Source organism: Mycobacterium sp. GA-1199 (assembly GCF_001500045.1).
Classification (GTDB): Bacteria; Actinomycetota; Actinomycetes; order Mycobacteriales; family Mycobacteriaceae; genus Mycobacterium.
Window position 1 is genome coordinate 169,415 of the sequence record NZ_LQIX01000023.1, and the last position, 201,059, is coordinate 370,473.

General features: G+C 66.4%; 172 protein-coding genes and 5 pseudogenes (1 of these 177 cut by a window edge). 84 read left to right on the plus strand and 93 right to left on the minus strand.

Annotation, left to right across the window (positions count from 1 at the left end):
- Both AU198_RS16105 and AU198_RS16110 read right to left on the minus strand, forming a co-directional pair.
- A protein-coding gene (locus AU198_RS16105; protein WP_064349180.1) for a transcriptional regulator crosses the window boundary here: on the minus strand, positions 1-428 show its 5' portion. It extends 94 nt beyond the left edge of the window; only the first 428 of its 522 coding nucleotides appear in the window; it begins with the start codon at positions 426-428; the stop codon falls past the left edge of the window.
- Positions 425-3,328: an MMPL family transporter gene (locus AU198_RS16110; protein WP_064349181.1), complete on the minus strand. Its 2,904-nt coding sequence runs from the start codon at positions 3,326-3,328 to the stop codon at positions 425-427. The genes AU198_RS16105 and AU198_RS16110 overlap by 4 nt, the downstream gene beginning before the upstream one ends.
- A 348-nt stretch (positions 3,329-3,676) precedes the next feature.
- On the opposite strand from AU198_RS16110, the gene AU198_RS16115 reads away from it, so the two are divergent.
- The 4 genes and pseudogenes from AU198_RS16115 to AU198_RS16125 all read left to right on the plus strand — a co-directional run.
- Positions 3,677-4,252 carry a hemophore gene (locus tag AU198_RS16115; protein ID WP_064349183.1) on the plus strand — a complete coding sequence of 192 codons (576 nt, stop codon included), beginning with the start codon at positions 3,677-3,679 and terminating at the stop codon, positions 4,250-4,252.
- A gap of 191 nt (positions 4,253-4,443) precedes the next feature.
- Positions 4,444-4,818 (plus strand): heme-binding protein, encoded by a 375-nt coding sequence (locus tag AU198_RS16120; protein WP_064349185.1) that lies wholly within the window; start codon positions 4,444-4,446, stop codon positions 4,816-4,818.
- 63 nt (positions 4,819-4,881) lie between these two features.
- Positions 4,882-4,998: pseudogene (locus AU198_RS26675) on the plus strand (DNA-binding response regulator); the annotation flags it as partial.
- Positions 4,991-5,601 (plus strand): annotated as a pseudogene (locus AU198_RS16125) (sensor histidine kinase); the annotation flags it as partial. The pseudogenes AU198_RS26675 and AU198_RS16125, both read left to right, overlap by 8 nt.
- Here AU198_RS16125 and AU198_RS16130 read toward each other — a convergent pair.
- The 3 genes from AU198_RS16130 to AU198_RS16140 are packed head-to-tail and all read right to left on the minus strand — an operon-like array spanning position 5,585 to position 8,245.
- Entirely contained in the window at positions 5,585-5,962 is a 378-nt protein-coding gene (locus AU198_RS16130; protein WP_064349187.1) for a DUF3054 domain-containing protein, read from the minus strand. The pseudogene AU198_RS16125 and the gene AU198_RS16130 overlap by 17 nt on opposite strands.
- Positions 5,949-7,199 carry a M23 family metallopeptidase gene (locus AU198_RS16135; RefSeq protein ID WP_082691055.1) on the minus strand — a complete coding sequence of 417 codons (1,251 nt, stop codon included), beginning with the start codon at positions 7,197-7,199 and terminating at the stop codon, positions 5,949-5,951. Before AU198_RS16135 ends, AU198_RS16130 begins: the two co-directional genes overlap by 14 nt.
- Positions 7,184-8,245, minus strand: a complete 1,062-nt coding sequence (locus AU198_RS16140) for a lysylphosphatidylglycerol synthase transmembrane domain-containing protein (protein ID WP_064349190.1) — start codon at positions 8,243-8,245, stop codon at positions 7,184-7,186. The genes AU198_RS16135 and AU198_RS16140 overlap by 16 nt, the downstream gene beginning before the upstream one ends.
- 75 nt (positions 8,246-8,320) lie before the next feature.
- On the opposite strand from AU198_RS16140, the gene AU198_RS16145 reads away from it, so the two are divergent.
- Positions 8,321-9,454 (plus strand): AI-2E family transporter, encoded by a 1,134-nt coding sequence (locus tag AU198_RS16145; RefSeq protein ID WP_064349193.1) that lies wholly within the window; start codon positions 8,321-8,323, stop codon positions 9,452-9,454.
- Positions 9,455-9,472: 18 nt separating this feature from the next.
- Here the strand turns inward: AU198_RS16145 and AU198_RS16150 are convergent, their stop codons facing one another.
- The 3 genes from AU198_RS16150 to trmB are packed head-to-tail and all read right to left on the minus strand — an operon-like array spanning position 9,473 to position 14,402.
- The gene (locus AU198_RS16150) at positions 9,473-12,862 is read right to left on the minus strand and encodes an MMPL family transporter (protein ID WP_064349194.1); all 3,390 of its coding nucleotides are present in this window, start codon (positions 12,860-12,862) and stop codon (positions 9,473-9,475) included.
- Between the two features lie 50 nt (positions 12,863-12,912).
- A complete protein-coding gene (locus tag AU198_RS16155) occupies positions 12,913-13,596 on the minus strand; it encodes an NYN domain-containing protein (RefSeq protein WP_231744698.1) in 684 nt (227 codons plus the stop codon).
- 23 nt (positions 13,597-13,619) lie between these two features.
- The gene (gene trmB, locus AU198_RS16160) at positions 13,620-14,402 is read right to left on the minus strand and encodes a tRNA (guanosine(46)-N7)-methyltransferase TrmB (RefSeq protein WP_064349470.1); all 783 of its coding nucleotides are present in this window, start codon (positions 14,400-14,402) and stop codon (positions 13,620-13,622) included.
- 200 nt (positions 14,403-14,602) lie between these two features.
- Between trmB and AU198_RS16165 the strand changes: the two genes are divergently transcribed.
- The 3 genes from AU198_RS16165 (at position 14,603) to AU198_RS16175 (ending at position 19,089) form a co-directional block, all read left to right on the plus strand.
- A complete protein-coding gene (locus tag AU198_RS16165; RefSeq protein WP_502689299.1) occupies positions 14,603-15,553 on the plus strand; it encodes a hypothetical protein in 951 nt (316 codons plus the stop codon).
- On the plus strand, positions 15,550-17,055 hold the full coding sequence (locus tag AU198_RS16170; RefSeq protein ID WP_231744688.1) for a hypothetical protein: 1,506 nt from the start codon (positions 15,550-15,552) through the stop codon (positions 17,053-17,055). The genes AU198_RS16165 and AU198_RS16170 overlap by 4 nt, the downstream gene beginning before the upstream one ends.
- 210 nt (positions 17,056-17,265) lie before the next feature.
- Positions 17,266-19,089 (plus strand): phosphoenolpyruvate carboxykinase (GTP), encoded by a 1,824-nt coding sequence (locus AU198_RS16175; RefSeq protein ID WP_064349199.1) that lies wholly within the window; start codon positions 17,266-17,268, stop codon positions 19,087-19,089.
- 80 nt (positions 19,090-19,169) lie between these two features.
- On the opposite strand, the gene AU198_RS16180 is transcribed toward AU198_RS16175, so the two are convergent.
- A complete protein-coding gene (locus AU198_RS16180; protein ID WP_064349201.1) occupies positions 19,170-21,800 on the minus strand; it encodes an ATP-binding protein in 2,631 nt (876 codons plus the stop codon).
- Complete coding sequence (locus AU198_RS16185) at positions 21,800-24,445, minus strand: ATP-binding protein (protein WP_353612091.1); 2,646 nt, start codon at positions 24,443-24,445, stop codon at positions 21,800-21,802. Before AU198_RS16185 ends, AU198_RS16180 begins: the two co-directional genes overlap by 1 nt.
- Positions 24,446-24,593: 148 nt before the next feature.
- Here AU198_RS16185 and fadD4 point away from each other — a divergent pair, with 148 nt between their 5' ends.
- Both fadD4 and AU198_RS16195 read left to right on the plus strand, forming a co-directional pair.
- Positions 24,594-26,120: a fatty-acid--CoA ligase FadD4 gene (fadD4, locus tag AU198_RS16190; RefSeq protein WP_064349205.1), complete on the plus strand. Its 1,527-nt coding sequence runs from the start codon at positions 24,594-24,596 to the stop codon at positions 26,118-26,120.
- Positions 26,117-27,001 (plus strand): enoyl-CoA hydratase/isomerase family protein, encoded by an 885-nt coding sequence (locus AU198_RS16195; RefSeq protein WP_064349206.1) that lies wholly within the window; start codon positions 26,117-26,119, stop codon positions 26,999-27,001. The genes fadD4 and AU198_RS16195 overlap by 4 nt, the downstream gene beginning before the upstream one ends.
- Before the next feature lie 50 nt (positions 27,002-27,051).
- On the opposite strand, the gene AU198_RS16200 is transcribed toward AU198_RS16195, so the two are convergent.
- Positions 27,052-27,789, minus strand: a complete 738-nt coding sequence (locus tag AU198_RS16200; protein ID WP_064349208.1) for a GntR family transcriptional regulator — start codon at positions 27,787-27,789, stop codon at positions 27,052-27,054.
- Positions 27,790-27,792: 3 nt separating this feature from the next.
- Positions 27,793-28,941: an acyl-CoA dehydrogenase family protein gene (locus AU198_RS16205; RefSeq protein WP_064349210.1), complete on the minus strand. Its 1,149-nt coding sequence runs from the start codon at positions 28,939-28,941 to the stop codon at positions 27,793-27,795.
- 31 nt (positions 28,942-28,972) lie between these two features.
- Between AU198_RS16205 and AU198_RS16210 the strand changes: the two genes are divergently transcribed.
- The 3 genes from AU198_RS16210 to AU198_RS16220 all read left to right on the plus strand — a co-directional run bounded on the left by AU198_RS16210 (position 28,973) and on the right by AU198_RS16220 (position 32,436).
- Positions 28,973-29,965 (plus strand): MaoC family dehydratase, encoded by a 993-nt coding sequence (locus AU198_RS16210; RefSeq protein ID WP_197416128.1) that lies wholly within the window; start codon positions 28,973-28,975, stop codon positions 29,963-29,965.
- Between the two features lie 66 nt (positions 29,966-30,031).
- Positions 30,032-31,138 (plus strand): CoA transferase, encoded by a 1,107-nt coding sequence (locus AU198_RS16215; RefSeq protein ID WP_082691074.1) that lies wholly within the window; start codon positions 30,032-30,034, stop codon positions 31,136-31,138.
- Positions 31,132-32,436: an amidohydrolase family protein gene (locus AU198_RS16220; protein WP_064349213.1), complete on the plus strand. Its 1,305-nt coding sequence runs from the start codon at positions 31,132-31,134 to the stop codon at positions 32,434-32,436. The genes AU198_RS16215 and AU198_RS16220 overlap by 7 nt, the downstream gene beginning before the upstream one ends.
- A gap of 1 nt (position 32,437) precedes the next feature.
- Here the strand turns inward: AU198_RS16220 and AU198_RS16225 are convergent, their stop codons facing one another.
- On the minus strand, positions 32,438-33,379 hold the full coding sequence (locus AU198_RS16225) for an alpha/beta hydrolase (RefSeq protein WP_064349214.1): 942 nt from the start codon (positions 33,377-33,379) through the stop codon (positions 32,438-32,440).
- Positions 33,380-33,463: 84 nt separating this feature from the next.
- On the opposite strand from AU198_RS16225, the gene AU198_RS16230 reads away from it, so the two are divergent.
- Genes AU198_RS16230 through AU198_RS16240 form a run of 3 tightly spaced genes read left to right on the plus strand, consistent with a single transcriptional unit; the run spans position 33,464 to position 34,736 of the window.
- Entirely contained in the window at positions 33,464-33,655 is a 192-nt protein-coding gene (locus tag AU198_RS16230; RefSeq protein ID WP_064349215.1) for a ferredoxin, read from the plus strand.
- A gap of 2 nt (positions 33,656-33,657) precedes the next feature.
- On the plus strand, positions 33,658-34,305 hold the full coding sequence (locus AU198_RS16235) for a helix-turn-helix transcriptional regulator (RefSeq protein ID WP_064349217.1): 648 nt from the start codon (positions 33,658-33,660) through the stop codon (positions 34,303-34,305).
- The gene (locus AU198_RS16240; RefSeq protein ID WP_064349219.1) at positions 34,302-34,736 is read left to right on the plus strand and encodes a hypothetical protein; all 435 of its coding nucleotides are present in this window, start codon (positions 34,302-34,304) and stop codon (positions 34,734-34,736) included. The genes AU198_RS16235 and AU198_RS16240 overlap by 4 nt, the downstream gene beginning before the upstream one ends.
- Here AU198_RS16240 and AU198_RS16245 read toward each other — a convergent pair whose 3' ends face one another.
- A complete protein-coding gene (locus AU198_RS16245; protein WP_064349474.1) occupies positions 34,737-36,905 on the minus strand; it encodes an acyl-CoA dehydrogenase family protein in 2,169 nt (722 codons plus the stop codon). It abuts the gene before it with no gap.
- 150 nt (positions 36,906-37,055) lie between these two features.
- Between AU198_RS16245 and AU198_RS16250 the strand changes: the two genes are divergently transcribed.
- Both AU198_RS16250 and AU198_RS16255 read left to right on the plus strand, forming a co-directional pair.
- Positions 37,056-38,279: an alpha/beta hydrolase gene (locus AU198_RS16250; RefSeq protein WP_064349221.1), complete on the plus strand. Its 1,224-nt coding sequence runs from the start codon at positions 37,056-37,058 to the stop codon at positions 38,277-38,279.
- A gap of 24 nt (positions 38,280-38,303) precedes the next feature.
- The gene (locus AU198_RS16255; RefSeq protein ID WP_064349224.1) at positions 38,304-39,722 is read left to right on the plus strand and encodes a WS/DGAT/MGAT family O-acyltransferase; all 1,419 of its coding nucleotides are present in this window, start codon (positions 38,304-38,306) and stop codon (positions 39,720-39,722) included.
- A 26-nt stretch (positions 39,723-39,748) separates the two neighbouring features.
- On the opposite strand, the gene AU198_RS16260 is transcribed toward AU198_RS16255, so the two are convergent.
- A complete protein-coding gene (locus AU198_RS16260) occupies positions 39,749-41,023 on the minus strand; it encodes an alpha/beta hydrolase (protein WP_064349227.1) in 1,275 nt (424 codons plus the stop codon).
- Positions 41,024-41,065: 42 nt separating this feature from the next.
- On the minus strand, positions 41,066-41,875 hold the full coding sequence (locus AU198_RS16265) for a lysophospholipid acyltransferase family protein (protein WP_064349229.1): 810 nt from the start codon (positions 41,873-41,875) through the stop codon (positions 41,066-41,068).
- A 109-nt stretch (positions 41,876-41,984) separates the two neighbouring features.
- Here AU198_RS16265 and AU198_RS16270 point away from each other — a divergent pair, with 109 nt between their 5' ends.
- The 8 genes and pseudogenes from AU198_RS16270 to AU198_RS16305 all read left to right on the plus strand — a co-directional run bounded on the left by AU198_RS16270 (position 41,985) and on the right by AU198_RS16305 (position 48,419).
- On the plus strand, positions 41,985-43,196 hold the full coding sequence (locus AU198_RS16270) for a serine/threonine-protein kinase (protein WP_064349231.1): 1,212 nt from the start codon (positions 41,985-41,987) through the stop codon (positions 43,194-43,196).
- 112 nt (positions 43,197-43,308) lie between these two features.
- Positions 43,309-44,793, plus strand: a complete 1,485-nt coding sequence (locus tag AU198_RS16275; protein WP_064349233.1) for a protein kinase family protein — start codon at positions 43,309-43,311, stop codon at positions 44,791-44,793.
- 21 nt (positions 44,794-44,814) lie between these two features.
- Positions 44,815-45,597, plus strand: a complete 783-nt coding sequence (locus AU198_RS16280) for a crotonase/enoyl-CoA hydratase family protein (protein WP_064349234.1) — start codon at positions 44,815-44,817, stop codon at positions 45,595-45,597.
- Positions 45,598-45,634: 37 nt separating this feature from the next.
- Complete coding sequence (locus AU198_RS16285) at positions 45,635-45,841, plus strand: hypothetical protein (protein ID WP_064349235.1); 207 nt, start codon at positions 45,635-45,637, stop codon at positions 45,839-45,841.
- Between the two features lie 11 nt (positions 45,842-45,852).
- Complete coding sequence (locus AU198_RS16290; RefSeq protein WP_064349236.1) at positions 45,853-46,188, plus strand: DUF8129 domain-containing protein; 336 nt, start codon at positions 45,853-45,855, stop codon at positions 46,186-46,188.
- Between the two features lie 120 nt (positions 46,189-46,308).
- Positions 46,309-46,902 (plus strand): annotated as a pseudogene (locus tag AU198_RS16295) (arylamine N-acetyltransferase family protein); the annotation flags it as partial.
- A 49-nt stretch (positions 46,903-46,951) separates the two neighbouring features.
- On the plus strand, positions 46,952-47,875 hold the full coding sequence (locus tag AU198_RS16300; RefSeq protein WP_082691058.1) for a helix-turn-helix domain-containing protein: 924 nt from the start codon (positions 46,952-46,954) through the stop codon (positions 47,873-47,875).
- Between the two features lies 1 nt (position 47,876).
- On the plus strand, positions 47,877-48,419 hold the full coding sequence (locus AU198_RS16305) for a dihydrofolate reductase family protein (protein ID WP_064349237.1): 543 nt from the start codon (positions 47,877-47,879) through the stop codon (positions 48,417-48,419).
- Here AU198_RS16305 and AU198_RS16310 read toward each other — a convergent pair.
- On the minus strand, positions 48,395-48,967 hold the full coding sequence (locus tag AU198_RS16310; RefSeq protein WP_064349477.1) for a TetR/AcrR family transcriptional regulator: 573 nt from the start codon (positions 48,965-48,967) through the stop codon (positions 48,395-48,397). The genes AU198_RS16305 and AU198_RS16310 overlap by 25 nt on opposite strands.
- Positions 48,968-49,427: 460 nt before the next feature.
- Between AU198_RS16310 and AU198_RS16315 the strand changes: the two genes are divergently transcribed.
- The 4 genes from AU198_RS16315 to AU198_RS16330 all read left to right on the plus strand — a co-directional run bounded on the left by AU198_RS16315 (position 49,428) and on the right by AU198_RS16330 (position 53,827).
- On the plus strand, positions 49,428-51,263 hold the full coding sequence (locus tag AU198_RS16315) for an acyl-CoA dehydrogenase (RefSeq protein ID WP_064349240.1): 1,836 nt from the start codon (positions 49,428-49,430) through the stop codon (positions 51,261-51,263).
- An 83-nt stretch (positions 51,264-51,346) separates the two neighbouring features.
- Positions 51,347-51,727: a hypothetical protein gene (locus AU198_RS16320; protein ID WP_156431631.1), complete on the plus strand. Its 381-nt coding sequence runs from the start codon at positions 51,347-51,349 to the stop codon at positions 51,725-51,727.
- Complete coding sequence (locus tag AU198_RS16325; RefSeq protein ID WP_082691059.1) at positions 51,699-53,177, plus strand: sensor histidine kinase; 1,479 nt, start codon at positions 51,699-51,701, stop codon at positions 53,175-53,177. Before AU198_RS16320 ends, AU198_RS16325 begins: the two co-directional genes overlap by 29 nt.
- The gene (locus tag AU198_RS16330; protein WP_064349244.1) at positions 53,162-53,827 is read left to right on the plus strand and encodes a response regulator transcription factor; all 666 of its coding nucleotides are present in this window, start codon (positions 53,162-53,164) and stop codon (positions 53,825-53,827) included. The genes AU198_RS16325 and AU198_RS16330 overlap by 16 nt, the downstream gene beginning before the upstream one ends.
- Before the next feature lie 86 nt (positions 53,828-53,913).
- On the opposite strand, the gene AU198_RS16335 is transcribed toward AU198_RS16330, so the two are convergent.
- The 4 genes from AU198_RS16335 to AU198_RS16350 all read right to left on the minus strand — a co-directional run bounded on the left by AU198_RS16335 (position 53,914) and on the right by AU198_RS16350 (position 57,800).
- Entirely contained in the window at positions 53,914-54,138 is a 225-nt protein-coding gene (locus AU198_RS16335; protein ID WP_064349247.1) for a hypothetical protein, read from the minus strand.
- 106 nt (positions 54,139-54,244) lie between these two features.
- Positions 54,245-55,456 (minus strand): phosphotransferase family protein, encoded by a 1,212-nt coding sequence (locus AU198_RS16340; protein WP_064349249.1) that lies wholly within the window; start codon positions 55,454-55,456, stop codon positions 54,245-54,247.
- Positions 55,457-55,518: 62 nt separating this feature from the next.
- Positions 55,519-56,994, minus strand: a complete 1,476-nt coding sequence (locus AU198_RS16345; RefSeq protein ID WP_064349251.1) for an aldehyde dehydrogenase — start codon at positions 56,992-56,994, stop codon at positions 55,519-55,521.
- Positions 56,995-57,008: 14 nt separating this feature from the next.
- Positions 57,009-57,800 carry a class I SAM-dependent methyltransferase gene (locus AU198_RS16350; RefSeq protein ID WP_064349253.1) on the minus strand — a complete coding sequence of 264 codons (792 nt, stop codon included), beginning with the start codon at positions 57,798-57,800 and terminating at the stop codon, positions 57,009-57,011.
- 45 nt (positions 57,801-57,845) lie between these two features.
- Between AU198_RS16350 and AU198_RS16355 the strand changes: the two genes are divergently transcribed.
- Positions 57,846-59,006: a glycosyltransferase family 4 protein gene (locus AU198_RS16355; protein WP_064349255.1), complete on the plus strand. Its 1,161-nt coding sequence runs from the start codon at positions 57,846-57,848 to the stop codon at positions 59,004-59,006.
- On the opposite strand, the gene AU198_RS16360 is transcribed toward AU198_RS16355, so the two are convergent.
- Positions 58,990-60,630 carry an MmpA family trehalose lipid delivery protein gene (locus tag AU198_RS16360; RefSeq protein ID WP_231744689.1) on the minus strand — a complete coding sequence of 547 codons (1,641 nt, stop codon included), beginning with the start codon at positions 60,628-60,630 and terminating at the stop codon, positions 58,990-58,992. The two genes, AU198_RS16355 and AU198_RS16360, sit on opposite strands and share 17 nt — an antisense overlap.
- Positions 60,631-60,665: 35 nt before the next feature.
- Positions 60,666-61,862, minus strand: coding sequence for a cell envelope lipid trafficking protein PgfA (gene pgfA / locus AU198_RS16365; RefSeq protein WP_064349257.1), 1,197 nt, complete (start codon positions 61,860-61,862; stop codon positions 60,666-60,668).
- Between the two features lie 211 nt (positions 61,863-62,073).
- On the opposite strand from pgfA, the gene AU198_RS16370 reads away from it, so the two are divergent.
- On the plus strand, positions 62,074-63,186 hold the full coding sequence (locus tag AU198_RS16370) for an acyltransferase family protein (RefSeq protein WP_064349481.1): 1,113 nt from the start codon (positions 62,074-62,076) through the stop codon (positions 63,184-63,186).
- Here the strand turns inward: AU198_RS16370 and AU198_RS16375 are convergent.
- Entirely contained in the window at positions 63,155-64,621 is a 1,467-nt protein-coding gene (locus AU198_RS16375) for an AMP-binding protein (protein ID WP_064349259.1), read from the minus strand. The genes AU198_RS16370 and AU198_RS16375 overlap by 32 nt on opposite strands.
- Before the next feature lies 1 nt (position 64,622).
- Positions 64,623-65,594 carry a phosphotriesterase family protein gene (locus AU198_RS16380; RefSeq protein WP_064349262.1) on the minus strand — a complete coding sequence of 324 codons (972 nt, stop codon included), beginning with the start codon at positions 65,592-65,594 and terminating at the stop codon, positions 64,623-64,625.
- 75 nt (positions 65,595-65,669) lie between these two features.
- On the opposite strand from AU198_RS16380, the gene AU198_RS16385 reads away from it, so the two are divergent.
- The gene (locus AU198_RS16385; protein ID WP_064349264.1) at positions 65,670-67,265 is read left to right on the plus strand and encodes an MFS transporter; all 1,596 of its coding nucleotides are present in this window, start codon (positions 65,670-65,672) and stop codon (positions 67,263-67,265) included.
- On the opposite strand, the gene AU198_RS16390 is transcribed toward AU198_RS16385, so the two are convergent.
- Both AU198_RS16390 and AU198_RS25845 read right to left on the minus strand, forming a co-directional pair.
- A complete protein-coding gene (locus AU198_RS16390; RefSeq protein WP_064349265.1) occupies positions 67,258-71,403 on the minus strand; it encodes an alpha-(1->3)-arabinofuranosyltransferase in 4,146 nt (1,381 codons plus the stop codon). The genes AU198_RS16385 and AU198_RS16390 overlap by 8 nt on opposite strands.
- 49 nt (positions 71,404-71,452) lie before the next feature.
- A complete protein-coding gene (locus AU198_RS25845) occupies positions 71,453-71,626 on the minus strand; it encodes a DUF2613 domain-containing protein (RefSeq protein ID WP_066810839.1) in 174 nt (57 codons plus the stop codon).
- Positions 71,627-71,734: 108 nt separating this feature from the next.
- Between AU198_RS25845 and AU198_RS16395 the strand changes: the two genes are divergently transcribed.
- From AU198_RS16395 to AU198_RS16405, 3 genes are read left to right on the plus strand one after another with little or no spacing between them, the layout of a single operon-like run.
- The gene (locus AU198_RS16395; protein WP_197416129.1) at positions 71,735-72,907 is read left to right on the plus strand and encodes a glycoside hydrolase family 3 N-terminal domain-containing protein; all 1,173 of its coding nucleotides are present in this window, start codon (positions 71,735-71,737) and stop codon (positions 72,905-72,907) included.
- A 57-nt stretch (positions 72,908-72,964) separates the two neighbouring features.
- Positions 72,965-73,594, plus strand: coding sequence for a TetR/AcrR family transcriptional regulator (locus AU198_RS16400; RefSeq protein WP_064349270.1), 630 nt, complete (start codon positions 72,965-72,967; stop codon positions 73,592-73,594).
- A gap of 17 nt (positions 73,595-73,611) precedes the next feature.
- Positions 73,612-74,373 (plus strand): hypothetical protein, encoded by a 762-nt coding sequence (locus AU198_RS16405; RefSeq protein WP_064349272.1) that lies wholly within the window; start codon positions 73,612-73,614, stop codon positions 74,371-74,373.
- Position 74,374: 1 nt separating this feature from the next.
- Here AU198_RS16405 and AU198_RS26230 read toward each other — a convergent pair whose 3' ends face one another.
- Both AU198_RS26230 and AU198_RS16410 read right to left on the minus strand, forming a co-directional pair.
- Complete coding sequence (locus AU198_RS26230) at positions 74,375-74,545, minus strand: hypothetical protein (RefSeq protein ID WP_156431632.1); 171 nt, start codon at positions 74,543-74,545, stop codon at positions 74,375-74,377.
- Between the two features lie 145 nt (positions 74,546-74,690).
- Positions 74,691-75,047 carry a Gp19/Gp15/Gp42 family protein gene (locus tag AU198_RS16410; protein WP_156431633.1) on the minus strand — a complete coding sequence of 119 codons (357 nt, stop codon included), beginning with the start codon at positions 75,045-75,047 and terminating at the stop codon, positions 74,691-74,693.
- Between the two features lie 360 nt (positions 75,048-75,407).
- Here AU198_RS16410 and AU198_RS26460 point away from each other — a divergent pair, with 360 nt between their 5' ends.
- Positions 75,408-75,779, plus strand: coding sequence for a hypothetical protein (locus AU198_RS26460; protein ID WP_197416130.1), 372 nt, complete (start codon positions 75,408-75,410; stop codon positions 75,777-75,779).
- Positions 75,780-75,859: 80 nt separating this feature from the next.
- Positions 75,860-76,564 carry a hypothetical protein gene (locus AU198_RS16415; protein ID WP_064349274.1) on the plus strand — a complete coding sequence of 235 codons (705 nt, stop codon included), beginning with the start codon at positions 75,860-75,862 and terminating at the stop codon, positions 76,562-76,564.
- Between the two features lie 66 nt (positions 76,565-76,630).
- Here AU198_RS16415 and AU198_RS16420 read toward each other — a convergent pair whose 3' ends face one another.
- The 3 genes from AU198_RS16420 to AU198_RS16430 form a co-directional block, all read right to left on the minus strand.
- A complete protein-coding gene (locus AU198_RS16420; protein ID WP_064349275.1) occupies positions 76,631-76,939 on the minus strand; it encodes a hypothetical protein in 309 nt (102 codons plus the stop codon).
- Between the two features lie 454 nt (positions 76,940-77,393).
- Positions 77,394-78,236, minus strand: coding sequence for a MaoC/PaaZ C-terminal domain-containing protein (locus AU198_RS16425; RefSeq protein ID WP_197416131.1), 843 nt, complete (start codon positions 78,234-78,236; stop codon positions 77,394-77,396).
- A gap of 1 nt (position 78,237) precedes the next feature.
- A complete protein-coding gene (locus AU198_RS16430) occupies positions 78,238-79,590 on the minus strand; it encodes a 3-oxoacyl-ACP reductase (RefSeq protein ID WP_064349279.1) in 1,353 nt (450 codons plus the stop codon).
- Between the two features lie 46 nt (positions 79,591-79,636).
- Here AU198_RS16430 and AU198_RS16435 point away from each other — a divergent pair, with 46 nt between their 5' ends.
- On the plus strand, positions 79,637-80,935 hold the full coding sequence (locus AU198_RS16435; RefSeq protein WP_064349280.1) for an acetyl-CoA C-acetyltransferase: 1,299 nt from the start codon (positions 79,637-79,639) through the stop codon (positions 80,933-80,935).
- Between the two features lie 157 nt (positions 80,936-81,092).
- The gene (locus AU198_RS16440; protein WP_064349483.1) at positions 81,093-82,025 is read left to right on the plus strand and encodes a TIGR03564 family F420-dependent LLM class oxidoreductase; all 933 of its coding nucleotides are present in this window, start codon (positions 81,093-81,095) and stop codon (positions 82,023-82,025) included.
- 231 nt (positions 82,026-82,256) lie between these two features.
- Here the strand turns inward: AU198_RS16440 and AU198_RS16445 are convergent, their stop codons facing one another.
- Positions 82,257-84,092, minus strand: coding sequence for an acyl-CoA dehydrogenase (locus AU198_RS16445; RefSeq protein ID WP_064349281.1), 1,836 nt, complete (start codon positions 84,090-84,092; stop codon positions 82,257-82,259).
- 238 nt (positions 84,093-84,330) lie between these two features.
- On the opposite strand from AU198_RS16445, the gene AU198_RS16450 reads away from it, so the two are divergent.
- Positions 84,331-85,410 carry an NAD(P)H-dependent amine dehydrogenase family protein gene (locus AU198_RS16450; protein ID WP_064349283.1) on the plus strand — a complete coding sequence of 360 codons (1,080 nt, stop codon included), beginning with the start codon at positions 84,331-84,333 and terminating at the stop codon, positions 85,408-85,410.
- 77 nt (positions 85,411-85,487) lie between these two features.
- Here AU198_RS16450 and AU198_RS16455 read toward each other — a convergent pair whose 3' ends face one another.
- On the minus strand, positions 85,488-96,518 hold the full coding sequence (locus AU198_RS16455; protein ID WP_064349285.1) for a type I polyketide synthase: 11,031 nt from the start codon (positions 96,516-96,518) through the stop codon (positions 85,488-85,490).
- Positions 96,519-96,733: 215 nt separating this feature from the next.
- Between AU198_RS16455 and AU198_RS16460 the strand changes: the two genes are divergently transcribed.
- The 4 genes from AU198_RS16460 to pe all read left to right on the plus strand — a co-directional run bounded on the left by AU198_RS16460 (position 96,734) and on the right by pe (position 104,196).
- The gene (locus AU198_RS16460; RefSeq protein WP_064349485.1) at positions 96,734-98,155 is read left to right on the plus strand and encodes a condensation domain-containing protein; all 1,422 of its coding nucleotides are present in this window, start codon (positions 96,734-96,736) and stop codon (positions 98,153-98,155) included.
- 27 nt (positions 98,156-98,182) lie between these two features.
- Complete coding sequence (locus AU198_RS16465) at positions 98,183-101,191, plus strand: MMPL/RND family transporter (protein ID WP_064349287.1); 3,009 nt, start codon at positions 98,183-98,185, stop codon at positions 101,189-101,191.
- A gap of 60 nt (positions 101,192-101,251) precedes the next feature.
- Positions 101,252-102,991, plus strand: a complete 1,740-nt coding sequence (locus AU198_RS16470; protein ID WP_082691060.1) for an AMP-binding protein — start codon at positions 101,252-101,254, stop codon at positions 102,989-102,991.
- A 68-nt stretch (positions 102,992-103,059) separates the two neighbouring features.
- Positions 103,060-104,196, plus strand: a complete 1,137-nt coding sequence (pe, locus tag AU198_RS16475; RefSeq protein ID WP_064349291.1) for an acyltransferase PE — start codon at positions 103,060-103,062, stop codon at positions 104,194-104,196.
- A gap of 12 nt (positions 104,197-104,208) precedes the next feature.
- Here the strand turns inward: pe and AU198_RS16480 are convergent, their stop codons facing one another.
- The gene (locus AU198_RS16480) at positions 104,209-104,883 is read right to left on the minus strand and encodes a GAP family protein (protein ID WP_064349293.1); all 675 of its coding nucleotides are present in this window, start codon (positions 104,881-104,883) and stop codon (positions 104,209-104,211) included.
- Positions 104,884-105,063: 180 nt separating this feature from the next.
- On the opposite strand from AU198_RS16480, the gene AU198_RS16485 reads away from it, so the two are divergent.
- Positions 105,064-105,549 carry a flavin reductase family protein gene (locus AU198_RS16485; protein ID WP_064349295.1) on the plus strand — a complete coding sequence of 162 codons (486 nt, stop codon included), beginning with the start codon at positions 105,064-105,066 and terminating at the stop codon, positions 105,547-105,549.
- 56 nt (positions 105,550-105,605) lie between these two features.
- Here the strand turns inward: AU198_RS16485 and AU198_RS26465 are convergent, their stop codons facing one another.
- The 5 genes from AU198_RS26465 to AU198_RS16505 all read right to left on the minus strand — a co-directional run bounded on the left by AU198_RS26465 (position 105,606) and on the right by AU198_RS16505 (position 109,924).
- Positions 105,606-105,767: a hypothetical protein gene (locus AU198_RS26465; protein ID WP_197416132.1), complete on the minus strand. Its 162-nt coding sequence runs from the start codon at positions 105,765-105,767 to the stop codon at positions 105,606-105,608.
- A gap of 246 nt (positions 105,768-106,013) precedes the next feature.
- Positions 106,014-106,766 (minus strand): succinate dehydrogenase/fumarate reductase iron-sulfur subunit, encoded by a 753-nt coding sequence (locus AU198_RS16490; RefSeq protein WP_064349299.1) that lies wholly within the window; start codon positions 106,764-106,766, stop codon positions 106,014-106,016.
- Positions 106,763-108,712 (minus strand): fumarate reductase/succinate dehydrogenase flavoprotein subunit, encoded by a 1,950-nt coding sequence (locus tag AU198_RS16495; protein ID WP_064349300.1) that lies wholly within the window; start codon positions 108,710-108,712, stop codon positions 106,763-106,765. Before AU198_RS16495 ends, AU198_RS16490 begins: the two co-directional genes overlap by 4 nt.
- Before the next feature lie 33 nt (positions 108,713-108,745).
- Positions 108,746-109,585, minus strand: a complete 840-nt coding sequence (sdhC, locus tag AU198_RS16500; RefSeq protein WP_064349302.1) for a succinate dehydrogenase subunit SdhC — start codon at positions 109,583-109,585, stop codon at positions 108,746-108,748.
- Between the two features lie 45 nt (positions 109,586-109,630).
- Entirely contained in the window at positions 109,631-109,924 is a 294-nt protein-coding gene (locus AU198_RS16505; RefSeq protein ID WP_064349304.1) for an Rv0250c family protein, read from the minus strand.
- Between the two features lie 111 nt (positions 109,925-110,035).
- On the opposite strand from AU198_RS16505, the gene AU198_RS16510 reads away from it, so the two are divergent.
- The gene (locus AU198_RS16510) at positions 110,036-110,794 is read left to right on the plus strand and encodes an isocitrate lyase/PEP mutase family protein (protein ID WP_064349305.1); all 759 of its coding nucleotides are present in this window, start codon (positions 110,036-110,038) and stop codon (positions 110,792-110,794) included.
- Between the two features lie 28 nt (positions 110,795-110,822).
- Complete coding sequence (locus AU198_RS16515) at positions 110,823-111,116, plus strand: hypothetical protein (protein ID WP_064349307.1); 294 nt, start codon at positions 110,823-110,825, stop codon at positions 111,114-111,116.
- A gap of 54 nt (positions 111,117-111,170) precedes the next feature.
- Here AU198_RS16515 and AU198_RS16520 read toward each other — a convergent pair whose 3' ends face one another.
- Complete coding sequence (locus AU198_RS16520) at positions 111,171-111,605, minus strand: Hsp20/alpha crystallin family protein (protein ID WP_064349308.1); 435 nt, start codon at positions 111,603-111,605, stop codon at positions 111,171-111,173.
- A 210-nt stretch (positions 111,606-111,815) separates the two neighbouring features.
- Between AU198_RS16520 and nirB the strand changes: the two genes are divergently transcribed.
- Both nirB and nirD read left to right on the plus strand, forming a co-directional pair.
- Positions 111,816-114,371 (plus strand): nitrite reductase large subunit NirB, encoded by a 2,556-nt coding sequence (nirB, locus tag AU198_RS16525; protein WP_064349486.1) that lies wholly within the window; start codon positions 111,816-111,818, stop codon positions 114,369-114,371.
- Positions 114,368-114,715 (plus strand): nitrite reductase small subunit NirD, encoded by a 348-nt coding sequence (gene nirD / locus AU198_RS16530; protein WP_064349310.1) that lies wholly within the window; start codon positions 114,368-114,370, stop codon positions 114,713-114,715. Before nirB ends, nirD begins: the two co-directional genes overlap by 4 nt.
- A gap of 84 nt (positions 114,716-114,799) precedes the next feature.
- Here nirD and AU198_RS16535 read toward each other — a convergent pair whose 3' ends face one another.
- The 10 genes from AU198_RS16535 to lysE all read right to left on the minus strand — a co-directional run bounded on the left by AU198_RS16535 (position 114,800) and on the right by lysE (position 123,426).
- Positions 114,800-115,480, minus strand: coding sequence for a sirohydrochlorin chelatase (locus tag AU198_RS16535; protein ID WP_064349311.1), 681 nt, complete (start codon positions 115,478-115,480; stop codon positions 114,800-114,802).
- The gene (locus tag AU198_RS16540; protein WP_064349313.1) at positions 115,477-116,625 is read right to left on the minus strand and encodes a uroporphyrinogen-III synthase; all 1,149 of its coding nucleotides are present in this window, start codon (positions 116,623-116,625) and stop codon (positions 115,477-115,479) included. The genes AU198_RS16535 and AU198_RS16540 overlap by 4 nt, the downstream gene beginning before the upstream one ends.
- 186 nt (positions 116,626-116,811) lie before the next feature.
- The gene (locus AU198_RS16545; protein ID WP_082691061.1) at positions 116,812-117,381 is read right to left on the minus strand and encodes a GNAT family N-acetyltransferase; all 570 of its coding nucleotides are present in this window, start codon (positions 117,379-117,381) and stop codon (positions 116,812-116,814) included.
- A 9-nt stretch (positions 117,382-117,390) separates the two neighbouring features.
- Positions 117,391-118,284: a 5-oxoprolinase/urea amidolyase family protein gene (locus AU198_RS16550; RefSeq protein ID WP_064349315.1), complete on the minus strand. Its 894-nt coding sequence runs from the start codon at positions 118,282-118,284 to the stop codon at positions 117,391-117,393.
- Positions 118,281-118,970: a 5-oxoprolinase subunit B family protein gene (locus tag AU198_RS16555; RefSeq protein WP_064349316.1), complete on the minus strand. Its 690-nt coding sequence runs from the start codon at positions 118,968-118,970 to the stop codon at positions 118,281-118,283. The genes AU198_RS16550 and AU198_RS16555 overlap by 4 nt, the downstream gene beginning before the upstream one ends.
- A gap of 75 nt (positions 118,971-119,045) precedes the next feature.
- Positions 119,046-119,747 (minus strand): queuosine precursor transporter, encoded by a 702-nt coding sequence (locus tag AU198_RS16560; protein WP_064349318.1) that lies wholly within the window; start codon positions 119,745-119,747, stop codon positions 119,046-119,048.
- Between the two features lie 12 nt (positions 119,748-119,759).
- Positions 119,760-120,677, minus strand: a complete 918-nt coding sequence (locus AU198_RS16565; protein ID WP_064349320.1) for an ABC transporter substrate-binding protein — start codon at positions 120,675-120,677, stop codon at positions 119,760-119,762.
- A 13-nt stretch (positions 120,678-120,690) separates the two neighbouring features.
- Positions 120,691-121,803 (minus strand): YeiH family protein, encoded by a 1,113-nt coding sequence (locus AU198_RS16570; RefSeq protein WP_064349322.1) that lies wholly within the window; start codon positions 121,801-121,803, stop codon positions 120,691-120,693.
- A 167-nt stretch (positions 121,804-121,970) separates the two neighbouring features.
- Complete coding sequence (locus AU198_RS16575) at positions 121,971-122,780, minus strand: SDR family oxidoreductase (RefSeq protein ID WP_064349491.1); 810 nt, start codon at positions 122,778-122,780, stop codon at positions 121,971-121,973.
- Between the two features lie 46 nt (positions 122,781-122,826).
- Positions 122,827-123,426: an L-lysine exporter gene (gene lysE, locus AU198_RS16580; RefSeq protein ID WP_064349324.1), complete on the minus strand. Its 600-nt coding sequence runs from the start codon at positions 123,424-123,426 to the stop codon at positions 122,827-122,829.
- Positions 123,427-123,488: 62 nt separating this feature from the next.
- Here lysE and AU198_RS16585 point away from each other — a divergent pair, with 62 nt between their 5' ends.
- Positions 123,489-124,382 carry a LysR family transcriptional regulator ArgP gene (locus tag AU198_RS16585; RefSeq protein WP_502689300.1) on the plus strand — a complete coding sequence of 298 codons (894 nt, stop codon included), beginning with the start codon at positions 123,489-123,491 and terminating at the stop codon, positions 124,380-124,382.
- On the opposite strand, the gene AU198_RS16590 is transcribed toward AU198_RS16585, so the two are convergent.
- The 8 genes from AU198_RS16590 to AU198_RS16625 all read right to left on the minus strand — a co-directional run bounded on the left by AU198_RS16590 (position 124,339) and on the right by AU198_RS16625 (position 132,638).
- Positions 124,339-125,157, minus strand: coding sequence for an MOSC domain-containing protein (locus tag AU198_RS16590; protein ID WP_064349328.1), 819 nt, complete (start codon positions 125,155-125,157; stop codon positions 124,339-124,341). The genes AU198_RS16585 and AU198_RS16590 overlap by 44 nt on opposite strands.
- 5 nt (positions 125,158-125,162) lie before the next feature.
- Positions 125,163-125,519, minus strand: coding sequence for an STAS domain-containing protein (locus AU198_RS16595; protein ID WP_064349329.1), 357 nt, complete (start codon positions 125,517-125,519; stop codon positions 125,163-125,165).
- The gene (locus AU198_RS16600; protein WP_231744690.1) at positions 125,516-126,601 is read right to left on the minus strand and encodes a cobalamin B12-binding domain-containing protein; all 1,086 of its coding nucleotides are present in this window, start codon (positions 126,599-126,601) and stop codon (positions 125,516-125,518) included. Before AU198_RS16600 ends, AU198_RS16595 begins: the two co-directional genes overlap by 4 nt.
- Positions 126,598-128,253: a PP2C family protein-serine/threonine phosphatase gene (locus AU198_RS16605; protein WP_064349330.1), complete on the minus strand. Its 1,656-nt coding sequence runs from the start codon at positions 128,251-128,253 to the stop codon at positions 126,598-126,600. Before AU198_RS16605 ends, AU198_RS16600 begins: the two co-directional genes overlap by 4 nt.
- A 200-nt stretch (positions 128,254-128,453) precedes the next feature.
- Positions 128,454-129,614 (minus strand): NDMA-dependent alcohol dehydrogenase, encoded by a 1,161-nt coding sequence (locus tag AU198_RS16610; protein ID WP_064349332.1) that lies wholly within the window; start codon positions 129,612-129,614, stop codon positions 128,454-128,456.
- A complete protein-coding gene (locus AU198_RS16615; RefSeq protein ID WP_064349495.1) occupies positions 129,615-131,069 on the minus strand; it encodes an aldehyde dehydrogenase family protein in 1,455 nt (484 codons plus the stop codon).
- Between the two features lie 28 nt (positions 131,070-131,097).
- A complete protein-coding gene (locus AU198_RS16620; protein ID WP_064349334.1) occupies positions 131,098-131,886 on the minus strand; it encodes an SDR family oxidoreductase in 789 nt (262 codons plus the stop codon).
- A gap of 119 nt (positions 131,887-132,005) precedes the next feature.
- Positions 132,006-132,638 (minus strand): TetR/AcrR family transcriptional regulator, encoded by a 633-nt coding sequence (locus AU198_RS16625; protein ID WP_064349498.1) that lies wholly within the window; start codon positions 132,636-132,638, stop codon positions 132,006-132,008.
- Between the two features lie 72 nt (positions 132,639-132,710).
- On the opposite strand from AU198_RS16625, the gene AU198_RS16630 reads away from it, so the two are divergent.
- A complete protein-coding gene (locus tag AU198_RS16630; protein WP_064349500.1) occupies positions 132,711-133,856 on the plus strand; it encodes an ABC transporter substrate-binding protein in 1,146 nt (381 codons plus the stop codon).
- A gap of 36 nt (positions 133,857-133,892) precedes the next feature.
- Here the strand turns inward: AU198_RS16630 and AU198_RS16635 are convergent, their stop codons facing one another.
- Complete coding sequence (locus AU198_RS16635; protein WP_064349336.1) at positions 133,893-134,981, minus strand: NAD(P)H-dependent amine dehydrogenase family protein; 1,089 nt, start codon at positions 134,979-134,981, stop codon at positions 133,893-133,895.
- Positions 134,982-135,106: 125 nt separating this feature from the next.
- Here AU198_RS16635 and AU198_RS16640 point away from each other — a divergent pair, with 125 nt between their 5' ends.
- Both AU198_RS16640 and AU198_RS16645 read left to right on the plus strand, forming a co-directional pair.
- On the plus strand, positions 135,107-136,345 hold the full coding sequence (locus tag AU198_RS16640) for a cytochrome P450 (protein ID WP_064349337.1): 1,239 nt from the start codon (positions 135,107-135,109) through the stop codon (positions 136,343-136,345).
- Positions 136,346-136,357: 12 nt separating this feature from the next.
- Positions 136,358-137,410, plus strand: a complete 1,053-nt coding sequence (locus AU198_RS16645) for an NAD(P)H-dependent amine dehydrogenase family protein (protein WP_064349339.1) — start codon at positions 136,358-136,360, stop codon at positions 137,408-137,410.
- A 16-nt stretch (positions 137,411-137,426) separates the two neighbouring features.
- Here the strand turns inward: AU198_RS16645 and AU198_RS16650 are convergent, their stop codons facing one another.
- Positions 137,427-138,512, minus strand: coding sequence for an NAD(P)H-dependent amine dehydrogenase family protein (locus tag AU198_RS16650; RefSeq protein WP_064349341.1), 1,086 nt, complete (start codon positions 138,510-138,512; stop codon positions 137,427-137,429).
- 97 nt (positions 138,513-138,609) lie between these two features.
- Here AU198_RS16650 and AU198_RS16655 point away from each other — a divergent pair, with 97 nt between their 5' ends.
- Positions 138,610-139,452 carry an SDR family oxidoreductase gene (locus AU198_RS16655; protein ID WP_064349342.1) on the plus strand — a complete coding sequence of 281 codons (843 nt, stop codon included), beginning with the start codon at positions 138,610-138,612 and terminating at the stop codon, positions 139,450-139,452.
- Positions 139,453-139,503: 51 nt separating this feature from the next.
- Here the strand turns inward: AU198_RS16655 and AU198_RS16660 are convergent, their stop codons facing one another.
- The 3 genes from AU198_RS16660 to AU198_RS16665 are packed head-to-tail and all read right to left on the minus strand — an operon-like array spanning position 139,504 to position 141,095.
- The gene (locus tag AU198_RS16660) at positions 139,504-140,262 is read right to left on the minus strand and encodes an SDR family oxidoreductase (protein ID WP_064349344.1); all 759 of its coding nucleotides are present in this window, start codon (positions 140,260-140,262) and stop codon (positions 139,504-139,506) included.
- Positions 140,263-140,274: 12 nt separating this feature from the next.
- Positions 140,275-140,454, minus strand: coding sequence for a (2Fe-2S)-binding protein (locus AU198_RS25850; RefSeq protein ID WP_082691064.1), 180 nt, complete (start codon positions 140,452-140,454; stop codon positions 140,275-140,277).
- The gene (locus AU198_RS16665; protein ID WP_064349346.1) at positions 140,454-141,095 is read right to left on the minus strand and encodes a hypothetical protein; all 642 of its coding nucleotides are present in this window, start codon (positions 141,093-141,095) and stop codon (positions 140,454-140,456) included. The genes AU198_RS25850 and AU198_RS16665 overlap by 1 nt, the downstream gene beginning before the upstream one ends.
- A gap of 186 nt (positions 141,096-141,281) precedes the next feature.
- Between AU198_RS16665 and AU198_RS16670 the strand changes: the two genes are divergently transcribed.
- The 3 genes from AU198_RS16670 to AU198_RS16680 all read left to right on the plus strand — a co-directional run bounded on the left by AU198_RS16670 (position 141,282) and on the right by AU198_RS16680 (position 144,711).
- Positions 141,282-142,478: a cytochrome P450 gene (locus AU198_RS16670; RefSeq protein WP_064349348.1), complete on the plus strand. Its 1,197-nt coding sequence runs from the start codon at positions 141,282-141,284 to the stop codon at positions 142,476-142,478.
- 2 nt (positions 142,479-142,480) lie between these two features.
- Entirely contained in the window at positions 142,481-143,545 is a 1,065-nt protein-coding gene (locus AU198_RS16675; RefSeq protein ID WP_064349350.1) for a hypothetical protein, read from the plus strand.
- Between the two features lie 68 nt (positions 143,546-143,613).
- The gene (locus tag AU198_RS16680; RefSeq protein ID WP_156431635.1) at positions 143,614-144,711 is read left to right on the plus strand and encodes an NAD(P)H-dependent amine dehydrogenase family protein; all 1,098 of its coding nucleotides are present in this window, start codon (positions 143,614-143,616) and stop codon (positions 144,709-144,711) included.
- Here AU198_RS16680 and AU198_RS16685 read toward each other — a convergent pair.
- Entirely contained in the window at positions 144,708-145,520 is an 813-nt protein-coding gene (locus tag AU198_RS16685; protein WP_064349352.1) for a mycofactocin-coupled SDR family oxidoreductase, read from the minus strand. The genes AU198_RS16680 and AU198_RS16685 overlap by 4 nt on opposite strands.
- Positions 145,521-145,609: 89 nt before the next feature.
- On the opposite strand from AU198_RS16685, the gene AU198_RS16690 reads away from it, so the two are divergent.
- Complete coding sequence (locus AU198_RS16690; RefSeq protein ID WP_064349354.1) at positions 145,610-146,392, plus strand: SDR family NAD(P)-dependent oxidoreductase; 783 nt, start codon at positions 145,610-145,612, stop codon at positions 146,390-146,392.
- On the opposite strand, the gene AU198_RS16695 is transcribed toward AU198_RS16690, so the two are convergent.
- Both AU198_RS16695 and AU198_RS16700 read right to left on the minus strand, forming a co-directional pair.
- Positions 146,389-147,459 (minus strand): NAD(P)H-dependent amine dehydrogenase family protein, encoded by a 1,071-nt coding sequence (locus AU198_RS16695; protein WP_064349356.1) that lies wholly within the window; start codon positions 147,457-147,459, stop codon positions 146,389-146,391. The two genes, AU198_RS16690 and AU198_RS16695, sit on opposite strands and share 4 nt — an antisense overlap.
- A 143-nt stretch (positions 147,460-147,602) precedes the next feature.
- The gene (locus AU198_RS16700) at positions 147,603-149,213 is read right to left on the minus strand and encodes a class I adenylate-forming enzyme family protein (protein WP_064349357.1); all 1,611 of its coding nucleotides are present in this window, start codon (positions 149,211-149,213) and stop codon (positions 147,603-147,605) included.
- A 136-nt stretch (positions 149,214-149,349) separates the two neighbouring features.
- Between AU198_RS16700 and AU198_RS16705 the strand changes: the two genes are divergently transcribed.
- The 3 genes from AU198_RS16705 to AU198_RS16715 all read left to right on the plus strand — a co-directional run bounded on the left by AU198_RS16705 (position 149,350) and on the right by AU198_RS16715 (position 152,400).
- Positions 149,350-149,880, plus strand: coding sequence for a nuclear transport factor 2 family protein (locus AU198_RS16705; RefSeq protein ID WP_064349505.1), 531 nt, complete (start codon positions 149,350-149,352; stop codon positions 149,878-149,880).
- An 88-nt stretch (positions 149,881-149,968) separates the two neighbouring features.
- Complete coding sequence (locus AU198_RS16710) at positions 149,969-151,174, plus strand: CaiB/BaiF CoA transferase family protein (protein ID WP_231744692.1); 1,206 nt, start codon at positions 149,969-149,971, stop codon at positions 151,172-151,174.
- Positions 151,171-152,400 (plus strand): cytochrome P450, encoded by a 1,230-nt coding sequence (locus tag AU198_RS16715; protein ID WP_064349362.1) that lies wholly within the window; start codon positions 151,171-151,173, stop codon positions 152,398-152,400. The genes AU198_RS16710 and AU198_RS16715 overlap by 4 nt, the downstream gene beginning before the upstream one ends.
- 5 nt (positions 152,401-152,405) lie before the next feature.
- On the opposite strand, the gene AU198_RS16720 is transcribed toward AU198_RS16715, so the two are convergent.
- The 8 genes from AU198_RS16720 to AU198_RS16755 are packed head-to-tail and all read right to left on the minus strand — an operon-like array spanning position 152,406 to position 159,139.
- Complete coding sequence (locus AU198_RS16720) at positions 152,406-153,008, minus strand: TetR/AcrR family transcriptional regulator (RefSeq protein WP_064349363.1); 603 nt, start codon at positions 153,006-153,008, stop codon at positions 152,406-152,408.
- A gap of 29 nt (positions 153,009-153,037) precedes the next feature.
- Positions 153,038-154,210, minus strand: coding sequence for a lipid-transfer protein (locus AU198_RS16725; RefSeq protein ID WP_064349365.1), 1,173 nt, complete (start codon positions 154,208-154,210; stop codon positions 153,038-153,040).
- A gap of 8 nt (positions 154,211-154,218) precedes the next feature.
- On the minus strand, positions 154,219-154,668 hold the full coding sequence (locus AU198_RS16730) for a MaoC family dehydratase (RefSeq protein ID WP_064349368.1): 450 nt from the start codon (positions 154,666-154,668) through the stop codon (positions 154,219-154,221).
- Positions 154,665-155,777 (minus strand): acyl-CoA dehydrogenase family protein, encoded by a 1,113-nt coding sequence (locus tag AU198_RS16735; protein ID WP_064349370.1) that lies wholly within the window; start codon positions 155,775-155,777, stop codon positions 154,665-154,667. Before AU198_RS16735 ends, AU198_RS16730 begins: the two co-directional genes overlap by 4 nt.
- A gap of 17 nt (positions 155,778-155,794) precedes the next feature.
- Entirely contained in the window at positions 155,795-156,208 is a 414-nt protein-coding gene (locus AU198_RS16740) for a Zn-ribbon domain-containing OB-fold protein (protein WP_064349371.1), read from the minus strand.
- Positions 156,209-156,211: 3 nt separating this feature from the next.
- On the minus strand, positions 156,212-156,769 hold the full coding sequence (locus AU198_RS16745; RefSeq protein ID WP_064349372.1) for an FAS1-like dehydratase domain-containing protein: 558 nt from the start codon (positions 156,767-156,769) through the stop codon (positions 156,212-156,214).
- A 16-nt stretch (positions 156,770-156,785) separates the two neighbouring features.
- Positions 156,786-157,967, minus strand: coding sequence for an acyl-CoA dehydrogenase family protein (locus tag AU198_RS16750; RefSeq protein WP_064349373.1), 1,182 nt, complete (start codon positions 157,965-157,967; stop codon positions 156,786-156,788).
- Positions 157,967-159,139: a cytochrome P450 gene (locus AU198_RS16755; RefSeq protein ID WP_082691076.1), complete on the minus strand. Its 1,173-nt coding sequence runs from the start codon at positions 159,137-159,139 to the stop codon at positions 157,967-157,969. Before AU198_RS16755 ends, AU198_RS16750 begins: the two co-directional genes overlap by 1 nt.
- Before the next feature lie 277 nt (positions 159,140-159,416).
- On the opposite strand from AU198_RS16755, the gene AU198_RS16760 reads away from it, so the two are divergent.
- The 3 genes and pseudogenes from AU198_RS16760 to AU198_RS27035 form a co-directional block, all read left to right on the plus strand.
- Positions 159,417-160,874 (plus strand): aldehyde dehydrogenase family protein, encoded by a 1,458-nt coding sequence (locus AU198_RS16760; protein ID WP_064349375.1) that lies wholly within the window; start codon positions 159,417-159,419, stop codon positions 160,872-160,874.
- A gap of 139 nt (positions 160,875-161,013) precedes the next feature.
- Positions 161,014-163,380 carry a CaiB/BaiF CoA transferase family protein gene (locus AU198_RS16765; protein ID WP_064349509.1) on the plus strand — a complete coding sequence of 789 codons (2,367 nt, stop codon included), beginning with the start codon at positions 161,014-161,016 and terminating at the stop codon, positions 163,378-163,380.
- A gap of 87 nt (positions 163,381-163,467) precedes the next feature.
- A pseudogene (locus AU198_RS27035) lies at positions 163,468-163,613 on the plus strand (IS30 family transposase); the annotation flags it as partial.
- A 490-nt stretch (positions 163,614-164,103) separates the two neighbouring features.
- Here the strand turns inward: AU198_RS27035 and AU198_RS16770 are convergent.
- The gene (locus AU198_RS16770) at positions 164,104-164,514 is read right to left on the minus strand and encodes a nuclear transport factor 2 family protein (RefSeq protein WP_064349376.1); all 411 of its coding nucleotides are present in this window, start codon (positions 164,512-164,514) and stop codon (positions 164,104-164,106) included.
- Positions 164,515-164,688: 174 nt separating this feature from the next.
- Here AU198_RS16770 and AU198_RS16775 point away from each other — a divergent pair, with 174 nt between their 5' ends.
- Genes AU198_RS16775 through fadD1 form a run of 7 tightly spaced genes read left to right on the plus strand, consistent with a single transcriptional unit; the run spans position 164,689 to position 171,028 of the window.
- Positions 164,689-165,816 carry an acyl-CoA dehydrogenase family protein gene (locus AU198_RS16775; protein WP_064349378.1) on the plus strand — a complete coding sequence of 376 codons (1,128 nt, stop codon included), beginning with the start codon at positions 164,689-164,691 and terminating at the stop codon, positions 165,814-165,816.
- 4 nt (positions 165,817-165,820) lie between these two features.
- Complete coding sequence (locus AU198_RS16780; protein ID WP_064349380.1) at positions 165,821-166,840, plus strand: acyl-CoA dehydrogenase family protein; 1,020 nt, start codon at positions 165,821-165,823, stop codon at positions 166,838-166,840.
- Positions 166,837-167,349 (plus strand): MaoC family dehydratase, encoded by a 513-nt coding sequence (locus tag AU198_RS16785; RefSeq protein ID WP_064349382.1) that lies wholly within the window; start codon positions 166,837-166,839, stop codon positions 167,347-167,349. The genes AU198_RS16780 and AU198_RS16785 overlap by 4 nt, the downstream gene beginning before the upstream one ends.
- Positions 167,346-167,798, plus strand: coding sequence for a hotdog family protein (locus AU198_RS16790; protein ID WP_064349384.1), 453 nt, complete (start codon positions 167,346-167,348; stop codon positions 167,796-167,798). The genes AU198_RS16785 and AU198_RS16790 overlap by 4 nt, the downstream gene beginning before the upstream one ends.
- Positions 167,795-169,000, plus strand: coding sequence for a thiolase family protein (locus tag AU198_RS16795; protein WP_064349386.1), 1,206 nt, complete (start codon positions 167,795-167,797; stop codon positions 168,998-169,000). Before AU198_RS16790 ends, AU198_RS16795 begins: the two co-directional genes overlap by 4 nt.
- A complete protein-coding gene (locus AU198_RS16800; RefSeq protein WP_502689297.1) occupies positions 168,997-169,437 on the plus strand; it encodes a Zn-ribbon domain-containing OB-fold protein in 441 nt (146 codons plus the stop codon). The genes AU198_RS16795 and AU198_RS16800 overlap by 4 nt, the downstream gene beginning before the upstream one ends.
- Positions 169,430-171,028 carry a fatty-acid--CoA ligase FadD1 gene (gene fadD1, locus AU198_RS16805; protein WP_064349390.1) on the plus strand — a complete coding sequence of 533 codons (1,599 nt, stop codon included), beginning with the start codon at positions 169,430-169,432 and terminating at the stop codon, positions 171,026-171,028. Before AU198_RS16800 ends, fadD1 begins: the two co-directional genes overlap by 8 nt.
- A gap of 58 nt (positions 171,029-171,086) precedes the next feature.
- On the opposite strand, the gene AU198_RS16810 is transcribed toward fadD1, so the two are convergent.
- Both AU198_RS16810 and AU198_RS16815 read right to left on the minus strand, forming a co-directional pair.
- Complete coding sequence (locus AU198_RS16810; protein ID WP_064349391.1) at positions 171,087-172,325, minus strand: cytochrome P450; 1,239 nt, start codon at positions 172,323-172,325, stop codon at positions 171,087-171,089.
- Positions 172,325-174,586 (minus strand): molybdopterin-dependent oxidoreductase, encoded by a 2,262-nt coding sequence (locus tag AU198_RS16815; protein ID WP_286141475.1) that lies wholly within the window; start codon positions 174,584-174,586, stop codon positions 172,325-172,327. Before AU198_RS16815 ends, AU198_RS16810 begins: the two co-directional genes overlap by 1 nt.
- A gap of 51 nt (positions 174,587-174,637) precedes the next feature.
- Between AU198_RS16815 and AU198_RS16820 the strand changes: the two genes are divergently transcribed.
- A complete protein-coding gene (locus AU198_RS16820; protein ID WP_064349392.1) occupies positions 174,638-174,868 on the plus strand; it encodes a hypothetical protein in 231 nt (76 codons plus the stop codon).
- Between the two features lie 172 nt (positions 174,869-175,040).
- Here the strand turns inward: AU198_RS16820 and AU198_RS16825 are convergent, their stop codons facing one another.
- The 5 genes from AU198_RS16825 to AU198_RS16845 all read right to left on the minus strand — a co-directional run bounded on the left by AU198_RS16825 (position 175,041) and on the right by AU198_RS16845 (position 179,514).
- On the minus strand, positions 175,041-175,514 hold the full coding sequence (locus tag AU198_RS16825; protein ID WP_064349393.1) for a MaoC family dehydratase: 474 nt from the start codon (positions 175,512-175,514) through the stop codon (positions 175,041-175,043).
- Positions 175,511-176,707 carry an amidohydrolase family protein gene (locus AU198_RS16830; RefSeq protein ID WP_064349394.1) on the minus strand — a complete coding sequence of 399 codons (1,197 nt, stop codon included), beginning with the start codon at positions 176,705-176,707 and terminating at the stop codon, positions 175,511-175,513. Before AU198_RS16830 ends, AU198_RS16825 begins: the two co-directional genes overlap by 4 nt.
- 89 nt (positions 176,708-176,796) lie before the next feature.
- The gene (locus tag AU198_RS16835) at positions 176,797-177,429 is read right to left on the minus strand and encodes a cysteine hydrolase family protein (RefSeq protein WP_064349395.1); all 633 of its coding nucleotides are present in this window, start codon (positions 177,427-177,429) and stop codon (positions 176,797-176,799) included.
- Positions 177,430-177,484: 55 nt separating this feature from the next.
- Positions 177,485-178,381, minus strand: coding sequence for a TIGR03619 family F420-dependent LLM class oxidoreductase (locus AU198_RS16840; protein ID WP_064349397.1), 897 nt, complete (start codon positions 178,379-178,381; stop codon positions 177,485-177,487).
- Between the two features lie 14 nt (positions 178,382-178,395).
- Positions 178,396-179,514 carry an acyl-CoA dehydrogenase family protein gene (locus AU198_RS16845; protein ID WP_064349399.1) on the minus strand — a complete coding sequence of 373 codons (1,119 nt, stop codon included), beginning with the start codon at positions 179,512-179,514 and terminating at the stop codon, positions 178,396-178,398.
- A gap of 203 nt (positions 179,515-179,717) precedes the next feature.
- Here AU198_RS16845 and AU198_RS16850 point away from each other — a divergent pair, with 203 nt between their 5' ends.
- The 4 genes from AU198_RS16850 to AU198_RS16865 are packed head-to-tail and all read left to right on the plus strand — an operon-like array spanning position 179,718 to position 184,635.
- A complete protein-coding gene (locus AU198_RS16850) occupies positions 179,718-180,911 on the plus strand; it encodes an amidohydrolase family protein (RefSeq protein ID WP_064349401.1) in 1,194 nt (397 codons plus the stop codon).
- A gap of 6 nt (positions 180,912-180,917) precedes the next feature.
- Positions 180,918-181,904 carry an acyl-CoA dehydrogenase family protein gene (locus AU198_RS16855; RefSeq protein WP_064349402.1) on the plus strand — a complete coding sequence of 329 codons (987 nt, stop codon included), beginning with the start codon at positions 180,918-180,920 and terminating at the stop codon, positions 181,902-181,904.
- Complete coding sequence (locus tag AU198_RS16860; protein WP_064349404.1) at positions 181,901-183,100, plus strand: acyl-CoA dehydrogenase family protein; 1,200 nt, start codon at positions 181,901-181,903, stop codon at positions 183,098-183,100. Before AU198_RS16855 ends, AU198_RS16860 begins: the two co-directional genes overlap by 4 nt.
- Entirely contained in the window at positions 183,100-184,635 is a 1,536-nt protein-coding gene (locus AU198_RS16865) for a class I adenylate-forming enzyme family protein (RefSeq protein ID WP_064349405.1), read from the plus strand. The genes AU198_RS16860 and AU198_RS16865 overlap by 1 nt, the downstream gene beginning before the upstream one ends.
- Here AU198_RS16865 and AU198_RS16870 read toward each other — a convergent pair.
- On the minus strand, positions 184,598-185,485 hold the full coding sequence (locus tag AU198_RS16870; protein WP_064349407.1) for an IclR family transcriptional regulator: 888 nt from the start codon (positions 185,483-185,485) through the stop codon (positions 184,598-184,600). The genes AU198_RS16865 and AU198_RS16870 overlap by 38 nt on opposite strands.
- A 96-nt stretch (positions 185,486-185,581) precedes the next feature.
- Between AU198_RS16870 and AU198_RS16875 the strand changes: the two genes are divergently transcribed.
- Genes AU198_RS16875 through AU198_RS16895 form a run of 5 tightly spaced genes read left to right on the plus strand, consistent with a single transcriptional unit; the run spans position 185,582 to position 189,389 of the window.
- Positions 185,582-186,634 (plus strand): zinc-binding dehydrogenase, encoded by a 1,053-nt coding sequence (locus AU198_RS16875; RefSeq protein ID WP_064349409.1) that lies wholly within the window; start codon positions 185,582-185,584, stop codon positions 186,632-186,634.
- Positions 186,631-187,032 (plus strand): nuclear transport factor 2 family protein, encoded by a 402-nt coding sequence (locus tag AU198_RS16880; protein WP_064349410.1) that lies wholly within the window; start codon positions 186,631-186,633, stop codon positions 187,030-187,032. Before AU198_RS16875 ends, AU198_RS16880 begins: the two co-directional genes overlap by 4 nt.
- Positions 187,029-187,862, plus strand: a complete 834-nt coding sequence (locus AU198_RS16885; RefSeq protein WP_231744694.1) for an SDR family NAD(P)-dependent oxidoreductase — start codon at positions 187,029-187,031, stop codon at positions 187,860-187,862. The genes AU198_RS16880 and AU198_RS16885 overlap by 4 nt, the downstream gene beginning before the upstream one ends.
- An 8-nt stretch (positions 187,863-187,870) precedes the next feature.
- Positions 187,871-188,824 (plus strand): LLM class flavin-dependent oxidoreductase, encoded by a 954-nt coding sequence (locus AU198_RS16890; RefSeq protein ID WP_064349412.1) that lies wholly within the window; start codon positions 187,871-187,873, stop codon positions 188,822-188,824.
- Positions 188,825-188,837: 13 nt separating this feature from the next.
- Entirely contained in the window at positions 188,838-189,389 is a 552-nt protein-coding gene (locus tag AU198_RS16895) for a nuclear transport factor 2-like protein (protein WP_064349414.1), read from the plus strand.
- A gap of 42 nt (positions 189,390-189,431) precedes the next feature.
- On the opposite strand, the gene AU198_RS16900 is transcribed toward AU198_RS16895, so the two are convergent.
- From AU198_RS16900 to AU198_RS16930, 7 genes are all read right to left on the minus strand, one after another.
- The gene (locus AU198_RS16900; protein WP_082691077.1) at positions 189,432-190,616 is read right to left on the minus strand and encodes an amidohydrolase family protein; all 1,185 of its coding nucleotides are present in this window, start codon (positions 190,614-190,616) and stop codon (positions 189,432-189,434) included.
- Between the two features lie 271 nt (positions 190,617-190,887).
- Positions 190,888-192,333, minus strand: a complete 1,446-nt coding sequence (locus tag AU198_RS16905) for a class I adenylate-forming enzyme family protein (RefSeq protein ID WP_064349418.1) — start codon at positions 192,331-192,333, stop codon at positions 190,888-190,890.
- Positions 192,330-193,130 (minus strand): enoyl-CoA hydratase/isomerase family protein, encoded by an 801-nt coding sequence (locus AU198_RS16910; protein ID WP_064349419.1) that lies wholly within the window; start codon positions 193,128-193,130, stop codon positions 192,330-192,332. The genes AU198_RS16905 and AU198_RS16910 overlap by 4 nt, the downstream gene beginning before the upstream one ends.
- Positions 193,127-193,939, minus strand: a complete 813-nt coding sequence (locus AU198_RS16915) for an enoyl-CoA hydratase/isomerase family protein (RefSeq protein WP_064349420.1) — start codon at positions 193,937-193,939, stop codon at positions 193,127-193,129. Before AU198_RS16915 ends, AU198_RS16910 begins: the two co-directional genes overlap by 4 nt.
- Positions 193,936-195,183, minus strand: coding sequence for an acyl-CoA dehydrogenase family protein (locus tag AU198_RS16920; RefSeq protein WP_064349422.1), 1,248 nt, complete (start codon positions 195,181-195,183; stop codon positions 193,936-193,938). Before AU198_RS16920 ends, AU198_RS16915 begins: the two co-directional genes overlap by 4 nt.
- Before the next feature lie 7 nt (positions 195,184-195,190).
- Entirely contained in the window at positions 195,191-195,997 is an 807-nt protein-coding gene (locus AU198_RS16925) for an enoyl-CoA hydratase/isomerase family protein (protein WP_064349424.1), read from the minus strand.
- Between the two features lie 7 nt (positions 195,998-196,004).
- Positions 196,005-197,264 carry a hotdog family protein gene (locus tag AU198_RS16930; protein ID WP_231744695.1) on the minus strand — a complete coding sequence of 420 codons (1,260 nt, stop codon included), beginning with the start codon at positions 197,262-197,264 and terminating at the stop codon, positions 196,005-196,007.
- 102 nt (positions 197,265-197,366) lie between these two features.
- Between AU198_RS16930 and AU198_RS16935 the strand changes: the two genes are divergently transcribed.
- Positions 197,367-198,185: an enoyl-CoA hydratase/isomerase family protein gene (locus tag AU198_RS16935; protein ID WP_064349427.1), complete on the plus strand. Its 819-nt coding sequence runs from the start codon at positions 197,367-197,369 to the stop codon at positions 198,183-198,185.
- A 3-nt stretch (positions 198,186-198,188) separates the two neighbouring features.
- Here AU198_RS16935 and AU198_RS16940 read toward each other — a convergent pair whose 3' ends face one another.
- A complete protein-coding gene (locus tag AU198_RS16940) occupies positions 198,189-199,088 on the minus strand; it encodes an SDR family NAD(P)-dependent oxidoreductase (protein WP_064349428.1) in 900 nt (299 codons plus the stop codon).
- 55 nt (positions 199,089-199,143) lie between these two features.
- On the opposite strand from AU198_RS16940, the gene AU198_RS16945 reads away from it, so the two are divergent.
- Positions 199,144-200,712 carry a class I adenylate-forming enzyme family protein gene (locus tag AU198_RS16945; protein ID WP_064349429.1) on the plus strand — a complete coding sequence of 523 codons (1,569 nt, stop codon included), beginning with the start codon at positions 199,144-199,146 and terminating at the stop codon, positions 200,710-200,712.
- A 14-nt stretch (positions 200,713-200,726) separates the two neighbouring features.
- Here AU198_RS16945 and AU198_RS16950 read toward each other — a convergent pair.
- Positions 200,727-201,059: pseudogene (locus AU198_RS16950) on the minus strand (amidohydrolase); the annotation flags it as partial.

Below are 201,059 nucleotides of genomic sequence, written 5' to 3' on the forward strand. Positions count from 1 at the left end.
CCGAGGAACGACGCGAACTCATCGGGGGGCACGCCGATCCGCGATGCGAACTCCTGGCGCCCCAGCCCGGAGTGTTCCAACAGCGCGCGGATGTGTCGGGCCACCTCCTCGCGCTCGTTGGCCTCCAGATGTTCGCGGGTTCGGGTGAGCACCTCGGCCAGCGCTTTGGACACGCCGTACGGTCGTGCCGTCTCGAGGACCTCCTCGACCTGACGCGCGGTACGGCCGAACGGGTCTCGCTTGATGGCCGCGACGATGCGCTGCCAGACCGCGAGGTCGTCGGTCTCCAGGGCCGCGCGGATGGCCGCGGTCGGCCAGAACTCGACCGGGCGCTCGTCAGCGGCCTGTGTAGCGGGCGGTCCCGAGCTCTGCTCTGCGGAGACACCCTCGCGGCGGCGGGCATCCCGAATGTCGGGAGTCACCGTCACCTCGCCTCCTCCAGCATCGCGACCGCCACCGAAAGGCAGCGCTCTCGCACTTTCGCCCACTCCGCCTCCGCCTCCGGACCGGACATCCGGGTATCGTGCTCGTCCGAAGGCGCAGGGTCGGCCAGTCGGCGTACCAGCTGAGTCGCCACCCACTGCTTTCTTGACTGTGAACCAGAGTAGTACCGGTCCATTGTGCTCAGTACTTCTGCCGCCGTGCGCGTGTCCGTGCACTCGACGAGGTCGGCGAACTCGGCGTAGTCGCGTGCGGTGTTGCGGCACATGATGAGGTAGCCCTTCAGCCGCAGCGTCTCCGCGCCCGTCGGGATCTGCAGCCGGTCGCCGGTCGGCAGTTGAACATTGGTGGTTTCCATCGGACTGCGCCGCTCCATCGTGGCGTGCTCGCATTCCGATGCGGTCTCGAGCGCGTCGAGGGCGACCGCCAGCCGGCCCCGCCACATCGTCACCGGATGCACCGGCGGCGGGGCGGTGGCCAGCGCGGTACCGCCGCCGCCGCGGTGCCCGGCGTTGAGCCGTCCGACGCTGCGCATCTTCGTGGTCGGTGCGTCCGGACTGCAGCCGCTGAAGGCCAGCGGGTCGGCGACCGTGACAGCCTGCGGTACAAGGGTTTTCAACTTGGCCGCCGACTTGACGACGGTGCGCAGCTCGGATCCGGTCGGTCCCAGCGACGAGAGATCGTCGGGGATGATGATCAGATTGGGAGTGTCGACCTTGGGCAGTGGCTTCTCGAAATCCACCGACGGCAGGATGCGGGCCAGCCAGTGCGGTAGCCACCAGTTCCACTCGTCGAACATCGCCATCAGGGCCGGCACGAGGACCAGCCGGACGACGGTCGCGTCCACGGCGATCGCCACCGCGCAGGCCACACCCAGCTGAGCGACCAGCGGCATCCCTGCGAACGCGAACCCGATGAACACCGCGATCATGATGAGGGCGGCGCTGGTGATGGTCCTCGCGCTGGTGCTCACGCCGTAGGCCACCGCGTCGCGCGTGTTGCGCGTCAGCAGGAAGCGCTCACGGATGCGGGTCAGCAAGAAGATCTCGTAGTCCATGGACAGACCGAACGTCATCGCCAGAACCAGCGGCGGGATCGTACTGTCCAGCGACGAGATCCGGTCGAAGCCCAGGTCTTCGAGCCAGCCCCACTGGAACACCACCACCAGGCTGCCGTAGGCGGCGGCCACCGACAGCACCGTCATCAGAACGCCCTTGAGCGCCAGGACCACCGAGCGGATCGCGACGAGCAGCATGAAGAACGCGATCATCGCTACGAACAGGAACACCAGTGGCTGAGTGGCAGAGACCCGGTCGTCGAAATCCTTGATCAGAGCGGTCGGACCGCCGACGTCGATCTGCACGTTCTCGGTTCCGGGGGTCGATGGCAACTCCGCGCGCATCCAGTCGACCGTCTCGCGTGCGCCCATGTCCTCGGGGTCGACCGACAGCACCGCCGACAACAGCGCGTGCCGGTAGTCCTCGCCGAAGGACGGCGGGCTGACCGACACCACGTTGGGACCCTGCGCCATCCGCTGGCGAATCGCGTCGAGCAGCGGCTCCTTGGCGGGCGCCGACGCGGCGTTGCCGTCGGGGAAGGCCACCAGCACTCGGACCGGACCCAGTGCGCCGGCGCCGAGCGCCTCGGCCGCGGCGTTGACGCCCCCGCGGATCTCGTGGGTCGGCTCGAACTGACGCTGCATGCTGTTGCCGAGCATCATCGAGAACGCGGGGGCGGCCAGCGTGATCAGCAGCGCGGCGGCGGCCATCGCCGATAGCCACGGCCTGCGCATCACCCAGCCGGTCCAGCGCGTCCAGAACCGGGACTGGGTGGCTTCGGGGCGTCGCGACCAATGCAGGTACGACGAGCGTCGGGCCGCCGACCGCCCGAACGTCGCCAGCACGGCCGGCGTCAATGTCGTCGAGGTGAGCACCGCGACCGCGACGGCGAGGATGGCGCCGGTGGCCATCGACTCCAACACCGGGGTCTGAATGAGGTAGATCCCGGTCACCGAGGCGATCACGGTCAGCCCGGACAACACCACCGCCAGGCCCGACGTGGCCATCGCGGCGTCGGCGGCCTGCTCCGGATCGCGGCCGGCGCGCAGTTCCTCGCGGAATCGCATGAGGATGAACAGCGAGTAGTCGATCGCCACCGCGATGCCGAACATCGACACGGTCGACGTCACGAACACCGACATCGTCGTGAACATCGAAAGCAGGTAGACGATCCCCATCGTCACCACGACGGTGCAGATGCCCAGCAACAGCGGCACGGCCGCCGCGGCCAGCGACCCGAACACGGCGAGCAGGACGATCAGGACGATCGGCAGATTCCACCGCTCTGCCTGCGCGATGTCGTGTTTGGTGGCCTGAGTCGCGGCCGCGCCCAGAGCACCCTGGCCGATGACGTACAGCTTGACCCTGCCGTTCTCGATCTCGCCGGGGTCCTCGCCGTCGATACCGACCTTCTGACGGAGTTGTTTGGCGACGTCCACTGCGCCGGTGTTGTCGAAGTCCAGCTGCAGCGTGACGACGTAGGGCCGGTCCGGCTGCGGCGGGGGCTGCTGCGGGTTCGGAACGATTTTGACGCTGGGCACCTCGGCGGCGAGGCGTTCGAGGTGAGCGACGGCGTCGTTCATGTCCTGATACGAGGCGTCGGCGCGCGGTGCGGCGACCAACGCCAGCGGCGAGGCGCCCTGATCGGGGAAGTGCTCCTGGAGCTCGTGCTGCACGCGCAGCGACTGGGAGCCTTCGACCTCGAAGCCCCCACCCGTGAGGTGACTCGACTGGTTGAGCGCCAGCCAGATCGACGGGACGAGCAGGAGCACCCATACGGCGAATACCGCCCAGCGATATCTGCGCAGTTTGCTACTCAAGCGCAACATGAATTGCTGGATTGGATTCCCCGCTTTCTCCCCGGCGTTTCGTAGCCGAAGCGTACAACAACCTGCGGTAAGGTGCCGGTCCCTTCGATCTCCTCTCAGGGTGCCTGAACGGTGTGCCAGCAACGCCCCACGATGTCCCGATTCGTTCTCGCAACCAAGCCCATCGGCGTTACTGCCGTCGCGCGCGGACCGGCGCTCATGGGGCCGTCACCCCGCTGAATTGGCGGGGGTGACGCGACGGGTGGCAGGATGTGGCTTGGCCGTTTTCGGCGTCGGGGACTGATTGCCGTCCATCGCGAGAGCATTTGCGGGCCGTTGGAGATCGTCCGCAAATCGTTAGGAGTTGTCATGAAAACGACCGCCGGGCTGATACGTCGCAGCGTCGTCGGCGTCGTCGCTGCCTCTGCCGCGGGCGGAGCCGTGGCGGCCGCGCTGGTGCTGCCGTCCCTCTCGTCTGCTCCGTCGGCGACCGCCGCGAATGACCCGTGCGCGGCCAGCGAAGTTGCCAGGACGATCGGCGACGTCGCCACTTCGACGGGTGACTACCTCGACGCGCACCCGCAGACGAACCAGGCGTTGACGACGATCTCCAAACAGCAGGCCGGGCCGCAGTCGCTGGGCGCCCTGAAGGCGTACTTCGACGCCAACCCGGAAGTCGCCGAGGACTTACAGCAGCTGCAGCAGCCGCTGGCCAGCCTGTCGGGCAAGTGCAAACTTCCGCTGACCCTGCCCCAGGTGATGGGTCTGATGCAGGCCGCTCAGCAGCAGGGCGCAGGTCTTCCCGCGGGTTTGCCGGCGCAGGCACCGACCGCGAGGACCCCGGCGCTGACCGCACCGGACGCCACGGTCCAACCGCATGGGGCGTCACCGGTTTCGCAGGGCAACTCGCATTCACCGTCATCGGCCATCGCCGGGCTGCCCTGACCCGAAACGACGCACAGCCACTCGTCGCCGAGGGGTTTCAGCTGCGGATTTCGTGTTGTCGGTGTTTCGTTGACCGCAAGGCAAGAAAGTCTGCCGACAATCTGCTTAGCTTTTCTTCGTTGGTCCCAGTTGGTAGACGTCGCTAACCACCCTGGTTACGGCCACCCCACTTCCGATGAAGGAGCTCACCCATGTTTCTCTCGGCCCGTTCTGCGCGTCGTGCGGTTGCTGGCGCGGTCGGCACCGGCGCGATCGCCGGTGCGATGTTCCTCGGTGCGACGCCCCTCGCGGCCGCGGAGCCACCGAACTGCACCGCGGCCGATCTCGCCGGCGTGGCCTCCGGCGTCTCGGCGTCGACATCGGCATACCTGTTCACGCATCCGGAGGTGAACTGGTTCTTCACCAGCCTCGAGGGCCTGCCGCGCGACGAGGTCCGGGGCAAGGTGCAGGACTACCTGAACGCCAACCCTACGGTCAAGGCCGACCTGACGGGGATCCGTCAGCCGCTGGTCGACATCAAGAACCGCTGCGGTGACACCGACGGCGACGGCCTCGCCGACAGCTAGGCCTGCGTCCGTTTGACACCTGGGCCATCCGCTCGGCAGGAGGGTGCGGGCCCCACCGTGCTGATGGTCGACGATGACCCGGACGTCAGGACCTCGGTCTCGCGCGGATTGCGCCACTCGGGGTTCGACGTGCGGGTCGCCGCGACCGGTAAGGAAGCGTTGCGTCTGCTGTCCAACGACCGCGATGCGCGCGGACCTCGACACGCTGCGCATCCACGAACCTGCCCGCCGACGAGCGGGCCGAGGTGGTGCAGGACCTCTCGCGGGCCCAGCGCAGGGTGGAGGCGATCATCACCGCGCCCGGACAGTTGGCCTCGGGACAACTCGCGGGCGCCGAGGACCGCGAAACCATCGATGTCGCAGAGTTGTTGGACCGCGTGGCCCGCGAGAACGTCCGCGCAGGCGGTGCCGTCGACATCGAGGTCGAAGCCGATGACGACCTGGGCACCATCTGGGGCTGGCCCGGCGGGCTGCGTCTGGCGGTCGACAACCTGGTGCGCAATGCGATAACCCACGGCAGGGCCAGCCGCATCGTGCTTGCCGCGCCGGCTGAACGCCACGAAGACGATCGTCGTCGACGACAACGGGTGTGGCCTTCCCGCCGACGAGCACAAGGCCGTCCTCGGCCGCTTCTCCCGCGGCAGCACCGCTGCGCCCGGCGGCTCGGGTCTGGGGCTTGCCCTCGTGGCGCAGCAGGCGGCGCTGCACGGCGGTCGCATCGAGCTTTCCGACGGACCGCTGGGCGGCCTGCGCGACCCTTACGGTGTCAGCGGCGAGTCATGACGTGGATCCCCACACGCCAGCCGAGTAACAGCACGGCCGTCGAAATAGAGGCCACAACAACAAAACTCGGCGCCACGCCGGCAGACGTGAGCTTGCGTAGCAGCATCCCCAGCACGATGGTGCACACCCACACCGCGATGCCGGTCGGGATCAGCGCATAGGGACGCCGCCAACCGAGCGAGAACACCCAACCGGCAAGGGCGCCGGACACGAACGGCCACGCGGTCTCGGCGATACCACCCAGATCTAGGCCCTCGTCGTGGCTGCGCCGCCCGATGGTGGCGAACACGATCAGGCAGACCACGTCGGTGGCCAGTGCGGTCAGGGCGGGCCGCGCCTGTTCTGAGCTATCGATCGGCATAGGTCATCACATCCAGTTCCAAAGGCATGGCGCTCTTTTCGTCACGAGGGGCGACTGTGGGCTGAAACTGTGCGGGGGCGCCCTCGAAGAGGGCACCGATTGTGTCATCGTCGTCGACGAGCCTCGTGTCGAGCCGGAAGTTGTCGAATACGAACGGTAACCCGTTGGAGCCCAACGGGTCCGGTGAGCTCATGACCTGGAAGTGCAGGTGTGGTGCGGTGGAATTGCCGGTGTTGCCGACGTTGCCGATCACCTGCCCCGCGGTCAGTCGGTCACCGGGTTTGACGGCCACGGTGCCGGTTTTGATATGGGCGTACAGCGCGTAGTTCCCGTCACCGAGGTCCTGGACGACGTGGTTGCCTGCGTACTGGTTCAGCGGTAAGCCGGTCGGGTCGCGGCCGGGCACCTGCTCGGGCAAGCCGTCGAGCACGGAGATCACCCGCCCGTCACCGACGGCGTGGATGTCGGCGCCGAAGTAGGCGAAACTCTCGGGCTTCGACGAGTCCCCGGTGACCAGGCGTCCGTCGGGGTCGAGCTGGACGTAGTCGATCGCGAATCGTTCCGCGGCCCACAGCCGGCCGTTGACCGGGTTGAGCGCCGTGCGGTGGGCGCTGGTGCCGCAGCACCCGCCGCCGTCGACCCAGTTCGGCCCCCGCAACGGGGGCCGGATGGCGACGGGTTCGCGGGGTTGAACTTCGACCGGGGCGATGTCGACGGTCTGCTCGGCGGGAAAGAGTGGATCTTGCGGGTCGGGATTGGTCAGTGCGACGGCGTGTGTGAGCCGACTCGGGGTCTGCACGTCGTCGTCGAGGCTGACGTCGAACAACACGACTGCCGTCTGCGCGGGACCGAGTGTCGTTGTGGGGCTCGGCGTTCCGATGATCCGTGACCAATGCGCCAACTGGTCGCCCCGGAGGTCGAGCAGGGCGACGTCGCGGTCCAGCACGGTGATCGACTTCATGGTCAACGGGTGCGGCAGCGTGTTGGTCAGGCTGATCTCGTACACCAGGTGCTTCTTGCCGTCGGTGGCGCGCACCGGCACGGGCTGGCTGATGGCGTCGCCGACGATCGGGGTGGCCACCGACGGGGCAGGGCCTCTTTTCGGTCCCTGCGCCGCCGATGCCGTCGTGGTCTGGGGCGAGGATGGGGCAGGCGATGTCGCGGCGGGGCGGTCGGTGCCCTGCGAACATGCGGCGATCAGCGCGACGGCGCCGAGAGCGGCTACTGCCGGTCGCATGCGTCGGGGTCGACGTCGGTGTCGGTGCGGAACATGAAGAAGAACACCACCCATCCGATCGCGGCGATGAAGATCCAGCTGATCAACCTGAAGATCAGCATCGCCGAGATCGCCGAGGCCAGCGTCATCCCGCTTGACACCAGGCCGGGCACCAGCACCGCCTCCACCACCAGCAACCCGCCGGGCATGAGGGGGATCGAGCCGACCGCGCGCGCGGCGACGTAGGCGACGACGACCCCGAGCAGTGACGGTCGCCCGCCGGCCGCGTAACAGGCGAACAACAGCGTCCCCACGCCGGTCACCAACGTGAACATCGACCAGGTGGACGCGACCGCGAGCTGGCGCTTGCTCAGCCTCACGGACTCGAGCTGAGCCAGCGTCTCACGCCATTTGGTCACCCCGCTGTGGGCGGGTTTCGCGCGGACGTAGTTCACCCACGACAGCACCCGCACCCCGATGCCGTCGAGCAGATCCGGTCGCGAGGCCACCGCCTGCGCCAGCACGATCAGCATGATGAACCCGGCCAGCGTGAAGATCAGCGAGAACGGGTTGTGCTTGGCGCCGAGGAAGAACGCGCTGCCCAGCCCCAGCAACGCCAGGCTGATCACCTGCAACGCGCCCGACATCACGAGCTGCCAGGAGGCGATGACAGGAGTGGCGCCCCAGAGCCGCTGCTGGCGGTAGATGAACGTCGCCGACAGCACCGGTCCGCCCGGAAGCGTCGTGCTCAGGGAATTGCCCGCGTAGAACGCGGCCTGCGAACGCCATTGCCGCACAGGAACTCCCGCGGACCGCAACAGCTTGCGTTGGATGTCGCCGAAGAAGTGCATCGACGCCAGCGCGGTGCCCACCGCCGCCAGCACCCACCACCACTTCGCGGTGTAGAGGCTGTGCCACGCCTTGGCGAGCTGATCCCACACCAGTCCGAGTTCGACGCTCAGCACGACGACCGCGACGGCGAGGACGGCCCACCGCAGCCACCAGTACTTGCCGCGCAGAGAGCGCCCTTGGCTGTGGGCTGCACTCGCAGGCGCGTCGTGTGCCACGGAGTAAGGGTAAGGCGTGTGCTGCGGTTTCCTTCAGATCCGTCGCGGCGACTGCCAGGCCGTTACGCTATCGGGATGCCTGGGGGCCCATCTGTTGATGACGAGTCCGTCTCACCTCTCGTTCGCAAGGGGGCAGCCTGGTCGTGGCGTCTACTGGTCATCCTCGCCGCCATCGTCGCCCTGCTGTGGGTGTTCAAGCGGCTGGAGATCATCGTCGTACCGGTCGCGCTGGCGACGATCCTGGCGGCCCTGCTGATGCCGGCCGTCGACTTCCTCGATCGGCGGGGAGCGCCCCGGGCCGGGGCGGTGGCGCTGATGTTGCTCAGCGGGTTCGCCGTGGTCGGCGGGATTCTGTCCTTCGTCGTCACCCAGTTCATCGAGGGTGCACCGGAGCTGACTCAACAGGTCAGCCGCAGCATCGACGGGATGCGCAACTGGTTGATCGAGGGTCCGCTACATCTGAGCCGGGATCAGATCGACAACGCGGGTAACGCCGCGATCGAGGCCCTTCAGAACAATCAGGAAAGGGTGACGACGGGCGCGCTGTCGACGGCGGGCACGGTGACCGAGATCGTGACCGGCGCCGTGCTGGTGCTGTTCACGCTGATCTTCCTGCTGCAGGGCGGCCGCAACATCTTCGCGTTCGTCACCCAGATCTTCCCCGTCCACGTCCGTGACCGGGTGCGCGAGGCGGGCCGGGCGGGCTTTCACTCGCTGATCGGATACGTACGGGCCACCTTCTTGGTCGCGCTCGTCGACGCCGTCGGCATCGGCACCGGCCTGGCGATCATGGGGGTGCCGCTGGCGTTGCCGCTGGCCTCGCTGGTGTTCCTCGGTGCGTTCATCCCGCTGGTCGGCGCCGTGGTGGCAGGCGCGCTCGCGGTGGTCGTGGCGTTGATCGCGAAAGGTTTCATCTACGCGTTGATCACGCTCGGGTTGGTCATCGCGGTACAGCAACTGGAAGGCCACGTGCTGCAGCCGTTGGTGATGGGCCGCGCCGTGTCCATCCATCCGCTCGCCATCGTGTTGGTGATCGCGGGCGGCGGGGTGCTCGCGGGAATCGTGGGTGCGCTGCTGGCGGTGCCGGTGTTGGCCTTCCTCAACAGCGCCGTGCGCGTACTGACGGCGCGGGATCCAGACGCCGAGAAGGAAGCCCTCGAAGCCGACGAGGGTCCTCTGGTCAAGGCCGAAAGCGACGACGTCGACTGACCTTGGCGACGGAAGCGGCTACAGCCGGCCTTCGCGGCGCAGCAGGTCCTGCGCGCTGACGCCGCCGCGGCGCTGACGCTCTTCATCCTCGCGGGTGTTGAGCTTCTCGGTCGCAGCCTCGGCGTCGTCGGCCTGCTTGCCCGGAGTGGGGATGGCTTGGGTCTTGTCAGAATCCTGGGTCGCGTCGGGATCCCGCGCCGCGGCGGGGTCTCGCGCGGGCTCGGGCGGCTGCGACCGCGGTGTCGGGATCGCCGTGGTGGGCTCATTGCCGGGTACGGGAGGCGTCACGCGCGGGCGTTGATCCCTGCCTTCCGGCGCCGTCGGCATCGCCCTGGTGGGTTCGGCCGACGGCCGTTGCGGGGCGGGTGCCGGCGACGGCGGTGTGCCGGTGCCGCGCAGTTCGCCCAGCCACGACTCGATCTCGCGCTCCTCCCGCGGCGGGCGGCCCCCGCCCGGACGGACCGGAGCCGACGCGGGCGGGGCGGGCGGCGCCGGTGGCCGCGCGGCCTGTCGCGCCGTCGCCGCGGCATTGCTCACCGCGTTGCGCACCGCATTCTTCGCGCTCGACAACCGGGTGGTCTGCGGTTCGTCGGCCGGCGCCGCGGGTGGTGTGGTCGTGCTGGGGATGCGCGTCGTACCGGTGGCCGAGGGGACCCGCTGCGGCGCGGCGCGGGTGGCGCCGGGACGCGACCCCGAGACGGGATGCGTCGGATCGTGGGGCGGGCGCGGCCGAGGCGGTACCGGTGCGCCCGCACCGACCAGTGCCTCCGGGTCCTCGACGGTTTCGCGCACGGCGGGGCGTTTGCGTTCGTCGGGCAGCTCGGTCTCGCCGAGCCCCATGCGCTCCTGGATGCGTTTCATCCACCGCGGCGCCCACCAGCAGTCGTCGCCGAGAAGCTTCATCACGGCGGGCACGAGGAACATCCGGACGATGGTGGCGTCGAGTAGCAGTGCGATCAGCAACCCGAACGCCAGGTACTTCATCATCACCAGGTCGGAGAACACGAAAGCGCCGGCGACCACCGCGAGCACCAGCGCCGCACCGGTGATCAACCGGCCCGTGGTCGCGGTGCCGACACGGATGGCTTCGGCTGTGGACAGACCGCGCTCCCGGGCCTCCACCATGCGGGACACCAGGAACACCTCGTAGTCGGTCGACAGACCCCAGATGACCGCGATGATCAACCCGATCATCGGCGCCATCAGTGGCTGCGGTGTGTAGTTCATCAACCCGGAGCCGTGCCCGACGACGAACATCCAGGTCAACACGCCCATCGTCGAGCCCAACGTGAGCGCGCTCATCACCGCGGCCTTGATCGGCAACACCACCGATCCGAACGCCAGGAACATCAGGATCGTCGTCGTGACGATGAGGATGGTCACCATCAGTGGCAGCTTGTCGAACAGGCTGTGAATGCTGTCCTGCTCCAACGCCGGGGTTCCACCGACGGAGATCGACAACCCGCGCGGCGGCACGATGCCGCGAAGTTCCTCGACCTTCTTCGCCGCGTCGTTACGGTTTTCGAGGCCGTTCTGGATCACCCGAACCGACGGGTCTTGCGAGCCGCCCTCCTGATACGGGCGCGGCTGCCACATCTTGCTCGGGTCGTCCTCGGGTTGGATGAACCCGGGGATCATCAACGCCTTACTGCGGATCTCCTCGACCTGCTGATCGGTGACCGGTTCGCCGTCGTCGTTCTCGATCACCAGCGTCAGGGGCTCGGTGCGGAACCCCGGGAACGACCGGTCGAACGCCTCCTGCGCCTGGCGAACGGCGTTGTCCGGCGGCAGGTACTTCTCGCTGATGCCACCGAGCGAGAGCTGCCCCAGCGGGATGATCATGAGGATCATCACGATGACGATGGGCGCGGCGAAGGCGATCGGCCGCTTCATCACCCGGTTGACCAGCTTGCCCCAGAAGCCCTTCTCGACCTCGGCGCGGGTCTTGGTCTTCTGGGTCTTCTCGGCCAGCCAGTTCAGCCACCACACCGTCGGCTTGCGGACCAGCGAGCTCATGCTCGCGGCCGAGAGCACCAGGATGGTGCCCGCCACGAAGATCGCGATGGCCAGCAGCAGATAGAAGATGCCCGTTCCGAGAGTGTCCTTCGCGGCGAACAGGCCGACGAAGATCCAGGCGAACGAACCGACATAGCCGAGCACCAGGCCCAGCAGGGCGTAGTTGGCGCCCTTGTCATAGGTCCGGCGGATCTGCGCCCTGGCGATGTGTCCGACGGGGATCGCGGCAAAAGGTACGAGAACACCGAGCGGGATCGACGCGATCGCCAGCGGGTTGGTGCGGTCGGTGGTCTCCGCGGGCGACGGGGCCGGATAGGGCTTGGTGAACCGCAGCAGGGTGCGCACACCGAGCGCGTCCACGCGGGGTCCGAGCAGGGCCAGGGCCGCGGCCAGCACCGTCACCGACAGGATCGCGGCCAGCATGACCGAGGCGATGATCGCGTAGGTGATCGACTTCAGGAAGCCCTGCGGGAACAGCAGCAGCGGCACCGACGACGCCACCAGGATGACCGCGGAGAACATGATCGTGCGGCCCGAGGTCATCACGGTGCGGCGGACCGCCGCCTCGGTGTCGTAACCCTCGGCGATCTCCTCGCGGAACCGGCTCACCATGAACAGGCCGTAATCCACCGCGATACCCAGGCCCATCAGCGTCACCACCGGCTGGGCGAAGAAGTGCACCGGCATGAACTCTGCGAGCAGCCGCATGATGCCCAGCGCGCCGGCGATCGTCAGACCGCCGATGAGGCCGGGGAGTGCCGCGGCGACGACACCACCGAAGACGAAGAACAACACCACGCACACCAGCGGGATGGCCGCGACCTCGGCGCGCCGCTGGTCCTCGCCGATGCTGCCGGTCAGTTCACTGGCCAGCGGGTTCAGGCCGGCCAACTCGATGCGCCCGCCGTTGAGCTGTTGCAGGTCCGGTTCGACGGCCTGGTAGTTCTTCAGGATCTCGTCGTCGGTGTTGCCCTGCAGGGGGATGCTCACGAACGTCTTCGACAGATCGCTGGTCTTCATCTGCTGGACGGTCGCGTTCGCGGCGTCCGGCGCCCGCAGCCAGCCGACCCAGCTCACCACCTGGTCGGGATGATCCTTGACGAAGTTGTCGAGCTCGCCGACGACGTCGCTCTGCCATTGCGGGTTGTCGACCTTCTGCCCGTCGGGCGGGGTGAGTATGGCCACCACATGGCTGGTTCGGTCGCGGCCGAAGGCCTCGTCGGCCACCACCGACGCGTGGACCGACTGGCTGCCTTCGTCGTAGAAGCCGCTCTGGGTGACGTGATTGCCGAGGCTGATCCCGAAGATGCCGCCACCGAGGCAGAGCGCGACCATGACGCCGATGACGATGTATCGATACCGGTACACCGTTCGACCCCACCAGGCGAACACGTAAGCTCCTTACTCGATTCTCTCGAAGTCGATGGCGACCCCTGAGCGGTTCAGTTGTTGACCCGCGAGGTCAATAGCGAGGACAGCGGCCGGAACGGCTGCAACCATGCCCCCTGCTCGGGCAGCGAATCGAGGCCGATTCGCGGTAACGGCTCCCGGAAGACATTGGGGATGTCCTCCAGGTCGACGAACTCCAAGGTATCCGACGCTAGCGCCCAGCTCGCATGTTCGCGAAATCCGAGCACCTGGACGGGGATGCCGTCGCGGGCGATCTCTTCCAACGGTTGTTTGAAGGCCTGCCCGTCGGCCGAAGCCACCACCAGCCCGGCCAGACCCTCGCCGCGGCGCAGCGCGATGTGGTCCAGCATGTCGCTGTCGACGTCGCTGTCCTCGTCGATCTTCGGCTTGGCGAAGACCGCGAACCCCACGTTACGCAGCGCCTCCACCCAAGGCCGAACGACGTCGGCGCTGCCGGGTGCGATGTTGGTGAAGACGGTGGCCTCCGGCTCCAGCGAGACGGGACGGGCAGTTCCCTCGAGTTGGGAAGACAGCTCGGCCGTGCGCGTCAGCAGCCAGCGGCCCAACGCGTCGAAGCGTGGCCGGTGTGCGGCCGTCGGCCTGCCGCCGAGGATCGAGCCGAGCCCCATGTCGAGGTTCGGCGCGTCCCAGACCAGCAGCACCCGGGCCGTCGCATCGGCCGGGGCCGGCGACTCGGGGGGCGCCACATCTTCCATGTGCCTGATGTCCTCGGTGAGGCTCATGGCCTCTCCCACAGCAATTCGGCGACGGCGCTGCCGGCGTGCTGCGCCTTGCCTTCGTATTTGGTGACCGGCCGTTCGACGGAGATCGGAAGCCCGTCCGACGGGTTCACCCGCCGCAGCCGTGGCTCCGCATCGCCGACCTCGGCGATCTGCTCGGCGTAGCCTGCGTGGTCGGTCGCCGCGTGGAAGACGCCGCCGGGACGCAGCCGGTCGGCGATCAGCCCGACGGTGGCCGGCTGCAGCAGACGACGCTTGTGGTGGCGGGCCTTGGGCCACGGGTCGGGGAAGAACACCCGCACACCGGTCAGCGAGCCGGGTCCGAACATGTGCTGCAGCACGTCGACGCCGTCGCCGCGGACCAGCCGGATGTTGGGCACCCCTTCGCGTTCGATACCGGACAACAGCTGGGCCAGCCCCCGGCGGTAAACCTCGACCGCGACGACGTCGAGATCAGGCTCGGCCTTGGCCATCGCGAGCGTCGAGGTGCCGGCCCCGCAGCCGATCTCCACCACCACGGGTGCCGACCGCCCGAACCACGCGTCGGTGTCGACCAGCGGAGCGGGCACGTCACCGTCGCGCGCCTGCATGCCGATCTCGGGCCACAGCCGATTCCATGTCGCCTGCTGTGCGGCCGACAGCGTGGTACGCCGCGTGCGGAAGCTGGTGACGCGGGGATAGCGGTGCTGTGGAACGGCCGGTGGACGGGAAGCCTCGGGTCCCGAAGTCGACCCCTCGGCGACGTCGGGCCCGGGCAGATGCATTCGTCCATGGTCGCTCATCGACAGTGGAGTACCCGCATCGTGGTACAGATTGATACCCAACAGTTGCCTTCGACTGGTATCGGCGGCTTATCCCCAGGTGCAGACACGGCCGCTCCCACGACGCTGGCCGAGGTGTCACGATCGTCGAAGGCGGGCCGGGGGCGCTGTTCTCCGCGCCCACGACAGGGGAAGGTCACCAGATTTTCGTCGACACGCTGCTGCAAATCTGTGAGAAACGCCGCGATCCGCGGCTGACGGCGATCGCCAGGCGGCTCTGCGCGCCGACGCGGGTCGCGGTGCGGGGCCGCGAGGGCGTCGGCCGCGCGACCGTGGCCGCCGCGTTGACGGCCGTGGGCGTGGCGGTGTCATCCGACGGCGTCGCCGATGTCGACGTGCTGGTGATCGCCGAAGCCCTCAAACCCGAGGACCGGGTGCTTCTCGACGAGCCCGGCGGACCGGCCGTCGTCCTCATGAACAAGGCCGACCTCGCAGGCTTCGGTGCGGCGGGGCCGATGGCGCACGCTTATCAACGAGCCGCACGGTGTCGGGCCCTGACCGGGCTGCCGACGGTGCCGATGGTCGCGCTGCTCGCCGACGTGAACCTGACCGGCGAGCTGCTCGATGCGCTGGCGACTCTGCTCACCGAACCCGCCGACCTGTCGTCGACCGACGCGTTCGTGGATGCGCCGCATCGGCTGCCGCGGGAGGTGCGCGAGCGGTTGCTCGCTGCGCTGGACCGGTTCGGCATCGCGCACGCGGTGCTCGCGCTGGGCCGCGGCGCGAGCCTCGAATCGTTGCCGAACCACCTGCGCAAGCTCAGCCAGCTCGACCGGGTCGTGGAGTGCGTCGATGCGGCGGGGGCACCGCTGCGGTACCGGAGGCTGCGCACCGCACTGGCCCAGTTACGCGCGCTCGCAACGCAATCCGACGATTCGCGGCTGGCCAACCTGGTAGTGACCGATGATGCCGTCCTCGCGGTGATGACGGCGGCAGTCGACGTCGTCGAGGCCGCGGGGGCGAGCGTCGACCGGGGCGACGATCCGGCCGCCCATCTGCGCCGGGCCGTGCACTGGCGGCGATACGGCAACGGTCCCGTCAACGCGTTGCACCGCGCCTGCGCCGCGGACATCAGCCGGGGTTCGCTTCGCCTGTTAGGACGGTCCCGGTGACGGCCGATGTGACGGGCGCCGATCAACTCGCGTCGGCCGACGCGGTGGTCGCGGCCGTCGAACCGGGGTTGGCCCCGCCGGCGGTGCGCGCCCGCGACGTCGTGCTGGTGACGGGGCCCTGGCTGGCGGGCACGACGAGCGTGGCGGCGGCGCTGCGGGAGCGGATGCCCGAGCACACCTTCGTCGAGGCGGAGGATCTCGGGCAGGCCGAAGCCCCCGCTGCTGTGGTGTTCGTGGTGTCGGCGGTGTCACCACTGGCCGAATCCGACTGTGAGCTGGTCGATTTGGTCTCACGACATACCGACCTCGTGGTCGGTGTGGTGTCGAAGATCGACACCCACCGCAACTGGCGCGAGGTGCTGGCCGCCGATCGTGCCGCACTGGCCGACCGGTCGCCGCGGTACGCCAGCGTGCCGTGGGTGGGCGCGGCCGCCGCCCCGGATCTGGGGGAGCCGCGGGTCGACGAACTCGTGGGCGTGCTGCGGCAGCGGCTGGCCGACCCTGAGTTGGCACGACGAAACCGCCTGCGAGCGTGGGAAACACGTATCGAATCGATGGCACGCCAGTACCGTGCCGACGGTGATGGCGCCCATCGACGTGCCCGCGTGGCGGCGTTGCACGAGAGCCGTGACGACATCGTGCGGAATCGCCGGGTGACGAAGTCCGAACGCAGCATCGCCCTGCGCACCCAGATTCAGCAGGCCCGCGTTCACTTGGGGTATCTCGCGCGCAACCACTGCACCGCGGTGCGGGCCGAACTCGCCGAGAATGCATCGGCGCTGGGCCGCAGGGCCCTCGGTGACTTCGAGTCACGGGTGCGCCAACGCCTCGGCGAGGTCGTCGCGGACGTCGAGCAGGGTGTCACCGCGCACCTGACCAAGGTGGCGGCGCACGTCGGATTGACCGCTCCAACGGTGTCCGACGCCCCGGCGCTCCCCGAGATCGCCCCGCCGTGGTTGAAGTCGCGGCGGCTGGAGACGCAGCTGACAATGATCCTGGGCGCCGGCTTCGGTCTGGGTGTGGCGCTGGCCGTCACGCGTTTGTTCACCGGGCTGGCCCCAGGTCTGACCGTCGCCGGTCTGGTGGCCGGCGGTCTGGTGGGGTTGGTGTTGACGGTGTGGGTGGTCGGCATTCGTGGAGTGCTGCAGGACCGGGCGATGCTGGACCGCTGGCTCACCGATGTCACCGGCACGGTCAAGGCCGCGCTCGACGAACGTGTCGCGACGCGGGTGCTGGCCGCCGAGAGTGCGTTGGCATCGGAGTTGGCCGCCCGGGACGATCGCGAGGCCGCCACCACCGCGGAACGGATCACCGCGATCGACGCCGAACTGCGCCAGCACGCGCTCGAGACCGCACGAGCCGCCGCCGAACGCGACCGCAGGCTGCCGTCGCTGCAGCGCGCGCTGGACGCCGTACGCGCCGAGTTGTACGGCCGTGCGGATTCGCTGCGGGTCGCTGGGCCCGACCCCCAGCCGACCGAGGGTGGCCGTTTTCCAAGTTGACACGCGTCAGGTGACGGCGTTCGATCGGGAAAAGACCTGTGAAACAGCTATCTGAATCGTTCCTGTGAGTGATCGGACACACTCCCGATTCACCGCGCGCTTCTCACCCGCGATAACCTCGGTATAGGGAGACCGCAGCGCTGCCTGTCCCTGTCTGGGCGGCGCACACGGAGCCTTGGGTCCTGGCAGCAACAGACACAGGAGATTTTCATGACCGCAGCGACCATCCCAGGTTTGGACACCGCACCGACGAAGCACGAGGGTCTGCTCGCTTGGGTTCAAGAGGTCGCCGAGCTGACGCAGCCCGACCGCGTGGTTTTCACCGACGGATCTGACGAAGAGAACGCCCGGCTGTGCGAGCAGCTCGTGGCGGCGGGCACCTTCACCAAGCTCGACGAGAAGAAGAAGCCGAACTCGTACCTCGCTCTGTCCGACCCGTCCGACGTGGCCCGTGTGGAGTCACGCACCTTCATCTGCACCGAGAAGGAGATCGACGCCGGCCCGACCAACAACTGGATGGATCCGTCGGAGATGCGCGGCATCATGACGGACCTCTACCGCGGGTGTATGCGCGGCCGCACCATGTACGTGGTGCCGTTCTGCATGGGCCCGCTGGGCGCCGAGGACCCGAAGCTGGGCGTCGAGATCACCGACTCCGAGTACGTCGTCGTGTCGATGCGGACGATGACCCGCATGGGCAAGGCCGCGCTCGACAAAATGGGCACCGACGGTTTCTTCGTCAAGGCGCTGCATTCGATCGGCGCACCGCTCGAGCCTGGCCAGAAGGACGTGCCTTGGCCGTGCAACGACACGAAATACATCACCCATTTCCCGGAGACCCGCGAGATCTGGAGCTTCGGCTCCGGTTACGGCGGCAACGCGCTGCTGGGCAAGAAGTGCTACTCGCTGCGCATCGCCTCGGCGATGGCACACGACGAGGGCTGGCTCGCCGAGCACATGCTGATCCTGAAGTTGATCTCCCCGGAGAACAAGGCCTACTTCGTCGCCGCCGCGTTCCCGTCGGCGTGCGGTAAGACCAACCTCGCGATGCTGCAGCCCACGATCCCGGGCTGGCGCGCCGAGACCATCGGCGACGACATCGCCTGGATGCGCTTCGGCAAGGACGGCCGCCTGTATGCCGTCAACCCCGAGTTCGGCTTCTTCGGCGTCGCGCCGGGCACCAACTGGTCGTCGAACCCGAACGCGATGAAGACCATCGAGGCCGGCAACACGGTGTTCACCAACGTCGCGCTGACCAGCGACAACGACGTGTGGTGGGAGGGCCTCGAGGGCGAGCCGCAGAACCTCACCGACTGGAAGGGCCGCGAGTGGACGCCGGACTCGGAGGAGAAGGCCGCGCATCCGAACTCGCGGTACTGCACCCCGATGTCGCAGTGCCCCACACTCGCGCCCGAGTGGGACGACCCGCAGGGTGTGCCGATTTCGGCGATCCTGTTCGGCGCCCGCCGCAAGACGACGGTGCCGCTGGTGACGCAGGCCCGCGACTGGCAGCACGGCGTGTTCATCGGTGCCACGATGGGCTCCGAGCAGACCGCGGCCGCCGAGGGCAAGGTCGGCACCGTCCGCCGCGACCCGATGGCCATGCTGCCGTTCCTGGGTTACAACGTCGGTGACTACTTCGCGCACTGGATCGACATCGGCAAGCAGTCCGACGAGTCGAAGATGCCGAAGATCTTCTTCGTCAACTGGTTCCGCCGCGGCGACGACGGCCGCTTCCTGTGGCCGGGCTTCGGTGAGAACAGCCGTGTGATGAAGTGGATCATCGACCGCATCGAGCAGAAGGCCGGCGGCCGCACCACGCCGATCGGCACCGTGCCCACGGCCGATGATCTCGACCTGTCCGGCTTGGATGTCGACGCCGCGGACGTGAACGCCGCGCTCGAGGTCAACGTCGACGAGTGGCGCCAGGAACTGCCGCTCATCGAGGAGTGGTTCGAGTTCGTCGGCGAGAAGCTGCCGACCGGCATCAAGGACGAGTTCGACGCGCTCAAGCACCGCCTCGACGCCGAGTAACCCCGCGAGCGCGCGTGTTTGCACACGACGCGCCGCGCAAATACGACACTTTGAGCACGCTCACCGCAGGGTGAGCGTGCTCAAGTGTCTGTAGTCGTCCTCGCGGACCGTTCGACCCGGTCAATGGTCTCGAGGGCATATGCGGCCAACGCCGCGTTGCCCATGGACCGGCCACGGCGGCTGAGCGCCTCGTACCGCGCGTCACCGAGCGCTTCGCGCAGATGCGCGACGGTGCCACCGATCTCCGGGTACGTCGAGCTGGCATCCGAGTCGACGACGAAGCCGGCCATCGTGGCGGCGGCTTCGTGGTCGCCGAGCCGGCAGAGCAGGGTAGCGAGCACCAGGACGGGCGCGGTCATCATGTAGAAGCTGCCCGAATCGAAGTAGTTGTGGATAGCTTGCGCAAGAAACCCGCACGCCTCCAATGGATTTCCGCGCATCGTGGCGATCCGGCCGAGACTCACCGCATGGATCGACGCGATCTGCCGGTTGCCGGTGTTCTGGGCTATCGACAAACCTTTCAGATGGGCCTCGTATGCGGCGTCGGGGTCGAGGTCCCGGTAGGCGAATCCGTATGCCAGGAGTCCGGCGGAGTGTAGATGAGGGTTGCCGGTGGCCTCTGCGTCGACGAGCAGCCCTTCGGTCGCGGCGATCGCCTCATCGACGCGCCCGGAGATCGCCAATGCGAAAACCAGTGATTGCCTTGAGTACAGGCGGTTTTCGGAATCAGAAGCGATCAGTGTTCGGAGATGCTCAACGCACCACTCAGCGTCCTTCATCATGTAGCCCGCATGAATGGTGGCACCCATCGCGTCCGGCACCGGGTCGTACCGACCGCTTTCCATCGCGGCGAGGGCGGCGCGCGAATAGCGGAGGAAGTCATCGACCCGGCCGGCCACCGAGCACTGAGCCGCGGCGACGTAAAGCATCGCCAGCTGCGGATGAGCAGTCTGCCGTGCGGGTTCGAGGATTTCCTCCGCCCACGAGACCGCCTCGAAGACTTCCGCCCAGTAGCCGATGCAGGTGGTGAGTACGACGATATCGATCGCGACATCGAGGTCGCCGTGGTCGCTGGCCCAGCGGAAGGCACTGCGCAGGTTCGGCAATTCGGTGTTGACCCAGTCATGCGCCTCCCGCTGCCGGGGTCCGTCCCAGATGTCGATGAGAACCTGCCGACGACCGGCGAAGTATCGGGCATGCGTGGCGCGGGCGTCGTCTGCGCCGCCGGAGCTCACCAGCTGCTCCTCGGCGAACTGGCGAATCGTCTCCAGCATCGAGAACCGCGTCCGCCCCGATGTCTGGTCGGCAATCAACAGCGATTTGCGCACCAGTGACTCGAGCAGGTCCAAGGCCACGAATTTGTCGCGCGTGTGTGCCACCGCCGCTGCGCCGTCGAGGTCCAGTCCCCCTGCGAATACCGAGCATCGGGCCAAGAGGTCCTTCTCGTCATCGTCGAGCAGATCGAATGACCATTGCACGGCGGCGCGCAATGTCTGGTGGCGTTCGAGTCCCCGCCGCGAGCCCACGAGCACCCGGAACCGATCGTCGAGATGGTCGCGCAGCTCGGTGACGGTCACCGACATCAGCCGTGACGCGGCCAGTTCGATCGCGAGCGGAATTCCGTCGAGTCGGCGGCAGATGTCGACGACGGCGTCGGCGTCCGGTTCGAGCGTGACCGCCGGCGAATCCGCGGAAGCTCGCTCGACGAACAGCGTGGGGCCGCTTGATCGGACGTCGAGGGGCGGCACCGGATGCAACTGTTCATCGTTGAGCCGCAGGCCTTCCCGGCTCGTCACGAGCACCGTGACGCTGTCCGTCGCGTCGAGGATCTTGCCGATGATGTCGGCCGCCGCGTCGAGGACATGCTCGCAGTTGTCGAACAGCAGGAGCCGTACTCGCCCCTCCAACGCGGATGCCACGCTGTCTGCGACGCTCAGCCCCGGCTGCTGGCTGAGACCGAGGACCGCGGCGACCGCCTCGGGTACGGCGGCGGGATCGGTGACCGGACCCAACTCGACCATCCACACCCCATCCGGAAACTCCGGTTGCAGGCGTGCGGCTACTTCTTGTGCCAAGCGCGTTTTGCCGACGCCGCCGACGCCTGTGAGAGTCACCAGGCGATGCGACTTCAAGGCGGCGGCCACCTCACCCACTTCTGCTTCACGCCCGACGAAGCTCGTTGCCGGCGGGCGCAGGTTGCCCTGGCTCGTGTCGAGCGTTCGAAGCGGCGGGAAATCCGACCGCAGTCCTTGTGCTCGGACCTGGAAGACCTCGACGGGCTTGGCGATGTCACGTAGACGTCGTGCACCAAGGGCGACGAGATCGACCCCGGATACGAGATCCGCCGTCATCCGGTCGATGAGGACCTGCCCGCCATGCCCAGCGGCCATCACGCGCGCGGTGCGGTTGCATACCGCGCCGAAATAGTCTCCGTCCCGACACTCCGCCTCGCCGGTCGCGATGCCAATCCGCACCGGCAGACTTAGAGCCCGCTCGGCGTCGACGGCCGCATCCACCGCTTGTCGTGGCGAGGAGAACGCCGCACAGACGCCGTCACCCGTGTGCTTGAACAGCCAACCGCCGTGCGACTCCACCGTCCGACGCATCGTCTCGTCGTGGTCGGCCAGCGCGCACCGCATCGCCTCGGCGTCGGCTTCCCAACGCCGGGTAGACCCTTCGATGTCGGTGAACAGAAACGAGAGAACACTCATCACGCATCGTCTTCGCGGAGAAGATCTGTGCAGACGCGTTCGATCTGATCGAGCGCGTAGGACGCTGTCGCGGCAACGGTCATCTCGGCGCCGGATCGCGTTACCCTTTCAAAATCTGTGTCCCCCAGCGCGTCTCGCGTATGCGCGAGGGCTTCATCGATCTCAGGATAGGTTGCGCGGGAGATGGCACTAGGCGCAAAGGCGCCGACTGTGGCTGCCTGCTCGTAACATCCGCACCGGTCGAGCACCACGGCGAGGAGGCCGAACGCCCCCGAGATGAACGATAGGCTGCCCGAGTCGAGATATGTACGGATGGCGAGCTCCAGGTATCCCAGTGCTTCCGTCGAGCTGGTGTGGCTCGCTGCCACGCTAGCCAGGGTCGTGGCAAGCACCGATTCCATTTGCTTATTGCCGGTGGCTTGCGCGACCGCGAACCCACGCTTGAGGGCTTCGTAAGCGGCGTCGGGGTTGCGCTTGCGCTGTGTATAGCCGTATGCGAATAACGCGCCGGTGAGCAGAGCCGGATTCACGACGCTGTCAAAGCCTGCGAACAGCTCTTTTGACAGGGTCTGTGCTTCGTCATGATCTCCGGCGAACGTCGATGCGAAAATCAGGTGCGGTAACGCCCAGTAGCGATTGTTCGGCCATCTCGAGATCAACCGCCGGCCCCACTCAATGCATCGCTGGGGGCTGGCGGCGTACAGGAAGCCGCCACCGAGGGCGGACTCGAGTCCGAGGGGGACGACATCGAAACGTCCACTGTCGATAGCTCGTTCGCCTGCCTCGGTGTATCGGACGAAGTCAGCGCTCCGTCCGGCCATGTAGCATAAAGCCGCCGACATATAGAGCTGCGCGAGCCGCGGATGGTCGCAAGCTCGAGCGGGCTCGATGATCTCCTCGGCCCAGGTGCTCGATTCGTATTGCTCGACGTAGTAACCGAGGAGGGTCGCGCACACCACGATAGGGGCGGCAGTATCGAGATCGTCGCTGTCGACGGCGAATCGGAAGGCCGCGCGCAGGTTTGCGAACTCAACGGCCAGCCAATCGTGGGCTTCGCGTTGGCGTGGGCCATCCCAGAGGGTCATGATGTCGGCTTCCCGACTCGCGAAGTAGCGCGCGTGGGCGATGCGTGCGGGGAAAGCCGCGCCTGAGGCCACGAGTTGCTCTGCTGCGAACTGACGAATGGTCTCCAGTATTACGTACCGTGTCCGCCCGGTAGACCCGTCGGCGACCAACAACGACTTGCGTACCAAAGCGTCAAGTACGTCCAGCGTCGCCAATTCGTCGCTAGAGCCGGCCACCGCACAAGCGCCAGGCAAATCGAAACCGCCGTAAAAGACGGAACACCGCGCCAGAAGATCCTTCTCGGTCTCATCGAGTAGGTCGTATGACCACTGCACCGCGTGCCGGAGAGTCTGGTGCCTCTCCAAAGCCCTTCGCGAGCCGACGAGCAACCGGAACCTGTCATCCAGCCGATCCCGAATCTCGATCGCCGTCATCGAGACCATCCGTGATGCAGCCAGTTCTATCGCCAGTGGGATACCGTCGAGTCGCCGGCAGATTTCTACGACCGCGGCAGCCTCGTCCGGTGCGGACATCGACGCGTTCGGCGCTACGGTCCGGGCGCGGTCTTGGAACAGAGTGGCTGCGGCCGATTCGGTTCCGGTGGTGACATCCAATGAAGGCACCGGCCAGAGCTGTTCATCGTTCAGCCGCAGACCTTCCCGGCTTGTGGCTAGGACTTTCACTGTTGTCGAGTGCGCGAAGATCGTCTCGATCACATCCGCCGCCGCGTCGAGCATGTGTTCGCAGTTGTCGAACAACAGCAACCTCGAACGACCTTCTAACACGGCGGCCACGCTTTCGGTCATGCTCTGTCCCGGCTGCTGGGTGCTTCCCAACGCGGCGGCGACCGCTTCCGGCACCGCGCTCGGGTCACCGACCGGGGCCAGCTCGATCACGAAGATCCCGTCCGGAAAATTTGCTGAAACGCGTGACGCCACCTCCAACGCGAGCCGCGTCTTGCCCACACCACCGACACCGGTCAGTGTCACCAGACGATGTGCCTTCAAAGCCGTCTCGACCTCGGTGACTTCGGCCTCCCGACCGACGAAGCTCGTCGGCGGTACACGCAAATTCCCGGGCGTGGGGTCCGCAGTCCGGACTGGTGGGAAGTCCGTGCGTAATCCAGCGGCACGCAGTTGAAACAGTTCGACCGGTCGTGCCATGTCACGTAGGCGCTTCGGGCCTAGGGCGGTCACGTTTTCGTCACCTATCAGGGCCTGCGTCGCGCCGTCTAACAAGACTTGGCCGCCGTGGCCGGCGGCCATCACACGCGCGGTGCGGTTGAGCACCGCGCCGAAATAGTCACCGTCCCGGCACTCGGCCTCACCGGTCGCGATACCCATCCGTACAGGGAGCTCGAGAGCCCGCTGGGCGTCGATCGCCGCATCGACCGCATGGCGGGGCGAGGAGAACGCCGCACAGATGCCGTCACCCGTGTGCTTGAACAGCCGGCCGCCGTTCGACTCCACCGCACGGCGCAAGGTGTCATCGTGGTCGGCCAGCGCGCAACGCATCGCCTCGGCGTCGGCTTCCCAACGCCGGGTCGACCCTTCGATGTCGGTGAACAGGAAGGTGACCACCCCGGAGGGTGCCGCTTCCCGCCCGCCATTCATCCGGCCACCGCCGCACCCCCATATGCTGCGGCTTTCATGCTAAGGCGGCGATGGCGGTAAAGGACAGGATCGACCACTTGACACCTGTCAACTGGGCACATCGTAGAGTCGGCCCATGCAGATCCGCGAACATGCCGAGGCCACGCCCGACAAACCCGCCGTCATCATGCATCCCAGTGGCATCACGGTGACGTTCGCCGAGCTCGAGGCGCGCGCCAACCGGTTGGCCCACCACTTCCGGCGGGCGGGACTGGTCGAGGGGGACACCGTCGCTGTCCTGATGGAGAACAACGAACACCTGCACGGCGTGATGTGGGCGGCCCGGCGCAGCGGCCTGTACTACGCGGTGATCAACACGCATCTGACCGCAGCCGAGGCCGCCTACATCGTCGACAACAGCGGCGCCAAGGCAGTCATCGGATCGCAGGCGATGCGTAAGGTCTGCGAGGAGCTGGAGGAGCATCTGCCCAACGGTCTGCCCGATCTGCTGCTTCTCGCAGACGACGACCTCGATGGCTGGCAGCGCTACCCGGAGTGCGTCGCGGATCATCCGAAAACCCCCATCCCCGACGAGATCGAGGGTGACCTACTGCAGTACTCGTCCGGAACCACCGGACGCCCCAAGGGGATTCGGCGCGAGCTACCCCATACTTCCCCGGAGCAGGCCGGCAACATGCTGTCCGCCCTGCTGATGGCCATCCAAATGGACAGTGATTCGGTGTATCTCAGCCCGGCGCCGTTGTATCACACCGCGCCGTGTATGTGGACGATGTCCGCGCAAGCGATGGGTGCCACCACGGTGATCATGCGGAAGTTCGAGCCCGAGGAGGCGCTGACAGCCATCCAGAAGTACGGGGTCACCAGCGGACAGTTCGTGCCTGCGATGTTCGTCCGAATGCTCAAACTCCCGGCTGATATCCGCGATTCGTACGATCTCTCGTCGATCCGCCGAGTCGTGCACGCCGCCGCACCGTGTCCGATCGACATCAAGAAGCAGATGATCGACTGGTGGGGTCCGGTCATCGACGAGTACTACTCGTCCTCCGAGGGTGCGGGCATCACCTTCATCACCGCCGAGGACTGGCTCAACCACCCGGGCTCGGTGGGCAAACCGCTGCTGGGTGAGGCGCATGTGCTCGGTGAGGACGGCGAGGAACTGCCGCCGGGACAGCCCGGTCAGATCTACTTCGACATGGGCCCAATGAGTTTCGTCTACCACAACGATCCGGTGAAGACGGCCGAGTCGCGTGAGCGGCACGGGTGGGTGACGGTCGGCGACGTGGGCTATCTCGACAAGGACGGCTACATGTTCCTGACGGACCGCAAGCACCACATGATCATCTCCGGTGGGGTGAACATCTATCCGCAGGAAGCCGAGAACCTGTTGATCACCCATCCGAAGGTGTTGGACGCGGCGGTGTTCGGGGTGGACGACGAAGAGATGGGCCAGCGTGTGAAGGGTGTGGTGCAGACCGTCGACCCCGCAGACGCCACCGACGAGTTCGGCGAGGAACTGCTCGAGTGGCTGCGGGAACGACTGGCCCACTACAAGTGTCCGCGGTCGATCTCGTTCGAGGCGCAACTGCCCCGTACGGAGACCGGCAAGATGCTCAAGCAGGAGCTGGTCAAGAAGTACTCGTGACCCACGTCGAATTGCCATCGGGCATCATCGTGGCGATCGAATCGCCAACCGACGATGCCACATTCACCCTATCGGAACGTGATTCCGACGACCGTCGGGTCATCACGGTCGAATCTGTGGCCGACGCCCTCGCCGAAGTGACGCAGCGGTGCGCCCACTGGCCGCATGCCGCGGGCATTTGCGACGACGTACTTCGCGCCGTCGACCCCACCGCCCCCGCCTTCGCCGGTGTCATCACCGAATCGCTGGCGTACTCCACGCTGCAGTCGGGGCCGGAGTTCGCGCGCTGGCTCGAGGAGCGCGGACCCTCGCAGGTTCCCGAGATCCCCGATCCCGTTGTGGCCGAACGTATCAACGGCACGGTCCATGTTCGGTTCAACCGGGTGCGGCGGCACAACGCGTTCTCCACCGACGCTCGCGGCGCACTCCTGGAGGCGCTGGAGGTCGCGCGGGTCGACCCGTCGGTCACCGAGGTGATCCTGTCCGGCAACGGGCCGTCGTTCTGCAGCGGCGGGGATCTCGCCGAGTTCGGTAGTTTCGTCGATCCCGTAAGCGCACACTTTGCCCGCACCCGCTACAGCCCCGCGTTGGTGCTGGCCGAGCTGACCGATCGCCTCGGCGAGCGCTGCCGTGCGCGGGTCCACGGTCAAGTGCTCGGCAGCGGATTGGAGATGGCGGCATTCTGCGGGCACATCGAGTCGAGCCCGAACGCCGTCTTCGGGCTGCCGGAACTGACTCTCGGGCTGATCCCCGGAGCCGGCGGCACGGTGAGCATCACCCGTCGGATAGGACGCTGGCGCACGGCCTATCTGGTCTTGTCGGGCCGCACCATCGATCCGCCGACGGCGCTGCGGTGGGGGCTGATCGACGCCATCGTGTGATTTCGGTGCTCTAACGATCGCTGCGCCACTGTTAGGACACCGAAGTCACGTCAACCCGAGCGGCGCAACGTCACCCGGTAGGTGTACTGCTCGGGCAGGAAATGGCTGACCGACAGTTCGACCGGCCGGCGTTCTGCATCCGAGTACAACCGGTCGACACGCAGCATCGGATGACCGGGTTCGCACCGCACCGCGTCCGCGACCTCAGCATCGGCGGGGGCGACCGTGATCGATTGTGCGGCCTCGACAATCGGTGCGCTCAGATGCGGCTCGAGCAGTCCGATGACGGTTTGGGTGCCGACCGCCCCGTCGGTCAACTCCGGTGAGTCTGCCACCGCCGCTGCCACCGTCGGCGCCAGATGCACCGTGGTCAGCACGAACGGCACCCCGGGGTCGGTGCCGTGCAACCGCCGGAACACCACCGTGTACACGATGTCGTCGTCGAGTCGCAGCCTGCTGGCGGCTTCGACGTCGACCCGGCGCCGCAGTCCGCCCAGCACCTCCATCGTGGTGTCATCGGACAGGCTCATCAGGTCGTCGATCGAGCCGAACTGGCGCAGATAGCGTCGCCCCGAACCGCTGGCGTACGTACCGCGGCCCGGCACCCGGTACACCACACCCTCGGCCACCAGGTCCTGAAACGCCCGACGCACGGTCTGGCGCGACAGACCATGCGCGGCAACGAGTTCCGATTCCGTCGGCAGCCGGGCCCCGTCGCGGTAGCGGCCGGCCGCGATCTGCTCGCGCAACTGATCGCGCAGGGTCTGGTACGCCGGCGCGGACCTCATCGCCTACAGGCCACCTCGTGACACCAACTGCGAGGCGATCACGTTGCGCTGGATCTCGTTGGTGCCCTCGCCGACGATCATCAACGGCGCGTCGCGGAAGTACCTTTCGACGTCGTATTCCGTGGAGTAGCCGTATCCGCCGTGGATGCGGACCGCGTTGAGCGCGATCTCCATCGCGACCTCGGAGGCGAACAGCTTCGCCATCCCGGCCTCCATATCGCAGCGCTCGCCGCTGTCGTAGCGCTCAGCGGCGTAGCGCGTCAACTGGCGGGCGGCGGTGAGTTTGGTGGCCATGTCGGCCAGGTAGTTGCCGATCGACTGGTGCTTCCAGATCGGCTGCCCGAAGCTCTCGCGCTCCTGTGCGTACCGAAGCGCATCCTCCAACGCGGCCGTCGCGACGCCGAGCGCCCGCGACGCGACCTGGATACGGCCCGTCTCAAGCCCTTTCATCATCTGGGCGAAGCCCTTACCAGGTTCGCCGCCGAGGATCGCCGACGCGGGCACGCGGCAGTCCTCGAAGATAAGCTCACACGATTCGACGCCCTTGTACCCGAGCTTGGGCAGATCGCGCGACACCGACAGCCCCGTCATGCCCTGCTCGACGAGCACCACCGAGATTCCCTTGTGGCGCGGAGTGGCGGCCGGATCGGTCTTGCACAACAGCGCGATCAGTCCGGATCGCCGCGCGTTGGAGATCCAGGTCTTCGAGCCGTTGATGGTCAGACCGTCGCCTTCGGACGGCAGCGCCGTCGTCGACATGTTCTGCAGATCCGAACCACCGCCGGGTTCGGTCAACGCCATCGTCGCGCGGATCTCGCCCGTCGCCATCGCAGGCAGATAGCGGCGCTTCTGCTCTTCCGTGCCGAACAGCACCAGGAGCTTGGCGACGACGGTGTGCCCGCCCATCGCCCCGGCAAGGCTCATCCAGCCGCGGGACAGCTCCTGGGTCACCTCGACGTAGCAGGGCATCGACACCGGGGAACCGCCGTATTCCTCGGGGATCGCCAGACCGTAGATGCCGATCTGCTTCATCTGCTCGATCCACGCCTCGGGATATTCGTTGGCGTGTTCGACGTCGCGTACTCGCGGTTTGACCTCGCGGTCGATGAAGGCCCGCACGGTGGCGACCTGCATCGTCTCTTCCTCGTTCATGTACGGCCATATTGACACTTTGTGCGGCCCAATGCCAGAGTTGGCACCCGTGAGCGGCCCGTACTTCGACGACCTGCACGTCGGACAGGTTTTCGACACCGCGCCGCCGATGACGCTGACCTCGGGTGTTGCCGCCGTGCACCAGTCGATCGTGGGGGATCGGCTGCGCCTCGCGCTCGACGGGGAGCTGGCCGCCGCGGTGACCGGCGCGACCGCCCCGCTGGCGCATCCGGCCCTGGTCTGTGACGTCGCGATCGGCCAGACCACGCTGGTCACCCAGCGGGTGAAGGCCAACCTGTTCTACCGCGGCCTGGTGTTTCACCGCTTTCCCGCCATCGGCGACACCCTGTTCACCCGCACCGAAGTGGTGGGGCTCAAGGAGAACTCCACCAAGCCCGGCAGAGCGCGGACGGGATTGGCCGCACTGCGGATGACCACCGTCGACGACCTCGGCCGACTGGTGCTCGATTTTCACCGCTGCGCGATGCTGCCGCTGCGCGACGGCGCCGGCGACACCGGGCACGCCGACGACCTGTCGACGATCGGCGCAGAAACCCCGCCCGTACCCGATCCGACCTCGGACTGGGACGCCGAGGCGTACCGCGCGAAGGTGCCTGGAGCCCACTTCGATCCGGGACTCGCGGGCACGGTGTTGCACAGCACCGCCGACGTGGTGAGCAGCGCACCTGAGCTGGCCCGGTTGACGTTGAACATCGCTGCGACACACCACGACTGGCGGGTCAACAACCGGCGGCTGGTCTACGGCGGCCACACCATCGGACTGGCGCTGGCCCAGGTGAGCCGGCTGCTGCCCAACCTGGTGACCGTCCTCGGCTGGCAGTCCTGCGACCACACCGGGCCGGTGTACGAAGGGGACACGCTCTACAGCGAGGTGCACATCGAGAAGGCCGAACCGCTTGCGGACGGTCGCGGCGGCGTTCTGACGGTGCGCTCGCTGGTGTACGCGGTTGATGAGCAGGACCGCAGCGTGCTTGATTGGCGCTTCACCGTGCTGCAATTCTGAGCCGCTCCCACCCCGGGCGGCACCCGCGTGCGAAGTAGGCCGACAATGGGGGGCGTGACGTCGACGATGTTGACTGTCCCCACCGCCGTGCTCGACCGGGCCGGGCGGGTCGCCGACGCCTTCGAAACCTTCACCGGCGTGCGGATCGACGCCGCCGAGTTGATCGGCGGGCGTGCCGCGCTGCTGGGCCTATCGCCGGTTGGTCAAGTGTCGGCGGGCGGCGCAACGCGCATGATGCGCAGCCGTGATGGCTGGTGTGCCCTCACGTTGGCGCGGCCCGACGACATCGCCGCGGTTCCGGCGCTGGTCTCGGCCGATGAGGTCGACGATCCTTGGCCGGCCGTGCAGCGCTGGGTTGTCGAAAACGACTGTGCCGACCTGACGGAGCGCGCCCGGCTGCTCGGCCTACCGGCCGCGGGCCTCGCCGAGACCCCTCCCGAGGGTCCGCGGGTGTACCCGTTCGGCGCGGCCACCGCAACGCGGGGCCCGGCTGACCTCTTGGTCGCGGACCTGTCGGCGTTGTGGGCAGGACCGCTGTGTGGACGGTTGCTCGCGTCGGCGGGCGCGACGGTTGTCAAGGTCGAGAGCGCCGCGCGGCCCGACGGGGCCCGCCACGGGCCGCAATCGTTCTTCGACTGGATGAATGCCGGAAAGCTCTCCTACAGCGTCGATTTCGACGAGCCCTCCGGTCTGCGGGCGCTGCTGGCCGCCGCGGACGTCGTGATCGAGTCCTCGCGGCCGGAGGCGTTGGTTCGTCGCGGTCTCGCCCCGACCGACGTGACGCCGCGAGACGGCCGGGTGTGGCTGCGGGTCACCGGTCACGGCACGGACGGTGACCGCCGAAACTGGGTGGCGTTCGGCGACGACGCCGCCGTATCGGGCGGCCTGGTTTGTGGTGAACCCGACGCGCCGGAGTTCTGCGGCGATGCGATCGCCGACCCGCTTACCGGTCTCGAGGCGGCGCTGGCCGTCGCGCAGTCGTTGCGCAGCGGGGGAGGCGAACTGATCGAGATGTCGATGGCCGCCGTCGCCGCCACCTACGCGCAGTTACCGCGGGACGGGCGATCATCCTGTGCCACAGCACCGCAACTGTCGGACACTGCGTCACCTCTGGGGGCGGACAACGAGGAGGTGGAGCAGCTGATCGAGCAGCGACGGCTCGCGTCTTGCTGATCCAGCGGGCCACCCTGCTCGACGGCAGCGCCGTCGACATCCGGGTCGCAGAACGCATCACTGCCGTCGAGCCGATGCTGACGCCTCTTCGCGGCGAGCCGGTCTACGACGCCGCCGGTCGGACCGTCATACCGGGACTACACGATCACCATGTCCATCTGCGTTCCGCGGCAGCGGCTTTGCGGTCGGTGCGGGTCGGCCCGGCCGAGGTGCGCAACCGGGCGCAGCTGGCCCGCGCGCTGGCAAACGCGGACCCCGGCCCAGACGGCTGGGTACGGGCCGTGGGTTATCACGAGGCGGTGGCCGGCCACCTCGATAGCACTGTGCTCGACGAGGTGGCGCCCGCACTTCCGGTCCGGGTGCAACACCGCAGCGGCGTGCTGTGGACACTGAACTCGGCGGGACTGGCACTCGTCGGAATGGCAGACCATCCTGACGGGCGCTTGCGCAGCGCCGACAGCTCGTGGTCGGATGCCCTGCAGCGCAACGAAACAGGCCTGAGCGAGGTCAGCGAGCAACTCAGCGGTCTGGGCGTCACCGGCGTCACCGACGCCACCCCAAACCTCGAGATCGACGACATGGTCCAGCTTTTGGATACCCATCGCCGCGGCGAGCTGCGTCAGCGCGTGCTCTTCCTAGCGCCCGGTAAGCGAATCCTGCACGACACCGACCTCGACCTCGACGGTCTCACCTCGTGGATCGCCGGACGGCACGACGAGGGCGCACCGGTCGCCGTGCACTGTGTGACCGCAGCGCAGCTCGTCGTCACTCTCGCCGCGCTGCAGGCGTCCGGAACGCATCCGGGGGACCGCATCGAGCATGCCTCCATCGTTCCCGACGACGGCATCGCGTCCCTCGTCGCGAGCGGTGTCACCGTGGTGACGCAGCCGAACTTCGTCGTCGAGCGCGGCGATCAGTACCTCGACGACGTGCCCCCCGGCCAACACCATGAATTGTGGCGCGTCGCTTCGCTGTTGCGCGCCGGCGTGCCGGTCGCGCTGTCGACCGACATGCCGTTCGGTGAGGGTGACCCGTGGGCGACGATGCGTGCCGCGGTGCGACGGGTGACCGGCAGCGGCGCGGTGCTCGGTGCGGACGAACGTATCACCGCGCCCGAAGCGCTGGCCATGTTCTTCGGTGGCGGGGATGATCCGTTGCGGCGCCGGACCGTCGCGCCCGGGGAGCCGGGCGATCTGGTGGTGCTCGAGCCGTCCCCCGACGATGTGTTCGGGACGCTGGCGTCGGACATGGTCGCCGCCACCGTGATCGCGGGCGACGTGGTGTTCGAGCGCGGGTGACTCAAGCGGCCGCCGGCGCCAACGCTCGCTGCAGCATCGCGCACTGGCTGTCGAAGAACCGCTGTGAGACAGAGGCTTTCGGGACGATGCCGTCGAAGCCGTGGAACGCGCCCTCGACGATCTCGACCTCGCACGGCACACCTGCGGCCTTGAGCCGTTCGGCGTACACGATATCCTCGTCGTGGAAGAGGTCCAGCGTTCCGACCCCGATCCAGGCCGGTGGCAACCCGGCCAGGTCGTTCCGGCGAGCCGGTACGGCCACGGCGGGATCAGCGTCGCCGAGATAGGCCGACCAGCCTAGCTTGTTACTCGACTTGTTCCACAAACGAAGCCCAGGTTTGTCCAGTTCCCGGCGGTCCACGGTGCGGTCGTCGAGCATCGGGTAGACCAGCAGCTGGGCTGATGGCGTGACTTCACCGCGGTCCCGCGCCAGCAGCGCCAATTGGGCGGCCAATCCGCCCCCGGCGCTGGCGCCCCCGATCGCGACACGGCCTGAGTCCACGGACGGCAAGGCGGCCAACCACTTCAGCGTCGAATAGCAGTCGTCCAGCGCGGCCGGGTACGCGTGTTCGGGTGCCAACCGGTAGTCGACGGAGGCCACCGTGACTCCCAGTCGCGCCGCGAATCGGCGGCACAGCTCGCTGTCCTGGCCCGGATGGCCGATGAGATAACCCCCGCCGTGAATCCACAGCAGCGCCGGCCCTTTACCCGTGCCGCCGGGCGGCCGGTACAGCCAGACGTCGACTCCCGACGGCAGGGTCAGCGCCTCGACATCGCGTGGCGGTCGGCGCCACATGCGTCGGGTGACCATACGGACGAGGGGCAGAGTCACGGGTGTGATGATCTGCCTGGGTGTACGTCGGGCGGCCCGTCTCAATTCTGGATGGAAGTCGGTGGACACCCGACAAGTATTACCCAACCGACGCGGAGGTCGACGTCGCATCACATGCTGCAGGCTGCCATTGTTTATACAAGTACTAGTTGTATAAACTCTCGGTACGTCGCTACCGAGAGTCGAGGAGGCGTCATGCATGTCGTGGTAGACCGCGATCGCTGTGAGGGAAACGCGATCTGCGTGAAGTACGCACCGGCGGTGTTCGAACTCGATGACGACGACTACTCCGTGGTGACCGTCGACCCGATCCCCGCCGAGCTGCAGGAACAGAGCGAGAAGGCCATCGCCGAGTGCCCGCGGGCCGCAATCTTCACAAGGGATTAGCGATGGCAGGGCGTCGCGAAGCGGTACTGACGACGCTGCGCACCGCAGGCAGGCCCATGAGCATCAGCGAGGTCGCCGAGCGGTTGTCGGTGCACCCCAACACCGCCCGATTCCATCTGGAGACACTGGCCAGGAGTGGCCGAGTGGAAACGGTCGAAGCCGAACGGGCACGACCGGGCCGGCCACCGCTGATGTTCCAGGTGCCGACGGGCATGGACCCGGTCGGTCCGCGCGACTACCGGACGTTGGCCGGTGTCCTGGCCGATGCGCTCGCACGCCAGCGGGACCCGCACACTCAGGCGGTCGCCGCGGGCCGCGTGTGGGCGCGCAACGAGACCGCCGCGACCGGGGACGACACCGTTTCCGGCCCCGGGCAGGCCGTCGACCGGCTGACGGACCTGCTCGGCGAATTGGGATTCGCTCCCGAACGGCGTTCCGCCGACGCCGATCTCGGTGACATCGGATTGCGCAATTGTCCGTTCCTCGAGCTGGCCGTGAACCGCCGGGAAGTCATCTGTCCCGTGCATCTCGGCCTCATGCAGGGCGCGTTGACCGCTTGGGACGCACCGGTCACCGTGGACGCGTTGACTCCGTTCGCAGAGCCAGGGCTCTGCATCGCACATATCGCGCCGAGGAGGCGAGTTCAATGACAGTCGCACAGGCGGTCTCGATCGCGGTCACCTTCGTCTGGTTGGGCATGGTGGTCGCCATCTCGTTCATCGAGGCCCCGCTGAAGTTTCGGGCCCCGGGGGTCTCCCTGCAGATCGGGCTCGGCATCGGCCGGTTGGTGTTCCGCGCACTCAACAGCATCGAGGCCGCGCTGGCAGTGGTCCTGGTCATCGCCGTGGCGATCGCGCGGCCGTCAGGGGTTGCCGTCATCGCGGTCGGTGTCGTCGTCGTGGCATTGGCGGCCCAACTGGTCGCCGTCCGTCCGGCGCTGAACCGCCGCTCCGACGCGGTCCTGTCGGCACCGTCGGGGCAGTCGCCACCGGGGCGGTCACGCGCCCACTACGGCTACGTAGCGCTCGAGGCGATCAAGGTCGTCGCCCTGGTAACTGGGGGAATCGCGTTGCTGGCCTGACTATTTCAGCAACGGGTCGCGCGGTAGACCCAGGATGCGCTCGGCGATCGTGCTGCGGGTGATCTCGGAGGTGCCGCCGGCGATCGTCATCGCCCGGTTACCGAGGTAGGCCAGCGTCAACGTCGGGGTCTGTCCGACGACGGCCGCGGAACCGGCTAACTCCATCGCCAGTTCGGTCATCCGCTGCCCGGATTCGGCCACCAGGAGTTTGGTGACATTGCCCTCGGGCCCGGGTTCCGAACCCGCGATCGCGCGGGTCACCCGCCGCAGGTTCAACAACCGCAACGTGTGCGTCTCGGCGATCACCTCGCCGGCCCGCCGCAGGTAAGTCGCCCTGGTCTCGGCCGACGCGTTGTCGAGCAACTTGACCAGATCGGCCGCGGTGAACCCGGTCGCTCCGCCCGAACCGCCGCCGATCGAGATGCGCTCGTTGCCCAGCGTCGCGCGGGCCACCAGCCAACCCTTGTTCACATCCCCCACGACGTCGGCGTCCGGGACGAAGACGTCGTCGAAGAACACCTCGTTGAAGTGCGCATGGCCGGTCAGCCCGCGAAGCGGATTCACCGTCACACCAGGGGCTTTCATGTCGATGGCCATCATCGTCACACCCGCGTGCTTGGGTGCCTCTGGGTCGGTGCGCACGGTGGCAAGACCCCACTGACACTGGTGGGCCAGACTTGTCCACACCTTCTGGCCGGTCACGCGCCAGCCGCCGTCGACCTTCTTCGCCGATGTCCGCACGGCCGCGGCATCGGAGCCCGCGCCGGGTTCGGAGAACAGCTGACACCACATCACCTCGCCGCGCAGCACCGGTTCGACCCAGCGCTCCCGCTGGTCGTCGGTGCCCGCCTGGGCGATGGTCAGCGTGACCCAGCCGGTGATGCCCAGGTCGGGCCGCTCGACATCGGCGAATTCCTCTTCGATGACCAGCTGCTCGAGCACCTCCGCGGCGCGTCCCCACGGTTTGGGCCAGTGCGGCACCAGATAACCCGAATCGACGAGATAGTCGCGTTGTTGGTCGGCGGGCAGGGAGCGTAGCTTCGCGACCGCATCGCGCGCCTGCTCGCGGAACTGCTCGGCTTCCGGCGGCAGCGTGAACGTCGCACCACGCGCCTGGCCACTGCGCTGCGCTTCGACGACATCCAGCAGCGGATCGCCGGCCTCGGCCATCAGCGCCGCGAGCGTCCTCGCGCGCCGCAGATACAGGTGGGAATCGTGTTCCCAGGTGAAACCGATCCCGCCGTGCAGCTGAATGTTGGTCTGCGCGTTGAAAATCTGCGTCCGGATGGCGTGCGCCGCTGCGACCGCGGCGGGGAACGACGCGCTGTCCAGGTCGTCGGCGCGGGCGGCATCCCATGTCGCGGCCGTCGTCACCTCGGCGTTGACGAGCATGTTGGCCGCGTGGTGCTTGACGGCCTGGAATGTCCCGATCGTCCGGCCGAACTGCTCACGGACCTTGGCGTATTCGACGGCCATTTCCATGCTGGCCCAGCTCACGCCGACGGCCTCGGCCGACGCGAGGATACGAAAGACCGTGTGCGCCTTACGGGCTGCGCCGCGAAGCAGACGCTCGTCGGTGACCGTCACACCGCTGAGCGCGACCTTGCCCAGGCTGCGCGAGGTGTCCATCGACTCGAGGGGGGTGATCGTGACGCCCTCGGCGGCGGAATCGATGACGACGACGTCGTCGCCCGCGACCACGGCCAGCAGGTTCGCGTCGGGAGCGCCCAGCACCGCGGGGCTCTCACCGGTCACGACCAGATCGGATCCCATTGTCACGCTGCCCGAGACCGCGAGCGCACCCACGGTGCTGCCGTCGGCCAGACCTGGAAGCAGTTGTGCGCGAAGTGAATCAGGTGCACACCGGTCAACCACCACGGCCGCCGCCACGGTGGGCAAAAACGGCCCGGGACACAGTTCCCGTCCCTGGGCTTCGAGCACCACCGCCAGCTCCGCGAGCCCGAAACCGGACCCGCCGTATTCCTCGGCGACGGCCAGACCGGTCCATCCGAGGCCCGCCGCGGCCGACCAGATCTCGGCGGGGTGCGACGAACCGCCCTCCAGCGTCGAGCGGGCTGCCGCCCGGCTGTTGACACGATTGAGCTGGCCGAACGCCGCGTCGGCCAGGTCGACGTGCTCTTCGGTGATGGCAAGCGCTGACTTACTCACGTGGGAGTCCTCTTCGAAGTTGACGGTCGGCAAGTCACGCTAAACCATCTTCGCAGGTCACGGTATAGGCCTCCGACCTCCCGAAATGTGAACGGTAGACACTTCAAGAAGTTGACATATGCGTGAGGACCGCCGAGGTACAGTCGCGCAATGACGGTGCGACCGGATGCCCGGTACCCAGGCCCGACCTTCTGGACACGCGCGCGGTGGTTGCTGAACGCCGGTCCCTCCGACTACATGCTGGCGATGAGCGTGGCGTCGGCTTCGCTGCCCGTCATCGGAAAGCACCTGGAGCCATTGGGCACCCTGGCCGCGGTGACCGCCTGGGGCTCCCGCCATGCGCCGGACTTTCTGGGCTCGACGGTGAAGTCATGGTTTAGCCCGGGCGATGCCGAGCAAAAGGAGGCGGAGCGCAACAGCACCAATGTCGTCACCCAAGCCGCGCTGCGCGGCGTCGTCAACGCCAAGGACCTCGCGATCGAGTGGCCCGCGCCCGAGTCGGTGCCGCCGTTGTGGAAGCTGCGCGAGCACCGGCGCAACGTCTATCGCACGTCGGTGCAGTACGGACCCCGTCCCTCGCAATTGCTCGACGTGTGGCGGCCCAAGGAGTTACCGGCCGAGCCCGCTCCGGTGCTGATCTTCGTACCGGGCGGCGCATGGGTTCACGGCAAGCGCATCCTGCAGGGCTATGCGCTGATGTCCCACCTCGCCGAGAAGGGCTGGGTGTGCCTGTCCATCGACTACCGCGTGGCGCCGCACCACCGGTGGCCGGCGCATATCCACGACGTGAAGACCGCGATCGCGTGGGCGCGCGCGAACGTCGACAAGTTCGGCGGTGACCGCGACTTCGTGGCGATCGCGGGCACCTCGGCAGGCGGGCACCTGGCGGCGCTTGCTGGCCTGACGCCCAACGATCCGGAGTTGCATCCCGATCTGCCCGACGATTCGGACACCTCCGTCGACGCCGTGATCCCGATCTACGGGCGCTACTGCTGGGAGGACCGCTCGACCGTCGAACGGGTGCGGTTCATCGACTTCCTGGAACGCGTCGTCGTCGGACACAAGGTGGGCCGAGATCCGGGTGTCTATCGCAAGGCGTCCCCGATCGCGCAGGCTCATCCCGACGCGCCGCCGTTCCTGATCGTGCACGGCACCGGCGACAGTGTCATTCCGGTGGTGCAGGCCCGCGCTTTCGTGGAACGTCTGCGGACGGTGTCGCGGTCCGCGGTGAGTTACATCGAACTGCCCGGCGCCGGGCATGCGTTCGATATGACCGACGGCGCCCGTACCGCGTCGGTCGCCACGGCAATAGGATTGTTCCTGAACCAGATTCATCGAAATCGGGCCATGGTCGGGGCCAAAGAGGTTATATAGGCACCTCCAGGAGGGGGTGGCGACGTGAAGAGGCTCAGCGGCTGGGACGCGATCCTGCTGTATTCCGAAACCCCGACCGTGCACATGCACACCCTCAAGCTGGCGGTGATCGACCTTTCCGAGTTGGGGGACCGCCCCTTCGGCATCGACGAGTTTCGCCGCGTCATCCATCGGCGGCTCTACAAACTCGACCCGTTCCGCTACGAGCTCGTTGACATCCCGTTCAAGTTCCATCACCCGATGTGGCGGGAGAACTGCGAGATCGACCTCGAGTACCACGTGCGGCCCTGGCGGGTGGAGAGCCCAGGCGGGCGCCGCCAACTCGACGAAGCGATCGGCCAGATCGCCAGCACACCGCTGGACCGCAGCAGGCCGCTGTGGGAGATGTATTTCATCGAGGGCCTGGCCAACGGACGGATCGCGGTGCTCGGCAAGATCCACCACGCCCTCGCCGACGGGGTCGCGTCGGCGAACCTCCTGGCCCGCGGTATGGACCTGCAACAAGGCCCGCAGGCCGAGCGCGACTCGTACGCAACGGATCCGCCGCCGGGAAGGGCGGAATTGGTGCGGACCGCGTTCGCCGACCACATGCGCCAGATCGGTCGGCTACCGGGCGTCATGCGCTATACGGCGCAGGGTCTGCAACGGGTGCGCAAGAGCTCGAAGAAGCTCTCGCCGGAGCTCACCCGGCCGTTCACGCCGCCACCATCGTTCATGAATCACCGCGTCGACGCGCAACGCAAGTTCGCCACGGCCACCCTGGCGCTCGCCGACGTCAAGGCGACCGCCAAGCATCTGGGCGTCACCGTCAACGACATGGTCCTCGCGATCTCGGCGGGCGCGTTGCGCGAGCTGTCCCTGAAGTATGACGGGCAGGCCGACCACCCTCTGTTGGCTTCCGTCCCAGTCAGTTTCGACTTTTCTCCCGATCGGATCTCCGGCAACTACTTCAGCGGTGTCATGATGACGGTCCCTATCCAGCTCGAGGATCCGCTGCAGCGGGTACAGGCGGCACACGACGCCGCCGTGGAGGCCAAGGAGACCCATCACCTGATGGGGCCCGAACTGGTGAGCCGGTGGTCGGCGTACTTCCCGCCGCGGCCGGCCGAGCGGCTGTTCCATTGGCTGGCCGAAAAGGACGGCCAGAACAAGGTGTTGAACCTTCCGATCTCCAACGTGCCAGGCCCCCGGCAACCCGGTCGGGTCGGCGGTGCGCTGGTCACCGAGATCTACTCCGTCGGCCCACTCACCACCGGAAGCGGTTTGAACATCACGGTGTGGAGCTATGTCGACCAGCTCAACATCTCGGTGCTGTCCGACGGTGCCACGCTCGACGACCCGCACGAGCTGACCGACGCGATGATTGATGCTTTCATTGAGATCCGCCGGGCGGCAGGGCTTTCCGACGAACTGACGGTGGTCGAGTCCGCGATGGCGCAGTAGCGGCGGCTTTACTCAGCCGCCTCTCCCTACGCGCCGGCAGACTTCGCCTGCGGCAATTGACCGCTCGATACTTGACGCCGCGCGTGCACCCACGACAGGAACCGCTCGACCGCCTGCGCGGTGTAGTGCGCCCGCGGTGAGCCGTAGAAGTCGAATGCGTGCTGAGCGTGCGGGATTTCGGCGTACGCGACGGTGGACGTCGACACCTTGCGCAGCGCCTCGACGAAGTCGCGACCCTCCTGCACCGGGATGATCGAGTCGTCCTGGCCGTGGAGCACGAAAAACGGTGGGGCGTCCGGACGTACGCGCATGATCGACGAGGCGTCGACGTACGTCTGCTTGTGCTCGGTGATGGGCTTCTTCACGACGAACTTCTGCAGGAAGGCGATGAACTCCCTACGGCCGGAGCCTCGTGCCGACACCCAGTCGTAGCGGCCGTAGATCGGCACCGCGGCCGCCACGGACGTGTCGGCGTCCTCGAATCCCGGCTGCCACTGCGGATCATCCGGCGTCAGCGCGGCCAGCGAGGACAGGTGGCCGCCCGCCGAGCCGCCCGTGATCGCGACGAAGTCGGGGTCCCCGCCGTAGTCGGCGATGTTCTCCTTGATCCAGGCCAGGGCCCGTTTGACGTCGATGATGTGCGCGGGCCAGGTGTGGCGCGGGCTGACCCGGTAGTCGATCGACACGCACACCCAGCCGCGCTCGGCCATGTAGCTGAGCAGGGGATAGGCCTGGGGTCTGCGCATGCCGATGGCCCACGCACCGCCGGGCACCTGCAGCAGCACCGGTGCCTTGCCGTCGCGCGGCAGGTCGGCGCGCCGCCAGATGTCGGCGCGGTTGACCCGGCCGTGGGGCCCGTACTGGACGGTGTTGGCACGCTCGACGTAGCGACGGCGCACCAATTCATTCGGGGGGATGCCGACGAGTCGGCCCCGCCGTGCGGGCTGCGACGACGAGGCCACCTGCTCGTAGTCGTCGCCGAGCGCCTCGCGCAGCGGTTCCTCGAAATACCGCTTCGACGTCACGTTGCGGTACATGATCAGCCCGAGCAACGCCCATGCGATCGCGGTGAGCGCCAACGCGATACGGCCCTTCGCGCCGCGGAAGTCGCCCCGCAGCCCGCGTCGTCCGACGTCGAGCACCGACCCGGCCAGATACAGCGGCGCTGCCTCCGACGTCGGCCAACCGAACGCGAACACCGGCAAGGTGATGTAGCCCTCGCGACCAAGCGGTTGCACACCGTTGGCGGCATTGGCGAGTTCGGCCGCCGCGCGCAGCAGCGGAAAACGGCGTCTAGTCATCGAGGTCCGTCATAGCCCTCCGATGCCTGTCCGAAACAAGTCTCAGCCCAGGATCGGGAGGCGGCGCTCGGTGGCCAGCTCGTCGAGTGCCCGTTGCATCACCCGGCGCACGTGAGCGTCGACCTCGTCGATGTCGGGGTCCTCGCCGAACTCGGCCACGATGTCGATCGGCGGCAGCACCTGCATGACGATCTTGGAGGGCAGCGGAATGTTGGGCGGCACCACCAACGACAGGCCGAACGGGAACCCGAACGAGATCGGCATGATCTTCGCCCGGGCCAGCCGCGCGATCGGGCCGAGGCGCTCTGCCAGCCAGGTGCCACGCGACAGGAAGATCTGGGTCTCCTGGCCGCCGATGCCGACCGTCGGAACGATCGGCACACCGGCGTTGAGCGCGGCCTTCACATAGCCGGTTCGCCCGCCGAAGTCGATGACGTTCTCCGAGAACGTTGGCCGGTACACGTCGTAGTCCCCGCCGGGGAACACCACGACCAGACCGCCGGAGCGCAGCGCGCGGTCGGCATTCTCGTGGTTGGCGCTGATATAGCCGATCTTGCGGAAGAACTCGCCGGTCGGTCCGACCATCAACATGTCGTGGCTGAGCGTGTAGATGGGCCGGTCGTAGCCGTGATGGGCGTAGAAGTCCGCGGCCAGGATCGGCACGTCCATCGGGAGCATGCCCCCGGAGTGGTTGGACACCAGCAGGGCGCCGCCCGCGGGGATGTTCTCGAGTCCCCGCACCTCAGAACGGAAGTAGCGCTTGAGGAACGGGCGGGTGACGGCGAAGAAGCGTTCGGTCAGACCCGGGTCCCATTTGGTGAGCTGCGACGGCTCGGTGTCGGCGGTGGCCACCGGACCCCCTCTGATCGAAAACTGAAACGTGTTCTAGTTTAGCGGAGCGCCCCTGTCCAGCACAAACGGCGGGCGTTTGCCCACACCCGGGTTCGGCTACCTTATCGGCATGGACGGCCGCGACCTACTTGCGGACCGCTACGAATTGCGAGGTGTACTCGGTCGCGGCGGGATGGCCGAGGTCCACGACGGCTGGGACACGCGGTTGCACCGGCCGGTGGCGGTCAAGCTGCTGTATCCCGCGTTCGCCACCGATACCGACATGCGGCGACGGTTCGAGGAGGAGGCCCGCGCGGCCGCGGCGCTGAACCACCCCAACATCGTGTCGGTGCACGACTCCGGCGAGCATGCCGGTAGCCCGTTCATCGTCATGGAGCGACTGCCCGGACAGACACTGCAGGACGAGATCGCGATGGGGCCGATGCCGCCACCGCGTGTACGCAAGGTGCTCGACGACGTGCTCGGCGCACTGGCCTGCGCGCATACGGCGGGCATCGTCCACCGGGACATCAAGCCGGGCAACGTGCTGATCAACCCGAACAGCGGTGCGATGAAGGTTGCCGACTTCGGCATCGCCAAGACCGCGGGTTCCGCGCTCACCGCCACCGGACAGATCGTCGGCACGATGGCCTACATGAGCCCGGAGCGGGTCGCGGGCGCACCGGCCTCGGTGGCCGACGACCTCTACGCGGTCGGCGTGATGGGGTATGAGGCGTTGACGGGACAGCGGCCGTTCCCCCAGGAGAATCCCGCCGCGCTGCTGCACGCCATCCTCGACGCGCCACCGCCTCCGATCGGCGCGGTACGACCTGACGTCGACCCGACGCTGGCCGCGACGATCGACCGGGCCCTGGCCCGAGACGTGAACCAGCGGTTCAGCAGCGCCGAGCAGATGCGCGCCACGCTGATGGGCGCGCCCTCCGCACCGCTGATGGGACCGGCACCCGCAGCGGCGCCACGACCCGCAACCAAAATCCTCGCCGAACCGCTCGCGCCCTCGGCCAACTACTTCGTCGCTCCTGCGCCGCGGCGGCGGCCGATGAGCCGCGAGCGCAAGCTGCTGTTGGCCGCCGCGGGGCTTGTCGCGGTCGTCGTGGCCGGCCTCGCGTTGGCGCTGGACCCGTCGTCGAGCACGCCGCCGCCGCAACAGGTCTCCACCAGCACGCCGGCACAGCCGCCACCTCCGCCGCCGACCACCGCCGCGCCGCTACCGCCGAGCGCGGCCCCGATCGTCGAGCAACCCAAACCGCCCAAGCCGCCCAAGAAGGGCAACGGCAACGGACGCGGCAACGGCAACGGCAACGGTAAGAAGGGTGACTGACGCGTTTAGGCACCGCACCGCGCGGCTACTCACCGTCGACGATTGAGCCGGCTGGCGTCCCCGCCGCACCGTTGCGAACGGGTGGACCCACACGGCGAGTGAGTTCGGAGCGATGGCCACACGCGAGCAACGACTGATTCCCGGCATGGCGATCGGGGGCCGATACCGGCTGATCGCTCCGCACGGCGGCCGCCCGCTGCTGGATTTCTGGCAGGCGCTCGACACCGCGTCGGGACAGCACGTCGCGCTGACCGTCGTCGACGTCGCGCAAGAATTGCCCGACGAGTTCGTCCACGAGATCCTGGCGCGCACCATCCGGCTGCGTGGTCTCGACACATCCGGTATCGCGCCGGTGCTCGATGTGCTGCACACCGGCGCCTATGGGGTCGTGGTATCGGACTGGCTTGCCGGACAGAGCCTCCGCGAGGTCGCGGACGAAAGGCAGGCACCCGACGCCGTGGCCGCCATGACGCGAGCGCTGGCCGCGGCCGCCGAGGCCGCGCACCGCGCGGGTCTCGTGCTGTCGGTCGACGATCCCGCACGGTTGCGGGTCGGCGCCGACGGACACCTCGCGCTGGCGTTTCCGGCCGTCCTGCCCGACACCACCCCGCAGACGGATCTGCGTGGAATCGGCTGCGCGCTGTACACGCTGCTCCTCGGCCAGTGCCCGGACGGGACGGGCCGGCCCGAGGAGCCGGCCGAACTCGACCCGCGAATCCCCTTCCTGATCTCCACCACGACCTCGGCGCTCCTGCGGGACAACGGCGGAATCAGCAGCGCCGCAACGCTGCTCACCTTGCTGGAACAGGCCGCCGCACCCGACGTCGCGCCCACTCACCGAGTCATGCCGCCCCTGCCGACGCCGAAGCCCGGGCGCTATGCCGAATTTCGCAACTTCGGACCCGAGGAACGAAAAGAAGTGGCCCGCCGCACGATCCTCCGCACCGGGCTCGGTGCCGCCGCGGCCATCGTTGCGGTGGCGATCCTGGCGCTGGGCTCGTCGCTCAACGGTCTGCTGGAGACCAACGACGACGACGTCGCGATGGACGCGGACAAACTCGGGCTGGTACCGACGACCGCGGCGGCGCCCCCACCTCCCGAGCAGACCAAGACCGTGCGCGGACTGGCTCCCGGCGACCGCGTCCCGGTGGAGGCGGCGACGGTCTTCGCCCCCGACGGATCGCCGGACAGCCCGGGCGACGCCGGTTTGGCGATCGACGCCAAGCCCGACACGGCATGGTCGACCGACCGCTACTACGACGCCGATCCGTTCCCGAAGTTCAAACCCGGCGTGGGCCTGCTCATCTCCTTGCGTGAACCCAAGCCGATCACCGCGGTCACCGTCGAGCAGAACAGCGCCGGCTCGCTGATTCAGATACGCGGCACCGACACCCCCGGCGAACCGAGGGCGCTGGCCGACACCTTCGAGCTCACACCCGCCACCCCCGTCGAGCCCGGCGTGACTCGAATCCCCGTGACGGACCCGCGGCCGATCTCGCGCGTGGTGGTGTGGATAACCAAGTTGGGCACCGCCGACGGGCAGAACCGTGCGGCCATCGCCGAGATCGGCGTGCACGCGGCCGCTGCGCCCGCATGATCCGGTCCGCGGGCCGTTACGATCAGCCGCGTGAGTGACAACACTGAACCAGTCGTACTTGTCGAACAGCGCGACCGCATCCTGATCATCACCATCAACCGTCCGCAGGCCAAGAACGCGGTGAACGCCGACGTCAGCCGTGGCCTCGCCGACGCCATGGACCGACTCGACGGCGATGCCGGCCTGTCGGCGGGCATCCTGACCGGCGCCGGCGGCTCGTTCAGCGCGGGCATGGACCTCAAGGCGTTCGCGCGCGGCGAGAACGTGGCCATCGAGGGCCGCGGCCTGGGCTTCACCGAACGCCCGCCCGCCAAGCCGCTCATCGCGGCGGTGGAGGGCTACTGCCTTGCGGGTGGGTGCGAGCTGGCGCTGGCCACCGACCTGATCGTGGCGTCGAAGGAATCCGCATTCGGCATTCCGGAGGTCAAGCGCGGGCTGGTCGCCGGCGGCGGCGGGCTGCTGCGGTTGCCGCAGCGTCTTCCCTACGGCCTCGCAATGGAACTCGCGCTGACGGGTGAGAGCCTGTCCGCGCAGCGCGCCCACGACCTCGGGATGGTCAACGTGCTCGCCGAGCCGGGTCAGGCGTTGGAGGCGGCGATCGCCTTCGCCGAGAAGATCACCGCCAACGGTCCGCTCGCGGTGGCGGCGACCAAGCGGATCATCGTCGAGTCGCGCGACTGGAACTCCCAGGAGATGTGGAAGAAGCAGGTCGAGATCTTCGGGCCCGTCTTCATGTCCAACGACGCCAAGGAAGGCGCGATCGCGTTCGCCGAGAAGCGGGCGCCGAAGTGGACGGGGACCTAACGGGTTTCATAACGGCCGCCCGGGGCAACCGTTAGGCGTGGAAACGTTGTCCCGAGCGCGATCCGCGCAGAAGCGCATCTTCAAGGTGCAGCGACGAGTGTGGTTGATGCAGGCCGCGATGTGGCCGATGTTGGCGCTCGTAGGTATCGGAGCGGTCGCCGCGGTGATCGTCCGGTACCGCGGACGCGCCGACGGGCCGGGGACAGCGATCCCCTCGCCGGCCGACGGCCTACCCCACCTTTAAGGAGACAGCGCATGGCGCAGAGCGACGACCTGCCGATCACCGACTACGACCAGCTGCCGCTGACCGAGTTGCGGCACCGCATCCGTGCGCTCGACGAACCCCAGTTGCGGGCGGTGTTCGATCACGAGACCGAGCACGGCAACCGCATCCCGGTGCTCGAGGTGCTGCATGCGCGGCTCAAGGAGCTGACCCATGGTGCCGAGCCGTCGTCCGGTGACCCGAGCAGCGCGCCCGAGGTGAGCGGTGCGGCGGGCGGTTCGCCCGTGCAGGAGTCGACGGCCGCGCAGCCCAACACGCCGCTTCGGCACGGCGTCGCGAACCAGACGCCGGCCCGCGGCAAGCCATAATCCCCCGTGCACACGTTCGGCGCGCCATCCCGCGGCATCCGTTGACCTGAAGTGCGGTTCAGACCGCAAGATGTGGGCATGGCAACCGACGTGACGGCTTCGCTCGACGTGGCCGCCTACTACGTGCTCGAGGCGCTGGGCTACGGCGTGCAGCGGCTGGCGGGCCGGGTGGTGTGGATGAACCAGTCGGGCGCGCTGCCCGCGCAGACGCATCAGGTGCTGTCGGTGCGCGTCCCGGCAGAAGACGGACCGTGGTTGATCGACGTGGGGTTCGGTGGGCAGACGCTGTCGTCGCCGATCCGGCTCGAAGCCGGTCCCGTGCAGGCGACGCGCCACGAGCCCTACCGGCTGCGCGACCACGATGACGGCTTCCTGTTGGAGGCCGAGATCCGCGGGCAGTGGCAGCCGCTGTACACGTTCGAGACCCGCCCGCGGCCACAGATCGATCTGCAGGTCGGAAGTTGGTACGTGTCAACGTTTCCCGAATCGGGATTTGTCACCGGCCTGTCGGTGGCACTGGTCACCGACGACGCCAGGTGGAATCTGCGCGGCCGCAACTTGGCCGTCCACAGCGGGGGAGGCACGGAACGAGTGCGCCTCGACACGGCCGCCGATGTCCTCGCCGAACTGACCGGCCGCTTCGGCATCGACCTGACCGACCTGGGCGATCACCGTGATATCGAGGCTCGGATTCACGAGGTGCTCGACAGCTGAACGCAGCAGGAATCGTCATGTTCTTTCGCTGGCGGCGCGACCATACTCGGTGTTCGTGACCACCGAACCGCGCCGCGACCGCCTACGGGAACTGCTCGACGCGGTCGTCGCCGAACCCAACAGCGGGGTGGACAGCATGGCCCGCAGCACCCACGCCTCCGAATTCCACTTCTCGCGGGAAGTGCGCCGCCTGACCGGCGAGTCGCCCGCGGCCATGCGCCGCCGCATCATGCTCGAACGTGCGGCATGGCGGTTGCAGCAGGGTGAGCGCGTGTCTGCCGTCGCGGCCGACGAGGGGTGGTCGTCGGTCGAGGTGTTCTCGCGCGCCTTCCGGCGCACCTTCGGTGTGCCGCCGTCGAGGGCCGCCGACGTCGAGTTCAGGGTCACCGCACCCAACGGTCTTCACTTCCACCCGCCGCATTCGCTGTGGCTCGACAACGCGGGGGACACGAAGGAGCCCGACATCTCTGTGTTGATGGTGGCGCATGACGTCGCCGACACCGCGTATCTCCTGGACCGCGCGAGCGGCTTGACCGAAGACCAATGGCGAGAAGAGATCTCGCCCGGGCAGGTGGTTCTCGACTGGGACGGTCCCGAGCCCAGCGTCGGAGCTGTGCTCGGTGCGATCGTGTGGACCAAGCAGGTGTGGTTGGCCACGATCGAAGGCCGCGATTTCCCGGACCGCTCGGCCACCCTGCCCGCGACCACCACGGCCGCGCAGTTGGCCCGGCATCACGACGACATCGCAAAGCGCTGGACGACAATGGTTTCCGAGTATGCCGCCGACGGCCGGATGGGGGACACCGTCATTGACGCGCTGTGTGATCCGCCCGAGTCGTTCCAGTTGTACGGCATCGTCGCCCACGTTCTGCAGTACGCGGCTCACCGGCGCGCGCTGGCCCGGACGATGCTGGCCCGCCACGGTATCGACACGCACTGCGGCGATCCGTTGGAATGGATGAGGGGCAACTGATTTGGCGACGGTCTACTACACGGCGTCCAGTTTGGACGGTTTCATCGTCGACGAGCACGACAGCCTGGACTGGCTGACATCACGCGACATCGACCGGAACGGACCGTTCCATTACGACGAGTTCATCGCCACGATCGGTGCCGTGGTGATGGGTTCGGCGACCTACGAATGGATCGTGCGCAATGAGCCGGGTGACTGGATGTACGAGCAGCCGTCGTGGGTGCTGACGCGGCGTCCGCACATCGTCGAGCGCGGACACGACGTGCGGACGTTCGCCGGCGACGTCGCCGATCTCCATCCGGAGTTGCTCGCAGCCGCGGCGGACAAGGACGTGTGGGTGGTCGGTGGAGGCGATGCCGCCCGACAGTTCGTCGAGGCGGGACTCATCGACGAGATGATCGTCAGCTACGCGCCGTGCTCGCTCGGTGCGGGTTCGCCGGTGCTGCCGGTCCGCTCGGAGTGGCAACTCGTCGAGGCGGCGGTGAACCGGGACTTCGTCTGCGCGCGGTGGCGCTCGGTTCAGTTGCGGTCGGGCACACCGTAGCGGCGGATGAAATCGCGTGACCTGATCAGGAATTCGACTTGTGCGGCGACGTCGTGGAGCGGGTCGACCGAGCGCGTCGAGCGGCACAGCACCACCGCGCCCTCGAGTGCCGCGATGCAGGTGATCGCAAGGGAGGCCGCGTCGGATTCGTCGAAACCGTCGGAGACGAACGCGCGGGTGAGCGCGTCGCGCCAGTGGCCGAAGATGCTGCCCGCCACGGTGGTCAGCTGCGGCTCCTCGGCCGCCGAACCGATCGCCGCCGCCACCACCGGGCAGCCGGCCACGAAGTCGCTTTCGACGAGCAGTTCTTCCCAGAACGCCACGAAGTTGCGGACCAGATGCATCCCACCCTTGGCGGCCGCGTCGTCGATCTCCTTGGTGATCGCATCACCGGCGAAGGTCAGCGCCTCGCGCAGGATCTGGTTGCGGCCCCCGGGGAAGTGGTAGTACACCGACCCGCGTGGCGCGCCGCTGCGGGCGAGCACTTCGTCGATCGTGACGCCGGCCGCGCCGCGCTCCCGCAGCACTTCGGCGGCGGCGACCAACATCTTGGTGCGCGTCGAACCGCGCTTGTTGACGGTCTTGGTGGCGACGGAAGACAGGTCAACCTCCAATGGGGCGGTCAAGCTGCGGGCGTGCGACGCAGTTGCGCCGGGCGCCAACCGAGCGTACGGGGGCTGAGTCGAAAGATCCGACGATCGTGCACGCGATGGGTGAACCGGTATCCGGCGACGTTGACTTCAATGACCCACATCGGGTGCCTCCCTGGTATGACATCGAGCATAAAACGCGCAACACACAAGAGCAACAAATGTATTCCGCATCACATAGCTCGGTCTAATAGTCCCAGCTAGATCCCCGTACTGGTGTCGGCCGCCCGGACGGCGCCGCAACCGTTGACTATGTACGAGACCATAATTTGAACCGGCATGGTGACCTGAGCTGAAGTGCAGGTCGCGGCTGGATCGGACGGCTACGCTCGGTCCACGCGAACGAAAGGCGCTCGTCATGAGCCACTACAGAAGCAATGTGCGGGATCTGGAGTTCAACCTCTTCGAGGTGCTGGGTCTCGACAAGGCGCTGGCGACCGGTGAGTTCGGCGAACTGGACGGCGATTCGGTGCGCCAGATGCTCGACGAAGCGGCCCGTCAGGCCGAGGGGCCGCTCGCCGAGTCGTTCGCCGAATCCGACCGGCACCCGCCCACGTTCGATACGGCCACCCATGAGGTGACCCTGCCCGAGCCGTTCAAGAAGTCATTTCGGGCCTGGCAGCAAGGCGAGTGGTTCCGCGTCGGGATGGCCGAGGACATCGGCGGGGTGGCGGCACCGGCCGCCGTGGAGTGGGCGATCAACGAGTTCGTCCTCGGCGGCAATCCGGCGGTCTTCATCTACCAGGCCGGATCGAAGATGGCAGACATCCTCTACGGCATCGGCAACGAACAGCAGCGACACTGGGCCGCGCTGATGGTGGAACGCGACTGGTGCGCGACGATGGTCCTGACCGAACCCGACGCCGGTTCCGACGTGGGAGCCGGCCGCACCAAGGCCGTCCAACAGCCCGACGGCACATGGCATCTCGACGGGGTGAAGAGGTTCATCACCAACGGCGACGCCGGCAACCTGTTCGAGAACATCGTGCATCTCGTGCTGGCCCGCCCCGAGGGCGCAGGCCCGGGCACCAAGGGTCTGTCCCTGTTCTTCGTGCCGAAGTTCCACTTCCACCCCGAGACCGGTGAGCTCGGCGAGCGCAACGGCGTCTTCGTCACCAACGTCGAGCACAAGATGGGGCTGAAGGTGTCGGCGACGTGCGAGCTGACCTTCGGTCAACATGGTGTGCCGGCCGTCGGGTGGCTGGTCAACGACTCCCACAACGGCATCGCCCAGATGTTCAAGGTCATCGAGTACGCCCGGATGATGGTGGGCACCAAGGCGATTGCCACGTTGTCGACGGGTTATCTCAACGCGCTGGATTACGCCAAGACCCGCGTGCAGGGCGCGGACATGACCCAGATGACCGACAAGACCGCGCCGCGGGTGACCATCCTGCACCACCCGGATGTGCGCCGCGCGCTGCTGACGCAGAAGTCCTATGCCGAGGGCCTGCGTGCGCTCTACCTCTACACCGCCGCCCACCAGGACCCCGCCGTCGCGCAGATCGTCTCCGGGGCCGACGCCGAGATGGCCGGGCGCGTCAACGATCTGCTGCTGCCGATCGTCAAGGGCGTGGGGTCGGAACGGGCATACCAGTGCCTGACCGAATCCCTACAGACGTTCGGCGGTTCGGGCTTCCTGCAGGACTATCCGATCGAGCAGTACATTCGCGACGCCAAGATCGACTCCCTCTACGAGGGCACCACCGCGATCCAGGCGCAGGACTTCTTCTTCCGCAAGATCGCCCGTGACCAGGGTGCGGCGCTGGCGCATTTGGCCGGTCAGATCCAGGAGTTCATCCGCAGTGACATCGCGCGTGCAGAACTCGCCGACGGGCGCGCCAGGTTGGCAACCGCGCTGCAGGATGTGCAGGCGATGGTCGCGGCCCTGACCGGATACCTGGTGTCGGCGCAGGAGAACCCGCGCGAGTTGTACCGCATCGGCCTGGGATCGGTGCCGTTCCTGCTCGCCGTCGGCGACCTGGTGATCGGCTGGTTGTTGTTGCACCAGGCCGAGATCGCGCTCGCGGCCCTCGACGGCGACGTCTCCGACAGCGACCGGGCGTTCTACACCGGCAAGGTCGCGGCGGCGAACTTCTTCGCCGAGCACATGTTGCCGCTGTTGACCGCCGCGCGAGGGATCATCGAGACCATCGGTCTGGACGCCATGGACGTGCCGGAAGAAGCGTTCTGAGCAGACCCGGCGAGCGAGCCCGATGAGAAGGTTCTCATCCGGCTCTCATGGCCGAAACATCGCCGGCTCGCAGGGTGGAGTCCATGCGTGTAGTGCTGATGATGATGTTCGCCGTGCTGGGGGTGGCCGGCATCGTGGCGGTGGCCGACGCCACCGTGAACAAGCCGGCCGATCAGCAACCCCTGGCCCCGATCGTCGTGCAGCCCGCCGAACGCGGCGACGAGGCCGAACCGCCCCGCGGGTTGCCTCCGGGAACACCCGCCGGCCCACCGGCCGGAGCGCCCGCGGCGCCGGTACCAATCCAGACCTTGGCGCCCGCAGACCCGTCCGTCCGGTTGCCCGCGCCTCCGCCGGCGGTCACCTCGGCGCGGGTTCCCCCACCCTCCAGCGTTGGCGACTGGGACGATGACGACTACGGGGACGACGACGGAGACCATGACGACGACTGGGACGACGACGACTGAGCGGCGGTCGTCGTGGAGCCGGCTGCACCCCTCGGCAGCCCGGACCCGGATCATGGGCTGGGTCCTGCTGCTGATGCTGCTCGGGCTCGCGGTCGTGACCCTGGTGACCTGGCGGCTTCTGGTGTCGGCCACCGACGCGCGGATGGACGAGGCGTTGCGGTTTGAAGTCAACGAATTCAACGAACTGACCATGCCTGGCATCAACCCGCGCACCGGTGAACCATTTCGCAGCGTGCGCGAGGTGATCGACGAGGCGATCGCCTACAACCTCGCCCGACCCAACGAGAAGTTCCTGGGCTACGTCGACGGCAGCTACCGCACCCAGAGCCGCCAGGAACCCGGCACGCCGGAGGTGCTGGCCGACGACGCCGCGTTCGTAGACCTGGTCGCGACGGTCACCGAACCCGTCGAGGGTCGCTACGAGCATCCCGAGGTGGGTGAGGTGCGCTACCTCGCGATCCCGGTGTCACTGGCCGGGGATCCGTCACACGGGGTGATCGTGGCCGCGTACCTGGCCGACGCCGAGCGCGCCTACGCCGACGACGTGGCCCGGCTGACGCTTCTGGTCGGCGGGGCCACCCTGCTGGGCGCGGTCGGGGCGGCGTGGTTGGTGGCCGGCCGGATCCTGCGTCCATTGCGCGACGTCGCCGAGACCGCCCGCACCATCAGCGACACCGACTTGTCACGGCGAATCCCGTCGCGCGGCTCCGACGAGCTGGGCGCGCTGGTCGGCACGGTCAACGACATGCTCGACCGGGTGGAGGCCGGGGTGTCGGCGCAACGCCGGTTCATCGACGACGCCGGCCATGAGCTGCGCACCCCGATCACGATTGTGCGGGGCCACCTCGAGGTGCTCGACCCCGCCGACCCCGACGATGTCACCTCGACCGTGGCGCTGGTCGACGACGAGTTGGAGCGGATGAATCGGATGGTGTCGGACCTGCTGTTGCTGGCGCGTTCGGAGCAGCCGGCGTTCCTGCGGCTCGAATGGGTGAACGTGGCGGAGCTGACGCGGGAGGCCTTCGAGAAGGTGGCGCTGCTGGCCGACCGCGACTTCACGCTGCAGGGTGCGGCAGAGGTCACCGCACTGGTCGACCCGCAGCGCATCACCCAGGCGTTGGTGGCGCTCGCCGACAACGCCTGCCGCTATACCGGCGACGGCGACTGGATCGGGGTCGGTTCCCGCGTCGACGGCCAGCTGCTGCGGTTCTGGGTCGCCGACTCCGGACCCGGGGTCAGCGACGCCGATCGGGGGCGGATCTTCGAGCGCTTCGCGCGCGGCGGCGCGGGCGGGCAGCGCTCCGACGGGGCCGGGCTGGGTCTGTCGATCGTGCGGGCGATCGCGGCTGCGCATGGTGGAGACGTCCAGTTGGACAGCATCCCCGGGCGCGGCGCCACCTTCACCGTCGTCATTCCGATCGATCCGAGGTACAAATGGCCCGCATCCTGATCGCAGAAGACGAACCGCGCATCGCGTCGTTCGTCCAAAAAGGCTTGACCGCAAACGGTTTCACGGTGACCGTGGTCGAGGACGGCCCGACGGCCTACGAGTACGCCACCACCGGCGGCTTCGATCTGCTGATCCTCGACATCGGGCTGCCCGGCACCGACGGGTTCGAGGTGCTGCGCCAGTTGCGTACCGACCGCAACCAGATTCCGGTGATCGTGTTGACGGCCCGCGACAGCGTGCAGGACACCGTGGCCGGCCTCGAGGGCGGCGCCGACGACTACATGCCCAAGCCGTTCCGGTTCGAGGAGTTGCTGGCCCGGGTGCGCCTACGGCTGCAGACCGAACGCCCCGCCGAGCTCACCGTCCTGCGCTACGGCGGCCTGGAATTGGATCTGCGGACCCGCCGCGCCCGCGTCGGCGACAAGGTGGTGGAGCTGTCGGCTCGCGAATTCGCACTCGCCGAAACGTTTCTGCGCCATCCCGGCCAGGTGCTGTCGCGCGAGCAGTTACTCAGCCGGGTCTGGGGCTATGACTTCGACCCCGGCTCCAACGTCGTCGACGTGTATGTCCGTTACCTGCGCCGCAAGCTCGGGTCCGAACGGTTCGTCACGCTGCGCGGCATGGGATACCGGCTTGCCGAAGTGCCGTGAGGAGGTCGCCGGCGGAGTGCTTTCGAGAATGGGCGACGCCCGCCACCGCAGTGGTGGCGGGCGCCGTGGGGGAGGGGATCGATCGCTTAGAAGCTGTCGTCCCAACTGGTGTCGGGGCTGTCGTCCCAGCTGTCGTCGAGCGCCAGCAGGGTGGTGTCGGCCGTGGGTACCTCGACACCGATCGCCGCCGATTCCGGCGCGGCGTTGGGCGCCGAACCGTCGGCCCCCGCCACGCCCGCACCGGCGATGCCCAGTCCGGTCAAAGCGACCCCGAGGGTGACCACCTTCCACGCGTCCCGGCGTTGCTGCATGTCGTTCTCCTTCTCTGGCTCTGGTTGTCGACACCGTCTCCCGGCGTGACAACCACAGCCTCGCCCCCGAGGATTAAAGCTGCGGGAGCCGAAGATGAGCGATCTCTCATCCACCGCCGGCCAGCCAGTCGACGGCCAACCGGATACGTTCAGCGGTTTGCTCGGCCCAGTTCGGGCGTTGCTGCCGGAAGGGCCCCGTGGCCAGTCCCAGCAACGCCGCTGCGGTACGTCGCCGCAGTTCAGCGGGCTCGACGCGGCGCCGCGCATGTTCGCGCACCGCGTCGGCGTAGCGCCGGACCGCAGGGTGGTTGCTGGCCATCGCGGCTGTCAGCAGATGCGCCAGCAGCGTCGCCCAGTCGTCGGCACGGACGCCCGGCCCCGCGGTGTCGACGTCGAGCACCCCGCTGATCCGCCCGCCGACAGCCAGCAGCTGTCCTTCGTAGAAGTCGCCGTGCACCGGGACGGTCTCTTTCGAATCCGCCACGGTGTCACTCAGCTGTGCGACGACGTCGTCGAGTCGGGCCAGCATCGGGTCATCAGGTTCGACGGTGTGGCGCAGCACCGCGGCGAACGTGTCGACCCGCTCCAGCGCCGAGCGCCGCTTTGGGAAATCCAGCAGCTCGCCCGGCAGGGCGTCCAGCACCGCCTCCAGTGCCGCGGGTCCGGGCACCGGTTCGTCGGCCATCAGTTGGTCGCGCAACGGTGTGCCGTCGGCCCGCGGAAACACCACCAGCCCGTCACGGGTGTCGGTCAGCACCGCGGGCACCGGCAGCACCGCGCTCAGTAGCTCGTGGCGGGCGCGCAGCGCCGCCAACGCGGCCGGTCGCACCACTTTGACGAACCAGGTGCGCGGCGGGGCCGTCCCCGGTTCGACGCCCTCGAGCACCGCGCGATGACCCGGCCGGTAGGCCCGTAACCGCAGTTGCAGCATGGCCGCCGATGTCAGTCCCGCGGTGCGCAACACTTCGGCCAGCCTCGTGCCGTCGCCGGCTACCGCTAGCGCCGGCAGCGCCGGGTCGTGCAGCCAGCGCCAGATGCCGACCTCCACCGCTGCGCCCCGATACTGTCCGGCGACCACCGCGGCCCCGTCCGGGATCTCGTCACCGGTCGTCGCCACGAGAATGTCGGGAACCCGGGTGCCGTCGTCGCGGCGCAACTCGGCGGCATAGCGCACCGCCGCGGCGCCCGACGGCTGCACATGGACTGCCGTCGGCCGCACGCCCTGCAACTGCCCGGCGGCGGCATTGTCGACGGCCGCAGCCAGTACCTCGGCCGCGCGCGAGCCAAGCAGCAGGGGCAACGCGGGCGGCTGCGTCATACGCCCACCATGCGCGACTCGCGGCCGGCTGTCAGACCGAATTCGCCTCGCGCGAGCGCGTTCTAGTCCTCGGGGGTGTAGCCGAACGGCAGCAGCACGCTCTTGTGCTCGACGTAGGCCTCGATGCCCTCCGGGCCGTTCTCGCGGCCGATGCCGGAGTTCTTGTAGCCGCCGAACGGGGCCCCGGGGTCGAACGCGTACATGTTGACCGCATACGTGCCGGTGCGGATCTTCGACGCGACCTCGAGCGCCTTCTTGTTGTCGGTGGTCCACACCGAGCCGGCCAACCCGTACACCGAATCGTTGGCGATGCGGATCGCGTCCTCTTCGGTCTCGTAAGGGATGACCGCGAGCACGGGTCCGAAGATCTCCTCCTGGGCGATCGTCATCGAGTTGTCGACGTCGGCGAACACGGTCGGCTCAACGAACCAGCCGTTGTCCAGACCCTCGGGGCGGCCGCCGCCGGTGACGAGGCGAGCACCCTCTTCGACGCCCTTCTTGATGTAGGACTCGACACGGTCGCGCTGCTTCTCGGAGATCAGCGGGCCGATCGCGGCGTTCGGGTCGTCGGGCAGGCCGACCGGCATGGCGCCGATGAAGTTGGCGACCTTCTCGACGACCTCGTCGTAGCGCGACCGGGGCGCCAGGATGCGCGTCTGCGCGACGCAGGCCTGCCCGCTGTTCATCACACCCGAGAATCCGAGCATCGGCAGGGTGGAATCCAGGTCGGCGTCCTCGAGGATGATCGCGGCGGACTTACCGCCGAGCTCGAGCGTGCACGGCTTGAGCTTCTCGGCGGCGATCTTGGCGATCTCCTTGCCGACCGCGGAGCTGCCGGTGAACGTGTACTTGTCGATCTGGTCGTTGGCGGTCAGCGCGCGACCGGTCTCCGGTCCGCCCGGGACGATCGAGAGCACCCCTTCGGGCAGGCCGGCCTCGGCGAACATCTCGGCCATCGCGAACACCGACAGCGGCGTCTCGGCGGCGGGCTTGAGCACCACGGTGCAGCCGGCCAGCAGCGCCGGACCGAGCTTGTTGGCGGCCAGGAAGAACGGCACGTTCCACGCGGTAACGGCGCCGACGACGCCGATCGGCTCGCGCACGACCATGGTCTGGCCGTAGATACCGTCGCGGATCTCCTTCCACGGGAACTTGTCCGCGGCCCCCGCGAAGTACTGGAACGACGACATCGCGGCGCCGTACTGCATCATGTCGACGATGGTCTGCGGCTGGCCGGTCTCGGCGGCCAGCAGGAACTTCAGCTCGTCGCCGCGCTCCTCCATCAGCTTGACCGCCGCCGACAGCACCGCGGCACGCTCCTGCGGCGACTTGTGCGGCCAGGGACCCTCGTCGAACGCCTTGCGGGCGGCGGCGCAGGCCGCGTCGACATCGGCGGCCGACGCCAGCGGCACCTTGCCCACCAACTCGCCGGTGGCGGGCGAGTGCACCTCGATCACATCCGAGGTGGCCGGCTCGACCCACTTGCCGCCGATGAACAGCTTGTCCCATTCGGTGCGAAACGCGGTGCTCTGTGTCATGGCCGTCACATTACCTATCCCGGCGGAAAACGAGAACCTGTTGCAGTCGGGGGGCTCAGCACCAGCACCAGGTTGCTCACCAGGAACTCCCGCAGCACCGGCACCTTCGTCAGCGGCCAGGCCCATCGCGGGTGGTAGCGGGGAAATGCGGCCACCAGAGCGCCCGTGCTCCGCGCCCATTCGAGCCCGTCGGCGGCGCTGACCGCAAACAGTGACGAGCCGTAGTCGTTCTTCGGCGGATGACCGTGCCTGCGGGTGTACCGTCGCGCGGCGCGGGCGCCGCCGAGGTAGTGCCACAGCCCGGTTTCGTGGCCGCCGAACGGGCCCAGCCAGACGGTGTAGGACAGCACCGCCAACCCGCCGGGCCGGGTCACCCGCAGCATCTCGGCGCCCATCCGCCACGGGTGCCGCACATGTTCGGCGACGTTCGACGACAGGCAGATGTCGACGCTGTCGTCGGCGAACGGCAATGCCATCCCCGAGGCCCGCACAGAGGTGGCCGCGGTCGACGTTCCGGGCGCGGCATGCATCTCGCCCGGATCCGGCTCGACGCCGATATAGCGAAAACCCCTGTCGGAAAAGGCTTCCGCGAAATAGCCCGGGCCACCGCCGACGTCGAGCACAATCCGGCCGGCCGGCGCCGATCCGTCCGCGCCGAACCACAGGTCGGCGACCATATCGGCGGTGTCCCCGCCGAGCCCGCCGTAGAACCGCGCGGGGTCGTTCTGCTCGAAGCGGAACTCCGCGAGCAGGCGCAGCGACCGGGACAGCGTCGCGCGCTCGGCGAACCGGTCGGTGACTGGCATGGACCGCACCCTACGCAGCGACGCGGTCGGACTACTCTGTTGGCGATGTCTGACCGTCCGCTCCGATCGGTGCTGCTGCTGTGCTGGCGCGACACCGGCCACCCGCAGGGGGGCGGCAGCGAGGCCTACCTGCAGCGCATCGGCGCGCAGTTGGCCGCCTCAGGTGTCGAGGTCACGCTGCGCACCGCGCGCTACCCGGGCGCCGCGCGTCGCGAGATCGTCGACGGGGTCCGGATCAGTCGCGGCGGCGGGCGCCACACGGTCTACATCTGGGCGGGGCTGGCCATGGTGTTGGCGCGCATCGGGCTCGGACCGCTGCGGCGTGTGCGGCCCGACGTGGTGATCGACACCCAGAACGGCATCCCGTTCATGGCGCGACTGGCCTACGGTCGGCGCGTCGCCGTTCTCGTGCACCACTGCCACCGCGAGCAATGGCCGGTGGCCGGACCGGTGAAGGGCCGAATCGGCTGGTTCGTCGAATCGAGGCTCTCGCCGTGCGCGCACCGGCGCAACCAGTACGTCACGGTGTCGCTGCCATCGTCGCGCGACCTGGCCGCACTGGGGGTGCGTCCGGGACAGATCGCGGTGGTGCGCAACGGGCTCGACGAGGCGCCGGCCTCGACGTTGTCCGCGCGGCGCGCGCCGGCGCCGCGGGTCGTGGTGCTGTCACGTCTGGTGCCGCACAAGCAGATCGAGGACGCGCTCGAGGCTGTCGCCGCGCTGCGGGCGCGCTTCCCGGGGCTGACGCTCGACGTCGTCGGTGGCGGCTGGTGGGAGCAGCGCCTTGTCGAACATGCCGCGCTCCTCGGCATCTCCGATGCGGTGACGTTTCACGGCCACATCGACGACGAGGCGAAACACCGTGTGCTGCAAGAGGCCTGGGTGCATGTGCTGCCGTCGCGCAAAGAGGGCTGGGCGCTGGCGGTCATCGAGGCCGGTCAGCATTCGGTGCCCACGATCGGCTACCGGTCGTCCGGCGGGCTGACCGATTCCATCGTCGACGGTGTGACCGGAGTGTTGGTCGACGACTTCGACGGCCTGGTCGACGGTTTGGCTGAACTGCTGTCCGATCACGTGCTGCGCGAGCAACTCGGAGCCAAGGCGCACGTCCGCTGCGGTGAGTTCTCCTGGCGCCAGAGCGCCGAGGCGATGCGCACGGTGCTGGAATCGGTGCACCGCGGCCAGTACGTCAGCGGCGTCGTCTAGCGATCGCCGCGAACAGCGACAGGCTCGCGCCGGCGAGAAGCATCGCCAGCCACGCCCCGTGTGCGGCCAGCACCACGGCCCGGCCGTCGGCCGGCGGAGATGATCCGCCGACGCGATACAGCGTGAGGTCGTCATCAGTGTAGGCCACCTGCAGCGGCAAAGGCGTTGTCGGGCCGCCCGTTTCGACGCCGCTGGATTCAACCACGACCCATCCGACGCCCGCATCGGCGAGCAGTCGGCGGTCGGCGCTCTCGACGAGAATCTCCTGCACGTCGCGCGCACGCTGACCTTCCCCGTACACGGTCCGCTCGCCGATCTGCAGATCGCCGGTGGTCAACACGTCGGCGCGCACCCACCGGGGCAGCGGATCGAGCACCGGAGCCTCGCCCGCCCACTCGAATCGGCGCATGCTGCCCATCGGCATCACCGCGACCGTTCGCGGGTCTTCGTTGATCAGAGCGGCCACCTTCGCCCATCCCGGCGGGTACTGCACGGCCGCGACTCGGCCGCCCACCCCCCACGCCAGGTCCGGCAGCGTCGCGATCAGCGCGACGCAGCAGAGCGCCGCGGTCCCCGCCGCCGGCAACCAGCGTCGCGCGAAGACCACCGCCGCCGCCCCGGCCACCGCATAGCCGGGCATCGCCAGCGCCACCCACTTCTGCCCGTCACGGACCACCCCGAGGCCGGGAAAGGCGCGGATGGCCGCCTCGAGCAGACTGAGTCCCGGCCCGGTGGCCATCAGCGCGGGCAGGACGATGGCCGCCCCGGCGAGCACCACGAGGGGCAGGGCCGAGGGCCGACGCAGCACGACCGGTAAGCCGAGGGCGACCACACCGAGCAGTACCGCGGTGCCAACGATCGCGAAAAGCGTTGTGCGCGAAGGCGGTACCGCGTCAGCGTTCCAGATGCCGCCCAACCCGGCCAGGCTGAACAGCGTTGCCAGACCCGGTTCGGCGCGCGCGGCGAACGCGACGACACCGTCGGCCTGCGACGACTCCAACGACCGCGACACCGTCGCCGCGACCAGCCACGGCAGCGCCGCGACGACCGTCATCGCCGTCACCAGGCCGGCACACCGCCACCGCGCCCACCCGTCGCCGGGCGCGAAAACACCCACGAGCGCGACGGTCGCCGCCAGCATCAACCCCGTGGGCGTCAGCCCGGCCAGCGCCATCCAGAACGCCAACGCCCACACCGGAGCCCACCGCGCCGACTCCCGCATCTGCAGCACGGCCGTCGCGACCCACGGCAGGCACCCGTAGCCGACGAGCAGGCTCCAGTGCCCTTGCAGCAGCCGCTCGGCAACATACGGGTTCCACACCGCGACCGTCACGGCCACGCACTGACCGGCGAGCCCCGACTCGGGCACCAGCGCGGCGGCCAACCGCGCCGCGCCCCAGCCGGCCAGCCACAGGCCCGCGACCAGCAGCGCCTTGGCCACCACCCCGCCGTCGACCACCGACGACACCACGGCCATGAAAAAGTCCTGGGGAAGGGCCCGCGGTGCGGCCTCGGACAGGCCGAGCGCCGCGTCGGACAAGTAGGACCGCGGCGTGGATACCGCGTCGCGCAACAGCAGATACCCGGGTGCGAGCAGCGGCGCCGTCACCACCAGCGCGAGCACCAATGCGTAGGCCGGTCCGACGACCGACCGCCCGATCAGACCGGTCTGTCCGGGGGCAGGTCGGTCGGTCGAGATGTCGGGATCTTCTCGGTTTTGGCTTCGGCGCCCGGAACCTTGATGCCCTGGGTGTCGAAGAACCCGTGGTCGGCCTCGTCGAGACCGGGGTCGATCAGCGCGGACTCTGCGCGCAGGCTGAACGAGCCGAGCAGCGCGCCGCCGACCAGCAGAACCAGCCCCATCGCGGTGAAGGTGATCGGCAGGATGCGGCCCCACAGCGCCACCCGGTCCCGCTCGTCGCCCGCGCTGGCGACCTGGGACTCGACGGTCTCCTCGTTGAACGTCACCTTGAAGTCGACGAACGTGACCTCGGGCTTGAGCGGATCGCGGGCGTAGTAGTGGTAGCCGTGCTCGTCTTTCTTGACGATGGTTCCCGACACGGGGTCGACCCAGAAGGTGCGCTGCGCGGCGTAGTACCGCGACATCGTGATCGGCTCGTCGGGTTCACCGGGCACACCCCACATCGCCGCGCGGGCGGTGACCTCGCTGTCGGCGTCGTCCTCGTAGAGCGACGCGTACTTCACCGGCTCGACGAGCTTGCCGTCGGAGTCGTAGCCGACGTTCTGGGTGAACCGGTAGGTGGTCAACCCGTTGACGTCTTCTTCGCCGTCGTAGTTGGCGTCGAACGCCTTCTGCGCGATCGGATCGAAGACGGAGTAGGTCTTCTTCTCGGTGTCGAACGGGAACCGGTAGGCCAGGCCCTCGTGTGGCAGCGCGATGTTGGTCGGCGGCTTGTCGTCCTCCATGGCGCGCGGCTTCTGCACCGCGCCGCCAGGATTGCTCTCGCTGGACACCGCTTCGGCGGTGCTGCGGTTGACGGTCACGGTGTCGACCAGCGCCAACAGCAGGCCCGCGTCCTGCTGTTTGTCGGTGCGGCGCAGCGTGGAGCCCACCTGCATCGTCACCACGTCGGCGTTCGACGGCGACTCCACCGTGAGCTGCTCCTGTTGGACCATCGGCACGTCGCGGTCGACGACGAACCGCTCGGCGTTCAGCGATGCCGGGTCGAAGGCCATTCCGCTGCCGTCGCTGATCAGCGTGGCATCGAGGTCCAGCGGGATCTTGGCGATCTTGCTATGGGTGTAGGTGGACAGCAACAGCGCGGCGATCAACAGGGCAGCACCCAGCCCCAAGATCCCGCACGCCGCAATCCGCAGCGCCACTGCGCGGTTCAAACCGTGCCTCCTTCACCTGCGGTATGCCCGCAGAAACCCGTTCGACCCTAACAGCACAACTTAAGGTCGTCGTCGGTCCAGACGCATCCGCCGACCCGTGGTCACCGTGTTCGGCTTCACCGGGCACACTGATTTCGTGGCAGTGGCGGCCGGCGAGACTCGCGACGAGCAGGTGGGCGGAACCCGCGGGTTCCTGCCTGCGGTGGAGGGCATGCGTGCCTGCGCCGCGGTCGGCGTCGTCGTCACCCACGTCGCGTTCCAGACCGGCCACACCGGCGGGGTCAGCGGACGGTTGTTCGGCCGGTTCGATCTCGCGGTGGCCCTGTTCTTCGCGCTCTCGGGTTTCCTGTTGTGGCGCGGGCACGCCTCGGCGGCGCGCGGGCTGCGGCCGATCCCGCCGACCGGCCACTACCTGCGCTCACGGATCGTGCGCATCATGCCCGGGTACCTCGTCGCGGTCGTGGTGATCCTGTCGCTGCTGCCCGAGGCCAAAGCGGACCTGACCGTGTGGTTGGCCAATCTCACCCTGACGCAGATCTATGTGCCGCTCACGCTCACCGCGGGCCTGACCCAGATGTGGAGCCTGTCGGTCGAGGTCGCGTTCTACATGGCGTTGCCGCTGCTGGCGTTGCTGGTGCGACGCGTCCCGGTGCGGGCCCGCATCCCGGTCATCGCCGCCGCGGGACTGGCCAGCCTCGGGTGGGCGGTGCTGCCGATCGCGACATCGGCCGGCGTCAACCACCTGAACTGGCCGCCCGCCTTCTTCTCCTGGTTCGCCGCGGGCATGTTGCTCGCCGAGTTGACCGTCGCACCCGTCGGATGGCCGCACCGACTGGCCCGTCGGCGGGTCCTGATGGCGGTCATCGCGGTCGCGGCCTTTTTGGTCGCCGCCTCGCCGGTCGCCGGCCCCGAGGGCCTCACGCCGGGCACCGTCAGCCAGTTCGTCGTCAAGATCGCAATGGGCGCCGTGGTCGCGGGTGCGCTGCTTGCGCCGCTCGTGCTCGACCGCCCCGACACCCCGCATCGACTGCTGGGCAGTACGACGATGGTGACGTTGGGACGGTGGTCCTACGGACTGTTCATCTGGCACCTCGCCGCGCTGGCGATGGTGTTTCCGGTCATCGGCGAGTTCGCGTTCAACGGGCACATGCCGGTGGTGCTGGTGCTGACGGTCGTGTTCGGATTTGCGATCGCCGCGGTCAGTTACGCGCTGGTGGAGTCGCCGTGCCGAACGGCGTTGCGGCGCTGGGAGTATCGCCATACCCGGCCGGTGCCGCCGCTGGACTCGTCGGTCAGCAGCGTGCCTGAGCCCGTCGCGAGATGACCGCGTCGCGCACCGCCGAACGGCGTGCTTTGCCCGCGTCGTCGCGCAGCGGCGCATCTGTGAATTCGACCGTGCGGGGCACCTTGTGGCGTTCGAGCCGCTCGGACAGGAACGCGACGACGCCCGCCTCGTCGAGACCGTCGGCGTGCACCAGCGCGTACGGCACCTGGCCGAGGTCGTCGTCGGGGACGCCGACCACCAGACACGACAGCACCGCGGGATGCTCGGACAGCGCCGACTCGATCTCGGCGGGATAGACGTTCTTGCCGCCGACGGTGAACATGTCCACCCGGCGGTCGTTGAGGTAGAGGAATCCGTCGTCGTCGAAGTAGCCGAGATCGCCCAGCGAGTCCCAGCCGTCGCGGGACTTCGCCGTCGCGCCGACGTAGCGGTAGGTGGGGGCGCTGCCCGGCGATGGCCGCATGTAGATCTCGCCGACCACCCCGGGCGGGCACTCGTTGCCGTCGTCGTCGAGCACCTTCATCTCCCCGGTGACGACGACACCCACCGAGCCCGGGTGGGCCAACCACTGGCTACCCGAGATGAACGTCAATGCCTGTAACTCGGTGCCGCCGTAGAGTTCCCACACGTTATCCGGTTGCAGTATCTCGATCCAGGCTCGCTTGACCGCGGGTGGACACGGTGCGCCGACATGCCAGAACCGCCGGATCGACGACAGGTCGTAGGCATCGGGATGGGCCCGGTACACGGGAAGCAGGCGCTGCATGATGGTGGGCACCGTCGTCAGCCACGTCACCCGGTGCTCGGTCACCAGGCGCAGGAACTCGTGCGGTTCGAATCGCGGCATCAGCACCAGGTGATGGCCCTGCACGAGTCCGATCGCGAACGTGGTGAAGCCGGTGTTGTGGCTCATCGGCACCGAGATCAGGTTGACGTCACCCTCCTGCGCCCCAAGCGGATAACCCACCAGCGGGGGGAAGCGGCTGTCGTTGCCGGCCTCGATCAGTTTGGGCCTGCCGGTGCTGCCGCCGGATGCCATCGCCTTGAACACCGGCGATACTCTTTCGGGCAGCGGTGCGTCCGACAATCCCCGATCCGGCACGTAACCCGCTGGCACACTTGCTATTCGGCCGGTAGGGTCGGCGCGACCCACCACCAGGGCGCGGGGCCGCAGTTCGAGCAGCCCGCTCAGCTCGGCGTCGGGCAGCCGCGGTGAGAGCGGCTGCGGGACCGCGCCCAGCTTCCAGATCGCCAGCACCGCCTGCACCCACTCGATGGAGTTCGGTAACACCACCGAGACGTAATCACCTTCTCGCACACCGAGTTCGGCGTAGGCGCGGGCCAGCCGATTGGTCGACACGTCGAGCTCACCACGGGTGAGGGTGAGCCCCTCGCAGGTGACCGCGGGCGCGCCGGGTTCGGCGACGGCCAGCCGCGACACCTGCGTGCCGATCGGCGGGGTCGGCTCGGGCATGTCAGTAACCGCCCCGCGTCTCGAAGATCCGGCGCGGGTTGTCGACGAGCATCGTCGTGAGCTGCTCGTCGGTGACTCCCCGCTTCTTGAGCGCCGGAATCACGTCGTTGTGGATGTGCAGGTAATGCCAGTTGGGCATGGTCTGCTCGGCCAGCCCTTCCGGCAACCAGTCCATGTAGCAGGACGCATCGTGCGACAGCACCATCTTGTCGGCGTGGCCTCGCTCGCACATCCGCGCGACGGTGTCCACCCGCTCCTCGAAGCCGAGGAACACGTCCACGCCGAACCGGTCCATCCCGATGTAGGACCCGTTGTCGATCAGCTCTTCGAGGTAGCCCAGATCGGTGCTGTCGCCGGAATGCCCGATGACGACGCGCGACAGGTCCACCCCCTCCTCGCTGAACACCCGCTGCTGGTCCAGGCCTCGCTTGGTCGCGGCGTGCGTGTGCGTCGAGATCGGAACGCCGGTTTCCCGGTGCGCCTGGGCGACCGCGCGCAAGACCCGCTCGACGCCCGGTGTCAGGCCGGGCTCGTCGGTCGCGCATTTGAGAATCGCCGCCTTGACGTCGGTGCCGGCGATGCCGGTGGTGATGTCGCGGACGAACATGTCGACCATCGGCTCGCCGAGCGGGGTTTCCGGCCCGCTGAAGTGGAAGAACATCGGGACGTCGTTGTAGGTGTAGACGCCGGTCGCCACGATGATGTTGATGCCGGTCTGCGCGGCGATACGCTCGATGCGCGGAACATAGCGCCCCATGCCGATCACCGTGAGATCGACGATGCTGTCGACGCCGCGCGATTTGAGCTCGTTGAGGCGGACGACGGCGTCGTCCTCCCGTTGGGCCTCGTCGCCCCAGACCTCCGGATAGTTGGTGGTGATGTCGAGGGACTGGATGAAGACGTGTTCGTGCATGAGCGTGACACCCAGGTCTGCGGTGTCGATCGGTCCGCGGGCGGTGTTCAGTTCCGGCACGCGGCCGATGCTACGAGATAGCGGCCGTTCAATCGGGTACTTGAAACTCGATTCATAGCGAAAGGCCAGAACCGTATGGCGGCATCGTCCAGCGTCCGCGCCGCGCCGTCAGCGTGGGCGCCGCTGCGGTCGCCGATGTACCGGGCGTTGTGGATCGCGCAGCTCGTGTCGAACCTCGGAACGTGGATGCAGACCGTCGGCGCGCAGTGGATGCTGGTCGCCGATCCCGGCGCCGCGGTGCTGGTGCCGTTGGTGCAGACCGCGACGACGCTGCCGGTGATGCTGTTGGCGCTGCCCTCCGGCGTGGTCGCCGATCTGATCGACCGGCGGCGCCTGCTGATCGCCACACAGTCGGCGATGGCGGCCGGTGTCTCGATCCTCGCGATTTTGACCGGGGTCGGCTTGACGACCCCGGCGGTGCTGCTGATCCTGCTTTTCCTGATCGGCTGCGGACAGGCGTTGACAGCCCCGGCATGGCAGGCCATCCAGCCCGAACTCGTTCCGCGCGAACAGATTCCCGCTGCGGCGGCGCTGACCAGCCTGGCCATGAACAGTGCGAGGGCGATCGGGCCCGCGATCGCAGGTGTGCTGGTGTCCCTCTCGGGGCCGACGATGGTGTTCGCGCTGAACGCGGTCTCGTTCGTCGGCATCGTGGTGGTGCTGTTCACCTGGCGCCGGCCGACGGCGGAACGGCTACTGCCGACCGAACGGCCGTTGTCGGCGTTGACTGCGGGCGGGCGCTACATCCGCAGCTCACCGGTGGTGCGGCGCATCCTGCTGCGGGCGCTGCTGTTCATCGCGCCCGGTAGTGCGCTGTGGGGGTTGCTCGCGGTCATCGCCGATCGACAATTACACCTGTCGTCAGCGGGCTACGGCGTGCTGCTGGGTGCGCTCGGTGTCGGCGCGGTGTGCGGCGCGACCGTGCTGTCCCGGCTGCAGATCCGGTTCGGGCGCAACGCACTGTTGACCGTTGGCGCGGTCGGCTTCGCGCTCGCCACCGCGGTGTTGGCGCTCGTCCCGGTGCTCACGGTGGTCATCGTCGCGATGATCGTCGGCGGACTGTCGTGGTTGCTCACCTTGTCGACACTGAATGCGTCCATGCAGCTGAGCCTTCCGGCCTGGGTGCGGGCGCGCGGCCTGTCGGTCTACCAGCTGGTGTTCATGGGCGGGCAGGCCATCGGCTCTTTGGTCTGGGGTCTGGTGGCCGGCGCGACCAACAGCGTGACGGCGCTGCTCATCGCGGCCGGGCTGCTCGCCGCCTGCGCAGTGTCGCTGCTGTGGTGGCCGCTGCACCCGGGCACCGGCAACCTTGACGTCGAACCGTCGGGGCACTGGCCGGAGCCGGCGTTGGTGTTCGAACCGGCCCCGCCCGACGGCCCGGTCGTCGTGCTCAAGACCTACCGGGTCGCATCGGAGAACGAGGCGGCATTCGTCGCGGCGATGGATCGGGTGAAGCGGTCGCGCCAGCGCACCGGGGCCGTGCAGTGGCGGTTGTTCCGCAGCGGCGAATTCCCCAACACGTTCGTCGAGGCGTTCGTCGTGCGGTCGTGGTACGAGCATCTGCACCAGCACGTCGTCCGGCAGACGAACCAGGACCTGATCGCCGAGCAGGAGGTCGACAAGTACGTCGTCGGCGAACCCAAGCTCGAGCATCTGATCGCCGTCAGCTGAGACGCTTCTCCGGCCGCACGGTCGAGGCAGCGACGGCGGCGACCGAGACCAACGCCAGCAGCTGCACACCCCACGAATGCCCGATGTAACCGTCGACCGAACGCCACGGGTTCTGGCTCAGCACCGCACCGGCCAGGATCAACCCACCGGCGGCGGCGCCGACCGTGACTGCCTCGCACAGCTTTTCGCGATTGCGCAGCAGCCAGCGGACGCCGACCGCCAGCCCGACCACCACGACGCCCGCGACTCCCGAGACCGCCGCACCGACGGCCAGCACCGCGGCACCGACGGCGACGGGACGCGGTCGGAACACCGGCACCGGGTCGACCGGCGCCGCGCGCCTGCGCATCGGCAGTAATGCGAGCAGCGCGAGCACCGGCAGCAAGGCCAACCCGCCGATCAGGCCGACACGGTAGGGCATGTTCGTCGGGAAGGTCAGCGTGACTGGGCCGGTCGTACCCGGCGGCAGCACCCAGCCCTGCTGCCAGCCGTTCACGGTGATCGGCGTCAGCCGTGACCCGGAGCTGTCGTGGGCGACCCAGCCGGGGTTGACGCTTTCGGGTACCACGAGCACCCGGGACGCCGACGACGATGCGACGGTCAGCTCGCGACGGTCTGCGCTCCACTGTCCGATCTGCGCGGGAGTGGTTGGCGCCGGCCGTATTTCACCGGCTCGCGGCCCGGCGAGTTGGGCCCCGTCGACGATGAATGCGGCGCCGGGGCTGATGACCAACTCCTGTTGGCCCTCGGGCAGCAGGATCGGCTCGACCCGGCATGGGCGTGCGGCGACGGGTTCACCGTCGAGCAGGGCGCCGACGGTCGTGGTGAGCGAGGTCTGCACGAATTCGCCGGCGACGCCGATGACCGGTCCCTTGCCGCAAGGCATCTCGATCCTGCGGTTCCGGTTGACCGCGGCGTCGGCGGCCGCGATCGGTTCGCCGCGGGTGTCGAGTGCCGTCACCTCGGCCAGGCCGGGCGGTTTGAGTTGGTCGAAGCCGAGCGCCGTGCGGTCGATGATGTCGTCCCAGTCGAGAATCGAGACCGTCACCGTGTCAGTGACTCTCGGTTTGAGATCCACCGTCTGCGCACCCGCATCGCCGGCCACCGGGCGGATCTGGGGACCGTCACCGAGGTCGACGGCCAGCAGCGTCGGGCGTGCCGGCAGTTCAGATGAACTCGGCGTCACCCGCAGCCCGGCGACCTCGCTCCGCCTCGGCAGTTTCAGTGTCAGGGTCGGCGGCGTTCCCTGCTGCACGACGCGCTGCGGGGCGGTCCACGCGGTGTCTGGGTCACCGTCCGCGGCGGCGTAGGCCGAGCCGAGCACGTCGATCGGATCGGCCTCGCCCACAGCGCGAGTGGTGCCGGGCGCGCTGATCAGGTCGGCCAGCTGGGGGCCCTGGCGGGCGCGCACCCACACGGTCGGCGTCACCGCGATCGGCGCCGGAACCGTCAGTGTCCGGCTCAAGTTCACGGGCTCCTCGGCCGAGAGCGCCATCAACGCCGCACACCGGTAGCCGGTCGGGCTCTGCGCGCAACCGGATCGTCCCAGCAACTCCGAGCCCAGATCCCATTGCGCCACAGTCGAATCCGGGGGAGGACCGGGCACGGCCACGGTGTGGCGCAGGCTGACGGGGTGGGCGTAGCCGTTCGCGTCGTACTGGGTGACCGCGAGGTCGGTGATCCCGAATTGCACACCGGGTGAACCGTCGTCGGTGGCCACCGCGGTGAGCCGCACCCACGGTGACTCGCCGTAGGGCAGTGCCGCGGTGAGCGGCTTGCCTGCCTCGTCGAACCGAAGGGTGCTGGTGCCGTTCACCGTCGAGATCTCGATGCGGCGGATCTGTGCGCCGACGGCGGTGGCGCTGGGTGTGACCGTGATGGTCGCGTTGGTGACGGGGTGGTCGAAGTCCACCTGCATCCACTGGCCGATCGCCGACTGCAGCGAGTTGGACACCCAACTGGTCGACGGGTCGGCATCGACCGCCGCGGCCGGACCGGCAGCCGGCGCCACGTTGGGAAGCGCGGTGGAATCGGCCGACGAACTCGACACCGACACCCGGCCGCCATTCCACCGCCCGTAGACGAGATCGGTTCCGGGAGAGGGATAGTCGATGACCCGGTTGTGGGTGTGCCGTGGATCGGCGGGGGTGCGGATCGCCGACGAGTGGTCGTCGACGCGGCCGTAGTCGGTTTCACGCGCGAGCGGAGTGTCGGTGACGGTGACCAGCGGTGCCGGCACGCCCGCGCGCTCGGCGTCGGCGGTCAGGAGCATGGGCCCCAGCGGCGGGCGTTCGAGCAGTCGGCGCCGTTCGTCGAGCCGCAGCAGCGCCTCGGGTGCGCCGTCGATGCGCGCCATGCGGTCGGTGTCGACGAGGTAGGGCGTCACCAGGGTTTCGGCGTGTACCCGGTAGATCTCGACGGCGGGGTAGCGCGGCCGCAGGCCGCTGTCGGAGACGAACCCGGCCAGGGTGCCCGCGCCGACCGGATCGCCGAACTCGGCGACCTTCTCCAGGCCCGGTGAGCCGTCGATCGCGCGGTGCACCAGCAGCGGCCGCGCCGACCGCGATGACTCCGGGTCCAGGTCATTCCGCACCACGACATACGAGATCCCCTGGCGGGCAAGGGTATCCGCCAGGCCCGCAGATGGGCGGCCCGCGGCGAACAGTCGCTGCACGGAGTCCAGCGCGCGGATGGTCTCCGGCGGGGTCAACGGAATCGAATCGCGCACACCCCACGGGCTGTCGCCGAGGACCTGCAGCGGTTCGTCGTGGCTGTTGCCCCACACCTGGGTGGCGAACGGAGCGCCCGGCGCCACCAGGACGCGGCCGTCGGTGTTGTGCTCGTCGAGCCACTCGGCGGTGTCGTGCCAGTACTGCGGTATCGCCTCGAAAGCGCCTGGCGGAGTGAGCCGTCCGGTCCACGCCAGCGACGTGCCCGCGGCCAGGGCGACCAGCACGACCATCCCCACCGCGACCCGTTTGTCCCGTTCGGGGTGCGCCCACGCGGTCGTCCACTGCGCCCGCGGCGCGCTACCGGGCAGCGGAATGCGGCCGAGCAGATGCGCCAACCCCAACGCCAGCGGCAGCCGCAACAGGGGTTCGAGCTTGTGCAGGTTGCGCAGCGGCGTCCCCGACGCGTCGAGGAACGCCTGAACCTGCAGCGCGATCGGTGAGCCCAGCCCGCCGGAGTAGCCGACGGCGAGCAGCGTGACACCGGTCAGCAGGATCACGATCAGACGACCGCGGGCGGGCATCGACTTCAACGCCAGCCCCGCCAGGCCCGCGGCGGCGACCAGGGTGGTGGCCAGCACCGCGACCGAACCGGTCACCAGGGACGCTCCGGCCGTCGCGTTGGGCGCGACGAACGGGGTCCAGGCGTCGGTGCCGCGCAGCATCTCGGTCAGCGACATCCACCGCGTGGTGACGCCGGAGGATTCGATGAAGTCGAGGAACGGTGGGCTGACCCGACCCAACATCACCAGCGCGACCGCCCACCACAGCACCGCCAGCGTGATGCCGAGCGCCCACCACGCCGTGAACCGCCACCACAGCTTTGTGGGCCGGTGACACGCCAGCCAGATGGCCGCGCACAGGCAGCCGGTGAGAGTGGCCACCGCGTTGACCGCACCCATCAACGCGATCGCTACCGCGGAGCGCATCGCCAGCACCCGTACGCGGGGATCGCCCCGCATGACCAAGACGACCGGTAGCAGCACCCACGGCGCCAGCATCATCGGAAGCGTCTCCGACGAGATCGCGCCGAGTGTGGTCAGCGCCCGTGGCGACAGCGCGTAGGCGACCGCCGCGATCACCCGCGACGTGGGACTGCCGATGCCGAGCGCCTCGGCCACCCGCAGGACACCCCAGAACCCGACCACAAGCAGCAGCGCCCACCACAGCCGCTGGGTGACCCAGCCGGGCAGTCCGACGATGTCGCCGATCAGGAAGAAGGTGCCGTGCGGGAACAGATACCCGTAGGCCTGGTTCTGGGCTTGTCCGAAGGGCAGCTCGCTGTTCCACAGGTTGAACGCGCGCGCGAGGAACCGCAGCGGATTGGCTGTCAGGTCGAGCTTGGTGTCGGGTGAGATCTGTCCGGGTGACTGGGCGAACGTCAGGATCAGCGCCGCCGCAGCGGCCACCCACAACCAGCGCCGGGAGAGCGGGGCCGGGTGCGTGCCGGCCCGGGAGTCAGCTGCGGTCGCCGTACTCGACCCTGTTGAGCACCGAAGACGCCGGATCGCCCGCTTGCAGAGGAGGCTTGTTGTCCTGCTGCACCATCAGCGTCACACCGAACACGGCTGCCGCACCCAACAGCAGACCGACCACGATGCTGGCGGCGGCGGGCACGAGGAACCGATCCATGCGGCAAAAGTAGCATGCGGACCATGTGCGCAGCTGAACGCATATTCTCGTCGCACACGCCGACCACGAGATAGAACTGAGCCACCGCAGCCGTTAGTGTCGAGGCCCATGGCCTTGCCCCGCGCATTGTGTGCCCTCGCCGCCGCTCCCGTATTGCTGATGGCGTGCTCGCCTGCCGCGCAGGAAGCCGCGCCCTCACCGACGTCCGCGCCCATCACCAAGGCGGCGACCGCCGTGCCCGCGGCTCCGGCGCCGGGCGCACCCGCCGCTCCCGCATGTGGAGCCGGAGAATCGCTGCTGTCGGCCATGTCGACCCGCGACAAGCTCGCCCAGCTGCTGATGGTCGGGGTCACCAACGCGGCGGACGCGCGCGCGGTCGTCGACAACCACCACGTCGGCGGCATCTTCGTCGGCAGCTGGACCGACCTGTCGATGCTGTCCGACGGCTCACTGGCAGGCATCGCTGCATCGGCGACCCCGCTACCGCTCGCGGTCAGTGTCGACGAGGAGGGCGGCCAGGTGTCGCGGTTGGCCGGGCTGATCGGCAGCCAACCGTCGCCGGCCTCGCTGGCGGCCAGCAGCACGCCAGACGAGGTGTACAACATCGCGCTGAAGCGGGGTCAAGCCATGCGCGGGCTCGGCATCACGATCGACTTCGCGCCGGTCGTCGACGTCGACGCGGGCGGTGCCATAGGCGACCGGTCGTTCGGCTCCGATCCGGCCGTCGTCACCGATTTCGCCGGCGCGTATGCCCGTGGCCTGCGCGACGGCGGCGTGATGCCGGTGCTCAAACACTTCCCCGGCCACGGGCGCGCCTCGGGCGACTCGCACACGGGCGGTGTCACCACGCCGCCGATCAGCGACCTGCAGACCACCGATCTGGTGCCGTACCGGACGCTGACCAGCCAGGCGCCGGTCGGAGTGATGGTCGGTCACCTACAGGTGCCCGGGCTGACCGGCAGCGATCCGGCCAGCCTGAGCCCGGCGGCCTACGCGCTGCTGCGGTCGGGCAACTACGGCGGCCAGCCGTTCAACGGCCCGGTGTTCACCGACGATTTGTCCGGTATGCGGGCCATCACCGACCGGTTCGGGGTCGCCGAGGCGGCGCTGCGGAGCCTGCAAGCGGGCGCCGACGTCGCGCTGTGGCTGAGTACCGGTGAGGTGCCCGCCGTGCTCGACCGGCTGGAGAAGGCGTTGGATGCCGGTGAGCTGTCGATGTCCAGCGTCGACGCCTCGGTGCTGCGGATCGCTGGGATGAAGGGCCCCAACCCGCGCTGCTGATTCGCGCCCATGCCCGCTGCTGACGCCCTGGTGGCGCGCATTGCTTACCCTGGTGGGATGGCCGGAGGTACCAAGCGGTTGCCGCGCGCGGTGCGCGAGCAGCAGATGCTGGACGCCGCCGTGCAGATCTTCTCGGTCAACGGCTACCACGAGACGTCGATGGACGCGATCGCCGCCGAGGCGCAGATCTCGAAGCCGATGCTGTACCTGTACTACGGCTCCAAGGAAGAGTTGTTCGCGGCGTGCCTGGATCGGGAGCTGGCGCGGTTCGTCGACGAGGTCCGCAGTCAGATCGACTTCAAGCAGAGCCCGAAAGACCTGTTGCGCACCGCGGTTCTGGCCTTCCTGAATTACATCGACGCCAACCGGGCGTCGTGGATGGTGCTCTACAGCCAGGCCACCAGTTCGCAGGCGTTCGCGCACACCGTGCGTGAGGGTCGCGAACGCATCATCGACCTGGTGGGCAGGCTGCTGCGGTCGGGCACCCGAAACCCCGAGCCCGACACCGACTTCGACATGATGGCCGTCGCGCTGGTCGGTGCCGGTGAGGCGGTGGCGTCGCGGGTGAGCACCGGCGACGCCGGTGTGGACGAGGCCGCCGAGCTGATGATCAACCTGTTCTGGCGCGGCCTGAAGGGCACCCCCTCCGACCACCCTATCGAGACTGCGGTGAGATCGCCGAATTAGCCGCGAGGCAGTGCGGTATGTCAACGGTCGAGTACTCGATTGTCAGGCATTACACCGGCATCAGGCTGCAGGCGTTGTCGCTCCGCGTCGTTATGCTCGCCAGCATGGCACGCACTCGGAAGGAACTCCTCGAATACTTCGAGGAACAGCTCGGATTTCTAGAGCGGTCGAACGCGGCATACGATGCGGGGCATGTCGGCGAGGCGAAGCGGCTCGCCCAAGCAGTCCGCGTGCTCTTACACCACACGGCTCCCAGGTATTCGTCGCACGCCGTGGTCAACCAGCTAGGGCTTGAGAACATCCTGACTTGGGTTGATACCGCCGGTGTTCCCGATCCGCGAAATCTCCTATCGACGCCTGGTCTTACCCGATTCAAGATGACCGCAGGAGACGGATCGGACCCTGAGTACGAGCCAAAACTGGGTGACTATCCGCCTTCACCAATTCTGACGGCTGGGGGTCGACGGATTACACGGGGATCACGAATCGCGTTCAGCGAATGGTGGACTAACACGGTGATCAAAGACGCCGCAGGAACCGGATACTCCCGACGCAAGCTGGTTCTTGCCCTATCGAACAAAGAGGGCGGAGCGCACGTCGACCCAATCGCTGACGCCGATTACGAAGCTCTGGCGAAAAGCAATTCGCTGGGCTGGTCAGTGACGGTAGGCGACGATGACCCTAGACCGCTGGCCCAAAACCCGGTGTTCCCGTCGATGCGGCAGATTTCGTACGAGGTGCTGGAGTCGATCAGGCAACAGCGTGACCAGATCAAGTAGTTCATCTTCGAACCATCACGTAGTCGACGTGGTCGGTACGGCGGGACCCGCTGTAGATCAAGGGATCTCCGTCGATCGAGTACCGCTTACCGTTCCACTCCACGGCGCTCTGTGCGCCGAGCAGATCCGGGTATCCGACCAGCCGAAGCCGGTACTTCGAGGTGGTGGCCACGTCGTTCTCCGACGACGACAGCGGCTGGATGACCGCCCGGGTCAGGACTCCGACCTTGCCGGGTGCGGTAATCGTGTTGCCGTCTGAGTCCCTCTGGCGACCTCCGCGAAGACGGTCACCTGATCGGTGCCACGGTGCAGGAGGCTCATCGACGGCCTCCGATGCGGGGAACAATCTGGAACATCCGGCTGGGCTTGATTCCCAGCCGCTCCCACTCCTCAGCGGTGATGCGGAGGCTGTTGTCGGCAGCCTCTCGCGACAGTTGGTAGCCGTAGCTGCCGTCCTGCTCGCTGAAGAGCCCCTCGGGGTTGCGGACGACCCGCAGCACGGCCTCGGCCTCGATGTCGACCACGTCGGCCTCGTCCAGGTCTCCAGCGTCGATCTGCGCGGCCAGGTCGGGGATCCTGCGAAGGATCTTCCGCTCGACCTGCTCGAGCCGGCGGTTGACGAGCGTCGTCTCTTCGGTCGTCAGCGACTTGCTGTAGATCGCTTGTAACGTCAGCGGCTTTCGCGTGTGCCATCAGATGGCCCTCTCTTCTCGGTCTAGTAGTGCAGCGGTGGCCGGGTTCGCCGGCAGCCCTGCGGATTGCTTGGCTCGCATGTCTGCGAGGAACTCCGCGTGCGAGCGCGGATCGGGTCTCGTCAGCCGCTCCCGGAAGAACTCGGCGATGGACATGCTGGGAGACGATTTCGGCGCTGCCTTGGTACGGCGGCGTCTGGGCTTGCGTTGGGACTTGCTCATCAGTCGTCGTCGCCTGTCTCGGCGAAGTTCATCCAAGGGATCCGCCCTGGGTAGTCGGCGGAAGTCCGGGTACGCGACCCGATAGATTTTCGATGACCGGTCGCATAGGAGACGAGTGTCATGAGAAAGACCTCTTCCGCCGCCCTTATTGGGGCTCTCATGGTGGTCAGCTACGCGACAGTCGACTTAGCAGCTGCAGAACCGACGACAACGCCGCCTGCACCGAGGACCGTAGCCGAAGCTCGCGCTGACGGTTCCACGCCCTGGCTCGATCGCCTCCATAAGGCCGGTCTCGACCACCTTGTGCTTGAAGACGTGAATAAGACAGCTTTTGAAATCTGCGACCTCGTATGGGTGGGTGGCGATTACGACAGGATCATCGAACACCTTGCTTGGGATTACTCCCGCAAGGATGCAATCCAGCTCTACGGCGTAGCAGTTGGACATCACTGTCGTACTCCAGTTGGTGCCGTTCCAGGGTTTCCCAAGTAGGTTGCCGCAGCTGTCTCCTTCATCAGTCGGTCTACCTGGCTACGGTTGAGTGTCAGTGAGCAGCGGTTGGGAGGTGGGCAATGGCCGAGGAGAAGGAAGCGGAGCCACCCGTGCCAACGGAGGCGGGAGAGGTGCCGTCGCCATTGGCTGCCCAGTCGAACCAAGACGAGTTGGAGAAACTAGACCGACATTTGAAGATCACGACGGTAGTGGTCGCGATACTTGCACTGATCGCCTCAGCGTCGTCCGCATCAGCCGCATGGGCGTCTTGGCGTACGGCCAATGCATCTGAACAAATCGCTCGCGAGGTTGCCAGGACATCCGGTGCATACCTCGAGTTGGACAACATGGTCGGACTCTTCGGGAAATGTGGCGATACCGCCGATCCACTTGTTGCCGTCGCAACGGTAGAGAATCAGGGACGTATAGCCGGACGGGTGAGGTCGCTCATAATGTACGTCGACATCTACGACCGCTCTGCACTTCCGCGGGAAGTGACGAACCGGTTGGAAGATGTCAACTTTCCGGCGCCGGCCCCTGGCGGCAGCCAATCGATCTTCGTGGCCGAGGTCTCCAATGTGGTTGTAAACCCACAAGACAGCGTCGAATTGAGGATGCCCGTGAACTGCGAGAGCCTTCATGTCCTGAACATTGATCCCGTTGACGCTAAACAACAGTTGCGGTTCTCGATTCTGAGGCACGATTTACCTTGGAAGCTCGCACCCGATTTCACCTTTGGAGACAACGAAACGGTGCAGCCGTGGGGTGTTTACGGCAGTAACTAAGTCGCCGAAGGGCCGTCCCGTAGAACGGCTCTCCGGCGGATCCAGTTGTCGTTCGGCCGATTGGGATCAAGCCGCGTCGTACAGACGCACAACCGACTCCGGGTGCAGGAACACGAAGCCAATGCGTGCGATACCCCGAACGTCGATGGCGTCTGCCGGAACGTCGAACAGACGCATCTCGGTGCCCTGGCGGAGCACGACCCTGGTGCGGGTCGAGTCGAGACCCCATGCCATCGTGGCGGCGTCGACATCGGGGTCGGTCAGGACCTTGATGTCCGCGATGAATGCTCCGTCGGTGGTCCGCTCCAGCACCGCTCGTTCGAGCCGGTGCCCTTCTCGAGCTTCGACAGAACCTTGGGCGGTGTCGGGGTGCATGATCCACCGGTCGAGGTTCGCGATCGACAGCCTCAGCAGCGATCGATCACGTCGATGAATGGATCCTCGTTGGTGATCTCGGTACCGGTATCCACGACCGAGGCAGTCAACGACAACAACCGTTGCTCGCCTTGGCGGTGGTGTTCGCCAGGAACGCGGCATCGATCCTCTTCGCGATGTCGTTCGCAAGACCGGCCGCCGCCTGATCAGCAATCGCCGGGTCAGTGTTACTGCCGAGGCCATCTCCTGGCCAGCGTGGAGCGTGTCGTCATCGCTGGGACCGCGTCCGTCCCAACGGGCGAGTGCGGTGATCAGTTTCTCGAGGATGTCGGCAGGAATCATGGTTGTAGATCTACACAGCCGAGTAGTCAGTCGTTGACATACCACTATCGATAACGACCTTTGAGAAGCAGCGAACTGCGGATCCCAGCATCGTGACCGGTTCGGCGCGCACCTACAGCGAGCGGACCGTCCCGAACAGATGCGGCTCGCGCTTCTTCATGTCGCGCAACGTCAGATCCCAGCCGTCGGACACCCGGTCGACGTACAGGCCTGCGCTCGCGGGCAGCACCACCGGCTTGGCGAACTTCACCGAGTACTTGACCGCGTCCGGTAGTTGACCCTCGATGTTCGCCAAAACCGCCGCCGCGCTGAACATTCCGTGCGCGATGACGGTCGGAAACCCGAACAGCTTGGCGGCGACCGAGTTGGTGTGGATCGGGTTGTGGTCGCCGCCCACCGAGGCGTAATGGCGGATCTGCCCCGGCGTGATGCGCAGCATCGCGTTCGGCGGGCCGAGTTTCGGCGGCTTCTGCGGCGGCGGCTTCGGCTCGTCGGACAGGCTGGTGCGCTGCTGGTGCAGGAACGTCGTGATCTGATGCCACGCCTGCTCATTGCCGACGTTGACATCGGTCACGATGTCGACCAGCAGGCCGCGTCGATGCTCGCGCAGGTTCTCCGCGTGCACCTTCACCGAGACGGAGTCGGTCACCGCGATCGGGCGGTACTGGGTGATGTGGTTCTCGATGTGCACCGAACCCATTGCCGCAAAAGGAAAGTCGAAGCCGGTGACCAACGACATGAGCGTCGGAAACGTCAGCGCGAACGGATACGTCAGCGGCACCGTGTCACCGAACTGCAGTCCGGTGACCGCCGCGTAGGCCGCCACGTTCTCGGGATCGATCTTCAGGTCCTCGACGGTCAGCGTGCGGTCGGGCAGCGTCTCGCCGCGCGGCACGAACGGCAGGGCACCCGCCGCCGCGCGTGCCAGGTTCATCAAGCCGGACGGTTGGGACACGTCACGCCCCCAACCACGCTTGGCCGCACACCCGCACCGTGTTACCCGTGACGGCGTTGGACGCCGGGCTGGCGAAGTACGCGATGGTCTCGGCGACGTCGACCGGTTGGCCGCCCTGGTACAGCGAATTGAGCCGTCGGCCCACCTCGCGGGTGGCCAGCGGAATCGCCTCGGTCATCTTGGTCTCGATGAAGCCGGGAGCCACCGCGTTGACGGTGACGCCCTTGTCGGCGTAGGCCTCCGACAGGCTGTCGGTCAGCCCGATCATGCCCGCCTTGGTTGCGGCGTAGTTGGTCTGCCCGCGGTTGCCCGCGATGCCGGCCATCGACGACAGGCCGACGATCCGGCCACCCTCGCCCAGCACTCCGTTGTTCACCAGACCTTCGGCAAGGGCAAGCGGCGCAACCAGATTCACCGCGACGACCGAATCCCAACGCCCCTCGTCCATGTTGGCGAGCAGCTTGTCGCGGGTGATGCCGGCGTTGTTGACCAGGATGTCGACGCGACCGTCATAGTGGTCTCGCACATGCTCGGTGATGCGGTCGACCGCGTCGTCGGCGGTCACGTCGAGGGCCAGCGCGGTCCCGCCGACCTTCGTGGCGGTCACGCCGAGCGCTTCCTGCGCCCCCTCGACGTCGATGCAGATCACCTTCGCCCCGTCGCGGGAGAACACCTCGGCGATCGTCGCGCCGATACCGCGGGCGGCGCCGGTGACGATCGCGACCTTGCCGTCCAGCGGCCGGTCCCAGTCCGCGGGCGGCGCCGCGTCGTCGGGGCCGATCCGGAACACCTGACCGTCGACGTAGGCCGACTTGCCCGACAGCAGGAACCGCATCGTCGACTCCAGACCCGTCGCGGCGGGCTTCGCGTCGGGGGACACATAGACCAGGTTCACCGTCGCACCGCGACGCATCTCCTTGCCCAGCGAGCGGGTGAAGCCCTCGAGCGCACGCTGCGCGATGCGCTCATGTTCGCTGGCGGCCTGCTCGGGGGTGGTGCCGATGACGACGACGCGACCGGAAGGCCCGAGGTTGCGCAGCAGCGGGGTGAAGAACGCGTAGAGCCCCTTGAGGCCGGTCGGTTCGGTGATACCGGTGGCGTCGTACACCAGTCCGCCGAACGAGTCGGCCCAGCGACCGCCGAGGTTGTCGGAGACGACGTCGTAATCCTCGGCCAGCGCGGTGCGCAGCGGTTCCACGAGTCGGCCCTCGCCGCCGATCAGCAGCGTGCCCGCCAGCGGCGGATCACCCGGCTTGTATCGGCGCAGCGTCTCGGGCTGGGGGATGCCGAGTTGCTTGGCGAGGAACGATCCGGGCGTCGAGTGGACGATTTGCGAGTACAGATCGGATGCCATGAGGACGAACTTACTCCAGAGTAAGAAGGGTGGGTACTATGGGTGCATGCCTAGTGATACCCGCCGACGCGTCGCCATTCTCGGTGGCAACCGAATTCCTTTCGCTCGCTCCGACGGCGCCTACGCCAGCGCGTCCAACCAGGACATGTTCACCGCCGCGCTGGGCGGCCTCATCGAGCGCTTCAACCTCGAGGGGGAGACGCTCGGCGCGGTGATCGGCGGAGCCGTGCTCAAGCACAGCCGCGACTTCAACCTGATCCGCGAATGCGTGCTCGGCAGCGCGCTGTCGTCGTACACGCCGGCCTTCGACATCCAGCAGGCGTGCGGCACCGGCCTGCAGGCGACCATCTCCGCGGCCGACGGCATCGCCGCGGGCCGCTACGAGGTCGCGGCCGCCGGCGGCGTCGACACCGCTTCGGATGCACCGATCGCGCTCGGCGACGATCTTCGCCGCACGCTGCTGGGGCTGCGCCGTGCGAAGTCGAACGTTGACCGGCTCAAGCTTGTGGGCAAACTGCCCGCATCGCTGGGCATCCAGATCCCGGTCAACAGCGAGCCCCGCACCGGCATGTCGATGGGTGAGCACGCCGCCGTCACCGCCAAGGAGATGGGCATCAAGCGCGTCGACCAGGACGAGCTGGCCGCCGCCAGCCACCGCAACATGACCGCCGCTTACGACCGCGGCTTCTTCGACGACCTGGTCACGCCGTTCCTCGGGCTGTACCGCGACAACAATCTGCGCCCCGATTCGTCGGCCGAGAAGCTGGCCAAGCTCAAGCCGGTGTTCGGGGTCCGCAACGGCGACGCGACGATGACTGCGGGCAACTCCACCCCGCTGACCGACGGCGCGTCGGTGGCCTTGCTGGCCAGCGAGAAGTGGGCCGAGCAGCACTCGATTGAGCCCATGGCCTATTTCGTCGACTCGCAGACGGCGGCGGTCGACTACGTCAACGGCCGCGACGGCCTGCTGATGGCGGGCACGTACGCGGTGCCGCCGCTGCTGGCCCGCAACGGTCTGACCCTGCAGGACTTCGACTTCTACGAGATCCACGAGGCGTTCGCGTCGGTGGTCCTGGCCGTGCTGCAGGCCTGGGAGTCCGAGGAGTACTGCAAGGAGCGCCTCGGCCTCGACGCCGCGCTCGGGTCGATCGACCGGTCGAAGCTCAACGTCAACGGCTCCTCGATCGCGGCCGGGCATCCGTTCGCCGCGACCGGTGGGCGCATCGTCGCGCAGCTGGCCAAGCAGTTGGCCGAAAAAAAGAAGGAGACGGGGCAGCCGGTGCGCGGGCTGATCTCGATCTGCGCTGCCGGCGGCCAGGGTGTGACGGCGATCCTCGAGGCTTAGCGCCTGCCAGAACCGCGGGAGAAATTAATTTACGGCGGCTGTAACGCCCCTCCGAAACGCGCCGATACACCGGATAGCTCCGTGCTGCCGTCTGACCCCCCGACCCGACGGCAGTACGGGGCTCTTAACGTTGTGGCGCCCATGCTTCGATGGGGTGATGCAGATCAGCGTCGCTCTCACCGGACTCATCACGGACGCCGACGGCCGCCCACCGCTCGACGGCGTCTTGGCGAAGTTGACGTCGTTGCGCGACGAGGGGTTCGGCAGGGTGTGGATGGCACAGTTGCCTTACGACCCCGACCTGCTGACGATCCTGGCCGTCGCGTTCCGCGAGATCGACACCATCGAGGTGGCGTCGGGCGTCATCCCCATCCAGGTCCAGCACCCGACCCAGCTGGCGCAGCGCGCGCTGACACTGAACGCCATCGCCGGCGGCCGCTTCACCCTCGGCATCGGGCTGAGCCATCGCATGGTGACCGAAGGAGTGTGGGGCATTTCGTATGACAAGCCGGTGCGGCAGATGCGCGAATACCTCGACGCGTTGCTGCCCCTGCTGGCCGGTGAGCCCGCGGAGGCTGCCGGAGATTTCTGGACCACCCGAGGCTCGCTGAAGGTGCCCGGCGCCCCGCGACCCGACGTCTACCTCGCCGCGCTGGGTCCGCAGATGCTGCGCCTGGCCGGCCGTCGCAGCGCCGGGACGATGACCTGGATGACGGGCCCCAAGACACTGGCCGACCACATCGTCCCGACCCTGCGCACGGCCGCGGTAAAGGCGGGCCGCGACGAGGGCTCGGTCCGTGTCGTGGCGTCGTTGCCGATCAGCGTCACCGACGACGTAGACGCCGCCCGGACCAAAGCCGCCGGAGAGTTCGCGATCTACGGACAGTTGCCGTCGTACCGCGCCATGCTCGACCGGGAGGGCTTCGCAGAACCCGCGGACGCCGCGATCATCGGCGACGAGGAAACGGTGGCACAGCGACTCGACGAACTGGCCGCGGCCGGCGTCGACGAGTTCGTCGCCACCGTCTTCGACTCCGACTCCGAAGCGCGAGCGCGCACGCGGACGCTTCTGCGAGCCAAGGGCGACTGAGCAGAAAATTCGCCCTGGTGTGATCGAGAACACAGGCGTACGATCGGTCGCACGACGGGTTCGGGAGGGCAAGTAGGTGCGTCACATCAGTCGCGCGCGGTCGGCTTTCAACCCTTGCCGACTCTTCGGAATAGCCACTCCCGAACCCGCCCTTCATGTCTTGCATCCCATGCAAAACGCCCCCGGGAAGAGTCCGGGGGCGTTTTGTCGAACAGGGCGGCTGAAGGCTCTTTAGAAGGCCGCCTCGTCGAGTTCCATCACCTCGTTGTCGAGGTTCTCGATGATCTGACGCGTGCTGGTGAGCATCGGCAGGAAGTTCTTTGCGAAGAACGACGCCACCGCGACCTTACCCTCGTAGAAGGCGCGGTCGTCACCGCTCACACCCGCGTCGAGCTTGTCGACGGCCACCGCGGCGTGCTGCTGCAGGAGCCAGCCGATGACCAGGTCGCCGACGCTCATCAGGAAGCGCACCGAGCCCAGGCCGACCTTGTACAGCTCGGTCGGGTTCTCCTGCGCCGCCATCAGATAGCCGGTGAGCGAGGCCGCCATCGCCTGGACGTCCTCCAGCGCGGTGGCCAGCAGCGCGCGCTCGGCCTTGAGCCGGCCGTTGCCCGACTCGTTCTTGATGAACTGCTCGATCTGGCCGGCCACGTGAGCCAGCGCCACACCCTTGTCGCGGACGATCTTGCGGAAGAAGAAGTCCTGCGCCTGGATGGCCGTGGTGCCCTCGTAGAGCGAGTCGATCTTGGCGTCACGGATGTACTGCTCGATCGGGTAGTCCTGCAGGAAGCCTGAACCACCGAGGGTCTGCAGGCTCTCGGTCAGCTTGGCGTAGGCCTGTTCGGAGCCCACACCCTTGACGATCGGCAGCATCAGGTCGTTCACCCGCGCGGCCAGCTCGGCGTCCACCTCGTGCACGGCCTTGGCCACCGCCGCGTCCTGGTAGGTCGCCGTGTAGAGGTACAGCGCGCGCAGACCCTCGGCGTAGGCCTTCTGGGTCATCAGCGAACGACGCACGTCGGGGTGGTGCGTGATGGTCACGCGCGGCGCGGTCTTGTCGGTCATCTGCGTCATGTCGGCACCCTGCACACGCTCCTTGGCGTACTCGAGCGCGTTGAGGTAGCCGGTCGACAGCGTGGCGATTGCCTTGGTGCCCACCATCATTCGGGCCTGCTCGATGACGTCGAACATCTGCGCGATGCCGTCGTGCACCTCGCCGACCAGCCAGCCGACAGCCGGGGTGCCGTGCTGACCCAGCGACAGCTCACAGGTGGCCGACACCTTTAGGCCCATCTTGTGCTCGACGTTGGTGACGAAGACGCCGTTGCGCTCGCCGGGCTCACCGGTCTCGGGGTCGAAGTGGAACTTCGGCACGAAGAACAGCGACAGGCCCTTGGTGCCCGGGCCTGCGCCCTCGGGGCGGGCCAGCACCAGGTGCATGATGTTCTCGAACAGGTCGTCGGAGTCGCCCGAGGTGATGAAGCGCTTGACGCCGTCGATGTGCCAGGTGCCGTCGGGCTGCTGCACGGCCTTGGTGCGGCCGGCGCCGACATCGGAGCCCGCATCGGGCTCGGTCAGCACCATCGTGGCGCCCCAGTTGCGCTCGGCGGCCAGCACGGCCCACTTCTTCTGCTCGTCGGTGCCGTTGTTGTAGAAGATCTCGCACATGCCCGCGCCCATGGCGTACATGTAGGCCGCGGGGTTGGCGCCGAGAATGTGCTCGATCAGCGCCCACTGCAGCGCCCGGGGCATCGGCATGCCTCCGAGTTCCTCGGAGAGACCGACCTTGTCCCAGCCACCCTCGAGCAGCGCGCGCATCGACTTCTTGAACGAGTCGGGCAGCGTCACCGAGTGAGTGTTCGGGTCGAAGGTCGGCGGGTTGCGGTCCGCGTCGGCGAACGACTCGGCGATCGGGCCCTCAGCCAAGCGGGCGATCTCGCCGAGCATCTCGCGGGCGGTGTCCACGTCCAGCTCGGCGTAGTCACCCTCGCCAAGCGCCTTGTCGACGCCGAAGACCTCGAACAGGTTGAATACCTGGTCACGAACGTTGCTCTTGTAGTGGCTCACTGTTCCTCCTCGGTGAGACGGCCACTGTTGGTTGGGTACTTGTTGCTTAAGTTACCCACCAGTAACTGTCCGAACTATACCCATCAGTAACTTCAACTCAAACCACCTCGAAACAATTTCCGGGGCCTAACTAACCGCCCGGTTGGTCGGGGAGCCGAAATCCGCAGTTGACAGGTGTCTGGCCAGGCGTTGAGGCCCATTGTGAGAATCGTCACGCCAGCCCGGATAGGGTGTTGCGATGCTTCGCATCGCGATTTGGGGGACCGGAAACATGGGGTCGGCGGCCATCCGCTCGGCGTCGGCTTTTCCGGGGTTGACACTCGCCGGCGTCATCACGTCGTCGCCGGACAAGGCGGGTAAGGACGCCGCAGCGTTCGCCGCGCTCGACGGGTCGACCGGCGTCACCGCCACCACCGACGTCGACGCGGTGCTCGCCGACTGCGATGCCGTCGCCTATATGGCCTCCGGTGACATCCGACCGGACGACGCCGTCGCCGACATCGAGCGCTGCCTGCGGGCGGGCAGGCATGTGGTGACGCCGTCGCTGTACTCGCTCTACGACCCGCGCTCTGCGCCATCCGAATGGGTCGACCGGCTCACCCGCGCCGCCGAAGAGGGCAACTGCACCCTGCTCGTCAGCGGCGTCGACCCGGGCTGGGGCAACGACGCGCTGGCGGTGATGGCCGCCGGTTTGTGCACCAGGATCAACAGCATCCGCTGCCAGGAGATCTTCGACTACTCCACTTACAACCAGCCGTTCGCGGTGAAGGTTTCGTGCGGGTTCGGCGGATCCATGGACGAGACGCCGATGATGTTGCTTCCGTCGATTCCGACCATGGTGTGGGGCGGGAACATCCGCTTGGTCGGCCGCGCCCTCGGGATGGAGATCGACGAGATCGCCGAGGAAGTCGAACGACGCCCACTGGAGGAGCCCGTCGAGACGGTGATGGGCCGGTTCGAGAAGGGCACCCAGGGCGCGTTCTGGTTGAAGGTGATCGGAAAGTCGGGTGGACGCGAACGCATCGTCATCGACCACATCACCCGCATCCACTCGTCGTGCGCGCCGGACTGGCCGTATCCCGACGAGGGCGTCGGCGACCACCGCGTGATCATCGACGGCGATCCGCAGCTGACCATCACCACGCGCGCCGACGTGCCCGGCGGTACGCGCGCCGACGGCGGCAACACCACCGCCGCCAATCGACTGCTCGGTGCCCTTGCCTGGCTCGTCGAGCAGAAACCCGGCATCTACGACGGGCTCGACGCACCGCTGCAGACGACGCTGCCGCCGGAGGTGCAGGCCCAGCGCTGGGCATAGGTTTTCTTTGTACCGAGCGCACGCTTGTGTACGCGTTTCCCCCTGGACGGGTGTTCACAAATGTGCGCTCGGTGCCGTCAGTCGTCTGCCGAAACCGCCTGCCCCTCAGCGGTTTCCGCGTCATCGGCGTCGGGTAATTGAGCGACGAGATACTCGGCGAGCCCGCCGATGGTCGGGTAGTCGAACACCGCCGTCGCGTTGATGGTGAACGCGCCGCCGAACTGGCTGTGCAAGCGGTTGCGCAGCTCGATCGCCATCAGCGAATCTGTCCCGAGATCCAGGAAGCGACTAGTCGCTGCGGGCGGCTGCGCCAGCCGCAAGAAGTTCTGCACCTCGCGCTGAAGGAACTCGGTGACGAAAGCCGCCCTCTGCGGCACCGGGATCTCCTGCAACTGGCGGAGCAGCTCGCTGTCGCCAGTCACCTCCCCCTCGGGGCGAGGCAGGACGAGATCCAGGATCGGCGGCCGGGCAGCACCCAACAGCTTCGCGGCTCGCTGCCAGTTGGCTTTGACGATCGTCGCCTGTCCCGTGCCGTTTGCGACCACCTCGGCCAGTGCGCTCAGCGCCGTGGACGGTTCCAACGGAACCAGACCCTGCGCGTTGAGGTTGGCGCGCACAGCTTCCGACGAGGCCATCCCGCCGTCGGCCCACGGCCCGAAGTTGACAGCTGTGGCCGGCAATCCGGCCGCACGACGCCTCGCGACCAAGCCGTCGAGCAGCGCATTGGCCGTTGCGTAGTTGGCCTGCCCAGGAGATCCGAAGATGCTGGACACCGACGATGACACGATGAAGAAGTCGAGGTCGTCGGCTTGGGTCAACCGGTCCAAGTGGCAGGCGCCGAAAGCCTTGGGCCTCAACGTCGTTCGGAATCGATCGATTCCCTGCTGGGATAGCAGGGCATCGTCGAGCACTCCGGCGAGGTGCGCCACACCGGCGAGCGGCGGCAGATCCGCGCGGATCCGGTCAAGCAGCCGCGCCACCTCGTCCTCGTCGCCGATGTCGGCGGGAAAGGTGTGGATGCGGCACTTGTAGCGCTCGGTGATCTCGTCAATCGTGCGCTGCGTAAGCGCGTCGGCTTCGCGACGGCTGGTCAGGACGATGTCGCAGGCCCCCAGTTGCGCCAGGTACGCCGCGAGGCGCAGGCCGATCGCCCCCAGTCCGCCGGTGATCAGATAGCTCCGATCCGGCTTCGGCTGCAACGGATCCGGGACCTGAAGCACGATCTTGCCGATGTGGCGCGCTTGCTGCATGCGGCGAAACGCCGCCCTTGCCTCGGTGATCGGATAGATCTCGGCGGGCAGCGGCTTCCACTCGCGACTGGCCATCCCGTCCGAGACTTCAACCAACAACCGTTTGACGTGGTCGGGATTCTGCAGAGCGGTCAGATCCAACGCGACGATCTCGTAGGCGATATCGGGTCGGGTCGCCGCCATCTGCTCGGGCGTCCAAATGTCGCGCTTGGCGATCTCGGCGAAACGCCCGTTGCGGGCGGTGGCCCGCACCGTGGCGTCGATGAATCCCTCATTAGTCAGGCTGTTGAGCACGACATCGACTCCCGCACCGTCGGTGTCCGCCAAGATCTGATCGGCGAAATCCGTCGTACGCGAATCGTAGACGTACTTCACGCCCATCTTGCGCAGCGTCGAACGCTTGTACTTGCTCGCGGTTGCGAAGACGATGGCGCCGTGCTGCTGTGCCATCTGGACCGCGTATAGGCCGACGCCACCGCTTGCGGCGTGAATGAGCACGCGGTCGCCTGCTTTCAACTGTGCCCAGTCGAACGCGAGCCGGACCGTCAGCGCTGCGGCGGGAATGGTTGCCGCGGCAACGGCACTCAGCCCCTTGGGAATTGGTGCCACCAACTGAAGCGGGACATTGAACCGGCTGCAGAATGCCCCCTGCATGAACCCGTAGACGTGCTGGCCCACTTCAATGCCTGTGACTCCGTCACCCAACTGCGTGACGATGCCGGCGAAATCGCCGCCGATTGGCCCTGGGTCGCCCGGGTAGAGGCCCAGTACGTTGAGCACGTCTCGGAAGTTGAGGCCGGCGGCCTCAACCTGGACTTGCACGTAGCCTTCGCCCGGTGGCGAGAGCTCGACCTCGGTCAGGCGCAGATTGTCGATCGCACCGCGCTCAGTGGGTGAAAGGACATAGTCCGTTGAGCGCGGAACGGTCAGATGCCCGCTGCGGGCCCAGGGCAATAGCCTTGAGGCCAACAGCTTCCCCTGGCGCACGGCGAGTTCAGGTTCATCGATCGGTGTGCTCAGCATGTTGGCGAGAATGCGCACCGCGTCCGGTGAACCGTCGGTGTCGATCAATCTGCCGCGTACCGCGGGCTCCTCATTGATCGTGGTACGTCCGAAGCCCCACAAAGCGGCCTGCACAGGGTCGACCGGCTCGCCCGACTCGGTGGCCACTGCCCGCTCGGTGACGATCCACATGCCGCCCGGGAGCTTCACGCCGTCTTTCCCCGAACCGCCTTGCACCGCGTGCACAGCGCTGAGAAGATTTACGATCTCGCCTTCGAGCCGCGCGGCGATTTGACCACTCGAATCGTCGGGCCGCGGGGCGGTTGCACGCCAGACGACCCCGGAGAACCCGACGCCGCGCTCATGCGCGTCCAACAAGAGCGCTCCCAACGTCGCCGAATCGGTGGTCCGGTCGAATGGAATGCAGCCGGGCACCGTGCTGGCCAGTTCGTCAAAACCGACGATCAACCAGGTGCCGTTTGTCGGGGCGGCGTCGTCACTCAGCGGCGGTAGCGGCACCTCGTGCCAGCCAAGGGTATAGAGCAGCCGGGTGACATCCCCGCCAAGCCCGCGAAGCAGCGCTTCACGTGGTGCGCGTTTGACTGTGAACTCGCGAATCCCCCCCAGTAAACGGCCATCTCGATCGACGAAATCCAGATCGAAAACTTGTGTTTCGTTGTCGACGCCACTGGCGTGCCACTTCGCCCGGCAGTAGAACCTGCGAGGGATCCTCTCTTTGAGCCAAACCTGCCCGTACCGCAATGGGAGGAACATGTCGTTGACGCCTCGTTCGAGCGCGAGGTGTGACGGGAACGCCGGGAAAGTCACGCCGGTGCACAGATCCATCAGCACCGGATGCATCGGCTCGGTGCCGAGGTGATCGGCGAGATTCTCGCCGACGAGGATGTCCCCGATCGCCTCACCTTCACCGACCCAGAGTGACTTGAGGGAACTGGACCAGGTGGGTCCCCACACGAGTTCCGCATCGGCGAAGGTTTCGAACAAGTCCTGTGTTCGCATGCGCCCCAGTCGCTCCACCGCTTCACTGATTGGCTCCTCGCTGTGCGGAACCGGCTCGTCGGTGGCAGTCGAATTATCTCCCACCACGGTCCCGTCGGCGTTGAGCGACCATTCAGCATCGCGAACCCCGAACGGGCGACTATGAAGTGAAAAGCTCAGCTCGCCATCGTTCTCGAGTGGATGCAGCGTCAACTGGACTTCACGAGAACTCTTGTCAGGCAGGATGATCGGTTCGTAGAAGAAGATGTCCTTCGCCCGGGTCGGCGCGCCGACGGCGGCCAGAACCATCGCCACATACGTGGCACCGGGAACGACCACCGTCCCGTAGATGACATGATCAGACAACCAGGGCTGCGACTTGACGGACAGCCTGGTGGTGAATACGGAGTCGCCCGAAGCGAGATCCTTCGCGCTTCCAAGCAGTCCGGAAACCGCAGGGCCGTCCACGGTGATACCGGACGTCTTGGGCCAGAAGCGGCGGCGCTGGAACGGATATGTGGGCAGTTCGACTCTGCGAGAGCGCTGATGATGCAGCGCCGCGAAATCGAGGCGGTGGCCACCGACGTAAGCCGAGGCCAGCCCCTCGGCGATCTGGCGTCGGTCATCGATACCTTTGCGCAGCGAGACCACCGCGCGCGGCGCGGACATGTGCTCTGGCCAGACCTGCACCGCGGCGCCGGTCAGTACCGGTTGCGGGCCGATCTCCATCAACACCGAGCATCCGAGCGCCGCAACGGTCCGGACACTTTCGGCGAATTGCACCGGTTGGCGAGAGTGTCGCCGCCAGTACTGGGCATCGAGCGGAGACTGCGGCGTGAGCACGGCACCCGTGCGGTTGCATACCAGCGGAAGCGTCGGAGCGGCGAATTGCAGTTGTCCAGCGTATGACTCGAATTCACCAAGTACAGGATCTAACAGTTCGGAGTGGAAGGCGTGGCTGGTCTCGAGCCAGGTGCAGCGGACTCCCTCGTCACTGATCTTGGCGACTATCTGTTCCAGATCTTCGCCCGGGCCGGAGAGCACAGTGTTCGGACCGTTGTAGGCACCGACTGACACCCGAGGGAAGTCGCCGGCGATTTCCTCGACAAGCTTTGCATCGGTGAATATCGCTACCATGCGCCCGCCTTCGGGCAGGCTCCCGAACAACCGGCCGCGCTCAGCCATCAACCTCGCCCCGTCCTCCAGGCTGAACACCCCTGCCACACAAGCCGCCGCGTACTGTCCGACGCTGTGGCCGAGGACGACGTCAGGCTCGACGCCCCACGACTGCCACAAGTGCGCAAGGCCCATCTCGACGGCGAAAAGTGCTGGTTGCGCTAACGACGTGTGCTGCAACACGTGTGCGTCGTCGCGGCTAGTGGAGAAGACAACATCCAGTAACGGGCGCGAAAGCATACCGTCAACCGCATCGGCGCAACGCCTCACCGTTTCGGCGAAAACCGGCTCAGCATCGAACAACTCACGTGCCATACCCGGATACTGGCTGCCCTGCCCTGTGAACAACCACGCTGTCGTCGGTCGATCGGCACACTCGCCGCGCAGCAGACCGGGGCGCTGCCGGTTCTCGGCCAACTCGGCCATGCCCTCGCGGGCACTCTGAACCGAATCGACGACCAAGGCGACACGGTGCTCGAAGTGCGAACGGCATGTACCAGCGGTGAGGCACACGTCGGCGAGGTCGGCGGTCGGATTCTTCTCGAACCAGGCGCCATACCGCTGGGCCAACGCGATCAGCGCTTCGGGTGACCGCGCAGACAGCGCCAGTACATGGACCGGCCGCTCACCGGCCGGGGACCGCGAGGGATCTTCCGTCGCCGTGCCTGCCGAGTCTTCAGTGCCCTCGACCGCTGGCGCATCCTCGATCAGCACGTGCGCATTTGTGCCGGTGAACCCGAAGGAGCTCACGCCGGCGCGGCGCGGCCTGCCGTTGGTCTGCCACGGAATCGTCTCGTCGACGACACGCACCGGAAGTGAGTCCCACGGGATATGCGGTGAAGGGTTGTCGAAGTGCAGGCTGCGCGGTAGCGATCCATTCTGCAGCGACAAAACGACCTTGATCAAACCTGCAGCCCCCGAGGCTGATTCGAGGTGACCCACGTTGGTTTTCACCGATCCCATCAGCAGTGGTCGGTTCGGGTCGCGTGCGGCGCCGTAGGCGGCCGCCGCCGCCTGCACCTCGATCGGATCACCCAGCGGGGTACCTGTCCCGTGCGCCTCGAGGTAGTCGACATCGCAACCCGCCACGCCGGCACGAGCTAGGACGGCATCGATGAGCCGTTGCTGTGCGCCGCCATTGGGCACCGTCAGCCCGCTGGAAGCGCCGTCCTGATTGACGCCGCTGCCGGAGATCACCGCATGGACTCGGTCGCCATCGCGGACGGCGTCGCTCAAGCGCTTCAGCACGAGAATGCCGCAGCCTTCGCTGCGTACGTAGCCGTCTGCTGAGGCGTCGAAGGTTTTGCATCGCCCGACGGGGGAGAGCATCCTGGCGCGAGATGCGGCGATCACCGTCACCGGACTCAACAAGACGTTGACTCCTCCGGCCAATGCCATATCGCAGTCACCTGCGTGCAACGCCTGGCACGCCTGATGGACGGCCACCAACGCCGAACTACATGCGGTGTCGATCGCGACAGCCGGTCCCTCGAGTCCGAGGGCAAAGGCAACGCGACCAGAAACCGCGTTGAGCGCATTGCCGGTGATGAAGTACGGCTCGATTTTGTCGACCGACTCGGAGGACAGCAGGTGCGCGTACTCGTTGGCCGCAACGCCCATGAAGATGCCGGTCCGGCTACCGCGCAATGCGGCCGGCGCGTATCCGGCCCGCTCCAGACCCTCCCACGCCGTTTCGAGCGTCAGGCGCTGCTGCGGCTCGATCCAAACGGCCTCACGCGGGGATATGCCAAAGAATTCGGGATCGAATCCGTCGATCTCGTCGAGGAATCCGCCGTAGCGGGAGTAGATTTTACCCGGAGCCTCCGGATCCGGGTCGTAGAACTCGTCGATGTCGTAGCGGTCCTCCGGGACCTCCCGGATCGCATCCACACCGCCCGACAGCAATTCCCAGAAAGCCTCCGGATCCGGCGCAGCCGGGAAACGGCACGACACCGCGACGACGGCGATCGGTTCGTCCGTACGAGTCACAGCTGAGGTAATTGGCGACGCGGGAGGGGCTTGCTCAGTGAGGCCCAGCACGTCCCCGAGTAGGTACTCGACGACATCGGACAGACGGGGGTGATCCATTACGAGCGTGATCGGAATCTCATGACCCACAGCCTGTTCGATGCGCCGGCGCAACTCGACGGCCATGAGCGAATCCATGCCGAGGTCGAAGAAACCCGCGTCCTCGCGTATCTGGGCGGCGTCTACTCGCGTCACCTCTGCCACCGCGCCACGAAGGTAGTCGCTCACGAGCTTTCTGCGCTGCTGCACTGGAGCGCTTATCAGCTGCTCGACGAATTGAGTGTTGCCCGAAGGCAACACAGCCTGCGCCGACACCTCGGTCGGCACCTCGCTTTCCAGGTGGGCCAGGAATGTCCGCTTTCCCGCCTGGTGGTAAAGCGGCAGGAACCGCGCCCAATCGATCCGGGCCACGACTCCTTGTGCTGCTGAAGCTGAGACGACATCGGAAAGACCCGCCAGTGCATCGGCGGGCGACAACGTTTTCACGCCGCGTTGATCCAATCGTGCGCGGGAATCCGCGTCCGCCATTCCTGCCGACCATGGACCGAAGTTGACGCTGACCCCACAGACACCCCGCTCACGCATGCGCCATGCCAATCCGTCAAGGAAGGCGTTCGCTGCGCCGTAAGCGGTCTGGCCGTATCCGCCCCACACCGACGCGATCGACGAGGTGCAGATGAAGAAGTCAAGTTGAAGGTCAACAGCCGCTTCGCTCAGATGCCAACCGCCCCAAACCTTCCCCGCGAATACGCGGTCCAATTCGGCTTGCTGGGATTCGAAGTCAGCGTCGCTCAGGGGAGTGATGCCGACCTCTCCCGCTGCATGGACGATTCCGGCCAGGGGCGGCAACTCCGCGCGTACGGTGCTCAACAAGCCCTCAACGGCGTGGGCATCGGCAACGTTGGCGGCGATGACGCGGATTTCACAGGCGTGACGTTCACTCAAAGCGTCGAGGCGACGCTGAACGGCGTCGTTGGGAGGGCGACGACTGGTGAGCACCAGGTGCGTGGCGCCGTGCGCAGCGAAGTACCCGGCGATCTCCAGTCCTATTGCACCGAGGCCGCCGGTGATCAAATACGTCGCTTCATCGCGCAGTGTCACCGGTACACCACTCGGCTGATCTGCTCGCCGAACCAGCCGTGGAACAAAATCTCCGTCGTCACGCAGCGCAAGTTGGTCGTTCTTGGCGGTGGCGTCGGTCGATTTCAGAATCGCATCAACCAACCGAGACCAGTCGTCGGTCCGAATCTCCCTACCCGGCGGCAGGTCCGCCAGCCCGCCCCAAACTTGTGGGAACTCCAGCGCTACCGCGCGACCGAATCCCCATAGACAACTCTGATCCGGCGCCACTGTGTCCCCGTCGATGACTCGCTGGGCGCCCCGGGTCACCAACCAGATGGGCGCGCGTAGTCCAGACGCGACCACCGCACGAAAGAGCCGCCGCGTTCCGCCCAGCACGCGATGCTGCACCCGTTGCAGTGACTCTGCCGAGGGCGAAGACTCGGCATCGATAGTCGGGACATACATGATGCGGACCGGTGAATGCTCCTCCGCCGCAACGTGTAGCTCCTCCACGAGGCGTTCCTCGTCGGTGCCGGATAGCGGTAGCGTGGCGATCCGGTAGCGGTGGCCAGCTGCGCTCAGCGCCTCGATCAGAGGCTGGTCGGCGTCGGGGATGTCTGTGATGAGGAGCCAACTGCACATTGGAGCGGCTTCCGCCGCCGAACTGGCTGCAGCTGCCTTCTCCCAGCGCACCTCGTAGCGGTCGTCGGCGATTGAATGAGTTGCTCGTTGTCGGTTATGTTGTGCTGCAAGCTTGCTCAGTAAATTGATCGCCTGTTTGTCGTCACTCGAGCCGTCGAGTAAGGCCACAAGTTCTTCGATTCGGCCGTCTTCGAGAAGGCGCACCGCCTCGGTGCGGGGCCCGTCAACGTTCTGTCGTTGATTGGGGCGCTCTCGATTGTCTCGATACCAGTAATCGCGGTGCTCAAAGGGATACAGGGGCAGATCGAGCTTTCGAGCGTGCGGCTGCGTCAGCGCGTCGAAGTCGAGCAGGTGGCCCAAGACGTAGGCGTCGGCAACCGCTTCGGTGATCTGTCGGTGGTCGGCGGTGTTCTCTCGGAGGGATGCGATCACCCGCGGCGCGGTGGCCGGATCCGGCCAAGCTCCCAGCGCCGTGGCGGTAAGCACTGGTCGTGGTCCGATCTCGAGTAGCACCTTACAGTTCTGATCGGCAAGGGTGCGAACGCCTTTGGCGAACTCCACGGGCTGGCGCGCATGACGGCGCCAGTAGCTGCCGTCCAACGTCACGCTCCTCCCGAGCGCGACACCGGTGCGATTGTCGATCAGAATCCTCTGCGGGGGATTGAACTGGAACTGCTGCGCGAACGCTTCGAAATCGTCGAGTATCGGCTCGAGCAGAGCCGAGTGGAACGCATGACTGGTCTCGAGCCAGTCGCACCGGACGCCATCGGCCGTCAGTCCAGCCACGGCCTTCTCTAGATCCTCCGCAGGACCGGACAACACGGTGTTCGTACCGTTGTATGCCGCGACCGACAGACTCGGGAACTCATCGGTTCGACCCTCGACACGGTCTGCGTCGGCGAAGATTGCGGCCATCCGGCCGCCCGCGGCCAAACTGCCGAAGAGGCGTCCGCGTTCGGCCATCAGCCGCGCCCCGTCCTCGAGACTGAACACCCCAGCGACACAGGCCGCCGAATACTGGCCGACGCTGTGGCCCAGTACTACGTCTGGTTCCATACCCCACGACTGCCAGAGAGCGGCCAAACCCATTTCCACCGCGAACAGCGCGGGCTGTGCGTATGAGGTCTCCCGCAGGGTGTCATCGTTGGCCGGGCTGTCCACATCGAAAATGACGTCGAGCAAAGGCCTTTCGAGAAGACCGTCGACCGCACCCGCGCACCGTCTCAACGTCGCGGCGAACACCGGCTCCGTATCGAACAGCTCTCGGGCCATCCCGGGGTACTGGCTGCCCTGTCCGGTGAACAACCACGCCGTCTTCGGCACCTCGGTGCTTTCTCCCCGGACCAGTCCCGGTGCCGGACGGTCCTCCGCGAGTGCACCTAGTAGCTCGATGGCGGATTCTCTCGAGTTGGCGACGACCGCGGCCCGGTGCGCCAGGTGCGCGCGTCCCGCACCGGCGGTGTAACACACGTCCGAAAGCGTGGCCTCCGGGTGCGCGACCATCCAGTCGCGGTAACGCGCGGCGAGCTGCACCAAAGCGGACGGCGTGCGCGCCGAGAGTGGAAGGAGATGGAACCGGCGGTCCGGGGCGGGAACGACGCGACCGTCGACTGCCCTATTTGTTTCCCCGGATGGTGCTTCCTCGATGATGACGTGAGCGTTCGTGCCCGCGAACCCGAATGAGCTGACTCCGGCTATACGTGGCGCGCCGTTGCGTTCCCAAGCGATTGATTTCTTGACGACCTCCACCGGAAGCCTCTCCCAAGGGATGTGGGGTGAAGGCTGTTGGAAGTGAAGATGCTGCGGCAGCATTTCGTTCTCGAGCGACAGGATGACCTTGATAACGCCCGCGATACCCGCTGCCGCCTCCAAGTGACCGATGTTCGTCTTTACCGACCCGAGCAACAGCGGCCGGCTTGCTTCTCGTCCGTCACCGAGCACCGCACCTGCGGCCTGGGCTTCGATCGGGTCACCGAGCGAGGTCCCGGTGCCGTGCGCCTCCAGGTAGCCGACGGCGCCCGGTTCGACACCGGCAGACTTCAACGCATCAGAGATAACTCGTTGCTGCGCAACGCCGTTGGGCACGGTCAATCCACCCGACGCGCCGTCTTGATTGATTGCGCTGCCCCGGATCACGGCTCGAATCTGGTCGCCATCTCGAATGGCGTCCTCGAGCCGCTTGATGACGATGACGCCACACCCCTCGCCCCGCACATAGCCGTCCGCGGCCGCGTCGAATGTCTTGCAGCGACCGTCGGGCGCGAGCATGTGTGCGCTGGAGAAGGTGATCATGGTCGCCGGTGTGAGAAGAACGTTGACCCCGCCGGCAAGGGCAAGGTCACATTCGCCCAAACGCAGGGCTTGGCACGCCTGATGGATGGCTACCAGGGACGAACTGCACGCCGTGTCGACGGCGACCGCGGGTCCCTGCAATCCCAGCCTGTAGCTGATCCGGCCCGCGGCGGCAGCGTGCGATGTACCGATGGCCATGTAGGCCTCGATCTCCGGGTAGGTCAGCTCGTCGGACGCCATTCCCAGGTAGTCGTGGGTGGACATACCCACAAAAACCCCGGTGTTCGTGCCGGCTAAAGCCGTTGGCGCCGTTCCCGAGTGCTCCACGGCGTGCCAAGCTGTTTCCAGTAACAGCCGATGTTGCGGGTCCATCAACCTGACCTCGCGCGGCGACACGCCAAAGAACGGAGCATCGAAACCCGTTGCGTCGTCAACAAAACCGGCGCGACGCGTCACTACCTTGCCTGGGGCGTCCGGATCCGTGTCGAAGAACTCGTCGGCATCCCACCGGTCCTCTGGGACCTCCGATACTGCGTCGCGGCCGTCTCGCAGTACTTCCCAGAACTCGTCGGCGTCGCGGGCACCCGGAAAGCGCGCTGCGTAACCGATGACCGCAAGACGCGAGGCTGGCTCGATCGGATGTACGGCGGATACCATGCCGTGGTCCTCCCTTGGTTCGGCGCAGAAGATGGCCGCTGAGGGCCTGTCTCGCGCCGGAAAATGGAACTCCCTCCGGAGACTAGGGCATCAATGGGTGCGGCATGGGCGTCTTCGCTTCCGAGGTTCGGTCAACGTCCAGCGCCCGCGCTCAAAGCGGGGGTATGTTGATCCAGCACGGCTGGTGGTCCGCAGCCGAGCGGGAGGACGGCGTTTTGCGCATAGGCAAGATCACAGTTGGCGCACTTGACGAATGGTCCCTGAAGCCGGGCACCGTCACCTCTTGGCATCCGACGGCCTCCGCCCAGGAAAAGGCACGGCGAGCGCCGGTCAGCGCGGTGCCGATCAGCTACATGCAACGCCAGCATCTCCGCAATTACTGCGAACGGACAGCCGCAGGACTGAACTTCTCCCGGCAGATCATTGCGAGCTGCGACGTGGTGGGGCAGTGCGATATCACGGCGATGGATCACGCCGTCAACGCCTATCTGCGCCGGCACGACACTTTCCGCAGTTGGTTCGAAAGCACCGACGAGGGGGAGTTCGTCCGGCATGCCCTCGAGGATCCCGCCGACATCGAGTTCATGCCCGTTGATCACGGTTACCTGACTGTCGACGACATACACGCTCATGTGGTGGGCATACCGAGCCCACTGGAATGGGCCTGCTTCACTTTCGGGATCATCCAGAACGAGGACTACTTCACTTTCTTCGCTGCCGCGGATCACGTCCACGGAGACGCGACATTGATCGGCACGACCATGTTGGAAGCAAATGGCATGTATTCGTCGTTCAATGAGAATGGAACTGCGCTCACACTTCCCGATGCCGGTAGCTTCGACGATTTTTGTGTCCGCGAGCGCGAGCGCACGTCGGCCTTGACTGTGGATTCGCCGGAGGTCCGGGCTTGGATCGATTTCGCCGAAGCCAACGACGGCGGCTTCCCGGAATTCCCGCTTCCACTCGGTGATCCACTCAAGTCGAGCAGCAGTGACATGATGTCGGAAATCCTCATGGACCCGGCTCAGACGGAGCGCTTCGAATCAGCTTGCACGACCGCCGGCGCGCGCTTCATCGGCGGCTTGTTCGCTTGCCTTGCCCAGGTCGAACACGAGATGACCGGTACCCTCACCTATTACGGGCTCACTCCGCGGGATTCGCGAAGCGCGACGGACAATTTCATGACGCAAGGATGGTTCACTGGCCTGATTCCCATCACCGTGCCGATTGGTGCTGCGTCCTTCGCTGACGCCGCCTGGGCGGCGCAAGCGGCCTTCGACTCGAGTCTGAATATGGCGAAGGTGCCGTATTACCGCGTTCTGGAGTTGGCGCCGTGGCTGAGTTGGCCCCGGCCGAATTTTCCTGTCTCGAATTTCTTTCATGGCGGCGCCGCTCCGCTCAACGCTGTTCTGGCGGCCGCCGACATGGGGCTGGCGAACAATATCGGGATATATCCGGATGGTCGTTTCTCGTATCAACTCACTATCTACATATTTCGCTACGGCGAAGGCACGGCGATGGCGCTCCTGCACCCTGATAATTCGGTCGCGAGGAAATCGGTCGCCCGTTATATGAACACGATGAAAGCGGTGTCGGGAATGGTCGCCGACAGCGGGAACTGGGGGGGTGTCGCATAGCGTGGAGCGGCGGGGGGTGAGAGAGATTTGCGGCGGCTAGCCCATCTCGTCGTGCGGTGGCCCTGGGTGGTGATCGGGGTCTGGCTCGCGATGGCGCTCGCACTGCCGCTGGCACTCCCATCCCTCGATGAGATGGCCGAGAAGCATCCTCTCGTCATCCTGCCCAACGATGCACCGTCGAGCGTCACCGCCAACAAGATGGCCGAGGCTTTCGACGAGTCGGGCTCGGACAACCTCTTGGTGATCGCATTCATCAACGAAGCCGGGCTGGTGCCCGACAATGAGACCACGTACCGCAAGGTGGTCGATGCGCTGCGCGACGACGTCACCGACGTCGTGTCGGTGCAGGATTTCCTGAGCACGCCCCAGTTGCGCCCCTTTCTGACGAGCGAAGACAAGACGACCTGGGTACTGCCGGTCAGCCTCGAGGGCGAGCTGGGGACCCCGCGCGGCTTCGAGTCGTTCAATCGGGTGTCCGACGTCATCAATCACAACGTCGGCGGGAAGGGCGTCACCGGAGCCCTCACCGTCTACATCACCGGTCCCGCAGCGACCGTCGCCGACCTCACCGTCGCCGGCCAGCACGATCGCCTGCCGATCGAGGTTGCGATCGCTGTCCTGGTCCTTAGCGTGTTGTTGCTGGTTTACCGCAGCTTGGTCACCATGTTGCTGCCATTGGTGACCATTGGATCGTCGCTACTCATCGCGCAGGCCGCGGTAGCCGGCTTCTCCGAGCTGACCGGTTCTGGCGTCTCGAACCAGTCCATCGTGTTCCTCAGCGCGATCATGGCGGGTGCCGGAACCGATTACGCGGTCTTTCTCATCAGCCGCTTCCACGACTATCTGCGGACAGGTGCCGATATCGAGCGAGCGGTCACGGCCGCACTGATCTCGATCGGCAAAGTGATCACCGCATCTGCGGCCACGGTGGGCATCACCTTCTTGCTGATGAGCTTCACTCAAATGGGAGTGTTCAAAACAATAGGGGTGTCATCGGCGATCGGGATCGGTGTTGCCTTCCTGGCGGCGTTGACCCTGCTGCCGGCGATTCTGATGATCGCCGGACCGCGCGGTTGGGTCAGACCGAGGCGCGAGCTGACGGCGCGGTTCTGGCGGCGCTCAGGTATTCGGATCGTGCGCCGACCCGTGCCGCACCTTGTTGCCAGTCTTCTCGTACTGATCCTTTTGGCCGGCTTCGCAATGTCCGCGCGGTTCAACTATGACGATCGCAAGGCCGTGGCGGCGTCGGCGGCGAGCTCGGTCGGGTACGCGGCGCTGGAACGTCATTTCCCCATCAGTCAGTCCATCCCCCAATACATCCTTGTCCAGTCTCCGCATGACCTACGCACACCACGAGGCCTCGCGGACTTGGAGCAGATGGCATCGCGCATCGCCCAACTGCCGGATGTTTCTCTCGTCAGCGGTGTCACACGCCCGCTGGGAGAGGTCCCCAGGGAGTTCCGGGCCACTTTCCAGGCGGGACTCGTCGGTGACCGGCTGTCCGCCGGCTCCGCCCAGATCGCGCAGCGCACAGACGACCTGGACGAACTGGCAACCGGCGCGAACACGCTGGCCGACTCCCTGGTCGACGTTCGTGCCCAGATCGATTCCATCGCACCGAGTATCAGGAGTCTGCTGGAGACGGTCTCGTCGGTGAAAACCCAGTACAGCGGCGACACTTTGGTGCGGTACGTCGAAATCGCAGCCAAGCTCATCGACAGCCTCAACAAGCTCGGGACCGCCTCGGGCATGAGATTCTCCGCCGTCGAGGACATGTTCGCCTGGATGGGACCCGTCCTGTTCGCGCTCGATGGCAACGCGGTCTGCGATGCCGATCCGTCGTGCAGAGCCACCCGCGCCCAGTTCCAGCGCGTGGTGGATGAAAGCAACGACGGAAGCCGAAACCAGATCAATCAGCTGGCGGGCGAGTTGCAGAGCGTCGAGAACGACCAGGCCTTCAAGGCCGCGATGAACAAGCTCAACGGTGCGCTCACCGCCGTCAGCGAGGCGGTCAGTGAAATGGGGCTGGACAAACCCGGCGGTATCGAGGAGGGTCTGGCCGATCTGCAAAATGGTGCCGACCGGCTGGCCGGGGGAAGTCAGCAAGTGGCCGACGGAGTCGACGAACTGGTCGAACAGATCAAGTTGATGGCCACAGGCCTCGACCAGGCTTCGGCTTTCCTGATGACGATGCGGCACGACGCAGCGGACTCATCGATGGCGGGGTTCAACATTCCGCCCCAGGTCGCAAACTCGGTGGAGTTCAGGAAAGCCGCCGAGGCTTTCGTCTCGCCAGACGGCCGCTCGGTGCGGTACTTGGTGCAGACCAAACTCAACCCGTTCAGTTCTGAGGCGATGAATCAGGTCGACGTGATCAATGACGTCGCCCGCGGGGCCCAGCCCAACACTGCCCTCGCAGACGCGTCGATATCGATGGGCGGATTTCCCGCCGCTTTGCGGGACACCCGCGATTACTACCAGAACGACATCCGATTCATCATCCTGATGGCCCTCATCGTCGTCCTGTTGACGTTGGTCGTGCTGTTGCGTTCGATCGTCGCTCCGCTTTATCTCGTCGCTTCGGTCGTGGTCTCCTATTTCGCGGCAATCGGTGTAGGCGTATTGACGTTCCAAGTGATACTCGGCGAGGAATTGCATTGGAGCGTGCCACCACTGGCCTTCGTGGTGCTGGTTGCAGTGGGCGCCGATTACAACATGCTTTTCGTGTCGCGTCTGCGGGACGAATCGCCCCACAGCGTGCGTTACGGCGTCATTCGCACCTTGAGTTCGACAGGCGGCGTGATCACCGCGGCGGGCCTGATTTTCGCCGCCTCAATGGCCGGGCTTCTGTTCTCGAGTATCGGCACGGTGGTGCAGGGTGGTTTCGTGATCGGCGTGGGAATCTTGCTGGATACCTTCGTGGTTCGCACCATCACGGTTCCCGCCGTCGCTGCGTTGATCGGGAAGGCGAACTGGTGGCCCTCACGGATTCGACCGTCATCGTCGAGTACGCGTACGCCAGCCGAGGTCACCTAGCAGTAGCTGGTCCAGCGCTACAGGTCAGAATTGAAACAACAAGCGGAGCGGCCACGGACTGTGACTACCACGACCCAGTCGTCAATTCTGTCGATGCTGCACGGACGGGCCAGCCTGCGTCCCGACGACATCGCGTTCACGTTCACTGATTACATCGACGCCTCGGCGGTTGCCCAGAGTCTCACTTGGTCGCAGCTGGCACGGCGAACCACGAACGTGGCACATGAGATTCGGCGCCATGGCGCACCCGGCGACAGGGCCGTGATCCTTGCCCCGCAGGGTCTCGAGTACCTCCTGGCATTCCTGGGTTCTATGCAGGCTGGACTGGTCGCGGTGCCGCTCCCGTTGCCGCACCCCGGTTCGGGGCACGACAGAGTTAGGGCGGTACTCGCCGACACTGAGCCGTCGGTGGTCCTCACGACGTCGGCGGCCGGAGACCACGTCCGGGATTTCGTGAGTGAAACTCGCGACAAAGCCGCACCGCAGATCGTCGAGATCGATGCACTGAACCTGGAAGCCAAGAACGACTTGAGCGTTGCGCCAGACGAGTGGCCCTCCATTGCGTATTTGCAGTACAGCTCGGGCTCGACCCGGCTGCCGACGGGAGTCATGCTCTCGCACCGCAATCTCACGGTTAATTTCGAGCAGCTGATGAAGGGCTTTTTTGCGGACTCTCCACTTCCGCAGGACGCCACGCTCGTGTCGTGGCTGCCGTTCTACCACGACATGGGTTTGGTGTTGGGAGTCTGCGCCCCGATCCTATGCGGTCGTCGCGCTGCGCTGATGAGTCCCGTCGCGTTCCTGGAAAGACCCGCCCGATGGATACGTGCGCTGGCCGAAAACCCGCACGCGTGGTCGTCGGCACCCAACTTCGCCTTCGACCTCGCCGCCCGCAAGACCTCCGACGACGACCTGAATGGGCTCGACCTCGGCGGGGTGGTGGGCATCATCAGCGGAGCGGAGCGGGTCGAACCGGCGACATTGCATCGCTTCGTCGATCGATTCGCGCATTTCAATTTCCGCGATCACATGATGCGTCCGGCGTATGGGTTGGCGGAGGCGACGGTCTTCGTCGCGACGGGGACGTGGAGTGAATCGTCGCCGGCCGCTCACTTCGACTCGGAGGCGCTGGGTGTCGGCCGCGTTCAACCCTGCCGATCCGGGGAAGGGACGGGGCTGGTGAGGTATCGGATGCCCGTTTCGCCATCGGTTCGTATCGTGGATACCCAGACGCACCGAGAGTGTGCGTCGGACGTGGTCGGAGAGATCTGGGTTCACGGAGAGAACGTCGCCGAGGGCTACTGGCGCAAATCGCCCGCGGAGCAACGCTGTTTCGGCGCTACACTTGTCGACCCGTCACCTGGCACGCCGGACGGACCGTGGCTGCGCACTGGAGACCTCGGCTTCGCCTACGGGAACGAGTTGTTCATCGTCGGCCGCATCAAGGATCTGCTGATCATCCGAGGTCGCAATTACTACCCCGAGGATATCGAAGCGACCGTTCAAGAGATCACTCGCGGTCGCGCCGCGGCGATATCGCTTCCGGTGAACAGCACCGAAAAACTCGTCGCCGTCGTGGAACTCAAGACCCCGGGCGAGCTCGATGAGGCCGCGACACGTTGGCTGAGTGCCGTCAAGAGCGATGTCACCGCCGCGATAGCGACTGCGCACGGTCTAAGCGTGGCCGACCTCGTGCTGGTGGCTCCCGGGGCGATTCCCACGACGACGAGCGGCAAGATCCGTCGCTCTGCGTGTGCCGAGCAGTATCGCCGCAACGAATTCCATCGGTTGGACTCCTGAGGAGAAGGATGACTGGAGTAAGGTGCATTGCACTGAAGCCGGACAGGGCGGAGGCGTATCAGAAAGTCATGAAACGACTTCTCGCATTGGGCATCACGCTCGCCACGATTGGCGCGACGGGTTGTTTCGGAATCGGCATCGCTATAGCCGACGAGCCGCCGTTCGTACCGTCGACACCTGACAACCCGACGGACGTTCCGCTGCCGACGGGAACCCCGGGGAAGGGGTACGCCCTTGGCGGCGCCCGCGTGCTGGGCATCCCCTATGACGAATACATCATGCGTACCGGCGCCGACTGGTTTCCGGGACTGGACCGTCAGATCGTCGACTATCCCTCCGGGCAGGTGCAGGGTCACACCCTGGAAAGACTGTTCCCGGGCATCGGCCGACTCGACGACGAAATCATGCCCGGAGCGGGTCTCGACGGCCCCAGCGTGGCCGAATCGGTCGATGTCGGAGCGCCGAACGTCATCAATGCGATCCGGGAGGGCGGGCCCGGCACCGTGCTTGGGCTGTCCGAGGGCGCAATGGTGCTCAATGAAGTTCAGGCGCGACTCGCTTACGATCCTGCCGCGCCGCCCCCGGATCAGTTGACCTTCGCGATGTACGGCGACCCGGTGGCGCGGCACGCGTTCGGTGAGAGTTTTCTGACGCGGTCATTCCCGGTGGGAACCCTGACGCCGTTCCTCGACTATCGGGTCCCGCCTCCGGTGGAAAGCCAGTACGACACCTACCAATTCGTCACCGCGTATGACAGCATCGCCGACTGGCCGGACCGGCCGGACAACTGGATGTCGGTCATCAATGCGCTTGCTGGCCTCGCGTCCGGTCATACCTCGGTTGCATTCACCAAGCCGAGTATGGTCCCACCGCAGAACATCCGGACGACCGTCAACTCACGGGGAGCGAAGACGACGACGTACTTCATTCCCGAGGAGCACCTTCCGTTGGTGCTGCCGTTCAAGTATTTGGGAGTGCCCGAAGAGACGCTGCTCAAGCTCGATGCGGTGCTGAAGCCCTACGTGGATGCCGGATACTCGCGAGCAGATAATCCGCTGACGGCACCGATCACGGTGGCGCCGGGTAACGGGTATGACCCCGCGGCCGTCACCGCGCCCGCCACCCAGGCCGCTTTCGGCGGCGCAGCCGACCCTCTTTCGCAGATGCTCGCCGGAATGCAGTACGTGCTGAAGAACGCCCCTTAGCCCCGATCGCCGCTACAGGCCGGCGAACCCCGCTATGAGCAGCACGCCGCCCACCACCGCCAACAGCACGGAGACCCCGCGTCGGCCTTGTTCCCGTACCCAGTCGTAGAGCGCGGACAGTGTCGCGCGGGTGCGGGCCGGAGCGACCAAATAACACAGCAGAGGAATCTCCACGAGCGCGAACGCCACCACGTTGAACAGGATGAGTGCACCGAACTGGATGGTGGCCGCGGTCCCGGAGGCGACGATGAGTGCCAGCGCCGCCAGGTAATCGACCGACGGCAGGGCGATGCCGAGGCCCGCGACGCCCGCCGTCCACAGCGACCGGCTATCCAGCAGTTGCCTGGTCCGCTTCGTGAGGTTCGCCGACATCCGAGTCAGGGGACCAGGAGACGCGATGTCGCCGGAACGCCCGACGATCCCCGTGTACACCAACGCAGCATTGATCAAAACAACCGCGCCCACAACGATCTGCACCCACGGCAGCGTGGAATTCCCGGAGCCGAGCGGTGGTCGCAACACGAAAAGCACGATGACACCAACCGAGATGCCCATGACGAAACCACCGATGACGAACGTAAACAGCTGGAGTACGGGCCGCGGCCGATTGAGCATGACGACCGTCATACCGACTCGGAATGGCTCCAGGCTGACCGCGAGGGCCATCAGCAGGAGCGGGATCCACATATGTCGGTCGGAATCCGGCTTACCGGTCATCCGCGGGCGGCTGGAGCATGGACGTCAGGTTACCGGTCGGGCTCACGACGATTCCGTTCTTCGCCGGTGCCGCATCCACTGTCGATGGCGGTCCGGTGGGTGACCCATACGTGGCCGCCGTACGCGGTCGCGTGTGAAGATGGACGGGATATGAGCGCAACTGATCTCAGCCCGGCGACACTTCGCGAAGCGTTTGGGCATTTCCCGTCCGGTGTCATCGCGATCGCCGCGGAAGTGGAGGGAACCCGTATCGGACTGGCGGCGAGCACGTTCGTTCCGGTCTCGCTTGACCCGCCGCTGGTGTCGTTCTGCGTCCAGAACACCTCGGAGACGTGGCCCCGACTCAAGGATCTCCCGTCACTGGGAATCAGCGTGCTCGGCGAGGCCCACGACGAAGCCGCGCGAACGCTGGCCGCCAAGACCGGTGATCGCTTCGCCGGCCTGCACACCGTGTCGCGTCAATCCGGGGCGGTCTTCATCGACGGCACCGCGGTATGGCTGGAGAGCATGATCGAGCAACTCGTCCCTGCGGGCGATCACACGATCGTGATCCTTCGGGTTTGCGATATCACAGTGCATGCCGACGTCGCACCGATCGTGTTTCATCGCAGCACGTTCCGCCGCCTCAACGGATGATCCCGGTGCGCGACCCGTCGCCCAGCGAGCGGAAGCGCACCGAAATGTCCGTCGGATCAGGGTCGCGCGCTGAGCTCGTCGCGATACCCGGCCACCCGTCGCTCCAGCTCGTCGGCGTCGGCGATTCGGCCTTCCTTGCGGGCGAGGACCGCGCGGGTGCTGAGCTCGCGGATCGCGGTGCGAATGTCGTTGATGCTATGCGGGTGTCGAAGTGCCACGATGCAACCTTTCGTCGTTGATTGGCCGCTACCCGCAGGGTACCCACGTATCCCTGGATTTGTGTGGATGGCGGAGAGCCTTAACGGGTTCATCGCAAGCACCTGGCGCATGCGATCAACCCTTTAGTGAGGTTCCGGCTCCTAGCGTCGCCGGCTCAAGTTGTCTGTTCCGGCTCCTAGCGTCGCCGGCTCAAGCTATCTGTTCCGGCTCCTAGCGTCGCCGGCTCAAGCTATCTGTTCCGGCTCCTAGCGTCGCCGGAAGAGCTTGTCGCCGAGCCACACCACCGGGTCGTACTTGCGGTCGGCGGCCCGTTCCTTCATCGGGATCAGCGCATTGTCGGTGATCTTGATGTGTTCGGGGCAGACCTCGGTGCAGCACTTGGTGATGTTGCAGTAGCCCAGGCCATGCACTTCCTGTGCGTCTTCGGCGCGACGCTCGTGCACGTCGAGCGGGTGCATGTCGAGCTCGGCCTGACGCATCAGGTACCGCGGCCCGGCGAACGCCTCCTTGTTCTCTTCGTGATCGCGGATCACGTGGCAGACGTTCTGGCACAGGAAGCACTCGATGCACTTGCGGAACTCCTGTGACCTGTTGACGTCCTCCTGCGCCATCCGGTACTCACCGGGCTGCAGATCCTTCGGCGGCGTGAACGCCGGGATCTCCCTGGCCTTCTGATAGTTGAACGACACGTCGGTCACCAGATCGCGGATCACCGGGAAGGTGCGCAGCGGTGTCACCGTGATGACCTCGTTCTCGGCGAAGGTCGACATCCGCGTCATGCACAACAGCCGGGGCCTGCCGTTGATCTCCGCCGAGCACGAACCGCACTTGCCTGCTTTGCAGTTCCAGCGCACGGCCAGATCGCCGGTCTGGGTCTGCTGCAGCCGATGGATGATGTCGAGCACCACCTCACCCTCATTGACCTCAACCGAATAGTCCTGCAGCGCGCCGTCGTTGTCGTCGCCACGCCACACTCGCATCTTTGCCTGGTAGCTCATGCGTCTCTCCTAGACGAGTGGTTTGCGAGTTCTTCAGGGGTGAAGTACTTCTCCAACTCTTCGATGTCGATCAGCTCCAGCAGGTCGTCGCGCATCGGCACCTGGTCCTGGCGGGTGATGTCGATGTCGGGCACCACGGTTTCACCCTCTGCCCGACACACCAGCAGCGTCTTGCGCCACGAGGATTCCATCGACGGATAGTCGTCGCGGGTGTGCCCGCCGCGGCTTTCGGTGCGCTCCAGCGCGGCCTTGGCGATGCACTCGCTGACCAGGATCATGTTGCGCAGGTCGATGGCCAGATGCCAGCCCGGGTTGAAATGCCGGCCACCCTCCACCCGGACCCGCTTGTACCGCTCGCGCAGCTCCTTGAGCTTGTCGATGGCCTCGGTGATCTCGTCTGATTTGCGGATGATGCCGACCAGGCTGTTCATCGTGTCCTGCAGATCCAGCTGCAGGGTGTACGGGTTTTCGGCGTTGTCTCCGTTGGACGGGCCCTCGAACGGATGCAGCGCCAGCTTCGTCGATTCCTCGACCGCCGCATCGGACACCTTCGGGCGTTCACCGAGCGCGCGCACGTAGTCGGCCGCGCCCATGCCGGCGCGCCTGCCGAACACCAGCAGGTCCGACAGCGAATTGCCACCAAGCCGGTTCGAGCCGTGCATACCGCCTGAGCACTCACCCGCAGCGAACAGCCCCGGCGTCTTGGCCGCACCGGTGTCCGGGTCGACCTCGATGCCACCCATCACGTAGTGGCACGTCGGCCCGACCTCCATCGGCTCCTTGGTGATGTCGACCTCGGCCAGCTCCATGAACTGGTGGTACATCGACGGCAGCCGCCGCTTGATCTCCTCGGCCGGTAGCCGCGACGCGATGTCGAGGTAGACGCCGCCGTGCGGGGTGCCGCGTTCGGCCTTCACCTCGGAGTTGATGGCGCGGGCCACCTCGTCGCGGGGCAGCAGGTCAGGCGTGCGGCGCGCGGAGTCGTTGTCCTTGAGCCACTGGTCGGCCTCCTCGATGCTCTCGGCGTACTGGCCTTTGAACACCGCGGGGATGTAGTCGAACATGAAGCGCTTGCCCTCGGAGTTCTTCAGCACTCCGCCGTCACCGCGCACACCCTCGGTGACCAGGATGCCCTTGACGCTGGGCGGCCAGACCATGCCGGTCGGGTGAAACTGGACGAACTCCATGTTGATCAGCGTCGCGCCCGCGCGCAGGGCCAGCGCGTGTCCGTCGCCGGTGTACTCCCAGGAGTTCGACGTCACCTTGTAGGACTTGCCGATGCCGCCGGTCGCCAGCACCACCGCCGGTGTCTCGAACAGGACGAAGTTGCCGCCCTCGCGGTAGTAGCCGAACGCGCCGGCAATCCGATCGCCGTCCTTGATCAGGTCGGTGACCGTGCACTCGTGGAAGACCCGGATGCGCGCCTCGTAGTCGCCGAACTCCTCCTTGTCCTCCTGCTGCAGCGACACGATCTTCTGCTGCAGGGTCCGGATGATCTCCAGGCCGGTGCGGTCACCGACGTGCGCCAGGCGCGGATAGGTGTGGCCGCCGAAGTTGCGCTGGCTGATCCGCCCGTCCTTGGTGCGGTCGAACAGGGCGCCGTAGGTCTCCAGCTCCCACACCCGATCCGGGGCTTCCTTGGCGTGCAACTCGGCCATGCGCCAGTTGTTAAGGAACTTCCCGCCGCGCATGGTGTCCTTGAAGTGGACCTGCCAGTTGTCCTTCGGGTTCGCGTTGCCCATCGCCGCCGCGCAGCCGCCCTCGGCCATCACCGTGTGCGCCTTGCCGAACAACGACTTCGTGATCACCGCGACCTTCAGACCGCGTTCGCGTGCCTCGATGACCGCGCGCAAACCCGCGCCGCCGGCGCCGATCACGACGACGTCGTACGAATGCCGTTCTATACCCGATGAGCCGCTTGCGCGAAGAGCATCAGATTCCGCCATCAAATAAACCTCACTACCGTTTGGAAAAGGCTGTCAGCCAATGAATCTCAGGTCAGAGATGGCCCCGCTGGCCACCAGCATGATGTAGAAGTCGGTCAGCATCAGCGTGCCGAGCGTGATCCAGGCGTAGGTCTTGTGCCTGGTGTTCATCCTGCTGACCTGGCTCCACATCCAGTACCGGACAGGGTGTTTGGAGAAGTGCTTGAGGCGGCCACCGACGACGTGACGGCAGGAGTGGCACGACAGCGTATAGGTCCACAGCAGCACCACGTTGGTGACGAGGATGACGTTGCCCAACCCGAATCCGAAACCGTCGGGCGAGCGGAACGCCACGATCGCGTCGTAGGTGTTGATGAGCGAGATGACCACGGCGATGTAGAAGAAGTAGCGGTGCGTGTTCTGGATGACCAGCGGCAGCCGAGTCTCGCCCGTGTAGTGCGCCCGGGGCTCCGGCACCGCACATGCCGTCGGCGACTGCCACACCGAGCGGTAGTAGGCGCCGCGGTAGTAGTAGCAGGTCAACCGGAACAGCAGCAGGAACGGCAGCGACACCGCCGCATACGGCAGCCACCACACGTCGGGCAGGAACTGGCCGAAGTGGCTGGACTCCGGGATACACCCGGATTGCTCGGCGGCGTTCCACTTCGCGAGACACGGCGAGTAGAACGGCGTCAGATAGTGGTAGTCGGCGACGTAGTACCACTTCTGCATGAACGCCCGCACCGTGGCGTAGATCAGGAAGGCCGCGAAGCCGAGGTTCACGATCAGCGGTGACTGCCACCACCGGTCGGTGCGCAGGGTGCGTTGCGGGATCTCGGCACGGCTCGGCGAAAAGACGCCGGTCGCCTTGCGGTCGGCGGTGGGTGCGCTCACTGTTGCCTTTCGGTGTTGAGTTGTCCCGGTGCTCGGGGGTCCGCGTCAGCGGACGCCGCCGAGCCCTTCGTCGTCGACGCCGCGCCAGAAATCGGTGTCGTACTGGGTGTCCGGGATCGGGATGCGGTCTCCGGCGTGGTGGTGCACCACGCCTCGGGCCAGCTCCAGCTCTTCGGCGTCAATGTCGAGACGGTCGATGTCGTTGAGGATGCGTTCGGCGTCGTTGACGATGCGACGCGTCGCCGGGGTGTCCCCGTATCTCGACGCCAACGATGTCACGCACCGCCGCAGGCTTCCGATTAGCTCGTGCAGCTCGGCAAGTTCGGTAGTGCTGGACAATTGACCTCCTTGGGCTGAAGGGTGTCAGGCATCACAGTACGACACCCGATGCTAGCTACATCATGCAGTGCACCGTGAGACAGATCACGTCAAATCGAAGGAGACGGCACGATGCCCGACCAGGTCCTCAAAGAACGGGCCGACGCCCTGCTGGCCTTGCACGTACCGGGAAACCCGGTGATCCTGCCGACCGTCTGGGACGCCTGGTCGGCTCGGCTCGCGGTCGACGAGGGATTTGCTGCGCTCACCGTCGGCAGCCACCCGCTGGCCGATTCGGTCGGCAAACCAGACCAAGAGGGCATGTCGTTCGACGACGTGATCGCCCGCGTCAAGCAGATCACCGCGGCGGTCGACGTGCCGGTGTCCGTCGACCTGGAGTCCGGCTACGCCCAGACGCCCGCGCGACTGATCGAGGGCCTGCTCGAGGCGGGCGGCGTCGGGTTCAACATCGAAGACACCGTGCACAGCGAGGACGGCCGGTTGCGCTCGGCGACCGAGCACGCGGAGCTCGTCGGCGCGCTACGGGAGGCCGCAGATGCGACCGGCGTGCACGTGGTGATCAACGCGCGCACGGATCTGTTCCTGCGCCAGGACGGCGACGAGTCCGACCGCGTCGAGCGTGCGATCGCCCGATTGACCGAAGCCGCGGCCGCAGGAGCCGACGTACTCTACCCCGTCGGCCGACACGATCCGGATACGTTGCGGCGCTTGACATCCGAGTTACCTCTGCCGGTGAACGCGATCGGGCTGCCCGACCAGGACGACCCGGCGTCGTTCGGGCCGCTCGGCGTGGCGAGAGTCAGCTTCGGGCCGTTCCTGCAGCGCGCGCTGTCGGTTCAAGCCAAGGAGCTGTTGCAGCGCTGGGTTTAGGGACGGCGCTGGATCAAGGACGGGAGACATGCCCGACGACGATCTGAACTGGCAGGACGACCAGTCGCTGGTGCTGGCCGCCGGCGTGGTCGCGGCCGTGCTGGTGGCGATCCTGATCTACGCGGTGATCCGTACCTCGGACGCGGCGCGGGTGCCCGCCTCCGTGCCGCCGCCGGCCGCCACGTCGATTCCGCTGACGTACACCACCACGACGACGACCACACCCAGCTACACCATCCCGAGTGTCGAGACGACGGAAGTCAGGGCCCCGGAGCCGCCGCCGATCGACACGGCCCCGGCCCCCACGACGACCGTGGGCTGAGACGACGAGGCCGGTGGAACCTCTCGGGCTCCACCGGCCGGGGTGTCGGATTGCTTATTTGCTTTCGATCGCGATCCGCTGCGTCTCGCGGCCCTTATGGGCGTCGGCGATCCGCACCGTCAGCACACCGGCGTCGTAGTCGGCCTTGATGTCCTGGCCGGTGACGTGCTCGGGAAGCTTGAACGATCGACGGAACGACCCGTAGCGCACTTCGCGCAGCGTGCGGCCGTCTCTCTCTTCGGATCGCTCGTCGCGCCGCTCGCCGTGGATGACGAGGTAGCCGCGGTCGACCTCGACGTTCACGTCCTTCTCGACGTCGAGGCCGGGAAGCTCGACGCGGACGAGCGCGTCGTCGCCGTCCCTGACGATCTCCGCGGCGGGGGTGAACGCCCCCGTGGCCCAGCCCTCGGCGGTCGCGGGGCCGAAGAAGTCGCGTACCCACCGGTCCAGATCCCAGGCGGGACGAGTCCGTAATGCCAACGTGCTCATGTCTGTCCTCCTCGCTGCGGGACCGGCACCGCGCCGGTCACTCATCCAATAGAACTTGAGTCACCTACGCTCATGTTCCACGTGGGCGTTCGCCGACAGCGAAGCCACCGCACCGGTCTCACATCGGACGCCGGAGAATGTGAGCACACCGTGATCGCGGCTTCACACGAGGCGACATTGCGGCAATATCGGCTGCTTAGCGTCGGCGGCATGCAGTCAACGAGAAACGTGGTGGTGGTCGGCCACGGCATGGTCGGTCACCGATTCGTCGAGGCGCTGCGCTCCCGCGACGTCGACGGCCAGTGGCGGGTGACGATCCTCGCCGAGGAGGCCGACGCCGCCTACGACAGGGTCGGGCTCACCGGATACACCGAACACTGGGACCGCGCCCGTCTGGCGCTCGCGGGTAACGCCTATCCCGATGACGACCTGGTCGAGCTGCGACTGGGCACGCACGTGACGACGATCGACCGAACGACGAAGGTGGTGACGACCGCCGACGGCGCGCAGGTGCCCTACGACGCCCTGGTGCTGGCGACCGGATCCTATGCGTTCGTTCCGCCGGTACCGGGCCGCGACCTACCGGTCTGCCACGTCTACCGCACCCTTGACGACCTCGACGCGATCCGGGCCGGCGCCGACACGGCGCTTAGCTCCAAGACGCCGGTCGGCGTCGTGATCGGCGGCGGTCTGCTCGGGCTGGAGGCGGCGAATGCGCTGCGCGCGTTCGGGTTGAAGACCCACGTCGTCGAAATGGCGCCGCACCTGATGGCCGCGCAACTCGACGAGGCGGGCGGCGCGCTGCTGAGCAGGATGGTCAAGGGCCTGGGCATCGAGGTGCACACCGGTGTGGGCACCGAGAGCATCGCGCCGGCACAGCGCAACCGGCCGCTGCGCAAATCCGACCAAGACGACTCAGTGCGGTTGTCCCTCAACGACGGCAGCCATATCGACACCGGCCTGATCGTGTTCGCCGCCGGCGTGCGCCCGCGCGACGAACTCGCCCGCGAAGCCGGCCTCGACATCGCGCAGCGCGGCGGTGTGCTGACCGACCTGTCATGCGTCACAAGCGATCCCGACATCTACGCCATCGGCGAGGTCGCCGCGATCGAGGGCCGCTGCTACGGGCTGGTCGGACCCGGTTACACCAGCGCGGAGGTGGTGGCCGATCGCCTACTCGGTGGTGCCGCCGAGTTCCCGGAAGCCGACATGTCGACCAAGCTCAAGCTGCTCGGCGTCGACGTGGCCAGCTTCGGCGACGCCCAGGGCCACACGCCCAACTGCCTGAACGTCGTGGTCAACGACCCGGTCAAGCAGACCTACGCGAAGCTGGTGCTCTCCGATGACGCCAAAACGCTGTTGGGCGGAATCCTGGTCGGCGACGCCTCGGCCTACGGGGTGCTGCGTCCGATGGTCGCCAGCGAACTGCCCGGTGACCCACTGTCGCTGATCGCGCCCGCCTCCGAGGGCGGCGCACCGGGGTTGGGAGTCGGGGCGCTCCCCGACATCGCGCAGATCTGCTCGTGCAACAACGTCACCAAGGGCGACCTGAAGGAGGCGATCGGCCGTGGATGTGCCGACGTGCCCGGCCTGAAGAAGTGCACGCTGGCCGGCACGTCATGCGGTTCGTGTGTGCCGCTGCTCAAGCAGCTGCTGGAGGCCGAGGGCGTCGAACAGTCCAAGGCGTTGTGCGAGCACTTCTCCCAGTCGCGCGCTGAGTTGTTCGAGATCATCAGCGCCACCGAGATCCGCACCTTCTCCGGGTTGATCGAACGCTTCGGCACCGGAAAGGGTTGCGACATCTGCAAACCGGTGGTGGCCTCGATCCTCGCCTCGACGAGCAGCGACCACATCCTCGACGGGGAGCAAGCCTCACTGCAGGACTCCAACGACCACTTCCTGGCCAACATCCAGAAGAACGGCAGCTATTCGGTTGTCCCGAGGTCACCGGGCGGTGAGATCACACCCGAGCAGCTGATCCTGATCGGCGAAATCGCAAGGGATTTCGGGCTGTACACCAAGATCACCGGCGGTCAGCGCATCGACATGTTCGGCGCCCGCGTCGACCAACTCCCACAAATCTGGCGCCGCCTCGTCGACGGAGGCATGGAGTCCGGGCACGCCTACGGTAAGTCCTTGCGCACCGTCAAGAGCTGTGTCGGCAGCACATGGTGCCGCTACGGGCAACAGGACTCCGTCGACATGGCCGTCGAGATCGAGAAGCGTTATCGCGGTCTGCGTGCCCCACACAAGATCAAGATGGCGGTATCGGGTTGTGCGCGCGAATGTGCGGAGGCCCAAAGCAAGGACGTCGGCGTCATCGCCACCGAACAAGGATGGAATCTCTACGTCTGCGGTAACGGCGGGATGTCGCCCCGGCACGCGCAGCTGCTGGCCGGTGATCTCGATGACGAGACGCTGATCCGCTACATCGACCGATTCCTGATGTTCTACATCCGCACCGCTGACCGGTTGCAGCGCACGGCGCCGTGGCTGGAGGCGATGGACGGGGGCGTGGAGCATCTGCGCGACGTCGTCTGCAACGACTCCCTGGGCCTGGCCGCCGAATTCGAGGCCGCGATGGCCCGCCACGTCGAGGGGTACGCCTGCGAATGGAAGGGCGTGCTCGAGGATCCGGACAAACTGTCGCGCTTCGTGTCATTCGTCAACGCCCCCGACGTCGCGGATCCCACAGTCGAGTTCACCGAGCGGTCCGGCCGCAAGGTGCCCGTTCCCATCGGAATGCCGGAGGTACCGCAACGATGACAATTCTCAACGAGGTTCAGGTTTGGACCACGGCCTGCCGTTACGACTTCTTGATTCCGAACCGCGGCGTGGGCGTGTTGCTCGCCGACGGCAGCCAGGCGGCGCTGTTCCGTCTGGACGACGGATCGCTGCACGCGATAAGCAACATCGACCCGTTCTCGGGAGCAGCGGTGATGTCGCGCGGCATCGTCGGTGATCGGGGCGGCCGCCCGACCGTGCAGTCGCCGATCAAGAAGCAGGCCTTCGCGCTCGACGACGGCGTGTGCCTCGACGATCCCGAGGTTTCGCTGCCGGTCTACCCGACGCGCCTCACCGCCGACGGCCAGGTCGAAGTTCGCGGCTGACGCCTACTCCTCATTCGCGAAATTGCATTCCAGCAGCGAAAGTTCGAGTGAACACCTGCTGGAATGCCATTTCGCGGGCAAACCTCAGGCCACCAGCGGAACGCGGGCCCGGCGGAACCGGTTGGCGATCAACCGCACCATCGCCGGATGGGTGCCGAGCGGATCGGCGACCGCATCCGCCCCGCTGTCGCGCAACCTGTCCTGAAACAGTCCCTCGGCCAACAGGTACGAGGCCACCACCACCCTGCGCGCACCTGCACGACGTAACCGCGCCACCGCGTCGGCGACGCGGGGTTCGCCGGTGGCGGCATACGCGAGCTCGACCCGTTCGCCGATCACCGCCGACAACAACGCCGACGTCTGTCGCAAGTCCGACAACGCACCCGCATCCGATGTACCGGCCGCCGCCAGCACCACCGAATCACCTGGACGCCAACCGCATTCGATCAAGCGGTCCATGAGTACACGGGTCAGCGCCGGGCTGGGTCCGAGCGCCTCGGCCACGGTCACGCCGGGATGTCCACTGGCCGCGACATGCGCGGGGATGTCGACGTTGACGTGGTACCCGCGCGCCAGGAACGCCGGCACCAGGATCGTCCGATCGGTCAGCCTCTGCAGCACTTCACTCGGTGTCGGGCCGAGAACGTCGACGAACGCGACGTGGACCGCGGCGCCGAGCGCCGTCGACACCCGGTCGGAGAGGTTGCCGATCAGCGCGACACCGCTTCGTTTGCGGGTGCCGTGCGCCACCAGCAGATAGCTCATGGTGCGTACGCCAATCCGTCCTCGACCGCCAGGCGGTAACCCCGCTTGACCACGGTCGACACGATGTTCTTGTCGCCCAACGCCGTTCGCAGTCGCAACACGGCTGTTTCGACGGCGTGGGTGTCGGTGCCGCTTCCGGGCAGAGCCCGCAGCAGGTCGGCGCGCGACACCACCGCACCCGGGCGGTGGGCGAGCGCGCGAATCGTGGCCATCCCCGCCGGTGACACCGGCTTGACGGCACCGTCCACCAGAACACAGGTGCCGCGGATCTCGAGCAGGTGCCCGGCCACGCGAATGGTGCGCGAACACAACAGCGGAAGTTCATCGGTGATGTGACGGACCAACGCGCCCAACCGCATTCGCTCCGGCGCCGATGTCGGCACACCGAGCCGGACCAAGGGTCGGGCGGTCACGGGGCCGACGCACATGGCGTGCACGTCACCGCGGAAGGCGGCGATCACCCGGTTCTCCAGATCCATCTCTTTGGCCCGCAGCAGTACCGACGCAACAGCGGGCGCCGAGGTGAAGCTGACCGCGTCGAACTTCTCGTCGGCGATGCCGGCCACCAGCTGGTCGAAGTCGCCGTTGTGCGGAGCCGGGTGCCACCGGTAGACCCGGATCGGCACGACCTCGGCACCGGCCGCGCGCAACTCGTCGAGGAACTCGGGAAACGGGTCCCAGTCCTCGGTGGCTCCGTGCAACTGCACCGCGACCCGCTGCCCGGCGATACCGCCCTCGACGAGGTAGTGCAGCAGTTCGCGTAACGACTCCGAGTCCGGGGACCACTCCTCGGGCAGTCCCGCCGCGCGCAGCGCACCGGTCGCCTTGGGCCCGCGCGACACGACGCGCGCCTTCGCGAGCGCCGCAGTCAGGTCATTTGCCAGCCCCCAGCCGTCGGCCGCGGCGATCCAGCCGCGAAACCCGATGCCCGTGGTGGCGATGACGATGTCGGGCGGAACGTCGATCAGGCTTTCGGTGTGGGTACGCAGTTCGTCGTCGTCGGGCAACGGCACCATCTGGATCGCGGCCGCGCTGGTCACCGTCGCCCCGCGGCGGCGAAGTAGCGCGCTCAGCTCGTCGGCGCGCCGAGCGGAGGTGACGGCCACCCGGAATCCGGTCAGCGGCGCCCAGTCCGGCTCAGTCATGCAACCTGTGTAGGCAGCGCATGTTTCCAAGCGATTACTTGGTCATTTCCGAGGCGTGTCGGCACCGCCCGCAGCCTGCAGCCCTTCATGGACTCGCACGTTAACGACGCGTTATTGCGTCAACGTGCCGCGCGGTGACCCCGTCGTGAACTTCGCCTCACCCGGCAGTGCGCACGGGTGTGAGTCTCACCAGACGTCGCCGTCGCGCCAGTCGCAGGTGATCTCGGCGCTGGTGTCGAGTGTGACGCTGACCGGCAGCACGAGCAGCGCGTTGTCGTCGTCGGGAGTGCGGGTCAACCCGGCCGGCGCCAACACCGACGTCGGCCCGCGCCACGGCAACCAACCACGGGCGGTGTAGATGGGCCTGCCGGCCTCGGTCGCGCTGAGGGCTCCGAGCTGATACGCCCCGCGGATCACCTGCTCGGCGCCGTCCATCACCGCGCGGGCCAGGCCCTGCCCGCGCCAGTCCGCTCGCACCGCGACCGCTTCGACGTAACCGCACCGCAGCGCGGTGTTGCGGTAAAGCAGCCGCCGTTGCACCACCGCCGCGTGCGCGATCAGCGCACCGTGATCGAAGATCATCGCGTGCATGCCGCCGAGCGAATGCTCCCAGTCGACTTCGGTGAACTCACCTTCGAAGGCGTCGACCACCATGCGCTTGGCGTCCGCGCGGGTATTCGGGTCGAGGTCGGCGGTATGGATCAGCCGTGCGCTGTGGATGCGCACGACGGAAGTCGGTGGATCCTGAACATGCACACTGCTTTTCTACCAGCGCGGTGCGACCAACGGTCGGCGCGGCCGCGACCAATGCATCCGCACGGTTTGCCCGGGACGCACCTGAGCGACCTTGTCGATGTCCTCGTCGGCGACCACACCGATCACCGGGTACCCGCCCGTGACCGGGTGATCCGGCCCGAGGATGACGGGAAAACCGTTCGGCGGCACCTGAATTGCACCTCGTGTGGCGCCCTCGCTCGATAGTTGCCGGTCCGGCCAGCGGTATTCGAGCGGCATGCCGACCAACCGCATGCCGACGCGGTCGCTCTTGTTGGTCGCCTGCCAGTTCGTGCGGATCAGCACATCCGGGTCGACGAACCAGTCGTCGCGCGGCCCGGGCACTACGGTCAACTCGAGCACGTCGTCCTCGATGGGCGCGACCGGAGCCTGGTCGAGTTCGGGGAATTCCTCGGTGTGTTCGCCGACGGGCAGCACATCGCCCGCCCGCAGCGGCTGCGGGCCGATCGCCGACATCACGTCATACGACCGCGACCCGAGTACCGGCTCGACGTCGATGCCGCCGCGCACCGCCAGATATGTCCGAAGGCCCGAGCGCGGGGCGCCGAGCGAGATCACCTCACCGTCACGTGCGTAGTGGATGCTGTTGGTCCCGAACAACACTCCGTCGACGGACGGGTCAGTGTCAGCACCGGTGACCGCGATCGCGATATCGCCGCCGCGTACGCGCGCCGCCAGCCCGCCGAACGTCACCTCGATGGTGGCCCGATCGCCGGGGTTGGCCACCAGCCGGTTGGCCAGTGTGTGCGAGCGGCGGTCGGCGGCCCCGGAGCGGCCCACGCCCATATGCGCCAGACCGGGACGACCCAAGTCCTCGACCAGAGCCAACGGACCCGAGCGCAGGATCTCCAGCGTCGTCGTCATGACGGGACCGCCCGGAACTGGACCCACAAGCCCGACGTCAGCAGCGCCGGGTTGTCTCGGTTGGTGTCCCACAGCACCGCTTGATCTTTCGAGGTGCGGCCGATCAACTGCCAACCGCCGGGGGACTCGCGCGGGTAGACACCGCTGAACTCACCCGCCAGCCCGACGGCGCCCGCAGGCACCTTGGTCCTCGGCTCGGATCGCCGTGGCACCTCCAGGCGGCGGTCACCGCCGACCAGATAGGCGAAGCCCGGTGCGAAACCGCCGAACGCGACCCGCCACAGGCTGCCGGTGTGTGCGGCGACGACGTCGTCACGGCTCAGCCCCGTCAGCCGGGCCACCTCGTCGAGATCGGGCCCGTCGTAGACGACGTCGATGCTGAGGTCGGCGCGGCCGTCGGCCGGCGGTGTCAACTCCGCCTCCGGATCGGCGTCGATGCGTAAGCCGCCGAGACGCTGTCGCGTCGGCGCCTGGTACCGGGGACCCTCGAGTTTGACCAACACGGTGCGGGCGGCAGCCACGATGTCGAGGACACCGGGCAGGTCGGCCCGTCGGATCGCATCGGTCCACGCCAGCACCTCGGCGGTGCTGGCGAACTCGATCAACAGCGCCCGGTCCCCGTAATCGCGGATCGGGACGCCGTCGGCCCCTCGCACGTCACGTTCCCTCTCGGCTGTCACCGTCATACCTCAAAAATTACCCATGAGTAGCTTGCAATACGCCTGCTCTATACGGCTTGCCAGAGGAGTTTTAGCGGTGCCTCAAGCGGCGGGCCGATACGTCGGCTCGCGGCGCTTGATGAAGGCGATCACCCGGTACGTCACTGGCAGCACAACCACTTCCACCGCGGTCTTATAAACCCATCCAAGCGCCACGTAGATGGCGAAGTCGCGCCACGTGTTGATCCCGATGGCGGCCGCGGCGATGCTGCAGAACACCAGGGTGTCGGCGAACTCGCCGACGACCGTCGACCCGATCAACCGGGCCCACAGGTGCTTCTCGCCCACCCGGGCCTTGATCTTCACCACGACCCACGCGTTGAGCGTCTGCCCGACCAGGAACCCGGCCAGTCCCGCGATCACCAACAGGGTGAACGGTTTCATCACGGCCTCGAACGCGGCCTGGTTGGTATAGAAGTCGGCTGGAGGCAGCACGGCGGTGAGCCAGAACGTGAACGCCGCCAGCGCCTCCATGACGAACGCGATGTAGATCGCGCGCCGGGTGGCCCTGAACCCGTACACCTCCGACAACACGTCGCCGATGACGTAGGTGAGTGGGAAGACGACGAAACCGCCGTCGGTGATCAACGACCAATCCCCGATGATCGGGCCGAAGGCGATGCCCTTGGTCGCCGCCACGTTGGAGATCAGCACCAGTCCGGTGAAGACCGCGACCAGCGTTGGATAGTAGGCCGATCCCGTGGTCCCGAACCCGCGGTGTTCGGCCTCGGTGTCGGCTGTCACCGCGCAATCTTCTCAGGCCAGCGCTTGGGCGATGCGCGGCGGCAGTTGATCGGCCACCAGGGGATAGGACAGCGGTGAGGCGAACGCGATCGCGCCCGCGAGTTCCTTGCCGGTGAAGATGTTCGCCGTGCCGCGCTCGGCGATCTTCGGGTCGGCCAGCAGCGCCGCCTGTTCTTCGTCGGACTCCGTCGCCCAGATCAGCACGTCGGCGTCGAGACCGCCGGCGACGCTCAGGCCCATCGCGGTGAGGAACTCGGCGCGCCATGCGGGCGCCAGCGCTCGGGGTTCACCTCCGGACAGATGACCCTGCAGCAGCGCCGCCGTCCTGCCCGCGAAACCGGGATTACTTTCGGCGACAGCGATGAACCTGTCGCCGACGCCGACGATGAGCGCTTGCATCTCGTCGTGTTTGAACACCGCCTGCCCGATGGTGGTGGCCTGTTGTTTCCACGGCTCGAAAAACGCGTCGGCGCCCGATTGCGCGACGGTCGGTGCGATCTCCGACAGCGTCGTGTAGGTGTCCGAGTCGAGTCCGGCGTTGGTGGCGACGATGAGGTCGGGGTTGAGTGCGGCGATTTGGTCGACCTGGATGCCCTCGGCGAGGCTGAGCACGGCTGGTTGCGCGGAGCCGAGTTTCGGTCGAGCCCAGGGCCATACCGCGAACGGTTCGCCACCGAACCATTCGGTCACCGCCACGGGTACGACGCCGAGCGCGAGGAGGTCGTCCTGTCCGGTCAGTCCGGCGCTGACCACCCGCGTGGGCGGTGCCGGGATCTTGGTCTCGCCGAAGGCGTGCTTGACGGTGACCGAGCCGTCCTTGGCCACGGTGCCCGGCTTGTCCGAACCGCATCCGGCTGCGAATCCCGCGGTGGCGAGCGCCGCGCCCGCGCTCACCGTCAGGAACCCTCGCCGAGTCAGCCCCGTGGCCACCCGGCGAGCGTAGCTAACCGACCTGGAAGTTCCCGAACAACACGGCGGCCAGTCCGAGGGCCACGACGATGTTCACCACGGTCGCCGACGCGAACAACGCGATCGGGCGCCATCCGGCCTCCCTGAGTCCCTTGAGCGAGAACTCCAGGCCGATCGCGACGAACGCGAAGATCAGAAACCACGTCCGGAGATCGTTGACGGTGCTGATCGCCGATTTGTCGCCGCCCCATGCCAGATACAGGGTGCCGACGATCGACGCGGCGATGAAGCCGAGCACGAACTTCGGAAAGCGCTCCCAGAACTGCCCGAGCGACGGCCGGGCCTCTGCCGCCGATCGCCGTTCGACTTTCAGCGCGAAGTAGGCGGTGAGCGCGATGGCGACCACCCCGATCAGCGCGTTCTGCGTGGTCTTGACGATCGTCGCGATCTGCAGCGCGTCCTCGCCGGCGATGGCGCCGGATGCGGCGACGGCGGCGGTGGTGTCGATGTTGCCGCCGATCCAGGCGCCGGCCACCGCGTCGGAGAGGTTGAAAACGTCTGCCAGCCATGGCAACACGAAGATCGACGGTAGCGCGAACGCGATCACCAGGGACGCCGCGTAGGCGAGTTGCTCGCGCTTGGCCTGCACGGCGCCGGCCGCAGCGATGGCTGCGCTCACCCCGCAGATCGACACCGCCGATGCGAGCAGTGCCCGCAGTTTGTCCTCCAGGCGCAGCACTCCGCCCAGCCACCAGGTGAAGCCGAACACGATCGAGATCAGCAGCAGCGCCTGGACGATCGCCGGGCCCGCCGCGGTGACGAGCACCTTGAGGTTGATCGACGCGCCGAGCAGCACCAGGCCGGTCTTGATGAAGAACTCGGTGCGGAAGCCGCGCGCCAGTGCGTCGCGCAGGGCCAGGCGTGACAGCACGAAGTTGCCCAGTAGGCCCAAAGCGATGGCGTACACCGGGAACTCGATAAATTTCGCGACGCGCTCGAACGCGGTGTCGTCGGCCCACTGCGGCACCTGCGCTTCCAGGTAACGCGTGACGACGCCCAGCGCAAGCACCACGAGCACTCCGGCGACGGCATAGCGGACCCCGGAGGTCTGCTGCTTCGGAGCGGTCGTAGTCGTCTGTTCGGTCACGGGATCACGCTGCCCGGGATCGCGCCCACCAGGACGAGCGCGAGCAGCGAAAGGCCGACAATGACGGCGAGCCAGTCCTCGTTCATGCGCGGACCGTACGTCGGACCCTGCGCGCGGGCATCCGTTGCGATCAGCGCGAATCGAACCTCACCGGATGACGGTGGTGCTCAGGAGCGCGACAGCTTCTTGTTCGCGTAACGGGTCAGCCAGCCCGGCGAGAACCGCGAGGCCAACGTCATCACCTTGGTCTGCGTTCCGACCGGGAAGTGCACTTGATGGATGGCGCGCCGAAGCCTCGACGGTTCCACGGCCTCGACGATCGCATCGGCGATGTCCTGGGCGGTCAGCCGGATGCCGAGGGATTCCGTGGTGCCGGTTTTGACGTCGTGGGTCATCGCGGTCTGCACGTACAGCGGCCACATCGCGATGACGCGAATGCCGTATCGGTTCCACTCGATGTCGAGCGCCTCGGTGATCCCGCGGACGAAGAACTTCGTGGCGCTGTAGTTGGCCAGCTCGGCCTGACCGTAGATCGCCGACGCGGAGGAAAGGTTCACGACGACCGAGTTCGGGGTCTTGCGCAGGTAGGGGAACGCCGCATACAGGCCGTTGACGACACCCTTGGCGTTGATGTCGATCTCCCTGTGGTGGCCGGCGATGTCCATCTCCTCGAAGCGTCCGGCCCGCAGGATTCCCGCGTTGTTGATCATCACGTCGAGCCGGTCACCGGCGGCCTCGGCGAACTCCCGCACCCGCGTGGCCATCTCGTCGGGATCGGTGACGTCGAGGTGGCCGGTGTGCGCGACACCGCCCAGCTGCTCGATGTCGTCGGCCAGCGATTTCAGTCCGACTTCGTCGATGTCGTAGCCGCCGACGACGAATCCGTCGCGGGCGAATGTCAGCGCCGTGGCGCGCCCGATACCGGCGGCGGCTCCAGTGATGAAAACGGACTTACCTGAGGTGGAGGGTTTCGTCATCACCTCTTCATACCCGTTTCCACGACCGCGACATCAGGCGATTGCGTCAGGCCAAGGCCAATGACAGGCCGAGTCCGATCATCGCGGCCGCGATCACGCCGTCGAGGACGCGCCACGTCGTCGGCGTCGCGAATAGCCCGGCCAACCGGCGCGCGCCCAGCCCCAGGGTGAAGAACCAGACCGCACTGGCGGTAACCGCGCCGACACCGAACAGCCAGCGTCCGTCGCGGTGTTCGTTGGCCAGCGCGCCGAGCAGCACCACGGTGTCGAGATAGACGTGCGGGTTCAACCAGGTCAGCGCGAGGCAGGTGAGGAGTACCTCGAGCAGGCGCGCCGACCCTTCCTCGGAGGGGGTCAGCGCGGAGGGGCGCAGGGCGCGTCGCGCCGCGAGGATTCCGTAGCCGATGAGGAACGCCGCCCCGCCGAACCTGGCCACGTCGACCGCGCCGGGATGCGCGCCGATAACCGCCCCCAACCCGGCGATCCCCGCGGCGATCAGCACGACGTCGGACACCGTGCACACCGCAGCGACCGCCAGCACATGCTCGCGGCGAATTCCCTGGCGCAGCACGAAGGCGTTCTGTGCGCCGATCACGGCGATCAGCGCCAACGAGGCCAGGAAACCCACCAGCAGCGGAGACGTCACGCCCCCGACGCTAGGACCGGGGCGGGCATCAGTACAGCTAATGATTCTGTACAAGCATTAGCATTACTAATGTGACGGTCGACGCTGCGCAGCTGGCGGCGTTCGCCGCGGTGATCGAGCACGGTTCGTTCGACGCGGCGGCGGCGCGGCTGCACGTCACGCCGTCGGCGGTCAGCCAGCGCATCAAGGCGCTCGAACAGCGGATCGGCCAGGTGCTGGTCGTACGTGAAAAGCCTTGCACCGCAACCGCAGCCGGCATCCCGCTGATACGCCTGGCGGCGCAGACGGCGCTGCTGGAGGCCGAGGCGCTCGCGGAGATGGGCGGCGGACATGACGCCGTTCCGCGAATCGCCATCGCGGTCAACGCAGATTCGATGGCCACGTGGTTCACCGAGGTGTTTGCCGCCCTGGACGACGTGCTGTTCGACATCCGCATCGAGGACCAGGACCACTCGGCGCGTCTGCTGCGCGAAGGCGTGGTGATGGGTGCGGTGACAACCGAGCGCGCGCCGGTGTCGGGTTGCCGGGAGCAGCATCTGGGGGTGATGCGCTATGTCCCGGTGGCCAGTCCGGAGTACCGCGCCCGGTATCTGTCGGACGGCTTCACCGCGGCGGCGGCCGGTCGGGCGCCGTCGCTGGCGTGGAATCGTGACGATGCCCTTCAGGACATGTTGGTGCGCAAGGTGTTTCGACGCGACATTTCCCGTCCACAGCATTTCGTGCCGACCGCGGAGGGCTTCGGAGCTGCGGTCGAGGCCGGCTTGGGGTGGGGCATGTTCCCCGAGGCGCTGGCCCGTCCGCGACTGGACGACGGATCGTTTGTGCGGATCGCGAGGGCGCATCTCGATGTCCCGCTGTTCTGGCAGTGCTGGAAGTTGGACAGCCCGGTCGTCGGCCGTGTCACCCGCGCGGTCACTGCTGCGGCGGGCGTACTCGCACCTCGTCGCCGGCGCTGACGGTGCCGACGGCGACAACTTCGGCGTACACCCCCGCGCATGGGAGCTTCCCTCCTCCGGGAACCTCGACGCGATTGTGCTCCAGCAGGTACCGCACCGCATCCGGGAGTCGCTCGGTTGCACCATGTTTGAGTGTCGGAACCGCGCAGCGCGGGGTTGGGAGAGTGACGCGCAGCGTGACCTCGCCGAGTTCGATCTCGGCTCCCACCCATTCGTTCTCGACGAAGGGCTCAGACCCGACGTCGATGACGACGTTGGGCCGGTACCGCAGTGCCTCGGATATGCCCACTCCGATCGCGTCGAGCGTGGCCGTGGTGATCAGATGCACCGGGGAGTGGTCGACGAATGCGCCGCCGGGTGCGCCCTGCCCGAGTTCGAGCAGCACCGGATCGAACTCGGCGTCGATCCCGTGCTCGAGCACCTCCAGTGGGTCGGACCGCTCGAGAACCACGCCGGCAGCCCGCTCGTCGGCGATATGCACTGTGCGCCCCAGCAATTCGGACAGCGGGGCGGCAGCCTCGGTGACCGGCACGCTGCGCCCGTCGGGCAAGGTGACGGTGACGCCACCGTCCTCGCTGGTGATCGACGCGCACTGCAGCAGTGCGCTCCACCGCCTCGGGTGCTTCGCGGTGGCGACGCGCCCGGTCTCCTCGTCGATGAGGGCGTACCGGCGGTCACCGTCGACGCCCAGGGGCCCGATCCGAACCCGGTCGCGTACTTCTCCGAGCATCGATTTCACCGGGTAGCGCTGCAGCGCGGCCACGCGTCCGGTCATGTCGGTCAACCGATCTCGATTTCGTCTGGGTGTGGGGGAGCGGTGGCCTCACCCGAGGTGAAATGTTCGAGCAGGCCCGTTATCTCCAAGACGCGGTCGAGCTGCGGCGGCCGGTTGTCGAGGTGCAGCACGGCACCGCTGCGTGCCGCCTCCCGGTGGATCACCAGCAGTGCCGACAGTCCCGTGGAGTCGAAGAACCCCAGCTCGGTGCAGTCGAGGCGCAGTTCTTTCACGCCGACGTCGGTGGACAGCAGATCGGAAACGACGTCCATCAGGGGTGCGGTATGTCCGTAGTCGAGGTCGCCGGCGAGGTGAATGCGTGCCGTCGGAGGCGTGACGTCGGTCTTCAGGGTGAGTTTCATTGGGTCGGTGTGGTGTCGGGGGTCAGGGCGGTACGCGCAGCGACCAGGTGACGCTGAGCTCGTGGAAAGTCTTGCAGCTGGGCGGACAGCAGCTCCAGTGCGGGGATCAGCGACGTCGCCGGTACGTCGCGGGAGCTGAGCACCTCGGCCGTCCACACGATGAAGCCGGTGAACAGCTCGGGGTCGTCGATGTAGAGGGCGGTCGCGAGGAAGTCGACGATGTGGGCGATGTCCTCGGTGGTGTGGTCGCGTTGCGCTTCGCTGTAGTCCCGCATCGCGGGGAAACGGTTTCCCAACTCGGCGACGGTGAACTTGACCAGCTGCGGTTTGGCCGTGCTGACCATCGAGTACTCCTGGTCGGCCAGGTGCGGCAGTTCGTCGGCGGCTTGCCGGTTCGGCGTGAGGCGATGCCGGCCGACGCCTGCGCGCAGGCACTGCGCGGCGGCGCGGGCATCGGGTGCCCAGGCGTCGGCACCCAAGAGTTGCGCGTACCGGCCGTCCGGTCCGAACGCCGCACCGCCGACGAGCACGGAGACGCCTGCGGCCTGGCACGCACTGATCGCGGCGTGCGCTGTGGGTAGACGGGTCGGGATCGAGCACGACAGCGCGACCGCGTCGGGCGCGTGCTGATGCAGGTGCGCGACCAGGTGGGGCGTCGGCACCTGCGCACCGAGGAAGTCCACCCGCCAGCCGCGTAGACGCAGAACCTCGGCGAGCAGCCGCGCGGGTAGCGCGTGCCATTCGCCGTCCACGCAGGCCACGGTGACGCGCCCGGCCTCGTCGGGGGATCCGGCGGCCGGGTGCTGCGACAAAGCCGCGATGACGCGATCGTTGATCGCGGTCGCCGCGTGCTCCTGCGCAACGGTGATCCGGTTGGCCGCCCACTCCGTGCCGACCCTGCGTTGGACGGGCGCGATCACCTCGAGCAGCGCGTCCTCGGGCGTCATGCCCGAGTCCACAGCGGCGAAGACGGCGGTGACCGCGGCCTGCTCGTCGGCGTCGAGCGCTGCTTCCCACAGACGCTCGCGCACCGCTGCGGAATCGGTCGCGGTTACTCCCGCGCCGATGTCCGATCCGCTCACGCTATGTACCTACCTGCGGTGTGGCCGTCGACCGCGCTGAGATGTGTCCGGCGCGGCGCCGTGATGGCCACGACGGCCATGTCGTCGTGTTCCCGACCGGTTACCCACTCCGAAGCGAGCATCATCATCCGCTCGACAACTGCCTCGGCGGGCAGTTCTGCGCAGTGCGCCAGCGCGCCGATCAGGCGCTCGTCGCCGAAGGCCTCCTGGCCGAGTGGGCCGCCGCGGGCCTCGGACAGGCCGTCGGTGTAGAGCAGGCACGTCTCACCCGGCGCGAGCGAAACCTCGGTCGACCTCGCTTTGAACTGCGGCAGGGCGCCGACCAACATTCCGCGGGTGTCTGCCTGCTCCACTGTCCCGTCGTTACGCACGATCAGCGGGGGTGGGTGCCCGGCGCAGGTCAGCCGCAGCTTCAACTGACCCTCGCGGCGCGCGACGGAGGCGAGCACCATTGTGGCGAAACGGCTGTTGTCGGGGGTCAACAGAGCGCTGTTGAGCAGCTTGAGCACCGCTTCGTGCTGGTCGGCGAGCGGCGCCAGCGCTTGCAGCGTGTTGCGGATCTTGCCGCTGAGTACCGCGGCCTCCAGACCCTTGCCGCAGACGTCACCGAGGACGACTAGCGTCTCGCCATCAGGGTCCGCGGCGGGGTGGACGTCATAGAAGTCGCCACCGACAAACTCATGGTCGGCTGACGCACGGTAGCCGCCGGCAAGCTCGAAATCCCCGTTCGGTCCCAATTGAGGCGGCAGCAGCTCGCGCATCAGGGTGCGTGTGATTGCCGACTGTTCGGCGTACAGCCGCGCCGCGGAGAGCGCCGCACCCGCACGCGTCGCGAACAGCCGGGCGAATCGTTCCTCACTCTCGGTGAACACCGTGTGCGTGTCGCGGCGTAGCAGCACCAGCGCGCCCGCGGGAACGCCGTGCCCGGGCAGCGGCGTGATGAGGACCGACCCCACCTGCCCGACGAAATGCGAGGGAATCAACCAGTCCGGCACCGACGCGGGATCGATCCAGCGGGATGGCACCGGCGGGAACCCGCGAAGCGCCTCGCCCAGCCCCGACACCTCGGCCGGGTCGGCATCCACGCTGCGGTGTTCGGCGGCGCCATCGGGTCCGCTGCAGACCACGGGCATCCGCGCACCTCTGACAGGCGCGACGACCACCGCCGCGTCCGCGAGATGGCGCTCCGCCATCTGCGCCGTCGCCTCCATACAGCGCTCGAAGTTCAGCGACGCCATCAACACCGCCGAGACGTCATCGAGAAGTGCCGCGCGTTTCCGTTCCCTGGCCAGCTCCTGCTGCACATCCCACAGCGACCGGTGGGCGGCCTCGACCAGCCACCACGCGACCTCGCCGCCGGCCAGCGCCGCGGGGCGTGCCTCGAAATCGCGCCCATTGAGCTTCCCGGTGGTCGACGCTTTCCCGGTGTCGGCCGACTGATCGCTTAGAAAGCGGTCGTGGGCGCGCGCCAGCCACGGCGTCGCGTCCGCCAGCCTGGTGCCGATCTCAGCGTCGGCAAGTAAGGCGCGCGCGGACACACTCAATCCCTGGATGACTCCCGAGTGGTCGACCTTCACCACGGGGTGAGGAACGGACTGCCAGGCGGCTGCCTCGTCGGGCGCCTCGGCTCTCACGGTCCCGTCGCTGCTCATCGGTCAGCTGCGCTGACGATGCATAGACGCGAAACGAGCGGTCGCGTTCGGGTCGTCACCGTGCAAAACGACGTCGGACTGGAAAGCATCACACCCCTGCAGACAGGCACATCACTGGGAGGCGTGGGCTCAGCCCCTGATGAAAGCGACTCTACCCTGCACTGGCCCCGCGTTGTCTTGAAAGAGGTCCTACCGCTTGCTCAGAAAGCGATGACGCCCCGGATGTTGCTTCCGGATCGCAGATCCTTCATCGCCTCGTTGATGTCGTCCAGCTTGTACTTCTGCGTGACCAACTCGTCGAGCTTGAGAGTGCCGGCCTCGTACATCGACAGCAGTCTGGGCATGGCTTCGCGGGGATTCATCTCGCCGTAGAGGACCCCTTTGAGGGTCTTACACGAACTCACCATGTCGGGCAGGCTCAGCGGAATCATCAGGTCGCTGACCTTCGCCATGCCGGTGAGCACGCAGGTGCCGCCCTTGCGCAGCAGCATCAGCGCCACCATTACGAGATCGGTCGGCACCACCCCCGGCGTCAACACGACACGGTCGGCCATCACACCCCAGGTGATCTCCTTGACCAGTTCCAGGGCCGCGCCGGCATCGACGGCGGTGTGCGTCGCCCCGAAGGTGGGCGCGATCTCGCGTTTGAACTCGTTCGGGTCGACGGCGACGATGTGCTTGGCGCCGGCGACTCTCGCGCCCTGCACGGCGTTCATGCCGATACCGCCGACGCCCACCACCACGACGGTGTCACCGGCCTGTGTGCCTGCTGCCACCGATCCGGATCCGAAACCCGTTGTGACACCGCAGGATACGAGAGATGCCGCCTCCAGCGGGATCCAGTCGTTGACCTTCACCAGCGAGCGTTCGGACGCTACGACGTACTCGGAGAAGGTGCCGACCTGCATCATCGCCATCAGGTCTTCGTCGCCGACATGGCGCCTGCACGTGCCGTCGGTGGTCATCGCCTTGCTGTAGATGTCGGCACCGACGTCGCACAGATAGGTGTGTCCGGTCACGCACCAACGGCAGGACCCACAGGCGGGGAAGAACGAGATCGCCACGTGGTCACCGGGTTTGAGCGTCCTGACCTCAGGGCCGACTTCTTCGACGATGCCCGACCCCTCATGCCCGCCGAGCATCGGGAACCATTCGGGCACCGGCACGCCGGAGGCCCGCATCAGTTCTTCCATCTCCGGGCTCGGCACGCTGTCGCCTGTGAAGAAGTGCTCGTCGGAATGACAGATTCCGGCGTAGGCCATCTTGACCAACACCTCGCCGGCGCGGGGCGGGTCCAGCTCGACGTCGGTGACTTCCCAGTCGATGCCCACTCCGCGGAGCACGGCGGCTCGAGATTTCATCTACGACTCCTTTGGCCAGCCGACAGTTTTAGTTTCGGTGAAGATTTCGAGGCCTTCGATGCCGCATTGCCGTCCGATGCCGGATTGCTTGTACCCGCCGAAGGGGGCGTCCGCGCCGTACCAGAGACCGCCGTTGATCCCGAGGGTCCCGGTACGGATTCGGCCGGCGACCGACTTGGCCCGCTCCAGGTCCTTGGCGAACACCACGCCCGACAAGCCGTAGATGGAGTCGTTGGCTATGCGCACCGCATCGTCGTCGTCGTCGAATCCGATGACCGACAGCACCGGGCCGAAGATTTCCTCCTGGGCGATCGTCATCCGGTTGTCGACGTCGGCGAAAACCGTTGGCTCGACGAAGAATCCCTTCGAAAGGTGGGCGGGGATGTTGCCGCCGGTGACGACCCGTGCCCCTTCCTGCTTGCCCTTCTCGATATAGCTCATCACCCTGTCCTGCTGGCGCTTTGATACCTGGGGGCCTTGCAGCACGGAGGGGTCGGTGGGGTCACCGTACTTGTTCTTCTCCATGGCGACCTTGACGATCTCGACCGCCTCGGCGTAGCGCTTGTTGGGCACCAGCAACCGGGTCGGCATGGCACAGCCCTGTCCGGCATGCATGGAGATGAACGCGCTGCCGCCCACTGTCGCGCTGATGTCGCCATCGTCGTCGAGCACCAGATACACCGATTTCCCACCGAGTTCGAGGAATGTCGGTTTGACGGTGTCGGCCGCGGCCTTCATGATGCGTCGCCCCGTCGCCGTCGACCCGGTGAAGGCCACCATGTCGACGAGGGGAGACGTCGAGAGCACCTCGCCGACCAGATGGTCCGACGAGGTGACGATGTTGATCACTCCCGGCGGAATGTCGGTCTGCTCGGCGATGATCCGGCCGATGCGGGTGGCGTTCCAGGGCGTATCGGGAGCGGGCTTGAGCACCATCGTGTTGCCCATCGCCAGGATTGGGCCGATCTTGTTGAGGATGATCTCGACCGGGAAGTTCCACGGCGTGACGACGCCAACCACCCCGACCGGTTCCTTCCACACTTCACGGGCGGCGAGGGTGCCCATGCCGAAGGCGTCCTTGTCGGGAAGCGTTCGCTTCCAGGGGAACTGGCTGATCATATCGGCCGGCCAACTCAAGGCCTCCTTGAGCGGCACGTCCAGTTGTGGTCCGAAGGTGCTCAGCAGCGGGCAGCCGGCCTCTGCGATGAGCTCGCTGCGCATCTCCTCGCGTTCGGCTTCCAGCGCCGCTTGCAGTTGACGCAGTCCTGCCGCTCTGGCTTCACCGTCTCGGGACCAGTCGCTGTGGTCGAACGCGTGTCGGGCGGCCGCCACCGCCCGTTCCATGTCGGCGCGGGTGCCGTCGGCGGTGCCCCCGAGGACCTCCTCGGTCGCGGGGTTGATGTTGTCGAACTTCCGGCTTGTTTCGGATTCGACGAGCTTGCCGTCGATGAGCATGCGTGATTCGTGTGTCACCAAGTGTCCTTCACCACTGTCGAAGTTCGGCCACGGCGCCCGACGGTCTGGGAGCCAATGTCAGATAAGGGATGAAACTGCTGTTTCCGCAACGAAGTACGTTGTGGACGACGTCAACGAGGTGATCGGCCTCGACGAGGCCGCCCTGCATGTAACCGTTGTCCATCCAGAACCGGATGGCGTTCTCGAGCGCCTGCGGGTCCCAGGTCTTGTTGAACTCGGTCTGGGAGTCTCCTTCTCCGCCGAAGCAGTCGCCGACGGCCAGGCGGGTGAAGCCGATGTTCGGGTGTTCGATGCGCCACGCCTCGACCAATTTGTCCAACGCTGCCTTCGACACCGCGTAGGCACCCAGCAGGGGCCATGGGGCGGAGTAGGACGCGCTGAGCGACGAGAGGTAGACCGCCGAGCCCGCGGTGGCGGCCAGGTGAGGTGCGGCCGCCGCGGTGATGAGTGAGGCGCCGGTGACGTTGGTGGCGAACAGATTTGCCCATTGCTCGGCCGTCACCTCGGTCAGCGGGGCGAGGACGCCGACGCCGGTCGTGTAGACGAGGGCGTCGAGACCGCCGAATTCTTCGACGACGGCTGTCGTGGCGCGGTGACAGGCGTCCGCATCCGTGACGTCACACGCGACGGCCACCGCACCGTTGCCCGCCTCCTTGGCGGCGTTCTCGAGGCGGTCACGACGCCTCGCGAGGAACGCGACGCGGGCGCCCTCCTTTGCGAGCCCGATACCGATGCAGCGGCCCAGACCCGCAGACGCTCCGACGACAGCGACTCGCAGTGGTGGCGCATCCGACATCAAATCTCCTCGAAACGGGGGCGAAGCAACATTATCAGCCCGGTAGAAGAACGATAATCAAAAATGGAAACGCGCATTTCCGTGGCGTCGGCCGTAATCCCGGAGTGGTGAATCAACTGCTACCGCCTGACGACCTTGCGCGGCTCCGTCGCGAAGCTGAGCAGAAGCCGGTCGAGAATCCGTGCCGCACGACCGCGTGCCCGGGCGGGGCTTTTCGCGTGTGCCACCAGAAGCGCGCCCTCCTCGAGCGATGCGACGAGCATGTGCGTGAGCTCGGCCACGGGCAGATCGTCGATGCTGCCTTCGGCGATGGCGTTGCGCACCATCTCGTTGATCAACGCGATGCTGTTGTCTTCCTGGATCGCGCGCAGTGTCCGCCAGCCCAGGACGACGGGTCCGTCGACCAACATGATGCGCTGCACCTCGGGTTCGAGCGCAGACTCGAGGAAGCCGTGAAGACCTGCGCAGAGGCGTTCCCACGAGTCCGCGCCGCGCGGCGGGGAGGACAGCGAGCGCAGGGTGAGGTCCCGCTCGACCTCCTCGAACACCGCGCGGAAGAGTTCGGCCTTGTCCTTGAAGTGGTGATAGAAGGCGCCGCGGGTGCCGACGCCCGAGGTCGTGACCAAGTCGCCGATGCTGGTGTTGAAGTAACCCTTCTCCACGAACAGGATGCGCCCGGCATCGATGAGATGGCGACGGGTTTGATCTCCGCGAGCGCGTCGCTCGGAGTCCGTGCCCCCACGCTTGGCCATGCCGAGCATGCTAGCAACATTCACCGTGTAGGTTAGCTTGGCAGACAACCTGCATGTTGTATGTTGCTGGATGTGGCAGACGAAGGTGTTCGCGCGTACGGTTCGGTCGCCCCGCTGAAAGTCGGTTTGCTCAACGACTATCCGACCCGGTCCGGCACCGAGGACGACACGGTCGACACGTTGCGCCTGGTGTTCGACGAAGCGGTTTCCGCAGGGCTCGTCGACCGGCCGATCGAGGTGGTGCGCCGCGACGTCATCGGTTTGCCCAACGGCACGTACCACGCCGTCGAACGCGGTTACGACGAGCTGGTCGCCGAAGGCTGCCTGGTGATCTTCGGTCCGTACGTCTCCGACAACGCGGTGCCGCTGTCCGCGCACGCCAACCGGGTCGCCAAGGTCCCGAATCTCATCCTGTCGGGATCGGAGGAGGCGCTGGGGGAGTGGACGTTCGCGCTCAACAACGGGTCGATGCCCGAGGAGCCCGTCATGCTCGCCGCGGTGATGCTCGGCGATGAAAGGTCGCGTATCGCCATCGCATATGAGGCCTCTCTCATCGGCAAGGAGTATCTGGCGTTCGCCGAGAAGGCTTATTCCGCAGCGGGATTGAAGGTCGTGGCCACGGCGGCCATCCCGCAGGTCGAAGCGGACAAGGCGGCGGTGGTCGCCGAACTTCGGGCCACCGGTCCCGATGCCCTTGTCCACGTTGGCTTCGGCCACGGGTTGTTGGGCTTCTCAGACGCCCTGGAGAGTGCCGGCTGGGATCCGCCGCGTTACACCACGACGGCGTTCGAGATGGCACACATCAACGCCGAGTGGATGCGCCACCTGCGCGGCTGGGTGGGTCTCGACAGCTACGACGAGCGCAACGATGTCGGTCAGGGGTTCCTCGACCGTTTCGAGGCGCGGTACGGCCGCCGGCCGGCGCACTCGATGCCGGGCCTGTGCCACGACGTCGCAACCGTGATCGCGCGGGGTCTGGCGGCGGCGAGGCCGCTGACCGGCGGAGGGGTCAAAGAGGGAATCGAGCAGGTCAAGCTCGTGCCGTCGGCGAGCGGAGCCCCGGGGACGTTCCTGCGGTTCGGCCGCTACATCAGGCAGGGCTGGCTGGGCTCCGATTACCTGATCGCGCGGCGGGTGCTACCGGACGGAAGCGGACACGTCTTCCACGCGGCGCCCAGCGACAACATCTCGCGCGCGGTGAGTTCCCGCCGAGACTGAGCATGTGCCCGACGATGGCGCGAATTTCCCGCAGGCTCAGTTTCGGCGTCGACTGCCCAGCTGGATCGCCCCGAACACCGGCGCCGTGACGATCCCCGGCGGCTGGGCCCTCACGTAGGGGATCGCCCGGACTGCGCCCATCGCGATCATCAGATGCCCCGGTTGGGCGTGCTGTCCGCTGGGCACCTTGCCGTCCCAGCCGACGTCGAGTGCGAGCTCGAAACTCGGTTCGCCCTTGATGACGGCGCGGATCAACGGCGCCTTCTCTCCGGCGGCCAGCGGCTTCAGTCCCCACTGGGGTAGATCGCGCGTCAGCACCCATTCCTCGTGAATCGCCAACAAGGGGCGGCCTGACCAGTGTCCGACCCATGAGAACCGTTGGCCGACGACCGTTCCCGCTTCGATGGTGCCCGCCAGCACCTCGAGGTCGTGCGGAAGCGTGGTGGCGTCGACGGACACCTCGACGTGCGAGAGCGTGACGCCGAGAACGTCGGCGGTGGCGTTGAGCGCCTGGCGGTACGCCATGTCGAGCTTCTTGATGATCGGCGAGTCGACGCTGACGTCTTCGGGCGGTCTGCCCATACCCATAAGATCGACGAGCATGGGTCGGCTGTCGACCGCCGAAACATCGGTTGCTTCGTAGAGGTCGATTCGATCGATCGTCTTGCTCAGTCCGGTCACGGTGGCCACCAGGCGTTCGAACATGAAGCCCGGATTCTCGCCCGCGGCGTGGAAGCGGGACTGTCCCGCGCGACAGGCTTCCGCGAAGGCCGCTTCGGTCTCGGCGCCGTAGGTGGGCAGGTGGTTGTAGGACGTCGTCGTGATGACGTCGGTGCCGGCCGCGAGCAGTCGGCAGATGTCGTCGGCGTTGGTGTCGACGGCATGGGCCTTGCTGGCGGCATGGATGACGACGTCGGCGCCGAGTCCGAAGATCTCGTTCTTGTCTGTGGTAGCGAGCACGCCGGTGGTCGCCGGAAGGCCGCAAAGCGACCCGGCATCCTGACCGGCCTTCGCCGGGTCGTACACCAGCACCCCGGCCAATTGAAAATCAGGGTTCTCAATGAGTTCCGCCAGCGCCGCGCGACCGACGGCGCCCGTGGCCCATTGAACGACTCGAGTTACCAATCGAACGCTCCGGGTGTGCTTTTCGCTGAGACAATGGCTTGGCTTCGGCCCAACGTACATGATGGAGGTCGGCAACCACCAGGGTGTATGTTGATAGCGGCCGATCCGCAGTGAGGAGTCGTCGCATGTTCGAGCCGGCGAGCGTCGAGGATCTCGAGCAGAGCATTCGAGACGCCCAAGACAAATTCAATGCAGGCATGGGCGCCGACGGTGACGCCACCCCGTATCCCTTCCTCAAGGAGCTGCGCGCGCAGGCGCCGGTGCACGCCGGGTGGCCCGAGATGGGCATGATCGGCAATTCGGGAGACGGCCCGCCGACCTTCACGGCGTACACGTTCGACACCGTCAAGGCGATCTTCACCGACAACATCACCTTCAGCACCCGCTGCTACGAGGATGTCGTGCGGCCACTGCAGGGCCCGACCATCCTCGAGATGCAGGACCCCGAACACGCGATCTACCGCAAGCTCCACGAGTTCGCCTTCGCTCGCTCATCGATGAAGCGTTGGGACACCGAACTCGTCGGCCCGCTGGTCGACCGAACTATTGCCAAGATCAAGGACGCCAAGCGTGCCGACCTGGTCGACGCGGTGTTCATGCCGATTCCGGTGCGGGTGATCGCAGCCCTACTGGGACTTCCTGATTCCGATGTCCTGCACTTCCACCGACTGGCGATCGACCTACTGGGCTTCCGCGGCGATATGGACTGCGCGATGCGGGCATCGGCGAAGATGAAGGAGTATTTCGTCGGGATCCTTGCCGACCGGCGCAAGGAGCCCAAGGACGACATGGTGTCCATCCTCGCGGCCGCAGAGGTCAACGGCGTGAAGATGTCCGACGAACAGATCTACGGTTTCATGCGCAACCTGCTGCCCGCCGGCGCCGAGACCACATCACGCTCGACCGCCAGTCTGGCCTACGCACTGCTGACCCATCCCGATCAGCTCGACGCGGTTCGCGCCGACCGCACCCTGCTGCCGCAGGCCATCGAAGAAGGTATCCGCTGGGAAACCCCGCTGCTCAACTTCATGCGCGAGGTCACCTGCGACACCGAGATCGGCGGAGTTCGCGTACCCGAAGGCGCGACGATGATGCTCAGCCTCGGTAGCGCGAACCACGACGAAACACGGTGGAACGAACCGGAGAAATTCGACATCTTCCGGGAACGCAAGCCGCACATCGGGTTCGCGCACGGGGCCCACGTCTGCCTGGGCATGCATCTGGCTCGACTCGAGACCACGAAGATCTTCAACGCGTTGTTCGACGAATTACCCGGATTGCGGCTCGATCCCGACGCCCCGGCGCCCTACATCACCGGAACGATGTTCCGCTCGCCCCCTCGACTTGACGTCGTGTGGGATTGAGGTAGCGACCGTATGACGCGAGTGATTCAGTGGGCGACCGGAGTGACGGGGATGATGGCGCTTCGCCACATCCTCGGTAGGGCCGATCTCACGGTCGTCGGTGTTCGTGTCTACGATCCGGCAAAAGCCGGTGTCGACGCGGGCACGTTGTGCGGCGTCGGCGAGGCGGGAGTGGTCACCAGTGACGACCGCGACGCCATCATCGCCACCGACGCCGACGTGGTGCTCTACATGGGCAAGGTCGAGACCGACACCCCGGGCTGCTTCGCCGACGTCTGCGACCTGCTCGCCTCGGGTAAGAATGTTGTCGCAACGGGCAGCAGGTTCATCCATCCGCGCTCACTGCACGATTCGCTGGCCGACGGCATCGAAAATGCCTGTGAGACAGGAAAATCATCGTTCCTCGGGGTGGGCCTGTACCCGGGCTTCTTCGGCGAGTCGATCGCGCCCCTACTGTCGCGGCTCACCCAGCAGACGAACCGGATCACCGTCCGCGAAGTGCTCAACTACTCCACCTACGCCAGTCACGACCTGATCTTCAATGCCATGGGTTTCGGGCACGCACCCGACGACACAACCCCACTGCTCGCCAACGCCGAGTACGCGGCCAGTGCATGGATCGGTAGCGCGACGGTGCTTGCTCAGGCGCTCGGCCTGCGAATCCGTGCGGTCGAGGGCTTCCGTGAGGTCGTGACGACGCCGCGCGCGCTGACCGTCGCCGCGGGCGAGATCCCCTCGGGCACCGTCGGCGCCATGCGGTTCGGCGTGGTCGTCGACTGCGGCGAGACGACGATATCGGTCGAGCATCTCACCCGCATGGCTGACGATCTGGCCCCGCATTGGCCGAACGAGATTGGATACGAGCTCGCCTTCGAGGGTGAGCCGAATATGCGGATACACCTCGAAATCGGTTCTCCCGGTGAAGACCACGCCGAACAGGGGTGCCTGGCCACCGCAATGCACGCGATCAACGCCATACCCACAGTCGTCGCGGCTGAGCCGGGGCTGTATGACCTGTCGGTCATTGCACCGTTTGTCGCGCACTGGACCAATTGCAGCGGCTAACTGACGCCGAGCGATGTCAGGGCTTGTTTCCGAATCCCGTGTAGCTGCGAATGAGTGGCAGATCCGCCATCGTCGCGAACCCTGCGGGCGCCGCGCAGACCGCCGGGATGGCATTGACGACCTGCATCGCCACCGTGATGAGGCCCGCGCGGACGTGCTCCTCAATCGACGCCTCACGCGAGAAGCTGGCCAGCGGAAAGAAGTGCGTGCGCATTGAGGGATCGCCCTCGATGGTCAGTGTCCAGCCATCGAGCGGTTGCGGCCAGTGGTCGGGATACTCACCGCCGACGGTCCAGAGCGTTTCGAATTCGATCAGCGGTTCACCGTTCCGATGTCCGATGAAATTCCAGCGCTGTCCGGCCGTGCTGCCCTGCCGCACCACGTGATCGAAGACCTGGAGGTCTTTGGTTGCCGGCACCGTTTCCAGGGTCACCGAGACGCCGTCGATGTCGGCATTCAAGCTGTCGGAGATGAACCAGGTCTGCTCGACGAACAGCTTCGTCAGAAAACTCAGGTACGTGTTGGCCGTGGGGGTCACCTCGTCAACCGGTCGGCCGAACCACATTCCATCGAAGGTGATTCCGGTGCTCTCCCACAGCGTCCAATCGGCCCTCTCCTGGAGCGTCAGGCGCTCGATCGTGCGACTCATACCCGACAGTGCCAGCGGCAGCACACCAGACAGATTGCCCGGGTTGAGCCCGCTGCCGTGGATGGTGCTGTTGCCCTTCTCGCACGCCGCCAGGACCTTGTCCCGGTCGGCCTCGGGAATGCGCCGAGGGTGGAACAGAAATGACGGCGTTGCCACGTTCTTCCCGCTCTCGAGCAACGCACAGACATCGTCGAGGTCGGTGAAAGACGGTGCGTACAACACGAGGTCGGCGTCCAGCGCGCGGATCGCGGCAACATCGGTGGTGGCGGTGACGCCGATGGGCGCTCTGTTGACCAGGGTCCCGATGTCGACCCCGTTCTTGGCGTCGGAATACACGCGGGCTCCGACCAACTCGAGGTCGGGGCGGTGATCGAGGATGGTGGTGATCATCTCGGAGCCGACGGCGCCGGTGGCCCATTGAATGATCCGCAATGGGCGGCTGTCGGCGGTCATAGAGCGGCCCACTTCGAAACCGTCACAGTGCGACAGTACACCGGTGATAACGTAGGTTCTCACAATCGGTAAATGAAATTCTCGACAGGAGCGCGCCGTGGACGATGTGCTGAGGTACCGGGGCAAGTCGGTGGTTGTAACGGGTGCGGCATCGGGCATGGGCCAGGCGACCGCGCAAATCCTCGTCGATCTCGGTGCGGCGGTCACCGCCCTGGACATCAAACCCACGACCGTTCCCGTCTCCCGCGCGCTACAGATCGATCTACGAGACAAGACGAGCATCGAACAGGTCGCGGCGTCCATCGGCGGCCCCGTCGACGGGCTCTTCAGCTGTGCGGGGCTGCCCGGTCCGCCGTTCAGCGAATGGGACACGATTCTGGTCAACTTCGTCGGTGCACGTCACCTGGCCGAGCAGCTCGTGCCGAAGATGTCCGACGGGTCGGCCATCAGCGTGATTTCGTCGTCGGCCGCGATCGGTTGGCAGGACCACATCAAGGTCATCACAGGCCTGCTCGAAACCAAGGGGTTCGAGGCCGCCGTCGAATGGCTCAGCGCCAACGAAAAGTTGTGGTCGTGGAGCGGCTATGCCTACTCGAAGTACATCATCGATGCGTGGGTGGGCTGGTGGTATCCCGAACTCGGCCGCCGCGGCATCCGCATCAACTGCATCAACCCGGGCCCCACGGAGACGGCGATGATGCCGGCCTTCCAGGACCTGATGGGCAAGGACACCGTCGATCAGGCGGTCGGACCGATCGGACGGTATTCGACTGCCGAGGAACAAGCCTGGCCGCTGGTCTGCCTCGGCAGCCCACGGTTCAGTTATGTCGGCGGTGAGGTGCTGTGGACCGACGGCGGGTGGAACGGCGCCATGACGATGGGCAGGCATCACGCGCAGTGGGCCGACACGGCAGCCGCAGAGATGTCGAAGAACAGCTGAGCGCCCTGATGGAGCCCAGCCGACGGATCCAAATCCCCTGACTGGCAATATCTATCGGCCGGCGCTCAGGCGGGGGGCCAGGTTCACGATGTCGCTCACGACCGTGGGGTTAGCGCGGGACATGGCGATCAACGACAGCATGGCGTTGGCCACGTCGTTGACGGCGGACATCTTCGCCGGAATCTGACCCTCCTGTGCCCAGGCCCGGTAGAGATCGGCCAGAAGGTCCCGGTCCGCCCCGCGGAGAATCTCGGTGCCCTCCGTCGGGCCGACGCTGACACGGATGACGGCCAGTTCCGGATGCTCGGCCCGCCATGATCGCAGGATCTCGTCCAGCGCGGCCTTGCTGGCGTGGTAGGCCGCGACGCCCGCGCGTGGCCTACCGACATCGTGACTGGACGCGACGAGCGCGACCGCGTCGTCGGCGAGGTGGGGGAGCGCTGCACGCAGCACATGCGATGCGCCTACCGCGTTGACGGCGTAGGCGTGCAACCACGTCGTGACGTCGGTCTCCTCGATCAACGCGAACGGCACCACGGCGCTGGTGAATACCACCGCGTCGAGCTGACCGAACATCGTGGCCACCTCGTCGACGACCCGCTCGATCGCGCGTGGATCGGAGACGTCGAGCTCGTGCGCGGAACCGTCGAGCTCTTCGGCCAGACCGGACAGGAGCTCGACCCGTCTGGCCGCGAGCGCGACACGGGCGCCCCTGGTGTGAGCCGCCCGCGCAAGCGCGTGACCGATGCCCGAGGATGCGCCGATCACGAGCATCCTCGTGCCCTCGATATTGGAGTGTCGATCGCTCATGCCGTGCTTCTCCTACCTGACTTGAGTTTCCGCTTCCGCGGATTTGATGATCGAGCGGATCGTTCGTCGGCACCTGCCACAGTCCGATCCGGCACCGCAGGCGTCGGACACCTGACGCGACGTCCTGGCTCCTGAGGCGACGGCATCGGAGACCGCCTCGATCGTTATGCCCAGACACAAGCAGACATACATCAGTGCAGATCCGTCCCGGCCGTCTCGGCCAGCCGCATCGCATGGACGAACCGCCCGACGAAGACGGGCGGATAGGCGCCGACGCCGGCGGAGGTCAGCCACTCCGAAGCGATGTCGGAGTCCGCGATCCACTGCAACGCGGTACGGGCCGACGCGAGCTGATGAAGAAAGAGCACTTCGCGAGGAGTGTCGAAGGCGCGGTACACGAGTGTTCGGCGGATTCCTGAGCGGGCGAAGTCGGCGAGTGATTCGCGCACGCGAGCCATGAAGACCTCGACGTTCTGGACCCGGGTGACGGCGGCAACCACCACCTCGGTACCCGGCTCGGGGGGCTCGCCGAGGTCGAATCGTTCGACGACCTCACCGGCGAAGATGGCGGGAAGGTCGTCGATGCCGACCGCGTCGAACCAGTCGAAGAAGTACGGGGAGCGGAGGAGGTCGAGCAGCGGCCGCTCGGTTCGGATCCCGATGACGACCAGGACCTTCCCAGGGTCGACCACCGACTCGTACACGAACGCATACCGCGCACCGAGATCGCGGAGACTTTCTTCGTGCTGCGCGAGCACCGGTCCCACGCGCTCGGATTCGGCGATCCGGAACTCGACGGCGAAGATGAAGCTGCGTACGGCGGCTGGAGCCATTGCCGCCTCCTTCGATCCCGTTCTAAGCAGGTGCACTCGACGTCACGCGATGCGAGAATTCATATTCTCATACGGGCGTTTGTGGCGGTAGGCGGCCGTGACGCGGGCGCTCGGCGGTGCCCACCGGGAGGCCGAGCCGGGAGAAATCCGCCAAAACGGCGACCGAGAAAGCCTATTCTCACGGTTGTGACCTACAGGGTGAAGGTTGAGCCGTATTACGACCCGTTCGACTTTGACATCGACGACGATCCCTACCCCGTATGGAAAAGGCTGCGCGACGAAGCGCCGCTCTACCGCAACGACAAATACGGTTTCTACGCGCTGAGCAGGCACACCGACGTCGCCCGAGAGCTGGCCAACTGGCAGGATTATCGCTCGGGCAAAGGCACCACCATCGACATCATCCTCAACGGCGTCGAGGTACCGCCGGGCATCATCCTGTTCGAGGACCCTCCGATCCACGACTTTCATCGCAGCCTGTTGTCGGGTGTGTTCACGCCACGGCGCATGGCTGCCATCGAACCGTTGGCGCGAGAGTTCTGCCGGCGCGCCTTGGAGCCACTCGAGAACGCCGAGACGTTCGACTTCATCGCCGACCTCGGAGCATGGATGCCGATGCGCACCATCGGATATCTGTTGGGCATACCGGAGGACAAGCAAATCGCCATCCGTCAGAACACCGACCGGCTTCTCGAACTCAAAGACGGCGAACTCGTCGATGCGGCCGATGACATGCTGACGCGACAAGGCTCGATGCTGGAGGAGTTCATCGATTGGCGTTACGACCACCCATCAGACGATCTGATGACCGAACTGGTCAACGCCGAGATCCAGGAACGTGACGGTAGCCGCAGGCGGTTGACCCGCGGAGAGGTGTTGACGTACGCCGGAACACTCGTCGGCGCAGGAAACGAAACGACGACGCGGCTGATCGGCTTTGCCGGCCAACTGCTTTCCGACCACCCCGACCAACGGCGTGAATTAGCAGAAGATTTCAGTCTGATCCCCGCGGCGATCGAAGAGGTGCTGCGCTACGAGGCGCCATCGCCTGTGCAGGCACGACACGTCGCTCGTGATGTCGAATTCTATGGCCAGACGGTCGCCGAGGGCTCGGTGATGCTGCTGATCAACGGTTCGGCGAACCGGGACGAGCGACAGTACCCGGACGCGGACCGGTTCGACATCCACCGGCAGGCCACTCATTTGTCATTCGGTCGCGGCATTCACTTCTGCCTCGGCGCCGCGCTTGCGCGGATGCAAGCGCGGGTCGCGCTCGAGGAGGTGCTGAAGCGATGGCCCGACTGGGAGGTCGATTACGCTGCGGCCAAACGCGCTCACACCTCCAGCGTCAGAGGGTGGTCCACGCTTCCTGTGGCGGTGTGAGGGTGACCAATACCGTTGACCGCACGCCGGACTCCGCTTCCGGAAAACCGGCAGAGGTGACCTTCTCCCCGTGGCCCGCCAGGATCGGGTGGCCGCTGTTCTGCATCGCATACCTGGCGTTCGCCATCGTGACCATCGCGAACATTCAGACAGGTCTGCACGGGGACCCGAAGAAAGCGAACCCGAATTTAGGCCCCGACCCGTATCCGCCGTTCCTCGGTTTCGACAACTGGCCGCTGGCCGTCTCCATCAGCTCGATCCCGTTGGCGATCGGTCTGATCGCCGTCCTGGTGTGGTTGTCGTGGCGGCAGCGGAAGGTGCACTGGGCGGTCATCATCGCGTTTGCCGGCCTGATCACCGGGGCGCTGGATCCACTGGCGAACTGGGCGACGTTCGCGATATTCGATCCGCGCATGTTGCACTTCCCGCTGTCCTGGCCGTACGTGAACATCTCACCGAATCTCGAACCGGCGCTGGCGTTCCTGGGCGGCTACGCCGCTTACTATCTGCTGAACGGTCTGGGGTTTCTGAAGTTGCACGACCGGTTCTTGGATCCGGTGATGCGTCGCATCGGCTGGTTGGCGCCGCGCAGACTGCTGCGGGTGTTCATCGGTGCGACGATCATCGCCGTCCCGATAAACGGGCTCATCCAGTTCACCTGGATGAGAGCCGGAATCTTCTACTACACAGAGGCAGTCGGTCCGGTGCTGCACATCGGTCACATCCACTTTCCTCTGATCATGGCGGTGTACGACGCCCCGATCTTCGCCATGGTCGCCGTGATGTGCGTGCGGGACGAGAGTGGCGAACTGGTCTTGATCAACCGCCTTGCGCGCTGGATGCCCGCGAGGCGGGGGCGCCCGAAGGTGACGCTGACTCGGCAGCTGTTGATATCTGCGACGGTGGGCCTGGTGTCGTTCGCTGTGCCGCTGGCCGTGTTGTCCGGGCTGCGGGAGGCAGGTCTGTCGCGGCCTTCCTTCGATCAGAACCCCTATCCGAATGTAAACCTGTACGACCCCTACGGTCATCTCGAGGAAGCCGGCAAGCCGGGACCGTTCTACCGCTGACATGGTCTTTCCCAGGTAAGTCCAACGATGACGAGAACTGTTGCCCTGCAGGGTGAGGAGGAAGAACCGTGACCGACTTCTCCGGTCGTCGCTATCGAGTTGTGCACGTCGGTACCGGGTTGACCGGCAGGGAGGCGTTGCGCGCGGTCATCGAGGACCCGTCGCTCGATCTCGTCGGGGTGAAGGTGTCGACACCTGAAAAGGCCGGGATGGACGCGGGAGAACTGTGCGGTGCACCAGCTGTCGGAGTTCGTGCGACCGATGATCTCTCAGCTGTTCTCGCGCTGAAACCCGACTGCGTGACGTATTGCGCGACCGCCGTCCGTCGCGAAGAAGAGGCGATCGCGGACATCGCCACGTATCTCAGAGCCGGGGTCAATGTGGTGACGTTCTCGCTGATCCCGATGATCTATCCCCCGGCCGCACCCGCGCCATGGAGAGATGACCTCGAAAGGGCGGCCGCTGAGGGTAATTCAACGTTCTATGCCACCGGTAGCGAGCCGGGGTTCATCAGCCTGAACATCCCCACGGCTCTGCTGGCAGGAGCGGGTCGAGTCGACTCGTACCGGATGGACGAATACGCGGTCGACCTCGACAAGGCATACCCGATATGGGACGTCCTCCATGAGTCGATGGGATTCGGTAAGCCCGACGGCCATGTGCCGGTCCGAATCGCGTCGGGGAAGGTCAACAAGGACTGGAGCACGGTGGTGACCTACATCGCCGACATCCTCGGATTCGAACTCGATGGGATAGAGCTGGATTGGGAGACGCTGCTCGCACCGACCGACCTGGTGACCGCGCTCGGTGTCATCCCGGAGGGAACGATCTGTGCGCACCGGTGGCAGCTCGCCGGGATCGTCAGAGGCCGCCCTGCCGTCGCGGTTCAATACTTCGCGACGGTCAGCAGCACGCCGTGGCCCGATCGCTGGCCCAAGCCGGCACGCGAAGGCCAAGGCGGAATGGTGTTCCGCGTCAACGGCAATCCCAACATGAGCCTCGAACTGCACCTCGAGCAATCGAGCGACGACCGGGTGAATCCCGGTGTCGTGGCGACGGCGCTCGCGGCGGTGAACGCCATCCCGAGCGTTGTCGGAGCTCCACCGGGCGTGATCTCCAGCCCCCTGTCGGGGCCGTCGGTCGTCACCCGGCAGTCCAGCGCTTAGCTGCCCGTCACGCCGACGTCCACCGGGATGGCGGCGGCCGTGACGAATCTCGCTTCGTCGGATGCCAACCACGCGACCGCATTGGCGATGTCCTCGGACGTGGTGATCGCGTCCGGCAGGAGTTGCTTTGTGAACCCGGGACGCAGCGCCGGATTCGACTTCGCCGCCTCGGCCATCGCCTCGATCATCCGACCGCTTCCCATCGGCGTCGCCACCGAGCCGGGGTGCAAGCTGTTCACTCGGATGTGGTACTTGCCGAGTTCGGCGGCGAAAGAACGGGCCAGCGCCGTGACGGCGTGCTTACTGGCCGTGTAGGCAATCATGAACGGCTCCACGGTGAGGCCGGCGGCCGACCCGACGAGGATGATGGAGCCACCCCGCCCGCCGGCGACGATGTGCTTGGCTCCTGCCATCACCGTGTTCCAGGTGCCGACGATGTTGATGTCGATGGTGTCCCGGAAGTCACGCGGTGACACGTGATCCCACGCGGCCGGCACGCAGATTCCCGCGTTAGCAACGATGACATCGAGTCGGCCGAGCTCGGCGACCGCGTTGTCGACGGCGGTACAGAGACCGTCGTAATGTCGGGTGTCGACGACCGCCGTCACCGACCGCCGGCCATTGGCTTTCACCATCTCCGCCGTCTCGGCCAGATCCTCAGGCGTGGCGGAATCGTAGGGGACACTCGGTGGTAGCGGGCCGGCGATGTCAACGAGAATGACGTCGGCGCCATCGGCGCTGAGCCTTTCGGCGTGAGCGCGTCCCTGTCCGCGGGCCGCCCCGGTGATGAGCGCGACCTTGTCGGTCATGTCTGGCACATGCGCACGCTACCGCACCCGAGAATTCGGATTGACGCTTTTGGAGAGCGGCCGTTGCGTAAGTGATAGCTTCACCAATCATGGGTGTGCTCGACGGTCAGACGGCGTTCGTTCTCGGTGCATCGGCGGGGATCGCGCAGGCTTCGGCCAGACTGCTGGCGATAGACGGTGCGACGTTGTACCTGCTCGGGCGATCCATGAAGCGGCTGGAGGCGACGCGCGATCGGATCCATGAGGCTGCACCGGACGCGGAGATTGTGCTGCAGAAGGGTGACCCCGAAGACGAAGACACCGTGAGAGCCGCGGCACAGTCGGCCCACGATGTGCACGATCGGTTGAACATCGTCATCGGCACGGTGGCCAGCGGCGGCACGGGGCCGCTCGTCGAACAGGATATCGAAACCTTCACGAATTTCGTGATGGGCAACCTGCGCTCGAACTTTCTGGCGCTCCGCTATTCGGCGCCGCTGATGACGGGCGGGGGTTCGATCGTGTTCATCTCGTCGACATCCGCCAAGATTCCGATGGAGGGGCTGGGACACTACTCGGCGGGCAAGGCCGCGCTCGAGATGTTCATCCGCGTCGCCGCTTCAGAACTGGGCTCGCGCGGCATCCGAGTCAACGCGGTACGCCCGGGCCTGACAGAGGCAGCCACGACCCAGGGCTACATTCACCTCGAAGAGCTGACGAGCAGTTTCCTGGAACGGGTGCCGCTGGGCAGGCTCGGTGTGTCAGACGACATCGCTCCCGGCGTGCGATACCTGGCTGGACCCGAATCCGGCTGGATGACGGGGCAGAGCTTTGCGATCGACGGAGGAAACGAGGTCCGCGGCGCGCCGCGCGGACCGATGTTCACGGTCTAACCGAAGTCAAGTGCGTTGCGGGGTGCCGTGATCGGGAGATCCAGCGACGTGGCGATTCCCGGTGCCGCTTCGACGACGTAGGGGATGGCGTTGACGACCCGCATGGCCGTCGCCTCCATTGCGTTGGCGTTGCCTGACTCCGGTGTGTCCTCGGTGCCGAGTTTCAGGTCGCACCGAATGTGGGGCTGGCCCTCGATGATGAGCCGGTAGGTGCCGTTGGGCGCCGACGCCCACTCGGGAGCCAGGTCTGGGGCCATCCGGTTGATGTGCTCGATCGTGATCACGGGGTGGCCGTCGACGACGCCGGTCGTTTCCGCTCGCACCGCGCCGCAGGTTCCCGCGGGAATGGTGCCACACGCGACATGCAGATCTCGCGGGGTGAGGACCCGCTCGTAGGATTCGGTGACCTTCTCGAGCTCGACACCGAGAGCCTTGGCCACCAGCCCGATCGGCGGTCCCCAAGCGAACTGTTGGGCACCGTCGAGTTCGAGCAGCGGAGTGAAATCGAGCGGCTTGCCGAAGCCCATCGCGTCGATCATGAGGTCCCGGTTGGGGTACGCCGAGTAGTCGAAGATCTCCTGCGCCCGAATGGACCGAATGGTGTTCGACAGCGTGCTCAGCAGCACCGCGAGCTGGTCGCCGGCGAAACCGGGTTCGATACCTGACGTGTAGATCGTGGCGCCTCCGGACAACGCGGCCGCACGCACTTGATCGGCGAGTTGCGGGATCCACCTGTCGGGGAACATCATTCCCGGGGTGTTGGTGGTCACCACATTGAGTCCGGCAGCGAGTAGACGGACATAGTCGCGCACCGCGGCGGCGTCCATCTCCGGGCTGGCCGCACCGTAGACCACGCAATCGGGCTTGGCGGCGATGATGTCGTCGAGATCACCGGTGGTGATCACCCCGATCGGGCCCAACCCGACGATCTCGCCGGCGTCGCGCCCGACCTTCTCTGCGCTGTGTACCCATACCCCGACCAGGTCCAGGTGCGGGCGTCGGACAATCGCGCGGATCGACAGGCTGCTGATCCAACCGGTGGATATGACGGCGACCCGTAATGGCATGTCAGTCACGGATTGAGCTCCTTCGGTATCCCAGGACGGGGATCGGGAGGCGGCCTCTCGGTTCCGATGCCTCGTCGCGAATGTACCGGAGCGGAAATGGGAGTTTCCGAAAATGGGAAACCATCTTCGCGAGATCTACGGACTCACCTCTCAGACAGGAGATCACTGAGCTGTTTGGCGAGGTCTGACTTCTTGACCTTGCCCGTGGCAGTGAACGGCAGCGTCTCTTTGTCGGTGACCCAAATGAATTTCGGGACTTTGTATGCCGACAACTGGGCGCGGACATCTGCCCGCAGAGCTTCGGCATCCAGCTGCGCGTCGCCGCGCGGAACCACCGCCGCGGCCACGATCGTTCCGTTGGGGCCGTCCTCGGCCCCGACGACATACGCCTCGAGAATGCCGTCGCAACCGGACAGGGCCGATTCCACTTCTCCCGGTGTGACGTTGGTGCCGCCACTGGTCTTGATCAGGTCACCCAACCGCCCGGTGAACGTGATCCAGCCGTCGTCGTACTGGACTCCGCAGTCACCCGTTCGGTAGTAGCCATCCGCAGTGAACACGTCCTCCCGCTCACGTTTGTACAGCCGCTGCATGAGCGAGTAGCCGCGCACCCAGATTTCGCCGTCGCTGCCCGGGGGGACGGGGTCTCCCGTCTCTGGGTCGACGAGAACATGCGACAACCCCTCGATCGAATAGCCGCCCGTCACCGAGCGATCGGCGGGCTGCGGTGGATAAGGGTCGACGCCGATGTGGTTGCCGCAGAGTTCGGTCATCCCCAGCGCATTGGGGCCCTTGGGCCGGCGTTCGGGGGGGACCATGGCGGGCATGCTGGTGCGCTGCACCGAGCGCAGATCGCGCCGCGTGAAGTCCGGGTGCTCGGCCAGCGACTTGCCTTGCTGTGGCCAGCCCAACGTGATGGTCGCGCGATGACGCTCGATCAACTCCAGCGCGTCAGCCGCGTCGAACGCGGGCTGGGTCACCAGCGTCGCACCGTGGTGGATCACCGCATGAATGCCGGTGATCAGGCCACCGACCCAGAAGAACGGCATCGCCGTGAACATCACCGTGGTGTTCGTGACGCCGTAGTCGAAGGTCAGGTTGTACGTGTGACGCACCAACGTACCGTGGGTGTGCACAGGGCCTTTCGGGTCTCCGGTGCTGCCCGAGGTGTAGATGATCATCGCGTCGTCGGCCGGCGTCACGCACGACTCGACCTCCGCCAAGAAATCGGTGCCGTATCGCCCATCGGCGCTGACCGGCAGCGTTGTCGCCCACGGCCGGTCGCAGGGTCCCCACACCGCGATCGTGCGCAGATACGGCGCGCCCGGCACGGCCAGCCTGCCGGGACTGTCCTGGCCGGCGAGGCCGGGCAGCGCCTCCTCGAGGCGGTCGAGAAAACTGTGGCCACGGAAGCTCGACAGGGCGAGGATTGCCCGCAGATCTGCGTGACGGGCGGTCCACGCCAGCTCAGACGCTTTGTAGAACGTGTTCAGCGGCACCGCGACCGCGCCGATACGCGTGATCGCGAACCAGGCGACCGCCCAGTCGACGCTGTTGGGCATCAGGATGCCGACGTGGTCGCCCTTTCCGAAGCCCTCATCGAGCAGCGCCGTCGCCAACCGCGCGGACTGCTGGTCCAGGTCGGCGTAGCTCAGCGTCTGACCATCCGAGATCAGAAAAGACTTGTCTCCGAACCGCGCCGCAGACGATCTGACGAGGGCGGGGATCGTGGGCGTGAGTGTCGGGAAAGGCACGGGGTGGATTCCTTAGCGGTCCTGTGCTGGGACGGGCTGGCCCCAACAGGATAGCCATCCTCACTTGAAACGAGAATATCGGTTCTCGCGCGATGTCCCTGGCCATTAGACTCCGGCCATGTCGATGTCCGACCGGGTGGATCGACTCGAGTCCAGCATCGAGATCACCCAATTGCCCAGCCGCTACGCCATGGCGCTCGATGCGCGGGATCTCGATGCGCTGGTCGCATTGTTCGTCGACGACGTCCACGCCGGGTCGCACGGCATCGGTAGAACGGCGCTCACGCAGTGGTACGACGAAGTGCTTCGCAGGTTCTATCGCAGCATCCACCTGATCTGCGGGCATGCATTCGATTTCGCCGATGCCGACCATGCGACGGGGTCGACCTACTGTCGGGCCGAGCATGAGGACGGCGACGGGTGGTATGTCATCACGATGCGTTACGACGACGTCTACGAGCGTCGCGACGGTGTCTGGTACTTCGTCAAGCGACGCGAGCATCCCTGGTACTCCGTCGACGTGACCGAGCGGCCCGGCCCGGAATTCATCCGGTGGCCCACCGATGTACCGCTGCGCGCACAGATGCCCCACCGCATGCCGACCTGGCGGGCATTCTGGGACAGCGGTGACCCGGCGCTTCCCGAGCGCTTGTCCCGGCGGCCGTAGCGCGTGAGCAAGCGCCCACGATAGTGTGATTCTCAAATCTGCAAATGACCGTTAACGCTTGTAGGAGGCCGACATTACCGTCGATAACGTGCTCAGCGGAGTTCGGGTGCTCGAGGTCGCCGCATGGACCTTCGTGCCGTCGGCAGGTGCAGTGCTCGCAGAGTGGGGTGCCGAGGTCATCAAGGTCGAACCGCGTGACGGCGGTGATCCGCAGCGTGGCCTTGTCACCATGGGGATCGTCGATGAGGGCGGTGGTTCGGTCAACTACATGATCGAAATCCCGAATCGCGGCAAGAAATCGATCGGCGTAGATCTGAGTACGCCTGGCGGCCGGGAGGTGGTGCACGCGCTGGCCAAGACCTGCGATGTGTTTCTGACCAGCTATCTGCCGGATCGTCGCCGGAAGTTCGGCATCGACGTCGATGATATCCGTGCGGTCAATCCGAGCATCGTGTACGTGCGGGGATCCGGCCACGGCCCCAAGGGGCCGGACGCCGACAAGCCGGGGTACGACGGCGTCTCCTATTGGGCGCGCGGCGGGATCGCCACCGCGTTGACGGAGGAGAAGGACGAGCTCGTCCGCTCTCGCCCGGCATTCGGTGACCTGCTCGGCGGTATGACCATCGCTGGCGGTATCGCCGCGGCACTGTACAAGAAAGCCACGACCGGCGAGGGATCGGTCGTGGACGTGTCACTGCTCGGACTTGCGGCCTGGAACCTCAGCCCCGACGTCGCGGTGAGCCAAATCCACGGTGGCGGCGCCATTCCCAAATTCGGCCACGCTGATGCACCCAACCCGCTCGTGGGGACGTACCGCACCAAGGACGGACGCTACGTCCAGTTGATGATGCTGCAACTCGACAAGTTCTACGCCGAAGCGATGCGCGTGATCGGCCTACCCGATCTCGTCGACGATCCGCGGTTCGCCGACCCGGCATCGCGGTTCGAGAACCGGGTCAGCCTCATCGCCTTGCTCGACGAGGCATTCGCCAAACGCACCCTGGCCGAGTGGCGCGAGACTCTGGCAGCGCTCTCAGGCGCGTGGGGCATCGTGCAGACCCCCGGGGAGCTTTGCGAGGACCCTGCCGTCACCGCGAACGGGTATGTCGCACACACGGAAACCGTCAACGGCGTCCCGTTCTCGCTGCCCACGAACCCCGTTCAGTTCGACGAACATCCGGTGGTTCCCTCTGGTGCGCCCGAGCACGGTCAGCACACCGAGGAAGTCCTCATGGACGCCGGAATCGAGTGGGACACCATCGAGGAGCTCAAGGAGTCAGGAGCCATTCTGTGAGCGCGACGCCGCATCACGTCGATGGGCGGCGCGTCGAATTCGACCCGTTCTCACAAGACTTCTTCGGCGGCGCATACGACACCTACCGCCGCCTGCGCAACGAGGCGCCGATCTACTACAGCAGCAAGTGGGACTTCTGGGCGCTGACGCGCTACGACGACGTGGCACCCGCCACGAAGGATCACGAGACCTTCTCCTCGGCCAGGGGCGCCACCCTCGACATGGTCAAGGCGCACGACGACGCCATCCCGGTGCCGAAGGTGATCATCTCGATGGATCCGCCGGAGCACCAGAAGATGCGGCGCCTGGTCAGCAACGTGTTCACACCGCGCGCGATCGCCGCGTTGGAGAACATGGTGCGCGAGAAGGTGTACGAGCGTATCGAGGCCCTGAACCCCGATCATTTCGACGTCGTCGCCGACTTCTCAGCGCTGTTCCCGAACGAGGTCATCACGACCATGCTCGGTGTCCCCAAGGCGGATCGGGACCAGATCCGACGCTGGCTCGATCTCCTACTCGAACGCCGTCCCGGTGAGATAGCGGTTCCCAGAGACGGATACGAGGCCTCAGTGAACACTGGCCTCTACTATTACGACCTCGTGCGACAGCGTCGCGCGGCGCCGCAGGACGACATGATCAGCCGTCTGATCGAGACGGAGATCGAGCGTGACGGCGTGGTCGAGAAGCTCTCCGATGTCGACATCACCGGCTTCGCCACGATGCTCGGAGGAGCGGGCGCCGAAACGGTCACGAAGTTGGTGGGCAACGCGATGGTCGCGTTCGCCGACTTCCCCGATCAGTGGCGCAAACTCCGCGATGACCGCAGCAAGATCCCTGCCGCGGTCGAGGAACTACTGCGATACGAAGCACCGTCGCAGTATCAGATCCGTACCACGACAAGGGATGTCACCTACTACGGCACCACGATTCCGAAGGATGCCGCCGTGTTGCTCGTGACAGGGTCCGCCCTGCGCGACGAGCGGATGTTCGACGATCCCGACCGACTCGACATCGACCGGGACCGCAAGATGGGCTTCAACCTCGCCTTCGGTTACGGCGTGCACAGTTGTCTCGGAGCCGCATTGGCGCGCATGGAAAGCCGCATTGCGCTTGATGCGCTGCTCGACCTCATCCCCGAGTACGAGGTCGACCGAGGCGGACTCCGTCGCGTGGCCATGTCGAACGTGTGCGGCTATTCCAACGTCCCGGTGCGCCGGACTTCCTGAAGCAGCTATCGCCGGCGTCGACCGTTGTCGACAAATCCGTTCACCGCGTATGCGCGTACGAAGTCGGCCACGACGTCGTCGTTGCGCATATCGATCACCGCTGACGGAGTGGTGAACAGAGAGAACAGCATTCGGGAGAACCACTCACACGCCGACGGCACATCGAGGTCCGAACGAACCTCGCCGGTCAGTTTGGCCGCGGTCACATAAGGGGTCAGAAAATCAGCGCATTCCTTCAGGAGCGTGGCGGCGTTCTTGGTCATCATGAGGCTGACTTCCGCTGCGTCGAAGTACGCCTCGGGCTCGACCACCCGACGCGCCTGGGCGACGAAGACCGCGGCGCGCACCAACCGCCCCTCCAGCGTGCTGCCGCCGTGGCGGTCGATGGCCTTGGCCATGTTGCGGTAGAACCGTTGCGACGCTGCCTCGGCGCACGCTTCGACGATCGTTTCTTTGTCCCGGAAGTACTCGTAGAAGGTGCTGCGTGACACGTCGGCCGCGCGGGCGATGTCGACGATGGTCGTCTTCGCCAGCCCGCGCGTGCGGAAGCAGGAGAAGGCGGCCGAGATGATGACATCCCGGGTATCGACCGCCACCGACTGAGTCATGTCAGACGCCACCGCACGACATTAACCGCTCAGCGGTCCGGCGAGAGGATGAGACCGCTCGTCGGGACGCCGGTGCCCGAGGTCACCAACACGTGCTCGACATCGTCGACCTGGTTGTACGAGGTGCCACGGATCTGGCGGACGCCTTCGGTGATGCCGTTCATCCCGTGGATGTAGGCCTCGCCGAGCAGCCCGCCGTTGGTGTTGATCGGCATCCGGCCACCCAGCGAGAGTTCGTCGACGGAGACGAAGTCCTTGGCCTCGCCTCGGCCGCAGAATCCGAGTTCCTCGAGTTGGGTGAACACGAACGGGGTGAAATGATCGTAGAGGAACGCGGTCGAGATGTCCTCCGGTGTCAATCCGGAGTTGCGCCACAGCTTGTCGCCAACCACGCCCATCTCGGGCAGACCGGTGATGTCATCGCGGTAGTAGCTGGTCATCACCTCGCCGTCGTATGCGGCGCCCTGGGCCGCGGCCGTGATCACGGACGGCGGCTTGGCGAGATCGCGCGCTCGCTCGACACTGGTGACCACCATCGCGACGCCGCCGTCGCTTTCCTGACAGCAGTCGAGCAGACGCAGCACCGGCTCGATGATCCAGCGTGATTCCTGATGCTGTTCGAGGGTGATCGGCTTTTCGTAGAACCAGGCATCGGGATTCTTGGCCGCATGCTTGCGGTCGATGACGGAGATCTTGCCGAAGTCGGCATTGGTGACGCCGTACGTGCTCATGTAGCGCTGAGCGTGCAGGGCGACCCACGCCGCCGGTGTCATGAATCCGAACGGGGCATACGGGGCCATCCACAGCGGGGTGACGCCCGGTTGGCGGCCGGCGCCGCCGAACCGGAACCCGGAACGCTCATTGAAAGCCCGATAGCAGACCACCGCTTCGGCCGCACCCGTCGCGACCGCCATTGCGGCCTGCATCACGGTGCCGGCGGCGGCACCGCCTCCGTGTGGGACCCGGGTGAAGAAGGTGAGGTTCTCGATGCCGACGTTGCGGGCGACCTCGATCTCTTCGTTCTCGTCGACGGAGAATGTCACCATGCCGTCGATGTCCTTGGGGCTCAGGCCCGCATCCTCGATGGCCGCCTTGACCGCTTCACAGGCCAGTTGCATCTCGGTCCGGCCGGATTCCTTGGAGAATTCGGTCTGGCCGATGCCGACGAGCGCGGCCCTGCCGCCGATGCCGTCTTTCGTCATGCTTCGGGTCACGAGACACCCTCGAGCAGGCTCAGCACCGCCGTGCCCTTCACGTGATCGCCCAGGCTGTTGGTGCCCTTGAAGGTGACCTCGATGAGCCCCTCGCCGTCCGCCGAGGACTTGTCGGTGACGCTGCCTTCGAACCGCAGCGGGTCGTTCGGATAGGCGGGCACACCGAGCCGGATGGACAGCTTCTTGACCATGGCCTCGGGCCCCGCCCAGTCGTGCAGAAACTTCACACACAGCCCGTTGGTGGTCAGGATGTTGAGGAAGATGTCCTTGGAGCCTTGGGAATTGGCGAAGTCGCGATCGTGGTGCACCGGCATGTAGTCACGGGACGCGATCGCGCCGGCGACGATCAGCGTGGTGGTGACGGGAACGTCCAGCGGCGTCACCTGGTCGCCGACGTTGACGTCGTTCCATGCGAGTGTGGTGGTGCGGTTCAGGGTCGAGGTCATTGGTTTGGTCCTTCCGCGTATGCGTTGCCGAGCCGGGCCAGTTGCTGTGATGCCGATCCGAGCGCGAGTTCAATCTGCTTGGCCCACAGGAAGTAGCGGGACAGGGGGTAGGTGACGTCGATGCCCATGCCGCCGTGTACCTGCTGCGCGGACGCGGTGATCCGCGCACCGGCCTCGGCGGCCCAGAACTTGGCGATGGCCGCTTCGCGCTCGGCGGGCCGGCCTTCGGCGATCAGCCAGGCCGCGTGCCACGTGGTCCAGCGGATCGCCTCGGTGTCGATGAACGCGTCGGCCAGACGCTGCTGTACAGCCTGAAACGATCCGATCGGGCGGCCGAACTGCTCACGTTCGCTGGTGTAGGACGCGGCCAGCTTCAGCGCACGGTCGGCGACGCCGATCTGCATCGCGCACAAACCAACCAGCGCTCTGCTGTACAACGCGCGGACGATGTCGGCATCGCCGTGCTCGGTGAGCCGCGACCCGATGGCGTCGGTCAGTTCGACGTCGGCGAAGGGCTCGCCGTTGGTCGTGGGCGCAGGCGTCACATCAACGCCGCTGCCGTCGGCTTCGACGAGAAACAAACCGGGTCCGTCGTCCGTCGTGGCCGATACGACGATGGCCGACGCGATCTGCGCCGCGGGCACCAACTCTTTGACGCCGGTGAGCCGCCACCCCTGCCCGTCGGCCCGTGCGGCGGTTCGCGGTGCGGTCGGATCCGAGTTGCCCGGTTCGGCCAGTGCCGCGGTCAACAGGGTGCTGCCGTCGACCACCCCGGGCAGCCACCGCCGTTGAAGCTCCGAATCGCCGTGCCGGGCAATGGTATCGGCGCCAAGGGCGAGCGTCGCGTACACCGGGACCGGCGCAACGCTGTACCCGACCTCGCTGAGCAGCACACCCAACTCGAGGAAGCCCCCGCCGGTGCCGCCGACCGATTCCGGCAGCGCGATTCCGAGCAGGTCGGCCGACGCCAACTCGGCCCAGAGCGCGGTGTCGTACCGTACCTCGCCCGCTTCGAGATCGGTCAGACGCTCTGGTGTGGCGCGGTGCTCGAAGAGCTGGCGGGCGACCTTGGCGACGGTCTCCTGCTCCTCGGTGAAGGTGAAATCCATGGTTGGCTTCCTCTAGTTCAGCGCGCCGGCCGAAACTGGTGCAACACCAGCTCTTCTCCGCTTGGCAGTGCCTCGAAGGTCTCGTAGAAGACTTCGACGGGCATTCCGACCTCGATCGCCTCGGGTTCGATATCGCACAGGTTCGACACGATGCGAACACCTTCGTCGAGTTCGATCAGCGCGACGACGTAGGGATATTCGAGGAAGGGCAGCGGCGGGTACTTCGGCATCACAAAGCTGTAGACCGTGCCGCGTCCGCTGGAAACGACATAGTCCCAGTTGAGTGACTGGCAGCTACCGCACATCGGTCGCGGCGGAACGCGGAAGGTCTTGCAGTCGGTACAGCGCTGAATGCGGAGCTCATGCTCTTTGAGCCCGGACCAGAAGAACTCCGTGTCCGGACTGATGGATGGGGCGAGTCTGCTGGCCATCGATCACTCCCGACCCGTCTTGAATCGCAGGGTGCGAAACCACTGGCGACCGATGACTTCGCCGTTCTGATCGCGGTAGGTGGTCACCCATGTGACGAAGAACCCGTTGCCCATGGCCGTCTTCTTCTCATCGGAGATCGAGTCGAAGACCGTCTCGGAGGTGATCTCGTCTCCCACCCGCGGATAGCGCTCGATCTCGAATTCGGAGTTCGTCGCGATGATGCCGGTGTAGCCGGCGTCGGCGAGGAACTGCAGAGGATTCTCACCCTTCATCTCGATCGGCACCCCACCGCGGTCGTGGATGCCCTCCAGCTTCGGCGGCGGCATCGTCCAGGTCTGCAGCATCACCGGCGGTGACACGATGTCGCCATAGCGGGAGTTCTGCGCGAACTCGGGGTCGAGGTAGGCCGGGTTCATGTCGCCCAGGGCGTACGCCCAGTGCCGGATCATCGCCGCATTCACCGGATCCGGCGCGCGCACCGGCTTGCCGACACCGTCGGTCGGCTTGCCGATGAGCGCGTCGAGGCGCTCGCGCAGTTCGTCCTTCGCTGTGTCGGTCACTGCTCAAATTCCTTTCTCAGGACGCTCGCATGTCGCGGGGTGCGCGTGGCATCCCGAGGCCCGCCATGGCGATGATGTCTCGTTGCAGTTCGTTTGCGCCACCACCGAAGGTATTGATGACGGCGAGGCGGTAGGCGCTTTCGAGTTCACCCTTCAAAGGCGCGTCGGAGCCCTTGCGGGTGCCGGCCTGGCCAACGACGTCGAGAAGTTCGCGGGCCACCTGCTGGGTGAGCTCAGTTCCGAAAACCTTTGCCGCCGAGGCTTCTCCCATCCCGAGTGCGCCCGAGCTCATGTTGCTGTTGACCCGCAGGTTCAGCAACCGGTAGGCAGCGACCTGCGCCTCGACACGTGCGAGGGCCTGTTGCACCCACGGCTGGTCGATGACGCGTCCGTCGTCCAGCGGCGTGGTCCGGGCCCATTCCACGGTCTTGGCGAACAGCGGCTCCAGGGCGCCGAGGTTGCCCAGCGCTGCGCGCTCCAGGTTCAGCTGGTTGGTCACCAGCTTCCAGCCTTGGTTCTCGCCGAGCACGATCGCGCTCTCGGGGACCCGCACATCGTCGTAGAACGTGTAGTAGGTCGACACATCCGGCATGGTGTGCAGGGGTTTCCACGAGAACCCCGGCGCGTCAGTCGGCACGATGAACACGGTGATGCCCTTGTGCTTCTTGGCTTCTGGATCGGTTCGCGCCGCCAGCCAGATGTAATCGGCGAACTCCGCGCCGCTGGTGAACATCTTCGAGCCGTTGATGACGAACTCATTGCCGTCACGCACCGCGGTCGTTCGCAACGAGGCGAGATCGCTTCCCGCCCCCGGCTCGGAGTAGCCGATCGCGAAGTCGACGGTGCCCTTGAGTATTGCGGGAAGGAACTTCTGCTTCTGTTCCTCGGTGCCGTACTGGATGAGCGTGGGTCCGACGGTGTTGAGCGTGATCATCGGCAGCGGCGCGTGCACGCGGCGCGCCTCCTCGCTGAAGATGTACTGCTCCAGCGCGGTCAGCCCGCGTCCGCCGTACTCCACGGGCCACGCGACACCGAGCAGGCCGGCCTCCCCGAGCGCGCGCCTGCACTCGGCCACCGCCGCGCCACCCTCCCTCAGGCCGGAGACCGCCGCACGCCGCTCGGGGGTCATCACCGCCTCGAGGCGCTGCCGGAACTCCGCACGGAGTCGCTCCTGTTCGGGGGTGTAGTCGAAGTCCATCACACACTCGCTTTCAGGCGCACCGGCATGCGTTTGACGCCCGGCACCATCGTGGCGCGCAGGCGGGTCACGTCCCCGGTCAGCTCGATGCTTGGATAGGTACCGAAGAGCACCTCGAACATGATCCTGGCCTCGAGCCGCGCCAGTTGCGCGCCGAGACACGCATGCTCGCCCGCGCCGAACGCGATGTGCGGGTTCGGGTTTCGGGTGATGTCGAACTCCTCACTCGTGGGCCCAAAAATCTCCTCATCTCGGTTGGCTGCGCCGTACAACATCACCACCGTGTCGCCGGCCCTGATCTTCTGCCCGCGGATTTCGACGTCGGCGGTGGCTCGTCGCGCCATGTGCGTCACCGGACTGGTGAAGCGCAGCATCTCCTCGACAGCGCATGTCAGCATGGTCGGATCCGAACGAAGCATCGCGAACTGAGCGGGATGATTCAGTAGCACAGCCGTACCGAGCGCGATGAGGTTGCGGGTGGTCTCGTTGCCGGCCACGAGGAGAAGGAACGAGAAGTTGAGCAGATCGGCGTCGGTCAGGCGTTCCCCGTCGACTTCGGCGGCGGCCAGGATGCTCAACAGATCGTCCTGTCCGGAGACCTCGCCGGAGCGCCGGGCCTCGATCAACTTGGTGAAGTATTCGTACAGCTCACCGAGTGCGACCAGGTGATCCAGCTCGATGTCGGGGTCTGCGGTACCGACGGCCGCATCGGACCAGGTGCGGAACTTTTCCCAGTCTTCCGGTGCGGCGCCGAGCATTTCGGCGATCATCCGGGTGGGTAGGGGCGCCGCGATCTCTTCGGCGAACTCGTACTCGCGGGAGGGATCGATGCCGTTGACTATGCCGTCGACGATCTGCCGAATCGTGGGTTCCAGCAGCGATACCTGCCGGCGGGTGAACCCCGCGTTGATGAGCTTGCGCAGCTGCCGGTGTCGCGGCGGATCGGTGAAGATCAGGTTGCCTTCCTGCACGGGCTCAGGCTGGCTGGGATCCGGAATGGTGATGCCGTGCGTCGACGAGAACAACATCGGGTGGCCAGAGACAAAGCGCACATCTTCGTACTTGGTCAGCGCCCAGAAGTTCGTGACGTCGTTCCACACCACCGGAGTCGTCGCGCGCAATTCCCGATAGGCCGGGTACGGGTCGCCAGCGTAGAAGTCCGGAGAGTGCAGCGGATGAGCGGAGGTCGGTCGGGGCGTGGATTCAATGGGCACGCAGGCTCTCCTCAACACATCGGCCATCGGACAAATAAGACACAGATGTCCGGTGAGATTGTGTCTACATCACCTGGGATCACCGTGTCAATGCGCATCGCCGCAGGACAACGCCCCTAAGCGTTGACTACGCATCCTCTCCGGTGTACACACGAGTCTCAGATGTCGGGCAGTTCGGATCCGAGGCAGAAGTCCGTCGGCCCGCAGCCGCAAGCAGGGAAGGTCCAGTGATCTGATGGCCGCATCCAACCTCGTCGACGACTACGACCTCTACATCAACGGCAATTGGGTGAAGCCGGAGAGCGGCCGATACGACGTCAACAATCCGGCGACCGAGGCAGTCATCGCCTCGGCGCCGGATGCCGGGGTGGCGCAGGTCGAACAGGCCATCGCCGCCGCGCGAACCGCGTTCGACACCGGGCCGTGGGCGACGGCCACACCGGAGGAGCGGTCCCGATGCCTGCAGCAGTTGAGCGACGCGCTGCTGGCCCATGGCGACGAGATCTACGCGCTCGCGCAGTCCGAGTGGGGTTGCACGGCAAACGAACGGCTGATCCACGTCGACGGTCCCGCATTCATGGCGGGGCACTCCGCGGAGCTCGCGCTCGAGCCGGCCGAGGCGCCGATGGACGCCTGGGGGGCGGCGGGTACCACGCTGTTGCGGTACGAACCTCTCGGCGTGGTGGCGATCATGACGCCGTGGAACTTCCCCCACACCCTCAACGTGATGAAGGTGGGTGCGGCGCTGGCCGCGGGCAACACGGTCGTGCTGAAACCGTCACCGCTGACGCCGCTCGCCGGGCTCGCCCTGGCCCGGATCATCGACGACGAGACCGATATCCCGCCCGGAGTCGTCAATGTCGTCACTCCCACCGACGTCGATGCGAGCAAGGTGCTGACCCTGGACCCGCGGGTGGACATGGTGAGTTTCACCGGTAGCTCCGCGGTCGGCCGCGACGTGATGGCGGGCGCGGCTGGGACGATGAAACGGATCCTGCTCGAATGCGGTGGCAAGTCGGCGTCTGTTCTGCTCGACGATGTCGTGGTCACCGACGAACTGCTCGAACGGCTGTTGTTCGAAGGGTGCACGCTTCATTCGGGGCAGGCGTGCATCCTCAACAGCCGGCTCGTGGTGCCCGCCGCACTGCACGACGAGGTCGTCGCCCGGCTCGCCGAGAAGGCGCGCGCCGTGAAGGTCGGCAATCCCACCGACGACGGAGTGGACATGGGCCCGCTGATCAGCAGGGAACATCTCGAGCGGGTGGAGGGCTTCGTCCAACGGGCCGAGTCCGATGGTGCGAAGGTGGTGGCGGGTGGTGGCCGTCCCGAAAACCATTCGCGTGGGTTCTATTTCGAGCCGACGATACTGACCGACACCAGCCCCGACTCTTACATTGCGCAGGAGGAGGTGTTCGGGCCCGTATTGACCGTTCTGCGCTATGACGGCGACGACGAGGCGGTGGCTGTGGCGAACAACTCGGCGTACGGGCTCGGCGGTGCGGTGTGGGGCGCCGATGTCGAACGCGCCGTCGACATCGCACGACGCATCAGGACGGGTCAGGTCTCGATCAACGGCACCATCCCCGGTGACGCCCCCTTCGGCGGTTTCAAACAGAGCGGCATCGGGCGCGAGGGCGGGGTCATGGGATTGCGTGCGTATATGGAGCCCAAGGCGATCGGGGTTCCGGCGTGAGCCCCAAAGGCGACGACGCGCGAGCATCGCAGCGAGTACCGCAGGAACGAGGAACGCAGCGAGGAGCGCAGCGGGGAGGAGTCGAGGCGTGAGCGACGCTTGCGAGCGAACCATCGATCCGGGCGAAGCCCTGGCCGGACTGCGGGTCGTCGAACTGGGCAGCGATATCGCGGCACCGTACTGCACCAAGCTCCTGACCGACCTCGGCGCCGAGGTGTGCAAGATCGAGCCGCCGACGGGTGATCGGCTGCGCGCGTGGGGACCGTTCCGCGAGGGTTCGCAGGAGCACGGCGGGTTGTTCGAGTATCTCAACGCCGGAAAGCACGGTCTGACACTGGATTTGCGTACCGCCGCCGGCATTGAACAAGCCCACGAGTTGATCTCCGGGGCCGACCTACTGGTCGAGGATCTGCCCGCCGGGTCGGCCGAGCGATTCGACTGGGGACTCGATCGCGATTCACTGCAACGGATCAACAACGGCCTTGTCGTCGTAAGGATCTCGGACTACGGGCAGGAGGGTCCCCGGCGCGACCAGCCGTCGACGTCACTGACCTTGCAGGCGGCGTCCGGCTGGGTGAACCTCAGGGAGTTCGGCCGACCACCCGTGCAGGCCGGAGCGCGCATACCCGAGTACATCGCGGGAGGCTACGCGGCGCTCGCGGCGCTGACCGCCCTGCGCATCGCGGACGCTGAACCGGGCCGGCTCGTGGAGGCCGACGTCTCGGCGTTCGAGTCGTTATTATGCACGCTGCCCTACCCGATGCTGATGGCCGAGCGGCTGAAAAGCATGCGGCTTCCGACGAATTCGAAGGCCGCACCGATGCTGGGCATCGTCCGCGCCGCCGACGGCTGGATCGGCATCAACTGTCTGACCGGGCAGCACTGGCTGGATGTCTGCGCGATGATGGGGCTCCCCGAATTCGGCGAGCACCAGCTCGCGATCATGTTGGGCGGGCCCGAGCGCGATGAGTTTTTCGCGAAGGCGCAGCCCTGGCTGGACTCGATCTCCGTCGGCGACCTCGTCGAGCTGAGTCAGGCCATGCGGATTCCGGCCGCCCCCATCAACGACGGCTCGTCGATTGAGGACTGCCCGCAATACCGCGACCGCGGCTTCTTCGTCGACGGCGGGCCAGAGGATGCGCGGTTTCGACGGCCAGGGGCACCGTTTCGGTTGTCGAGGACGCCCGTGGGTGCGGAGCGGCCCGCGCCGACTCTGGGGTCGGCTGGCATCCCGCGGTGGGAGACGCCGGAGCAGCGCAAAGCCGGTGCCGGAGGCGATGCATCGCAACCGTTCGCCGGGCTGAAAGTCTTTGACCTCAGCACGTTCTGGGCCGGCGCGTATCTCACTTGCTATCTCGGAGCGTTCGGTGCCGACGTCGTCAAGGTCGAGTCGGTTCAGCGCCCCGATGGGCATCGGTATTCGGGTTCGCTGCTGCGCAACAGCGACGACTGGTATGAGATCGGACCGTTGTGGCAGGGTACGAACCTCAACAAGCGCGACATCACCCTCGACCTCGGTACCGAGGCCGGCCGGGATCTGGCATTGCGACTCGCGGCCGATGCCGATGTGGTGATCGAGAACTTCTCGCCGCGGGTGGTCGAACAATTCGGGTTGGACTACGACTCACTGGTGGAGATCAACCCGAGTGTGGTCATGGTTCGCATGCCCGGGTTCGGCCTCGAGGGTCCGTGGCGGGATTACGTCGGGTGGGCCCTGAACATAGAACAGCTGGCCGGGATGTCCGCGGTGACCGGTTACGCCGACGGTCCCCCGTGCAACCTTCAGGGTCCAGCCGACCCGATCGCGGGCGTTCATGCCACGGTGGCGCTCCTCGCAGCGCTCGAACACCGGCGCCGAACCGGTGAGGGCCAGCTGATCGAGGTGGCGCAGATCGAGGTCGGCGCGGCGGTGACGGCCGAACCCGTCATCGAGTATTCCTTGACGGGACGTGTGCGGCAACGCGAGGGCAACCGGCACCGCAGTTACGCACAAGGCGTCTATCCCGCTGCCGGAGAGGATGACTGGGTGGCGCTGTCGGTGCGCGACGACACCGACTGGGCGGCCGTGACCGACGCGATCGGCCGCCCTGAATTGCGCGACGACCCGAGATTCGCGTCGGCGGAGACACGGTTGCACCACCACGACGAGTTCGACGAGGTGATCGCGGAGGGTGCGGCCACGCGGCAGGCCGACGAGTTCGCCGAAGCGTTGCTCCAACGCGGCGTGCCGGCGCAGCGGCTGATGACCGCCGACCGGATGTACGACGTCGACCAACTCGAGGCGCGCGGGTTCTATGAAGACCTGGACCATCGGATCGCCGGTCGGCAGCGGTACCCCGGGTGGCCGTTTCGGATCACGCCGGGCCCGTCGCGCCACCACCGCACTCCGTCACCGACTCTCGGTCAACACAACGACGAGGTACTCGGCGCCCTGGGGTTGTCCGAGGACGAGATCGCGAAGCTTCGCGACAACCAGGTCATCGGCGAACGACTGCTGAACGCATAGCACGCACTGAGCACCTAGGAAAACCGCTGCGAAACTGGGCCCGCGGATTCACGGGTTGTTGCAACAGCCTCTAGCTGAGGGGTTGTGATGAGGGTGGCTCGGTATCCCTTTGTGGGTCGGCAGTTCTGGGATCAGGTCAGTGCGGGGGTGTCTGCTGAGGAGGCCGGGCAGCCGTCGGCGTGTCGCGGCGGACCGAATTGGGTTGGTTTGCTGACGCTGGCGGGGTGAAACCAACTTTCTGAGATGCGACTGCCCCGCGTTCGCGACCTCGTTTGAGTACAACGGGATTCGGCCCACTTCGACGCGCCCAATGAGTTTAGATTGGATCACCTAAATATGGAAGGGCACAACGTGTTTCGCAAAGGCGCCCACCTCTGTGTGGGAGCGGCACTGGCTCGCTTGAGGCCCGGATAGTGCTGCGGATGCTGCTGCACAACACCGAGCACATGGAACTCACACACGCCGGGCCTTGGATTCCGAACATCCTGGTGCGCCGTCGCGAGGATCTGCACCTCGAAGTCCGTTGAACGCGCTTGCGGTTGCCGACATCGAGACGACGTGCGGCCCACGCCAATCTGCCATCGCCGCTCCTGAAGTCTGTACTGCACGGCGCGGTGCGCCACCACATTTGCTTGCCGACCGCCATCAGCGAATTTCACCGACGATGCGCGCCGGGCAATTACTCGATTGCGGGCCGCGACGCTCTACGCCCACACTCCTGACCTAAGTAATCTCCATCAAGATGTGGGTCAGCACCAATTCTGCAATCTGCCAACCATGTTCGCTGCGCACCCAGCGGTCGTGGTAATGGCCGTAGGCAGTGAGCGAGGTCCCGTTCTCCCACACCACTCGCTCCTGGACGGCCCAGATGACCCGTGCTTCGTCGCCGTTGAGGTCGAACTCCGGGGAATGAACCTGATGAACGGTCTTCGCGTCGCCAACCGATGCCATAACGGCTTGCAGCGCCGCGTCGCGCCCGATGATCGGCGTCGCATCAGGGTTGCCATCCGTGAGATCGAAGATCAAGTCCTCGCTGAGAAGCGCAGCAAGTTCCGTCCAGTTCTTCGTATCCATATAACGGCAGTACCGCGCCTTAGCTTGTTCCAACTCAAAACAGGCCTGCAGATGGTTCATTACGCGTCCTCTCCGCCGCAGCAGCCAGCCGGACCCCGATGACCCCGGTGTGGACAGAGATTCACCGTAGCGGCAAGTGCTGCGGCCCGGAACTTCCCACCTGAACGCCGAGGTCGACCAGGTGCGCCGGCCGTTCGCCCGCCGAGTAGGCAGTTTCTCGATAGTGTCTCCTGCGTGGACTTCGAGCTCGACGACGCTCAGTGCGCGTGGGTCGCCGAAGTGCGGCACTTCCTCGACGAGAACGTCACCGCGGCACTACGCGCCGAGATGGCGGCGCACGGCCTCGAATATCGGGGCGGCGAGCTGACCGCGTTCCGCCGCAAGATCGGCGAAAAAGGCTGGTTCGGCCTCAACTGGCCGAAGGAATACGGCGGCCTCGGTCTTACCGCGATGCATCAGCACCTATTGATGACCGAATTCGAGTACGCGGGCGTACCCGGCCCAGATCTGACGGTCACCTCAATCGCGCCGATGATCATGCGACACGGCACCGAGCAGAACAAGAAGGAGTTTCTGCCCGGCATCGCGCGCGGCGAGATCGTTTTCGCGCTTGGGTACTCCGAGCCGGACGCCGGCACCGACCTGGCCAGCCTGCGCACCCGCGCGGTTCGTGACGGCGACGAGTGGGTGATCAACGGGTCCAAGATCTGGAACAGCGGCGCGCAGCGTTGCACCCACGAGTGGCTCTGCGTGCGGACCGATCCCGATGCTCCGCGGCATCGCGGCATCTCGGTCATCGCGGTGCCGGTCGACACTGCAGGCGTCGACATTCGGCCGCTGTACGCCTGGTCCGGGTACCGCACGAACGAGACCTTCTTCAACGACGTTCGCGTACCGGTGACCAATCTCATCGGTGAAGTCAACGCAGGCTGGACCTACATTACCGGCGCGCTCGACCTCGAACGCGGCGCGTTGACCAACGCGGGCGACCTGCGTCGCGCGCTCGACGACCTGATCGCGGCGGTGGGCGATCCGGACCCGTCGTTCCGTCGCCGCTTCGCCCAGGCCGAGGCAGACGTCGAGGTCGCCCGGCTGATGGGTTTGGAGGCGGCGTCGATGCTCGACAGCGGCCGTATTCCGTCGGTGGAGGTCAGTGTCGAGAAGATCTTCACATCCGAACTGCGCCAGCGCATCGCCGACCTTGCCATCGATGTACTCGGACCCGACGGCCTGCGCGTCGGCAACTTCTTCGAGCGGCTGTACCGCGTGTCGCCGCTGATGCGGTTCGGCGGCGGCACCAACGAAGTCCTGCGCGATGTGATCGCTCAGCGCGGTCACAAGATGCCGTCGTACGGTCGGTGACACAATGCGAGTGATTCCCTCTCAGGACGAGCGCGACCTGGCCGCGATGTCCCGCAGCGTGTTGGCTGCCGAAAGTGAACCCAAGTCGCAGTGGAAGGCGCTGACCGACGCTGGCGTGTTCGCGATGCCGCTCGACGGCGCCCTCACCGATATCGGCGTCTTCTGTGTCGAAGCCGGACGGGCGCTGTGCCCCAGGATCGTTCAAAACACGCTGTACTCAACGATTGCCCTCGACTCGTTCGGTGCGTGCTCCAACTGGTTGCCCCGGCTGACGTCCGGTGAGGCGCACGGCACCTGTGCATTGTTCGATCCGCGCGACGCCTCCGACGTGTCCCCGCGGCTGCACGCGTGGCGCGACGGTGACCGCTGGCTAGTGCGCGGGGTGGTCGATCACGTCGCGGATGCCGATGCCGCCGACGTGCTCGTCGCGTCCACCGACCTGGGTGTCGTCGCCGTCGACACCGCGGCCTCCGGGGTCAGCATAGAGCCGCTGGCGTTGATGGGTGGTTTTCCAGCGTCGACCGTCCGGCTCGACGAGGTTGCGGTCGACGAGCCGATGTCGACTGGTGACGACGAACTGCGCCGCGTAGCCAATATCGTTGTGGCACTGGACTGTTTGGATCTCGTCGGCATCGGCGAGGCGGTGATCGACCGCACCGTCGACTACACCAAGATGCGCGAACAGTTCGGCAAGCCGATCGCCGCCTTCCAAGCCGCGCAGCATCTCGTCGCCGACATGCACATCTCGCTGGCGGCGGCCAGGCTCGCCGCCCACTCGGCGGTGTTTCACCTCGGTAAGGGGCGCACCGCCACGCGCGAGACGGCGATTGCCCGTATTCGCGGGGCGGAGATCAAGAAGATCACCCTCGATGCGCATCAGCTGCACGGCGGGATGGGCTATGTCGTAGACACCGGCCTGCATCGGTTCTCGGAGCGGGCGCGGATCCTGTCGACGCTCGGCGGCGGAGCGGACATCGCTGCCAGATGGCTTGCCGCAGAGATGGGTTGGGAGGGAGTCCGATGACGAAAGGCGCCCGGGGCAGCCTCATCGACCCGGAGTCGGCCCAGAAGATCGGCCAGGTTGTTGCCGTCGTTACCGGCGAGGTGTACCGGCGGGACTGGCAGCGTTGGGCAGCCGCGGTCGGCGACCACAACCGGTTGTGGTTCGACCCCGACTACGCGCGAGGACACGGCTACCGCGACGTCATCTGCCCGCCGTTGTATCTGCAGTATTCGGTTCTGGGCGTGGCGGCGCTTTCGGACTTGCGGCCGGACGGGTCGTCGGGCGCGGTCACGGGCAGCATGGCGTTCCCTCGAGCGCCGCGACGGATGGCAGGCGGCGAGACCACGACATTTTACCTGCCCGCGTATCACGGCGACGAGATCGAGATGACCCGCACCGTGGAATCCATCATAGAAAAGGAGGGCAGGTCAGGCACATTCGTGCTAGTGACCTGGCGCGCCGACTACCGCAACCAATGCGGTGAGCTGTTGGCGGAAGCCACCACATCGATGATCGCCAGGCCGGCATGACAAAACAGGTGTCCTTCGAGGACGTTGGCGCGGGTGACGCGATGCCGGCGCTGACGATGACGGTCGACGAGACGCAGATGTTTTTCTTCAGCGCCGCCACCTACAACGGCCACCGCATCCACTACGACAAGCAGTGGGCGCGCGATCGCGAGGGTTACGACAATGTGCTGGTGCAGGGCCCACTGCAGGCGGCGCTGCTGTCGCGGGCGCTGACCGACTGGATCGGCGGCGACGGACGGTTGGTCGCGTTCTCGGTGCAGAACCGGGCGATAGCCTACCCGGGTCAGGAGTTGACGTTTGGCGGCGTCGTCACGGCGACCCGGGCGGCGGACGTAAGCAGCGGTGTACTACATGGGCTCGTCGACCTCGACATCTTTTGCAGGCGCGGCGAGGACGTCTTGATGCCGGGCACCGCGACCGTCGCGCTGCCGGTGCGAGGTGTGCAGTGACGGGCCTGCGCGGCGAGGCGGCCATCGTCGGCATCGCTGAACTGCCCGCCGAGAAACGCCAGAGCGCGCCTCCGTCGTTCACGCTCGACCAGTACGCGCGGCTGGCGAAGATGGTCATCGAGGACGCCGGCGTGAAACCCAATGTCGTCAATGGGCTTTCGACGCATGGAATCTCCGAGTCGACCATGTTCGCACCGGCGACGCTGTCGGAGTATCTCGGTCTGCCGCTGGATTTCGGCGATCGCGTCGATCTTGGCGGGGCGACGGCGGCGGGCATGGTGTGGCGTGCCGCCGCAGCCATCGAACTGGGCCAGTGCGAGGCGGTGCTCGTCGTGATCCCGGGCTCCACGGAGATTCCGCGATCGGACGCGAAGCCCGGCCGAAGCCTCAGCTGGTTCGGGGCGTCAAGCAACGATTACGGGTCGCCGCAGGCCGAATTCGAGATTCCGTACGGCAACGTCGGCCAGAACGGGCCCTACGCGCAGATCGCGCAGCGCTATGCATACGAATTCGGCTACGACGCCGCAGCTTTGGCGCGGATCGCCGTGCAGCAGCGCGAGAACGCGTGCGCCCATCCCGGCGCGGTGTTCCATGGCAAGCCGATCACCGTCGATGACGTGCTGAACAGCCCGGTGATCGCAGATCCCATCCACATGCTCGAGACCGTAATGCGGGTGCAGGGCGGCGCCGGGGTGCTGGTCGCCGACGCCGAGTTGGCACGGCAAGGCCGTCATCGCCCAGTCTGGATCAAGGGTTTCGGCGAGCATATTCGGTTCAAGACGCCCACCTACGCCGACGATCTCATCCGCACTCCCATCGCACGCGCTGCCGATCGGGCGTTCGCGATGGCGGGCTTGCAGAGGTCCGACGTCGACATGGCGTCGATCTACGACTGCTACACGATCACTGTGCTGATGACGCTGGAGGACGCGGGCTTCTGCGGCAAGGGCGAGGGCATGAAATGGCTGACCGAACATGACCTGACCTTCCGTGGTGATTTCCCGATCAACACCGCGGGCGGCCAGTTGTCGTACGGGCAGGCCGGGATGGCGGGTGGCATGCATCATGTGGTCGACGCCGCGCGTCAGGTGATGGGCCGGTCCGGGGAGGCGCAGGTCGTCGATTGCGACACCGCGTTCGTCACCGGCAATGGGGGCATCATGAGCGAGCAGGTCGCAGTGATCCTGGGAGGTGATCGATGAGCGCCGGCGCGAGGAGTCAGTCACCCGATATGACGATGCCGCTACCCGATCCGACGCCCGTATCGCAGCCATTCTGGGATGCGTTGCACCAGCACAGGATTGTCATCCAGTACTCGCCGTCGAACCAGCGGTACGTCTTCTATCCGCGCACTCTGGCGCCGGGAACGCTTGCCGACGACCTGGAGTGGCGTGAGATCGATGGTGCAGGAACCCTTTACACGTACACCGTCGCGCGCAGGCCGACAGGGCCGCCGTGGGCCGACAAACAGCCGCAACTGCTGGCTGTCGTCGAATGGGATGTGGGACCGAGGGTGAGCACGGAACTCGTCGACATCGAACCCCACGACATCCGCATCGGCATGCGCGTCGTGCCGGTCTTCGTCGACGTGCCCGACGCAGGCATCACACTGCTCCGGTACAGGCCCGCGGATGTTTGAGACCGTGCAGCAGTTGCTGCGCTCCCGCATGGAGGACGACGACGTCGCGATAAGACACGGCGATCGTAGCTGGACGTGGCGCGAGCATCTCGCAGAAGCGTCGGCGGAGGCGTCTGCGCTCCTTGCGTGTGCCGACCCGACGCGCCCGGTGCACGTCGGCGCGCTGCTCGGCAACACGCCTGAGATGCTGCGGTCGATGGCGGCGGCTGCGCTGGGCGGATATGTGCTGTGTGGAATCAACACGACACGACGCGGTGACGGGTTGGCCGCTGACATCCGGCGGTCCGATTGCCAGATCGTGCTGGCCGACGCCGAGCACCTGCCGCTGCTCGCGGACCTCGACCTCGGCGGCGCGACGGTCATCGACGTCGACGGGTCCAGGTACCGTGACGCGGTCGATACGTCGAAACCCCTTGTCCCGAAACGAGAAGTCGAGGGGATGGACCCCGTCGTGATGCTGTTCACCTCGGGCACCAGCGGTGATCCGAAGGCGGTGCGATTCGCACACGCAATGGCGGTGATGTGCGGTGCAAGCTTGGCCGAGCGGTTCGAGTTGACGGCCGATGACGTCTGCTATTTGTCGATGCCGCTGTTCCACTCGAACGGCGTCGCGGCGGGCTGGGCGGTCGCGCTGGCATGCGGCGCGACAATGGTGCCCGCGAAATTCTCGCCGTCGCGCTTCCTTGCTGACGTTCGAAAGTACGGCGCGACGTACATGAACTACGTCGGCAAGCCACTGGCGCTGATCCTCGGTACGCCGGAAAAGCCGGACGACGCCGACAACACGCTGCGGGCGGCGTTCGGCAACGAAGCCAGCGAACGCGACACGGACGAGTTCGCAAGGCGATTCGGTTGTCGAGTCGTCGACAGCTTCGGTTCCAGCGAGTTCGCCGTCGTCGTGATGCGTGAGGACGGCTGCCCGTCCGGATCTATCGGCAAGGGTTACCCGGGGGTTAGTGTATATCGCGCGGACACGGTGACCGAATGTGCGCCAGCGGTTTTCGACGCGAACGGCGCGCTGGCCAACTTCGACGAGGCGGTCGGCGAGCTCGTCAACACCTACGGTGTCGGCGGCTTCACCGGCTACTACAACGATCCGGTGGCCACCGAGGAGCGGATGCGGCACGGCATGTACTGGTCAGGCGATCTGGCCTACCGCGATGATGAAGGCTGGATCTACCTGGCCGGTCGCACCGCGGACTGGATGCGGGTCGACGGCGAGAATCTCGCGGCTGCACCGATCGAGCGGATCCTGCAAAGGTTGCCTGAGGTCAACCACGTCGCGGTCTATGCCGTGCCCGACGAGCGTGTCGGTGACCAGGTGATGGCGGCAATCGTCCTCAACGATGGAGCGTCGTTGTCGCCCAGTCGGTTCGAGAAATTCCTGGCCGCACAGCCGGACCTGTCGCCGAAGGCGTGGCCACGATATGTGCGGATCAACGACGTCCTACCGCAGACGGCGACGAACAAAGTCCTCAAGCGGGCGCTGATCCAGGAGGGCGTCTCGGCCGGCGACGGTGTGCTCTGGACTCGCGAAGCCCGGGGCCGGGCATACTCGGCGGTTCCAGAGCATCCATATCCGGACGAATAAGTCACCGTGGCTTGGGGACCTCGCAAACAAGCACCTCCTGGGCGACCGCCCGCGCGGCTCACCGATAGTCGACCTGCCAGTGCTTGATGCCGTTGATCATGCTGTGTCGTAACCGCTCTGGCGCAGCGACGGGCGTGAGGTCCGGGATGTGGTCGGCGATCGCGTTGAACATCAGGTCGATGGTCATCCGAGCGAGGTTGGCGCCGACGCAGTAGTGCGCGCCCGTGCCGCCGAACCCCACATGCGGATTTGGTGACCGCATGATGTCGAAGCTGTACGGGTCGTCGAACACGTCCTCGTCGAAATTGGCCGACCGGTAGAAGAGCACCAGCCGCTGGCCTTTCTTGATCGTCACGCCGCTTAGTTCGGTGTCGACCAGCGCGGTGCGCTGGAACGCGGTGATCGGCGAAGCCCATCGGATGATCTCGTCGGCAGCGGTTTTCGGCCGCTGCGCCTTGAACAGCTCCCACTGCTCGGGGAATTCGGTGAACGCCATCATGCCTTGGGTGATCGAGTTGCGAGTCGTCTCGTTGCCCGCCACCGTCAGCGTCACGACGAACATGCCGAACTCGGCCTCGGTCAGATTGCCGTCGGCCTCGGAGTCGATGAGCGTGCTGACGATATCTCGACCTTCGAAGCCGGGCTCCTGCTTCTTGCGCGCCGCCAGTTGCATGGCATACCAGATCAGTTCGGCCGTCGACTCGAGCGGGTTGTAGTCGGCGAATTCGGGATCGTCGTCGCCGCCGATCATCTGGTTCGTCCAGTCGAACAGCTTGCCCCTGTCCTCGAGCGGAACACCGAGCAGCTCGGCGATCGCCTGCAGGGGCAGCTCGGCGGCGACCTGCCGGACGAAGTCGCCGGAGCCTTGCGAGGCGGCCTCGGCGGCGATGCGTTGTGCGCGGTCGTTTAGCTCCGCGCGCAACCGTTCGATCGCTCGCGGCGTGAACCCGCGCGAGATGATCTTGCGCAGCCGGGTGTGCTCCGGGTCGTCCATCATGATCAGCGACAGCGCGCCCGCCTCGATCTGACCGCCGCCGCCCGTCACCTTGTAGCGCGGCACGACCGATTTCTTCGCCGACGAGAACACGTCGCTGCGCAGCGACACCTCGCGCACGTCGCGATGCTTGCTCACGACCCAGAAGCCACCGTCACCGAACCCGCCCACCTCGGGTGGCTGCTCATTCCACCAGATCGGTTCGGCCCGTCGGACCTCGGCGAACTCCTCCATCGGCAGACGCGTCGCGTAGATCTCGGGATCGGTGAAGTCGAAGCCGGGCGGCAGATTTGGAGCGGCCATCACTGATCTCCTCGGGCGCGACGAACATGGCACGGCACACCGTTGACCACCTGAGTATTACTGGGCACATCGATCAGATGGGCCGGGTTGAGAAGATTGGAGTTGACGCCTGGGTGGTCGTTGGCGACGCGGAGATTTGTGCCGTCGAGGCCGTGACCCCAGCCGTGCGGCAGCGACACCACTCCGGGCATCATCTCATCGGACACCTCGGCCAACACCGTCACCGTGCCCTCGGATGTCGACACCTGCGCGACGTCGCGCGACCGCAGGCCGACGCGCGCGGCATCGTCGGGATGGATGAGCAGCGTGCAGCGGTCCTTTCCGCGCATCAGCGCCGGCACGTTGTGCATCCACGAGTTGTTCGAGCGCAGATGTCGACGGCTCGTCAGAACCAGCTCGTCGGCGCCGCGATACAGCCGCGCGCGCAGCCGCGGCACGTCGCCGACGATCTGAGGGTGCACCAATTCGACCGTGCCGGAAGGGGTGCAGAGCACCTCATCAAGCCTGCCGCCCTCGAGCTCGCCGAGCCGCAGGCCGTGGGGATGCCGCTTCAGCTCATCGAGCGTCAGCCCGCCTGGGCGCGCACCGAGATCGTCGCCCCATGGGCCGAGCCTAATTCCGAGATCCACCAGCCGTTCTGGGCCGATTCCCTTCAGCGCGGCGGTCGCTTCCTGCGCGTCACGGCCGGACAGCGGGTTGTGCGGCGTCAAGCACGCGGTGGCCACCAGGCCCGCCACGTAAAGGTCGTCCATCGCGGCCACATCCACGTCAGGCATCGGCGTGCCGACCATCGCGCCCGCGAGGCGCAGCAGGATCTCCCACTCCGAAGGCCGATCGGGCTCGGGCGCGAACACCGGCTCCGACCACTTGAGGCATGACGAGATCGCGTAGATCCAGTAGAGGCCGTCGGCGTGCGGCCGCTCGAGTGGCGACAGTCCGGGCAGGATGACATGGGCGTGGCGAGTGGTCTCGTTGAGCCAGCTGTCGACGGCGATCATCGCGTCAAGGCGCGGCAGCGCCGCGTCGAGCCGCCGCGCTCCCGGCGCCGACACGACAGGGTTGCCCGCCACGGTGATCAGCCCGCGCAACCGGCCCTCGCCCGGGGTGTCGATCTCTTCGGCAAGGCAACTGATCGGGTACTGGCTGAACACCTCCGGTGCCCCCCGCACGCGACTGCGGAAGCGGCCGAACTGCCAGCCGTCACCGTCCTGGTCGGGCGGCTTCATGAACATCGGCGACCACGTCGCGGGCTTGGGGAAGACGGCGCCACCGCGAATGTCCAGCGAGCCGAGCGCGATGTTGACCACGAACACGAGCCAGGTAGAAAGCGTGCCGAACTCCTGCGTGCATGCGCCGATGCGGCTGTAGAGGACCGGACGTTCGGCGTGGGCGAGGTCGGATGCGAGTCGACGAATCGTCGGTGCGTCGATGCCACAGGTCGTGGCGACGGCTTCCGGCGAGAATTCGCCGGCCATCGCGATGACCTCGTCGAGACCGGTGATGCGGCCATTCAGATGCGCGGGTCGACGAACCCAGCCGCGCTCGGCGAACGTGTGCAGGATGGCGAACAGTAGTAGCGCGTCAGTGCCCGGCCTGATCGGTATCCATTGCGAGGCGCGGTGCGCCGTCGGGGTGCGCCGCGGGTCGACCACGGTGACGGTTCCACCGCGGCGGCGAATTGCCGCGAGCCGGCCCATCAGATCGGGCGCCGACAGCATCGAGCCCTGCGACGCAGAGGGATTCGCGCCGAGGATCATCAGATGGTCGGTGTGGTCGACGTCCGGAATCGGCGCGTTCCACATATGACCGAACAGCAGCGCGCTGACGAGGTTGAGCGGCCACTGGTCGACGGTGCCCGGGGAGTAATAGGTTGGCATGCCCGCCGCCTGCGCCATGCCGATCAGCGCGCCGATGTGAGTGCTCAGCCCGAGATTGTGGGCGACGGGGTTGCCAACATAGACCGTGACGGCGGAGACGCCGTGGCGGTCGAGTACCGGTCGCAGTACCCGCTCGACTTCGGCGTAGGCATCGTCCCACGAGACGGCTGCGTGACCGGTGCGCGTCCGCACCATGGGTTGCCGAAGGCGGTCTGGATCGGTGTGCAGATGCGCCAGCGACGTGCCCTTCGGGCAGAGGTGGCCCCGCGACCAGACATCATCGCGATCACCGCGGATGTCGGTGACCCGATCGCCGTCGATGGACACCTGCAACCCGCACATCGCCTCGCACAGCGGACACGTCACCGAGGCAATTCTGGACACGTGTCCAGATTAGGGACCGCGCGGCGAGGGCGGTGCATTACCGTGCAATCCATGGACGACGGCGTGCAGCAACTGATGCGTGCCATGGACGCCGAGTTCCCCGACGTAGAGACGATGTCGGCCCCGCAAGCGTGGAAGATCCTGGCAGGTCGACGGCCTCCGGTCCCAAACCTCGACTACGTGACGGCCGCCGACGATCGCCTGATCCCCGGTCAAAACGTTGATGTGTCCGTACGTGTGTATCGCCCGCACGGAGTCGCGGTGTTCGCCCCGCGGTGGTGAAGGCATGTTGTCATTGACGTACACACGGCGGCGCGGCCGCGCAACGATCCGCAATTAAGCGGCAAGAAGATCGGCGTGATCGGCACGGGTTCGCCGGGCATCCAGGTGACGCCGATTCTCGCCGAGCAGGCCGAGTCGCTCCTCGTATTTCAGCGCTCATCGAACTACCTGCTCAGTCGACCATCGCAGCGATGGTGTCGACGACGCAGGCCGGCCGTTCGGAGCCCTCGACCTCGACGGTGACCCGCACAGTCGCCCTCGCGCCGTTCTCGGTGCGGTCCACCTTGATCAACTCCGCGCCCGCGCGGATGCGCGAGTCGACGGGAACGAGCGCCGGAAACCGTAGTTTGTCCACGCCGTAATTCACCTGCATCGACAAGCCGGTCACCTTGTAGATCTGTTGCACGAGAATGGGAACCAGCGACAGCGTGAGATAGCCATGAGCAATGGTCTTGCCGTAGGGCCCGTTCGCCGCCTTCTCGGCGTCCACGTGGATCCACTGGTGGTCACCCGTCGCCTCGGCGAACAGATCGATCTCCCTCTGGGTGACCTGCCGCCATGCGCTGTACCCCAGATGCTCGCCCACGTGCTCTTCGAAAGCAGCGATCCCGTCGTATTCCGTCGGCGACGCGGTCGTCTGCGTCATGCCGGGACCTTTTGGAGGCCCAGTTGCTCGATGGCGTTGCCACCCATGATCTTTGCCTTCGTGGTCTCCGACAACCCCTCCAGCCGGTCAACGAAGCTCAGCGGATCGCCGATACCCTCGGGGTGCGGGAAGTCCGAGCCGAACATCACATGGTCCTCGCCCATGATTTCGATGATTCCCTTGATGTCGTCCTCGAGGAACGGGTGGATGTAGACGTTGCGCTTGAACACCTCGACGGGATGCTCGTCGAATTCCTTCGGCATCGTCCGGTACGCCTTGTCCAGCAGCCGCAGCAGGTTTCGCACCCAGCCGCTGCCGTTCTCTACCACGAGTACCTTCAGGTCGGGGAAGCGCGAGAGCGCACCGTGGCAGATCAGGGCGGCCAGGGTGTCCTCCATCGCTCGGAAGCCCATCACCACCTCGCGCAGCGCGCTGGGCGTGAACGACAGGTATTCGTCGCCGCCCTCCCATTCCATGAGGTGCTTTTGGTAGCCGCTGTCTGCTGCGTGGAAGGTCACGGGGATGCCGGCGTCGACGACCTCCTGCCAGAACGGGTCGAACTCCGGCAGGCCCATCGAGCGCGAGCCCCCGAACCGGCTCGGCACCGGGGCAGGCCGCACGAGGAACGTCTTCATGCCGCGCTCGAGGCACCAGCGGAACTCCTTGATGGCCTCGTCGACCAGCGGCAGGCAGATCACCGGCGTGGCGAAGATCCGGTCCCGATAGTTGAACGTCCAGTGTTCGTGCATCCACTCGTTGAGGGCGTGGATGATCGCATGGGTCAGGACGACGTCGTCGGTGGTGCGTTCCTCGATGAGGCTGGCCAGCGTGGGGTACATGACGCACTGGTCGATGCCGAGTTCGTCCATCAGCTCCAGCCGGGGTGCGGGCGCCTGGAACGCTGGGATGACATCCATTGGCTCCCCGACGAACTGGCGGAAGTTCAGCCCTTCGGGGTTGTTGCCGAGGAAGTAGTCTTCAGCGCTGCCCGGGCGAGCGACGCGTTCGAACGTGGGGTTGGGGATCATATGGCTGATGTGGTCCTTGACGACCAACTTCGGCCGCCCGTTGACCTCGACGTAGCCGACCTTGCCGCGGTGCTGCTTCGGCAGATACTTGGTGAGCGCGTCGGTCGTCTCGTACATGTGGTTGTCGATGTCGAAGACCGGGTACGGCAGGGACCGGGGTGACATGTGGCCGACCTCCTAAGAGCAGCGGATATGATCATTTACGGCTGGTGAGAACGACGTTATCACCCTGAGTTGGTGACATCCATATCGGCTCAGGTGCGGACTTCCTTCCAGGCTTGGACGATGTCGTCCGTCGTCGTCACCGTCGCGAGCAGCGCCAATGAGTTGTCGATGACCGATTCCGCGTACTCCCGCGGATACCCGCTCACCGCGTCGCGCGGCAGCACGAACTGGTAACTCCGGTTGACGGCGTCCATGACGAAGTTCGGGATCGCGATGTTGACCGAAACGCCAACACCCACAATGGTTTTGATATTCAAGTTACGAAGGACCGAGTCGAGGTCCGTGCCGGTCATGGGCCCGACGCCATGCAGACGGGTGAGGACGATGTCGCTAGGGGCCTGATTCAGTTCCGGCAGCACGGAGGCGCCCGGACTCCCGGGTGTGAGGTCCGCGGCGAAGGACTTACCCGCCATGAAGAGCCTGGCGTTGGTGTTCGAACCGCGGTTGTCGGGGCGCTTCTGGATCAGGCAGTGCACCACCGTCACCCCCGCCGCGCGGGCCGCATCGAGCAATCGCGCGATGTTCGGGATCGCCTCGCGGCGTGCCTCTTCTGCGAGCATCGGTAGACCGGCTTGCGGGCCGATCACCCCGCCCTGGCACTCCTGGGTGACCAGCGCGGTCGTGGCGGGATTGAGGAGGTCGTTCAGGCTTGGTCTAGGCATGAGAACAGACGTTATCGCTTGTCGGCAATTTCTGTTTACGTCAAGGCCGAGAGGGTCACGCGATGAACTCCCTAGCGAACGCCCGCGCGCGATCGATCACCTCGGCGCGGTCGGCGCCGGCAGGGGCGATGGTCAGCCATGTCACGCCCATGGCTTCGAGCCTCGCGATGATGGCGTGCCGTTCGTCGGCGGACTTGCTGTCGTCGAGCAGGTTCCCCGCCGAGAAACAGATGTCCAGCGGCTCGGTTCGACCGATTTCGGCAGCGTATTTCTTGGCCCACACGATCGCGGCCTCCAGGTCCTCGAGGGAGGAGATCTCCGCGGTTCGGGACGCCGCGGCGTAGCCGAAGGTGTTGAACGGCGCCCACCCCTGGGCGCGAGACACCGCGCGACGCACGGCGGGCTTGCTGTTGCCGCCCACCCAGATGGGCGGGGCCGCAGGCACCGGTCGCAGACGCACACCGCGCGCGGCGAACGACGATCCTTCGTAGGCGACGTCATCACCGGTCATCACTCGGCTCAGGACGTCGAGCGCCTCGTCCAGCAGCGCACCTCGGGCGTCGAAATCGATTCCGAGCGCCTTGAACTCCGGTTTCAGATAGCCAGCGGCCGTGCCGAGGATGAGGCGGCCGCCGGACAGGACGGCGAGGCTTTGTATCGACTTCGCGCCCAGGAAGGGGTTGCGGTAGGCGGCGATGTAGACATTGGTCAGCAGCTTCACGTCGGTGGTGGCCGCTGCGGCGAACGAAAGCGCGACGAACGGATCAAGGGCGTGGTGCCCGCCGTGGTCGAGCCACTTGGCATCGGGTGCCGGGTGGTCGGTGACGTGTACAGCGGCGAATCCACTGGACTCGGCGGCGCTCGCTATCTCGGCGATCGCTTCGGCATTGACGAATTCCGATGCCTGCTCCACCCGCTGGGTGGGGAGTTCGAGCGAATATGAAACGGTCACGGTTGTCCTTCCGGCTAGTGGCTTGATGATGTGACGAGCTCTGCCAGGCGCTGTGCGTGGTAGTCGGGGGTGCCGAAGATCAGTTGGGTGGCTTTCGCGCGACGGACGTAGAGATGCGCGTCGTGCTCCCAGGTGAACCCGATGCCGCCGTGGATCCGCATGTTGTCCAGTGCCGCCTGAAGAAACGCTTCCGAACAGGCCATCTTGGCCACCGAAGCCGCCACCGCCTGCTCCTCACCCTCGGGCAGATTGGCGGCGTGCCGCACGGCCGAACGCGCCCCCTCGACCTGCACGAGCATGTCCGCGCAGCGGTGTTTGACGGCCTGAAAACTGCCGATGGCACGGCCGAATTGAATGCGTTCTTTCGCGTAGCCCACGGCCATGTCGAGGCATCGCTGCGCCGCTCCGAGCTGTTCGGCGGCCAGCGCGATGACCGCGACTCGGTGTGCGCGTTCGAGGGCGGGTGCGGCGGCGCCGTCGCTCCCGATGAGCCGCGCGGGGACGGCTTCGAAGTCCAGTTTCGCGATCTTTCGCGTCCGGTCGAGCGTCGTCAACGGTTCACGACTGAGGCCGTCGGCGTCTCCCTCCACTGCGAACAGCGATGTGCCCGCGGCGGTATTCGCCGCTACCAGAACGGTATTAGCCGTATGACCGTCGAGAACAAGCGCGGCGTTCCCGTGGAGCTCATAAGAGGGACCGTCGCTGTGCGCCGACAGCGTCACGGCGTCGGGGTCCCATGGATCGAGACTTCCGTTGAAGATCACGGTGGCGGTCCTTGACCCGTCGAGGAGTGCGGGTAGGTACTCCCGCATCGCGGCCGCGTAACCGCTGGCGAGCAGCGTCGGGATCGCGAGCGCCACGGTGGAGAAGAACGGGGCGCACAGCAGGGCCGCGCCCATCTCTTCGAAGACAACCGCGAGTTCGGGCAGGCCCGCGCCCGCCCCTCCGAACTCCTCGGGCACGGCGATCGCGGCCAGGCCGAGGTCGGCGGTCAACTCGCGCCAAACCCGCTCGTCATAGCCGGGCGCAGAATCCATCGCGGCTCGCACGGCGCTGCTTGGCGACCTGGCGGTGAGGAAATCGCGGACCGCCTCGCGCAGGTCGCGGTGATCGACCACCTCAGCCGTAGACATGCACACCGTCCACGCCGGCTACGGCGAATACCGTTGGTGCAGTCATGTTTTCCTTCCGCACTGACGCGGTGACCTGCGACGAGGCGACCGATCCGACGGCGACACCGTTCGATCGGAGGTAACCCCGGATAGGCATTACCGATCGAGGATAGTATCTTTTCCTGAAAGAGAGAATAAGCATTCTCGCACGAAGGAGCGGCGCGGTGACGACCATTGACTACGGCATTTTCGACTGCGACACGCACTGCTATGAGACGCGCGACGCTTTCACCCGGTATCTACCCGAGGAGTTCAAGGACCGAGCCATCACGACGGTGCGGGGCGCAGACGGTGTGGAGGTGATTCTCGCCGGTCACCGCGTCGCGACGTTCAACAGCGAAGGCGGCCTCGGCCTGGACGTGGCGTATCGCCCCGGTTCGCTCAAGGAGATGCTGCGCCAGATGGGCTCGGGCAACCCCGAGGAGTCCTACGAGCCACAGCCCATGCAGCCGGAATACATCGAACGTTCTGCGCGGCTCGCGGTGATGGCCAAGCAGAACGTCGAGCGGATGGTGATCTATCCGAGCGGGATGGCGCTGGCCGCCGAACACTACGTCGACGACACAGCGGCCCTGTACGCGAATCTGCGGTCGTTCAACCGCTGGATCGACGACGAGTGGGGCTTCGACTTCGAGGGCCGCATCTACGCGACCGCGCTGTTGTCCCTGCGCGACCTCGATTCGGCGATCGCCGAGACTGAGGCGATCATCGCGGAGGGTGCGAAGTTCGTGATGCTGCCGACCGGACCCGCCTACGGGCGGTCGCCGGGCGATCCGTATTTCGACCCGGTGTACTCGCGGCTGCAGGAGGCCGGCTGCGTGCTGGTGTACCACATCATGCCGTTCTGGTACTTCAATGCGATCTCGCCTGCCTGGGGGCACAATCCCGACCCGGCGTCCTGGCACATGTCGGCGTGGCAGTGGATGAACATCTACGGTCAGCGCCCGATCGAGGACACGCTCTCGGCGTTGATCTTCGACAATCTGTTCGGCCGCTTCCCAAAGCTCAACGTATTGGTCGCCGAGCACGGCGCCGAGTGGGTGCCGTTCTTCCTCAAACACATGGACAAGAGCCGCGGCATGGGCCGCAACGGCCCATGGATCGGAGGCAAGCTGACCGAGCGGCCGTCGACGATCTTCCGGAATCACGTTCGCGTCGTGCCGTACCCAGAGGACGACATCCCGGGCATCGTCACCAGCCTGGGTTACGACGACGTGCTGGTGATGGGTTCGGATTTCCCGCATGCCGAGGGGCTGGCCGAACCGGCGGACTTCCTCAAACTCCTCGACCCGCTCGACGACGCGGCGAAGCGGCGCATCATGCGCGACAACGCCGAACAGCTGCTGCTGCGGAGCTGACCACCGGTGGGCACTGAGGGGGATGCCGCCCTCGACGATGCGGTCGACATCGAACTGGTACGTGGCGCGGCGCGAGACTTCCTGGCCGGATGCGGAACGCGCGACTCCCTCAAAGACCTCGCCGCGATGGACTGGACGGGTCTACTGGTCGACGAGGGTCTCGGCGGCAGTGGGTGGCGCCCGGTGGAGACGACGGTGATCGCCGAGGAACTCGGACGGTCGGGAAACTCCACGCACTGGCTCGGCAGCGTCATCGCTGCTGCGGCCCTGAGCTCGGCCCCACCCGAAGCCCGTGACCGATGGTTGCCCGCCATGCTCGATGGGACGGGCGCGGCGGCGTGTGCCCTGGCCGCTGATGTCACGCGAGTGTCGGGCGCCGATTCGGTGGACATCATTGTCACGTTTGGCGCCAACGGGATTCAGCTGTTCGAGGCGGCGAACTCCCTGCCGCGGGAAGCCGACGACGAACTGCTGGACGTCAACCGGCCGGTATGGCGTGTCGAACTCTCCGGAGCCCCGAGCATGGCCATCGGCGGACCCGAACGAGCGGAACAACTACTCGCAATGGCCAGGATCCTGCAGAGTGCGGATTCGCTCGGCGCACTGTCGGCCACCTTTGAGCGGCTGGTCGCCTACCTCAAAGAACGAATCGCCTTTGGCGTGCCGATCGCGACTTTCCAAGCGGTACAACACCGTCTGGTGGAGCTGTTGGTGTTCGAGGCCAAGGCCCGCGCCGTCCTCACCAAGGCTGCCCGCGCGCTGTCCGCCGATAGCGCCACGAGCGATGCGGTCACATTATCCGTCGTTGCGCATTCGTTCATCGCGGCGAACACCACGGCGGCCGTCGATGAGTGCATGCAACTTTCGGGTGGCATCGGATTCACCTGGGAATACCCGCTGCATCATGAACTGCGACGGGTGTTCACGAATGCGTGTCTACTCGGCACGGCACGCTCCAGTCGCGTCCTGTTCGCCGACAGGGCCGGCTGGTGAGCGCCCCGGGGACCCGGCCAACGGAGGCCGAACTCGCCGAGTTCCGAGACCGCGTCCGGGCACACATCGCTGAACACGCACCGCCGTTCGAGGCCCGAGAGGGACACCGGGCGCCGGAGACCGGCGTGCAAGAGGCACTGCTGCGCACATGGTTCGCCTCGCTGTTCGACGCGGGCTTCGTCGGCGCGGACTGGCCCGTCGAATACGGCGGCCGCGCCGATCACCATCCCCTGCACGATCGGATCGTTTCCGAGGAGATCCTGCGTGCCCGCGCTCCGCGCCCCGTCGATCAGGTCAACCTGGCGGCCCACGTGCTGCTGCATTTCGGTTCCGACAAGCAGAAGTCCGCTCTGCTGCCGCCGATCCGGAGCAGCGAGCACGTGTGGTGCCAGCTGCTCAGCGAGCCCGATGCGGGCAGCGATATCGCCGCCGTGCGTTGTAAGGGCACGCAGCGGCCGGACGGGTCATGGGTGATCGACGGCCAGAAGACGTGGATCACCGACGGGCACTGGGCCGACATGGGCTTGGCCCTGATCCGCACCGACCCGTCGTCGTCGCGTCATCACGGGCTGTCCGCGTTCATCGTGCCGTTGGCCTCACCGGGCATCGAGATCCGGCCGATCCGCACGATCAACGAGGCGATCGAGGTCAACGAGGTCTTCTTCGACGATGTGACGATCCCTCCCGACAGCCTGATCGGAGAACCCGGCCGGGGCTGGTCGATCATCATGGCGGGACTGGACTTTGAACGGTTCGGCATCGGCGGCAACGTCATCCTGCTGGAACTTCTCATCGACGATCTGGTCACGGTGGCCCGTCACGGTCGCATCGACGACATGCCTGCACTTCAACACGCCGACATCCGGCACCAGGTCGCGGAGTTGGCCGTCGAGGTCGAGGTGGCGAAAGCGTTCATCGACGACCATGTCGAACGCCTGGTGGCCGGCGCCGAGCAGACCGGCGACGGTTCCATCGCCAAGCTCAGTTTCGCCGAGACTTATCACCGGGTTTCGGCCTACGGCGCGCAGCTGTCGACGATGGTGTGCACCGCCGCCGCCGATCCGGATGTGGCGCTTGCCAAACAGCGTCTGAAAGAATGCTGGCTGTGGTCCCGTGCATACACCGTGTCCGGTGGCAGCTCTGAGATGATGCGCAACATCCTGGCCAAACGACGCCTCCTTCTACCGACTCACTGATGGCGCAAACCTATTGGGGTTTGATCCAAGCGGCGGCCCAGAACCACCCCGACCGCGTCGTACTCATCGACGACTACGGTCGCAGCCTGACGAATAGCCAGTTGCACGATGCGGCGGAGCGCACCGCCGCAGCGCTATTCGAACGCGGCGTCACCAGAGGCACCGTGGTGACGTGGCAGTTGCCGACCACCTTGGAGACGATGGTGGTGATGGTGTCTCTGACCCGTCTCGGCGCGGTCCAGAATCCTGTGTTGCCGATCTGGCGCGAGAGCGAAATCCGTTTTGTGACTAACCAGCTCGGCGCCGAGGTCTTCATCGTTCCCGGTGTCTGGCGCGACTTCGATCATGTCGCGCTCGCCGACGAGTTGATACGCGAACGACCGATGACGGTCGTGGTGGTCGACCACAGCGCGCCGATCACCGGGGACCTCCGGCTGCCGTCGGGTGATCCGGCGCTTCTGCCCGCGCCGCCGACGGACGCCGAGGATACGCGGTGGGTGTACTACTCATCGGGCACGACCGCGGCGCCGAAGGGTATCCGGCACTGTGACCGCTCGGTGATCGCAGGGTCGGCCGGGGTGGTGGGCATGTTCGGCGCCTCGAACAACGACACCAACCCGATCGCGTTTCCGGTCTCGCACATCGGCGGCGCCGCGATGCTGGCCGCCAGCCTGCTCACCGGTATGCGCCTGGTCCTGTTCGACACCTTCGATCCGGTCGCCACGCCGAAGGCCGTGGCCGCGCATCGTCCGACGATGCTCGGTTCGGCCACACCTTTCTTCGTCGCCTATATGGCTGCGCAGCGGGAGCATGGCCCCGAGCCGCTCTTCCCCGATCTGCGCGGGTGTGTCGGGGGAGGTGCGCCGATCACGCCCGAGCTAGGACGCCAAGCACGGGAGACGCTTTCGGTAGCGGGAATCGCGAACTCCTGGGGCCTGACCGAGTTTCCGGTGGTGACCTCGCCGCCGCCGGACGGCGCACCGGAGGTTCTCGATCACACCGTCGGACGGCCGGTGCCGGGGGTCTCGATACGCGTGGTCGACGAGAACGAGCGCGAGGTTGGGGTGGGCGAGGAAGGAGAATTGCGACTCAAGGGGCCGCAGTGCTTCCTCGGCTACGTCGATGCGGCGCTGGACGCCGACGCCTTCGACGCCGACGGCTGGTTTCGCACCGGTGACCGAGGCCTGATCGACCACGACGGCAACGTCGCGATCACCGGGCGCATCAAGGACGCCATCATCCGCAACGCGGAGAACATCTCCGCACTCGAGATCGAGGGCGTGTTGGCCAGCCATCCCGCCGTCGCCGACGTCGCGGTCATCGGGGTGCCGGATCCGCGCACCGGCGAACGGGTGTGCGCGGTCGTGGTGGCAACCACTGACGTCACGCTGTCCGATCTCGCAAAGCACTGTCAGGACTTGGGTTTGAGTAAACACAAGGCACCGGAGCGGCTCGAGGTCGTCGACGAACTCCCACGCAACCTCACGGGGAAGGTTCTCAAGAACGAGTTGCGTGCGCGCTTTGCTCCTCGGTGACGCGTGCAATTTCGCGCAGCAGCGGCTCGGCCGCGGTGCGTGTTTCGCGGATGGTCATCCGACGTAGCGGGTGCACACCCAAGATCAGTCGCACTCGGGCGTTTGAATCGAGCACGGGAGCCGAGATCGTTGCGACCGGGTGCCCGCCACGGAAACTTTCATCGGGCAGCATCTTGGTAGCGATGAACTCGACTCGGAGCTGGTCGACAACCGACCGCAAATTGCCCGGCACGGAGTCATCCGACAGCGTGCCGATGGCGTGCACTGCTTCCGCGAGCGCCGGAGTCATCCAGTCGACGTCGTACCCACGGCCGCGGGTGTGCGTCAGCGCCGCGCGTAGGCGCTCGGCCAGAGACGCATCCCCCGCTGCGCCACGTTGAATCCATGCTTCTTGCTCGGCCGTGGAATCCCAGGCCGCACAGGCAATTCCGAACGGCGGCGCGTACGGGATCCGATCGTTCGGAAGAGCCGCAGGCGGCGAATGCGAGGAATCTTCGAACGCGGTGATAACCAGGTCGTCTCCAATACGCTCGACGACAGAGGCCGCCATGCCGGTCTTTTCGGCGAGGCGTCGGATGGCGCTGCGTGCGACTGCGGCGGTCGGACGCTCGGCGTCCAGGCGGGACGCGATGAGGGCCATCGCCGGGCCTAGATTGAACTTCTTGGATACGGGATCGCGGGTGACCCATCCGCGATTCTGAAGGGTAGTGAGGATGGCGTGAGCGGTCCCTTGGGAAAGGTCGAGTCGTCGCGCGAGGTCGGAGAACCGCAACCCACGAGCATCGGTGCGGCTGAGTGCCTCGATGATGTCGAGCACCCGCTCGGTCGGAGCTGAACCGGCCCCCTGCACTCTTGACTCCTTTTCGGCTGAATTCTACGGTGACTCTGAAATACGAAAAATGTTTCTCGGATATTCGAGATTATCAGCTGGTGGAGGGTGCGTCCATTGCGGGCAGTCGTATTGCGTGCCGGCGAATTGACCGTTCGTGAGACGGCCGACCCGGTCCCGGGTCCGAACGACCTGCTGTTGAAAACGCTGAGCACCGCGATCTGCGCGTCGGATGTCCATTTCATGGACCATCCCGAACTCGCGATCGACGATCCGACGGGGCGATCGCTGTACGACGCCGACCGAGACATCGTCATGGGCCACGAATTCGTCGGCGAGGTCATCGGACACGGTCCCGGCTGTGGTGACGCGTTTCCGATCGGGTCCCGGGTGACCTCCATGCCTATCCGGTTGGTGGACGGCGGAACCGGTGGTCTGCGCATCATCGGCCAGCATCCCGAGGCGCAGGGCAGCTTCGGTGAACTTCTCGTCGTGTCGGAGGCGACCGCGAGGGTCGTCGACGGGTCCGTCTCCAGTGACGCAATCGCGCTCGTCGACGCCTTCGCTGTCGGCGAGTACTACGTCCGAGTCGCCGACGTTCAACCCGGGGAGATCCCGATCGTCGTCGGCGCCGGCGCCATCGGCCTGTCGGCGGTCGCGGCGCTGTCTGCCCGCGGCATCGAGCCGATCATCGTCTCCGACTACAACGCGGACCGCCGCGAACTGGCGCGCTCCGGATTCGGCGCACACGTCCTGCACGATCCTGCCGAACGGTCTGTGTTCGACGTCTTCCGCGACGTGCGCCGGCAACGCCACATGTCCGGAACGGCGGTGGTGTTCGAATGCGTAGGAGCCCCGGGCCTCATCAACTCACTCGTCACGGAGGCGGAGTTCTACACCCGCATCTATTGCGCAGGCGGTTGGTATACGGGGGACACACTGGACATCACCGAAGCAACCCGCCAGGGATTGACGTTGCGTTTCGGCGGTGGGCCGATGCCGGAGGACTGGTACGGCGTACTCGATGCGGTCGTCGACGGACGCCTCGACCCGATGCCCAGCGTCGGCAGAATCATCGGCCTTGATGACGTGCCCAGCGCACTCGACGAGGCGCGCAGATCCGACGGGCCGCCGCGAATCATCGTGCACCCGAACGGGGACAGCACATGAGTGATCGAGACGAGCTCGTCGAGCTTTCGATTCGCTACGCCACCGCCGTTGACAGCCGGCGGTACTCGTTGCTGACAGAGGTCTTCACCGAAAACGCCCAAGTGGACTACGGCGAGATCGGTCAGTGGACGGGCGGTGCCGAGGTTGCCGAGTTCATGGCGGCGGCGCACGTCATGGCGGCCCACACCATGCACCGCGTGTCCAATCAGGCCGTCGACATCGACGGCGACACGGCCACGATGCGTACGTATGTCGACGCCTTGATCCTCCTCGAGGACGGATCGGGTGCGAATCCTGTCGGGTACTACGACGACCAGGCCGTATGGACCGCGGACGGTTGGCGGATCGCCCGTCGCTCCTACACGTCCGTTCGCCTGGCGGCGGTGCCGGCACCGTGACCGACATCGCCGCGAAGTATGGGCCGTGGGCACTGCTGGTCGGCGCATCCGACGGTGTCGGTGCTCTGTTCGCAGAGCGTCTCGCGAGCGAGGGCGTGAATGTCACGCTCGTGGCCCGTCGCCAGCACTTGCTCGACGAGGTCGCCAAGGGAATCCGCGAGCGCAGCAACGCCGAGACGCGGACAGTCGCCGTCGACCTCACCGAGCCTGACGCTTCACAAAGAGTCATCGAGGCGACCGATGACCTCGAGATAGGCATGCTCGTGTACTGCGCTGGCGGTGATCCGAATTACCAGCCCTTCCTTGTCAATCCGGTGTCCGCAGCCGAAGACCTGTTGCAACGCAATTGCCTGGTGTTGATGCGGTTGTGTCACCACTTCGCAGGCCAGATGGTCGCGCGGGGGAGGGGTGGCATCGTGAACTTCACGTCGGGTGCGGCACTGGCCGGTGGCCGAAACATGGTGGCTTACGGCGCAACCAAAGCCTTCGACATGGTGTTCACCGAGGGCTTGTGGGTGGAATTGCACGACAAGGGTGTCGATGTGCTCGGACTGGTCCTCGGCATGACAGATACCCCGGCGCTGCGGAAGCTGGAGTTCGAGCGCGGGCGCCTGGCGTCCATCGACGAGGTTCCCGAGGGCGCGGTCACTGCTGCAAGCGTCGTCGACGAGGCATTCGCCAACCTTGGCAACGGACCGACGATTGCCACCGGCGATGACGTCCGGATGGCCTTTGAGCTCTTCAAGTCCATGTCTCGCAACGAGGTGGTCCGATTGATCATGCAGATGTCCGCCGAAGTCATGGGTACTGACGACCGCGAGGGAAGTTAGCCACCGAGATGTTCACTCTTCGCTTCGATATGCGCGCGCCGTCGATCGGGGCACCGCCGACGGAGTTGTACGCCGCAGCATGCGACATGGCGGAATGGGCGGAAACTCGAGGCTGCGTAGCGGCGGTGTTGTGCGAACATCATTGTGCCGACGACGGTTATCTACCGTCGCCCTTGCTGCTGGGCTCGGCGATCGCCGCCCGGACCAAGCAGCTCATGCTGAATTTGGTGATTCTCCTTCCCTTCTATGACGTGGCACGCCTGGCCGAGGACATGTCGGTACTGGACCACATCAGCGGTGGACGGGCCACCTATGTGTTCGGAATCGGCTACCGCGCGCAGGAGTATGAGCATTTCGGCCTGTCGTTGTCCGAGCGTGGAAAGATCGCGGACCAGAAACTCGGCATGTTGCGCCGTTTGTTGGCCGGTGAGGAAGTCGAGTACGAGGGTCGCCGGATGAAGGTGACACCACGACCTCGCACACCGGATGGTCCCATGATGAGCTGGGGTGGGGCCAGCCTTGCTGCCGCTCGGCGCGCCGGGCGGAACGGTCTCGGGCTACTTGCCAACGGCGGCGTACCCGGTATGCAGGAGGCATACGAGAAGGCATGCCGCGACAACGGGTTCGAGCCCGGATTCATGTTGATCCCCGACCGCAACGCCGCCACCAACTGTTTCGTCGCCGACGATGTCGACGCCGCGTGGGAGGAGATCGGCAAGTACCTTCTGCACGATGCGATGGCGTACGCGGATTGGAACCCTGACAACACCGTATCGGCCAACATCACCACCGCCAAGACCGTCGACGAGCTTCGCAAGACGTCGTCGCATGTGATCCTGTCGGTCGATGAAGCGAAGGCTCGCCTTGCCGCAGGCGAAGTGTTCAATATCAATCCGCTTTGTGGTGGCATACCACCCGATATTGCGTGGCGGTACTTGAAGACATTCGCCGAGCTGGGCTAGTGGAGAGGAAGACATGAACAGCGATCGCGTAGCCGTCAACGAAGAGATTGCCTTCCAGAAATGGGAGGGCTATGCCAAACCCATCGACCGCGGCCGCCACGTGAATTTTGGTGAGAACTTCGTATTTGCAGCCGATTACGTGATGATGAGTCCCCATTTCAACGATGGCGCCCGCCAGTCGGCAGCCGAGATGTTCTCTGACGAGGTCGCGGCGGCCATGGCCAAGTACGCGCCCGACGGCGACATGCTCACCGCGGAATGGCGCATGTGGTGGAAGCACATGCCGGACTATCGCCTCGTCAGTCCGTTCGAATGTATTGCCGGAGACTGGGGCTTCTCGTCCTGCGACACCTACGCGGGGACGCTCGCCGACGGGACGGTGTTGGAACTGCGGGAGTGGGACTACATCTGGATCAACGAGGATGGCAAGGTGACCCGTTGGGACTGGTTCGTCGACCCCGACAAGTGGGAGCAGCTGCTTTCGCTCGTCGGACTCGAAGCGAAGGGTTTGACGAGCCAGCAATACACCGTGAACTTTCTGCGTGAGGGCGCTGTCGACAGCTGATGCCCTAGCCAACAGACTGCTGTCAGTGGTCGGCGGGCTCGGCTAGACGCCGATCAGTTGTTTGAGGTTGCCGCCCATCACCCGGGCGGTGGTCTCGGCGGGCAGCCCCTCGAGTTCCTTGACGAAATCCGCCGGTTCTGCGAGGCCCTCTGGATGAGGGTAGTCCGAACCGAACATCACACGGTCGGCGCCGAGGATGTCGATGAGGTGCGACATGTCTTCCTCATGGAAGGGGTTGACCCACACGTGTCTGCGGAAGACGTCGCTGGGATGCTCGCTGAAGTCGTACGGCCGCTTGTGGTACACGCGGTCGAAAACGTCCAACAAGCGGTGCGCCCAGGAGCCCCCGTTCTCGATCACCCCGATGCGTACCCCGGGAAAGCGCTCGAACACGCCGTGAGCGATGAAGGCAGCGAGCGTATCGAAGATATTGCGGCTCTCCTCGTAGATGAAGCCGCGCAGCTTGCTCAGCGCGAATCCGTTGAACTCCGCTGGGTCCTCCCAGTCATCGACGTAGCGCTCATAGCCGGAGTCCGAATTGTGCATCTGCACCGAGATGCCCGACGACTCGACCAGTCGCCAGAAGTCATCGAACTCGGGCAGAGCGGCCGAGCGCGACGTGCCGTCTTCGCGCGGAACCGGGGCCGGACGGATCAGTACCGTCTTGGCACCGTTGTCCAGGCACCATTCGAGCTCCTTCACACCCAACGCGGGATCGTTGAGCGAGATGGCGGGCACGGGAAAGATCCGGTTCTGGTAGTTGAAGGTCCAGTCCTCGAGCAGCCAGCGGTTGAAGGCATGCGTCACCGCGTGGGTGAGTTCCGTATCCGACTTCGTCCGCTCCTCCAGCATGCCTGCGGTGGTCGGGAACATCACCGCGCCGTCGACGCCCTGGCGATCCATCAATGCCAGACGCAGGTCGGGACGGCGGAACTCGTCGGGACACCGGATGGGCTCGGCCAGCTCCCGCAGTGTCTTGCCTTCTGGATTTATGCCCCGGAAGTAGTCGGCCCACGCGCCGGGAGTGGGGATCACCTCATAGGTCGGATTCGGGATGGTTTCGGTGATGACGCCGAGGATCTGTAGTTTCTTGCGGCCGTTGACGTCGACGAACTTCAACGCTTCCGAGTACTTCTCAGGCAGGTACCGCGTGTAGGCGTCGATGGTCTCGTACATGTGGTTGTCGGCATCCCAGACTTCGAATGCGCTTGAGTCCTCCACCAGCACCTCCAACGTGAGAATATTGATTCTCAAGATAGCAAACGGCAGTATGCGGCGGCGAGGAGGCCCTCGATGTCCGATGAGACCAGGCCCTAGAGATCATCGTGTAGTGGCCGCCGTCGACGCCGAGCGTCTGACCGGTGACGTAGCGCGCCATCGATGGCTACTTCGTCCGCGAAAGCACGATGCCGAGCGAAAGTAACACCATTCTCACAAACGAGAAGAAATATTTCCGGTGCAGTCAAGATGGGCGCCGGTCGGCCCTGCCGGAATCGGGTTACGCGTCGGCGAGGGTGAGAAGTTCGCGCTTGACGACCTTGCCGACGTCGTTGCGCGGCAGCCGCTCGACGAAGACCACCCGCACGGGAACCCGGTAAGGGGTCAGGCGTTCGCGACACCAGCCGATCAGCTCATCCTCGCTGAGCTCCTCGTCGGCGCGCACCACGAAAGCCCACGGCACCTCGCCGAGTCGTTCGTCGGGAACTCCGACCACGGCCGCCTCGCGCACCCGGTCGGCGGCCAGAAGCACCTCTTCGACGGTGCCTGGGAACACCTTGAGCCCGCCGCGGTTGATCATGTCCGAAACGCGCCCGTCGAGCCACAGGAATCCGTCGTCGTCGAACCAACCGAGGTCGCCGGTGTGAAACCATCCGTCGTCGGTGAGCCTGTCGAGGAACGCGGGGTCGATCTTGCGGGCCGCCGTCGTTGGTGTGCGGACCATGACCTCGTCGTCGGCGATCGTGACGTCGATGCCCGGAAGAGGGCGTCCGACGGAGCCGAGTTTCGTCTCCCCCCATTCGCGGGCATCGGCGGCCGACCATCCGACGACCTCGCCACCAAGTTCGGTTTGGCCGTAGGAATTCAGTACGAGCACACCGAACTTGTCGCGGAAGCGGGCCGCGTGGACCGGGGACAGGGGAGCGGTGATGGAGCGGACGATCTTCAGGGGGGACAGGTCGGTGACCGAATCGTCGTGGAGCACCATCGTCAACGCGGCGGGCGGCAGGACCGTGGATCGCAGTTGGTGGCGCTTCACCAGCGCTGCGAAGTCCGCGGCCGAGAACTTGTCCATCAACACTACACCGGAGCCCGCGCGAAAAGCGAACAGCACCTGGTAGATACCCGCCCACAAAGACAGTGAGAGCGGCACCAGGTTCGGCATCGGCGCCGTGTTCCGGGGGCCACGCTTCGACCCGCGAAGTTTCTCCAGCAACCGGTCGATGAGGTCCAGGACCGTGGAGTGGCGCAGCGGCACCGGCTTCGGCGGACCGGTCGTCCCCGACGTGAACTGCAACAGCGCCACATCGGCGTCGTACCGCCGGGCGTCGTCGGCCGGGGTGGAGTGCGGCGCCAGTGACCAGGCCAAGCTCGATCCGGTGACGACCGGCAACGCGAACTCCGAGAAGCGATGGGCCAGTTCGGGTGTCGTGATCACCGCGACCGGTTCGAGGGTTCCGAGCTGGGCGGCCACCTCAGCGTCGGCGGCCCTGGGGTTGAGCGGTGTGTAGACACCACCGGAACGCCAGACACCGAACAGCGCCGCGACCGTGGTGGCATCGTTGGGCAGCATCGCCGCGACCACCTGACCGGTCATCAACCCACCTTCGGCGAGAACCGCGGCCAGGCGGTTTGCACTGGCGGTCAGGTCGGCCCGAGACACATCGACCGCGAGGGTGTGTACCGCGACGTCCGGCAGATCTTCCAGCAGGTCGGAGAGGCTCACGAGTCCGGCTCCAGGGGCAGCCAGCGTGGTGTTCGCTTGTCGGCGAAAGCTTTCGGGCCTTCGTCCTGGTCAGGATGGCCCCACATCGACGTCAGGTGCTTGGCCCCCTCACGGGAAGCGTCGGTCAGGCCGTGCTCGAGCGCTCCCCAGAGCGCGCGTTTGGTGGCCCGCATGGCGGCGGGTGAGTTTCTGGCGACCTTCTCGGCGAGCCCTTGTGCGACATCGCGAAGCTTGTCGGGGGGATCGACAATCTGGCTTATCATGCCGAGCTCATATGCGCGCTGCGCGGTGAGTCGTTCGTGGCTGCCGACCAGCGCCATCCGTAACACCGCCTCGGCGGGCATCTTGCGCATCAGCGCGATCGTCTCCAGGGCGCTGACCTGACCGATGGATACGTGCGGGTCGACGAATGTGGCGTCCGACGCCGCGATGACGATGTCGGCGTCGGCGACCCAGTGCAGTCCGCCCCCGGCGCACACCCCGTTGACCGCGGTGATCACGGGCTTGCCCACATTGCAGTGCCAGCCGGTCAGGTTCAGGTCCAGCGTCTGCATGGTCTCCTGGTACTGCTTGATCCCCTCGCCATCGAGATCGTCCACGTCGGCGCCGACCTGAAAGGCCCTGCCGTTGCCGGTGTGTACGATCACCCGCACCTCGGGGTCGGCATCCAACTCGGCCCATGCAGCGGGGAATTCCTTGCGCATCAGCGCGTCGTACGCGTTGAGTCGATCGGGCCGGTTGTTGATGATCCAGCCGACGGGGCCGCGCCGTTCGACGATCAACCTCTGATAGCTCACGAAGCCTCCACCGGTTCGAGCGGTTGCCAGTCAGCCGGGCGCTTTTCCCGCCAGGCCCGTACTCCCTCGGCGTGGTCGGGGTGGTTCCGCAATCGCCAGATCTCCTCTGTGGCCGCGGCCTTGGCCTCCGACAGCCCGACTTCCAGGGAGTGCCACAACGCCTTCTTGGTCGCCCGCATGGCGGTGGGCGAGTTGCTCGCGACCGCGGCCGCCAACTCGGCCGCCGCCGCCCGTAGCTCACCGGCCGCTACAACCTGCGAGACGATGCCCAACTCGTATGCGCGCTGGGCCGAGATCCGCTCACCCTTGCCGCTCAACGTCATTCGGGTGATGGCCTCCATCGGCGACTTCCGCAGCAGGGTGATCGCCTCGTAGGCGACCGCCTGCCCCACCGAGACATGCGGGTCGACGAATGTCGCCTCCTCCGCAGCGATGACGATGTCCGCGTCGGCGACCAGATGCAGACCACCGCCCGCGCACACCCCGTTCACCGCGGCGATCACCGGCTTCCACACACCGCAGTGCCACGAGGAGATCTTCAGCTCGGCGTCGCGCGTGCGTCGCGAATGACGTCGCATGGCTTGCTTGTCGCGGGCGACCTGGACCACATCCATCCCGGTACAGAACGCCTTGCCGTTCGCGACGTTGACGATCACGTGCACATCGGGGTCGGCGTCCAGCTGCGCCCACGCGGCCTCGAGTTCGTCCAGCATCAGCGCGTCGAAGGCATTGCCGGCCTCGGGCCGATTCAACACGAGCCACCCGATGCCGTCCGACGTGTCGACGGTCAACCGCTCATATTCGGTCAAGAGCGCGGAATCTCCTTCCAGGGTTTCCCTTTCCACGGATCCGGCTCCTTGGGTAACCCGAGTACGCGCTCGCCGAGGATGTTCTTGTTGATGTCGGTGGTGCCACCTTCGGTGCCGTTGGCGAGGCTGCGCATCATGCCCTGCACCTCGCGGGGCATCGCATCCGGGTCGTCGGTGGCGGGCCACGCCACTGCGGCGGTGCCCAACAGGTCGACCATGAGATCCTGGATCTGCTGGTTGAGTGTGGCCTGGTGGACCTTGCCGATCGAGGAAGCAGCACCGGGGGATTGGCCGGCCGAGAGTGCTGCGCGGACACGGGCGTTGGTCCATCCGCGGATCTGTTCTTGCGCCCAGAGCCGCATGATCTTGTTGCGTAGCAGAGGGTCGTCCCATCGGCCGATTTCCTTGGCCAGTGAGATGAGTCGTTCGGCGCTGGACCCGCCGAGCCGGCCCATGCCGCCCGATCCTGAGCCCGAGACCATTTGGCGCTCACTCGACAGGGTGGATGCGCTGACCCGCCAGCCGTCGTTGACCTCGCCGACCCGGTGGGCGTCCGGCACCCGCGCGCCGTCGAGGAAGACCTCGTTGAATTCCGCCTCACCGGTGATCTGGCGCAGCGGCCGCACCTCGACGCCGGGTTGGTGCATGTCGAGCAGGAAGTATGTGATGCCTTGGTGTTTCGGTTGATCGGGATCGGTGCGGGCGAGCAGAATCGCGAAGTCTGCCTCATCCGCCCAGGTCGTCCACACTTTCTGTCCGGAGATCACCCATTGGTCGCCGTCGCGCACCGCCCGGGTCGCCAACGACGCGAGGTCTGAGCCCGCGCCGGGTTCGCTGAAGAGCTGACACCACTTCTCCTCGTTTCGCACGATGGGCGGTAGAAAGCGTCGCCGTTGCTCTTCGGTTCCGTGGCTGAACAGCGCAGCCGCGGCGTTGTTGAGGCCCAACGGATTGAGCCGGGTCAGCCGCAGCGGCGCGAGCACACTCTCGATGGCGCGAGCCACGTCGTTGCCGATACCGAGGCCGCCGTGTTCGGGGCGCCAGGTGGGCGCCACCAGGCCGCTTCGGGCAAAGGTCGGGTACCACCGCCGGTAATCGGCGGGGCTCCGCGCGGCTCTCAGGGCGACAGGGCCCTCGGCCGCCGCTGCGCGCCATTCGGCCGGCACCTCCGCATCGACCCACTGCCGCACCACCTCGACAGCGTCATCGACGGCGGTTTCTGTGCTGATCGGTAGTGCTGTCATGTTCGCCTCAACGCCCCTTGAACTCCGGGGGCCGCTTGTCCCGGAAGGCGGCCAGGCCTTCCTTGAAGTCATCGCTGCGACTGGATAATTCGAGGGCCATCGCCTCGTTCTGGAGATGACGATCGAGATCCAGGCCGTTGCCGCTGTGCAGCAGCCACTTGGTGAGGCCGAGCGCCACCGTGGGTGCGGTGGCAAGCCGGCTGACGAGATCCGTTGCCGCACCCTCGAGTTCAGCGTCGGGGCAGGCCCCATGGATGATGCCCCATTGCGCGGCGGTGGTCCCCGACAGTTCTTCGCCGAGCATCAACAGCTGGCGGGTGCGCACCATCCCGACGAGTCGAGGCAGCAACCAGGCCGCACCGCTGTCGGGCGTGAAGCCGCGCGCCATGAACGGTTCCCAGAACACCGCGTCGGAAGCTGCGACGCAGAAGTCGGACGCCAAGGCGAGGTGGAAACCCAGGCCGGCCGCCCAGCCGCGAACGACAGCGACGACGGGCACCTGAGTTTCGAGCAGCAAGGGGATGAGCCTGTTGGCTTTGTTGGGCAGGCGCCGCTGCGTACTCCCCACGCGGGGTTTGCGCTCGGACTTCGCGTTGTTGGCCACCAGATCCGATCCCGCACAGAAGTCCGGGCCTTCGGCGTCGATGCGGATGACGCGAACCGATTCGTCGGTGCCGCACCGGGCCAGGTGCCCGATCATCGCGTCGAGCATGGTGTCGTTGACCGCGTTGCGGCGTTCGGCCCGGTCCAGGGTCAGCCGCAGAACCGGGCCCTGTTGTTCGGCACGGAGTCCGGGAACGTTCGGATATGTCACGGCTTGCTCAATGTTCGGCGAATCGGTTTGAGACGGCCACCAGCAGATCGGCGAGGTCGGTTGCCCCGCCGGGCGGTTCCGGCAGGCGTACGGGGCCCCGCTGCCTGCTGGGCAACAGAATCGTGGCGTGTCCCGGCGTGGTGACTTGGCCGCGGTGATTGGTCGCCGCAAGGTCCAGGTCGACCGCCGGACGGTCCCCGTCGGCCAGGTACTTGCGGGTGACGGTACCGGTGACGGTGTGCAGATCGCCGACGTAGTTGAACAACCGGAATTCACAATCCAATTTCCACAGCCAGGCATCGTCGCCCATCCAGTCGGTGCACAAATGGATGAGCCATGTCTCGCGCATGCGACCGTAGTCGAATGTCGTCGGGTTGCCCGCGTTGCGCGCGGCGCTCGGGTCCCAGTGCACACGCTGTTGGACGTCGGGAACGCCGTGCTCGTTGGGTGTGTAGAACCGCGGAATCCGTTGCTTGTTCTGCCATGCCAGCCTCAGGGGCCGCACGCCGTACATGCCCATGCCCATCCCGACGTGCCAGCACACCATGTCGGTGACGGTGAGCGGACCCTTGGTGAGCGGGCCGATCTCGTCTCCCTCGGCGACGTCCTCCCACCAACGCGGTTCGGCGCCTCGGGGCGCCTCGCGGGCGTATCGCGCGTCGATCTCGGCGATCTCGTCGGCGCTCCACGTCTTGACGTCCACGTCTTCGTACTTCTTGCGTCCCCTGGCCTTGCTGCGTTCGGTGCGGATCATGTTCCGGTACTGGCCCCCGAGGATGACGCCGACGTCATCGGAGAACACTTGCGCCGACCATTCGTGCACGGCCCTGGCGGCGAACTCACTGCTCTTGTCCAGCGCGGCGACAAGGGCGTTGCGCCGGAAGACTCGCCGGTTCGCGCGCAGCGGCGCCCACCACTCGCGGGACGACCCGCCATAGAAGGCGTGAACACCGCGCAGCGGGTCACCGGTGGTCAGCTCCCGGTCCTCCTGGGAGAATTCGGTGACCTCGTCCTCGCCGATCAACGTGTCGCCACCGATCAGCGCGGGTGGCGCGATCGGTTCACCCCAGACCGACTTCGTCGCGTACTCGGGATCGGACCACAGCGGGTTCGCGTCGCCGTAGCTTTCCGCCACGATCCGGAACGTGTCCTCGTTGGGCCGGCGGTAATGCGGAGGTTGAGTGTGCGGGACGGCGACGCCGATGCGGGCGCGCAGCCTGGCCAAACCCTCATCGGTGATTTGGCCCGTTGCCGAGGACTGGGTCACGCATGCCTCCTCAGTTCGGGCCTCCTCAGTTCGGCACATATTGTCCCGGGGACGTCGGCGGAAATTAAGATACCCGAAAAACGGAAACGTCGTTAACGCAGGGTGAGCGAGTTGACTCAAGAGCGGTCGGGCATCGAGAGCGCGGTCGGATCCGATGGCGTCTGCCGGATCACCATCGACCGTGCTGATGCCGCAAACTCGTTGTCCCCGTTGGCACGTGAAGCCCTCACGGACGCATTCGAAAAGGCCGATGACGACCCTTCGGTGCGAAGCGTGTTGTTGCGGGCGACGGGGGACCGGCACTTCTGCTCGGGTGCGGGTCTGGGTCCGCAATCGGCACAGCCCACCGCGGAGAAGAGGCCCGGAGATGTCGCCCTGATGCTGCAGAAGGGTTATCAGCGACTGATCTCCGCGGTGCTCGATTGCGACAAGCCGGTGGTCGCCGCGGTCAAGGGTGTGGCGGCGGGTGCCGGCGCCAGCTTGGTGCTCGCTTGCGATCTGGTCGTCATGTCCACCGAGGCGCGCCTGGTGGAGGCATTCGTGCATCGCGGGATCCTGCCGGACTCGGGCGCGATCCATCTGCTGACCAGGATTGTCGGGCTGCGCAAAGCCACCGAACTCCTGATGCTCGGAGAACCCGTCGACGCCGCGACCTGCGAGCGCCTCACGTTGGTGAACCGTGTCGTGGCGCCGGAGGAGACCGACGCGGTCGCCGACGAACTGGCCCAACGCCTGGCCGCGGGCCCTACCGTCATGTTGGCACTGACCAAGCGCCTGTTGTCCGTGTCGTCGGAATCGGGGCGCGACCGGGCCTTCGAGCAGGAGGCATGGGCGCAGGAGGTGGTGTCGTGGACCGCCGATCTGCAGGAGGGCTTGCGGTCGTTCGCGGAGCGCCGACCGCCGAACTTTCAGGGCCGCTGACGGTCACCCGTTCGTGGGACCGCCACGGATGGTGAAGGCCGCGCTGTCGTCGATCTCGCCAATCGACTCTGCTACCAATTCGGCTGTGAGTGAGCGGTTCTCGATTCCCTTGGTGACACCGATGAACACCCGCGACACCTTGCCCGCGCCCACGGAGTAGATGTGAGCGGTGCGATCGCAGTTCCGGTGCGACAGATAGACCACGACGGGTGTCACCAACTCCGGGTCCATCGCCTTACCCGCCTCGCCCATGATGTCCTCGGTCATCCGGGTTCGAGCGATCGGCGCGACGGCGTTGATGGCGATGCCGTTTCGCGCCCCCTCGATCGCCAGCACATGCATCATCCCGACCAGCCCCATCTTCGCCGCACCGTAATTGGCCTGCCCGAAGTTACCGAAAAGGCCTGTGCCAGAGGTGGTTTGAACTATCCGTCCATAGTTCTGCTCGCGCATGATGGGCCACGCGGCGCGGGTCACGTTGAAAGCGCCGGTCAGGTGGACCGAGATCACCGCGTCGACCTGCTCGGCGGTCATGTTCTTGAACGCCGCGTCGCGGAGGATGCCCGCGTTGTTGACGAGGATATCGAGCCGTCCGAAGGTGTCCATCGCCGCTGCGATGATCGCCGCACCACCGTCCTCCGTCGCGACGGAGTCGCCGTTGGCGATCGCGGTGCCGCCCGCGGCGGTGATCTCGTCGACGACCGCCTGCGCAGCCGAGATCGAGGCGCCTTGGCCGTCGACGGCGGTGCCGAGATCGTTGACCACGACGCGGGCGCCGCGGCGGGCGAGTTCGAGTGCGTGACAGCGGCCGAGCCCTCCGCCCGCACCGGTGACAACGGCAACCTGATCATCGAAGGTCAATGTCGATGAGCGCTCGCGCGAAGAGTATTGATCTGACGCCATGCTTGAGAGGTTACATTTACGTTGACGAGAATCTGTATTTGCATCGGAGGACACCATGAGCGCGCCCACCGAGCTGCTGCGACATGCGCGGGAACGGGCGGGCGGTCTCAGGACCCGCTACCGTGCCGCCGGCTTTTGGTCCGACCGGCCGCTTGACGTCGTGCGGTCGGCCGCCCAGCGGTATCCGGCACGGCCGGCGCTGATCGATCGCGGCGCCGAAATCACCTACGCAGCACTGGATGAGCAGGTCGATCGGGCGGCCGGTTCGCTTCGCGACGCCGGTGTCGGCGCGACGACCCCCGTCGTGGTCGTGGTCGGCAATGACATCGGCTCGGTCATCGCCGTACACGCCGCGATCCGCGTCGACGCGGTGGTACTGCTCGTGCCGCGCAGCGCGGGCGGGACACAGGTCGCCGATATCGTGGCCCGCACCGGGGCCCCGTTCGGGCTGGCCCCGCACTGGCCTCCCGCGGGCGACGTACCCTTGCGGGACGCGTGCGCCTGGATCGACATCTTCCGCACCTCGGAGGCATCGGTAAGCGACGGGCCCGAGCGGCCCGCCGACGAGCCGTCCTTCGTTCTCTACACCTCCGGCACGACGTCTCGGCCGAAGGGCGTCATCCATTCGCTGAGCACGCTCACCAAGGCATCGGCCAACTACATCGCCGCCGCCGGACTCGGTGGGGACGACCGCATCTTCCTCATCAGCCCGCTCGCCTCGGTGACCGGTGTTCTGCAGGCTCTGTTCATCGGGCCCATGCTCGCCGTGCCGGTGGTGCTCGAGGATCGGTGGGATCCCTCCGCGACGTGTGATCTTCTGTTGTCCTCGGGCGCAACGTGGTACGGCGGTCCGGACCGGCTGTTAGACCGGCTACTCGACGAAGCGGTCGCCCGCGGAAGCATCGTGCCGCTGCGGGCGGTGTATCTCGGTGGCACCATGCTCGACAGGCGCATCGTCGAAAGGGTTGAAGACGATTTCGGCATCGTCGTGATGCGGGCGTACGGATCGTCGGAGGTGCCGGTCAGCACGTCGGGGCTGCGCTCCGACAGCAGGGCGGTGCGTCACGCGGATGACGGTGTCGCGCTGCAGGACGTCGACGTGCGGGTGGGATCGGCCGGGGATCCGGGCGAGTGCTGCATCAAGGGCCCGCATGCCTTCCTCGGATACACGGACGCCGAGGACGACATCGACGCGTTCGACGGGGAGTGGTTCCGTACCGGTGACGTCGCCGAGGTCAGCGACCACCGCGTGCGCATCGTGGGGCGGATCAAGGACATCGTCATCCGCAACGGGATGAAGATCCCCGCCGCGGAAGTCGAGGAGGCGGTGGCGCGGATCCCCGGTGTGCGAGAGTGCGCCGCCTATTCGGTTGCCGACGCGACCACCGGCGAACGGCTGGCGGTGGCCATGGTGCTCGACGACGGCGTCGAGATGTCGCTCGCCGACGTGGCGGATGCCCTCGTCGGGGGCGGAATGCCAAAGTACAAGCTGCCCGAGGAGCTGGTGTTCTGGGATGAGCCCCTGCCGCTCAACGCCAACGGCAAGGTGCAACGCAATACGCTCGAGGCACGTTCGGAGGGTCGGCCGCGGGTACTCGCCGACCGCCTCACCGTTGCCGGTTGAACCGACCGCATTCGTCAATCGCCGGTTGTGCCACTGACGTTGGCGGTGGCCTTCTTCATCTGAGCCTGCCAGTCCGACGCATCGCCGGTTTTCTCTTTCTTCGACAGGGCTTGGATGGAGACGTCGTGGCCTTCGGCGGCCTTGCGCAGGGCACCCACGGTGGCCTGTTCGCGCGTCATGTGGGTGAACGGGTCCCAGTGATACCAGCGCATCGCGTTTTCGAAGGTCATCTTGTTGACCTCGTCGTCGGGCACATTGTTGGCCTTGAGTACCTCGTCGAGCTGCTCGGGAGCCCCGGGCCACATCGAGTCGCTGTGCGGGTAATCGGCCTCCCAGCAGATGTTGTC

Bases quoted from the DNA above. Each gene is read 5' to 3' on its own strand.
- AU198_RS16845 (WP_064349399.1), bottom strand. From the start codon at position 179,514: ATGTCTACGGCTGAGGTGGTCGATCACCGCGACCTGCGCGAGGCGGTC.
- AU198_RS16760 (WP_064349375.1), top strand. From the start codon at position 159,417: ATGGCCGCATCCAACCTCGTCGACGACTACGACCTCTACATCAACGGC.
- nirB (WP_064349486.1), top strand. From the start codon at position 111,816: ATGCAGTCAACGAGAAACGTGGTGGTGGTCGGCCACGGCATGGTCGGT.
- AU198_RS16730 (WP_064349368.1), bottom strand. From the start codon at position 154,668: ATGACCTCGACCCTGAACCGCACCACCACACTCGCATGGAACGACGTC.
- AU198_RS16455 (WP_064349285.1), bottom strand. From the start codon at position 96,518: ATGGTATCCGCCGTACATCCGATCGAGCCAGCCTCGCGTCTTGCGGTC.
- AU198_RS16595 (WP_064349329.1), bottom strand. From the start codon at position 125,519: ATGAAACTCACCCTGAAGACCGACGTCACGCCTCCGACGGCACGCATT.
- AU198_RS16345 (WP_064349251.1), bottom strand. From the start codon at position 56,994: ATGACACAGAGCACCGCGTTTCGCACCGAATGGGACAAGCTGTTCATC.
- AU198_RS16225 (WP_064349214.1), bottom strand. From the start codon at position 33,379: ATGCGACGTCGACCTCCGCGTCGGTTGGGTAATACTTGTCGGGTGTCC.
- AU198_RS16210 (WP_197416128.1), top strand. From the start codon at position 28,973: ATGCCAGAGTTGGCACCCGTGAGCGGCCCGTACTTCGACGACCTGCAC.
- AU198_RS16835 (WP_064349395.1), bottom strand. From the start codon at position 177,429: ATGCCTAGACCAAGCCTGAACGACCTCCTCAATCCCGCCACGACCGCG.
- AU198_RS16405 (WP_064349272.1), top strand. From the start codon at position 73,612: ATGTCAACGGTCGAGTACTCGATTGTCAGGCATTACACCGGCATCAGG.
- AU198_RS16480 (WP_064349293.1), bottom strand. From the start codon at position 104,883: ATGTGGATCCCGCTCCTGCTGATGGCCCTCGCGGTCAGCCTGGAGCCA.
- AU198_RS16395 (WP_197416129.1), top strand. From the start codon at position 71,735: ATGGCCTTGCCCCGCGCATTGTGTGCCCTCGCCGCCGCTCCCGTATTG.
- AU198_RS16350 (WP_064349253.1), bottom strand. From the start codon at position 57,800: ATGCCAGTCACCGACCGGTTCGCCGAGCGCGCGACGCTGTCCCGGTCG.
- pe (WP_064349291.1), top strand. From the start codon at position 103,060: ATGAAACGACTTCTCGCATTGGGCATCACGCTCGCCACGATTGGCGCG.
- AU198_RS26460 (WP_197416130.1), top strand. From the start codon at position 75,408: ATGAGAAAGACCTCTTCCGCCGCCCTTATTGGGGCTCTCATGGTGGTC.
- AU198_RS16330 (WP_064349244.1), top strand. From the start codon at position 53,162: ATGGCCCGCATCCTGATCGCAGAAGACGAACCGCGCATCGCGTCGTTC.
- AU198_RS16175 (WP_064349199.1), top strand. From the start codon at position 17,266: ATGACCGCAGCGACCATCCCAGGTTTGGACACCGCACCGACGAAGCAC.
- AU198_RS16370 (WP_064349481.1), top strand. From the start codon at position 62,074: ATGCGTGCCTGCGCCGCGGTCGGCGTCGTCGTCACCCACGTCGCGTTC.
- fadD4 (WP_064349205.1), top strand. From the start codon at position 24,594: ATGCAGATCCGCGAACATGCCGAGGCCACGCCCGACAAACCCGCCGTC.
- AU198_RS16130 (WP_064349187.1), bottom strand. From the start codon at position 5,962: ATGCCGATCGATAGCTCAGAACAGGCGCGGCCCGCCCTGACCGCACTG.
- AU198_RS16865 (WP_064349405.1), top strand. From the start codon at position 183,100: ATGGCGCAAACCTATTGGGGTTTGATCCAAGCGGCGGCCCAGAACCAC.
- AU198_RS16290 (WP_064349236.1), top strand. From the start codon at position 45,853: ATGGCGCAGAGCGACGACCTGCCGATCACCGACTACGACCAGCTGCCG.
- AU198_RS16335 (WP_064349247.1), bottom strand. From the start codon at position 54,138: ATGCAGCAACGCCGGGACGCGTGGAAGGTGGTCACCCTCGGGGTCGCT.
- AU198_RS16690 (WP_064349354.1), top strand. From the start codon at position 145,610: ATGGGTGTGCTCGACGGTCAGACGGCGTTCGTTCTCGGTGCATCGGCG.
- AU198_RS16940 (WP_064349428.1), bottom strand. From the start codon at position 199,088: ATGGCGTCAGATCAATACTCTTCGCGCGAGCGCTCATCGACATTGACC.
- AU198_RS16725 (WP_064349365.1), bottom strand. From the start codon at position 154,210: ATGACGAAAGACGGCATCGGCGGCAGGGCCGCGCTCGTCGGCATCGGC.
- AU198_RS16610 (WP_064349332.1), bottom strand. From the start codon at position 129,614: ATGAAATCTCGAGCCGCCGTGCTCCGCGGAGTGGGCATCGACTGGGAA.
- AU198_RS16520 (WP_064349308.1), bottom strand. From the start codon at position 111,605: ATGAGCACGTTGGCATTACGGACTCGTCCCGCCTGGGATCTGGACCGG.
- AU198_RS16250 (WP_064349221.1), top strand. From the start codon at position 37,056: ATGACGGTGCGACCGGATGCCCGGTACCCAGGCCCGACCTTCTGGACA.
- AU198_RS16720 (WP_064349363.1), bottom strand. From the start codon at position 153,008: ATGACTCAGTCGGTGGCGGTCGATACCCGGGATGTCATCATCTCGGCC.
- AU198_RS16605 (WP_064349330.1), bottom strand. From the start codon at position 128,253: ATGAGCAGCGACGGGACCGTGAGAGCCGAGGCGCCCGACGAGGCAGCC.
- AU198_RS16340 (WP_064349249.1), bottom strand. From the start codon at position 55,456: ATGACGCAGCCGCCCGCGTTGCCCCTGCTGCTTGGCTCGCGCGCGGCC.
- nirD (WP_064349310.1), top strand. From the start codon at position 114,368: ATGACAATTCTCAACGAGGTTCAGGTTTGGACCACGGCCTGCCGTTAC.
- AU198_RS16120 (WP_064349185.1), top strand. From the start codon at position 4,444: ATGTTTCTCTCGGCCCGTTCTGCGCGTCGTGCGGTTGCTGGCGCGGTC.
- AU198_RS16920 (WP_064349422.1), bottom strand. From the start codon at position 195,183: ATGACAGCACTACCGATCAGCACAGAAACCGCCGTCGATGACGCTGTC.
- AU198_RS16660 (WP_064349344.1), bottom strand. From the start codon at position 140,262: ATGAGCGATCGACACTCCAATATCGAGGGCACGAGGATGCTCGTGATC.
- AU198_RS16890 (WP_064349412.1), top strand. From the start codon at position 187,871: ATGTTCACTCTTCGCTTCGATATGCGCGCGCCGTCGATCGGGGCACCG.
- AU198_RS16400 (WP_064349270.1), top strand. From the start codon at position 72,965: ATGGCCGGAGGTACCAAGCGGTTGCCGCGCGCGGTGCGCGAGCAGCAG.
- AU198_RS16320 (WP_156431631.1), top strand. From the start codon at position 51,347: ATGCGTGTAGTGCTGATGATGATGTTCGCCGTGCTGGGGGTGGCCGGC.
- AU198_RS16615 (WP_064349495.1), bottom strand. From the start codon at position 131,069: ATGCTCATCGACGGCAAGCTCGTCGAATCCGAAACAAGCCGGAAGTTC.
- AU198_RS16945 (WP_064349429.1), top strand. From the start codon at position 199,144: ATGAGCGCGCCCACCGAGCTGCTGCGACATGCGCGGGAACGGGCGGGC.
- AU198_RS25845 (WP_066810839.1), bottom strand. From the start codon at position 71,626: ATGGATCGGTTCCTCGTGCCCGCCGCCGCCAGCATCGTGGTCGGTCTG.
- AU198_RS16810 (WP_064349391.1), bottom strand. From the start codon at position 172,325: ATGGCCGCTCCAAATCTGCCGCCCGGCTTCGACTTCACCGATCCCGAG.
- AU198_RS16415 (WP_064349274.1), top strand. From the start codon at position 75,860: ATGGCCGAGGAGAAGGAAGCGGAGCCACCCGTGCCAACGGAGGCGGGA.
- AU198_RS16450 (WP_064349283.1), top strand. From the start codon at position 84,331: ATGCTTCGCATCGCGATTTGGGGGACCGGAAACATGGGGTCGGCGGCC.
- AU198_RS16770 (WP_064349376.1), bottom strand. From the start codon at position 164,514: ATGAACCATCTGCAGGCCTGTTTTGAGTTGGAACAAGCTAAGGCGCGG.
- AU198_RS16750 (WP_064349373.1), bottom strand. From the start codon at position 157,967: ATGGACTTCGACTACACCCCCGAACAGGAGCGACTCCGTGCGGAGTTC.
- AU198_RS16555 (WP_064349316.1), bottom strand. From the start codon at position 118,970: ATGACGGTGACAGCCGAGAGGGAACGTGACGTGCGAGGGGCCGACGGC.
- AU198_RS16275 (WP_064349233.1), top strand. From the start codon at position 43,309: ATGGCCACACGCGAGCAACGACTGATTCCCGGCATGGCGATCGGGGGC.
- AU198_RS16235 (WP_064349217.1), top strand. From the start codon at position 33,658: ATGGCAGGGCGTCGCGAAGCGGTACTGACGACGCTGCGCACCGCAGGC.
- AU198_RS16510 (WP_064349305.1), top strand. From the start codon at position 110,036: ATGCCCGACCAGGTCCTCAAAGAACGGGCCGACGCCCTGCTGGCCTTG.
- AU198_RS16375 (WP_064349259.1), bottom strand. From the start codon at position 64,621: ATGCCCGAGCCGACCCCGCCGATCGGCACGCAGGTGTCGCGGCTGGCC.
- AU198_RS16270 (WP_064349231.1), top strand. From the start codon at position 41,985: ATGGACGGCCGCGACCTACTTGCGGACCGCTACGAATTGCGAGGTGTA.
- AU198_RS16155 (WP_231744698.1), bottom strand. From the start codon at position 13,596: ATGGAAGATGTGGCGCCCCCCGAGTCGCCGGCCCCGGCCGATGCGACG.
- AU198_RS16115 (WP_064349183.1), top strand. From the start codon at position 3,677: ATGAAAACGACCGCCGGGCTGATACGTCGCAGCGTCGTCGGCGTCGTC.
- AU198_RS16830 (WP_064349394.1), bottom strand. From the start codon at position 176,707: ATGTCACCCCGGTCCCTGCCGTACCCGGTCTTCGACATCGACAACCAC.
- AU198_RS16145 (WP_064349193.1), top strand. From the start codon at position 8,321: ATGCCTGGGGGCCCATCTGTTGATGACGAGTCCGTCTCACCTCTCGTT.
- AU198_RS16485 (WP_064349295.1), top strand. From the start codon at position 105,064: ATGAGCGCAACTGATCTCAGCCCGGCGACACTTCGCGAAGCGTTTGGG.
- AU198_RS16665 (WP_064349346.1), bottom strand. From the start codon at position 141,095: ATGGCTCCAGCCGCCGTACGCAGCTTCATCTTCGCCGTCGAGTTCCGG.
- AU198_RS16310 (WP_064349477.1), bottom strand. From the start codon at position 48,967: ATGTTGGTCGCCGCCGCCGAAGTGCTGCGGGAGCGCGGCGCGGCCGGC.
- AU198_RS16420 (WP_064349275.1), bottom strand. From the start codon at position 76,939: ATGCACCCCGACACCGCCCAAGGTTCTGTCGAAGCTCGAGAAGGGCAC.
- AU198_RS16540 (WP_064349313.1), bottom strand. From the start codon at position 116,625: ATGACTGAGCCGGACTGGGCGCCGCTGACCGGATTCCGGGTGGCCGTC.
- AU198_RS16590 (WP_064349328.1), bottom strand. From the start codon at position 125,157: ATGACCGGACGCGTGGCCGCGCTGCAGCGCTACCCGGTGAAATCGATG.
- AU198_RS16740 (WP_064349371.1), bottom strand. From the start codon at position 156,208: ATGGCCAGCAGACTCGCCCCATCCATCAGTCCGGACACGGAGTTCTTC.
- AU198_RS16355 (WP_064349255.1), top strand. From the start codon at position 57,846: ATGTCTGACCGTCCGCTCCGATCGGTGCTGCTGCTGTGCTGGCGCGAC.
- AU198_RS16790 (WP_064349384.1), top strand. From the start codon at position 167,346: ATGACAAAACAGGTGTCCTTCGAGGACGTTGGCGCGGGTGACGCGATG.
- AU198_RS16110 (WP_064349181.1), bottom strand. From the start codon at position 3,328: ATGTTGCGCTTGAGTAGCAAACTGCGCAGATATCGCTGGGCGGTATTC.
- AU198_RS16180 (WP_064349201.1), bottom strand. From the start codon at position 21,800: ATGAGTGTTCTCTCGTTTCTGTTCACCGACATCGAAGGGTCTACCCGG.
- AU198_RS16135 (WP_082691055.1), bottom strand. From the start codon at position 7,199: ATGCGACCGGCAGTAGCCGCTCTCGGCGCCGTCGCGCTGATCGCCGCA.
- AU198_RS16315 (WP_064349240.1), top strand. From the start codon at position 49,428: ATGAGCCACTACAGAAGCAATGTGCGGGATCTGGAGTTCAACCTCTTC.
- AU198_RS16515 (WP_064349307.1), top strand. From the start codon at position 110,823: ATGCCCGACGACGATCTGAACTGGCAGGACGACCAGTCGCTGGTGCTG.
- AU198_RS16230 (WP_064349215.1), top strand. From the start codon at position 33,464: ATGCATGTCGTGGTAGACCGCGATCGCTGTGAGGGAAACGCGATCTGC.
- fadD1 (WP_064349390.1), top strand. From the start codon at position 169,430: ATGTTTGAGACCGTGCAGCAGTTGCTGCGCTCCCGCATGGAGGACGAC.
- AU198_RS16575 (WP_064349491.1), bottom strand. From the start codon at position 122,780: ATGACGAAACCCTCCACCTCAGGTAAGTCCGTTTTCATCACTGGAGCC.
- AU198_RS16825 (WP_064349393.1), bottom strand. From the start codon at position 175,514: ATGACGCAGACGACCGCGTCGCCGACGGAATACGACGGGATCGCTGCT.
- AU198_RS16820 (WP_064349392.1), top strand. From the start codon at position 174,638: ATGGACGACGGCGTGCAGCAACTGATGCGTGCCATGGACGCCGAGTTC.
- AU198_RS16695 (WP_064349356.1), bottom strand. From the start codon at position 147,459: ATGCCATTACGGGTCGCCGTCATATCCACCGGTTGGATCAGCAGCCTG.
- AU198_RS16640 (WP_064349337.1), top strand. From the start codon at position 135,107: ATGTTCGAGCCGGCGAGCGTCGAGGATCTCGAGCAGAGCATTCGAGAC.
- AU198_RS16325 (WP_082691059.1), top strand. From the start codon at position 51,699: ATGACGACGACTGGGACGACGACGACTGAGCGGCGGTCGTCGTGGAGC.
- AU198_RS16495 (WP_064349300.1), bottom strand. From the start codon at position 108,712: ATGGCGGAATCTGATGCTCTTCGCGCAAGCGGCTCATCGGGTATAGAA.
- AU198_RS16650 (WP_064349341.1), bottom strand. From the start codon at position 138,512: ATGACCGCCGACAGCCGCCCATTGCGGATCATTCAATGGGCCACCGGC.
- AU198_RS16735 (WP_064349370.1), bottom strand. From the start codon at position 155,777: ATGGATTTCACCTTCACCGAGGAGCAGGAGACCGTCGCCAAGGTCGCC.
- AU198_RS16440 (WP_064349483.1), top strand. From the start codon at position 81,093: ATGCAGATCAGCGTCGCTCTCACCGGACTCATCACGGACGCCGACGGC.
- AU198_RS16645 (WP_064349339.1), top strand. From the start codon at position 136,358: ATGACGCGAGTGATTCAGTGGGCGACCGGAGTGACGGGGATGATGGCG.
- AU198_RS16800 (WP_502689297.1), top strand. From the start codon at position 168,997: ATGAGCGCCGGCGCGAGGAGTCAGTCACCCGATATGACGATGCCGCTA.
- AU198_RS16880 (WP_064349410.1), top strand. From the start codon at position 186,631: ATGAGTGATCGAGACGAGCTCGTCGAGCTTTCGATTCGCTACGCCACC.
- AU198_RS16620 (WP_064349334.1), bottom strand. From the start codon at position 131,886: ATGTCGGATGCGCCACCACTGCGAGTCGCTGTCGTCGGAGCGTCTGCG.
- AU198_RS16200 (WP_064349208.1), bottom strand. From the start codon at position 27,789: ATGAGGTCCGCGCCGGCGTACCAGACCCTGCGCGATCAGTTGCGCGAG.
- AU198_RS16490 (WP_064349299.1), bottom strand. From the start codon at position 106,766: ATGAGCTACCAGGCAAAGATGCGAGTGTGGCGTGGCGACGACAACGAC.
- AU198_RS16785 (WP_064349382.1), top strand. From the start codon at position 166,837: ATGACGAAAGGCGCCCGGGGCAGCCTCATCGACCCGGAGTCGGCCCAG.
- AU198_RS16550 (WP_064349315.1), bottom strand. From the start codon at position 118,284: ATGACGACGACGCTGGAGATCCTGCGCTCGGGTCCGTTGGCTCTGGTC.
- trmB (WP_064349470.1), bottom strand. From the start codon at position 14,402: ATGAGCGACCATGGACGAATGCATCTGCCCGGGCCCGACGTCGCCGAG.
- AU198_RS16205 (WP_064349210.1), bottom strand. From the start codon at position 28,941: ATGAACGAGGAAGAGACGATGCAGGTCGCCACCGTGCGGGCCTTCATC.
- AU198_RS16435 (WP_064349280.1), top strand. From the start codon at position 79,637: ATGCCTAGTGATACCCGCCGACGCGTCGCCATTCTCGGTGGCAACCGA.
- AU198_RS16385 (WP_064349264.1), top strand. From the start codon at position 65,670: ATGGCGGCATCGTCCAGCGTCCGCGCCGCGCCGTCAGCGTGGGCGCCG.
- AU198_RS16260 (WP_064349227.1), bottom strand. From the start codon at position 41,023: ATGACTAGACGCCGTTTTCCGCTGCTGCGCGCGGCGGCCGAACTCGCC.
- AU198_RS16215 (WP_082691074.1), top strand. From the start codon at position 30,032: ATGTTGACTGTCCCCACCGCCGTGCTCGACCGGGCCGGGCGGGTCGCC.
- AU198_RS16625 (WP_064349498.1), bottom strand. From the start codon at position 132,638: ATGGCCAAGCGTGGGGGCACGGACTCCGAGCGACGCGCTCGCGGAGAT.
- AU198_RS16895 (WP_064349414.1), top strand. From the start codon at position 188,838: ATGAACAGCGATCGCGTAGCCGTCAACGAAGAGATTGCCTTCCAGAAA.
- AU198_RS16430 (WP_064349279.1), bottom strand. From the start codon at position 79,590: ATGGCATCCGATCTGTACTCGCAAATCGTCCACTCGACGCCCGGATCG.
- AU198_RS25850 (WP_082691064.1), bottom strand. From the start codon at position 140,454: ATGTATGTCTGCTTGTGTCTGGGCATAACGATCGAGGCGGTCTCCGAT.
- AU198_RS16535 (WP_064349311.1), bottom strand. From the start codon at position 115,480: ATGAGCTATCTGCTGGTGGCGCACGGCACCCGCAAACGAAGCGGTGTC.
- AU198_RS16780 (WP_064349380.1), top strand. From the start codon at position 165,821: ATGCGAGTGATTCCCTCTCAGGACGAGCGCGACCTGGCCGCGATGTCC.
- AU198_RS16685 (WP_064349352.1), bottom strand. From the start codon at position 145,520: ATGACCGACAAGGTCGCGCTCATCACCGGGGCGGCCCGCGGACAGGGA.
- AU198_RS16240 (WP_064349219.1), top strand. From the start codon at position 34,302: ATGACAGTCGCACAGGCGGTCTCGATCGCGGTCACCTTCGTCTGGTTG.